The sequence below is a fragment of the Stappia stellulata DSM 5886 genome (assembly GCF_000423705.1).
In the GTDB taxonomy this organism is placed as follows: Bacteria; Pseudomonadota; Alphaproteobacteria; order Rhizobiales; family Stappiaceae; genus Stappia; species Stappia stellulata.
This window is the reverse complement of record NZ_KE384083.1, coordinates 686,462-914,682: the sequence shown is the minus strand read 5'-3', so window position 1 is coordinate 914,682 and position 228,221 is coordinate 686,462. Positions and strand designations below refer to the sequence as shown.

205 protein-coding genes, 2 tRNA genes, 1 pseudogene and 1 riboswitch (1 of these 209 cut by a window edge) are annotated in these 228,221 nt (G+C 65.4%); of the genes and pseudogenes, 122 read left to right on the top strand and 86 right to left on the bottom strand.

What is annotated here, in order from left to right; genetic code table 11:
- Positions 1-615, top strand: partial view of an AMP nucleosidase gene (locus G572_RS0121320; protein WP_051242989.1) — the 3' end only. 855 nt of this gene lie to the left of the window's left edge; the window shows 615 of its 1,470 coding nt (coding positions 856-1,470); its start codon lies off the left edge, out of view; the stop codon is at positions 613-615.
- An 8-nt stretch (positions 616-623) separates the two neighbouring features.
- On the opposite strand, the gene G572_RS0121315 is transcribed toward G572_RS0121320, so the two are convergent.
- Together G572_RS0121315 and mutY are read right to left on the bottom strand one after the other, a co-directional pair.
- Positions 624-1,172 (bottom strand): 2OG-Fe(II) oxygenase, encoded by a 549-nt coding sequence (locus G572_RS0121315; protein ID WP_029060194.1) that lies wholly within the window; start codon positions 1,170-1,172, stop codon positions 624-626.
- Positions 1,173-1,256: 84 nt separating this feature from the next.
- The gene (gene mutY, locus G572_RS0121310; RefSeq protein ID WP_051242887.1) at positions 1,257-2,372 is read right to left on the bottom strand and encodes an A/G-specific adenine glycosylase; all 1,116 of its coding nucleotides are present in this window, start codon (positions 2,370-2,372) and stop codon (positions 1,257-1,259) included.
- Positions 2,373-2,584: 212 nt separating this feature from the next.
- Here mutY and G572_RS0121305 point away from each other — a divergent pair, with 212 nt between their 5' ends.
- The 8 genes from G572_RS0121305 (at position 2,585) to G572_RS0121270 (ending at position 10,289) form a co-directional block, all read left to right on the top strand.
- A complete protein-coding gene (locus G572_RS0121305; protein WP_084650422.1) occupies positions 2,585-3,133 on the top strand; it encodes a DUF721 domain-containing protein in 549 nt (182 codons plus the stop codon).
- 141 nt (positions 3,134-3,274) lie between these two features.
- A complete protein-coding gene (locus G572_RS0121300) occupies positions 3,275-3,910 on the top strand; it encodes a DsbA family protein (protein WP_029060191.1) in 636 nt (211 codons plus the stop codon).
- A 66-nt stretch (positions 3,911-3,976) separates the two neighbouring features.
- On the top strand, positions 3,977-7,447 hold the full coding sequence (gene smc / locus G572_RS0121295; protein WP_029060190.1) for a chromosome segregation protein SMC: 3,471 nt from the start codon (positions 3,977-3,979) through the stop codon (positions 7,445-7,447).
- A gap of 197 nt (positions 7,448-7,644) precedes the next feature.
- Positions 7,645-8,013, top strand: coding sequence for an AtpZ/AtpI family protein (locus G572_RS0121290; protein ID WP_029060189.1), 369 nt, complete (start codon positions 7,645-7,647; stop codon positions 8,011-8,013).
- Between the two features lie 55 nt (positions 8,014-8,068).
- Positions 8,069-8,827 carry a F0F1 ATP synthase subunit A gene (locus G572_RS0121285; RefSeq protein ID WP_029060188.1) on the top strand — a complete coding sequence of 253 codons (759 nt, stop codon included), beginning with the start codon at positions 8,069-8,071 and terminating at the stop codon, positions 8,825-8,827.
- A gap of 79 nt (positions 8,828-8,906) precedes the next feature.
- Positions 8,907-9,134: a F0F1 ATP synthase subunit C gene (locus G572_RS0121280; protein WP_029060187.1), complete on the top strand. Its 228-nt coding sequence runs from the start codon at positions 8,907-8,909 to the stop codon at positions 9,132-9,134.
- 113 nt (positions 9,135-9,247) lie between these two features.
- Positions 9,248-9,799, top strand: coding sequence for a F0F1 ATP synthase subunit B (locus tag G572_RS0121275; RefSeq protein ID WP_029060186.1), 552 nt, complete (start codon positions 9,248-9,250; stop codon positions 9,797-9,799).
- A gap of 10 nt (positions 9,800-9,809) precedes the next feature.
- Positions 9,810-10,289: a F0F1 ATP synthase subunit B gene (locus G572_RS0121270; RefSeq protein WP_029060185.1), complete on the top strand. Its 480-nt coding sequence runs from the start codon at positions 9,810-9,812 to the stop codon at positions 10,287-10,289.
- A 108-nt stretch (positions 10,290-10,397) separates the two neighbouring features.
- On the opposite strand, the gene G572_RS0121265 is transcribed toward G572_RS0121270, so the two are convergent.
- The 4 genes from G572_RS0121265 to G572_RS25155 all read right to left on the bottom strand — a co-directional run bounded on the left by G572_RS0121265 (position 10,398) and on the right by G572_RS25155 (position 14,016).
- Positions 10,398-11,060 (bottom strand): ribonuclease HII, encoded by a 663-nt coding sequence (locus G572_RS0121265; protein WP_029060184.1) that lies wholly within the window; start codon positions 11,058-11,060, stop codon positions 10,398-10,400.
- Between the two features lie 73 nt (positions 11,061-11,133).
- Positions 11,134-12,276, bottom strand: coding sequence for a PA0069 family radical SAM protein (locus tag G572_RS0121260; protein ID WP_051242884.1), 1,143 nt, complete (start codon positions 12,274-12,276; stop codon positions 11,134-11,136).
- A 156-nt stretch (positions 12,277-12,432) separates the two neighbouring features.
- Complete coding sequence (locus tag G572_RS0121255) at positions 12,433-12,666, bottom strand: EF-hand domain-containing protein (RefSeq protein WP_029060182.1); 234 nt, start codon at positions 12,664-12,666, stop codon at positions 12,433-12,435.
- A 276-nt stretch (positions 12,667-12,942) separates the two neighbouring features.
- The gene (locus G572_RS25155) at positions 12,943-14,016 is read right to left on the bottom strand and encodes an AraC family transcriptional regulator (RefSeq protein WP_051242882.1); all 1,074 of its coding nucleotides are present in this window, start codon (positions 14,014-14,016) and stop codon (positions 12,943-12,945) included.
- A gap of 378 nt (positions 14,017-14,394) precedes the next feature.
- Here G572_RS25155 and G572_RS0121245 point away from each other — a divergent pair, with 378 nt between their 5' ends.
- Both G572_RS0121245 and G572_RS25150 read left to right on the top strand, forming a co-directional pair.
- Positions 14,395-14,895 carry a cupin domain-containing protein gene (locus tag G572_RS0121245; protein WP_029060181.1) on the top strand — a complete coding sequence of 167 codons (501 nt, stop codon included), beginning with the start codon at positions 14,395-14,397 and terminating at the stop codon, positions 14,893-14,895.
- Positions 14,896-14,966: 71 nt separating this feature from the next.
- Positions 14,967-16,499, top strand: coding sequence for a flavin-containing monooxygenase (locus G572_RS25150; protein WP_051242880.1), 1,533 nt, complete (start codon positions 14,967-14,969; stop codon positions 16,497-16,499).
- Between the two features lie 79 nt (positions 16,500-16,578).
- Here G572_RS25150 and G572_RS0121235 read toward each other — a convergent pair whose 3' ends face one another.
- Together G572_RS0121235 and moaB are read right to left on the bottom strand one after the other, a co-directional pair.
- A complete protein-coding gene (locus tag G572_RS0121235; RefSeq protein ID WP_029060180.1) occupies positions 16,579-17,544 on the bottom strand; it encodes an MBL fold metallo-hydrolase in 966 nt (321 codons plus the stop codon).
- A 116-nt stretch (positions 17,545-17,660) separates the two neighbouring features.
- Complete coding sequence (gene moaB, locus G572_RS0121230) at positions 17,661-18,218, bottom strand: molybdenum cofactor biosynthesis protein B (RefSeq protein ID WP_029060179.1); 558 nt, start codon at positions 18,216-18,218, stop codon at positions 17,661-17,663.
- A 133-nt stretch (positions 18,219-18,351) separates the two neighbouring features.
- Between moaB and G572_RS0121225 the strand changes: the two genes are divergently transcribed.
- The 3 genes from G572_RS0121225 (at position 18,352) to G572_RS0121215 (ending at position 22,057) form a co-directional block, all read left to right on the top strand.
- A complete protein-coding gene (locus G572_RS0121225) occupies positions 18,352-19,011 on the top strand; it encodes a ceramidase domain-containing protein (RefSeq protein ID WP_029060178.1) in 660 nt (219 codons plus the stop codon).
- 81 nt (positions 19,012-19,092) lie between these two features.
- Positions 19,093-21,408 (top strand): NADP-dependent malic enzyme, encoded by a 2,316-nt coding sequence (locus G572_RS0121220; protein ID WP_029060177.1) that lies wholly within the window; start codon positions 19,093-19,095, stop codon positions 21,406-21,408.
- 97 nt (positions 21,409-21,505) lie between these two features.
- Positions 21,506-22,057 carry a flavodoxin domain-containing protein gene (locus G572_RS0121215; RefSeq protein ID WP_029060176.1) on the top strand — a complete coding sequence of 184 codons (552 nt, stop codon included), beginning with the start codon at positions 21,506-21,508 and terminating at the stop codon, positions 22,055-22,057.
- 330 nt (positions 22,058-22,387) lie between these two features.
- Here the strand turns inward: G572_RS0121215 and G572_RS0121210 are convergent, their stop codons facing one another.
- Complete coding sequence (locus G572_RS0121210) at positions 22,388-24,067, bottom strand: electron transfer flavoprotein-ubiquinone oxidoreductase (protein ID WP_029060175.1); 1,680 nt, start codon at positions 24,065-24,067, stop codon at positions 22,388-22,390.
- Between the two features lie 178 nt (positions 24,068-24,245).
- Here G572_RS0121210 and G572_RS25145 point away from each other — a divergent pair, with 178 nt between their 5' ends.
- From G572_RS25145 to G572_RS0121195, 3 genes are all read left to right on the top strand, one after another.
- Positions 24,246-25,181, top strand: a complete 936-nt coding sequence (locus G572_RS25145) for a uracil-DNA glycosylase (RefSeq protein ID WP_037547832.1) — start codon at positions 24,246-24,248, stop codon at positions 25,179-25,181.
- Positions 25,182-25,292: 111 nt separating this feature from the next.
- Positions 25,293-26,150, top strand: coding sequence for a S49 family peptidase (locus G572_RS0121200; protein ID WP_029060174.1), 858 nt, complete (start codon positions 25,293-25,295; stop codon positions 26,148-26,150).
- Positions 26,151-26,227: 77 nt separating this feature from the next.
- Positions 26,228-26,413 carry a hypothetical protein gene (locus tag G572_RS0121195; RefSeq protein ID WP_029060173.1) on the top strand — a complete coding sequence of 62 codons (186 nt, stop codon included), beginning with the start codon at positions 26,228-26,230 and terminating at the stop codon, positions 26,411-26,413.
- Positions 26,414-26,429: 16 nt separating this feature from the next.
- On the opposite strand, the gene G572_RS0121190 is transcribed toward G572_RS0121195, so the two are convergent.
- Positions 26,430-26,843, bottom strand: a complete 414-nt coding sequence (locus G572_RS0121190; protein WP_029060172.1) for a MerR family transcriptional regulator — start codon at positions 26,841-26,843, stop codon at positions 26,430-26,432.
- A gap of 111 nt (positions 26,844-26,954) precedes the next feature.
- Here G572_RS0121190 and G572_RS0121185 point away from each other — a divergent pair, with 111 nt between their 5' ends.
- The gene (locus G572_RS0121185) at positions 26,955-27,629 is read left to right on the top strand and encodes a cation efflux transmembrane domain-containing protein (protein WP_029060171.1); all 675 of its coding nucleotides are present in this window, start codon (positions 26,955-26,957) and stop codon (positions 27,627-27,629) included.
- Positions 27,630-27,727: 98 nt separating this feature from the next.
- Here the strand turns inward: G572_RS0121185 and G572_RS0121180 are convergent, their stop codons facing one another.
- Positions 27,728-28,120 (bottom strand): hypothetical protein, encoded by a 393-nt coding sequence (locus G572_RS0121180; protein WP_029060170.1) that lies wholly within the window; start codon positions 28,118-28,120, stop codon positions 27,728-27,730.
- A gap of 346 nt (positions 28,121-28,466) precedes the next feature.
- On the opposite strand from G572_RS0121180, the gene G572_RS0121175 reads away from it, so the two are divergent.
- From G572_RS0121175 to glyS, 4 genes are all read left to right on the top strand, one after another.
- On the top strand, positions 28,467-29,396 hold the full coding sequence (locus G572_RS0121175) for a glycine--tRNA ligase subunit alpha (RefSeq protein WP_425423459.1): 930 nt from the start codon (positions 28,467-28,469) through the stop codon (positions 29,394-29,396).
- 141 nt (positions 29,397-29,537) lie between these two features.
- Positions 29,538-30,095, top strand: a complete 558-nt coding sequence (locus G572_RS0121170) for a LemA family protein (RefSeq protein WP_029060168.1) — start codon at positions 29,538-29,540, stop codon at positions 30,093-30,095.
- A gap of 31 nt (positions 30,096-30,126) precedes the next feature.
- Positions 30,127-32,076, top strand: coding sequence for a DUF2207 domain-containing protein (locus tag G572_RS0121165; RefSeq protein WP_156884775.1), 1,950 nt, complete (start codon positions 30,127-30,129; stop codon positions 32,074-32,076).
- A 142-nt stretch (positions 32,077-32,218) separates the two neighbouring features.
- Positions 32,219-34,429, top strand: a complete 2,211-nt coding sequence (glyS, locus tag G572_RS0121160; protein WP_029060166.1) for a glycine--tRNA ligase subunit beta — start codon at positions 32,219-32,221, stop codon at positions 34,427-34,429.
- Positions 34,430-34,770: 341 nt separating this feature from the next.
- On the opposite strand, the gene G572_RS0121155 is transcribed toward glyS, so the two are convergent.
- Positions 34,771-36,015, bottom strand: a complete 1,245-nt coding sequence (locus G572_RS0121155) for an MFS transporter (protein WP_029060165.1) — start codon at positions 36,013-36,015, stop codon at positions 34,771-34,773.
- Between the two features lie 417 nt (positions 36,016-36,432).
- Here G572_RS0121155 and nadA point away from each other — a divergent pair, with 417 nt between their 5' ends.
- From nadA to nadC, 3 genes are all read left to right on the top strand, one after another.
- Positions 36,433-37,518, top strand: a complete 1,086-nt coding sequence (nadA, locus tag G572_RS0121150; RefSeq protein WP_029060164.1) for a quinolinate synthase NadA — start codon at positions 36,433-36,435, stop codon at positions 37,516-37,518.
- Positions 37,519-37,638: 120 nt separating this feature from the next.
- The gene (locus G572_RS0121145; protein WP_029060163.1) at positions 37,639-39,282 is read left to right on the top strand and encodes an L-aspartate oxidase; all 1,644 of its coding nucleotides are present in this window, start codon (positions 37,639-37,641) and stop codon (positions 39,280-39,282) included.
- 35 nt (positions 39,283-39,317) lie between these two features.
- On the top strand, positions 39,318-40,145 hold the full coding sequence (gene nadC / locus G572_RS0121140; RefSeq protein ID WP_208979188.1) for a carboxylating nicotinate-nucleotide diphosphorylase: 828 nt from the start codon (positions 39,318-39,320) through the stop codon (positions 40,143-40,145).
- Between the two features lie 12 nt (positions 40,146-40,157).
- On the opposite strand, the gene G572_RS0121135 is transcribed toward nadC, so the two are convergent.
- Positions 40,158-41,066 (bottom strand): LysR family transcriptional regulator, encoded by a 909-nt coding sequence (locus G572_RS0121135; protein ID WP_037547554.1) that lies wholly within the window; start codon positions 41,064-41,066, stop codon positions 40,158-40,160.
- Between the two features lie 91 nt (positions 41,067-41,157).
- Here G572_RS0121135 and G572_RS0121130 point away from each other — a divergent pair, with 91 nt between their 5' ends.
- The 3 genes from G572_RS0121130 to hyi all read left to right on the top strand — a co-directional run bounded on the left by G572_RS0121130 (position 41,158) and on the right by hyi (position 44,356).
- Complete coding sequence (locus tag G572_RS0121130; RefSeq protein WP_029060160.1) at positions 41,158-42,324, top strand: CaiB/BaiF CoA transferase family protein; 1,167 nt, start codon at positions 41,158-41,160, stop codon at positions 42,322-42,324.
- Positions 42,321-43,457: an acyl-CoA dehydrogenase family protein gene (locus tag G572_RS0121125; RefSeq protein WP_029060159.1), complete on the top strand. Its 1,137-nt coding sequence runs from the start codon at positions 42,321-42,323 to the stop codon at positions 43,455-43,457. Before G572_RS0121130 ends, G572_RS0121125 begins: the two co-directional genes overlap by 4 nt.
- Before the next feature lie 110 nt (positions 43,458-43,567).
- Complete coding sequence (hyi, locus tag G572_RS0121120) at positions 43,568-44,356, top strand: hydroxypyruvate isomerase (protein ID WP_029060158.1); 789 nt, start codon at positions 43,568-43,570, stop codon at positions 44,354-44,356.
- 26 nt (positions 44,357-44,382) lie between these two features.
- Here hyi and G572_RS25140 read toward each other — a convergent pair whose 3' ends face one another.
- The 7 genes from G572_RS25140 to ygfZ form a co-directional block, all read right to left on the bottom strand.
- Complete coding sequence (locus tag G572_RS25140; RefSeq protein ID WP_051242878.1) at positions 44,383-46,245, bottom strand: bifunctional diguanylate cyclase/phosphodiesterase; 1,863 nt, start codon at positions 46,243-46,245, stop codon at positions 44,383-44,385.
- A gap of 320 nt (positions 46,246-46,565) precedes the next feature.
- Positions 46,566-47,780 carry a cell wall hydrolase gene (locus G572_RS0121110; RefSeq protein ID WP_029060157.1) on the bottom strand — a complete coding sequence of 405 codons (1,215 nt, stop codon included), beginning with the start codon at positions 47,778-47,780 and terminating at the stop codon, positions 46,566-46,568.
- A gap of 217 nt (positions 47,781-47,997) precedes the next feature.
- The gene (locus G572_RS0121105) at positions 47,998-48,669 is read right to left on the bottom strand and encodes a pseudouridine synthase (protein WP_029060156.1); all 672 of its coding nucleotides are present in this window, start codon (positions 48,667-48,669) and stop codon (positions 47,998-48,000) included.
- Between the two features lie 70 nt (positions 48,670-48,739).
- Positions 48,740-49,708 carry an NUDIX hydrolase gene (locus G572_RS0121100; protein WP_029060155.1) on the bottom strand — a complete coding sequence of 323 codons (969 nt, stop codon included), beginning with the start codon at positions 49,706-49,708 and terminating at the stop codon, positions 48,740-48,742.
- Positions 49,705-50,247: a tyrosine phosphatase family protein gene (locus tag G572_RS25135; RefSeq protein ID WP_051242876.1), complete on the bottom strand. Its 543-nt coding sequence runs from the start codon at positions 50,245-50,247 to the stop codon at positions 49,705-49,707. Before G572_RS25135 ends, G572_RS0121100 begins: the two co-directional genes overlap by 4 nt.
- A gap of 65 nt (positions 50,248-50,312) precedes the next feature.
- A complete protein-coding gene (locus G572_RS0121090) occupies positions 50,313-50,903 on the bottom strand; it encodes a YfbR-like 5'-deoxynucleotidase (RefSeq protein ID WP_051242874.1) in 591 nt (196 codons plus the stop codon).
- Between the two features lie 53 nt (positions 50,904-50,956).
- Positions 50,957-51,874: a CAF17-like 4Fe-4S cluster assembly/insertion protein YgfZ gene (gene ygfZ / locus G572_RS0121085; protein WP_084650420.1), complete on the bottom strand. Its 918-nt coding sequence runs from the start codon at positions 51,872-51,874 to the stop codon at positions 50,957-50,959.
- 267 nt (positions 51,875-52,141) lie between these two features.
- On the opposite strand from ygfZ, the gene G572_RS25130 reads away from it, so the two are divergent.
- Complete coding sequence (locus G572_RS25130; RefSeq protein WP_051242872.1) at positions 52,142-52,924, top strand: class II glutamine amidotransferase; 783 nt, start codon at positions 52,142-52,144, stop codon at positions 52,922-52,924.
- Between the two features lie 17 nt (positions 52,925-52,941).
- On the opposite strand, the gene G572_RS0121075 is transcribed toward G572_RS25130, so the two are convergent.
- On the bottom strand, positions 52,942-53,628 hold the full coding sequence (locus G572_RS0121075; RefSeq protein WP_156884773.1) for a hypothetical protein: 687 nt from the start codon (positions 53,626-53,628) through the stop codon (positions 52,942-52,944).
- Positions 53,629-53,632: 4 nt separating this feature from the next.
- Between G572_RS0121075 and G572_RS26395 the strand changes: the two genes are divergently transcribed.
- Positions 53,633-53,974, top strand: coding sequence for a hypothetical protein (locus G572_RS26395; protein WP_156884771.1), 342 nt, complete (start codon positions 53,633-53,635; stop codon positions 53,972-53,974).
- 125 nt (positions 53,975-54,099) lie between these two features.
- Positions 54,100-55,335, top strand: a complete 1,236-nt coding sequence (locus G572_RS0121065; protein ID WP_037547823.1) for a L,D-transpeptidase family protein — start codon at positions 54,100-54,102, stop codon at positions 55,333-55,335.
- An 89-nt stretch (positions 55,336-55,424) separates the two neighbouring features.
- Here G572_RS0121065 and G572_RS25725 read toward each other — a convergent pair whose 3' ends face one another.
- Entirely contained in the window at positions 55,425-56,381 is a 957-nt protein-coding gene (locus tag G572_RS25725) for a helix-turn-helix domain-containing protein (protein WP_029060150.1), read from the bottom strand.
- 185 nt (positions 56,382-56,566) lie between these two features.
- Here G572_RS25725 and G572_RS25120 point away from each other — a divergent pair, with 185 nt between their 5' ends.
- On the top strand, positions 56,567-60,637 hold the full coding sequence (locus tag G572_RS25120) for an autotransporter domain-containing protein (protein ID WP_156884769.1): 4,071 nt from the start codon (positions 56,567-56,569) through the stop codon (positions 60,635-60,637).
- Positions 60,638-60,672: 35 nt separating this feature from the next.
- Here G572_RS25120 and G572_RS0121050 read toward each other — a convergent pair whose 3' ends face one another.
- Together G572_RS0121050 and G572_RS0121045 are read right to left on the bottom strand one after the other, a co-directional pair.
- Positions 60,673-61,056: a DUF427 domain-containing protein gene (locus G572_RS0121050; RefSeq protein WP_029060149.1), complete on the bottom strand. Its 384-nt coding sequence runs from the start codon at positions 61,054-61,056 to the stop codon at positions 60,673-60,675.
- Positions 61,057-61,082: 26 nt separating this feature from the next.
- Positions 61,083-61,769, bottom strand: a complete 687-nt coding sequence (locus G572_RS0121045) for a hypothetical protein (RefSeq protein WP_037547817.1) — start codon at positions 61,767-61,769, stop codon at positions 61,083-61,085.
- 215 nt (positions 61,770-61,984) lie between these two features.
- On the opposite strand from G572_RS0121045, the gene G572_RS0121040 reads away from it, so the two are divergent.
- Positions 61,985-62,614: a LysE family translocator gene (locus G572_RS0121040; RefSeq protein ID WP_029060147.1), complete on the top strand. Its 630-nt coding sequence runs from the start codon at positions 61,985-61,987 to the stop codon at positions 62,612-62,614.
- Positions 62,615-62,644: 30 nt separating this feature from the next.
- Here G572_RS0121040 and G572_RS0121035 read toward each other — a convergent pair whose 3' ends face one another.
- The 4 genes from G572_RS0121035 to G572_RS0121020 form a co-directional block, all read right to left on the bottom strand.
- A complete protein-coding gene (locus G572_RS0121035) occupies positions 62,645-62,923 on the bottom strand; it encodes a hypothetical protein (RefSeq protein WP_029060146.1) in 279 nt (92 codons plus the stop codon).
- 156 nt (positions 62,924-63,079) lie between these two features.
- A complete protein-coding gene (locus G572_RS0121030; RefSeq protein ID WP_051242985.1) occupies positions 63,080-63,463 on the bottom strand; it encodes a TIGR02301 family protein in 384 nt (127 codons plus the stop codon).
- A 164-nt stretch (positions 63,464-63,627) separates the two neighbouring features.
- Complete coding sequence (locus G572_RS0121025; RefSeq protein WP_029060144.1) at positions 63,628-64,062, bottom strand: NUDIX hydrolase; 435 nt, start codon at positions 64,060-64,062, stop codon at positions 63,628-63,630.
- Positions 64,059-64,577: a hypothetical protein gene (locus G572_RS0121020; protein ID WP_029060143.1), complete on the bottom strand. Its 519-nt coding sequence runs from the start codon at positions 64,575-64,577 to the stop codon at positions 64,059-64,061. Before G572_RS0121020 ends, G572_RS0121025 begins: the two co-directional genes overlap by 4 nt.
- Before the next feature lie 140 nt (positions 64,578-64,717).
- Between G572_RS0121020 and G572_RS0121015 the strand changes: the two genes are divergently transcribed.
- Positions 64,718-65,506: an SOS response-associated peptidase gene (locus G572_RS0121015; protein ID WP_029060142.1), complete on the top strand. Its 789-nt coding sequence runs from the start codon at positions 64,718-64,720 to the stop codon at positions 65,504-65,506.
- Between the two features lie 17 nt (positions 65,507-65,523).
- Here the strand turns inward: G572_RS0121015 and G572_RS0121010 are convergent, their stop codons facing one another.
- Positions 65,524-66,948 (bottom strand): FAD-binding oxidoreductase, encoded by a 1,425-nt coding sequence (locus G572_RS0121010; RefSeq protein ID WP_029060141.1) that lies wholly within the window; start codon positions 66,946-66,948, stop codon positions 65,524-65,526.
- Positions 66,949-67,166: 218 nt separating this feature from the next.
- On the opposite strand from G572_RS0121010, the gene fabI reads away from it, so the two are divergent.
- A complete protein-coding gene (gene fabI, locus G572_RS0121005) occupies positions 67,167-67,985 on the top strand; it encodes an enoyl-ACP reductase FabI (RefSeq protein ID WP_029060140.1) in 819 nt (272 codons plus the stop codon).
- Positions 67,986-68,061: 76 nt separating this feature from the next.
- A complete protein-coding gene (locus G572_RS0121000) occupies positions 68,062-68,688 on the top strand; it encodes a histidine phosphatase family protein (RefSeq protein WP_037547550.1) in 627 nt (208 codons plus the stop codon).
- Positions 68,689-68,756: 68 nt separating this feature from the next.
- Here G572_RS0121000 and G572_RS0120995 read toward each other — a convergent pair whose 3' ends face one another.
- Entirely contained in the window at positions 68,757-69,017 is a 261-nt protein-coding gene (locus G572_RS0120995) for a DUF1344 domain-containing protein (RefSeq protein ID WP_208979169.1), read from the bottom strand.
- Between the two features lie 251 nt (positions 69,018-69,268).
- Between G572_RS0120995 and G572_RS25115 the strand changes: the two genes are divergently transcribed.
- The 12 genes from G572_RS25115 (at position 69,269) to G572_RS0120935 (ending at position 82,183) form a co-directional block, all read left to right on the top strand.
- Positions 69,269-70,534, top strand: a complete 1,266-nt coding sequence (locus G572_RS25115; protein ID WP_208979168.1) for a DUF3095 domain-containing protein — start codon at positions 69,269-69,271, stop codon at positions 70,532-70,534.
- Positions 70,535-70,692: 158 nt separating this feature from the next.
- Positions 70,693-71,778 carry a chorismate synthase gene (gene aroC, locus G572_RS0120985; RefSeq protein ID WP_029060137.1) on the top strand — a complete coding sequence of 362 codons (1,086 nt, stop codon included), beginning with the start codon at positions 70,693-70,695 and terminating at the stop codon, positions 71,776-71,778.
- A gap of 80 nt (positions 71,779-71,858) precedes the next feature.
- Complete coding sequence (gene ribB / locus G572_RS0120980; RefSeq protein WP_029060136.1) at positions 71,859-73,178, top strand: 3,4-dihydroxy-2-butanone-4-phosphate synthase; 1,320 nt, start codon at positions 71,859-71,861, stop codon at positions 73,176-73,178.
- 269 nt (positions 73,179-73,447) lie between these two features.
- A complete protein-coding gene (gene dxs / locus G572_RS0120975) occupies positions 73,448-75,421 on the top strand; it encodes a 1-deoxy-D-xylulose-5-phosphate synthase (RefSeq protein WP_084650417.1) in 1,974 nt (657 codons plus the stop codon).
- A 220-nt stretch (positions 75,422-75,641) separates the two neighbouring features.
- Positions 75,642-77,009: an MFS transporter gene (locus tag G572_RS0120970; protein ID WP_029060134.1), complete on the top strand. Its 1,368-nt coding sequence runs from the start codon at positions 75,642-75,644 to the stop codon at positions 77,007-77,009.
- 78 nt (positions 77,010-77,087) lie between these two features.
- A complete protein-coding gene (locus G572_RS0120965) occupies positions 77,088-77,495 on the top strand; it encodes a hypothetical protein (protein ID WP_156884767.1) in 408 nt (135 codons plus the stop codon).
- 127 nt (positions 77,496-77,622) lie between these two features.
- A complete protein-coding gene (locus tag G572_RS25110) occupies positions 77,623-78,156 on the top strand; it encodes a copper chaperone PCu(A)C (protein ID WP_037547549.1) in 534 nt (177 codons plus the stop codon).
- A gap of 7 nt (positions 78,157-78,163) precedes the next feature.
- Positions 78,164-78,781, top strand: a complete 618-nt coding sequence (locus G572_RS0120955; protein WP_029060132.1) for an SCO family protein — start codon at positions 78,164-78,166, stop codon at positions 78,779-78,781.
- 14 nt (positions 78,782-78,795) lie between these two features.
- Entirely contained in the window at positions 78,796-78,951 is a 156-nt protein-coding gene (locus G572_RS26390) for a hypothetical protein (RefSeq protein WP_156884765.1), read from the top strand.
- A gap of 21 nt (positions 78,952-78,972) precedes the next feature.
- Positions 78,973-79,716 (top strand): TlyA family RNA methyltransferase, encoded by a 744-nt coding sequence (locus G572_RS0120945; protein ID WP_029060131.1) that lies wholly within the window; start codon positions 78,973-78,975, stop codon positions 79,714-79,716.
- 58 nt (positions 79,717-79,774) lie between these two features.
- Positions 79,775-81,034: a class I SAM-dependent RNA methyltransferase gene (locus G572_RS0120940; RefSeq protein ID WP_029060130.1), complete on the top strand. Its 1,260-nt coding sequence runs from the start codon at positions 79,775-79,777 to the stop codon at positions 81,032-81,034.
- Between the two features lie 36 nt (positions 81,035-81,070).
- Positions 81,071-82,183 (top strand): class I SAM-dependent methyltransferase, encoded by a 1,113-nt coding sequence (locus tag G572_RS0120935; protein ID WP_037547547.1) that lies wholly within the window; start codon positions 81,071-81,073, stop codon positions 82,181-82,183.
- A gap of 13 nt (positions 82,184-82,196) precedes the next feature.
- Here G572_RS0120935 and G572_RS0120930 read toward each other — a convergent pair whose 3' ends face one another.
- The 3 genes from G572_RS0120930 to G572_RS0120915 form a co-directional block, all read right to left on the bottom strand.
- Entirely contained in the window at positions 82,197-82,478 is a 282-nt protein-coding gene (locus tag G572_RS0120930) for an exodeoxyribonuclease VII small subunit (RefSeq protein WP_051242868.1), read from the bottom strand.
- A 78-nt stretch (positions 82,479-82,556) separates the two neighbouring features.
- Positions 82,557-83,486 (bottom strand): histone deacetylase family protein, encoded by a 930-nt coding sequence (locus tag G572_RS0120925; protein WP_029060127.1) that lies wholly within the window; start codon positions 83,484-83,486, stop codon positions 82,557-82,559.
- A 376-nt stretch (positions 83,487-83,862) separates the two neighbouring features.
- Complete coding sequence (locus tag G572_RS0120915; RefSeq protein WP_029060125.1) at positions 83,863-84,867, bottom strand: L-threonylcarbamoyladenylate synthase; 1,005 nt, start codon at positions 84,865-84,867, stop codon at positions 83,863-83,865.
- A 190-nt stretch (positions 84,868-85,057) separates the two neighbouring features.
- Between G572_RS0120915 and G572_RS0120910 the strand changes: the two genes are divergently transcribed.
- The 3 genes from G572_RS0120910 to G572_RS0120900 all read left to right on the top strand — a co-directional run bounded on the left by G572_RS0120910 (position 85,058) and on the right by G572_RS0120900 (position 88,564).
- On the top strand, positions 85,058-86,827 hold the full coding sequence (locus G572_RS0120910; RefSeq protein WP_029060124.1) for an acyl-CoA dehydrogenase family protein: 1,770 nt from the start codon (positions 85,058-85,060) through the stop codon (positions 86,825-86,827).
- Between the two features lie 51 nt (positions 86,828-86,878).
- A complete protein-coding gene (locus G572_RS0120905; protein WP_208979167.1) occupies positions 86,879-87,634 on the top strand; it encodes a crotonase/enoyl-CoA hydratase family protein in 756 nt (251 codons plus the stop codon).
- A gap of 66 nt (positions 87,635-87,700) precedes the next feature.
- Positions 87,701-88,564 carry an SDR family oxidoreductase gene (locus G572_RS0120900; protein ID WP_029060122.1) on the top strand — a complete coding sequence of 288 codons (864 nt, stop codon included), beginning with the start codon at positions 87,701-87,703 and terminating at the stop codon, positions 88,562-88,564.
- Between the two features lie 22 nt (positions 88,565-88,586).
- Here G572_RS0120900 and G572_RS26775 read toward each other — a convergent pair whose 3' ends face one another.
- From G572_RS26775 to G572_RS25105, 3 genes are all read right to left on the bottom strand, one after another.
- Positions 88,587-88,721, bottom strand: coding sequence for a hypothetical protein (locus G572_RS26775; RefSeq protein ID WP_281168778.1), 135 nt, complete (start codon positions 88,719-88,721; stop codon positions 88,587-88,589).
- 16 nt (positions 88,722-88,737) lie between these two features.
- The gene (locus G572_RS0120890) at positions 88,738-89,700 is read right to left on the bottom strand and encodes a DnaJ C-terminal domain-containing protein (protein ID WP_029060121.1); all 963 of its coding nucleotides are present in this window, start codon (positions 89,698-89,700) and stop codon (positions 88,738-88,740) included.
- Positions 89,701-89,817: 117 nt separating this feature from the next.
- The gene (locus G572_RS25105) at positions 89,818-90,315 is read right to left on the bottom strand and encodes an RT0821/Lpp0805 family surface protein (RefSeq protein ID WP_084650415.1); all 498 of its coding nucleotides are present in this window, start codon (positions 90,313-90,315) and stop codon (positions 89,818-89,820) included.
- 222 nt (positions 90,316-90,537) lie between these two features.
- On the opposite strand from G572_RS25105, the gene G572_RS0120880 reads away from it, so the two are divergent.
- A complete protein-coding gene (locus G572_RS0120880; RefSeq protein WP_029060120.1) occupies positions 90,538-91,110 on the top strand; it encodes a GNAT family N-acetyltransferase in 573 nt (190 codons plus the stop codon).
- On the opposite strand, the gene G572_RS0120875 is transcribed toward G572_RS0120880, so the two are convergent.
- From G572_RS0120875 to G572_RS0120855, 5 genes are all read right to left on the bottom strand, one after another.
- On the bottom strand, positions 91,079-92,053 hold the full coding sequence (locus tag G572_RS0120875) for a CorA family divalent cation transporter (RefSeq protein WP_029060119.1): 975 nt from the start codon (positions 92,051-92,053) through the stop codon (positions 91,079-91,081). The genes G572_RS0120880 and G572_RS0120875 overlap by 32 nt on opposite strands.
- Before the next feature lie 260 nt (positions 92,054-92,313).
- Positions 92,314-92,460, bottom strand: a complete 147-nt coding sequence (locus G572_RS26485; RefSeq protein ID WP_169391351.1) for a hypothetical protein — start codon at positions 92,458-92,460, stop codon at positions 92,314-92,316.
- Positions 92,461-92,680: 220 nt separating this feature from the next.
- Positions 92,681-94,060, bottom strand: a complete 1,380-nt coding sequence (locus G572_RS0120865) for an aminotransferase (protein WP_029060118.1) — start codon at positions 94,058-94,060, stop codon at positions 92,681-92,683.
- A 57-nt stretch (positions 94,061-94,117) separates the two neighbouring features.
- Positions 94,118-95,164 (bottom strand): DUF1499 domain-containing protein, encoded by a 1,047-nt coding sequence (locus G572_RS25100; protein WP_084650414.1) that lies wholly within the window; start codon positions 95,162-95,164, stop codon positions 94,118-94,120.
- A gap of 30 nt (positions 95,165-95,194) precedes the next feature.
- Positions 95,195-96,820, bottom strand: coding sequence for a long-chain-fatty-acid--CoA ligase (locus tag G572_RS0120855; protein ID WP_029060117.1), 1,626 nt, complete (start codon positions 96,818-96,820; stop codon positions 95,195-95,197).
- Between the two features lie 228 nt (positions 96,821-97,048).
- On the opposite strand from G572_RS0120855, the gene G572_RS0120850 reads away from it, so the two are divergent.
- Positions 97,049-97,429 carry a DUF4870 family protein gene (locus tag G572_RS0120850; protein ID WP_029060116.1) on the top strand — a complete coding sequence of 127 codons (381 nt, stop codon included), beginning with the start codon at positions 97,049-97,051 and terminating at the stop codon, positions 97,427-97,429.
- Between the two features lie 27 nt (positions 97,430-97,456).
- Here G572_RS0120850 and G572_RS0120845 read toward each other — a convergent pair whose 3' ends face one another.
- The 3 genes from G572_RS0120845 to G572_RS0120835 form a co-directional block, all read right to left on the bottom strand.
- Positions 97,457-98,164, bottom strand: a complete 708-nt coding sequence (locus G572_RS0120845; RefSeq protein WP_029060115.1) for an HAD family hydrolase — start codon at positions 98,162-98,164, stop codon at positions 97,457-97,459.
- The gene (locus G572_RS0120840; RefSeq protein ID WP_029060114.1) at positions 98,161-98,874 is read right to left on the bottom strand and encodes an HAD family hydrolase; all 714 of its coding nucleotides are present in this window, start codon (positions 98,872-98,874) and stop codon (positions 98,161-98,163) included. The genes G572_RS0120845 and G572_RS0120840 overlap by 4 nt, the downstream gene beginning before the upstream one ends.
- A 90-nt stretch (positions 98,875-98,964) precedes the next feature.
- On the bottom strand, positions 98,965-99,882 hold the full coding sequence (locus G572_RS0120835) for an MBL fold metallo-hydrolase (RefSeq protein ID WP_029060113.1): 918 nt from the start codon (positions 99,880-99,882) through the stop codon (positions 98,965-98,967).
- A 235-nt stretch (positions 99,883-100,117) separates the two neighbouring features.
- Here G572_RS0120835 and G572_RS25095 point away from each other — a divergent pair, with 235 nt between their 5' ends.
- The 7 genes and pseudogenes from G572_RS25095 (at position 100,118) to phoB (ending at position 107,891) form a co-directional block, all read left to right on the top strand.
- Positions 100,118-101,500, top strand: a complete 1,383-nt coding sequence (locus G572_RS25095) for an ATP-binding protein (protein WP_051242980.1) — start codon at positions 100,118-100,120, stop codon at positions 101,498-101,500.
- Positions 101,501-101,649: 149 nt separating this feature from the next.
- Positions 101,650-102,687, top strand: a complete 1,038-nt coding sequence (locus G572_RS0120825; protein ID WP_029060112.1) for a substrate-binding domain-containing protein — start codon at positions 101,650-101,652, stop codon at positions 102,685-102,687.
- Between the two features lie 74 nt (positions 102,688-102,761).
- The gene (gene pstC, locus G572_RS0120820; RefSeq protein WP_029060111.1) at positions 102,762-104,231 is read left to right on the top strand and encodes a phosphate ABC transporter permease subunit PstC; all 1,470 of its coding nucleotides are present in this window, start codon (positions 102,762-102,764) and stop codon (positions 104,229-104,231) included.
- Positions 104,228-105,571 carry a phosphate ABC transporter permease PstA gene (pstA, locus tag G572_RS0120815; RefSeq protein ID WP_029060110.1) on the top strand — a complete coding sequence of 448 codons (1,344 nt, stop codon included), beginning with the start codon at positions 104,228-104,230 and terminating at the stop codon, positions 105,569-105,571. Before pstC ends, pstA begins: the two co-directional genes overlap by 4 nt.
- A 23-nt stretch (positions 105,572-105,594) precedes the next feature.
- Positions 105,595-106,382 (top strand): annotated as a pseudogene (gene pstB / locus G572_RS25090) (phosphate ABC transporter ATP-binding protein PstB).
- A 61-nt stretch (positions 106,383-106,443) separates the two neighbouring features.
- Complete coding sequence (phoU, locus tag G572_RS0120805) at positions 106,444-107,154, top strand: phosphate signaling complex protein PhoU (RefSeq protein ID WP_029060109.1); 711 nt, start codon at positions 106,444-106,446, stop codon at positions 107,152-107,154.
- Between the two features lie 38 nt (positions 107,155-107,192).
- A complete protein-coding gene (phoB, locus tag G572_RS0120800) occupies positions 107,193-107,891 on the top strand; it encodes a phosphate regulon transcriptional regulator PhoB (RefSeq protein WP_029060108.1) in 699 nt (232 codons plus the stop codon).
- Positions 107,892-108,024: 133 nt separating this feature from the next.
- On the opposite strand, the gene G572_RS0120795 is transcribed toward phoB, so the two are convergent.
- Positions 108,025-108,576: a GcrA family cell cycle regulator gene (locus G572_RS0120795; protein ID WP_029060107.1), complete on the bottom strand. Its 552-nt coding sequence runs from the start codon at positions 108,574-108,576 to the stop codon at positions 108,025-108,027.
- A gap of 466 nt (positions 108,577-109,042) precedes the next feature.
- On the opposite strand from G572_RS0120795, the gene G572_RS0120790 reads away from it, so the two are divergent.
- The 5 genes from G572_RS0120790 to G572_RS25075 all read left to right on the top strand — a co-directional run bounded on the left by G572_RS0120790 (position 109,043) and on the right by G572_RS25075 (position 117,604).
- A complete protein-coding gene (locus tag G572_RS0120790) occupies positions 109,043-110,242 on the top strand; it encodes an aspartate aminotransferase family protein (protein WP_029060106.1) in 1,200 nt (399 codons plus the stop codon).
- Positions 110,242-111,174 carry an ornithine carbamoyltransferase gene (gene argF, locus G572_RS0120785; protein WP_029060105.1) on the top strand — a complete coding sequence of 311 codons (933 nt, stop codon included), beginning with the start codon at positions 110,242-110,244 and terminating at the stop codon, positions 111,172-111,174. The genes G572_RS0120790 and argF overlap by 1 nt, the downstream gene beginning before the upstream one ends.
- A complete protein-coding gene (locus G572_RS0120780) occupies positions 111,171-112,160 on the top strand; it encodes an Hsp33 family molecular chaperone (protein WP_051242865.1) in 990 nt (329 codons plus the stop codon). The genes argF and G572_RS0120780 overlap by 4 nt, the downstream gene beginning before the upstream one ends.
- Positions 112,161-112,756: 596 nt before the next feature.
- Complete coding sequence (locus tag G572_RS25080; RefSeq protein ID WP_169391350.1) at positions 112,757-114,193, top strand: efflux RND transporter periplasmic adaptor subunit; 1,437 nt, start codon at positions 112,757-112,759, stop codon at positions 114,191-114,193.
- A gap of 3 nt (positions 114,194-114,196) precedes the next feature.
- Positions 114,197-117,604 carry an efflux RND transporter permease subunit gene (locus tag G572_RS25075; protein ID WP_051242861.1) on the top strand — a complete coding sequence of 1,136 codons (3,408 nt, stop codon included), beginning with the start codon at positions 114,197-114,199 and terminating at the stop codon, positions 117,602-117,604.
- A 20-nt stretch (positions 117,605-117,624) separates the two neighbouring features.
- On the opposite strand, the gene G572_RS0120765 is transcribed toward G572_RS25075, so the two are convergent.
- On the bottom strand, positions 117,625-118,275 hold the full coding sequence (locus tag G572_RS0120765) for an alpha/beta family hydrolase (RefSeq protein ID WP_029060103.1): 651 nt from the start codon (positions 118,273-118,275) through the stop codon (positions 117,625-117,627).
- A 192-nt stretch (positions 118,276-118,467) separates the two neighbouring features.
- On the opposite strand from G572_RS0120765, the gene G572_RS25070 reads away from it, so the two are divergent.
- The gene (locus tag G572_RS25070) at positions 118,468-119,265 is read left to right on the top strand and encodes a sterol desaturase family protein (protein WP_084650460.1); all 798 of its coding nucleotides are present in this window, start codon (positions 118,468-118,470) and stop codon (positions 119,263-119,265) included.
- Here G572_RS25070 and G572_RS0120755 read toward each other — a convergent pair.
- Complete coding sequence (locus G572_RS0120755; RefSeq protein WP_051242857.1) at positions 119,236-120,057, bottom strand: transporter substrate-binding domain-containing protein; 822 nt, start codon at positions 120,055-120,057, stop codon at positions 119,236-119,238. The two genes, G572_RS25070 and G572_RS0120755, sit on opposite strands and share 30 nt — an antisense overlap.
- A 447-nt stretch (positions 120,058-120,504) precedes the next feature.
- Here G572_RS0120755 and G572_RS25065 point away from each other — a divergent pair, with 447 nt between their 5' ends.
- From G572_RS25065 to G572_RS25060, 4 genes are all read left to right on the top strand, one after another.
- Positions 120,505-122,274 carry a glycosyltransferase family 2 protein gene (locus tag G572_RS25065; RefSeq protein WP_051242855.1) on the top strand — a complete coding sequence of 590 codons (1,770 nt, stop codon included), beginning with the start codon at positions 120,505-120,507 and terminating at the stop codon, positions 122,272-122,274.
- A 115-nt stretch (positions 122,275-122,389) separates the two neighbouring features.
- Complete coding sequence (locus G572_RS0120745; RefSeq protein WP_029060101.1) at positions 122,390-123,637, top strand: metallophosphoesterase family protein; 1,248 nt, start codon at positions 122,390-122,392, stop codon at positions 123,635-123,637.
- The gene (locus G572_RS0120740) at positions 123,637-127,149 is read left to right on the top strand and encodes an ATP-binding protein (protein ID WP_029060100.1); all 3,513 of its coding nucleotides are present in this window, start codon (positions 123,637-123,639) and stop codon (positions 127,147-127,149) included. Before G572_RS0120745 ends, G572_RS0120740 begins: the two co-directional genes overlap by 1 nt.
- Positions 127,150-127,151: 2 nt before the next feature.
- Positions 127,152-128,744, top strand: coding sequence for a serine hydrolase (locus tag G572_RS25060; protein ID WP_084650411.1), 1,593 nt, complete (start codon positions 127,152-127,154; stop codon positions 128,742-128,744).
- A gap of 77 nt (positions 128,745-128,821) precedes the next feature.
- Here the strand turns inward: G572_RS25060 and G572_RS0120730 are convergent.
- Positions 128,822-128,895 (bottom strand) — tRNA-Gly (locus G572_RS0120730).
- A gap of 213 nt (positions 128,896-129,108) precedes the next feature.
- Between G572_RS0120730 and G572_RS25055 the strand changes: the two genes are divergently transcribed.
- The gene (locus tag G572_RS25055) at positions 129,109-129,921 is read left to right on the top strand and encodes an ion transporter (protein WP_037547542.1); all 813 of its coding nucleotides are present in this window, start codon (positions 129,109-129,111) and stop codon (positions 129,919-129,921) included.
- A gap of 8 nt (positions 129,922-129,929) precedes the next feature.
- Here the strand turns inward: G572_RS25055 and G572_RS0120720 are convergent, their stop codons facing one another.
- Genes G572_RS0120720 through G572_RS0120710 form a run of 3 tightly spaced genes read right to left on the bottom strand, consistent with a single transcriptional unit; the run spans position 129,930 to position 132,276 of the window.
- Positions 129,930-130,484, bottom strand: coding sequence for a YigZ family protein (locus tag G572_RS0120720; RefSeq protein WP_029060099.1), 555 nt, complete (start codon positions 130,482-130,484; stop codon positions 129,930-129,932).
- A gap of 4 nt (positions 130,485-130,488) precedes the next feature.
- Entirely contained in the window at positions 130,489-131,163 is a 675-nt protein-coding gene (locus tag G572_RS0120715; RefSeq protein ID WP_029060098.1) for a DUF2161 domain-containing phosphodiesterase, read from the bottom strand.
- Between the two features lie 15 nt (positions 131,164-131,178).
- Positions 131,179-132,276 (bottom strand): 2'-deoxycytidine 5'-triphosphate deaminase, encoded by a 1,098-nt coding sequence (locus tag G572_RS0120710; protein ID WP_029060097.1) that lies wholly within the window; start codon positions 132,274-132,276, stop codon positions 131,179-131,181.
- Between the two features lie 149 nt (positions 132,277-132,425).
- Positions 132,426-132,505: riboswitch (SAM riboswitch) on the top strand.
- Positions 132,506-132,543: 38 nt separating this feature from the next.
- Here G572_RS0120710 and G572_RS0120705 point away from each other — a divergent pair.
- Entirely contained in the window at positions 132,544-133,737 is a 1,194-nt protein-coding gene (locus G572_RS0120705; RefSeq protein ID WP_029060096.1) for an O-succinylhomoserine sulfhydrylase, read from the top strand.
- Between the two features lie 8 nt (positions 133,738-133,745).
- Here the strand turns inward: G572_RS0120705 and G572_RS0120700 are convergent, their stop codons facing one another.
- Entirely contained in the window at positions 133,746-134,354 is a 609-nt protein-coding gene (locus G572_RS0120700) for a CDP-alcohol phosphatidyltransferase family protein (protein ID WP_029060095.1), read from the bottom strand.
- A gap of 227 nt (positions 134,355-134,581) precedes the next feature.
- On the opposite strand from G572_RS0120700, the gene apaG reads away from it, so the two are divergent.
- The 3 genes from apaG (at position 134,582) to G572_RS25045 (ending at position 139,571) form a co-directional block, all read left to right on the top strand.
- Positions 134,582-134,974, top strand: coding sequence for a Co2+/Mg2+ efflux protein ApaG (gene apaG / locus G572_RS0120695; protein WP_029060094.1), 393 nt, complete (start codon positions 134,582-134,584; stop codon positions 134,972-134,974).
- A 258-nt stretch (positions 134,975-135,232) separates the two neighbouring features.
- Positions 135,233-137,329, top strand: coding sequence for a putative bifunctional diguanylate cyclase/phosphodiesterase (locus G572_RS25720; RefSeq protein WP_051242853.1), 2,097 nt, complete (start codon positions 135,233-135,235; stop codon positions 137,327-137,329).
- Between the two features lie 103 nt (positions 137,330-137,432).
- On the top strand, positions 137,433-139,571 hold the full coding sequence (locus tag G572_RS25045) for an EAL domain-containing protein (RefSeq protein ID WP_169391349.1): 2,139 nt from the start codon (positions 137,433-137,435) through the stop codon (positions 139,569-139,571).
- On the opposite strand, the gene G572_RS0120680 is transcribed toward G572_RS25045, so the two are convergent.
- Complete coding sequence (locus G572_RS0120680) at positions 139,556-139,969, bottom strand: tellurite resistance TerB family protein (RefSeq protein WP_029060093.1); 414 nt, start codon at positions 139,967-139,969, stop codon at positions 139,556-139,558. The genes G572_RS25045 and G572_RS0120680 overlap by 16 nt on opposite strands.
- A gap of 218 nt (positions 139,970-140,187) precedes the next feature.
- Between G572_RS0120680 and G572_RS0120675 the strand changes: the two genes are divergently transcribed.
- On the top strand, positions 140,188-141,852 hold the full coding sequence (locus tag G572_RS0120675; protein WP_029060092.1) for a lysine--tRNA ligase: 1,665 nt from the start codon (positions 140,188-140,190) through the stop codon (positions 141,850-141,852).
- A gap of 56 nt (positions 141,853-141,908) precedes the next feature.
- Positions 141,909-142,628, top strand: coding sequence for an SGNH/GDSL hydrolase family protein (locus tag G572_RS0120670; protein ID WP_029060091.1), 720 nt, complete (start codon positions 141,909-141,911; stop codon positions 142,626-142,628).
- A 4-nt stretch (positions 142,629-142,632) separates the two neighbouring features.
- Here G572_RS0120670 and G572_RS25715 read toward each other — a convergent pair whose 3' ends face one another.
- Together G572_RS25715 and G572_RS0120660 are read right to left on the bottom strand one after the other, a co-directional pair.
- Positions 142,633-143,634: a thermonuclease family protein gene (locus tag G572_RS25715; RefSeq protein WP_051242850.1), complete on the bottom strand. Its 1,002-nt coding sequence runs from the start codon at positions 143,632-143,634 to the stop codon at positions 142,633-142,635.
- Positions 143,631-144,299 carry a S24 family peptidase gene (locus G572_RS0120660; protein ID WP_029060090.1) on the bottom strand — a complete coding sequence of 223 codons (669 nt, stop codon included), beginning with the start codon at positions 144,297-144,299 and terminating at the stop codon, positions 143,631-143,633. The genes G572_RS25715 and G572_RS0120660 overlap by 4 nt, the downstream gene beginning before the upstream one ends.
- A gap of 189 nt (positions 144,300-144,488) precedes the next feature.
- Between G572_RS0120660 and G572_RS0120655 the strand changes: the two genes are divergently transcribed.
- On the top strand, positions 144,489-144,830 hold the full coding sequence (locus tag G572_RS0120655) for a DUF952 domain-containing protein (protein ID WP_037547782.1): 342 nt from the start codon (positions 144,489-144,491) through the stop codon (positions 144,828-144,830).
- Positions 144,830-145,936 carry a quinone-dependent dihydroorotate dehydrogenase gene (locus tag G572_RS0120650; RefSeq protein WP_029060088.1) on the top strand — a complete coding sequence of 369 codons (1,107 nt, stop codon included), beginning with the start codon at positions 144,830-144,832 and terminating at the stop codon, positions 145,934-145,936. The genes G572_RS0120655 and G572_RS0120650 overlap by 1 nt, the downstream gene beginning before the upstream one ends.
- Before the next feature lie 30 nt (positions 145,937-145,966).
- On the opposite strand, the gene G572_RS0120645 is transcribed toward G572_RS0120650, so the two are convergent.
- The 4 genes from G572_RS0120645 to betI all read right to left on the bottom strand — a co-directional run bounded on the left by G572_RS0120645 (position 145,967) and on the right by betI (position 150,941).
- Positions 145,967-146,764: a pyrroline-5-carboxylate reductase family protein gene (locus G572_RS0120645; protein ID WP_029060087.1), complete on the bottom strand. Its 798-nt coding sequence runs from the start codon at positions 146,762-146,764 to the stop codon at positions 145,967-145,969.
- 435 nt (positions 146,765-147,199) lie between these two features.
- The gene (betB, locus tag G572_RS0120640) at positions 147,200-148,663 is read right to left on the bottom strand and encodes a betaine-aldehyde dehydrogenase (RefSeq protein ID WP_029060086.1); all 1,464 of its coding nucleotides are present in this window, start codon (positions 148,661-148,663) and stop codon (positions 147,200-147,202) included.
- 40 nt (positions 148,664-148,703) lie between these two features.
- A complete protein-coding gene (gene betA / locus G572_RS0120635; RefSeq protein ID WP_029060085.1) occupies positions 148,704-150,359 on the bottom strand; it encodes a choline dehydrogenase in 1,656 nt (551 codons plus the stop codon).
- 3 nt (positions 150,360-150,362) lie between these two features.
- Positions 150,363-150,941: a transcriptional regulator BetI gene (betI, locus tag G572_RS0120630; protein ID WP_029060084.1), complete on the bottom strand. Its 579-nt coding sequence runs from the start codon at positions 150,939-150,941 to the stop codon at positions 150,363-150,365.
- Positions 150,942-151,248: 307 nt separating this feature from the next.
- Between betI and G572_RS0120625 the strand changes: the two genes are divergently transcribed.
- From G572_RS0120625 to choV, 3 genes are all read left to right on the top strand, one after another.
- Positions 151,249-152,196, top strand: a complete 948-nt coding sequence (locus G572_RS0120625; RefSeq protein ID WP_029060083.1) for a choline ABC transporter substrate-binding protein — start codon at positions 151,249-151,251, stop codon at positions 152,194-152,196.
- A 166-nt stretch (positions 152,197-152,362) separates the two neighbouring features.
- A complete protein-coding gene (gene choW, locus G572_RS0120620; RefSeq protein WP_029060082.1) occupies positions 152,363-153,208 on the top strand; it encodes a choline ABC transporter permease subunit in 846 nt (281 codons plus the stop codon).
- Positions 153,205-154,233: a choline ABC transporter ATP-binding protein gene (choV, locus tag G572_RS0120615; protein ID WP_029060081.1), complete on the top strand. Its 1,029-nt coding sequence runs from the start codon at positions 153,205-153,207 to the stop codon at positions 154,231-154,233. Before choW ends, choV begins: the two co-directional genes overlap by 4 nt.
- Positions 154,234-154,242: 9 nt before the next feature.
- Here the strand turns inward: choV and G572_RS0120610 are convergent, their stop codons facing one another.
- A complete protein-coding gene (locus tag G572_RS0120610; protein WP_029060080.1) occupies positions 154,243-155,598 on the bottom strand; it encodes an MATE family efflux transporter in 1,356 nt (451 codons plus the stop codon).
- A gap of 394 nt (positions 155,599-155,992) precedes the next feature.
- Between G572_RS0120610 and G572_RS25035 the strand changes: the two genes are divergently transcribed.
- A complete protein-coding gene (locus G572_RS25035; RefSeq protein ID WP_051242848.1) occupies positions 155,993-156,403 on the top strand; it encodes a MarR family winged helix-turn-helix transcriptional regulator in 411 nt (136 codons plus the stop codon).
- A 58-nt stretch (positions 156,404-156,461) separates the two neighbouring features.
- Here G572_RS25035 and G572_RS0120600 read toward each other — a convergent pair whose 3' ends face one another.
- Together G572_RS0120600 and G572_RS0120595 are read right to left on the bottom strand one after the other, a co-directional pair.
- Entirely contained in the window at positions 156,462-157,214 is a 753-nt protein-coding gene (locus G572_RS0120600) for a hypothetical protein (RefSeq protein WP_029060078.1), read from the bottom strand.
- Between the two features lie 159 nt (positions 157,215-157,373).
- Positions 157,374-157,994 carry an NYN domain-containing protein gene (locus G572_RS0120595; protein ID WP_029060077.1) on the bottom strand — a complete coding sequence of 207 codons (621 nt, stop codon included), beginning with the start codon at positions 157,992-157,994 and terminating at the stop codon, positions 157,374-157,376.
- A 301-nt stretch (positions 157,995-158,295) separates the two neighbouring features.
- On the opposite strand from G572_RS0120595, the gene G572_RS0120590 reads away from it, so the two are divergent.
- Positions 158,296-159,198 (top strand): histone deacetylase family protein, encoded by a 903-nt coding sequence (locus G572_RS0120590; protein ID WP_029060076.1) that lies wholly within the window; start codon positions 158,296-158,298, stop codon positions 159,196-159,198.
- 13 nt (positions 159,199-159,211) lie between these two features.
- Here G572_RS0120590 and G572_RS0120585 read toward each other — a convergent pair whose 3' ends face one another.
- Together G572_RS0120585 and G572_RS0120580 are read right to left on the bottom strand one after the other, a co-directional pair.
- On the bottom strand, positions 159,212-159,487 hold the full coding sequence (locus G572_RS0120585; protein ID WP_029060075.1) for a DUF6460 domain-containing protein: 276 nt from the start codon (positions 159,485-159,487) through the stop codon (positions 159,212-159,214).
- A gap of 39 nt (positions 159,488-159,526) precedes the next feature.
- Entirely contained in the window at positions 159,527-159,910 is a 384-nt protein-coding gene (locus G572_RS0120580; protein ID WP_029060074.1) for a hypothetical protein, read from the bottom strand.
- 227 nt (positions 159,911-160,137) lie between these two features.
- Between G572_RS0120580 and G572_RS25710 the strand changes: the two genes are divergently transcribed.
- Positions 160,138-160,593, top strand: coding sequence for an META domain-containing protein (locus G572_RS25710; protein WP_051242846.1), 456 nt, complete (start codon positions 160,138-160,140; stop codon positions 160,591-160,593).
- Positions 160,594-160,670: 77 nt separating this feature from the next.
- Here the strand turns inward: G572_RS25710 and G572_RS0120570 are convergent, their stop codons facing one another.
- A complete protein-coding gene (locus G572_RS0120570) occupies positions 160,671-162,884 on the bottom strand; it encodes an FAD-dependent oxidoreductase (RefSeq protein WP_029060073.1) in 2,214 nt (737 codons plus the stop codon).
- A gap of 16 nt (positions 162,885-162,900) precedes the next feature.
- Positions 162,901-163,359, bottom strand: a complete 459-nt coding sequence (locus G572_RS0120565) for a cupin domain-containing protein (protein ID WP_029060072.1) — start codon at positions 163,357-163,359, stop codon at positions 162,901-162,903.
- A gap of 139 nt (positions 163,360-163,498) precedes the next feature.
- Here G572_RS0120565 and G572_RS0120560 point away from each other — a divergent pair, with 139 nt between their 5' ends.
- The gene (locus tag G572_RS0120560) at positions 163,499-164,260 is read left to right on the top strand and encodes an EAL domain-containing protein (protein WP_029060071.1); all 762 of its coding nucleotides are present in this window, start codon (positions 163,499-163,501) and stop codon (positions 164,258-164,260) included.
- Positions 164,261-164,313: 53 nt separating this feature from the next.
- Here the strand turns inward: G572_RS0120560 and G572_RS0120555 are convergent, their stop codons facing one another.
- The 4 genes from G572_RS0120555 to G572_RS0120535 all read right to left on the bottom strand — a co-directional run bounded on the left by G572_RS0120555 (position 164,314) and on the right by G572_RS0120535 (position 169,564).
- Positions 164,314-165,522, bottom strand: coding sequence for an acetyl-CoA C-acetyltransferase (locus tag G572_RS0120555; protein ID WP_029060070.1), 1,209 nt, complete (start codon positions 165,520-165,522; stop codon positions 164,314-164,316).
- 53 nt (positions 165,523-165,575) lie between these two features.
- Positions 165,576-166,700: an acyl-CoA dehydrogenase family protein gene (locus tag G572_RS0120550; protein ID WP_051242978.1), complete on the bottom strand. Its 1,125-nt coding sequence runs from the start codon at positions 166,698-166,700 to the stop codon at positions 165,576-165,578.
- Positions 166,701-166,825: 125 nt separating this feature from the next.
- The gene (locus G572_RS0120545) at positions 166,826-168,622 is read right to left on the bottom strand and encodes an acyl-CoA dehydrogenase C-terminal domain-containing protein (protein ID WP_029060068.1); all 1,797 of its coding nucleotides are present in this window, start codon (positions 168,620-168,622) and stop codon (positions 166,826-166,828) included.
- Between the two features lie 483 nt (positions 168,623-169,105).
- Positions 169,106-169,564 (bottom strand): MerR family transcriptional regulator, encoded by a 459-nt coding sequence (locus G572_RS0120535; RefSeq protein WP_029060067.1) that lies wholly within the window; start codon positions 169,562-169,564, stop codon positions 169,106-169,108.
- A 353-nt stretch (positions 169,565-169,917) separates the two neighbouring features.
- Between G572_RS0120535 and G572_RS25020 the strand changes: the two genes are divergently transcribed.
- The 4 genes from G572_RS25020 to G572_RS0120515 all read left to right on the top strand — a co-directional run bounded on the left by G572_RS25020 (position 169,918) and on the right by G572_RS0120515 (position 176,619).
- Positions 169,918-174,147, top strand: coding sequence for a peptidoglycan-binding protein (locus tag G572_RS25020; RefSeq protein WP_037547536.1), 4,230 nt, complete (start codon positions 169,918-169,920; stop codon positions 174,145-174,147).
- A gap of 207 nt (positions 174,148-174,354) precedes the next feature.
- Entirely contained in the window at positions 174,355-175,287 is a 933-nt protein-coding gene (locus tag G572_RS0120525; RefSeq protein WP_029060066.1) for a sulfite exporter TauE/SafE family protein, read from the top strand.
- On the top strand, positions 175,284-176,078 hold the full coding sequence (locus G572_RS0120520) for a TIGR02186 family protein (protein ID WP_029060065.1): 795 nt from the start codon (positions 175,284-175,286) through the stop codon (positions 176,076-176,078). The genes G572_RS0120525 and G572_RS0120520 overlap by 4 nt, the downstream gene beginning before the upstream one ends.
- 46 nt (positions 176,079-176,124) lie before the next feature.
- The gene (locus tag G572_RS0120515) at positions 176,125-176,619 is read left to right on the top strand and encodes a DUF3429 domain-containing protein (protein WP_169391348.1); all 495 of its coding nucleotides are present in this window, start codon (positions 176,125-176,127) and stop codon (positions 176,617-176,619) included.
- Between the two features lie 54 nt (positions 176,620-176,673).
- Here G572_RS0120515 and pdeM read toward each other — a convergent pair whose 3' ends face one another.
- Together pdeM and G572_RS0120505 are read right to left on the bottom strand one after the other, a co-directional pair.
- Positions 176,674-177,399 carry a ligase-associated DNA damage response endonuclease PdeM gene (pdeM, locus tag G572_RS0120510; protein ID WP_051242843.1) on the bottom strand — a complete coding sequence of 242 codons (726 nt, stop codon included), beginning with the start codon at positions 177,397-177,399 and terminating at the stop codon, positions 176,674-176,676.
- On the bottom strand, positions 177,396-179,921 hold the full coding sequence (locus G572_RS0120505; RefSeq protein ID WP_029060062.1) for a ligase-associated DNA damage response DEXH box helicase: 2,526 nt from the start codon (positions 179,919-179,921) through the stop codon (positions 177,396-177,398). Before G572_RS0120505 ends, pdeM begins: the two co-directional genes overlap by 4 nt.
- 89 nt (positions 179,922-180,010) lie before the next feature.
- Here G572_RS0120505 and G572_RS25015 point away from each other — a divergent pair, with 89 nt between their 5' ends.
- From G572_RS25015 to G572_RS25010, 5 genes are all read left to right on the top strand, one after another.
- Positions 180,011-181,072, top strand: a complete 1,062-nt coding sequence (locus tag G572_RS25015; protein WP_051242841.1) for a ligase-associated DNA damage response exonuclease — start codon at positions 180,011-180,013, stop codon at positions 181,070-181,072.
- Between the two features lie 37 nt (positions 181,073-181,109).
- The gene (locus G572_RS0120495; RefSeq protein ID WP_029060061.1) at positions 181,110-181,541 is read left to right on the top strand and encodes a DUF4440 domain-containing protein; all 432 of its coding nucleotides are present in this window, start codon (positions 181,110-181,112) and stop codon (positions 181,539-181,541) included.
- A 16-nt stretch (positions 181,542-181,557) separates the two neighbouring features.
- Positions 181,558-183,243: a cisplatin damage response ATP-dependent DNA ligase gene (locus G572_RS0120490; RefSeq protein WP_029060060.1), complete on the top strand. Its 1,686-nt coding sequence runs from the start codon at positions 181,558-181,560 to the stop codon at positions 183,241-183,243.
- A gap of 114 nt (positions 183,244-183,357) precedes the next feature.
- Complete coding sequence (locus G572_RS0120485) at positions 183,358-183,978, top strand: 2-hydroxychromene-2-carboxylate isomerase (protein WP_029060059.1); 621 nt, start codon at positions 183,358-183,360, stop codon at positions 183,976-183,978.
- A 122-nt stretch (positions 183,979-184,100) separates the two neighbouring features.
- Positions 184,101-184,634, top strand: coding sequence for a hypothetical protein (locus G572_RS25010; protein WP_051242838.1), 534 nt, complete (start codon positions 184,101-184,103; stop codon positions 184,632-184,634).
- 60 nt (positions 184,635-184,694) lie between these two features.
- Here the strand turns inward: G572_RS25010 and G572_RS0120475 are convergent, their stop codons facing one another.
- Together G572_RS0120475 and G572_RS0120470 are read right to left on the bottom strand one after the other, a co-directional pair.
- Complete coding sequence (locus tag G572_RS0120475; protein ID WP_029060058.1) at positions 184,695-185,567, bottom strand: acyl-CoA thioesterase; 873 nt, start codon at positions 185,565-185,567, stop codon at positions 184,695-184,697.
- A 55-nt stretch (positions 185,568-185,622) separates the two neighbouring features.
- On the bottom strand, positions 185,623-186,591 hold the full coding sequence (locus tag G572_RS0120470; RefSeq protein WP_029060057.1) for an alpha/beta hydrolase: 969 nt from the start codon (positions 186,589-186,591) through the stop codon (positions 185,623-185,625).
- Between the two features lie 237 nt (positions 186,592-186,828).
- Here G572_RS0120470 and G572_RS0120465 point away from each other — a divergent pair, with 237 nt between their 5' ends.
- Positions 186,829-187,233: a secondary thiamine-phosphate synthase enzyme YjbQ gene (locus tag G572_RS0120465; protein ID WP_029060056.1), complete on the top strand. Its 405-nt coding sequence runs from the start codon at positions 186,829-186,831 to the stop codon at positions 187,231-187,233.
- A 16-nt stretch (positions 187,234-187,249) separates the two neighbouring features.
- Here the strand turns inward: G572_RS0120465 and pip are convergent, their stop codons facing one another.
- Genes pip through G572_RS0120440 form a run of 5 tightly spaced genes read right to left on the bottom strand, consistent with a single transcriptional unit; the run spans position 187,250 to position 191,050 of the window.
- Entirely contained in the window at positions 187,250-188,203 is a 954-nt protein-coding gene (gene pip / locus G572_RS0120460) for a prolyl aminopeptidase (RefSeq protein ID WP_029060055.1), read from the bottom strand.
- A gap of 53 nt (positions 188,204-188,256) precedes the next feature.
- Positions 188,257-188,598, bottom strand: coding sequence for a hypothetical protein (locus G572_RS0120455; RefSeq protein WP_029060054.1), 342 nt, complete (start codon positions 188,596-188,598; stop codon positions 188,257-188,259).
- A 4-nt stretch (positions 188,599-188,602) separates the two neighbouring features.
- Positions 188,603-188,890: a hypothetical protein gene (locus tag G572_RS25005; protein WP_051242836.1), complete on the bottom strand. Its 288-nt coding sequence runs from the start codon at positions 188,888-188,890 to the stop codon at positions 188,603-188,605.
- A gap of 28 nt (positions 188,891-188,918) precedes the next feature.
- A complete protein-coding gene (locus G572_RS0120445) occupies positions 188,919-190,754 on the bottom strand; it encodes a sodium:solute symporter family protein (protein WP_029060053.1) in 1,836 nt (611 codons plus the stop codon).
- On the bottom strand, positions 190,751-191,050 hold the full coding sequence (locus G572_RS0120440; RefSeq protein WP_029060052.1) for a DUF4212 domain-containing protein: 300 nt from the start codon (positions 191,048-191,050) through the stop codon (positions 190,751-190,753). Before G572_RS0120440 ends, G572_RS0120445 begins: the two co-directional genes overlap by 4 nt.
- A gap of 391 nt (positions 191,051-191,441) precedes the next feature.
- Between G572_RS0120440 and G572_RS0120435 the strand changes: the two genes are divergently transcribed.
- Positions 191,442-192,110, top strand: coding sequence for a response regulator transcription factor (locus tag G572_RS0120435; RefSeq protein WP_029060051.1), 669 nt, complete (start codon positions 191,442-191,444; stop codon positions 192,108-192,110).
- 318 nt (positions 192,111-192,428) lie between these two features.
- On the opposite strand, the gene G572_RS25000 is transcribed toward G572_RS0120435, so the two are convergent.
- Together G572_RS25000 and G572_RS0120425 are read right to left on the bottom strand one after the other, a co-directional pair.
- Complete coding sequence (locus G572_RS25000) at positions 192,429-193,028, bottom strand: cytochrome P460 family protein (RefSeq protein ID WP_051242834.1); 600 nt, start codon at positions 193,026-193,028, stop codon at positions 192,429-192,431.
- 132 nt (positions 193,029-193,160) lie between these two features.
- Positions 193,161-196,685 carry a PAS domain-containing hybrid sensor histidine kinase/response regulator gene (locus tag G572_RS0120425; RefSeq protein WP_029060050.1) on the bottom strand — a complete coding sequence of 1,175 codons (3,525 nt, stop codon included), beginning with the start codon at positions 196,683-196,685 and terminating at the stop codon, positions 193,161-193,163.
- Between the two features lie 126 nt (positions 196,686-196,811).
- Here G572_RS0120425 and G572_RS0120420 point away from each other — a divergent pair, with 126 nt between their 5' ends.
- The 7 genes from G572_RS0120420 (at position 196,812) to G572_RS24995 (ending at position 202,914) form a co-directional block, all read left to right on the top strand.
- The gene (locus G572_RS0120420; protein WP_029060049.1) at positions 196,812-197,444 is read left to right on the top strand and encodes a hypothetical protein; all 633 of its coding nucleotides are present in this window, start codon (positions 196,812-196,814) and stop codon (positions 197,442-197,444) included.
- Between the two features lie 139 nt (positions 197,445-197,583).
- Positions 197,584-198,012, top strand: coding sequence for a large-conductance mechanosensitive channel protein MscL (mscL, locus tag G572_RS0120415; protein ID WP_029060048.1), 429 nt, complete (start codon positions 197,584-197,586; stop codon positions 198,010-198,012).
- A 282-nt stretch (positions 198,013-198,294) separates the two neighbouring features.
- A complete protein-coding gene (locus G572_RS0120410) occupies positions 198,295-199,464 on the top strand; it encodes a pyridoxal phosphate-dependent aminotransferase (RefSeq protein WP_029060047.1) in 1,170 nt (389 codons plus the stop codon).
- Between the two features lie 88 nt (positions 199,465-199,552).
- A complete protein-coding gene (locus G572_RS0120405) occupies positions 199,553-200,743 on the top strand; it encodes a two-component system sensor histidine kinase NtrB (RefSeq protein WP_029060046.1) in 1,191 nt (396 codons plus the stop codon).
- Positions 200,740-201,363 (top strand): response regulator transcription factor, encoded by a 624-nt coding sequence (locus G572_RS0120400; RefSeq protein ID WP_029060045.1) that lies wholly within the window; start codon positions 200,740-200,742, stop codon positions 201,361-201,363. The genes G572_RS0120405 and G572_RS0120400 overlap by 4 nt, the downstream gene beginning before the upstream one ends.
- A 272-nt stretch (positions 201,364-201,635) precedes the next feature.
- A complete protein-coding gene (locus G572_RS0120395; protein WP_029060044.1) occupies positions 201,636-201,974 on the top strand; it encodes a response regulator in 339 nt (112 codons plus the stop codon).
- A 232-nt stretch (positions 201,975-202,206) separates the two neighbouring features.
- Positions 202,207-202,914, top strand: a complete 708-nt coding sequence (locus G572_RS24995; RefSeq protein ID WP_084650399.1) for a Crp/Fnr family transcriptional regulator — start codon at positions 202,207-202,209, stop codon at positions 202,912-202,914.
- A gap of 84 nt (positions 202,915-202,998) precedes the next feature.
- On the opposite strand, the gene hemN is transcribed toward G572_RS24995, so the two are convergent.
- Entirely contained in the window at positions 202,999-204,348 is a 1,350-nt protein-coding gene (gene hemN / locus G572_RS0120385) for an oxygen-independent coproporphyrinogen III oxidase (protein WP_029060043.1), read from the bottom strand.
- Between the two features lie 253 nt (positions 204,349-204,601).
- Between hemN and G572_RS24990 the strand changes: the two genes are divergently transcribed.
- The 6 genes from G572_RS24990 (at position 204,602) to G572_RS24985 (ending at position 211,567) form a co-directional block, all read left to right on the top strand.
- On the top strand, positions 204,602-205,666 hold the full coding sequence (locus tag G572_RS24990) for an AbrB family transcriptional regulator (RefSeq protein ID WP_037547534.1): 1,065 nt from the start codon (positions 204,602-204,604) through the stop codon (positions 205,664-205,666).
- Between the two features lie 266 nt (positions 205,667-205,932).
- On the top strand, positions 205,933-207,588 hold the full coding sequence (gene ccoN, locus G572_RS0120370) for a cytochrome-c oxidase, cbb3-type subunit I (protein WP_029060042.1): 1,656 nt from the start codon (positions 205,933-205,935) through the stop codon (positions 207,586-207,588).
- 15 nt (positions 207,589-207,603) lie between these two features.
- The gene (gene ccoO / locus G572_RS0120365; protein ID WP_029060041.1) at positions 207,604-208,338 is read left to right on the top strand and encodes a cytochrome-c oxidase, cbb3-type subunit II; all 735 of its coding nucleotides are present in this window, start codon (positions 207,604-207,606) and stop codon (positions 208,336-208,338) included.
- Positions 208,339-208,354: 16 nt separating this feature from the next.
- Positions 208,355-208,510 carry a cbb3-type cytochrome c oxidase subunit 3 gene (locus G572_RS0120360; RefSeq protein ID WP_029060040.1) on the top strand — a complete coding sequence of 52 codons (156 nt, stop codon included), beginning with the start codon at positions 208,355-208,357 and terminating at the stop codon, positions 208,508-208,510.
- A 3-nt stretch (positions 208,511-208,513) separates the two neighbouring features.
- Complete coding sequence (gene ccoP / locus G572_RS0120355) at positions 208,514-209,392, top strand: cytochrome-c oxidase, cbb3-type subunit III (RefSeq protein WP_029060039.1); 879 nt, start codon at positions 208,514-208,516, stop codon at positions 209,390-209,392.
- A gap of 294 nt (positions 209,393-209,686) precedes the next feature.
- On the top strand, positions 209,687-211,567 hold the full coding sequence (locus G572_RS24985; protein WP_208979165.1) for an amidohydrolase: 1,881 nt from the start codon (positions 209,687-209,689) through the stop codon (positions 211,565-211,567).
- A 96-nt stretch (positions 211,568-211,663) separates the two neighbouring features.
- Here G572_RS24985 and qhpR read toward each other — a convergent pair whose 3' ends face one another.
- Together qhpR and G572_RS0120340 are read right to left on the bottom strand one after the other, a co-directional pair.
- Entirely contained in the window at positions 211,664-212,686 is a 1,023-nt protein-coding gene (gene qhpR, locus G572_RS25705) for an AraC-like transcriptional regulator QhpR (protein WP_051242832.1), read from the bottom strand.
- Between the two features lie 123 nt (positions 212,687-212,809).
- Entirely contained in the window at positions 212,810-214,810 is a 2,001-nt protein-coding gene (locus G572_RS0120340) for a copper amine oxidase (RefSeq protein ID WP_029060038.1), read from the bottom strand.
- Positions 214,811-215,189: 379 nt separating this feature from the next.
- Here G572_RS0120340 and ccoG point away from each other — a divergent pair, with 379 nt between their 5' ends.
- The 5 genes from ccoG to G572_RS24975 all read left to right on the top strand — a co-directional run bounded on the left by ccoG (position 215,190) and on the right by G572_RS24975 (position 220,404).
- Complete coding sequence (gene ccoG, locus G572_RS0120335) at positions 215,190-216,647, top strand: cytochrome c oxidase accessory protein CcoG (protein ID WP_029060037.1); 1,458 nt, start codon at positions 215,190-215,192, stop codon at positions 216,645-216,647.
- A gap of 185 nt (positions 216,648-216,832) precedes the next feature.
- The gene (locus tag G572_RS0120330; protein ID WP_208979164.1) at positions 216,833-217,336 is read left to right on the top strand and encodes a FixH family protein; all 504 of its coding nucleotides are present in this window, start codon (positions 216,833-216,835) and stop codon (positions 217,334-217,336) included.
- A 29-nt stretch (positions 217,337-217,365) separates the two neighbouring features.
- Positions 217,366-219,600, top strand: a complete 2,235-nt coding sequence (locus G572_RS0120325; RefSeq protein ID WP_029060035.1) for a heavy metal translocating P-type ATPase — start codon at positions 217,366-217,368, stop codon at positions 219,598-219,600.
- Entirely contained in the window at positions 219,600-219,821 is a 222-nt protein-coding gene (ccoS, locus tag G572_RS0120320; protein WP_029060034.1) for a cbb3-type cytochrome oxidase assembly protein CcoS, read from the top strand. The genes G572_RS0120325 and ccoS overlap by 1 nt, the downstream gene beginning before the upstream one ends.
- 82 nt (positions 219,822-219,903) lie before the next feature.
- On the top strand, positions 219,904-220,404 hold the full coding sequence (locus G572_RS24975) for a response regulator (RefSeq protein WP_084650397.1): 501 nt from the start codon (positions 219,904-219,906) through the stop codon (positions 220,402-220,404).
- 18 nt (positions 220,405-220,422) lie between these two features.
- Here the strand turns inward: G572_RS24975 and G572_RS24970 are convergent, their stop codons facing one another.
- A complete protein-coding gene (locus tag G572_RS24970) occupies positions 220,423-220,890 on the bottom strand; it encodes an RrF2 family transcriptional regulator (protein ID WP_051242830.1) in 468 nt (155 codons plus the stop codon).
- Positions 220,891-221,104: 214 nt separating this feature from the next.
- On the opposite strand from G572_RS24970, the gene G572_RS0120305 reads away from it, so the two are divergent.
- Positions 221,105-221,584, top strand: a complete 480-nt coding sequence (locus G572_RS0120305; RefSeq protein WP_029060033.1) for a protoglobin domain-containing protein — start codon at positions 221,105-221,107, stop codon at positions 221,582-221,584.
- A 65-nt stretch (positions 221,585-221,649) separates the two neighbouring features.
- On the opposite strand, the gene G572_RS26385 is transcribed toward G572_RS0120305, so the two are convergent.
- Positions 221,650-221,826: a hypothetical protein gene (locus G572_RS26385; RefSeq protein WP_156884761.1), complete on the bottom strand. Its 177-nt coding sequence runs from the start codon at positions 221,824-221,826 to the stop codon at positions 221,650-221,652.
- Positions 221,827-222,150: 324 nt separating this feature from the next.
- Between G572_RS26385 and G572_RS0120295 the strand changes: the two genes are divergently transcribed.
- The 6 genes from G572_RS0120295 (at position 222,151) to G572_RS26375 (ending at position 228,104) form a co-directional block, all read left to right on the top strand.
- Positions 222,151-222,225, top strand: a tRNA-Thr gene (locus G572_RS0120295).
- Between the two features lie 36 nt (positions 222,226-222,261).
- Entirely contained in the window at positions 222,262-223,944 is a 1,683-nt protein-coding gene (locus tag G572_RS24965) for a tyrosine-type recombinase/integrase (protein WP_342664777.1), read from the top strand.
- A 453-nt stretch (positions 223,945-224,397) separates the two neighbouring features.
- Positions 224,398-224,871 (top strand): hypothetical protein, encoded by a 474-nt coding sequence (locus G572_RS0120285; protein WP_029060032.1) that lies wholly within the window; start codon positions 224,398-224,400, stop codon positions 224,869-224,871.
- A complete protein-coding gene (locus G572_RS26380; RefSeq protein ID WP_156884759.1) occupies positions 224,868-226,400 on the top strand; it encodes a hypothetical protein in 1,533 nt (510 codons plus the stop codon). The genes G572_RS0120285 and G572_RS26380 overlap by 4 nt, the downstream gene beginning before the upstream one ends.
- 973 nt (positions 226,401-227,373) lie before the next feature.
- Entirely contained in the window at positions 227,374-227,595 is a 222-nt protein-coding gene (locus G572_RS26575) for a type I restriction endonuclease (RefSeq protein ID WP_208979162.1), read from the top strand.
- A gap of 326 nt (positions 227,596-227,921) precedes the next feature.
- Positions 227,922-228,104: a hypothetical protein gene (locus G572_RS26375; RefSeq protein WP_156884757.1), complete on the top strand. Its 183-nt coding sequence runs from the start codon at positions 227,922-227,924 to the stop codon at positions 228,102-228,104.
- Positions 228,105-228,221 lie beyond the last annotated feature (117 nt).

Genomic DNA, 228,221 nt, shown 5'->3' with positions numbered 1-228,221 from the left:
TCCAATGCCAAGACGATCACCGACCATGTCGCGGTGCTCAGGCCCCACGCCTGGCTGATGCTCGGACATTGCGCGGGCCTGAGGAACAGCCAGCAGCTCGGCGACTATGTGCTTGCCCATGGCTATGTGCGCGAGGATCACGTGCTCGACGCCGATCTCCCGGCCTGGGTGCCGATCCCGCCGCTGGCCGAGATCCAGGTGGCGCTGGAAGGCGCGGTGGAGGAGGTCACCGGCCTCGCCGGCTACGAGCTGAAACGGGTGATGCGCACCGGCACGGTCGCCTCCATCGACAACCGCAACTGGGAACTCAGGGACCACCGCGAGCCGGTGCAGCGTTTCTCGCAGTCGCGCGCGATTGCGCTCGACATGGAATCGGCCACGATTGCCGCCAACGGGTTCCGCTTTCGCGTTCCCTACGGAACGCTGCTTTGCGTCTCCGACAAACCGCTGCACGGCGAGCTGAAACTGCCGGGCATGGCCACCGACTTCTACAAGCGGCAGGTCGCCCAGCATTTGAAGATCGGCATCCTCAGCATGGAAAAGCTGCGCGCCATGCCGCGTGAACGGCTGCATTCGCGCAAGCTCAGGAGCTTCGCCGAGACGGCGTTCCAGTAGGGGCGCGCTCAGCGAAACGCCGGGCCGTGGCTCCAGCAGGTCAGCGAATGGCGGGTGCCGCTGGTGACGGGCGTCACCCTGTGCAGCATGAAGGATGCGAACAGCGTCGCATCGCCGATCCCTTGTGCGGCAAGGAAGGTCGCGCCGCCGGGATCGATCTCCAGCGCGCCGCCGTCGTAGCTTTCCGGCTCGCTCAACTGCACGACGATTGTCAGTTTGCGCCAGCGCGCGATCGGGCCGTCGCCGATGTCGGAATGCCAGTCGTAATGGCCTTCGACGCTTTCATCGTAGGTGGCGACCTGGAGGCGTTCGCGAAAATCGGTGATGTCGAAGTCGAACCGGTCGCGGTTGGCTTGCGCCACGCTTGAGACGATGCGTTCCATCACCCAGGCCGCGCTGGTCTTGTCGTCGAGCCAGGCGATGTCGGCGCGGCGGATGTTGTGATTGTGAAGGCCGCCGACCAGCCCGCCCGAGCCTGCCTGGGCATCCGCTGCGAGGCGGATGACCTCGGCCGCTTCGGCCTTTGAAAAAAGAGCTGGATGCGAATGCGTGAACATGGGCCGAAGTCTCCGCAACGGCAAAAGGATGCGGGTCTATGCGGCAGAAATCTGCGAAACGCAACGTCAAAATGAGCGGCTGCGTCAGTCGCGCAAGCCCGTCGCCAACGCCTTCCTCATCACGGTGGGCAAGGCCTCGCCGTCGAGGTCGCAGGCCGCCGACCACCAGTGTCCGTCCGGGGCGGGGGGCGTGCCCTCGATCTCCGCGCGCCAGACCGCGAGTTCGAGATGAAAATGGGTAAACGTGTGGCGCACGTCGCCGGTGGCGCGCCGCCATGCCGCGCCCAGACCGGCAAGCGCATCGGGCACCTGCGCGAGATCGTTTTGTGCTGCGTCCTCGCCCCACGCGCTGACGGGCGGCTCGCTCATGCCGCCGAGCAGGCCCTTGGGCGGACGCCGGCGCAACAACACGGCGCCGTCGCCGCGCGTGATGACGAAGGCCATTCCCCGGCGGGTCGGCTTGGCCTGTTTGGGCGCCTTTTTCGGCAGGGTCTCGGCAAGGCCCGCCTTGTGCGCGGCGCAGGCGCCGATCCAGGGGCAGAGCGCGCAGGCGGGCTTCTTCGGACTGCACAGGCTCGCGCCGAGATCCATCGTCGCCTGGGCGAAGTCGCCAGGCCGGTCATCTGGGACAAGCTCTGCCGTGGCCGCGCGGATTTCGGGCTTTGCGGCGGGAAGCGGCGTTTCGATGGCGCGCAGCCGGCTGATCACCCGCTCCACATTGCCGTCGACGACCGCCGCCGGGCGGTCGAAGGCGATTGCTGCAATCGCCGCCGCCGTATAGGGGCCGATGCCGGGAAGCGCCAGCAGGCCCGCCTCGGTGTCGGGAAACACGCCGTCGTGATCGCGGGCGACGGTCTCGGCGCAGGCCTTGAGGTTGCGTGCGCGCGAATAATACCCAAGCCCCGCCCAGGCCTTCATCACGTCTTCTTCATCCGCTTCGGCGAGGGCGCGCACGTCCGGCCAGCGCTGCGTGAAGGCCTCGAAATAGGGCTTCACCGCCTGCACCGTGGTCTGCTGGAGCATGATTTCCGAAAGCCACACCCGGTAGGGATCGGTAATCTCCCCGTTCGCGCGATCATCCGGCAGGACGCGCCAGGGCAAGCTGCGCGCGTGCCGGTCGTACCAGGCAAGCAGGGCGCCGGCGAGGCTGTTGGCAGGCGGCGCGGTCCGGGAGGCGGGGGCGGTGCGGTTGGCTGTCATGGGGCCACAGGATCGGGCGTCCGGCGGCGAATTCAAGAGGCTATGGCGGGCTTGCCGGGTTTATCCCGGTAAAACGCGACGGTTGCGCGCGACGGTCGGCTGGGGCAATTGCCTGTGCGGGAAGGTGCATAGCGGGGAGGAGTGTTGCGATTTCGGCCCGGATCCGAGAAAACCGTCGCGAAAAGGGCGCAATTGCCCCAAAAAGCTTGGATATGAGTGATTCGCAGGCAAACCAGCGCAGAGCAGGACGCGCCGCACCCGCTGCGGGTGCGCGCTGGGTGACCCGTGCGCGGCCGATTGGCGATCTGATCGGCGCCTCGCTCGACAAGGCCTGCCGCCGGCGCGGTTTCGCCACATCCGATCTGGTGGCGGACTGGCCGGAGATCGTCGGGGCGCGCTATGCCGGACGCGTGCAGCCCCTGCGTCTCGACTGGCCGCGCGTCAAGGGAGGCGAGGACGCGGAGCCGAAGCCGGCCACGCTCGTGGTGCAGACAGACGGCGCGACGGCGCTCATGCTGACCCATGAGATGCCGCAGGTGGTCGAGCGCATCAACGGCTTCTTCGGCTGGGCGGCCATCGGGCGCATCCGCATTCTGCAGGGACCCGTTTCGCATCCCAGACGGCGGATGCCGCCGAAGCTGCGCGATCTCACCAGCGATGAAGAGGCGGACCTGAAGCGCACGATTTCCGGCGTGGAGGGCACCAGGCTTCAGGCGGCGCTTGAAAAGCTCGGACGCGCGGTGCTGGCGAAGACCAGGTGAAACGCGCTCACACAGCTGTGAGCGCAGCGCTTGCCCTTCTTCCCAAAGACGCCACATTGTGCGTGTCCGGTTGACCGACCCGCCAAAGGCGATAAACAAGCTTTAAGCGGCCTTGAATTCTAGAAGACATGGGAAAAGCTCGTGAGCCTTAATCGCCGACAGTTACTTCTTCGCGCTTCCGCCGGTCTCGTTGCGACCGGGGTGGTCCTGCCCGGCCTTCCGGCCTTCGCGCAATCCGTGGACGCGGCCAAGCTTCTGGAGCCCGGCGTGCTGCCGGACAAGGTTCTGGGCGACGAGAACGCGCCGGTCGCGGTCGTCGAATACGCCTCGATGACCTGCGGCCATTGCGCCAACTTCCACAAAGAGGGCTATCCGCACCTCAAGTCGGAGTACATCGAGACCGGCAAGGTCCGTTTCGTCTTCCGCGAGTTTCCGCTCGACCCCGTCGCCGCCGCCGCCTTCATGCTGGCGCGCTGCGCGCCGGAGGAAAAATACTTCGACGTCGTCGACCTGATGTTTGAAGAGCAGCGGAGCTGGGCCATCACGCAAAACCCGTATGAATCGCTGCTGAAGTTCGCCAGACAGATCGGCTTCACCCAGGAAAGCTTCGAGACCTGCCTGAAGGATCAGGCGTTGCTCGACGGCATCTATGCCGCGCGCGACCGGGGCAAGGAATTTGGCGTGAACTCCACGCCGACATTCTTCTTCAACGGCGAGATGGAAAGAGGCGCGCTGTCGGTCGCGCAGCTGGATGAAGCCATTTCCGCCCAGCTCTAAACCGGGAAACTTTCCGGGCGGCGCTCCCGCCGCCCGGTCGAACCGCCTCTCGATGGTGCGGCCCTCATGAAATTCACCAAGCTGCGCGTCCTCGGTTTCAAGTCCTTCGTCGAACCGATGGATTTCATCATCGGCGACGGGCTGACCGGCGTCGTCGGTCCGAACGGCTGCGGCAAGTCCAATCTTGTCGAGGCGCTGCGCTGGGTGATGGGGGAAAACTCCTACAAGAACATGCGTGCGTCCGGCATGGACGACGTGATCTTTTCCGGCAGCCTGAACCGCCCGGCCCGCAACACCGCGGAAGTGACGCTGTTCCTCGACAATGCCGACCGCACGGCGCCCTCGGGGTTCAACGATTCCGATGCGCTGGAAGTCACCCGCCGGATCGAGCGCGAGGGCGGCTCCAACTACAAGATCAACGCCCGCGACGTGCGTGCCCGCGACGTCCAGCTGCTTTTCGCTGATGCCTCCACCGGCGCGCGCTCGCCGGCCCTCGTGCGCCAGGGCCAGATCGGCGAGTTGATCGCGGCAAAGCCCACCTCGCGCCGCCAGATCCTGGAAGAGGCGGCGGGGATTTCCGGATTGCATTCGCGTCGTCACGAAGCGGAACTGCGCCTCAGGGCGGCGGAATCCAATCTGGAACGTCTGGAGGACGTGCTCGGCCAGATCGACGGCCAGCTCGACAGCCTCAAGCGGCAGGCCCGTCAGGCGGGTCGCTTCCGCAATCTCTCCTCCGAGATCCGCTCCGCCGAAGCCGCGCTCTACCATTTGCGCTGGCTGGCCTGCCGCGATCACCTCGTCGAGACAGAGACCGAGTTTTCCGCGGCCGAGGCGCGCGTCCAGGACGTCGCGCAATCCCAGACGCAAACCGCCACCGCCCAGGCGGTCGCCGCGCGCAAGGTTCCGGAAGCGCGCGATGCCGCCGCGCGCGCCGGCGCCACGCTGCAGCGGCTGGTGATTGCCCGCAACGAGTTGGACGGCGAGGAACGCCGGGTGCGCGAGCGGCTGAGCGATCTGGGCGCGCGGCTCCAGCAGCTGCATCAGGACATCGCCCGCGAGCAGGCGCTGATCTCCGAAAACGACGATCATCTCGCGACCCTTGCCGAGGAAGAGGAAGAGCTGCGCGCCGAGGCGATGGCCGAGGAAGAGCGCGCGGAAACCTCCGCGACGCGCGTCGAGGAGGCGGAAAGCCGTGTTGCGGATGCCGAGGAACGCCTTGCCGCGCTGACCGAGGAGCAGGCCGGGACGGTCGCGCGCCGGCGCCAGCTGAGCGAGGCGCATGACGCGGCAAGGGTGCGGGTCGACCGGCTGGCGCGCCAGCACGACGAAACGGCCGCGCAATTGTCCGCGCTTGTGTCCGAACTGGAAGCCGCGCCGGCGCTGGAAGCCGCCCGCGAGGCATTGCTGATCGCCGAGGAACGGCTTTCCGCCGGCGAGGAGGCCGTGCTCGGCGGCGAAGAGCAGACCGGCGCCGCCCGCAGCGCACTGGAAGCCGCGCGCGCACCGCTTGCCGATGCGCAGGCGCAGGTCTCGAGGCTTGAGACCGAGGCGCGCACGCTCGCCGATATTCTGAGCGAGGGGCACGCCGGCGACTGGCCGGCGGTGGTCGACGCCATGTCGGCGAAGCCCGGCTACGAGACGGCGCTGGGCGCGGCGCTCGGCGAGGACCTCGATGCGCCGGTCGGCGGCGATGCGCCGATGCGCTGGAGTGAAACGGGTGATGCGACCGGTTCCGGTGCGTCCGATCCGGCGCTGCCGGAGGGCTCTGTCGCCCTGTCGCAATTCGTCACCGCACCCGCAGCACTTGCCCGTCGTCTCGCCCAGATCGGCGTCGTGGATGCCGAGGTCGCAGGCAGCCTGAAGAACCGGCTGGCGCCGGGACAGCGGCTGGTGTCGCGCGAGGGCGCGCTGTGGCGCTGGGACGGCTTCACCGTTTCCGCCGACGCGCCGACGGCGGCCGCGCAGCGTCTTGCCCGCAAGAACAGGCTCGCCGCGCTGGAAGAGGATATCGAGGCGGCGCGCGAGAGCGAATCCGAGCGCCAGGCTGAATTCGAGGAGCTTTCCGCTGCCCTGCGCGCGGCCTCCGAGGCGGAGCAGGCCGCGCGCGGACAATTGCGGGGTCTGCGGCAGGCGGCGGACGAGGCGCGCGCGCAAGTGGGTCGGCTTGAGCGGTCGCATGCCGAGGCGCAAGCCCGCCGCGCCGCGCTCGAGGACGGTCTCGCCCGCATCGCAGCGGATCTGGCCGAGGCGCGCGAGGCGGCGGAAGAGGCGCGCATGGCGCTGGAGGAGCTTCCGGCCGACGACGGGCTGGCAAGCCGCATCGACACCATCCGGGCCGAAACGTCGGAAGCGCGTGCCGCCCTGTCGCGCGAGCGCGCCGCCGCTGAAGGTCTGGCACGCGAGCGCGAGATGCGCCGACGGCGCCAGGACGCCTTGGCGCGCGAACGGGCCAGCTGGGCGCAGCGCGCATCGGGCGCCCGCCAGCAGGTCGAGGTCCTTGGCGAGCGCATGACGGCGGCCGAGGAAGAGCGCGCGGAGCTGCTGGAAGCGCCCGACGATATCGAGTTGAAGCGCCGCGCCCTGCTGAGCGAGATTTCCACAGCCGAAACCGCACGTGCCGCCGCCGACGACGCGCTGGCGCAGGCGGAAGCCGCACAGCGCGAGGCCGACATGGCCGCACAGGACGCGTTGACCCATCTGGCCGAGGCGCGCGAACGGCGTATTCGCGCGGAGGAGCGGCTGGCAGCCGCCCGCACCCGCAAGGCGGAGATCGAGGCACGTATCGACGAGGCGCTTGAGGTCCCGGTCGAGGCGCTTGCCGGTCTCGCGGGCCTGAAGGAAGGCGCTCCGCTGCCCGACCCGGACGCGCTGGAGCGGCGCGTCGACCGGTTGAAGGCCGAACGCGAGCGGCTCGGAGGGGTGAACCTGCGCGCCGAGGAGGAACTCGGCGAAATCGAGACCCAGCGGGGCACGCTGATTTCCGACCGTGACGATTTGATCGAGGCGATCAAGCGCTTGCGTGGCGCGATCTCCAACATCAACAAGGAGGCGCGCGAGCGCCTGCTCACCGCCTTCGAGACCGTCAACGCCCAGTTCCAGCGCCTGTTCACGCATCTGTTCGGCGGGGGGACCGCGGAGCTCAAGCTGGTCGATGCGGAAGACCCGCTGGATGCGGGTCTGGAAATCATCGCCCGTCCTCCGGGCAAGAAGCCGCAGACGATGACGCTGCTGTCCGGCGGCGAGCAGGCGTTGACCGCCATGGCGCTGATCTTTGCCGTGTTCCTGACAAACCCGGCACCGATTTGCGTTCTCGACGAGGTCGACGCGCCGCTCGACGACGCCAATGTGGAGCGATACTGCGACCTTCTCGACGAGATGACGCGCAGCACGGACACGCGCTTCGTGGTGATCACCCACAATCCGATCACCATGGCACGGATGAACCGCCTGTTCGGCGTCACCATGGCCGAACGCGGCATCTCGCAACTCGTCTCCGTCGATCTCGAGACGGCGGAGCGATTCCGCGAAGCGGGCTAGGCGCGCACCGGTCCCGGCAATTGGCGGAATTAGCTGTTCGAAGTCTTTCTGAGAACTTGATTTATTGATAAAAAACAAAAACTTAAGTGGTGGTCCTGTTGTCTTGACAGGGCGGGGGGTGCCGACTATGGTGCGCCCGACTTCCAGAGGCATGCGGGCAACACGCCGGTGCGCATCGAGACAGGGGGCTGGGTATCATGTCTCCTAACGAGAGCGGGCAGGACGACGAGCGTCGTGTGCTGAGGGAAGCGGAACTGTCCGAGCGAAAGAACCGGTTGGTACAATCGCTTGAGGAACGTTCGCCCGAGGCGCAAGAGCGCAAGGGCGAAAACTCTTCAGGCGCGGGGCAGGGGTTTGCGCAGGCCATGAAGCTGTCGACGGAATTCGTCGCCGGTGTCTTGGTGGGAGCGGGTCTCGGCTGGCTGATCGACAGGGGACTGGGGACGAGCCCGTGGGGCTTGATCATCTTCCTTCTGTTGGGGTTTTGCGCGGGTGTGCTGAATGTTTTGCGGTCCGCCGGCGTCGTCGCCGAGCCCCGGGACAAGACGCGCGACGGCAGTTCTTGAACATGTTTCTGGCGCGAAAGCGTGCAATGCGACCGCTTTAAAGAGGGCTGACCCGGTGGCGAACAATCCGATTGATCAGTTCAGGATCAGCGAACTCGTTCCGATCGAGGTCGGCGGCCTCAATCTGTCTTTCACGAACTCGGCGCTTTTCATGGTCGCAACGACGGCGCTTGTCGCCGCGTTCCTGATCCTGTCGACCGGCGGGCGCGGCCTGGTGCCGGGGCGCTGGCAGTCGCTGGCCGAGATGAGTTACGAATTCGTCGCGAACACGCTGCGAAGTTCCGCCGGAAACGAGGGCATGCGCTTCTTTCCGCTGGTGTTCTCGCTGTTCATGTTCGTGCTCTTCGCCAACCTGATCGGCATGTTTCCGTATTTCTTCACCGTCACCAGCCACATCATTGTCACCTTCGCGTTGTCGCTCCTGGTGATCGGTACGGTGATGGTTTACGGCTTCGCCAAGCACGGGACGAAGTTCCTTAACCTGTTCGCGCCGGCGGGCGTTCCCCCGATCATGTATCTGCTCGTGACGCCGATCGAGGTCATTTCCTTCCTCTCGCGTCCGGTCAGCCTGTCGGTTCGTCTCTTCGCAAACATGCTTGCGGGTCACATCACGCTCAAGGTTTTCGCCGGGTTCGTGGTGTCGCTGCTCGCCGCCGACGGTCTCGGCGCTTTCGGTCCGATCATGGCGATCCTGCCGTTGTTGATGACCATCGCGATCACGGCGCTGGAGTTCCTGGTCTCCTTCCTGCAGGCCTATGTTTTCACGGTTCTGACTTGCATGTACCTCAACGATGCGCTGCATCCGAGCCATTAAAAGTCAGTCTGGTTAGGCTCCGCAATGACGCGGAGCCGCCCATCTCGTCGCTGCAATCTCTACTCAAGGAGCAAGTGTCATGGAAGCTGAAGCAGCTAAGTACATCGGTGCCGGTCTCGCCTGTCTGGGCATGGGCGGCGCCGCCCTCGGCCTCGGCAACATTTTCGGCAACTACCTGTCGGGTGCCCTGCGCAATCCGTCCGCTGCCGACGGCCAGTTCGGCCGCCTCATCCTCGGCTTCGCCGTGACCGAGGCGCTCGGCATTTTCTCGCTTCTCGTCGCGCTTCTCCTGCTCTTCGCCGTCTAATCACGACGGAGTGCGTCAGCGACGCGGATTATCCGACCGGGTGCGTTCACCGCACCCGGTCGGCCTGTCCCCAAAGCTGAGAGGCAGCACGAGCTGCGGCATTGGAGATCAAGATGGCCACGACTAGCGCCGAAACCCAGACCGGAATTGTCGTCCCCGCCGAACCGCATTCGCCGGCGACCTTCCCGCCGTTCGACGGAACGACCTACGCATCGCAAATTCTCTGGCTGGCGATAGCCTTCGGCCTTCTCTACTGGATCATGAGCCGGGTGGCTCTGCCACGCCTCAGTGGCATCCTGGAAGATCGCCGCGACCGCATCGCCGGCGACATCGCGGAAGCGAACCGCCTGAACGACGAGAGCAACGCCGCCATTGCCGCTTATGAGCAGGCGCTGGCCGAGGCGCGTGCCAATGCGCATGGGATCGCGCAGGAAACCCGCGACAAGCTCAAGGCCGACGTCGAACGCCGCCGTACGGCGACCGAAGCCGACCTGGCTGCGAAACTCTCGGATGCCGAGCAGCGCATTCACGATATCAAGGCGGCCGCCATGGAAAATGTCGGCGAGATCGCTTCCGAAACCACCACCGAGCTGGTCGAAAGCCTGATCGGCAAGGCGCCGACGAAGACGGAGCTTTCCAAGGCCGTCGACGGCGCAATGAAGTGAGGACGGCCTGATGGACGCTTCAGCATGGGCACTGGTCGGACTTCTGCTTTTTCTGGCCCTGATCGCATATCTCAAGGTTCCCGGGACCGTCGGTGCCAGTCTCGACAAACGGGCCGATTCCATCCGCAAGGAACTCGATGACGCCCGCAAGCTGCGCGAGGAAGCCCAGTCGCTTCTGGCGGACTATCAGCGCCGCCGTCAGGAAGCCGAGGCCGAGGCCGAAGGCATCGTCGCGGAAGCAAAGCGCGAAGCCGAGCGGATGACCGAAGAAGCCAACGCCGCGCTTGAGGAAATGATCGCCCGCCGCACCGAAGCGGCCGAGCGCAAGATTTCCCAGGCCGAGGGTCAGGCCATTGCCGACGTCAAGGCACGGGCCGCCGACATCGCGGTGGCCGCAGCCGAGACGATCCTGGCCAAGAAGGTCGAGGGCAAGGTCGGCGAAGACCTGCTGGAAAAGAGCATCAAGGACGTCTCCGCACGACTCAACTGAGCGGTGCAGGACGATCCGGAGTTTTAAAGGGCGGTCCTTCCGGGCCGCCTTTTTTCATGCGCAATTGCCGTCGGGTCGATCATCGGCGTTTTCCCGCCGGTCGCTCCTTCAATCGGGCAGATCCAGCATGGCACGGACGGGCCGAAAGCTCGTGCGGTGCAGCGGGCACGGTCCGCTGCTTGACAGGGCCGCCGCATGTGCCGCGGTGCCATAGCCCTTGTGGCCGGAAAACCCGTAGTCCGGCCAGATCCGGCACATCTTCGCCATCAACCGGTCGCGCGCTGTCTTGGCGATGATGGAAGCGGCGGCGATACACAGGATCCTGCCGTCCCCCTTGATAGCGGATTGCCCCGGGCAGGGCAGGTCGGGAGGCACGTCCCGCCCGTCGATCAGGCAGGCCCGCGGGCTGACCGCGAGAGCGTCAGCCGCCTGCGCCATGGCACCGAGCGTCGCGGCGCGAATGTTCTTGCGGTCGATGCATCCAGGCGATGCGAAGGCAAGGGCCACGCAGGCCGTTTCCAGGATTTCGTCGTGCAGGCGTTCGCGGCTCTCCGGCTTGAGAACCTTTGAATCGGCAAGCCCGTCCGGGAGATTGTCATAGTCGAGAATCACCGCAGCGCAGGCGACAGGACCTGCCCAGGGGCCGCGCCCGGCTTCGTCGATCCCGGCTAGCGCGCCGTCGAACTGCGCGGCCAGCGCGCGCTCTGCCTTCGGGTCGAGGGCGTCCGGCAAGGTCAGGGACAGCGAGGCCTGCAGTGTGAAATGCGTCATGTGGGCATGGTTCCAGCCTTTGCGGTCGGCGGCAAGATCCGCCCGGCCGCGATCCCCGCATACCGGCGGCCGTTCAAAACAGGTTCAACTGCACGCCGCCCGCTTGCGGCGGCAAGAAGTGATCCGCGGTCAGCGACCGGCGCCGGCCGTTCAGTCCGATGCGTTTGCAGGCGAGCGAGAACCGCTGTGCAAGCTGTTTGGCATAGGGGCCTTCCCCGCGCATGCGCTTTCCCCATTGCGCATCATAGTCCTTTCCGCCCCGCATGGAACGGATCAGGTTCATGACATGTTGGTAGCTGTCTGGCCGGTGGCGCAGCAACCAGTCGCGAAACAGCGGACTGACCTCGATGGGAAGCCGCAACAGGACATACCCCGCTTCGCCCGCGCCATGGTCGTGAGAGGCCTCCAGGATGCGTTCCATTTCATGGTCGGTAAGCGCGGGAATCACCGGAGCGACCATGACGGTTGCCGGAACGCCGGCCTCCGACAGCCCCTTGAGGGCGGCGAGACGGCGGGTCGGCGTTGCCGCGCGCGGCTCCATCGTGCGCGCCAGCTTGCGGTCCAGCGTGGTGATCGACAGCGCGACCTTGGCCAAGCCCTTTTCGGCCATGGGCGCCAGGATGTCGAGATCGCGCAGCACCAGCGCGGATTTGGTGACGATGCCGACCGGATGGTTGCAGCGGGCCAACACGGTCAGGATCTCGCGCATGACGCCGCGGTCCCGCTCGATAGGCTGATAGGGATCGGTGTTGGTGCCGATCGCGATGGTGCGCGGCTTGTAGCCCGGTTTCGACAGTTCGCGCTCCAGCAGCTCCGCCGCATTCGGCTTGACGGTCAGCCGGGTCTCGAAATCCAGCCCCGGCGACAGGCCGGCGTAGGCATGGCTCGGGCGGGCGAAACAATAGATGCAGCCGTGCTCACACCCGCGATAGGGATTGATCGAGCGGTCGAAGGAGATGTCCGGCGATTCGTTGCGGGTGATGATCGTGCGCGCGCGCTCTTCCTGGACGTGCGTCCTGAGCACGGGAATCTCGTCGAGCGTGCCCCAGCCGTCGTCGAACGCCTCGCTGCTTTCCGCCTCGAAGCGCCCGGCCATATTGAGCCCCGCGCCACGACCTCTGGCGCCGCGGATGTCGCCCGCCGGCTTGTGCCCCGGTTCGGGCGCCGGCGGGGTGCCGGTCTGGTGAGAAACAGGCGTGTGCCGGGAAGCGCGCATAACGGTTCCATTCGTGAAAAAATCGCGTCCGGCTGACCCGGATCCGAATGGAACATATCAGGAACAAATGCGACTGAAAAGCCTTGTCATCGGCTGCGGGGGTGCGGCCACCCCGTCGCACGAAACGGGGTGGCCACCAGGGTCGGGGAGGGACGATCAGCCGTTTGTTTTCGTCGTCGCTGCCTTGAATTCGGCTTTCGAGAGCGTTCCGTTGGCGTCGGTATCGGCCGCTGTGAACGCCTCCTTCGTGGTGTCGGGCAGGGCCGCGGTGACCTCGGAGTAGCTCAGGGCGCCGTTCTTGTCGGCGTCCAGCTCCGCGAAGCCGACACCTTGCGCGACAGCCGCTCCGGCAAAGGTCAGGGCAGCGATGGTAGCGAGGGTCATCTTCATGGATCTTTTCTCCGTGAATGCGTGGGGTATGGCGTGGTCCCGTTGGGGCGACGCCAGTGAACGACCTCGTGACGTCCACGAATGACAAGGTGGAGATCCATCTTGTCTGTGACGTGAATAAACAAAGGAAATTTATCGAATTAATTGCGGCTGCTATAAGTCATGGCGAAATATTGATTTTTTAGTGTTGAAAGAAGGCAGTTCATAATTTCATATTTGATAATATAATTTTCTTGTCTTCAATATTATTCATTCGAAAAATTGAATTTATTTGCGCTATTGGATTTCCGCGGTCGGATAATCTGAATTGCCCGGTCGACGCAGGGTATCGCTCGGGCGTTCGCCATAGGCCGTGCGATAGGCGCTTGCGGCGCGCCCCAGATGGGAGAACCCGCAGGCGTACATCAGGTCGGTGACGCTGTCGCCGCTGCCGCAGGCGAGCAGCCGCTCGCGCAGGAGCGCGAGGCGCCGCCGCTGCACCGCCTCCGTCAGGGTCTCGCCGCGGTGGGTCTTGAAGGCATTTTGCAGCGCTCGCAGCGAACAGCCGCAATGGCGGGCAAGGGCGGCAAGGTCGAGCGGCTGGTCGAGGTGGGCGTCGATATGCTCGAGCGCGGTCGCGATCCGGTTCGGGGGCGGCAGCTCCTGGCCCGGGCCGCCGACAAGCGCATTGCGGCGGTTGCTGCCGTGCTGCCACAACAGCGTATGGCCGATGGCCTCGCCGATCTGGCGCAGCAGCGCATCGCGGTCCGGACCGTTGTCCTGCGCGAGGCGGGCCAGATGCGCCACCTGGGCGGCAATGCTGCGCCCGGGCTCCTGGTCGAGGCGCAGCCGCGGGTCGAACACGATCTCGTCCACGGGGAATCCCAGATAGGCGGCGATGGTCCGCTCCAGCGGTGCGCGGTCGAGCATCAGGATCACCTGCCCGCAGGAGGCATGCCAGCGCATCTGCGCCGGGCGTGTGGGCGAGAGGAGGGAAGCAGCCCGTCCCGGGCGTGTCTCGGTGACTTCGCGTGCGCACCGGATATCGGCACCGCCGCGCAGCGGGATCTGTAGCAGGAAGAAGCGCTCCAGGCAGCCGGGGTCGATCTCGACCTCGCCGCCATAGGCCACATAATTGATCGAGCCGCCCGGAAACCGGCGGCTGTTGTGGACGGCGGAAAAGGTCTGCGCGCGATCGAGCGGTGTCAGCCGATGCGCGCAGAAGATGCGCCCGACCTGTTCGGCGGCCTGCGAGACGTCACGGGTGGCGACCTTGGCGTGGCCGGCAAGGGGCATCGCCGTACCGGCCGCTCCCGGAACGGTCATGCGCGCGCCCGGTGTCGCGGCGCTTGTGGGGCCTTCACCCGTCATGCCTGTCTTGCTTCCTCAGGTGCGGCGCCGTTCGATCACGTCCCGCATTCACGCTCCGGAAGGCGGGTTTTCCCGCCCTTGTCTTTTCGTGCCCAGCCTAGCATGGCCCCGCAGCAGCGTCATCTTGTTGCGCGCAGGCGTGTGATTGCGGCAGTGCAGCATGGGTTTTCGCTGTGATTTCGAAAGAATCCTTCGTTTTCGGGACAGAGGCGTCGTCCAGCGGATAGACGCATGGCCCCGTCTTCCGCTCTCCTCGATCCTGCGGGATATCGGTCCCGTCAAAAACAAACCGGCAATGCGTCGAAACAAGGCGCTGAAAAAAGACCGGTCCAGAGGACGATCCGCGCGGTGTCGCGCGTGAAATTTCGGGAGAGAGCAATGAAAAAAGCCATCGCCAACATGGTTCAGGTCTGCACGGAGCCGGGCATCACACCGGCCGGGACGGGGATCGACCAGGTCGAGTGGAGCATCCTCGGCCATACCTATTGGCTGAAATCGGAGGGCGAGAGCAGCTTCTGCTTCGAGACGCTCGACCCGCCGGGCACCTTCGTGCCGCCGCACATCCACCCGACCCAGGACGAGTTCATCTACGTTCTGGAAGGCCGGTTCGACCTCTACCTCGACGGCCAGCACCATCAGGCCAATGCCGGCGATCTGGTGCGCATGCCGATGGGCATTCCGCACGGCTACTACAATCTGACGGACCAGACAGCGCGCGGCCTTTTCTGGGTCAGCCCGGCGCGCCGCCTGCGCGAGCTCTTCGACAATTTGCACAATCTGGGCGACCCGGAAGAGGTCGTTCGCCAGTCCGCCATGCGCGAGGTGCAGTTCCTGTCTCCCGATGAAATGGCCTTCGACCCGCTCTCCCTGAAGGGCTGATCCTTCGGGTCGTCTGGCGGCCCTGCCGCTTCGGCGGGGCCGTCCTTTTTCAAGGCTTCAGGAGAGACGATATGGTCAAGCGCAAGCGGGTCTGCGTCATCGGCGCGGGCGTGAGCGGACTTGCGTCCGCGCAAGCCTTCAGGGACCGGGGGCACGATGTCACGGTGCTGGAGCGCAGCCACGATCTGGGCGGCGTTTGGGAGCCGTCCAGGTCCTATCCGGGGATCAAGACGCAAAGTCCCAAGGATCTCTATCGCTACGTCGGCATGGCAATGCCCGATGACTATCCCGAATGGCCTTCGGGGCGTCAGGTCTACGAGTATCTGCGCGCCTTCGCGACGGCCAAGGGACTGTTGCCGCTGATCCGCTTCGGTCATTCCGTGCGGGCCATGGCGCGCAAGTCCGACGGCGGTTGGCGGTTGAAGGTCGACACGCCCGACGGCGATGCAGCGGACCTGGCATTCGACTTCGTCGTGATCGCCAGCGGCACCTTCAGCGACAAGAACGTTCTCGCCCACCCGGGACAGGACGGGTTCGAATATGCCGGCGGCACGGTGCTGCACTCGTGCGAGTACAACGATCCGGCGCTGGTGCGCGGCAAGAAGGTGGTGGTGCTCGGCTTTTCCAAATCCGCCACCGATGTTGCCGTCAACGCGGTGCGCGAAGGCGCGAAAGAAGTCACCATCGTCTATCTGGAGCCGGTCTGGCGGGTGCCCTACAAGTTCGCGGGGCTCGTCAACTTCAAGCGCATCCTTTATTGCCGCGCGTCGGAAAGCATGTTTCCGCCCTGGGGCATGGGCGCTGGCGGCAAGCTGGCGCATGCGCTTGCCAAACCGCTGGTCTGGGCGAACTGGCGCGGGCTTGAGGCGTTGCTCAACCTTCAGTTCGGATTGAAGAAACTGGGTTTGCGCCCGAAAAAGCCCATCGAGGAGACGATTTCCTGCGGGCTAGCGATCGCGACGGAAGGGTTTTTCAAGTACCTCAAGGAGGGCCGGATAAAGGCGGTGCAAGGCACCATCGACCACTATGAGGACGGCGACGTCGTGCTCACAGGCGGCGAGCGGATCGCGGCCGACGTGGTTGTGCAGGCGGTCGGCTGGAAGCTCGGCATTCCCTATCTCGGCGAAGAAGAGAAGCGCACGTTGATCGAGGAGGACGGCCAGTACAAGCTCTACCGGCTGATCGTCAATCCGAAGATCCCCGACCTCGGCTTCGTCGGTTTCAATTCGTCCTTCGCCACGGTGCTGACCAGCAACATCGCGGCAGAGTGGCTGGTGCGGTTCGCGGATGGCAAGCTTGCCGATCAGCCGACGGCGTCGGCGATGGACGGCTGGATCGCACGCCATCTCGAATGGCGGCGCAAGGAACGGCCGGCCGCCGGTGTCTATGGCGGGTTGTGCTCCGCGCCCTATCATTTCCGCCATACCGACGAGCTATTGGCCGACATGGGCGCGCGCAAACGGCGCAAGGCGAACCCGCTCGCCGAGACCTTCCTGCCGCCGGATGCCGATGCCTATGCGGCCTACATGGCGACGGTACCTGACTACACCGTCGAGGCGGCACCTGCCGAGGCTCGTCGGGAGCCGGAGCAGGCAGTTGGCTGAGAAGTCGATGCGCCAGACAAAAAGCCCCGGGCGATATGCCCGGGGCTTTGCTGTTTTCGCTGGCTGACGTGTGCCCGGCTCAGACCTTGAACTGGTAGGACGCCGGCACCCAGCTGTAGCCGCCGCCACGCGTGTCGATGTAGCCGATGGCGGGGAAGGGCATGTGATAGCCGGTCACGGGCACCTTGTCGGCGGAGACCATGTCGAAGACGCGCTTGCGGGTCGCGGCCGCCTTTTCCTTGTCCATGTCGAAGCGCACGTGCCAGTCCGGGCGCTGGATCGAGGCGACGAAATGGTTGGCGACGTCGCCCCAGATCAGCAGGCGCTGGCCGGCGCTTTCGAGATGGAAGGACATGTGGCCCGGCGTGTGGCCGGCAGTGTCCATGCCGGTGATGCCGGTGACGACATCCGCACCGTCGCCGATGAAGGTCATCTTGTCGGCAAGCGGGGTCACATTCGACTGGACGAGCTTTGCGACCCGCTCGGTTGGGCCGGTCAGCTTGTCCTCGCCCGACCAGAAGTCGTATTCGGTCTGGCCGGTGACATAGCGTGCATTCGGGAAGGTCGGAGTGCCGCCCGTCATCAGCCCGCCGATGTGGTCGGGGTGCATGTGGGTGATCACCACGATGTCGATCTGCTCAGGCGAATAGCCGGCCGCCGCCAGTTGCTGCGTCAGCGAGCCGGCATCGCCGCCGAGACCGGTGTCGAACAGGACGAGCTCGGACCCGGTGTTGACGACGACGGGCGTGAAGACGAATTCGGTGCGCGTCGGCGGGAGGAAATTTTCCTCCATCAGCGCGGCGACCGCCTCGGCTTCCTGGTTCTGGCCGAAGATCGGATGCGGGCCGTCGGAGGCGCGCTGACCGTCCAGCAGCGTGGTGACCTCGAAGTCGCCGAGCGCGATGCGGTTGAAGGACGCGCTCGACATGCCCATCATCGGCGCCTCGGCCCGCGCCAGGGTCGTTTGCGAGACGATTGCGGGTGCGGCAAGCGTCGTGGCGGCACCGGCCAGAACCGCCCGGCGGCTAAGCGAAAAATGGCTCATAGGATCAATCCTCCCTCTTGGAGATACGACATGTGTCTCGAAGCTGCCATCTAGCCGGGAACGGCAAGGGGGGAAGCTGTGTTCACGCAAGCGTGAACGCGTCGGCAGTCCGGGCCTCAGGCCTGCCGAAGCTTGCCGCGCTTCAGGTGTTCGTCGAGCCGGGGCAGGATCTCGACGAAATTGCAGGGCATGTGCCGGTAGTCGAGCTGCCACTTGAGGATGCCGTCCCAGGCGTCCTTGCAGGCGCCGGGCGATCCCGGAAGCACGAAGATATAGGTGGCGTTGGCGACGCCGCCGGTCGCGCGCGACTGGATGGTCGAGGTGCCGATCTTGTCGTAGGAGATCCGGTGGAAGACCTCCGAGAACCCGTCCATCCGCTTCTCGAACAGGGGTTCGATCGCCTCCGGCGTCACATCGCGCCCGGTGAAGCCGGTGCCGCCGGTGGAGATGACGACGTCGACCTCGGCGGAGGCGATCCAGCGCTTCACGACCTCGCGGATCGCCTCCACGTCGTCGGTGGCGATGGCACGGTCGGCGAGCCGGTGGCCGGCTTCCGTCAGGCGTTTGACCAGCGTGTCGCCGGACCGGTCGTCCTCCGGCTTGCGGGTGTCGGAGACGGTGAGGACGGCGATGCGCAAGGGAACGAACGGGCGGCTGTCATCAATGCGATGCATGGGTCTGTTTTCCCTTTCTCAAGGACGCGGGTGCGGCCGACAATAGGCCCGGACCCGGCGACTTGCCAGTGGCTGTCGCGGCCCCTTTGGTCGCAGGCCCGCGTCTTCAAGGGAACAACTGCGGAGATCGAGGATGGACTGGACGGCAGCGGTCGATGCCTATTGCGAACGGGTCGGCCCGGATTTTTGGGCGGAGCCCCTGAACGCCCTGACCAATGCGGCGTTTCTTGTCGCGGCCTTTTGGGCGTTGCGGCACTGGCGGCGTCAGCCGTACGGGGATGGCGCTGCTTTGGCGCTGATCGTCGTGGTCGCGCTTGTCGGGATCGGCTCGTTCCTGTTCCACACGCTTGCCACGCGCTGGGCGGGGCTCGCCGATGTCATTCCGATCGCGGTGTTCATTCACCTTTACTTCTTCTTCGCGATGCGGCGCATCCTCTCGGTGCGGCTGTGGCTGGCGGCCGCGCTGACGGGCGGTTTCTTCATCGCCGGACTGGCGCTTGGTCCCCAGCTTGGCCGGCTGCTCGGGTCGTCGGGCGGCTATGCGCCGGCTGCTCTCGCGATCTTCGCCGTCGCCCTCGCTGCCTGGCGCTCGCCCGCCTTGGCCGCGCCGCTTGCCGGCGTCGGCATGCTCTTCCTGATTTCGCTTGCTTTCAGAACGGGAGATATGCTGGTTTGCCCGTCTTTCCCATCGGGCACGCATTTCGTATGGCATTGCCTGAATGCGGCGGTTCTGTACCTGTTGATTCGCATCCTGATGCGCTCGTCCGGGACAGCCGCCGCAAAGGGGGCATGACCGCGCGCCGATGTGGCGCTAGGCTGCGCCGACTGCCCTTTGCCTGAACTGATATAGCCCGCCAGCCGCAAGTGGAATCCCATGACCAAGAAGCCGACCGCCCACCCGTCTCCCAGCGAACTCGATGAAGCGGCGCTCTTCTACCACCGCTATCCGCACCCCGGAAAACTGGAGATCCAGGCGACGAAGCCCTTGGGCAACCAGCGCGACCTGGCGCTTGCCTATTCGCCGGGCGTCGCGGCGCCCTGCATGGAGATCGCGCGCGAGCCTGCGCTTGCCGCCGACTACACGGCGCGCGGCAATCTTGTCGGTGTGATTTCCAACGGCACGGCGGTGCTCGGGCTCGGGGCCATCGGCCCTCTGGCCTCCAAGCCGGTGATGGAGGGCAAGGCGGTCCTTTTCAAGAAGTTCGCCGGGATCGATGTGTTCGACATCGAGGTCGACGAGCTTGATGTCGACCGGTTCGTCGATGCGGTGGCGGTGCTGGAGCCGACCTTCGGCGGCATCAACCTGGAGGACATCAAGGCGCCGGAATGTTTCATGATCGAGCGCGACCTGCGCGCCCGCATGAACATTCCCGTGTTTCACGACGACCAGCACGGCACGGCGATCATTGTCGTCGCGGCCGTGATGAACGCACTTGAACTGGCCGGCAAGGACATCGCCAAGGCCAAGATCGTCGCCTCGGGCGCGGGCGCGGCGGCGCTCGCCTGCCTCAACCTGCTGTGCGCGCTGGGCGCGAGCCGGGAAAACATCTTCGTCACCGACATCGAGGGCGTCGTCTACAAGGGGCGCGAGGCCTTGATGGACGAATGGAAGTCGGTGTTCGCACAGGAGACCGACGCACGCACGCTTGCCGAGGTGATCCCCGGCGCCGACGTGTTCCTGGGCCTGTCGGCCGCCGGGGTCCTGAAGCCGGAGATGGTCGCCGCCATGGCGGACAAGCCGCTGATCCTGGCGCTCGCCAATCCGCGTCCCGAGATCATGCCGGAAGACGCGCTCGCCGTGCGCGACGACGTGATGATGTGCACGGGCCGCTCCGACTATCCCAACCAGGTCAACAACGTCCTGTGTTTCCCCTATATCTTCCGTGGCGCTCTCGATGCCGGCGCGACGACGATCAACGAGGAAATGAAGCTCGCCGCCGTCAAGGCGATCGCGGCACTCGCCCGCGAGGAACCCTCCGAGGTCGCGGCGCGCGCCTATGGCGGCGTCAGCGAGACGTTCGGTCCCAAGTACCTGATCCCGTCGCCCTTCGATCAGCGGCTGATCCTGCGCATCGCGCCGGCGGTTGCCCGCGCGGCCATGGAGACGGGCGTCGCCGCCCGTCCGATCACCGATTTCGAGGCCTATAACGACCGGCTGAACCGGTTCGTCTTCCGCTCCGGGCTGATCATGAAGCCGATCATCGCGGCGGCGCGCGACAGCCAGACACGCATCATCTATTCCAACGGCGAGGACGAGCGGGTGTTGCGTGCCGCCCAGGTGCTGCTGGAGGACAAGCTGGCGCAGCCGATCCTGATCGGCCGTCCCTCGGTGATCGAGGCCCGCTGCGAGCGCTTCGGCCTCAAGATCCGTCCGGGCGTCGATTTCGAATGCACCAATCCGGAAGACGATCCGCGCTACCGCGACTATGTCGACACGCTGTTCTCGTTGCTCGGCCGGCGCGGCGTGACGCCGGAGGCCGCCCGCACGATGGTGCGCTCCAACACCACGGTGATCGGCGCCATCGCCCTGCACCGGGGGGAGGCGGATGCGCTGATCTGCGGACTTGAGGGGCGCTATTCCAAGCATTTGTCGGATGTCGCCGGTATCATCGGAACGGCGCCGGGCGTGCAGGATTTCTCGGCGCTTTCGCTTCTGATCAACTCCGGCGGTGCGACTTTCTTCGCCGACACCTATGTCACGGTCGACCCGAGCCCGCGCGAGATCGCGGAGACGACGGTGCTGGCGGCGGAGGAAATCCGCCGCTTCGGCATCACGCCGCGTGCGGCGCTGCTCAGCGCGTCGAACTTCGGCTCGCGCGACATGGCCTCGGCCGACAAGATGCGCGCGGCGCTTCAAATCCTGCGCGAGCTCGCGCCCGACCTCGAGGTCGACGGCGAGATGCACGGCGACAGCGCGCTGTCGGTGGCGATGCGCGAGCGGGTCATGCCGGGTTCGCGGCTCACCGAACAGGCGAACCTTCTGGTCTTCCCCTCGCTCGACGCGGCCAATATCGCGCTCAACCTGGTGAAGGTGATGACCGACAGTCTGCACGTCGGACCGATCCTGCTCGGCACGGCCAAGCCGGTGCACATCCTCACGCCCTCGGTAACCTCGCGCGGCGTGGTCAACATGTCGGCCTTCGCGGCGGTCGAGGCCTGCACGCGCGAGCGCGAGCTTCTGGCGGATTGATTTGCCGGCTTCGGCCGGATCGCCTTGACTCCTGTCATGGAAGCGTCGTCACACTGATGCACACTATGCGTGTGGTGGGCGCTTTCAGGAGACAGGCATGGCACATATCCTCGTGGTCTATGCGACGACGGAGGGGCAAACCCGCAAGATCGCGGACCGCGCGGTGTCCCGGATCCGCGCGGCCGGTCATGCGGTGACGCTGGTCGATGCGCGGGCGGCGGCGGCGACCGAGCTCGGCACCTTCGATGCCGCGATTCTCGCGGCCTCGCTGCATGTCCGGCGCCATCAGCCGGAGATCGTGGAGTTCATCCGCAAGCAGCGGGCGCGCCTCGAGGATGTGCCGACCGCCTTCATTTCGGTAAGCCTGTCGGCCTCTTCGTCGAAGGAAGAGGATCACGCCAATGCCCGCGCGGCGGTCGACGACATGTTCGACGAGGTGGACTGGGACGCAACCCTGGTGCATCTCGCCGCCGGCGCCGTGCACGACCGTCAGATGAATTTCCTGAAGCGCTGGATGATCCACCGCATCCTGCGCGACAAGGGCGTGGAGATGGATCCCTCCGGCGACATGGAGTTCACCGACTGGGCGGCGCTGGATGTGTTCGTCGATACCTTCCTGGAAAGGTGCCGGCGGTCGGCGGTGGCGTAGACATTTGCACGGCCGGACGGCCGGACGGCCGAAACCGACAACGCCCGCGCGAGAGCCGGACGGGCGTGAGAGTGATGACAAGCTTTGAAGAAACGTCATCCCGGCCGAATGCAATGAGAGCCGGGATCGGAGAGGCACTGTCTGTCGGGTTTGTTGGTTTGAGAAACGAAGGCTTTCGGCTCTCCGATACCGGGTCGCGCTGACGCTTGCCCGGTATGACGCATGGAGCAGTTCGACCTTTGCCGGCAACGAAAACGCCCGCGCAACGGCTGTCGCGCGGGCGCCTTGGCGTCTTGGTGAGGGGGGCTGCCGGTTGCCGGCGGCCGGACCTCACATGTTCGGGTAGTTCGGCCCGCCCGCGCCTTCCGGCACGGTCCAGGTGATGTTGCCGTTCGGATCCTTGATGTCGCAGGTCTTGCAGTGGACGCAGTTCTGCGCGTTGATCTGGAAGCGCGGGGCGTCCGCGCCTTCCTCGATCCACTCGTAGACGCCGGCCGGGCAATAGCGGTTCGACGGTCCCGCATAGACATCGTGCTCCGAGGTCTTTTGAAGCGTCTCGTCCTTCACCTTGAGGTGGATCGGTTGGTCCTCCTCGTGATTGGTGTTGGACAGGAACACCGAGGAGAGCTTGTCGAAGGAGACCTCGCCGTCGGGCTTGGGATAGGCGATGGGGGCGTGTTTCGCCGCCGGCTCCAGGCTTTCGGCGTCGCTCTTGCCGTGCTTCAGCGTGCCGAAGACGGATTTGCCGAAGAGCTCGTTCATCCACATGTCGAGACCGCCGAGCGCGATGCCGATGACGGTGCCGAAACGCGACCACAGCGGCTTGACGTTGCGCACCTTCTTGAGGTCCGTGCCGATCTCGCTTTCCCGCCAGGCGGTATCGAAGCCGGTCAGTTCGGTGTTTGCCTCGCCGCGGGCCAGTGCCTGCGCGATTTCCTCCGCGGCCAGCATGCCGGACAGCATCGCGTTGTGCGACCCCTTGATACGCGGCACATTGACGAAGCCGGCCGAGCAGCCGATCAGCAGGCCGCCGGGGAAGGAGAGCTTCGGAACCGACTGGTATCCGCCCTCGGTGATCGCGCGCGCGCCATAGGAGATGCGCTTGCCGCCCTCGAAGGTCTCGCGGATCGCGGGATGCGTCTTGAACCGCTGAAACTCGTCGAAGGGCGAGAGATAGGGATTCTTGTAGTTCAGGTGCAAGACAAAGCCGACCGCGACCTGATTGTCTTCCAGGTGATAGAGGAACGAACCGCCGCCGGTCCGGCTGTCGAGCGGCCAGCCGAAGGAATGCTGGACCAGGCCCGGACGGTGCTTTTCCGGGGCGACCTGCCACAGTTCCTTGATGCCGATACCGAATTTCGGCACGTCGCTGTCCGCGTCGAGATCGAATTTCGCGATCAGCTCCTTGGCAAGCGACCCGCGCACGCCTTCGCCGATCAGCACGTATTTGCCGCGCAGCTCCATGCCGCGCGTGAAACCGGCGTTCGGTTTGCCGTCGCGCCCGACGCCCATGTCGCCGGTGGCGACGCCGACGACGCGACCCGCGTCATCGTAAAGCACCTCGGCCGCGGCAAAGCCCGGATAGATCTCGACGCCGAGCGCCTCCGCCTTTTCGGCGAGCCAGCGGCAGACATTGCCGAGCGAGACGATGTAGTTGCCGTGGTTGTTCATGAGTTTCGGCATGAACAGGTTCGGCAGGCGGATCGAGCCGGCCGGGCCGAGAACCAGAAAATGGTCGGCGGTCACCGGCGTCTTGAACGGTGTGCCGCTCTCCTCGCGCCAGTCCGGCAGCAGCTTGTCGATGCCGACGGGGTCGATGACAGCGCCGGACAGGATGTGCGCGCCGACCTCCGAGCCCTTTTCCAGCACGACGACGGAGAGCTCTTCGCCCTTGTCGTTTGCAATCTGTTTCAGGCGGATCGCGGCGGACAGGCCGGCAGGGCCCGCTCCGACGATCACCACGTCGAAATCCATGCTCTCGCGTTCCGGAAGGGTTTCCGTTTCGCTCATACCTGTCTCCCCCGCAAATTCACGATCCGTGTCACTCCGCTTCTGTTTAGTGCAGTGCGAAAGCCGCTGCAATGTGCATGCGGATTCAGAAATGAAATTTCCCTTTACGTAAACGGAATGATGCGCGCTGTCATCCCGCACCGTTGCGCCGCCGCCCGCGATGCGGCACAACCATGCCATGGAACCCGGCAACAGCAATGATCCGCGACAGCCCGGCGCCGGGCACGCACGCGCGCTCGAGGCGCTGATCGACTTCTATGTCGGTTCGGGCGCCGACGCCTGGATCGACATGGATCCTGTCGATGCCTTCGCGCTGTCGGCCCGACCCGCACCGCGGGCGGTATCCGCGGCGGCGCCGTCGGCGGGTCAGGCCGCCCCCCACGGCACGACAGCGGATCCCGGCAGGGGAGGGCACGCAATTCCCGGATCGGTGCCCCTGCCAAGCGAGCCGGCACGACCGGCCGGCCCGCAGGAACCGACCCATCATGCCGTGATGCCGGACGACGAGGCCGTGGCAGCGGCCCGCGAACTTGCCAGCAATGCACCCACACTCGATGCCCTGCGCGAGGCGGTCGCCGCGTTCAACGGCTGCAATCTCAAGATGTCGGCCAAATCCTTCGTGTTCGCGCAAGGCCGCCCCGGCGCCCGGGTGATGTTCATGGGCGGCGCTCCCCGGCGCGAGGACGACCGCGAAGGGCTGCCCTTTGTGGGGCCGGCAGGGCGTTTGTTCGACCGCATGCTCGGGGCCGTCGGCCTGTCGCGCGACGCCGTCTGCGTGACCAACCTGGTGCCCTGGCGCCCGCCGGGAGACCGCAAGGCGAGCCCGCAGGAGGTTGAGATCTGCAAGCCCTTCGCACTGCGCCAGATCGAGCTCGTCGCGCCCGCCGTGCTGGTGTTTCTGGGCGGCGATCCGGCCAATGCGCTGACCGGCCACCCGGACGGGATCCTGCGGTTGCGCGGCAAATGGCTTGATGTGCCGCTTGCGGGGCGCACGATGAAGGCGCTCGCCACGTTCCATCCCGACCATCTGCTGCGCAATCCCGAGCAGAAACGCTATGCCTGGCGCGACCTCCTGGCGCTTCAGGCCGCGCTGGCGCAATCCGCGTCCGACTGACCTGGTCTCCTGGCCGCCGGACGACGCCTTTTTTCGGCGTGGCAAACTCTTATATCCCGGCAAAGGGCCAGCTGGTTCCCGTTGACATTCAAACCAAGAAGGAGCGCCCGCGTGCTCGACCGTTTGCGAAAACGTCTTCCCGGAAAATGGGGCAATGTTCCAACGACGGTGCCGGTCGTGCGGCTCCAGGGGGCCATCGGCATGGCCTCGCCGCTGCGGCCGGGGCTGTCGCTCGCGAATGTCGCCCAGCAGCTCGACAAGGCCTTCGGCATCGAAGGTCCGGCAGTCGCGCTGATCATCAATTCGCCGGGGGGGTCGCCTGTCCAGGCGCATCTGATCCATCGGCGAATTCGTGCGCTTGCCGAGGAAAAGAAGAAGGACGTGCTCGTCTTCGTCGAGGATGTGGCGGCTTCCGGCGGCTATATGATTGCCGTCGCCGGCGATGAAATCGTTGCCGATCCCTCTTCGATCGTCGGCTCCATCGGGGTTGTTTCGGCGGGATTCGGCTTTCCCGAGGCACTCGCCAAGCTCGGCGTCGAGCGACGTGTGCACACCGCCGGCTCCAACAAGGCGATCCTCGATCCGTTCCGCCCGGAGCGCGAGGAAGACGTGCAGCATCTGAAGGCGCTGCAGCTCGAGGTCCATGACGTGTTCATCGATCTCGTCAAGACCCGCCGGGGCGAGGTTCTGGTCGACAATCCGGACCTTTTCACCGGACTGTTCTGGACAGGATCGGCGGCGCGCGATCTCGGGCTGGTCGATAGCCTCGGCGATTTGCGCTCGGTGCTGCGGGCCCGTTACGGCGACAAGGTGAAAACGCCGCTGATTTCCGCCCCTCGCTCGCTGTTCGGGCGCCGGCCCGCCTCGGGCGTCGCGGCGGGAGCGTCGGGCGGACTGACCCAAGGGCTCGCGGACGAAGCCTTTTCGGCGCTGGAAATTCGTGCGCTCTGGACGCGATACGGATTGTGATTGCGCCGGGTACAGGCGAAACTCGAGCCCCTTTGGCGCGTTGACAGGTCTGTCGCCACAGCAACGGGAGCAGTTCAATGGTGAATGTGTTTGGCGCGGCAGCCCTGGCGGTCGGCGGATATGTGCTGTACCGCGCGGTTCGCCGCGAAATGGGCCGGGTGGAAAACCGCGTGTCCAGGGCCGCGCGCAAGACAACCGACGCCCAGCCGATGAAGACGCTGGAACGCGACCCCGAAACCGGGCGCTATCGGCCGAAGGACTGAGGCCCTCGCGCGTTCCTCAGTGGTCGCGTTCGCACAGGGCGTGATCGGCAAGCGCGTGAATGACGTGGCAGTCGCCGATGGTCTCGGCATCGCAGGCCGTCGTGATGCGTTGGAGTTCCGCCTCGAGATTTTGCAGCCGGGCAATGCGTGCGCGTACCTCGGCAAGATGGCCGACCGCGATGCGGTGGGCATCCGCGCAAGGCATCTCCGGTGTCTCGCTCAATTCCAGCAGTTCGCGGATCGCGTCCAGTGGCAATCCGAGATCGCGGGCATGGCGAATGAACGAGAGCCGCTCGCGCGCCGCCGGCTCGTAGCGGCGCTGGTTGCCGTGGGACCGCACCGGCGGGGCGATCAGCCCTTGGTGTTCGTAGTAGCGGATCGTCGGGACCTTGACACCGGTGGCCTTTGAGAGTGCGCCGATCGACAGCATGATTTTTCCTCTTGAACCTCTAGTCGCTACAGCATTTAGGGTCTGCCGCAACACTGAACAAGGCCTGTCGGGCAAGGACGGGTCTCATCGCAAAGCAAGAGGAATCCCACCATGGGTGCATGCTGCGGACACGATCACGGGACGTTCGAAGGCCTGTCGGACGACTACAAGCGCCGGCTCTGGGCGGTCATTGCGATCAATGCGGCGATGTTCATCGTCGAGATGGTCGCCGGTCAGATGGCCGGTTCCCAGGCGTTGAAGGCCGATGCGCTGGATTTCTTCGGCGACGCGATGACATACGGCATTTCGCTAGCGGTCATCGGCGCTTCCTTGAATGTGCGTGCCACCGCTGCGCTTGTGAAGGGCATCAGCCTGCTCGCCATGGGCCTGTGGGTGCTGGGGTCGACGCTCTACCAGGTGATGGTCCTGGGGGTGCCGCAGGCCGAGGTGATGGGCGCCATCGGTTTTCTGGCGCTGGCGGCCAATCTGGCGAGTGTCGGCTTGCTGATGCGCTACAAGGACGGCGACGCCAATGTGCGCTCCGTCTGGCTGTGCTCGCGCAACGATGCGATCGGCAATATCGCGGTCATGATTGCGGCGGCGGGCGTATGGGCAAGCGACACGGGCTGGCCGGATCTTCTGGTCGCTGGGCTGATGGCCGGTCTGTTTCTCTCCTCCGCCTTCCAGATCATCGTGCAGGCGTGGCGCGAACGCACCACCGCAAAGGCGGCCGGAACGGCGCAAGGTCACGGGCATGATCATGGCGGGGAAACGCCGGCAGCCTGATCGGTTGAACAGGCCGGGCCGGTCTGGCGGGACGAAATCGGGTCGAAAACGGGGGCACGTCTGGCGTCCCCGTTTTCGGTGTTTGCGCAATCCTTCGGTTACCGGTGGGTCCCGATCACCGGACGCGGGCAATCGGACTGGATGATCACGGTGCCGTTCGGATAGACGTAGCGGATCTTGCTGCATCCTTCCTCCTGCTTCTTGAGGATCGGCGTGCGTGCCGGCCTGCGCGGCTTTCCGGGCACATGGGTGGCCGCGGCAGCGGTGGCCATGCAGCTCGGCGTCGCACAGAGGATCGGCCCGCCCACGCTGCTCTTCGGTCCCCAGCCGCGGCGACCGCCGCCGCTGCTGCCGTCGACGGATGCACTCTGGCTCGCGCCGCCGCCGCCACCGCCTTGGCCGGCGCTGCTTTGTGCCATTGCCTGGCTCGCCCCGAATGCCATCGTCAGGGTGACAACACTCATCAGTGTCATTTTTCGCAGATCGGTCATTTTGGTTTCCTTCCTGTCATGTGTGAGTGGTTTGCCCGCCGGTGCGGATCGTTTGTCGCTCAGGGTGCGGTGTTCATTGTCCGCCTTGCCTGTGATGTCATAGTGCCGTAGCGGAAGGTTAGGTGATGTGATGCGCAGCACAGGGCGTCGTCTTTGCCCCTGCGCGGACCAGGCGGACGGTCTTCGCCTTCGGATGCGGCTCGGCCGGCGCGTTTGCGCGGCCAAGCCGCCTTGACGGCGCGGGGCGATGGTGGCACCTGTCGCGCCGACCGGGCGCGCGCCTGTGCGCCGGTTCCGGCAGCGGCAAGGACGAAAGATCATGACCAGCGAAGCAGTGCCCGCGCACATGCGCCCCGAAAACTCCTTTCAGGGGCTGATCCTGACGCTCCAGCGCTATTGGGCCGATCAGGGCTGCGTGGTCCTGCAGCCCTACGACATGGAGGTCGGCGCCGGCACGTTTCACCCGGCGACCACGCTGCGCTCGCTCGGACCGCGCCCGTGGAAGGCGGCCTATGTGCAGCCCTCGCGCCGTCCGACCGACGGGCGCTACGGCGAGAACCCGAACCGGCTCCAGCACTACTACCAGTTCCAGGTGATCCTGAAGCCCTCGCCGGAGAACCTGCAGGAGCTCTATCTCAACTCGCTCTATGCCATCGGCCTCGATCCCGCGCTGCACGACATCCGCTTCGTGGAGGACGACTGGGAAAGCCCGACACTCGGCGCCTGGGGTCTTGGCTGGGAATGCTGGTGCGACGGCATGGAAGTGTCGCAGTTCACCTACTTCCAGCAGGTCGCGGGCTTCGAGTGTTCGCCCGTTTCCGGCGAGCTTACCTACGGGCTGGAACGGCTCGCCATGTACATCCAGGGCGTCGATAACGTCTACGACCTGAACTACAACGGCCGCGAGGGCGCGGAAAAGGTCACCTATGGCGATGTGTTCCTGCAGGCCGAGCAGGAGTATTCGCGCCACAATTTCGAACACGCCGACACGGAAACGCTGTTTCGTCATTTCAAGGACGCGGAAGACGAATGCCGTCGCCTGCTGGACGCCGGCGCCAAGGCGCGCGATGCGGCGGGCGCAAGCGTTCATCAGGTGGTGCTGCCGGCGTACGACCAGTGCATCAAGGCGAGCCACGCCTTCAACTTGCTCGATGCGCGCGGCGTGATTTCCGTGACCGAGCGTCAGAGCTACATCCTGCGCGTCCGCGAGCTGACCAAGGCCTGCGGCGGCGCCTTCCTGGAAACGGAAGCCGGCGGCGTCGGGTACACGGCGTAGGCCGATCCGTCGGACGGGCGGGAGGAAGGCCTTCCGCTGAGCGGCAGGCGGGGGCTCACATTCGGGTGACATTTCCCCGGCGACGCACTAGCGTTTCCCCGTCGGGGCCGAAGATCATTTCGGAAAGAAGGACGGGACGGAATGGGAACCTGGATCGTGCTGGGCGTGCTTGTCGCGCTCGGGCTTTATGTCGTCTATCTCTACAACACGCTGGTGCGCCAGCGGCAGATGGTGCGCGAGGGCTGGAGCGGCATCGATGTTCAGCTCAAGCGCCGCACCGACCTCATCCCCAATCTGATCGAGACGGTGAAGGGCTATGCCGCCCATGAAAGGGCGACGCTTGAGGAAGTGACCGAAATGCGCGCGCGCGCGGCCAGCATGCCGCGCGACGACGTCGCCGGCCGCTCCCAGGCGGAATCGATGCTGTCCCAGGCGCTCGGCCGGCTTTTCGCGGTGGCCGAGGCCTATCCGGACCTGAAGGCCAACGACGGCTTCCGCGATCTCCATGCCTCGCTCGACAAGGTCGAGGAGACCATCCAGATGGCGCGGCGCTACTACAACGGCGCGGTGCGCGGTCTCAACGTGACGGTGGAGAGCTTTCCCGCCAACCTGATCGCCGGGAAGTTCGGGTTCGAGCAGGCCGACTATTTCGAGATCGAGGACCCGGCCGACCGCGCCGTCCCCGAGGTCTCCTTCTAGAGCGATTGCCCTTACCGCAAAGAGAGGCGCCATGCCGCTTGTCATGAAAATGCGCCACGCGATGGCCGTGATCGGTCTCGCGTTTTGCCTGATCGCCGTCTCGGGCGGTGCGGGCAATGCGCAAGAACGCATTCATTCCTTCAACGCGACCGTCGAGGTGGGCGGCGACGGCACGCTGACGGTCACGGAGACCATCCGCGTGCGCGCGGAGGGCAATGAGATCCGGCGGGGCATCTACCGCGACATTCCGCTCGCATTCGAGACCGCGGACGGGCGGCGTGCGCTGGCCGGATTCGAGCTCTTGTCGGTAACCCGCGACGGAGAGCCCGACGGCTATAAGGTCAATCGCGGCGGCGGCGGAGTCCGAATCTATTTCGGCAGGGAAGAGGTCCTGCTGACGCCGGGCGACTACACCTACAAGCTCGTCTACGAGACGACCCGCCAGATCCGCTTCTTCGAAGATTATGACGAGCTGTTCTGGAACGTCACCGGCAACGAATGGATCTTCCCGATCGACAAGGCCACCGCTCGGGTGGTGCTGCCAAACGGCGCGCCGGCGCAGCAATGGACTGCCTACACCGGCCGCTTCGCCGAGCGCGGAAGCGATGTGACGGCCCGTACGGAAGACGCCGGCAACAGCGTTGTCTTTTCCACCACGCGGCCCTTGTCCGCCGGCGAGGGCCTGAGCGTTGTCGTTGCCATGGAAAAGGGCGTCGTTGCGCCGCCGACGCCGGAAGAGGAACTCGGCTACTTCCTGCAGGACAACATGGCGACGATCCTGGGCGGCGGCGGCGCGCTGCTGGTGCTCGTCTATTATTTCGGTGCGTGGTGGCTCGTTGGACGCGACCCGGCGAAGGGCGTCGTCTTTCCGCGTTTCGAGGCGCCCGACGGCGTGTCGCCGGCGCTGGCCGCCTATATTTACGACAAGGGCTTCGGCGATGGCGGCTGGAAGGCGCTGTCGGCCGCCTGTCTCAATCTGGCGATCAAGGGCCGGATGAAGATGGAGGATTTCGCCGAGGATCTGACGTTGTCCCGGCCCCGGAGCGAGACGGGAAATCTCAAGGGGTTGCCGAAAGGAGAGGCGGCAATTGCCCGCTGGTTCGACGCACGCAATTCGAGCCTCACGCTCAGCACGGCGAACGGAATCTCGGTGGTCTCGCTCGGCAAGAGCTTTCGCGGTGCCATCGAAGGGGAAAACCGGGGGCGCTTCTTCAAGGAAAACCGTCTCTATCTTGTCCCGGGCATCGGCTTGAGTGTCCTGACGATCATTGCTCTCGTTGTGTTCGGCAATCTCGATCAGACCGAAATCGGCGCATTGTTCCCCGCGATGATGGGCGGCTTCGTCGGCACGCTGTTCTCCTTGCGGATCGGCAAGAGCCTCAGCCGTTCACGCGGAATCATGGCCCGGGTCGGTCTTGCCTTTGCCGTGTTCGCGCTCGTCATGGCGTTGGGCGTCGGGGCGTTCGCGGTGATTTCGATCAACGGCGAGATCCCCTATCCGGTCCTGATCGCCGTGGGGTTGTTTTCGGTAAACGTGTTGTTCTTCTTCCTGCTCGGCGCGCCAACCGCGGTGGGACGCGCGCGTCTCGACGAGATCGAGGGGCTGAACATGTATCTTTCGGTCGCCGAAAAAGACCGGATGAACATGGCCGGCGCGCCGGAGATGAGCCCGCGTCACTTCGAGACGCTCTTGCCCTATGCGGTTGCGCTGGGGGTTGAAAAGCCGTGGTCGAGAGCCTTTGAGGCCTGGTTGACGACGGCGGCCGGCGCTGCGGTCGCGGCCAGCTATGCGCCCACGTGGTACAGCGGTCGGCATTTCGATGCGCACCATATCTCCAGCACATTGGGCGATACCGTCAGCGCGATGTCGGGAAGTTTCTCCTCGTCCCTGCCGGCCCCGAAATCCTCGTCTTCCGGTTTTTCCGGAGGCGGCGGCTTTTCCGGAGGCGGCGGCGGCGGCGGCGGGGGTGGTGGCTGGTAGGCCGCGTCTCTTTTTCGTCACCCCGCGCAGCCCTGGCTTGGCTGTGGGGGTGACTTTTTCCTCCCGCCTTGGTAACGGACGCAGCACATGTTTTCGCGGGCGCTTACCAAGCGCCCGGGCCACCCAAACATCGAGATCAAAGATGCCCGATCTTCTCCTGGAGCTGTTCAGCGAGGAAATTCCGGCCCGCATGCAACGGCGTGCGGCGGATAACCTCAAGTCGCTGGTCACCAACGCGCTGGTGGATGCGGGTCTCACCTACGAGGGCGCCAAGGCCTTTGTGACCCCGCGCCGGCTGGCGCTTCATGTCGCGGGTCTTCCGGCCGCTTCCAGCGCAACGCGCGAAGAGCGAAAGGGTCCGCGCGTCGGCGCGCCGGAAAAGGCGCTCGAAGGATTTTTGCGCGGCGCGGGTCTCGCCTCCATCGACGAGGCGGAGGTCGCGAGCGATCCGAAGAAGGGTGATTTCTACGTTGCCGTGATCGAAAAGCCGGGCCGCTCGACGCCGGAGATCGTCGCCGAGGCAATGCCCGGCATCATCCGCAACTTCCCCTGGCCGAAGTCGATGCGCTGGGGAACGGGCAGCTTGCGCTGGGTGCGTCCGCTGCATTCCATTGTCGCGACCTTCGGACCCGAGACGGAAGAGCCTGAGGTGATCCCCTTCGAGGTCGACGGGATCGTTTCCTCGAAGTTTACGCGCGGCCACCGCTTCCTGGCGCCAGACGCGTTCGAGGTGCGGCGGCTGGAGGATTACGCCGACAAGCTGGAAAAGGCGAAGGTCGTGCTCGATGCCGACCGGCGCAAGGACATCATCGCCCATGATGCGCGCAACCGCGCAATGGCGCTCGGGCTGGAGCTGGTCGAGGACGAGGGGCTTCTGGAAGAGGTCGCGGGGCTTGTCGAATGGCCGCTGGTGCTGACGGGAAGCTTCGACGAGACCTTTCTCAAGCTTCCCGACGAGGTCATCCGCCTGACGATCCGCGCGAACCAGAAGTGCTTCGTGCTGAAGGATCCGGCAACGGGCGCGCTCTCCAACCGCTTCGTCGCGGTCTCCAACATCAAGGCCGCCGACGGCGGCGCGACGATCATCGCCGGCAACGAGAAGGTGATCCGCGCAAGGCTGTCGGATGCCTGGTTCTTCTGGGAAACCGATCTGAAGGCGCCGCTGGAAAGCCGGCTGCCGAAACTCGATCATGTCGTCTTTCACGAAAAGCTCGGCACGCAGGCCGCCCGCGTTGCGCGGCTGGAAGCGCTGGCGCGCGAGATCGCGCCGCAGGTGGGCGCAGATGTGGAAAAGGCTGCGCGTGCGGCGCGCCTTGCCAAGGCCGACCTGCCGACGCAGATGGTCTTCGAGTTCCCCGAGCTTCAGGGCCAGATCGGGCGCACCTACGCGGACCTCCAGGGCGAGGACGCCTCCGTCGCGACCGCCATCGAAGACCACTACAAGCCGCAGGGTCCGTCCGACGATGTGCCGGGCGATCCGGTCGCGATTGCGGTCGCGCTCGCCGACAAGCTGGATCTCCTGACCGGCTTCTGGGCCATCGACGAAAAGCCGACCGGCTCCAAGGACCCTTACGCTCTGAGGCGTGCCGCGCTCGGCGTGATCCGGATCGTGCTGGAGAACGGGCTGCGTTTGGGGCTGAAATCGCGGATCATGTTGGCCGAGACCCGCATTCTGCGCGAAATTTCAACGGATCATGCGCTGGAGCAGGCCGTCGACGCGGCAATGGCAACGAAGGGGTTGGACCTGGGGTCTAAGGTCGATGACCGGATCGCGGAAGAAATTCACAAAAAGAACCTGCCGGATCAAGCGAAGTCAGAAGGCCTTGCCCTCGACCTCCTTGCCTTCTTCGGCGACCGGTTGAAGGTCCACCTGAAGGACGAGGGCGCGCGCCACGACCTGATCGACGCGGTCTTCGCGCTGGAAGGGCAGGACGACCTCTTGATGGTGGTCAAGCGCGTCGAGGCGCTGGGGGCGTTTCTCGCAACCGAAGACGGCGCGAACCTGCTTGCCGGCACCAAGCGCGCGGCCAACATCCTGCGCGCGGAAGAAAAGAAGGACGGCACGGCCATCGAGGGCCGTCCGCATGCCGATCATCTGGTTGAGCCGGCGGAAATCGATCTGGCGGCCGCCATCGACACGGCGCGTGCAGCACTCCGCGATGCGCTGAAAAACGAGGATTTCTCGGCCGCGATGACCGCTCTTGCCGGCCTGCGTGCGCCCGTCGACCGCTTCTTCGACGACATCCACGTCAATGCCGACGATCCCGACCTGCGGCTCAACCGCTTGCGCCTGCTTGCGGAAATCCGCGAGGCGACGCTCGGCGTTGCGGATTTCTCCAAGATCGCGGGTTAGAGCGCTTCAACCGAACGTCGGGGCTCTCCGATCCCGGGTCGCGGCTGCGCCACGCCCGGGAGGACGCCATCCGTCTCGCTGGGGGGGGGGCGCGGTGGGGATGAAGCGTGCCGAAGGCACGGTGTCGGGCGTGTTCCGCTCGGCGTCACCCCGGGCAAGCGGACGCGCCGCCACACTCTGCGTCATCCCGGCCCCCGAGCCGGGATCCATTGGCAACCTCAGCGGGTGCGAGTTAGGTCGATGCGTCCGCGTTCCGGCATCTGCCGTGGACACTGGCGACGTGGACTGGATCCCGGCTCAGGGGCCGGGATGACGTCGGTGGGTGGTGCGAAGGCCCGGCGTCACTCCGCCGGCATGCCGGAAAGCCGCGCCACCGGCTCTTCCCGGATCGGCCAGTGCACGAGCGCGGCGAAGATCCCGAGCGCGATGCCCATCCACCAGATCGGATCGTAGGAGCCGGTCTGGTCGTAGATGCGCCCGCCGAGCCAGACGCCGAGAAACGCGCCGATCTGGTGGGAGAAGAACACGAAGCCGAACAGCGTCGCCATGTAGCGCGGGCCGAACATGACCGCGACGAGGCCTGATGTCGGCGGCACGGTGGAGAGCCACAGGAAGCCCATCGTCCCGGCAAAGACGAGCACGGTGAACGGCGTTGCCGGCACCAGCAGGAAGATGGTGATGGCGACCGCCCGTCCGATATAGATCAGCGACAGGAAATGCGGTTTGGAATAGCGTCCGCCGATGTAGCCCGCCGCCAGCGCGCCGAAGACGTTGCAAAAGCCGATCAGCGCGATGGCGATCGCCCCCCAGCTCGGGTCGAGACCGAGGTCGACGATATAGGGCGGCAAATGCACGGTGATGAAGGCGACGTGAAAGCCGCAGACGAAGAAGCCGAAGGTCAGCAGCAAGAACCCGCGCGTGCCGAAGGCTTCCGCAAGCGCCTGGCCGAGGCTCTGGTCGATCTCGCCGGAATCGGCCGAAAACGCCTTGGGCTTGCCCTTCAGCGCGATGGAAAGAAGCGGCACCATGGCGACAATGGCGGCGAGGATCAGCAGGGCCTGATGCCAGCCGAAACCGTCGATCAAAGCCTGTCCGAGCGGGGCAAAGAGGAACTGACCGAAGGAGCCTGCGGCAGTACCGACGCCAAAGGCAAGCGAACGCTTCGCCGGCGTGACGGCGCGCCCGAAGGCGGCCAGGACCAGCGAGAAGGAAGAAAACGCGACGCCGAGGCCGACCATCACGCCGGCGGAGATGTGCAGCATCATCGGCGATTCCACGAAGGCCATCAGCCCAAGGCCGGCGATATAGAGCAACGCGCCGAAGGTGACCGTGCGTGCGGTGCCGTAGCGGTCGGCGATCATGCCGGCAATCGGCTGGCCGGCGCCCCACATCAGGTTCTGGATCGCAAGCGCCAGCGAGAACACCTCGCGCGACCAGTCGCGGGCATCGGTCATCGGCGCCAGAAACAGGCCCATCGAGGAGCGCGGCCCGAAACCGATCAGCGCGATCACGCAGCCGCAAATGATGATCAGCGGGACGTTGGGACCGTCCTTGATGGCGGTGTCGCGGGGGGAGGCGGAGGTCATGATCGTGTCCGTGCTGTTGTCTGGTGCCGGCGGGTCGGGCCGGGCGGTCGTTGTTTCGTTCGGGGCTTGCACAAGCCGGCAGACACTGTGCGGCCGAAGAGCGCGCAGACTATGCGCGACGTCAAGTGGCGCGAAAAGCGAAAGATCCTGATCGATGCCATTCACGATACGGATGGGTTCGTGGACGGTCTGCCAGGCTGGCCGTTTCCGGGCCACGCAGGGGGATGCAAGAAAGCATTTGGCAATCTGCTATTGCATCCTTATATATACCCGCGAAGAGCATAACCGACGGCCTTGGCCGCGTTTTTTAAACGTCAGGTTATGCTCATATTGAGCATAAAGCGCCGGAAAAGACGCGACGGCTCAGGGTCGAGTGAACTGCCGAGTGCGGTTCAGGAACAGTCAAGGGAGGTCGCCATGACCACCACTGTAATCTCCACCGGCGCATGCGCCGACACCCGTCGCCCCGCACGCGAGAAGGCCGCCGGATTTCCGCCGGTCGCGCGTCCGTCCCTTGCCTACACGCCCGAGGTCGAAGCGGAAACCGCGTCGGTCTACGAGAAGGTGAAGGATTTTATCCCGAAGGTTGAATGGCCGGTGCTGGCGCCGGTGATTCATGCGATCAACAAGCTCAAGAAGGAGCGCAACGCGGTCATCCTGGCGCATAACTACATGACGCCGGAGATTTTCCACGGCGTGGCCGACATCGTCGGCGACAGCCTTCAGCTCGCCAAGGAGGCGGCCAAGACCGACGCGGATGTGATCGTCCAGTGCGGCGTGCACTTCATGGCCGAGACCGCCAAGATCCTCAGCCCGGAAAAGACGGTGTTGATCCCCGACATGAACGCCGGCTGTTCGTTGGCGGAATCGATCACCGCCGCCGATGTGCGGGGCTTGCGCGAAAAGCACCCCGGCGTGCCGATCGTCACCTATGTGAACACCTCCGCCGACGTGAAGGCGGAATGTGACATCTGCTGCACCTCGGCCAATGCCGTACAGGTGGTGGAAAGCCTGGGCGCGCCCAAGGTGCTGCTCATTCCCGACCAGTATCTGGCGGCCAATGTGGCGCGCCAGACGGATGTCGAGATCCTGACCTGGGCCGGTGCTTGCGAGGTGCATGAGCGCTTTACCGCCGACGAGTTGCGCGAATACCGCGACATCGAGCCGTCGGTGAAGATCATCGCGCATCCCGAGTGTCCGCCCGAGGTGGTCGACGAGGCCGATTTTACCGGCTCGACCGCCGGCATGATCAACTGGGTGAAGACCAACCGGCCGGAGAAGGTGATGCTGGTCACCGAATGTTCGATGGCCGACAACATCGCGTCGGAGACGCCGGGCGTGAACTATGTGCGCCCGTGCAACCTCTGCCCGCACATGAAGCGCATTACCTTGTCGAAGATCCTCGACGCGCTTGTGGAAATGCGCGATGAAGTCACGGTCGATCCCCAGGTGGCGGACCGCGCCCGCCAGGCGGTTGAGCGGATGATCCACCTGAAGAGCTGACAAGCGGTTCGCGCGCCTTGCCTTTCCGGGCCTGGCGCGCGGCCCGACCCTCCCTTGTCGCCGTCCGCGTGTCCCGCGGGCGGCGGTTTTCCGTAGTGTACCGTGCCGGATACTCGCGCCATGACGTCTGCCCGCAACGTGACCACGCATATCGACGATGTCGTCATTCTCGGCGGCGGGCTGACCGGCCTGTTCTGCGCGCTCAAGCTCGCGCCGCGCCCGGTCACGATCCTCTCCGCCTCGCCGATCGGCGAGGGCGCGTCGTCCGCCTGGGCGCAAGGGGGCATTGCCGCCGCCGTTTCCGATGAAGACAGTGCCGCCTCCCATGCGGCCGACACAATCGCGGTGGGCGGCGGCTTGTGCGAGGAAAACATCGTCCGGCTGATGACCGAAGAGGCCGGCGAGCGCATCCGCGACCTGCTCGGCTACGGTGTCCCCTTCGATACGGATCTGGAAGGGCGCTTGCAGCTGTCGCGCGAGGCGGCACATTCGGTCAATCGCATCGTGCGCGTGCGCGGCGACATGGCCGGACGCGCCATCATGGACGCGCTGGTCGCCGCCGTGCGCAAGACGCCGTCGATCCGCGTCGTGGAAGGCTACCTCGGCGAGGAACTGCTGCATCAGGGGCGGCTCGTCACCGGCGTGCTGGCCCGGCGCCGGGGCGACCGCGAGCGGCTCGCCTTTCCCGCCCACGCCGTCGTGCTGGCGTCGGGGGGCATCGGTCACCTCTTTGCCGTTACCACCAATCCGTCCGAGGCGAACGGTCAGGGCCTGGCGATGGCCGCGCGCGCCGGTGCGGTGCTTGCCGACGCGGAGTTCGTGCAGTTTCATCCCACCGCCCTCAATGTCGGGCACGACCCGGCGCCGCTTGCCTCGGAAGCCCTGCGCGGCGAGGGCGCGACACTGATCAACGGTGCGGGCGAGCGTTTCATGGAAGCGGTCGATCCGCTGAAGGACCTGGCCGCCCGCGATGTTGTCGCACGGGCCGTCTTTCGGGAAAACGCGGCCGGGCGCGGCGCGTTTCTCGATTGCCGCGAGGCCATCGGCGCGGCCTTCGCCGACAAGTTTCCGACCGTCTTTGCCGCCTGTCGGGCGGCGGGGCTGGATCCGGTCACCCAGCCGATCCCGGTGGCACCCGCGGAGCATTACCACATGGGCGGCGTGCTCACGGACGCCAATGGCCGTACCTCGCTCGACAATCTCTGGGCCGCCGGCGAGGTCGCCTCGACAGGTGCGCATGGCGCAAATCGTCTCGCTTCGAACTCGTTGCTGGAGACGGTGGTCTTTGCCGCCCGCGTCGCCGAGGATATCCAGAACCAGATGCCCAATCCGCGCAGCGCGCATTGGCCGGGCATCGACGACCGCATTCAGGAGCCGACCCGCCGCAACGAGGTGGAGCGCGCCGCGATCACGGTGCTGCGCGAGGTCATGTCGGCAGGCGTCGGCGTCGAGCGCACCGGCGATGGACTGATCGCAACGCTTGCCGTTCTCGATGCGCTGGAGGCGCGTTGCGCGCGCCGCTCGATCCTCAACATGATGACCGCCGGCAAGGTGGTGGCGGCCGCTGCCCTGATGCGCACCGAGAGCCGGGGCGGCCATTGGCGCTCCGACCATCCGGCCGCCGATCCGGCACAGGCACACCGCTCCTTCCTGACGATGAGCCAGGTCGAGGCAGTCGTGCGCGAGGCGGCGGACAGCGATATCGGCCGCAAGGCCGTTGCCGCACAGGGGCTCGACCAGCCTATCGCGGGAGACGACTTGTGAGCACCAGCGCCTATCGCCCCGTCCTGTCGTCGCTGATGGTCGAGGACGCCGTGCGGGCCGCCCTTCTGGAAGACTGGGGCCGCGCCGGCGACATCACCGCCCAGGCGACGCTTGGCCCCGATACCCGCGCCCGTGCCGTCATCGCCGCGCGACAACCCGGCGTGCTTGCCGGTCTCGATCTCGCCGCGACCGCTTTCCGGTTTGCCGATCCTTCGATTTCAATCGAGACGTTGCTGGACGATGGCGCACGCCTGGCTCCGGGCGACATTGCTATGCGGATCGACGGCCCGGCCCGCGGCGTCTTGTCGGCGGAGCGCGTGGCGCTGAATTTTCTCGGCCATCTTTCAGGCGTGGCGAGCGCGACGGCGCGGTTTGCCGATCTGGTCGCGCACACGGCGGCGCGCATCGTCTGCACCCGCAAGACCACGCCGGGCCTCAGGGCTTTCGAGAAATACGCGGTGCGCTGCGGCGGTGGCGCGAACCACCGCTTCGGCCTCGACGATGCCATCCTGATCAAGGACAACCACATTGCGGTGGCCGGCGGCGTGCGTGCGGCGATCGAGGCCGCGCGCGCCTTCGCCGGTCATCTCGTCAAGGTCGAGGTGGAAGTCGACACGCTGGCGCAGCTGGAAGAAGCACTTGCCGCGCGCCCCGACGTGGTGATGCTCGACAACATGGCGCCGGACACCTTGCGCAAGGCGGTCGCCATTGCCGACGGTGCGGTGACGCTCGAAGCCTCCGGCGGCGTCAACCTGGAGACCGTGGCGGCCATCGCCGAGACCGGCGTCGACCTGATCTCGGTCGGCTGGATCACCCATTCCGCGCCCGTGCTCGATCTGGGGCTCGACATCGAGATCGGCTGAGCCTTCTCCGGCCTATTTCAGCTGCCCGAAGACCTCGCCCGCAATGTCCTCGAAGACGCGCGCCACCCAGGTTCCCGGCAGCCGGGCAGGACGCGCCAGCGCCACGCGATGCGCCGGCACCGGGTCTTCAACGGCCAGATGCGCGACCGTGCCGCCGTCGTAGGTGGTGCGATAGGGAAGTTCGGTTGCAAGAAGACCGACGCCAAGTCCGCTCGCCACCATGGACCGCAGCATTTCCGTCGAGCCTGTTTCCAGCGCGATCTCTGCGACAAGACCACGCGACTGGATCACGGAGACGAAATAGTCCCGGCTTTGCGGCAGATTGACGAGGATGAGCGGGTCTTTCAGCAGGGTTGCCAGATCGACCGAAGAGCGCCCGGCCAGCGGATGATCGCCGGCCACCAGCGCATAGGGCGGAACGTCGACGAGCGGCACCATCTCCACGTCGCCGGTGGTGCCGAAGTCATAGACCAGCGCAAGGTCGATGCGTCCGCTTTCCAGCCAGGCATGCAGGGTTTCCAGATCGGCCTCATGCAGCTTGAGCCGTGCACCGGGAAGACGGGCGCGAAAGGCGCGGATCAGGGCCGGGACATAGCGTGGTCCGAGTGTCGAGAAGACGCCGAGTTCCAGAACCGGCGGCAGCACGCCCGTCCCGTCGTCCGCCGCCAGAAGCGCGCGCATCTGGGCGCGCAGGCTGCGAAACTCGGTGAGCTTGCGCCGCCCGAAGGGCGTTGGCGTCATGCCCTGGCCGGCGGCGCGGCGAAACAGCGGCTGCCCCAGCGTTTCCTCAAGGCGCGTCACTGCCAGCGATACCGAGGGCTGCGACACATTGACGAGACGTGCGGCCGCCGCCGTGCTGCCGGTCTCCGCGACGGCGATGACATAGTCGATCTGGCGAAAGCCGATGGGTATAGGTTCCATTTATTGACTTTATGAAAAATCAATATTTCTGGCTATAGCAGATTGCTCCCTATCCTTGCGTCTTCTGCGAGAGACGGGAGACGACCGGACAATGGACACGGACAAGACGACCCGCCCGCTTGAGGGGCTTCGGGTGATTGATTTTAGCCGGGTTCTGGCCGGCCCCTATTGCACGGCGATGTTTGCCGATCTCGGTGCCGACGTCATCAAGATCGAAAGTCCGAAGGGCGACGATTACCGCCATGTCGGCCCGTTCAGGGACGGCGAGAGCCTGCTGTTCCAGGCGGTGAACCGGGGCAAGCGCTCGATTGCGCTCGACCTCAAGGACCCGGAGGCGGTCAAGGCGGTGCGTGCGCTTTGCAGGACCGCCGATCTCGTGGTGGAGAACTTTCGTCCCGGCGTGATGGAACGGCTGGGGCTCGGTCCGGAGACGCTTCGGGCCGCTAATCCGCGTCTCGTCTATCTCAGCGTGTCCGGTTTCGGCCAGAGCGGGCCCAATGTCGCCCGTCCCGCCTATGACATCATCGTTCAGGCCATGTCCGGGCTGATGCATGTCACCGGCGAACCCGACGGGCCGCCGACGATGATCGGCGAGGCGCTCGGCGATGTGGCCGGCGGGCTTTTCGCCGCCTGGGGCGCGATGGTCGCGCTTTTCGAGCGCGAACGCACGGGCCACGGGCGCCACGTCGATGTCGCGTTGTTCGACAGTCTCGTCTCCATGATGCCCGTGACCTCGGCGCGCGTTCTGCTCGCCGGCGAAGAACCGCAGCGCACCGGCAACCGCCATGCGCTTTCCGCGCCCTTTGGCACCTATCGCGCTGCGGACGGGCATTTCGCCGTCGCCGTTCTCAACGACAGGCTGTTTCAAACCTTCTGCAACACCATCGGCGCGCCGTCGCTTGCCGAGAATCCGCATTTCGCGACGGACACGCTCAGACGTGAGAACGAGCCGATGCTGGCCGCGATCATCGAGGCCTGGTCGGAGTCGCGCACGACGCAGCAGGTGGTCGAGGCGCTGGGCGATGCCGGAATTCCGGCCGCGCCGATCGAGACGGCCGGTCAGGCATGGCGCTCCGCGCAGGCCGGCAGCCGCAATTTGTCGGTCGAGGTCGAACATCCCGGTCTCGGCCCTGTGCGCGTCCCCCAGCAACCGGTCCATTTCGGCGGAGCACCGCGCACGGGCGGATGCGCGGCACCCGCACTCGATCAACATCGCGAGGAGATCCTCGCAGCCCTGTGCGAAGGAGAAACGCGATGACACCGGACCTGGCCGAACACGAAACGGCAATCGTCAACGAGATCGAACGGTTTGCCGACAATGTCCTGCGGCCGCAGGCTGCCGCCATCGACGAGGAAGCCCGTTTTGCCATCGCGCATCTCCAGGCTTTGGGCGACATGGGGATCATGGGCATGAACCTGCCGGAGGCCTACGGTGGCGTCGAGCTGTCGGGGCCGGCACTCTACCGGGCGGTGGAGCTGATCGCCGGCGCCTGCGGGTCGACCGCGTCCATGCTGACGGCGCATTTCCTGGCGACCGACTCCCTGCTCATCGGCGGCGATGAGGCGCTGTGCGAGCGTTTCCTTCCGGCTGCCGCGGACGGCCGTGCGCTTGGCGCCTTCGCGCTGACGGAACCGGAGGCCGGCTCCAACCCGGCCGACATGCGCAGTTTCGCCGCGCCGGAAGAGGGCGGATACCGGCTGAAGGGATCCAAGTGCTTCATCTCCAATGCGGGCGCGGCGGACTTCATCGTCGTCTATGCCAAGACCGACAAGGCGGCGGGCGCACGCGGCGTGAGCGCCTTCGTCATCGAACCGAAGCAGATGGAAGGCATCGAGATCGGGCCTCATGAAAAGACCATGGGTCTGCGCGGCGGACACGTGTTCTCGCTGACCTTCGACTGTCACGTTCCGGCGGAAAACCGTATCGGAGCCGAGGGCACCGGGTTTCGCACCGCAATGAAGGTGCTGGACAACGGCCGCATCGAGGTGGCGGCGCAGGCGACCGGCATTGCCGCTGCCGCCCTCAACGACGCGATCGCCTATGCGAAGGAGCGCAAGGTCGGCGGCCATCCGATTGCCGACTTCCAGGGGCTGCAGTGGATGCTGGCGGACATGGCCACCGATCTGGCGGCTGCCCGCGCGCTCGGTCATCAGGCGGCCGCCAAGCGGGGGGGACGCGACCGCTATTCCACGGAATCGGCCTTCGCGAAGCTCTATGCCAGCGAGGCGGCGTGGCGGATCGCCGACAAGGCGCTGCAGATCCATGGCGGCTACGGCTACACGCGCGACATGCCGCTAGAGCGCTACTTGCGTGACTTGCGCATTTTCCGCATCTACGAGGGGTCGTCGGAAATCCAGCGCACGATCATCGCGCGCGGCCTGCTGGCCTGAGTGTCACGTGCGTTCGCGCCCGCCATGCGCGCGGGTGCGAACGCTGTTCCGGTTTGGCCGCCGGCGGTCTATGCTGACACGCTGTCGTCTCTTGCCGGTCCGGGGCCGTGATGCCGAAGTTCGCCGCCAACCTGAGCATGCTCTTTACGGAAGTCGATTTTCTCGAGCGCTTCGATGCGGCTGCGGATGCCGGATTTTCCGGCGTCGAATTCCAGTTTCCCTATGCCCACGAGATGGGCGACCTGCAGGAGCGGCTGACCCGCTGCGGCCTGACGCAGGTCCTGCACAATCTGCCGCCCGGCGATTGGGACGCGGGCGAGCGCGGCATTGCCGCCCTGCCGGACCGGGTGGATGAATTTCGCGACGGTGTGGAGACCGCGCTACGCTATGCAAGCGTGTTGGGATGCCGCCAGCTCAACTGCCTTGCCGGGATCGCACCCGAGGGGGCCGATCCGCGCCTCTTGAATGCCACTCTGGTGGAGAACCTGAGATACGCCGCCGAGCGTCTGGGCGAGGTCGGGATCCGCCTGCTTGTCGAGCCGATCAACACCCGCGACATCCCGGGCTTCTTCCTGAGCACCTCCGCGCAGGCGCTGGAAATCCTCGATGCCGTCGGCTCGCCCAATCTGGCGCTGCAATACGACATCTACCACATGCAGGTAATGGAGGGCGATATCGCCCATCGAATCCGGGAAATCCTGCCGCGCATCGCGCATATCCAGTTCGCCGATACACCGGGGCGCCATGAGCCGGGCACGGGCGAACTCAACTACCCCTTCCTGTTCGCCCATCTCGACAGCATCGGTTACGACGGCTGGGTCAGCGCGGAATACCGGCCGGCGACGACAACGCGCAAGGGCCTTGGCTGGCTGGCTGAGGCGGACGCCGGCAAATCCTGACAAATCAGATCGGCGGCCGGCGAGGGTCAGACGACGATGAGATGCGGGCGCGGCGCAATTGCCTCGTCGTCGCGTGCTGGCGCATCGCCAGCCTCCGCATCGCCGAAACTCGACACGGCGACCCCGCCGGCCTCGCTTTTCGCCTGGAGTTTCAGCCGCGCGATATGGTTGCTCAACAGATCGAGATTCTCGATCGACAGCCCCTTGGGAATGTGGAGAACCGCAATGGAGCAGGTGAGCAGCGGATATGTCTGTGCCCGCCCGCGCCGGTCGTTCGCCACGATATAGCCCTGCGTGCGGTGTTCGGCGCTGTAGAGGCTTTCGACCTGATGGGCAAAATCCTTGCGCAGATCGCCCATCAGCCTAGCGAGCCGCTCGGGCGGCCATTCGTCGAGGCCGACGAAATAGTCGTCGCCGCCGATGTGGCCGACGAAGGCGTGCAGGGTGTCGAGCTGGCGTTTCAGGAGTTCCGAAAACAGGATCAGCGCCCGGTCGCCGATGCGAAACCCGTAGGTGTCGTTGAAGGGCTTGAAGTTGTCGAAATCGATATAGATGAACGCGCGGTCGATGTCGGCATTCGCGCAGGTGCGCACAACATGGTCGGAAATCGCCGAGTTGCCGGGAAGCTTCGTCAGCGGGTTCTGTTCCTGGGCAAACCGAAGCCTTGCATCGTTCGACAGTTTCAACAAGGCGTTCGGCAGGAGACACCCGGCATATTGGCCTGCGCGTGTCATCACGATGCCGTCGTTGGGCTCGCTGCCGCCGACATCCACCAGCCGTTCGAGCGGTGCGTGTATGTCCGCGACGGCGCAAGGACGAATGAAGCGTCCCAGATGGTTGTCGATTGTCGGATTGAGCAGCAGGTCGCGGCCGTAGGACATGTAGAGAAAGGACTTGAGGTCGGATTCCCGGATAATGCCCCTTGGCTCGTTGCGCTCGTCGACCACTGGCAGGATGGTCTGGGTCGGGTTCGCGCGAAAGATCTCCAGCGCCTCGGCAATGCTCGCGCTCCGGCAGACCGGCGCGAGCCTCTCCATTTCCCGGTTGAGAACGTCGAGATCGGCCGACTTGCGCGCGCTCTTGCGCTCGTTGAGCTCGCCAATCGCGGAATAGACGGATTTTGCCTCTGATGGATCCACGAAGGGGCGGGCGACCAGGAACCCCTGCACCAGATCGCAGCCGACATCCCGGCACGCGCGCAGCTCAGAAGGGGTCTCGACGCCCTCCGCCACCACCCGGATGCCGAGCACATGCGCGAGATCGACGACGCTCGAGACGAAAAGGCGCTTGCGGGCATCGTTTTGCAGCGCCGTGATGAAGAAACGGTCGATCTTCAGGATGCCGGGTTCGTATTGATAAAGCAGCCGAAGCTGGGAGTGGCCCTGCCCGAAATCGTCGATCGCAAAGCTGAAGCCTTCGTCGCGCGCGGCCTGGACGAAGCGGTGCAGATCCGCCTCGTCGAAACGGGAGGCGATTTCGGGGATCTCGAGACAGAGGTTGGACGGATTGAGCCCGTTGCGCTGAATGGCTTCGACCATTGCGTTGAGCGGCTCCGCCTCCGGTGCGAGGCCACGCCCGTCGACGTTGAGAAAAAGCTTCGCCTTGCCAGCGTCGGAAAACCGCGCGAACCGGGCAATCGCCTTGCGCTGAAGCACGGCTTCGGCGGGTCTCAGGCAGGCGTTTTCCGCAGCGAAGTCGAAGACTTCGGTCGGGGTGTGAAAGCCGAGCTTTTCGCTGCCGCGCAACAGGGCCTCGAACCCGTAGGTCGCACCGGACTGAATGTCGACAATCGGCTGGAACGCATGCTCCAGCGTTGCTTCGACCTGTGCGAGAAACAGCTTCGGCGTGCGTTGCGCGTGCCACTCATGCATCAGCGCGTCGTCGCTCATCCTCGGTCCCTTGTCGCAATGTCATGTCCTGGCCGGACAAACCCGTTCCGGTTTGCGGATCCGACCCTGGTGCGGGCAATATCCTGTGTCGGCCTGTCACGCCGACCGGGTCGTGGAAGCGTTGCCACGACCGTCAAATGATCCTGCTTGCGCAATTGAATCCGTTGCCATCGGCCCCGGACGCGCGGACACTGCCCCAAAGGTGTAAATGATCTATGTTCAGGATATTACATACGTATTTTTACGTATAAAATTCGGGCCGCCGACGCGAAGCCATTGGCGGATCGGCCGAAATCCGGGCAACCCGGCGGGAGCCGGCGTCAGCTCCAGCCGCCGCCATAGGTCTTGTAGAAAATGTGCTGCCCGATCTTTTCCAGGCGTTTCATCTTGCGTGCCCAGCGCGGGCTGACATAGGTCGCGTGATAGTGGGTCGAGGCGCCCACGCCCTCCAGGTAGCGCTGGCCCGAAACCGTTTCGCGCGCGACCTTCTGCGCCTGTGCCCAGTGCTTTTTCTCGCCGATGCGGTCGCGAATGCCGTCGCAGGCGAAGGAGAACTGACAGCGGTTCCGCATGTGGCGGTTCTGGTAGACAACCTTGCAGATGGTGTTTGGATAGGTGGGATTGCGCACGCGGTTCAACACCACTTGCGCCACCGCGACCTGTCCGTTGAGCGGCTCGCCGCGCGCCTCGAAATAGACGGCTTCGGCAAGGCAGCGCTGCTCCTTGGAGGTCACGACACTTTTCGGCAGCGGGCTGGTTGCCCACCAGTAGGGGTCGCCCTCGCGCTTGGCCTCTTGCGTCACCTCCGCCGACAGGTCGGACCCGCCGAGCAGGGCCTCGAATGGCGCGCGCACATCGTCCATGTTTTCAGGCGCATAGGCTGAGGCAAGCGAGACGCTGGTGGCCGCGACGTTGCGTGCCATGGCCAGACGGGTGAGATCGAGCGGGCTGGCGGAGCCGTTTTCTTCCGCCTTGGCAAGCATGGCGGCCGTGCCTTGCGGAACGGTGGTGCGCACGAAGGCGACCCGCGGCATGTCCGAGGCGCGTTCGCTCTCAAGCACGCTGCCAAGCGCATAGACGGATCCGGCGGCAACGCCGACCATCTGCCGGTCCGGCGCCATGGTCACGAAGCGGTCGCCCTTTGCGGCGCGGTTCACCGGCGTGTGCGCCGGCGGTTCGGTGGGACGGCTGTCCTTGACGAAGGTTTCCAGACCGCGCACCACGGCCGGATCGCTGCCCGGCGCGGCATTGGTGACGGCGTAGTCCGGGGTATCGCCATTGCGGGATTTCGATGCGTCGGCGAGCACGAGGCTGGGGGCCTGGCTGCTGCTGTGCGGTGACGCCTCGATGGCGGACATCCAGCGCGGCGCGTCGCCGCGGGTGGCCTCGATGAGGGCCGAGATATCCTGCTGGGCGATGGTTCCGCCCCACGCCAGAAAGAGTGCCGGTGTCAGGACCGCAAGCCGTGCCGTCCCGCCGAGGCGGCCTCGCGCCTTGCGGCTGCGTGCGGATACAGTTTTCCCCTTGCCAGTCATGCGCGGCAACTCCGGTCCTTACGAAATACACTAGGGGCCGGCACGAAAGACTTGGCTATCGCGCTGCCATAACCGTTATCGTCGTCGCTTAACCTTGAAAGAGAGTTAATGCTCCAAGAATTCCGCGAAATCCTTTGCGTTCGCCGGCAGGCGGCGCCCGATCTTGGTTAACGCGATCCGTCGATTTTTACGGAAGGTCTTGGCGCTACGCTGTTTTTCAGAACGGGCAGGGGGAGACAAAATGGCAGGGGCGGCCACCGGTCGGGTGGCGGATCGTGAGGCTGGCGGCGTGAAGCTGCAACCGCTCCGCCGCCTCGAACGCGGCGCGATGGGCATAAAGGGGATCGCCGAGGATCGGATGGCCGAGGGTCAGCATGTGGACCCTGAGCTGATGCGAGCGTCCCGTAAGCGGATCGAGGCGCAGGCGTGTCGTCGTGTCGCCCCATGCGATGACCTGCCACTCGGTGCGCGCACTCCGGCCGCCGGCGGGATCGACATGCTGGCGCGGCCGGTTCGGCCAGTCGCAGGCAAGCGGCAGGTCGATGGTTCCGCAATCGGCCGTCACATGGCCCCAGACCCGCGTCTCATAGTGTTTGGAGACATGACGCCGTTCGAACTGGAGGCCGAGGTGGCGGTGGGCGTTTCGGTTGCGCGCAAGCACGATGACGCCGGAGGTGTCCATGTCGAGCCGGTGGACGATGCGCGCACCGGGAAAGCGCGCCTCGGCACGCGCGATCAGGCAATCCGCGAGATCGGCGGTCTTTCCGGGGACCGTGAGCAGGCCGCTCGGCTTGTCGAGCACGAGAAGGTCGTCGTCGGCATGCAGGACGACGAGGTCGGGCGACGCGGGCGGCGCATAGGCGCGCGGAGCGGGCGGTGTGGACAGCATGGACCGTTTATCGCGCAACCGGCGCCCGGTGCAAAGCCGTCGCGTCGGCAAACCCGTCGGGCAATTGCACTCAGCGTCCGCCGACACGAAGGCCGAGGGCGGGGCGTTCCTTGAGGACCTCGTGGCGAAACCGGAAAAGGGCGGCCGGGCGTCCGCCGGTCTGGGTCGATGTTTCCCCGGTCGGCTCCACCAGATCGCCCTTTTCCACCAGCCGGCGGAAGTTCTGCTTGTGGATATGGCGCCCGGAAATTGCCTCGACGCAGCGTTGCAGGTCGGTCAGCGTGAAGGCATGCGGCATGAGCTCGAACACGACGGGCCTGTACTTGAGCTTCGCGCGCAATCGCGAGATCGCCGTCGCCAGGATGCGGCGGTGGTCGTAGAGCATCGCCTGGCCGAGCGGGGGCGAGGCGGGGCGTTCGAGCGCCGCCGGCCGCCCGTCGCGCCGCGCCTCTTCCAGGAGGCCGGCCTCGTAGAGCAGTTCGCAGCGGTCGAGGACCTTTTCCTCGTCCCAGCTTCCGTCCTGGATGTCGAAAGCCTGGTGCACCCGGTCCTCGCGCGACTGCGCGCGCGGCGGACTGCCCGCCGGCACGGGCGCTTTCATCCACTGCTCGAGGGCGGGCAGGATCTCTCGCGTCACCACCGCGGGGCGGCCGGCACGCCAGTCCTCCCAGGGAAAGAAGTCGTACCAGGACCGCCAGTGCGCGTGTTGCTGAGCGAGCGCCTCGTCGGAGCGGCTCGTCTGTCGGGCAAGCGCGAGATAGCCGACAGACACCACATGCGGACCGGTGTCGGAGTGGATGTGGTGCCGGCCCCGGTCGCCGAAGGTGTATAGCTGTTCCACATAGCCGAGCTTGAGCGCCGTTTGCTCCTCCACCCATTCACGCAGCCCGATCTCGAAGGTGCGGTGGCGGGTCGGGTCGAACGGACCGAACGGCAGACCGTAGGGCGGTGCCGCCTGTCCGCCGGGAGCGATCGTCAGCACCTGCGGATAAGGGTCGGCGACGGCGACGATGACGGCGTTCAGTCCGATTTCGATCATCGCGGCGCCGTTGCGTCCGGAGCGCCGAGCGGTCCGCCGAGGTCGAGCGTGAAAGGCGTGCCCTCGAAGGCGTCGGCGCCGCGGCCGATTGCCGCGATGGCGGCGCTCATGCGCCCTTCGCGCCCGAGCAGGCCGTCGGCAAATGCCACGAGCCGGGGGTTCGGTGTCGCCGAGGGCGAAAGCTCGCGCAGTTGCCGGGCAAGCGCCTCTTCGCTGGTTTCGGGCTGAAGCGCGCAGGCGGTGATATAGGCGGCCGCCGTGGACCGGCTGATCCCGGCGAAACAATGGATCACGATCGGTCCGGAAAGGTTCCAGCGGCGCACGAAGCCGATCAAGTCCCGCACATGGGCCTCCCCCGGCGGTGTCAGCCCTTCCGTCGGAGCGGTGATATCGTTGAAGGCGAGGAAGAGGTGATTGTCCGCGACGACCGAAGCAGGCCGGGCGACCTGCGTGCCGCCGCTGATCAGGGTGACGAGGTGGCGCGCGCCGGTGCGCTCCACGGTTTCTTCCAATCGCGCCAGCGAGCAAACGGTGATCATTGCCTGTCCCTGTGGTTCCGGATCTATCGCCATCATGCCTTACTTAGGGCGCTGTCGGGTGTCGGTCAGTGCGATGCGGCGCGCAAGGAGTCGATTTCACCAAAGCGCTCGAGAAAGCGGTCCTGGGCGCGTGCCGCCGGGAGCGCCGCAAGGCCGAGGCGAGGGTCGCCGCTGTCGTCTCTCGCGTAGCCGCGCGGCTTGCCGAAGATCCGCGCGGCTTCGTCGTGGCCGAAGCCGGCAAGCTCGACCGCCTCGAAATAGGCCGCGAGCGTGTCGGCCCGCTTGGTCAATGTCTTCAAACGCGCCGGCGTGATGGCGGGCAGCGCGAAACGCAGGTGGATTGCGCCTTGCAACCGGGCCTCGATCTCTTTGTAATTGCCGCCCATCACCGCCTTGAATGGCGAGATCATGTCGCCGATCACATACTCCGGCGCATCGTGCAAGAGGATGATCAGCCGGGCATCGGGCGACAGGTCCGGTTTCAGCTCGCGCGCCAGATCCTCCACCAGCAGCGAGTGTTCTGCGACCGAAAACGCATGATCGCCAACCGTCTGGCCGTTCCAGCGTGCGACGCGGGCAAGCCCGTGGGCGATATCCTCGATCTCGACGTCGAGCGGCGAGGGGTCGAGCAGGTCCAGCCGGCGTCCCGAGAGCATGCGCTGCCATGCGCGGGGGGCGGTGGCTTTCTGGATCCTGGACGTCGTTCCGCTCACGCGTCGCCGCCTGCGGTCGCCGGCCAGACGAAAGTCGCCCAGGCGGGAAGATGTGCCTCGATGCAGACGTCGCCGGCGAGAATCGGCTCGCCGCGCGTGCGGGCCCCCTCGACCCGGTCGAGACGCACCATCGCAAGACCGGCCGCACCATCCGTGGTGCCGAGTGTTCCGGCCGCCTTGCCGCCGGCGGTGACGGCACTCCCGGGGGCGGGAAGCGGGGCATCGGCCTTCACACGCACGATCCGCCGACGGGCGGTGCCGCGATGCTGCATCCGGCTCACGACTTCCTGTCCGACAAAGCAGCCCTTGTCGAAGGCGACGCCATGGAGATCGTCCATGTCGGCGTCATGGGGGAAGGCGTCGCCGAACTGGAAGTCGTGCGGGGCTTCCGGCAGCGCGAAGGCGACGCGTCGCGCATGATAGGCGCCTTCATCGCTCTCGCGAAAGCCGGAGGGACGCGGAGCCTCGCCTGTGCCGGTTTCGGCCAGGACGCGGTGGCCGAAGGACGCAAGGCGCGGATCGGGCAACGCAATACCGGACACGCCTGTCGGTGCGACGTCGCCCCAGGTCGCGATGACGCGCCAGCTGTCGCTCGCGTCTGCGATTTCGACCTTGGCGCGCAGCTTATAGAACCCGAGCCGCTTGGCGAGATCGGCCGCAATCGATGAATGGCTGTCGAGGAGATAGGCGCCGTCCTTGGCGAAGATCAGGAAATCGAACAGGATCTTGCCCTGCGGCGTGAGAAGGGCACCATAACCCGCCCCGTCGCTGTCCACGTCGTCCAGATCGCAGGTCACGAGGTTTTGCAGGAAGCCGCGTGCCTCGTCGCCTGCGACCCGCAGGACCCGCCGCTCCGTGAGCGGCACCCACAGGCCGCCCGCATCGGTCTCGTCGCTGTGTGCCGTCTGGTTCATGAGAATCCTCCGCCCGGTGTCCTGCACGCGAGATAGGCCGGATTACGCCGGCCAACAAGAGGGCGCGGACAACTGCGGCCCGAACGGACGGGAAGCGGGGCGCCGCACGTCGGGGCAACGCGGTCGCAGCAGGCGCAAATGCCCGGCATCGCGGGCGCGCGACCGATGCAATGCGGATGGTTTGCACTGGCGCGGCGGGACCGGATCCGGATAGATGTTCTCTACCCGCCGGCGTTGTGTCGGGGGCAGAGAAGGTTTCTCACGGTCATGTGTCGCCTGGCTGCCTATCTTGGGACGGAAATTCCGCTCGAGAACATCATCGCAAGACCCCGCCATTCGCTGCTGGTGCAAAGCCAGGACGCGCGCGAGGCCAAGCTCAGGGTCAATGGCGACGGCTTCGGGATCGCCTGGTACGGGCATTCGCCGGAACCCGGTCTCTTCAAGGATGTGCTTCCGGCCTGGGCCGACACCAACTTGCCGAGCGTGTGCCGTCTGGTGCGGTCACGGCTGTTTCTGGCCCATGTCCGGGCGGCGACCACGGGGGCTTCGTCGCGTGACAACTGCCATCCCTTCGCCCATGGGCGCTGGGCCTTCATGCACAATGGCGGGCTTGGGGATTTCCCGCGTCTGCGCCGCGACATGGAGGCCTGCATCGCCGACACGTACTACGCAACCCGGCGCGGCACGACCGATTCCGAGCTGTTCTTTCTCATGATGCTGACGAACGGTCTCGACCAGGACCCGCAGGCGGCGTTGCAGCGCACGCTCGACCAGGTCACGCAGATCGCGAAAAAGCGTACGAACGGAGCCTTGCCGCTCCGCTTGACCTGCGCGTTTTCCGACGGCGCGCGCATCTTCGCCTTTCGCCATGCGGACGACGCGAGGGCGCCGAGCCTTTATCTGTCGGAGTGTCTGGACCACGGCGGGCGGGCCTTCGCCTCCGAGCCGCTGGAGGGGCCCTGCGCGCGTTGGCGGAGCGTGGAGCCGGATATCCTGTACGAACTCTCGGCAAGGGACGAACGCCGACACGCGCTGGGCGTGCCGGCCTGACGCCGGCACCGAGCGCGTCAGGCGGGGCTTGGCAGCGAACCGCGTCCGCCGAAATTGGCCGACAGATTGGCGATCCGCGCGCGGGCCGGGATCGGCCGGATGGTGAAGAGGCGCGGGATGCGATGGTCTGCGACGTCCGAGGCCAGCGCCATCAGCGCTTCGATGGTCTCGCCGATCCGGCGGTGCGTTTCCGTCTCGATGCGAATGCGCCGCCAGACGTGTCGCTGCACAACGAAATCCATGCAGGTCTTGAGGTCGGGGATCAGGAATTCCAGGTCGAGGGTCGGCAGGCCGAGATAGGCGCGCAACTCGTCGAAGATCGTTCTCAGCACCGCCGCATAGGCCGTTTCCTCGGAATTCGGCCGCAGCTCGTTGATGTCGAGGCACTGGATCTGCGCTTCTTCGCGGGCGGTCTCCACGAAGGCCGTGATCTGCGCGCTGGTGAGCTTGCAGGTGCCGTCTTCCAGCGCGAGCTGTTTCATCAGCAGCGATGCCTCGAAGATATCGAGAATGCGCCGCGACAGGGCGTGGACCAACTCGCGCAGCGCCCGTTCCTGGACGGGATTGCATTCGACGAAGTTCATTTCGACGATGTCGAACAGACCCGCCTCGAAGGCTTCGCTGACGTTTCGGAAACAGGGGTTCTGCTCGAGCAGTCGGTTGACGACCGGCAGGGCGTCCACTTCGACCGGGCAGTCGGACATGCGAATGTCGTTGATGTCGGTAAACATGGGTTGGGCTTTGCGTTCCGGTACGGGTGACGTTTTGAACACAGCGGTCTCCATCGCGGACTCAGGCATCCGCGCTTTCTGTCATGTCTTTTTTGATTGGCCGGCCGGATTTCGGTCGTCTTGGTTAAACGATTCCGAATCGCGCCCTGAGTCGCAACGAAGAAATGATTTTCGAACGCAAGGAAATTTGCGGAATTCCGGCGGTTTTCATGTGGACAAGGCCGAATCGGTCGTCATTCCGGCCCTGGGGGGCGCGGTGCGCCCGCCGATCCGTCGAGGTGTGATTGCGGTCACGGATGCCGCCTGGCAACCGGAATAGCCTGCGGCGGATAACCAGGGATTCATGGATCCAGGATATCACTTTCTCAAGGTCCGGGGACGACAAAGGCGATGGGTGTGCGGATGAGCGATTTGGCAATCAAGACCTCGACAAATGGTGGCGGGATGAGACGATTCGGTCTGCATGGCGCAATGCTTGGATTGGCGGTCGCCCTTTGCGCAACGCCGGCGATGGCGCGCGACACCAAGCCGCCGGAGCCGGTCTCCGCCGAGAGCAAGGACGCCGGGGCGGCCCTTCTTGCCGAGGCGCCGGTGCAGATTCTCGTGTCGCTCAAGGCGCAGACCCTCGATGTCTATCGCGGTACGCAGCTCATCGAGAGCACGCGGATTTCTTCCGGCAAGAGCGGGCACGGCACGCCGACGGGGATCTTCAGCATTCTGGAAAAGCGGCGTCGCCATTTCTCCAATCTCTACAACAACGCACCGATGCCCTACATGCAGCGTCTGACCTGGTCCGGCATTGCCCTGCACGAGGGTCGTGTGCCGAATTATCCGGCCTCCCATGGCTGCATCCGGCTGCCGCGCGGCTTCGCCAAGAACCTGTTCGGCCAGACGGAGCGCGGCGGTCATGTGATTGTCACGCGCGAGCGCACACGGCCGGAAGGTGTCCTGCATGCCGCCCTGCCGCGGTCCGGGGTGGGTGAAACCGAGGTCGCGAGCCTCGACACCGATGCGGTCATGCTGCGTCCGGCCCTTCCCGGCGCGACCGACGATGACGGACCCGCGACGGTCGGGTCGATCGACCGGGCGGCAGACACCGCGAAGGCCGAGCCGCGCGATCCGTTGCGGATCCTGATCACGCGCACCTCGGCACGCGAGCGGCTGCGCGACACGCAGCGCGTTCTCGACGAGTTGGGATATGCGCCCGGCCCGGTCGACGGGGTGATGGGCCGCAGGACCCGCGCTGCCATCGAGCTTTTCCAGGAAGGCGCCGATCTGCCCGTGACCGGCGAGGCAACCGATCTGGTGCTGCGCGCGCTCTATGCCGCAGCCGGCGAGACCGGCCCTGCGACCGGACGCCTTTACGTGCGCCGCAAGTTCAAGGAGATCTACTCCGCCAATATTGTGCTGAAGGATCCGGATGCGCCGCTCGGCACCCATCTTTACACGGTGATCGATGCCGGAGGGAAGACGAGCGCGCCGCGCTGGATGAGCGTGACCGCCGCCGCCGCGCAGGAGACGGATGCCCACCGGGTGCTCTCGCGGGTCGAGTGGACGCCGCAGGCCCGGGCCTTCGTGGAGGACCGGCTGGCGCTCGGCTCGTCGCTGATCGTGACAGACCGTCCGTTCCGCCTGCACTCCGGTCTCGGCACCGACTTCGTGGTGACGACCCGCCAGTAGCTCGCGCGGCTTGCCAAACCGACACCATTGTCATGAAAAACGCACCGGCGATCCCGATCAGCCGGTGCGTTTTGCCGTTCCGCTCCCCTTCACCTTTTGCGCCGGCCTTCGCGCGATGGCGTTTCGCCGAAATGATCGCGATAGGCACGTGAGAAATTTCCCACATGGGCGTAGCCGACGGCTGCGGCGACTTCCTTGACGGCACGGGTGCCGCTGGCCAGCAGCGCCTGTGCCGCGGTCATGCGTTCGGCTCGTAGAAAGGCTGCGCAATTGTTCCCGGTCGTCTCGACGAACAGCCGGTTGAGCCGGCTTGCGCTCATGTCCACCTGGGCTGCCAGGGTTTGGACGGTGTTCGGGGCGGACAGATCCGCGCGAATGCGTTCGATGGTGGCCTGAAGCGCGGCGCCTTGCCAGTCGGCTGCGTCGGGCGCAGACGCGGGCTCTTCGGGAAAGGCACTGTCGATCGCGTCCGCCAGAAAAAGCGCCGCAGCCCCTTCCAGGCGGATCCGCCGTGCGCCGCCCTGAGAGCGCGGGGCGAACAGACTGGTGGCGAGCCCGCGCATCCGGCTGGTGGTCGTGATGGCGTTCGCGACGCAGACTTCGCGGGTCTCGTCGAGATAGGCGCCCATCCGCGTGCTCATCTGCGTGTCCAGGCGCTCGCGCAACCATGACAGTGTCGCGACGACGGAGACGTGGCGCACATGTGCGCCGGCCTTCAGATGAAAGCAGGTTCCGGGCATGTCGATTCGGCTCAGAAGCGTCTGTTGTCCGCGTCGCGGGATGCTTCGGCCGTCGGGAAGCTCCATGACCGTCTCTCCGACCAGATGAAGACTGCCTCCGACCCACGCGGTGTCGAGGGACGGATTGACGGCGAGCGTGCAGGTTTCGGTCGCCTGGAACTCCCCGAGATAGAGCAGAAGGCCGTCGTCGAAACGCATCGAGGAAAACCGACCCCTTGCGCCGGGGACCGAAAACAGGTCTCCGCCCTTCAGGTCGAACGGGTAAAGCGGCACGCCGTCGCCCCTGTTGCGATGTCCGGATGTCATGCGTGATCCGCCATGGGGTGTTTCCTCTCCAGTATGTGGCAGCGTCAGGCGGTTTCGGAGGTGAAACTCCGACCGAAGATAAACTTGAAAAAAATGATAAGCCTTTGTCGTAGCTTGAGAAAAATCCATTTTATACGGTCTGCGTGCTTCAATATCAGTTCCTTCCGCTCACGCATGGCTGCTTCATGTCTTTTCGTTCTTCGGCGCTTGTCGCGCAACGTCTTGTTCTCCTTGCGACGGTTTCCACGCTGTCGCTTGTCGGTGGCGGCATGTCCGCCGCCCTGTCCGCACCGGGGGCCGGAAATACCTCCTCCTTCGGTGAGGATGGCGAGAACGGCCGGCCCGGCGGCATCGTCTCCGGAACCGTCGACTTTCTGATCCAGGGCGGCGATGGCGGCGATGGCGGCGATGGAGATGGGGGGGCGCCGAGCGGTCAGCCGGGATCGGCGGGTGTGAACGGCGGCGGCGATGGCGGCGCGGGCGGCGACGAGGACTGGGGCGACGGCGGCGGCGGCGGCGGTGGCGGCGAGGGGGCACGGCTTGGAGGCGATCTTGAAATCACCGGTAGCGGCCGGATCCTCGGCGGTGCCGGCGGCGACGGTGGCAATGAGATCGGCAGCGGCGGCGACGGGGGCGATGCCCTGTCGGGGTCGGGCGGGCACACGCTGGTCAACAACGGCGAAGTGATTGGCGGCGACGGAGGCTCCGGCGGCATCACGCCCGTCTGGCTCAGCGGCGATGGCTGGAACGCCGGCAACGGTGTGACGGGCAATGGCCTTGTCATCGACAACGCCGGCCTGATCGCCGGCGGAACCGGGGGAAACGGCGGAGATTTCGACGACACCGGCAAGAGCGTCGGAGGATTTGGCGGTTTCGGCGGACATGGCATTGAAGGTGACGGTCTGACGATCACCAACTCGGGTTCCATCACCGGCGGCGACGGCGGCAACGGACGCGAGGGAGACGCGGGGGACGGCATTCGCGGGAGCGATCTTGTCATCAACAACGGCGGCCTGATATCGGGCGGTTCGGGCGGACGCGACCCGCTAACATCGAACGGCGGGCTTGACGGACGGGCCATTGCCTTCACCGGAGGAACCAATGTCCTGCGCCTCGGGTCGGACCAGGCCGGTATCGTCGGCATTGTCGACGGCACGGCATCGGGGAGCAATGACACGCTTGTTCTTGGCGGACCGCTCTCGGGCGGCGGTTCGGCTGCCGTCTTCGACGTTTCGAACATCGGCGCAGGCCAGCAGTTTCGCGGGTTCGAGGCCTTCCAGAAGGAGAGCGCATCGACCTGGGTGCTGACCGGCACGGGCGATCAGGACTGGCTGGTTGCCGATGGCACCCTCGTTGGAACCACGCTCAGCCTGCAAGGCGATCTCGATCTCGCCAGCGCCGGCTCGGGTGTCGTATTCTCCCAGGCGGGCGACGGAACCTACGCCGGCACGCTGAGCGGCGCCGGTTCTCTGGTCAAGGGTGGCAGCGGCACCGTGACGTTGACGGGAGCCAATACCCACACCGGCGGCACAACGGTCAATTCCGGCACATTGCGCCTCGGGGCGGCGGGGGCGCTGTCGGGCGGCGGCGCTCTCGTGGTCACCGGTGGAACGCTCGATCTCAATGACCACGGCGTGACGACGTCGTCCCTGTCGGGGACCGGGGGAACGGTGCAAATGGGTCCCGGAGGCATGTTCAGCGGCGCCGGGCTGACGGTCGATCAGGATGGTGATACGGTGTTTTCCGGCGCCCTGGCCGGCGGTGGCAGCCTGACCAAGCAAGGGTCGGGAAAGCTGGTGCTGACGGGGAGCAACAGCTATTCCGGCGGCACGGTGCTTCAAGACGGCATCCTGTCGGTAGTTTGGGATATCAACCTCGGCGATGTATCCGGCGGGCTCACCTTTGGCGGCGGCACGCTGGAGGTGCTTTCGAGCTTCACCACCGCCCGCAGCATCGATGCCGTGACCGGCATCGGAACGATCTCGGTCGTGGATGGCGCGGGATTGACCCTGACGGGGGACATCAATGTCGGCTCGTCCGGTATCCTCAGCAAGGCCGGCACCGGCGATCTTTGGCTCTCCGGCTCGGGCACCAAGCAGATCTCCTCCCTGTCGGTGGAAGCCGGACGGGTGGTTGTCGATGGCGCAGATCTCGATCCGTCATCCCTGTCCTACAGCGTCGGCGACAACCAGACGCAGGCAAGCGACGAGGCGACATTCGCCGTCGCCAATGGCGGGAGCGCCCGCCCGGGCTTCCTGCTCGTCGGCTCGGGGGCGGGGACCGGACGTGTCTGGGTCAACGGCGCGGGTTCGCTGATCGAAACGTCGTTTGCCGACGTCGGCATCGGCGCGGCGAGCAGCACGGGCCGGCTGACGATTTCCGGAAGCGGCGTGTTTCGGGCAACCGGCGCCGGCGGCGTCAGGCTCGGCAACGTGATGGGGGACGCGGCCGGCGTGTTGACCATCGGCGGCGAGGTTGCGGATCCAAGCGCTCCGGGCGGCGCCCTGGCCGCAGGGGCGCTTGATGCGTCGCGCGTTGCGTTTCGCTCCGCGCAGGCGCGCCTCGACTTCAACCACACGTCCACCGGTTATACGTTCGACACCGCGCTCGTCAGCGACAGCGCCGGTGCCGGCGCGATCAACCACTATGCCGGGGACACGTTGTTCACCGGCGACGGCTCAGGCTTTTCCGGAGTCACACGCATCCGCGGCGGGCGTTTCAGTGTGGGCGACAGCAGTGGAGCCGGCGTGCTCGGTGGGGATGTCCTGGTGGAGGCCGGCGGTCTGCTCGGTGGTTCGGGAACGCTGTCGGGGACGGTGAGCATCGCGTCGGGGGGCGTCCATGCGCCCGGGAATTCCATCGGCACGCAGACCGTCACCGGCGATTACACCAATTCGGGAACGCTGGCGATCGAAGCCACCCCGGTCGCTTCCGACAAGATCGTCGTCACCGGATCGGTCGATATCTCGGGAGCGACACTCGATCTCTCGCTGTCGCCGGCAACCGCATCGAGCTGGAGCCCGGTCAACGGTCCCTATGTCGTCATCGACAATGACGGCGCGGACGCGATTGTCGGGCGGTTTGGGGCGATCTCCGCCAATCTTGTTTTCCTCGATGTCTGGCTCGATTATTCCGGCGGCGATGGCAACGACCTGACCATGGAACTCGCGCGAAACGACGCCTCTTTCGTCGATGCCGCGCGAACCCGCAACCAGAAGGCGACCGCCGGGGCGATCGAGGCGCTGGGCAGTTCAAGCGTCTTGTGGCGGGCCATCGCATTGTCGCCGGACGATGCGACGGCACGCGCCGGTTTCGACAGCCTTTCGGGCGAAATCCATGCATCGACGCAGGGCGTGCTCGCTGCCGAAAGCCGGCACTTGCGCCGTGCGGTCGAGCGGCGCATCCGCGCTGCCTTCGATGCCACGGACCTTGCCGACGGGGTTGTCCTTTGGGCGGACGCCTACGGCGATTGGGGGCGCCGAGACAGCGATGGCAATGCCGCCGCTGTCGAACAATCGAGCGGCGGGCTGTTCGTCGGTGCGGATGCATGGCTTGGCGGTTGGCGTGTCGGCGCTCTGGCAGGCTACGGTCAGACCGGCGTCGACGCCCGTGCCCGTGCGTCCTCGGCCGAAACCGACGACATTCATGCCGGCGTGTATGCGGGAGCGGAGGTCGGTGCCGTTCGGCTCCGGGCTGGGGCCGGCTATACCTGGCACGATATCGACAGCACGCGCCAGGCATCTGCCACCGGATTTTCCGACGAATTGACGGCCAGTTACACTGCGGAAACCGCGCAGCTCTTCGGCGAGGTCGCGTACCGGTTCGAAACGCGGATGGGGCATGTCGAACCTTTCGCCGGCCTTGCCCAGGTCAGTCATCGCCGCAGCGGCTTCGCCGAGGAGGGCGGCGTGGCAGCCCTTTCGGCGGCGGCGCAGACCATGGATACGACCCTGACGACACTCGGACTGCGGTTCGACACCGCGCTCCCCGTCCGGTTCGCGCAGGCGCGGGCGCGGTTCGGGATCGCCTGGGAGCATGCCTTCGGCGATATCACTCCGCTGTCGGCACATGGCTTTGCCGGGGGAGGCGGCTTCGTCGTCGCCGGCACGCCGCTTGCGCGCGATCGCGCCGTCCTGGAGGCGGGGCTCGATCTTGCCCTCACGCCCCGGGCGCGTCTGGATGTGAGCTACCAGGGGCGATTCGATGGCGCGTCGCGCTCCCAGGGGGTGAACGGTGCCCTGCGGATCCGCTTCTAGGCGGTCATTTACGGGTGGCAGCAGGGGCGGCCGCGTCACCCCGCGTCGGTGATCTCCACGTCGACGCGGTCGGCATAGAACGCGACATGCCCCTTCAGGTCCGCGACGTCGTCGAAGGGGGCGTCGTAGCTCCAGGCGGCGTTGGCCGCCTCTCCGTTCGACACGCTGATGGTCCAGTAGGAGGCCGTGCCCTTGAAGGGGCAATAGGTGGTGTGATCGGAAGCGGCCAGCCTGTTCATGTCGATATCGTCGCGCGGCAGGTAGTGAACGTCCGGATAGCCGCTTTCGCGCAGGACCAGGCCGTGTCGGCTTTCGGCGACAGGTTGTCCGTAGAGGCTGACACGAACGAGGCGGGTGTTGGGGCGAAGGCTGATTGCATGGTTCGGATGCGTGGCAAACCCGGGCGCTCGATTGCTCATCTGATGTCCTTGCCTGAAAGGCGGCGTCAGTCGCCGGCCACGAAGTAATGCAGGGTCCCGTCCGGTCCGATGCCCAGCCGATAGAAGGTCCAGGTCCCGGTCAGGTTCATGTCCGCCATGTCGCCCGCGGTGACGAGCTGGAACAGCTCGACCCTTTGTTCCGGCGTGAGCCGGTCGAAGGGCGTGCGTGCGAAATAGGGCCAGATGTACATTTCCTGCGCGGTGCCGACATCGGCATGCACGTAGCCGGCTTCCAGGACTTCGGCCAGGATGGCCAGAATCTCGTAGCCGTCGTCATCGCCGGACGCGGCCTTGAGGTACTCGATCGGGTCGTCCATCTCGCCGAAGGTGAGAGTGGGCATCATCTCGTTGCCCTCCAGCACCATGCGCACCCGCTGCATGTCGCCCGAATGCGCCGCCTCCAGCAACTGGTCGCGCATGCGCGCCACCGGCTTCGGCAGGTCCGCATCGCCGTAATGCACGGTCGGAAGAATGACCTCCGGCGCGTCGGTTGCCCCGCTCGCCGCCGTCCCGGGCTCCGCCAGCGGCGTCGCTTCGTTCAGCTCGGCGTCGGGAACAAGGGGGGAGGACGGCGCGACGTCGCGCGGCGCGACCTGAATCCGTTCCGTCTGGACGCTTGTTGCCATCGCGGCCCCCGAAAGGAGGAGAAGCGGGAGGGTCATTCCGATCGCCAGTGTGCGCAAGCCAGTCATTGTCACCTCGGGTTTCAGTCGCACTGCGGTTTCGCGCGACCCTATAGCAAGCCGGCGCTAGGCGAAAACACAGCTTTGTGCGCGCCGCGCGCGAGCGCCGGGACAAACTGTGCCGCAGGCGTTGAGTGTGGCGTCGAGAATGAGATAAGCCTTGTGCGTCGGGCGGAAAGGGCCAGGGGCAAGCCTGCCGCCGATTCTGCGAAAAGTGGGCGCGCGTGTCTGTATCCGTCTTTTTTCTGATCGGGGTTGCGATCGGCGTTGCAACCAGCGCGCCCGTGGGACCCGTCAACGTCGCGGCGATCCAGCGGGCGTTTCGCTACGGCTTTCTGCCGGGGCTTGTCGCCGGTTCGGGTGCGGTGCTGGCGGACGGGATCTATGCGGGCTTTGCCGCCTTCGGCATCACTGCCGTCTCCGACTTCGTCGAGCGGCACAGCGGTCTGATCCAGATTGCCGGCGGCATGCTGGTGATCCTCTTCGGTGCGCGCGTGCTTGCCGCGCAACCGCATTTCACGGAGGACGACGGTCCGCCGACCGGGCTTTGGGCCGGCATGGTCACGGGCTTTGCCATCACCATTACCAATCCGGGCGTGGTGCTCGGCTTTCTTGCGATTTTCGGCAGTCTCGGGAAATGGGCGCCGGATCCGGGGAACTATGCCGGCGCGAGCGCCATGGTGGCAGGGGTCGTTGCCGGTGCCACCGGCTGGTGGGTGTTCATCTCCGCCGTCGTCTCGCGGCTGCGCACCCGCATGACCGAGCGCTGGCTGGTGGGGATCAACCGCGCGTCGGGCGGCTTGCTGATCCTCTTCGGCCTGGCGATTTTCGCCCATCTGCTGCTGGAAGGCTGACGGCGCGCGCCGCTGCGACGGTGCCGCGTCTCAATGAAGCGGCTTGAACAGCGTGTAGTCGCCACGACGCACGCGCGAGGGCAGGTCTTCCGCCATCTGCGCGACCGCTTCCTCGCCGAATGTTGTCACCAGATCCGCGAAGGCGGTGAAGAGCGCTGCATGCGAAACGGCGGCTGAATCGATCCCGCAAGCGGCAGCTTCGGCAAAGGCCTCGTCGATGTAGCCGAGCGCCATGCGGCGGATGTCCTGATCCGTGACCGCAATTTCTTCGACCTCGAACTCGCTTTCGCTCTGGTCCGTATCCCGCATGTCCGTCCGCCTTGGTCCGTGCTCATTGTGTTTGATGCGGACCATCTTTGCGTGAGTCGGGGGGTGAGCGTAAACAATTCCTTAACGAAACCGCTCAATTCCGCCATTTATGGTTAACGCGCAGCGGGTTTCACAGCCAGATCGGCGGGTCAAACGTTAACGGTTGTAGCGCGTGGTCACATTGCGGATCAGGGCGCCGCCCTCCTCGACGTAGCGGGTCAGGGCCGTTTCCGCCGCAGGCGTACACTGTCGGTAGACGGAGGAAAACCCCCGGTAGCCCTGATTGAAGCGTTCGATGAAGCGGCGCGAGCGCGCGTCGTCGCGCACTTCCGCCTCAAGCAGCGAGCGCATCTCGTCACGCCACAGCGTGCCATCCGCCGCGCCGCAAAGCGGGCGCAGGTAGTGGAGCGCCCCCAGGATCTCCGACAGCCGCATCAGGTCGGCTTCATAGGGGGGATCCTCCGGCCGCGTCTGTGCGAAGGCTGTGTCCTGGAAGGCGCCGCCGGTCACCATGGCAGCGGCTGCGGCTGCAAGCAGCATGGCGCGAAATCCGCGCGCAGGCGCACTGCGAACGGTCTTGCGGGGCACGGAAAGGGGTGTCAATTCGCACATCGCCGGAAAGATGCGCCGGGCGGGAGCGGTGTGCAAGAGGGGTTGGCGGAATTCGACGGAACACTGTCTTGCCCGGAGCCCCCCGGGGCGCATCAGCTGAAGAGCCGGCGAATGCGGTTCGCAGTGCCCGGCGTCATCGGCCGGGTGTCGAGATCGGACAGATCCACCCAGGCGGCATCCTGTGCGTCGTCACCGGCGGCCAGCCGGCCGCCCGGTGGTCGGAGGGCGAGGAACACAGCGATGCGAAAGTGCAGGGCCGGCAGACCGTCGCGCGCGGGACTGTCCACGTCGACCCATTCGACCGGCTCGGCCGGCAGTTCGGCGACGAGGCCGGTTTCCTCCAGAAGCTCGCGTTCGGCGGCGACGCGCGGGGTTTCTCCCGCCTCCACCCGTCCGCCGGGAAGGCTCCAGTGTCCGCAAAAGGGAGGTTTGCCGCGCTGGACCAGGAGGACCGACCGGTCGCGGCGGCACAGGATGCTGACCCCGAGCGGTCGGTCGGTCGGCTGTGCGTCTTTCGTGTCTGTCACGCGAAGAGGGCGTCGATGGAGGCCTGGGATTCGGCTTCCTGTTCGTCGGCCGGATCGAGATGGCCGTGGATGATCGCGCTGGCATTGGCGATCAGCGGCTTGATTTCCTCCACCGTTTCCATCGCGAGGATCGTTGCGAGGATATCGATGCCTTCCGGTGCCTCGCTTGCGGCGCGCAGCCGGCCCTGCTTTTCGCAGACCGCCGTGTCGAGCGTGGCGACCACATCGCGCAGCGCACGGCGAACCTTCGGCGGCGCGGCATAAAATGCCTCGATTGCGAGCCCCTTTTCCGTGAAGCCCGAGGCCTTGAAATGGTCTTCATAGCTCAGCGGATGCCAGGCGAGGACATCTTCCGCGCAATCCGGCATTGCCGGCAGCATTTCGAGCATCATTACCACTTCATTGAAATGGTTGAGATAGTCGGTCGCCAGGCCGGTGTGCGGATTGATATTCGCGGCGGCAAGCCTGTCGGTTGCCAAATGGCCTGTCCCAAGAACTGGTTGCGTCTCGCTCATCTGTCCGTCTCTTCGGATCTTTCACCTTGCAGTCTTACAGCCATCGGGTTTCGAATTGCCTAATCGTCAGAATGCGGTACCAAGACCTTCCGATGACCGTTCCGGTTCCGGCTTGAAACTCGACGTGAGGTTGCCACGCGATGTGCGGACGTTTTGCCCTTTCCGCCACTCCGCAGGAGGTGCAAGCCCTGTTCGCCTATGTGGACACGCCGAACTTCCCGCCGCGCTACAACATCGCTCCGACCCAGCCGGTCGCGACCGTACGTCAGGCGCATGGCGCGCGCCGGTTCGTGCTGGTGCGCTGGGGGCTTGTTCCGGGCTGGGTCAAGGATCCGGCGAGTTTCAGCCTGTTGATCAATGCGCGGGCGGAAACGGCAGCGGAAAAACCGTCCTTTCGCGCTGCAATGCGCCATCGACGCTGCCTGATCCCCGCCAGCGGCTTCTACGAATGGCAGCGGCCCGATGCCGGACCCAAGCAACCCTACTGGATCCGGCCCCGCGATGGCGGCATCGTCGCCTTTGCCGGCTTGTGGGAGGAATGGTGCGATCCCGACGGCGGCGAGATCGACACCGGAGCCATCCTGACCGTGGCGGCCAATTCCGCCATCGCGCCGATCCACAACCGCATGCCGGCCGTCATCGCGCCAGAGGATTTCGACATCTGGCTCGACGTTCAGAACACGCCCCTGAAGGAAGCCCGCGCACTGTTGCGCCCCGCGCCCGAAAGCCTGTTCGAGGCGCTGCCGGTGTCCACGCGCGTCAACAGTGCGCGCGAGGACGCGCCCGAGCTCCTCGAGCCGGTTGCGGTTGAAAGCGCTCCCGACAGGACTGGCGGGAGCGCCGAGGCGGTTTTACCGGCACCGCGCAAGAAGAAGACGCGTGCCGCGAAGGGGGCGCGGTCCGACGACGACCAGTTCGACCTCTTCTAGCTGCGCGTCCCCGGCTCCTACAGCACACGTCCCGGACTGAGCGTGGTGTTGGGATCGAAGGCGGCCTTGATGCGCCGCATCAAATCCATCTCGACGTCGCTCTTCACCTCGGCAAGCAGGTCCCGTTTCAGCCGACCGATGCCGTGCTCGGCGGAAATCGAGCCGCCGAAACGACCGACGACTTCATGCACCACTGCGTTCATCTCGTCCCAGCGGGCGATATAGGCAGCCTTGTCGGCGTCGACGGGCTGGCTGACGTTGAAGTGGATGTTGCCGTCGCCCATGTGGCCGAAGGGAACAGGACGGCAGCCGGGAACAAGCGCCTCCACCGCCGCGATCGCTTCGTCGAGGAACGCGGGAACGTCGGCGACAGGCACGGAGACATCGTGCTTGATCGATCCGCCTTCCTCGCGCTGCACCTCCGACAGGCCGTGTCGCAGGTGCCAGAAGTTCGCCGCCTGCTGACCGGAGTCCGCCAGCGCTGCATCCTCCACCAGGCCCGCTTCATAGGCGTCGCCGAGGATCGTCTCCATCAGCGCGCGCGTGGGCGAGGCGTCTTCCGCATCCTCCGTGCCGGCGGAGAGTTCCATCAGCACGTACCAGGGCGAGGGCGCCTGCAATGGATCGCGGGCGTTGGAAAGATGCCGCACCGCGAATTCGACGCCGATTCGCGGCATCAGTTCAAAGCCCGTAAGCATGGATCCGGCCCGTGCGCGGGCCCGGGAAAACAACGACAGCGCGTCCCCGGGCGAAGCAAGGCCGACAAATGCGACATCCTGCGCGCGCGGCCTGGGGAAAAGCTTGAGGACAGCGGCGGTGACGATGCCCAAAGTGCCTTCCGAACCGATAAATAATTGTTTCAGATCGTAACCGGTGTTGTCCTTTCGCAGGCTGCGCAGCCCGTCCAGAATGCGCCCGTCGGGTAGAACGACCTCCAGCCCGAGCACGAGATCGCGGGTGTTGCCATAGGCGAGCACCGCGGTGCCGCCGGCGTTTGTCGCGATGTTTCCGCCGATCTGGCACGAGCCCTGCGACCCGAGCGTGAGCGGGAACAGCCGGTCGGCCGTCTCCGCCGCATCATGGATCGCCTGAAGCGTGCAGCCGGCTTCGACGGTCATGGAAAAACCGTCGGCATCGACCGTGCGAACCTTGTTCAGGCGCGACAGGCTGAGGACGATTTCCGTGGCGGTTTCATTGGGAATCTGCCCGCCGACAAGGCCGGTGTTGCCGCCTTGCGGGACGATCTTCAAACCGTGTGCGTCAGCGTGCGCGAGGATCGCTGCGACCTCCTCGCGCGAGCCCGGCCGCAACACCATCGGCGTCTTTCCGACATAGAGGTCGCGCCATTCCCGCAGGTAGGGAGCGGTGTCTTCCGGTGTGCGCAAGGCATTGCGCTCGCCGACGATTTCAATGAGGCGGGAGAGGGGGGCGGTGTCATTCATGAGGGCGTTGGCCTGATCGTTTTTGAACCGGGAATGCGGCACGACGAATATCACATTTCGCCATCACGTCGACCGCGGAGGCACGGGCGTGGATGGCTTGAAGGCAGCAGGGGGCTGTGCCATACGAACGCGTCCCCGTCGCAGGTGGTTGCGCGGGGCGGGCCGGGTGTTCCGAGTGCGGAAAACGGCTCTGTAAGGTGGCGTGCAGGAGAGATGGCATGGCGGGTACACAAGGACTGATGGCTGGCAAGCGCGGGCTTATCATGGGCGTCGCGAACAATCGGTCCATCGCCTGGGGAATCGCCAAGGCACTCGCCGATTCGGGCGCGGAACTGGCTCTGACATTTCAGGGTGACGCATTGCGCAAGCGGGTCGAGCCGCTGGCCAAGGAGTTGGGCGCCATCGTCGCCGGCAATTGCGACGTAACCGACGAGGCCTCCATCGATGCCGTCTTCGATCACCTCGCCGAGACCTGGGGCAAGATCGACTTCATCGTTCACGCCATCGCCTTTTCCGACAAGGACGAACTTACCGGCCGCTACGTCGATACCAGCGCCGGCAATTTCGCCCGCACCATGCAGATCTCCTGCTACTCCTTCACCGCTGTCGCGCAGCGCGCGGAAAAGCTGATGACCGACGGCGGCTCAATGCTGACGCTGACCTACTATGGCGCGGAAAAGGTCATGCCGCACTACAACGTCATGGGTGTCGCCAAGGCCGCGCTCGAGGCGAGCGTGCGCTATCTCGCTGCCGATCTCGGCAAGGACGGCATCCGCGTGAACGCGATTTCAGCCGGCCCGATCAAGACGCTGGCCGCCTCCGGCATCGGTGACTTCCGGTATATTCTGAAGTGGAACGAGTACAACGCGCCGCTTCGCCGCACTGTCAGCATCGACGAGGTGGGCGATGCAGCCCTGTTCCTGCTGTCCGATCTCGGCCGCGGCATCACCGGCGAGATCCAGCACGTCGACAGCGGCTATCACATCGTCGGCATGAAGGCGGTCGATGCGCCGGATATTTCCGTCGTCAAGGACTGAGCGCGGCGGTGCTTGAGCGACGCGCCGCAAGATCCCTATTCCCGGGATTGACCCCCGATCAAACGCAGGACGTTTCATGTCGGACCTGAGCGGCGACACGGGCAGTGTCGCCCCGCCCCACCTGATATTCATTCGCCACGGCGAGACCGACTGGAATGCCGAAGGGCGCATGCAGGGTCACCGGGATATCGAACTCAACGACAAGGGGCGTGCGCAGGCCCGCCGCAACGGCAAGGCGCTGAAGGCGCATGTCGAGACGGCCGGGCTTGCGCTCGAGGACTTCCATTTTGCCGCCTCGCCGATGCTGCGCACGCTGGAGACGATGCGCATCGTCTGCGAGGAGCTCGGGCGTGGCCCGGGCGATTTCACCGTTGACGAGCGACTGCGCGAAATCACCTTCGGCACCTGGGAAGGCCATACGATCCCCGAACTGCGGGCGCATTCGCCGGAGCTCGTTGCCAGGCGCAAGGCCGACAAATGGGGATTTGTGCCGCCGGAGGGCGAGAGCTACAAGATGCTCGCCGGGCGCATCGAGGCATGGCTTGCAACGGTGACACAGCCCACCGTGGTGGTGTCGCATGGCGGTGTCATGCGCGTGGTGCGCGGCCGGCTGACGGGTGTAGCGGAAGCGGAGATTCCGTCGCTCGACACGCCGCAGGATGAATTCTTCGTCTGGAACGGGTCGCAACTCGACTGGGTCTGACCGTCGGTGGGCGCCGCGTCGTCATATGCGGCGGCGCCCCGTGACGCGTTTGTTCGCGGACTTGCGGCTCAGTCCAGGACCTGGACGTCCGTCAGGGTTTTCTGGTTGCCGTCCTCGTCGAAGAAGGCGAGGACCTTCAGTCCGGGTTTCAGGTCGTCGACGAAGAAATCAACCGGAATCTCGTAGCGGTTGCCGTCCGAGAGCTCCATTTTCGCATTGGCCGGGTCGATCTCGACGATCGTCGCCTCGATCTCGCCCGCAAGGGCGGTTCCAAGGGTCATGGCGATCGCGAGGCCGGCTGCGATGCCCTGCAAAACAAGACGTGTCATTTCCTTCTCCGTCGGATTGCGCGAAACGCGCAGCTTCCCATCTTCCCTCTTCTTTAAACCGGAAGTCTGTGGCGACGAAGCGGCAAATGCGAAGCCGGGCGATGATCATTGCGCGGCATCTCCGCGATCATCACATCTGTGTGTTCACGCGCGCGATTTGCAACCACGCGCCGTTTCCCCACGTAAGGACTATGGAGCCGTTGCGTAACGGTTCGGGAAAAACGGCTGGGGTGAACCGAGAGGATATCCGAATGATGTCGGATCATTCGCATGCGCAGGACCGGTTCTATGCCGATCTGCCCGTGTTCACGGAATTCTCGGGCGTTGCCGAGGGGGGCTCCTATGCGCCCTTGCCTGACGGCTGGATTCTTCTTGCGGCCGATATCGTGCGCTCCCGGGATGCGCTGGCGGCCGGCAACTACAAGTCGGTCAACATGATCGCCGCGGCCGCCGTGGCCGCCGTTCTGAACGCCTGCGAACACACGGAACTGCCCTTCATCTTCGGCGGGGACGGCGCGATGGCGGCCGTGCCGCCGCATCTGGCCGACGCAGCCGGAACAGCGCTTGCGGGGGTGCGGGTAATCGCCCGTGAGACCGCGGATCTGGATCTGCGCGTTGCCGCCATTCCGGTGGGGGATCTCAGGCGCGCCGGTGCGGATCTCAAGGTCGCCAAGTTGCAACTCAGCCTCGGCAACAATCTTGCCATGTTTTCCGGCGGCGGCATTGCATTGGCGGAAAAGATCCTCAAGGATCCCGAGCGTGTCGCGCCTTATCGCCTGCGCGACAGCGACGGCGAAATGGCCACGATTCTCGACGGGCTGTCGTGTCGCTGGGAACCGGTCCCGGCCGAACACGGGCACATTGTCACGCTGATGGTGCGCCCGCAGGATCCCGCGCCCGAGGCACTGGCCGGACTGATTGCCGATCTCGACCACATGCTGGAAAACGACTTTTCCGGTGCTGTGCCGGCCAGCGCGCCCGTGCGCCGGACGTCGCTGCGCTTCCGCTTTCCGCCCTCGGGCCTGCTGCGTGAAGCGCGCACGGTCGGGGCCGCGCGTGGCTTCTGGCGCGTTCTGTCGCGGGCAACGCTGGAGGCGCTGGCGTTCCTCGTCGCCGTGACGCTCGGTCGCCGGGTCGGACCGCTTCAGCCGGAGCGATACCTCGACGAAGTCACCCGCAACACGGATTTTCGCAAATTCGACGACACGCTGCGCCTGGTCCTCGATCTGAATGTATCGCAGCGCGAGGCGCTGGAGACCTATCTGCGCGAAGGCGAGGCGCAGAACCGTTTGGTCTATGGCATGCACGTCTCGCGCTCGGCCCTGATGACCTGCCTGGTGTTTTCGATTGAGGACAGCCGGCATGTGCATTTTGTCGACGGATCCGGCGGCGGCTTCTCCCGCGCCGCCCGAGACTTCGATGTCCGCGCCGCGGCTGCGGCGCGTCACCACGCGCCGGCGGGCGACGGCGACATCCGCTATCCAGAGGCCGCCGGAGCCGCCAGACAGGGCAGGTGACCGGTTGCGTGAACGACAGGACGGGCGGCTTGCGCGCCGGGCGATGGAGCCGGTGAACGACTTTCCGGTTTCCCTCGTCGTCTTCCCCCTCTAGAACGGGGGCGCCTGCGGGGGCGGTCCCCGCACTTCCAGTCATCGCCCGTCCGGATCGAGTTCCCATGTCGCACAACACCTTCGGCCATCTTTTCCGCGTCACGACCTGGGGAGAGAGCCACGGGCCGGCGCTCGGCTGCGTGATCGACGGATGTCCGCCGCGCCTCGAGATAAGCGAAGCCGAAATCCAGGCGTTTCTCGACCGTCGCAAACCCGGGCAATCCCGCTTCACCACCCAGCGCAAGGAAGCCGATGCGGTGAAGATCCTTTCGGGGGTCATGGCCGGCGAGGACGGCAGGACGCTGACCACAGGCACGCCGATCTCCCTGATGATCGAGAACACCGACCAGCGCTCCAAGGACTACGGCGAGATCAAGGAAAGCTATCGTCCGGGCCATGCCGACTATACCTATGATGCCAAATACGGCATTCGCGATTACCGCGGCGGCGGGCGGTCCTCGGCGCGCGAAACGGCGGCACGGGTTGCGGCCGGCGCGGTGGCGCGCAAGGTGATCTCCGGCATGCGGGTGCGCGGCGCGCTGGTGCAGATCGGCCCGCACAAGGTTGACCGCTCGCGCTGGGACTGGGACGAAATCGGCAACAATCCCTTCTTCTGCCCGGATCCGACGACGGCCGCGCGCTGGTCCGACTATCTCGATGCCATCCGCAAGGAGGGGTCTTCCGTGGGGGCGGTGATCGAAGTGGTTGCCGACGGCGTGCCGGCCGGGCTTGGTGCGCCGCTCTACGGCAAGCTCGACCAGGACATTGCCAGTGCGCTGATGTCGATCAATGCGGTCAAGGGCGTGGAGATCGGCAACGGCTTCGAGGCGGCGGAACTGACCGGCGAGGCCAATGCCGACGAGATGCGGCTTGGCGAAGACGCAATGCCCAGGTTCCTGTCGAACAACGCAGGGGGCGTGCTCGGCGGCATTTCCTCCGGCGAGCCGGTGGTCGCGCGCTTCGCGGTCAAGCCGACCTCTTCGATCCTGACGCCGCGCCGCTCGGTGACGCGCGGCGGCGAGGAGATCGATGTGCGCACCAAGGGGCGTCACGACCCCTGTGTCGGCATTCGGGCCGTTCCCGTGGGCGAGGCGATGCTCGCCTGCGTATTGGCCGATCACCTGCTGCGCCATCGCGGGCAGGTGGGGTAGGCTTGACGCGGTTTTCAGTGTTGCTGAATTTTCCGCATCTTTTCATTGTCACTGAATTTCTTCTGGACTAGGGTGTCGCCATGCGTCTCGACGAATGGCTTGCCCAGACCAAGGAAACCCGATCCGCCTTTGCGCGCCGCGCCGGCCTGTCGCCGGCCGCGGTGACGGCATTGTGCAATGATCCGGGCGTCTGGGTTTCGCGCGACAGTGCCGAACGCATCGCCGCCGCCACCGGCGGCGCTGTAACCCCGAACGATCTTCTCGGCCTGAAAGGACCTGTGGCTTTGGATCTGTCCCAGCAACGTGTCGCGGAGGCCATCCGCGCGTTTGAGCGCGGCGAGATGCTTGTCGTGACCGACGATGACGACCGCGAGAACGAGGGCGACCTGATCGTCGCGGCCTCGCTTGTCTCTTCCGAACAAATGGCTTTCATGGTGCGCCACACCTCCGGCATCGTTTGCGCGCCGATGACGCGTGAGACCGCCCGCCGGCTGCGGCTCGACCCGATGGTGGCCGACAATGATGCGCCATTGTCTACGGCCTTCACGATTTCCGTCGATTATCGCCACGGCCTGACCACCGGCATTTCGGCGGAAGAGCGCTGTTCGACCGTGCGCGCGCTGGCCAATTCCAATGCCGGGGCGGCGGATTTCGCGCGGCCGGGCCATGTCTTTCCGCTGGTGGCGCGCGAGGGTGGCGTGCTGATGCGCTCGGGACATACGGAAGCGGCGGTGGACCTGTGCCGGCTTGCCGGGCAGCCCGAAGTCGGCGTGATTTCCGAACTGGTCAATGACGACGGAACGGTGAAGCGCGGCGCCGAAGTAGCCGATTTCGCCACCGAACACGGCCTCAAGATGGTTTCCGTCGCCGATCTCATCGCCTGGCGCCAGCGCATGGAGCGGCTGGTGGAACGCGTCAGCGAACAGCCGGTGGAAACGGTCGCCGGCCCGGCCTATGCGGTGACCTACTCGACGCCTTACGATCCCATGCATCACGTGGCCGTCGTCTATGGCGACATTCTCGACGGGCGCAACGTGCCGGTGCGCCTGCAACTGGAATCCGTGCTCGACGATGTGTTTGGCGAAACGCGGATGATGGATGATGTCATGCGCGACTTCGCGGGGCGCGGGCGCGGTGTCGTTGTCTATCTGCGCGAGGGATCCGTCGGCGTCGCCCGCCAGGCGCGTCGCGCCCGCACCGATCTGGCGGCGGCGGAACTCGAGGAGCATCAGTCGGCGCAGGCGCGCGAGGAGCAGTGGCGCGAGATCGGACTGGGCGCACAGATCCTCAAGGACCTCGGTGTGAACTCGATCACCCTGCTGGCGTCGCGCCAGCGCCACTACGTCGGTCTTGAAGGTTTCGGGATCGCGATCGAGGGCACGGAAATCCGTGAGATTTGAACGGCTGTTCAAAAAAAAGGCCGAGCGAAAGCTCGGCCTCAAGTCGATCACTGTGCACGTGGCCCCATCGACCACAACCTCTGTTTAGTAGTTTTTGCCCCTCTTTGCATCACCTAATTGGGTGAGGTGGTCGAATTTATATCCGGGGCACCTCGTTTTCATTGGTGTTTTCACGATGCGGCCCGGGCCGGCCTGCAACGCGAACGCAACCGAATATCCACAATCCGCTTTGTCCCGGACCGATTTGCACCCTATGTGATGTTGGTGGTATGCACCGCGCCAGCCGGACCTTCCGGCGCGCCACAACACTTGGGATCACATTCGTGTACCAGCGCCCAGATACGCCGCTTCTCGACACTGTCTCCACGCCGGCCGATCTCCGCCGTTTGCCGGAAAAGGATCTGCGCCAGGTCGCCGACGAATTGCGCGCGGAAATGATCGACGCGGTCTCCGTGACCGGCGGGCACCTCGGCGCCGGTCTTGGCGTGGTGGAACTGACCCTGGCGCTGCATTACGTCTTCGACACGCCGGATGACCGGCTGATCTGGGACGTCGGGCACCAGTGCTATCCGCACAAGATCCTCACAGGGCGCCGCGACCGCATCCGCACCCTGCGCCAGGGCGACGGCCTGTCCGGTTTCACCAAGCGCTCGGAGAGCGAATACGACCCCTTCGGTGCCGCGCATTCCTCCACCTCGATTTCCGCAGGGCTCGGCATGGCCGTTGCCCGCGACCTCGGTGGCGGACGTAACAACATCATCTCGGTGATCGGCGATGGCGCGATGTCCGCCGGCATGGCCTATGAGGCGATGAACAACGCCGGCGGCCAGCATTCGCGCATGATCGTCATTCTCAACGACAACGACATGTCGATTGCCCCGCCCGTCGGCGCCATGAGCGCCTATCTGGCGCGACTGGTCTCCGGGCGCACCTATCTGTCGCTGCGCGACGCCGCCAAGCAGCTCGCCAAGGTGCTGCCGCGTCAGCTCCAGCAAAAGGCGGCGCGCGCCGAGGAGTATGCGCGCGGCTTCTGGACGGGTGGAACGCTGTTCGAGGAGCTTGGTTTCTATTATGTCGGCCCCGTGGACGGCCACAACCTCGACCACCTTCTGCCGGTGCTCAAGAACGTCCGCGACACCCACCAGGGGCCGGTCCTGATCCATGCGGTGACCCGCAAGGGCAAAGGCTATGCGCCGGCGGAAAACTCCGCCGACAAATACCACGGCGTCGCCAAGTTCGACGTCGTGACCGGCAAGCAGGCGAAGCCCAAGGCCAATGCGCCGTCCTATACGCGGGTTTTCGCCGAAAGCCTGATCCAGGAAGCAGAGCGGGATGAAAAGGTGGTGGCGATCACCGCCGCGATGCCCGATGGCACCGGCCTCGATCTGTTCGGCGAAGCCTTCCCCAAACGGGTCTTCGACGTCGGCATCGCCGAGCAGCATGCGGTGACCTTTTCCGCAGGGCTTGCGACCGAGGGCTACAAGCCGTTTTGCGCGATCTATTCGACCTTCCTGCAGCGCGGCTACGACCAGGTTGTCCACGATGTCGCGATCCAGTCGCTGCCGGTGCGCTTCCCCATCGACCGGGCCGGTCTCGTCGGCGCCGACGGCCCGACCCACGCCGGCAGTTTCGACACGGCCTATCTTGCCTGTCTGCCCGGCTTCGTCGTGATGGCCGCCGGCGACGAGGCGGAGCTGCGCAACATGGTCGCGACGGCGGCAGCTTATGACGAGGGGCCGCTATCCTTCCGCTATCCGCGCGGCGAGGGCATCGGTATCGAGCTTCCCGAGCGCGGCAAGGTGCTGGAGATCGGTCGCGGGCGCATCCTGCGCGAAGGCACGAAGGTGGCGCTTCTGTCCTTCGGCGGGCGGTTGCGCGAGTGCCTTTCGGCGGCCGACGAACTCGATGCCGCGGGTCTCTCGACGACCGTCGCCGATGCACGGTTCGCCAAGCCGCTCGATACGGACCTCATCCTGCGTCTTGCGCGCGAGCACGAGGTGCTTGTGCTGGTGGAGGAGGGCTCCGTCGGCGGGTTCGCCAGCCATGTGCTTCAGCTTCTCGCCGCATCGGGTGCGCTCGACGCGGGCCTGAAGGTCCGCCCGCTGTGTCTGCCCGACGTGTTCATCGAGCACGACAAGCCGGAGCGCATGTACGCCCAGGCCGGTCTCGACACCGAGGGGATCATGAAGACGGTGTTCCAGGCGCTCGGACAAGATGGGGCAGCAGGCGTTCGCCGGGCCTGACTGAAGCCGGCGCAGTCGCGAATCCTGACCGTTCAGGTCGCAAGCCATGTGCCCGCCGCAACCGCTATGCGGTTGCCTGTTCTTGACAGGGCAACAGACGATCTGTGAGGGTCGATAATCCGTAGCGAGCGCCGGCGTGAGTCGGCGTTCGTTTTCGTTTGGCGGCGGACTTTTCCGATCCTTCGTACCCTCTTGCATTTCGCCCGGTTGGAGTGTGTCCATGGCACAAGCACTGGCCCCCGTGACGGCGTTGCTGCTGTCGATTGCCCTGCTGATTGTCGGACACGGTCTGCAGAGTACGCTGCTGCCGCTCGCCGGGTCTCAGGCCGCGTTCTCGGACGTCGCCATCGGTGTGATTTCCTCCAGCTACTTCGTCGGACTGGTGCTCGGCTGTGTCGGCGCGCCCTATGTCATCATGCGCGCCGGTCACATCCGCGCCTTCGCCGCGCTCGTGTCCTTGATGTCGGCGGCCGCGATCCTGCACCCGATCCTTGTCGATCCGTTTGCCTGGAGCGTGATCCGCATCGTTTCCGGCTTCTGCCTCGCCGGCTTCTACATGATCGTGGAAAGCTGGCTGAACGAGCAGGCGAGCAACGAAAACCGCGGCAAGGTCATGTCGATCTACATCGTTCTGGTCTATGCCGCGATGACGCTCGGCCAGGTGTCGATCACGGCGATGGACATTTCCACCTTCGTGCCCTTCGCTGTTGCCTCGGTGGCGGTGAGTCTGGCCGTCATCCCGGTATCGCTGACCACGGCCAACCAGCCCGCGCCGATCACCGTGGTGCGCTTTCGCCCCGTCAAGCTTTATCGCACCTCGCCGACAGCGCTGGTCGCCGTTTTGCTGATCGGTGTCACCCAGGGCGGTCTGTGGATGATGGCGCCGCTCTATGCCATCCAGATCGGCCTTTCGACCGACCATGCGGCCTTCTTCGCGGCCACCCTCGTCGGCGCCGGCGCTCTCTCGCAATGGCCGATCGGCCGCCTGTCGGACCGGATGGATCGCCGTTATGTGTTGCTGGGACTGGCGGTGGCCGCGGTGGTCATCAGTCTGATCTTCTCGACGCTGACGATCTCGGGCCTCGGCATGGCGCTGATGCTTGCGCTGATGCTCGGCGTGGCCACCCAGCCCGCCTATGCCATCGCCGCCTCGCATGGTTATGACTACGCGGAGGCCGATGAATACGTGGAAACCTCATCCGGCCTGACGCTCGCCTTCGGCATCGGTTCGGCGGTCGGTCCGCTCTGCGCCTCGCTGGTGATGGCGCGCGTCGGCCCGTCGGGCCTGTTCCTCCAGGTCGCGCTGGTCCAGCTCGTCATGGGCGGATACATCGTGTCGCGCCTGTTCCAGCGCTCCTCGCTCTCCACCGAGGAAAAGACCGATTACGATTACGCGTCCACGGCGCAGGTCGGTTCGGTCATCACGCCCGAGCCGCTTGATCTCGACGATTCGCTGGTGATCCCGCCGGAAGAGTTTCCGGCCTACGAGCATGAGACGGAAAATGTTGAGGAGCACGTGGTGGAAGAGTTCTTCCCGGACGCCTCGAATGAGGACGAGCCGGAGGCCGGTCCGCTGAAGACCGGATGATGCGCAGCTGCGGCGGCTGCGGCAATTGAGCGCTCGACGCGCAGGAGCGATTGCGGCATTGTCGCGCCGATGATCGGGATGAGCACATTTCTCAAGAGCCTGCGACGCGAGGCACTGCCCTTGGCGGTGCTCGCAATCCTGGCGCTTGTGCTTCAGGGTGTGGCCGGACCGGTTCTCGCCGCCGCCCGTGCACAGGCCGACCCCGGTCTCCAGATCATCTGCCTGAACACAGCCGTAACATCCGGCGACACCCAATCCGCGCCGGGCGGACACGACGCCGGCTTGTGCACCTGCGGCCCGGCCTGCCCGCATGCGGCCGCCTGTCACGGGCTGCGCGGCCTTGCGCCCGCCGCCTGGACCCCGCAGCGGCCGCAAGCGCGCTCCTGTGCCACGCGCCAGCCATCGCGGCGGGCGCTTCATTCCGAACGGTTTGGCGCGCTCGGTGCCATTCGAGGTCCGCCCCGCCCGCGTCTCGTGGCCGGCTGACGCGACGCCCGCATCGGCCAGCCCCTCGTTGCGTGGGCCGGATGCCCTCCGGCCGTCTCAGAATGATTTCGGCTGCGCCACGGCGAGTTCGCCGTTCGTAGGCCGACGTTTCCGGAATGGACTGAACATGACGTTTTTCAAGACCCTTGTCGTTGCGGCCGCCCTTGCGACCGCGTCCCTTGCGACCGTATCGATGCCGGCCGTGGCCGAAGAGGTCGTCCATGGCGATCTGACGCTCTCCGGCGCCTGGACCCGCGCCACGCCGCCGCGTGCCGTTGCCGGTGGCGGCTTCGTCACCATCGTCAATGCCGGGGAGGATGACCGGCTGGTATCGGCCACCGCCAATGTGTCCGACAAGACGGAACTGCACGAGATGGCGGTGATCGACGGCGTGATGAAGATGCGTGAGATGGCCGACGGCATTCCCGTTCCCGCCGGCGGAACGCTGGAACTGAAGCCCGGCAGCTACCATGTGATGTTTCTTGGCCTGAATGCGCCGCTCGTCGAGGGCGAAACGGTTCCGGTCACCCTGACCTTCGAGAAGGCGGGCGCGGTCGACGTGTCGTTTACCGTCGAGAAGATCGGTGCCAAGGGCATGGGCATGAAGCCCGGCCACGGCAAGATGAACGGTGGCATGAAACACGGTCAGCCCAAGAACTGAGGACGGTATGTCTGGATTGAAAATGCTTCGCTACGGGGCCTGGGCGGCTGTCGTCCTGGTCATCGCCGCCGTCGCCTTCGTGACGGTCAACCACTACCGCGAAGCGGGAGGCGGGGGATCGTTTTCCCCCGTCGCCAGCATTGGCGGTCCCTTCACCATGACCGATGCGGCTGCGGGCAAGACGGTGACGGAAGCGGATTTCAAGGGAACGCCGAATGCGTTCTTCTTCGGCTTCACCTTCTGCCCGGACGTCTGCCCGACCACGCTTGCCGAAGCGCAAGGGTGGATCGAGGAACTGGGCGCGGATGCCGACAAGATCGACTTCGCCTTCATCTCCGTCGATCCCGAACGCGACACGCCGGAGGTCATGCGCGACTATGTGGCCGCCTTCGACGAGCGCATTCATCCGCTCACCGGTTCGCGCGAGCAGGTCGACGAAATCGTCAAGGCCTACCGCGTCTATGCAAAGCGGGTGGAGCTCGATGACGGCGACTACACCATGGACCATTCGGCCTCCGTCTTCTTGATGGATGCAGACAACCGCTTCGTTGGAACCATCGCCTATGGCGAGGCGCATGAAAATGCGATGGCCAAGCTGCGCCGCTTGATCGACGCCGGCTCCTGAAGGACACTGAGCCCATGAGTACGTCGTCTGCCTCGCTGCGCACGCCCCTGACGGTGCTGGGTGCCCTTCTTGCCGCGATCCTCTTTGCGGCAACCGGGGTCCTGTGGCTGCGCTATGGCGAAAGCGTCTTCGTCGACCGGCTGCTGACGGGGCTGGCCAATTGCTTCTGAGCAACCGCCGGGCTGCCGGCAATGGCTGAACGTGAGCGGCTGGACACGGTGATGGTCGCACGCGGCCTGGCCGAAACCCGTGCCCGTGCCCGCGACGCGATTCTGCGCGGCACCGTGCGCGTTGGCGGTGAGGTGGTGGAAAAGCCGGGCCAGAAGGTGATGCCCGACGCGGAAATCGAGGCCGGCGATCCGGCCGCGGCCTATGTGTCCCGTGCCGCGCTCAAGCTCAAGGCCGCGCTGGCGGTCTTTGCCATCGATGTCGCCGGCGAGATCGCGCTCGACCTCGGAGCCTCCACCGGCGGTTTCACGCAGGTGCTTCTGGAGGCGGGCGTGGCCCGCGTTCACGCCATCGATGTCGGCCATGGCCAGCTGCATCCGCGCATTGACGCCGACCCTCGTGTTCGTCGGCGCGACGGGATCAACGCCCGCGCGTTGACGCTTGACGATCTCGATGGGGACACGCCGGCGATCATCGTTTCCGACATGAGCTTTATCTCGCTGCGTCTCGCCTTGCCGCCTGCGCTTGAGCTTGCGGCAGCGGGCGCGCGCGGGATCTTTCTGGTCAAGCCGCAGTTCGAGATCGGGCGCGAGGGCGTTGGCAAGAAGGGGCTGGTCGAACCCAAGGCTGCCGAACGCACTGCGCGGGAGCTGGCCGACTGGTTCGACGGTCAGCCCGGCTGGTCCGCGACCGGGTTCGAGCTCTCGCCGATCGCTGGGGGCGATGGCAACCGCGAGTGGCTGCTTGCGGGCCGAAAGCACGGCTGACGGCCGTCCGATACGCGATTGTCTTGCCTTTCCGCCTGCATCCCTGTAACCGGCGCGGATGACAAGCGAGATCACCTGCACCATCGAGACATTGGCCCACAAGGGCGAGGGGCGTGCCGAGACGGCCGACGGCCCCGTCCATGTTCCCTTCACGCTGCCCGGCGAAACCGTGCGCATCGCCCGCGCCGACGGCCGCGCGCGGCTCCTTGAGGTTCTGACGCCGGCGCCGGAGCGCGTCGAGCCGCTGTGTCCGCATTTCGGCACCTGCGGCGGTTGCGCCCTTCAGCACATGGACCAGCGTGCGATCCTCGAGTGGAAACGCGCGCAGGTGATCGCGGCCCTGGCCGCACGCGGTTTTGAGGACATCGACAGCCTTGTCGAGCCGACGGTGGATGCGACCGGCGAGGGGCGCCGCCGCGCTGTTTTCGCCGCCGCCCGTGCCGGCTCGCGGGTGATGCTCGGCTTTCACGAGCGCGCAAGCCATCGTCTGGTGGATCTGCGGGTCTGTCCGGTTGTTCTTCCGGAAATCGTGGCAGCGCTGGATGACCTGCGCGACCTGGCCTCCCTGGTGATGCCGCGCAAGGGGGAGGTGACCCTCACCGTTCTGGCGACCGGGACCGGTCTCGACGTGGCGCTGGCGACACCGGCGAAGATTTCGCCGCGCAGTGTGCCGGAGGTTGTCGAACGCGCGATGGGCGCGGGGTTCGCGCGCCTGTCGCTCAATGGCGAGACCCTGGTGGAAGCGCGTGCGCCGCTCCTGTCCGTCGACGGATTGCCCCTGGTTCCGCCGCCCGGCGGCTTCGTGCAGGCAACGCAAGCCGGCGAGCAGGCCCTCGCCAAACGCGTGCTCGAATGTGTCGGCAAGGCGCGCAATGTTGCCGATCTCTTCGCCGGGTCCGGCACCTTTGCGCTCCGGCTTGCACGCCGTGCCCGGGTTCATGCGCTGGAAGGCGACCGCGCCGCCCTCAAGAGCCTGGATGCGGCCATGCGGGCCGGGGCGGGCGCCTTGCGCGAGGTCCGGGGCGAGCGTCGCGACCTGTTCCGCAATCCGCTCACGGCCACCGATCTCGACGATTTCGGCGATGGCTACGATGCGGTCGTCTTCGACCCGCCGCGCGCCGGTGCGGAAGCCCAGGCGCGCGAACTTGCGCTCTCCAAGGTGAAGACGGTGGTGGCGGTGTCCTGCAATCCGGCGACCTTGGCGCGCGATTTGCGCCATCTCGTTGACGGCGGCTACCGGCTTCGATCGGTGCTGCCCGTGGATCAGTTCCGCTTTTCGCCCCATATTGAGGTGGTGGCAGGCCTGACGCGCGACTGATCGCGCGGCCGCTTGTCGACACGACAGGAGGCGGAAATGGCTCAAACGGCGCTTTCGACATGGACCCGACGGGCGCGCTATGCCGCACGGCAGGGCGCGCGCGTGACGTGGTTTGCAGCCCATGGCGAACTGGCGCAGGCCATCACCCGCCGCGTGTCCCGTCGACACCGTTCAGGAGAGGCAGGAGAGGCGGAGGCACCGTCAGCCGCCGCGCCGCGTAAACCGCGTGGCAACACGCCGGACCAGCGGCAGCTGTTCGCGCAGATCGCGGATCTGTTCCGGCGCGACCTCGCCAACATCGAAGCAGGGCATTATCCGGCCCCGGACGGTGAATTCGGTTCGCCGCTCAGGTTTCTCGACCTCGGCCGGCGCTTCCTGCAAGACGTGCCGGAGGTCGCCCGTCGCCGTGTCACCGGCGCGCATCAGGAGGTGTTTGAGGCAACGCGCGATGCGCCGAAGGGGCTGCCACGCTATTATCGCCAGAACTTTCACTATCAGACCGACGGCTGGCTCTCGCGCGACAGTGCGCGCATCTATGATTTCCAGGTCGAGGTGCTGTTCAAGGGGGCGACGGCGGCGATGCGGCGGCAGGCCCTCGTCCCGCTGTCGCAGCTGTTGCGTCAGCGGGACCAGCGTCATGTCGCCTATGCAGATATCGCCTGCGGCACCGGCGGCCTGCTTGCGCCCGCGCTTGGTGCCTTTCCGCGCCTGCGCGGTGTCGGGGTGGACCTGTCGCACCCCTATCTCCAGCATGCCCGCGCGGCACTTCCCCGCCGGTCCCGCGCCCGCGCGTCCTTTGTCACCGCCCCGGCGGAAGCCTTGCCCTTTGCCGACGGGAGCCTCGACGTCGCAAGCTGCGTCTACCTGTTTCACGAGCTGCCGCCCAAGATCCGCCGCGCGGTGGCCGGCGAATTCGCCCGCGTGTTAAAGCCGGGCGGCCGGCTGATCTTCGCCGACAGCCTGCAGGCCGGCGATCTGCCGGAGAACGACGGGCTGCTGGACTTGTTTCCCGCGCTTTTTCACGAACCGTATTTCGAAGGGTATCTGACTGACGATCTCGACGGTGCGTTCGAGGCCGCGGGCCTGCTCAGGCGCGATCTGACCTGCGCCTTCCTGACGCGGATCGCGGTCTACGAGAAGCCGGAGTAACGCGCGGCGCGGGTCAGTCGACGTCGAGCGGTGTCGTGCCCGAGGCGCTGCCGTCCTCGGCCAGCTGGATCTTCTCCACCTTGGCCTCCGCCGACTTGAGCAGCCTGTCGCACTGGCGGCGAAGCGCATCGCCGCGCGAATAGAGCTTGATGCTTTCCTCAAGCGGAACGTCGCCGCGTTCCAGCCGGCCGACGATCTCCTCGAGTTCCTTGAGCGCCGCCTCGAAGGACAGGGCCTCGATTCCCGGATCGGTGCTTTCGCTGGTCAAGACGGGCTCCTGCGGATCTTTGTGCATGGGTCGCAACCGTAAAGACCGGCAGGCACAGGGGCAAGGTGCCCGCCGGTGTCTTGAACAGGTAAAGTGGGGGGCGGGTCAGGCGGTCATCAGTGTCATGACATGGGCCGCGACTGAGCGCGCCAGGCCTTCCAGATCGTAGCCGCCCTCGAGAAGCGACACGACCCGTCCCTCGCACTTGCGGTCGGCAAGCTCCATGAGCTTGACGGTGGCCCAGGCAAAGTCGGCCTCGACCAGCCGCAAGCCGCCGAGCGGATCGCGCACATGCGCGTCGAAACCGGCGGAAATGATCACGAGATCGGGCGAGAAGGCTTCCAGTCGCGGCAGGATCGCGATGTCCATTGCCTCGCGGAACTCCGCGCCGCCGTCGCCGGCGGCAAGCGGAGCATTGACGATGGTGTCGGCATCGCCGCGCTCGTTGGCCGCCCCCGAACCGGGGTAAAGCGGCATCTGGTGCGTGGAGCAATACATCACCGTGGGATCGTTCCAGAAGATGTCCTGCGTTCCGTTGCCGTGGTGCACGTCGAAATCGACGATGGCGACCCGTTCCGCGCCATAGGCGGATTGGGCGTAACGCGCGGCCACCGCGGCATTGTTGAAGAAGCAAAAGCCCATGGCCCGCGCGCGCTCGGCATGATGGCCCGGCGGACGGCTGGCCGAAAAGGCGTTGGTGACTTTTCTTTCCATCACCTCGTCGACGGCGCGGCAGGCGCCGCCCACGCCGCGCATCACCGCCTCCCAGCTTCCCGGGGACAGCGTCGTGTCGGCGTCGATGCGCACCAGCCCGTCGGTCGGCGCCGCGGTGTGTACCATGTCGATGTAGTCCGACGGATGCGCGCGGGCGATGTCGACGATGCGCCCCATCGGCGCGACATCGCGCTCCAGCGACTGGAAGCGCTCGTGCTCCAGGATCCGGTCGATGGCGCGGATCCGGTCCGGGCGTTCGGGATGGCCCACCGGCGTCAGGTGGTCGAGATAGGAGGTGTGATGCAGGAAGAGAGTGGACAAGCGCGTTTCCTCAAAGTGCTTTTTTGTCAAAGCGGTTGGCGGCATCAGACCGGCCGCGCAGAAGGCTGTCAATGCGAGAGGTCAAATGGATGCGGAGATCGCGGACTGTCTCGACGCAAAAAACCGGGACCGCATTTTCATGACGGTCCCGGGGAGCAAGGTGCGGGCGTGAGACGGCCCGTTGGGGAGGTTCGCTGCATGCTGCATTCCATTTGTAATACTAAATGATTCGTAGCGGCCAATGAAGGCGAAAGCAGGGATGATGGAAATATAATTTCATAAAACTCAATAAATATCGTAAAAAATAACAATAATAATTGTCAGAAATTCCAGATCTTGCGAAAGGCCCTGGCCTGCGCCTGCTCTTGTGTCGGGTTCATGTCACTGTTCTCGGTGCGGCGGCGCGGCGCAGCCGGTCGTTGATTGCCTCGCCGAGGCCGTCCCGGGGAATGGGCATGACGGCGATGCTGGGTGCGCCGGACGCGTCGAGGCGGCGCAGGGCCTGAAAGAGGCGCGCGGCGGCCTGCGTGAGATCGCCGCTTGAGCTCAGGCTTTCCATGGCGACGGCCAGTTCGGCCCCCTCGGGCAGGTCGGCTCCGAAGGCGAGCAACGCCTCGCCCGGCAGGACATGCGTTGCGTTCAGCCGCACGGTTGCATGCGGTGCGTAGTGGGAGCTGAGCATTCCCGGCGCTTGCGGCGCCTCCGGTGCGTTTGCCGATGCCGGGGGGGCCGCAAGAGGTGTGCCGAGGCGTTTTTCAATACGCTCCCGGGCGATGCCGCCGGGGCGCAAGAGGACCGGCTCCGGTCCCGTCAGGCCGACGATGGTCGATTCCACGCCGACCGGTGTCGCTCCGGCATCGATCAGCATGGTGAGTGCCGGGCCGAGATCGTCGGCAACGGCATCCGCCGTCGTGCCGGAGATCCGCCCCGAACGGTTGGCGCTCGGCGCCGCCAGTGGCGCCCCGACGGCGTGTGCGAGCGCCCGCATGACGGGCGCGGCGGGCACCCGGACCGCAATGCTGTCGAGCCCGGCGGTCGCGAGATCGCAAACCGGGCTGTCGGCCCGCTTCGGCAGCACGAGCGTCAGCGCGCCGGGCCAGAAGGCCTCGGCGAGGGCGAGGGCCCGCGCGTCGAACACCGCGTGGCGTTGTGCGGCTTCCAGGTTTTCCACATGCGCGATCAGCGGGTTGAAATGCGGACGGCCCTTGGCGGCAAAAATGGCGGCGACGGCGGCCGGATTGCTGGCATCCGCCGCCAGTCCGTAGACGGTCTCCGTCGGCACGCCGACAAGCTGTCCGGCCCTGAGTGCCGCAACGGTTTGCGCGAATTCCGGGCGGGCGCTCACGTCAAATGTGTCGGGGGAGAGGTGCCAGCGCTGCATCGGGATTTGCCTGTCGGATCGAAACGGGGTGGTGGAAACGCAAAGGCGCCAAGACATCGCCGGGGAGTCTCGCCTGTTGACGTTTACGTCAACAGGGACCATCCTCCGCCCTGCCATCTGCCGGGCCGGTTCTGCGGCGTCTTCTGCAATCCGTCAAGCGGCCCGCGAAAACGAAGAAGGACCACGTTGAATGTATCGCGCCCCCGTTTCGGAAATCGCATTCACCTTGAAGGAAGTCGCCGGGCTTGCCGATGTCGTCGCGCAAGAGGGCGCCGGCGATCTGTCGAACGATCTGGTGGATGCCATTCTGGAGGAAGCCGGGCGCTTCGCGGCGGAAGAAATTGCCCCGTTGAACGCAGTGGGCGACAAGGTCGGCGCAACGCTCGTCGATGGCGCGGTGACCATGCCGCCGGGGTGGAAGGATGCCTATCGCGCCTGGGCCGAAGGCGGCTGGAACGCGCTTACGGGTGAGCCGGACTACGGTGGGCAGGGGCTGCCGATGATGCTGCAGGCGGCGGCGCTGGAAATGTGGAACTCCGGCTCCATGGCCTTTGCCATCGGTCCGACGCTGACCATGGGCGCCGTCGAGGCGCTGGAAAAACACGCGACGCAGGAGCTGCGCGACACCTATCTGCCCAAGCTGGTTTCCGGCGAATGGATGGGCACGATGAACCTGACCGAGCCGCAGGCGGGCTCCGACCTGAATGCCCTTCGGGCAAAAGCGGAACGCGCCGAGGACGGCACCTACCGGATTTTCGGCCAGAAGATCTACATTACCTACGGCGAGCATGATTTCACCGACAACATCGTCCATCTTGTGCTGGCGCGCCTGCCGGACGCGCCGGCCGGCACGCGGGGCATTTCGCTGTTTCTGGTGCCGAAATTCTTCGTCAATGACGACGGGTCGCTCGGCGCGCGCAACGATGTGCGCTGCGCGGGCATGGAGCACAAGCTCGGCATTCATGCCTCGCCCACCTGCACGATGGTCTATGGCGACGAGGGCGGAGCCGTCGGCTGGCTGATCGGCGAGGAAAACCGCGGTCTTGCCTGCATGTTCACGATGATGAACAACGCCCGCCTCGCGGTCGGGATCCAGGGGCTCGGCGTTGCCGAGCGCGCGACCCAGCAGGCGCTTGCCTATGCACTGGAGCGCCGTCAGGGCAGGGCGCCGGGCGAGAGCGGCGAGGGCATGAGCGCGATTGCGCATCATCCGGACATCAAGCGCAGCCTTCTCGCCATGCAGGCCTGGACGCAGGTTGCGCGCGCGACCTGCTTTTGCACCGCGCATGCGCTCGACATGGCGCGCCTCGATGGTGATCAGGCGGTGCGCACCCGCTGGAGCGAGCGGGCCGCCTTGCTCACCCCCATCGCCAAGGCGCTTTCGACCGACATCGGGGTGGAGGTGGCCTCCATCGGCGTGCAGATCCATGGCGGCATGGGGTATGTGGAAGAAACCGGCGCGGCGCAGCATCTTCGCGACGCACGCATCGCTCCGATCTATGAGGGCACCAACGGCATTCAGGCCATTGACCTGGTTGCGCGCAAACTGCCCTTGTCCGGCGGCGAGGCCGTCCGCGGCCTGATCGCCGAACTGGAGGCCATTGCCACGGCCGCCACGCGGGCGGAGGCCGATGTCGGAGCAACCGGAGCGCAGCTCGACACCGCCATCGCGCATCTGCGTGCCGCGGTCGACTGGCTGCTCGAAGCGCTCGACCAGGGACGCCAGGCGGAGGCGCTGGCCGGTGCGACCCCGTTCCTGCGCCTGCTGGGCACGGTCTTCGGCGGTGCGATGCTTGCCAAGGGCGCGCTTGCAAGCCTTGGCGACAACACGCCGGCCGGTGAACGCCGGCGTCTGCTGGCGCGCTATTTCGCAGCCGCGCATCTGGGCGAGGCCGGCGGGCTCAAGGCGCAGGTCCTGCAGGCATCCGCCGACGTGCTTGCCTATGACCCGGCCGCCTGAGATCGCCGCTCTGCCGGCACCGCCGCCGTCCACCTGCAGCTGACGAGGACCATGATGATCGAGATCCACAGGGAGGCCGGTGTCGAGACGCTGCGCCTCAACCGACCCGCTAAGAAGAACGCGCTGACCGGCGAGATGTACACGGCGCTTGCCGAAGCGCTCGAACAGGGCAATTCCGACCCCGAGGTGCGGGTTCACCTGATCTGCGGCGTTCCCGGCGCGTTCACCTCCGGCAACGACATCGCCGATTTCCTCGCCTTTGCCGGCGACGGCAACATGGCCGACGCCCCGGTCGTGCGGTTCCTGCGCGCGCTCGCCGCCTGCGACACGCCAATCGTTGCCGCCGTCGACGGCCTTGCCATCGGGGTCGGCACGACGATGCTGTTTCATTGCGACATGGTGTTTGCAAGCCCGAGGGCGCTCTTCAAGACGCCCTTCATCGACCTTGGACTTGTGCCGGAGGCCGGCGCCAGTCTGCTGGCGCCGGCACGCATGGGGCATGCGCGCGCGTTCGAGCTGTTGTGCCTGGGAGAAAGTTTCGATCCGGTGATGGCCAAGACGGCGGGCTTCGTCAATCACATCGCGCCGGAAGAGGATCTGGAGGCGCGCGCGCTTGCCTGCGCCCGCACGATTGCCGCCAAGCCGGCGGAGGCGATGCGCATGTCGCGGTCGCTGCTTATCGGCGACCGGGCCGTGCTTCGCGAGCGCATGGAAGAGGAAATCCGGCTGTTTGCCGAATGCCTGCGGTCGGACACTGCGCGGTCGGCCTTCGCGGCCTTCCTCGACAAGGCGGGAAAGACCGGCTGACGATCTTTGAACCGCAGACGTCTCACCAGCATAGCGGGCGCGGGTGGCGCCCGTCGGGAGGATAGAATGTCACTTGAGGGCAAGACGCTTTTCATTACGGGGGCATCGCGCGGCATCGGCAAGGCGATTGCCCTGCGCGCGGCGCGCGACGGCGCCAATGTCGCCATTGCGGCGAAGACGGCGGAGCCGCACCCCAAGCTTGAAGGCACGATCCACACGGCCGCCAAGGAAATCGAGGCGGCGGGCGGTCAGGCACTGCCGCTTGTCGTCGATGTGCGCGACGACGAGCGGGTCGAACAGGCGATGGCGGAAACGGCCGAGCGGTTTGGCGGGATCGATATCCTGGTAAACAACGCCAGCGCAATCCAGCTTACCCCGCTCGCCGACACCGACATGAAGCGTTTCGACCTGATGCATCAGGTCAACACGCGCGGGACGCTCGCCTGTTCCAAGCATGCGATCCCCTATCTGGAACAGGCCGCCAACCCGCATATCCTGATGCTGTCGCCGCCGCTGGACATGAGCGAGAAGTGGTTTGCCCCCTTCACGCCCTATGCGATTGCCAAATACGGCATGAGCCTCGCCGTTCTCGGCCTGTCCGGCGAGTTGAAGAGCAAGGGCATCGCGGTCAACGCGCTATGGCCGCGCACGACAATCGCAACGGCCGCGGTGCGCAACATCATCGGCGGCGACGAGATGGTGACCAAGAGCCGGACGCCGGAGATCCTGTCGGATGCGGCCTATGAGATCTTCACCAGCCCGGCCTGGGAATTCACCGGCAATTTCCTGATCGACGACAGCTTCCTGGCGCTGCGCGGCGTGACCGACTTCGACAAGTACCGGGTCGACCCGTCGCAGCCGCTGATGCCGGATTTCTTCGTCCCCGACGACAGCGTGCCGCCGGCGAGCCTCGACAAGGTCAAGGGCTGACGAGGCGAAGGGGGCCGGCCACCTACCAGCCCATCGCCTTCCACAAGAGCGCGCCGAGGAAGGCCGCAACGCAAACGAAAAGCGCCAGCCCGTGCAGGACGGGATGGCGTTCGTGATCCTGTGAGGGCCGGCGGCGTTTCTTCGGCGGCTCGGCCATGGTCGAAGTCTCCCTGTCAGCCGAACTCGGATCCGCGCGGACGATAGGGCCGCAGTTCCTTCCAGGCCCGCATCAGGGTCGCCAGTTCCTCGTCGTCTTCCTCGGGGAGCACGATGCGCGGGGTCACCAGCAGATCGCCGCGTCCGCCGTTCTTGTTGGGCAGACCCTTGCCCTTGAGGCGCATCGTCTTGCCGCCGGCAGCCTTCGGCGTAATGGTGAGATTGACCGCGCCGTCCAGGGTGGGAACGCGGACCTTCTCGCCAAGAACGGCCTCGTAAAGGGCGATCGGCAATTCGAGCTTGAGGTCGTCGTCCAGTGGCGTGAACAGCGCGTGGCGGGCAAGGCGCACCTCGACGATGGCGTCGCCCGTGCCGCCTCCATGCTCGCCCGGATGACCCTGTCCGCGCAGGCGGATCTTTTCGCCGTCGACGGTGCCGTCCGGCAGTTTGACGTCGACCGACTTGCCGTTCGGCAGCGTCACGCGGGCCTTGCGTTCATGCACGAGCTGCTCGAGCGTGACACGGGCGGTGATCTTGGCATCCTGTCCGCGCTTGGGCTGAGGAGCGCGGCCGCCCATGCCTGCGCCCATGCCAGGCCCCGCGCCGCCGCGCGCACGCCCGCCGAAGCCGCCGAGAATGTCGTTCAGGATATCGTCGAAACCGCCACCCTGACCTTGCTGATAGCCGCGCTGGCCGCGTGCCTGGCGAAAGATGTCGCTGTCGCTGAAGCCGTCGAATCCGTGGGCCTGAAAGCGCGGCTTGCCCTCCGCGTCGATCTCGCCACGGTCGAACTGCGCCCGCTTTTCCTTGTCGCCCAGGATCTCATACGCCTGGCTTGCTTCGGAAAAGCGTTCCTGCGCCGACGGATTGTCGGCGTTTTGATCCGGATGATAGGTCTTGGCGAGCTTCCGGTAAGCTCGTTTTATGTCCGCCTCGCTCGCCGACTTGCTGACGCCGAGGACGCTGTAAGGGTCACGCATGGCTCCGACCGCGGTTAGGAAGTGTCAGGACGGGTATATACCCGTGTTGTGCTCAAGAGCCATATGGGAATTGATAGGAATAAAATCCAGATGGCGAATTTCGCTGCGACGCCTCGATCAACCGTTCGGGAAAGCGGTGCCGTCGCTGTCGGCCCCGGTGCCGTCCTTTGCCATCAGCTGGATGACGGCCCAGTCCTGCATGGCATCCTGACAGGCAACGCCCTGATAGGCACGCACGCCGCCGATCGTGTTGGCGGTCGTTTCGAATCGCGCGCAGCCGGTGCCGGTCGCGACCGTTTCGTCGGTGAGGGCGACGATTGTGCCGGAGTTGCCGCTGAGCGGATTGGTCCAGGCGAACGGCGGTGTTCCCACCGCATCGTCGCGCGCGGTGGCGATGGCCTTGGCGATCACCGCCCGGTCCTGCCGGCTGATGTCGACGTCGGCCTCGTTTTGCTGACCGTCGATCGAGCCGGTGAGGTCCAGCGGCGTGGCAATGTCGGCGCTGCCGACGGGCATGGAGACGCCGCCGCAGGCGCCGGCAAGCAACGCAAGTGCAATGCCCGTGCCCAGCCGGGCGGCGCGGCGCGAGGAAAATGTGAAGCGTGTCTCTGTCATGGGGCGATGTTCCGCAGCCGGCGCGGGGCAGGGGGCCCCGCAGCGCATCTTTCAACCGTTGGCCGATGTGACGCCTTTGCAACAGCGTGAAGGAGAAGCCTTAACAAAGTGTGAGTCCGTTCAGTTGGCGATTTTGTTTTCGTTTCATATCGAGCGGGTTATCAAGGGCTGCCCTTCGTCCGTCGTCGAAATCCGCTTCCTGCGCCCCACCGGAGCCCCGACATGCCGCACCCTGGTTTCTCCTGCGCTCCCGAGATCCTCACCCCGCGCCTGCGCCTGCGCGCTCACAGGACCGACGACCTGGAAAATTGCCAGGCCCTGTGGGGCGACATCGAGGTTGTGCGCCATATCACCGGTCAGCCAGCCACGCGCGAGGAAACATGGGGGCGTCTGCTGCGCTACACCGGACACTGGTGCGCGCTCGGCTTCGGTTACTGGGCCCTCGAGGACCGCTCGACAGGCGCCTTTGTCGGCGAGGCGGGGCTTGCCGACTACCGGCGCGACCTCACGCCCGCGCTGGATGATTGCGCCGAAATCGGCTGGCTGCTCGCTCCGCACTGGCATGGCCGCGGCCTGGCCGCCGAGGCCGTTCAGGCCATTCTCGCCTGGGGCGATGCGAATCTGACGCGCACCTGTGTGGCATGCCTGATTTCGCCGGACAACCATCCCTCGATTCGCCTGGCGCAGCGCATGGGCTTTCGGGTCTGGACCCACACGCGCTATCGGGGGGACAAGGTGACCCTGTACCGCCGCGAACCCGGAGTTACAGAAGCTTCTTCCACCGGAAGTACATGAACGTGACCAGCACCGAGGCCACCATGATGAGGATCGAGAACGGATAGCCGTAGGTCCAGGAAAGTTCCGGCATGCCTTCGAAGTTCATCCCGTAGATCGAGGCGATCAGCGTCGGCGGCAGAAACACCACGGCGAGGACCGAGAAGATCTTGATGATCTGGTTCTGCTCCAGATTGACAAGGCCGACGGTGGCATCGAGCAGGAAGTTGAGCTTGGCGTCGAGGGCGTTGGCATGCTCGCGGATGGAGCGAATGTCCCGGCCAAGCGCCTTGCACTGGCTGCGCTGAGGGCCCGTGAGGCGCAGGGTTTTTGCGTGCAGCGTCAGGAACACGAAAAGCCGCTCGAGGCTTGCGCAGCAATCGTGCATCCGCGCGACCTTGAGACCGATTTCGCCGATCTGTTTTATCGTTGCCTTGTAGGAGGCGGCCTTGCGGCTGTCGATTCCCTTGCCGAACACCGAGCTGGAGACCGCGTCGAATTCGGCGGAGGCCTCCTCGATCACGTCGGCGGCGCGGTCCGCGACGGCGTCGAGCAGGATGAAGAGGACGTCGGTGCCGGTGGCGCCTTGCACCATGCGGGATGCGAGACGGCGCGCCGCAAGCTCGACGGACAGCGCATCGCTCTGGCGGATTGTCACGATGCGCTCGGGCGTTGCGACGAGCTTGAGGGTGGAGACCCTCGGATCCGGGTCGCGGGCAATGAGCGACAGCACCGCGGTCATCACCAGCGCACCATTCGTTTCATAAAGGCGTTCGGAGGTTTCGATCGCGGCGATGTCCTCCCCGCTTGGCACGGGCGCGCCGATCCATGCGCTCGCGGCATGTCGCTCGTCCGCATCCGGCAAGACGAGGTCGAGCCAGACCGTGTCGGCGGGAACGGGGGCGCCCGCCTGGCGGGCGTCGGGACGCAGTCCGGCCCCTTCGCGTATATAGGCGGTCATCATGGATCGCGGTCTCCCATAGCGGGTTTCGGGCGGCCGCAGAACCGGCCTGTCCGGACGGGCTTTGACCCGGATCACACCATGATGGAGGAAGATGACCGTCGCGTCTCGTTCCCGGTGCAAACGCGCCCGGACAGATCAAGACGCGTCGGAGACCCGCGCGGCGCGTCCCCGACGTCCCGTCGAAAGGCCGACAGGGCGTGTTCCTGCCGGTTGCGGTCGCGGGCGGCCGTCACGACCGCCCGAAACCGTCTTGGGCCGAATTACTTGCCCGAACCGTTCGTCGTCTTCATCGCACCCTTGTTGCAGAGCGCCGCAGCGTTGATCGACTTGATGCCGACCGGCTTGTAAAGCGCGTCCAGATTGGGGCGCGGCGTGGCAGGGGCGGTTTGATGTGACTTCGAGGTCATTTTTGACAGTCCAGCGTCGGTTTTGTTCGGCCCGGGGGAATTCCCGTCAGCTCAAGGGAACAGTGAAGTTCGGAATTGGACGAAACTAAGGATGGCGCCACAAAACCTTGTGAATCCAGTCACTTTCCTTTTCGCCCTGTAAGAATTCGCGAGTATCGACCGTGTCCCCGCCTTTCCGTGCGGGCTGACCGGAACCTGAATTGCACAAAAAATCAGCAGGTTAGTCGCGCAGGGTTCCCGCCGGCAGATCCGCCAGCGTGTCATTGAGCGCGGCGTCGAGGCAGTCGAACAGGCTGTCCAGCTCTTCCCCGGTGATGATCATCGGCGGGCAAAGCGCCACCGTGTCGCCGACCGCACGCAGGATCGCGCCATGTTTTTGCGCATGGGCAACGCAACGCGCGCCGATGGCGAGCGCGGGATCGAAGGGCGTGCGCGCCGTCTTGCTGGCAACCAGTTCCACGCCGCCGATCAGCCCCTTGCCGCGCACTTCACCGACCAACGGATGGTCCGCGATGCGTTCGAGCCTTGCCAGAAACCGCGGGGCGAGGCCGCGCACGTTCTCCAGGATCCCCCGCTTCTGGTAGATCTCGATTGCCTTCACGCCGAGCGCACAGCCGAGCGGATGGCCGCCATAGGTGAAGCCGTGGCCGAAGACGCCGATCTTGCGCGATTCCTCCACGAAGGCGTCATACATGTCCTCGCCCACCATGACGGCGCCGAGCGGGGCGTAGGCGGAGGTCAACTGCTTGGCGCAGGAAATGGTGTCGGGCGTGAAGCCCATGGTCTCGCAGCCCCACCAGTTGCCGGTGCGTCCGAAGCCGTTGATCACCTCGTCGTCGATGAACAGGATGTCGTGTTCGGCCAGAAGCGCCTGTACCGCCTGGTAATATCCTTCCGGCGGCACGATGACGCCCCCGGCACCCAGGATCGGCTCGGCGATGAAGGCGGCGATGGTTTCCGGCCCCTCGCGTTCGATCAGGTTGCGCAGATTGGCGACGATTCGCGCGGTAAAGGCGGCATCGTCCTCGTCCGGTTCCGCGAAGCGATAGGCGTGCGGGCAGTCGGTGTGCAGGATCCGGTCCACCGGAAGATCGAAGTCGCGGTGGTTGTTGGGCAGTCCCGTGAGCGAGGCGGCGACGATGGTGACGCCGTGATAGGCCTTTACCCGGGAGATGATCTTCTTCTTCTCCGGTCGACCGCGCGCATTGTTGTAGTACCAGGCGAGCTTGACCTGCGTGTCGTTCGCCTCCGAACCGGAGGAGGTAAAGAACACCTTGGACGCCTCGAAAGGCGCGATTTCCTTGAGCTTTTCGGCGAGTTCGATGGCCGGCTCCATGCTCTTGCCGCCGAACAGATGGTAATACGGCAGTCGGTCGAGCTGTTCCTTGGCCGCGGCGATCAGTTCCTCGTCGCCAAAGCCCAGGCCCGCGCACCACAGGCCGGACATTCCCTCGATATAGGCCTTTCCGTGCGTATCGTAGACATGCACGCCCTTGCCGTGATCAAGCACCAGCGGGCCGGTGTCGCGCAGCGTGTGCAGGGCGGTGTAGGGATGCAGGAGCGCTTCCACATCGCGGGTCTGGACATTGGTCAAGGGCATGGTCGCGGTCTCCAGGGTATGACGGCGGCCGGCGCAATTTTCCGAGCCACGCATCTGTTACTGTTGGTCGGGATCTGTCGGGTCGTCCTGATAGATCTCGGAAATGTCGTCCGGCAGGGGGGCGATCCCGTTTTCACCGTTCTGCGCAGCCGTTTCGCCGGCACCGGATGCAATCGGGTCGGCGTCGCCCGCCGGCTTCGTCGACGGAAGCGGCGGAGGGCCGTCATCTTCCTCGCGCGGCGCGGTGCGGTCGAGCAGCGGCAGTTCCGGTGCTTCCTCGTCGTCCCCCAGGGCTTCCACCGTGCCGAAGGCCGCGATCAGGACAGCGTCGAGGTCGTCGAAAAAACCGCGGATGCGTCGCGCATTGGCGCCGAGATCGTGTTCCCCGAAACGGGAGGCGGAGCGGATGTCGAGCCGAGCGCCAACGAAATCGGGACGAATGCGCACCGAGACATCGTCGCGAAAGGCAAAGAGCAGCGAGGTGGCCTCAGCCTGGAAGCGGGTCGGCTCGTCGGGCATGCCGGGCGGCAGTTCCGCTGTGATGACCCAGCCCGACTGCTCCGCCACCCGGCGCGCGGCCGAATGAAGGTCGCTCGGCGTCACCCGGAAGCGGCGCGAGACGATGTCCGGGTAGGCAGCCTGTTGCAGATCGCCGGACACGAACGCGCGCTCGGGACTGTCCGGACCGGCCGGAGGCAGGGCCGGAGGGGCCTCGATATCGGTGCTGACATCGGCAAGCAGCGGATAGCTCAGGAAGCCGTAAAGACCCGCGAACACGGGCGTGAGGGCGATCAGGCCGTAAACGAGGCCCCGTACCGCCCGTCCCCAGCCGGTCCCTCCGCGCCGCCACAGGCTCGCCAGCGACAGGGCGCCGGCGACGAGCGCGATGGCGCCAAGCAGGAAGCCCATCGCGAGAACGATCAGGAGTTGCGGCGTGGTCACGACCCCCGCGTGGTGGAGCAGTGCCGCGAGCACGAGCACCGGCACGGAGAACCGCCCGCTCCAAACGCTGGCGCCGGCGAGCCGGGATCGCCGGACAGGGATCTTCTTGTGCATGGTGCGGACAGCCAATCCGGGATGATGAACCGTCACTGGCCTTACCATGCCCGTCGCCGTATGCGAACCATCTACACCCTATGCCTCATCGGGAAAGGCATAGTCGGAGAACTGTTCGCGCAAGGCGGTTTTCTTGATCTTGCCCGTCGCCGTATGCGGAATTTCGTCGACGAAGACCACATCGTTGGGCATCCACCATTTGGCGATGCGCCCCTCGAAGGAGGCAAGAATATCGGAGGCGTCCGGCGTGCAGCCGTCACGCGGCACGATGATGAGAAGTGGCCGTTCGTCCCATTTGGGGTGAGAGACGCCGATCACGGCTGCCTCCGACACATGGGGATGCAGGAGCGCCAGGTTTTCCAGGTCGATTGTCGAGATCCATTCGCCGCCGGACTTGATCACGTCCTTGGCACGGTCGGTGATCTGCATGTAGCCGTTGGCGTCGATGTGGGCGACGTCGCCGGTGTCGAAGAAATTGTCGGCATCGACAATCGGTGTGTCGTTCTTGAAGTAGGTCTGCGAGATCGCGGGTCCGCGCACTTTCAGCCGTCCGAAGGTCTTTCCGTCCCAGGGCTGTTCGACGCCTGCATCGTCGGTGATCTTCATTTCCACGCCAAAGGGTGTGTGCCCCTGTTTTTCCTGAAGATCGAGCTTGTCCTCGCCGTCCAGGCCCGAAACCTCCGGCTTGATCGAGCACACCGTGCCGAGAGGGCTCATCTCCGTCATGCCCCAGGCATGCATGACGCGCACGTCGTAGGTTTCCTCGAAGGCCTTGGTGATCGCACGCGGACAGGCGGCCCCGCCGATCACGACCCGCTCCAGATGCGGAAGCGTCTTGCCGCTCTTTTCCAGATATTGCAGCAGCATCAGCCAGATCGTGGGAACCGCGGCGGTAACCGTTACCCGCTCGCCATCGAGCAACTCCCAGAGGGCCTCGCCGTCCATGCGCGGTCCCGGCATAACCATTGCCGCGCCCGCCAGCGGACAGGAAAAGGCCAGCGACCATCCGTTCGCGTGAAACAGCGGCACGACCGGCATCATCCGGTCGCGCGCCGAAAGGCCGAGCATGTCCGGAATCGCCGCCGACATCGCATGCAGCACGTTGGACCGGTGCGAATAGACCACGCCCTTGGGATCGCCGGTGGTGCCGGAAGTGTAGCACATGCCCGCAGCGGCGTTTTCATCGAGCTCCGCCCAGGTGAAATCGGCGTCAGCCTCCGCCAACCAGTCCTCGTAGGGTGAGGCGGGAAAGCCCGTTTCCGGCATGTTGGCGGCATCGGTCAGCACGATGACGTGCTCCACCGTGGTCAGCTCGCTCCAGATCTTTTCCACGATCGGCACGAAGGTCAGGTCGACGAAGAGCAGCCTGTCTTCCGCGTGATTGATGATCCAGGCGATCTGCTGCGGGAACAGTCGCGGGTTGACGGTGTGGTAGATTGCGCCGATGCCGAGCAGTCCGTACCAGACCTCCATGTGGCGCCAGGTGTTCCACGCAAGCGTCGCGGCTCGGTCGCCTTCCCGCAATCCGGTTTGCGAAAGGCGCTTGGCGACCGTCAGCGCGCGATCGCGCATTTCGGCATAGGTGGTGCGATGAGTTGGTCCCTCGACGGAGCGCGACACGATTTCCCGGGTGGGGTGATTGCGCGCGGCATGGTCGAGAATACGGGTGCAGGTCAATGACCAGTGCTGCATGAGGCCGGGCATGGCAGGCGCGGGCATGAGGTCTCCTTCCAGAAGGTCAAACTCTTTGTTTCGGTGAGCTTTTTCTTTTCCTCATATTTAGCACCGGGAGGCGATGGCCTGTCCAGCGTTGCGTGCGCCTTGGGCCGTCCGGTGACCTGCGGTTGCGGGGGAGTTGACCCCTTGCCATGCCGGTTGCACGATGGGGCCGTGTGAAGGTGATGCAATCAGGATGATGAGGGAGCTGGCGAAATGAGCGATCCTGAAACCCGGCCGGCCGGCGACGGGCAGACGCAACGGCTGCTGGATCCAGGCGTGCCCAACATCCAGATGATCTACATTCTGTATCTGGTGGGGCTGGTCTTCGGCCTGACGGCGCTCGTCGGCGTCATTCTGGCCTATATGAACCGGGGCAAGGCGGATCCGATGGCGGCGAGCCATTACACCTATCTGATCCGCACCTTCTGGATCGGCCTGCTTTATGCGCTGGTGTCCGCGCTGCTGATGATGGTCGGCATCGGCTTCCTCTTGATGATCGCGCTCTTCGTCTGGGTGGTCATTCGCTGCATCAAGGGCTTGCAATGGGTTTCGCGCGGCGAGCCCGTGGCCAACCCCGAAACCTGGCTGATCTGAGAATGCGGTCTTGCGGCGGGGAGGGGGTTACGCGCGGGCGCTGATCCACTCAAGCGCCCGGGTGAGCGATCCGGTAACGTGGTCGGCATGGTCTCTCAGCGCCTCCGCCGGCACGGTTCCGGTCGTGACCGCCAGCGTCTGCGCGCCGGCGCTGCGCCCGGCATGCATGTCATGCAGGCTGTCCCCGACCATGACGACGTTCTCGGGCCGAAGGCCGAGCGCCTCGCAGAAGCCCATCACCATGCCCGGGGCAGGCTTGGCGCCGTGCCCGCTGTCGAAGCCGATCACCGCCTCGAAACGGGCGTCAAGGCCAAGCGAGGACAGTTGCGTGCGGGCGGAGGCCTCGCCGTCATTGGTGGCGATGCCGAGACGCAGGCCAAGGGCGTCGAGCGCATCGAGCACCGGCAGGAGATCGGGAAACGGAGTGAGGTGCGGCAGGCTCATGTCGCCGACACGTGCGTTGAGATCGGCGAAGAGCGCTTCCATGTCTCGTCCGTGCAGAAGACCGGCCCAGGCGGCGGCAATGTCGTCGTTGGAGCCGGCGACGACAATGGAATCGGGATGGAACCGCCGGGTTGCCAGGTCGTAGCCGCAAGCCTCGCCGAGGCGCGCCATCAGGTGATCGTCGCCGTCTGACAGTTCTTCGAGAATGGCGAGGAACGTCGGTGCCCAGGTCGCCTGAAAGTCGATCAGCGTACCGTCCTTGTCGAACAATACGGCCTTGATTGTCGTCACTGGATCGCCATCGCGGCAAGCGCGAGGGGAAGAAGGTCGCGCATCTCATCCAGCACCAGATCCGATTCCGGTTCCAGCTCGGCGCGCGTCACGGCACCGGTGGTGACGGCGATGCGCAGCATGCCGGCATCGCGCGCGGCATGCATGTCGTGCAGGCTGTCGCCGACCATGGCGATCTCGGCCGGCTCAAGGCCCGTGTGACGGGCAAAGGCAAGCAGCTGTCCCGGCGCGGGCTTGCGCCCGAAGCCGCTGTCGTAACCGGCGAGAAAGCCGAAGGTGTGCCCGACGCCGAGTGTGTCCATCTGGACCCGGGCCGAGGCCTCCGTGCCGTTGGTCGCAAGGCCGACGGGAAGTCCTGACTCATGGAGACCGAGGAGGGTTTCCACAACGCCGGGAAACGGCGTGACATTCAGCGTGGCATGTTCCAGCAGCGTCGCCTCGATGCGCGCCAGCATGGCGTCCGGGTCCGGTTCGCCGATCACCCGCGCCCAGTCGGCCGAATAATCGGCCGGCGCCTGAATCTTGAGCGGCGAGGGGCCGGTGAAGCGTGCACCCGCCACGTCGAACATCGCCATCTCTGAAAGGGTCGCCAGGTGCTTGGCGTCGCCCGCGGCCAGGTCTGTCAAGACGGCGGCAATCGCCGGGCCCCACGTCCGGTCGAAATCGGTCAGCGTGCCGTCGCGATCGAAAAGTACGGCCTTGATGCGCATGAATTGTTCCGTTGATATCGGGGAGGGGAAGGCTCGTTGTCATGGCACGCTCCGCCGCGAACGGCAAGACCGCCACTCACCCGGGGCGCGTCAGGCGGTCGGGGCAAGCCGGTAGCGCGCCGCCAGCGACGGCGGGCCGTCGGCGACCACCAGGTCGCGTTCCACCAGCCATTCGATATGGGCCAGAACCGACAGCCCGGCGGCGCCATGCAGGCTTGCGTCGACATCCGGGTAGATTGTCGCGACCATCTCCGGGATCGTTTGGTCGCCGGCGGCAAGCCGCGCCAGGACCGCCTGTTCGCGGCCCTCGCGGTGTGCCTTGAGACCGGGAAGATAGTCGTCCGGATGGCGCACCGGTCCGCCATGGCCGGGCAGATAGAACGCGTCGTCGCGGGCCATAAGACGATCGAGCGAAGCCATGTAGGCGCTCATCGACCCGTCCGGCGGAGCGACGATGGAGGTCGACCAGGCCATGACATGATCGCCGGAAAACAGCACGCGGTCCTCGTCCAGCGCAAAGGCCAGATGATTGGCCGTATGGCCGGGGGTTTCCACGGCGGTGAGCGTCAGGCCGTCCACGACGAGCGTATCGCCGTCCGACAACGCGCGGTCCGGCCGGTGCTGCAAATCGGCACTGGCGTCGAACGGGTTGACCTCGCCGGCAAACAGCGGACGCGCCGCCACATGGGGGCCGCAGCCGACAATCGGCGCGCCGGTCATCTTTTGGAGCAGGCGGGCGCCCGGCGAATGGTCGGTATGGGTGTGGGTGACGAGGATGGCCGCAACCGGCGCAGCGCCGCATGCCTCCAGGATCAGCGCGAGATGTTCGCGGTCCTCCGGACCCGGGTCGATGACGGCAACTTCATCGCGTCCGACCAGATAGGTGTTGGTGCCTTGCCAGGTGAACGGACCGGCATTGCGCGCGGTGATGCGCCGGAGGGCCTCGCCGATGGCAACGGCGCTGCCATGGGCGGGGTCGAACGCTCGGTCGTGCTCCAGTCTGGTCATGCGCGGGTGCCTGTCCGGTTGAAGGGCGGGAAACGGTCTGCTTCGGGCTTACCCGATCCGTGTCCGGTCCGGCAAGCCGCCTGGACCGTGCGCCCGTTCCGATCCGGCGTCTTTGGTTTGTCATGAGCCGCGTGTTAGGCCATCCTCCCTCAATTCCGGCTTCGGCGGTCCGCGCGCGACCTGCGTCACGATGCAGGGGCCGCCGGTCCGCCGCGATCAACCCGAAAGCACCGCCATGACCGATGAACCGCTGGAGGCCGATGCCCTGCCGCCCCGGACCCGAAACCGGGCGCGCGCCTTGCTGCGCGAGCGCATCGCAATGCAGCGCTGGGTCCTGTTGGCCTGTGTCTTTGTGGCCGCGGCCGCCCTTTACACCGGGGCGCCGGTGGCGCCCGTGTCCGCCGGACTGGCGATTGTCGCGGGCGCGGCCCTTCTGGCGCCCGCGCGCAAGCCCCTGATCGCCCGCCGTCTGCGGCGCAAGCGCGCGGTCTCCGCCTGGCCGGAGACCGGCATGAAGCATCTGGCGGATGCCTTTCCGAACCCGTGCTTCATCGTCGATCGCCGGGGTGTCACCCGGTATGCCAACACGGCAGCCCGGATCCGCTTCGGGCAGGTGCGCCCGGGCGACCCGATTTCCTTTCGCCTGCGCTCCCCGGCGCTTTTGGAGGCGCTGGAGCGCGTGATCGACGGCGATTCCGCGCAACGCATCGAATGGAGCGAGAAGTCGCCGGCCGAACAATGGCTCGAGGCGGTGATCGCGCCGGTGACGTCGGCACCGGCGCCCGGGGCGGGGGACGTCGAACAGGTGGCGGCGTCGGGACGTCAGTTCATTCTCGTCACCATCCAGGACCAGACCGGCCAGCGGCGACTGGAGCGCATGCGTGCCGATTTCGTCGCCAACGCGAGCCACGAGCTGCGCACGCCGCTCGCCTCGCTGACCGGGTTCACCGAAACGCTGCTTGGACCCGCGCGCGACGATCCGGTGGCGCGCGAGAAGTTCCTTCAGATCATGATGCAGCAGGGCGAACGCATGCGCCGGCTGATCGACGATCTCCTGTCGCTGTCGCGGGTGGAACTGAAGGCTCATGTCCAGCCGGAAACGACACTCGATCTCGTCCCGCTCGTGCGCCACACCTGTGAAGCACTGAAGCCGGTTGCCGACGAGGTCGGCGTTTCCGTCGAGATGACCTTGCCCGAGACGCCGGCCGTTGTGCGCGGCGACCGCGACGAACTGATCGAGGTGCTGGAAAACCTGATCGAGAACAGCCTGAAGTACGGCGCCTCCGGAAAACGGATCGAGGTCGGTCTGTCTTGGATGGATCTCGACCGCCCGCAGGCGGAGCCGCGCCCGCCCGGGCAATGGGTTCTGTCGATCCGCGACCACGGCCCGGGCATTGCGCCGGAACACCTGCCGCGCCTGACGGAGCGCTTCTACCGCGTGGATGTGGCGGCGAGCCGCGAGATGAAGGGCACGGGCCTGGGACTTGCGATCGTCAAGCATATCCTCACGCGCCACCGGGCGCGGCTCGACATTGAAAGCCGTCTGGGCGAGGGCGCGACATTTCTTGTCAAAATACCGGCCGCGATTTCGGACGTTGAGTCCGAAATTGATGGGTAATCTATAAAATTCAATGACTTGAAGTGTCACATAACTGATATCCAGCTGTCATATAAGCATCACGGGGTCGCACTAGGGTCCCTCTCGACCTTGCGGGAATAAGTCTGCAAGGGGACACTTAAAATCCTGAACATCCAGGGAGACGTCAGGTGAAAGTCAAGGCTCTTCTCAGCGCCACCGCGCTTGCGGTTGCCACCACCGGGTTCGCCGGCGCCGCCGTTGCGCGCGACCAGGTCCAGATCGCCGGTTCCTCCACGGTTCTGCCGTATGCCTCCATCGTTGCCGAGGCCTTTGGCGAGAACACCGATTTCCCGACCCCGGTCGTGGAATCGGGCGGTTCCTCCGCCGGCCTTAAGAAGTTCTGCTCCGGCGTCGGCGAGAACACGATCGACGTCGCCAATGCCTCGCGCAAGATTCGCGAGAAGGAAATCAAGGCCTGCGCCGAAGCTGGCGTGAGCGACATCATCGAGGTTCGCATCGGCTACGACGGCATCGTCTTTGCCTCCGACATCGACGGCAATTCCTTTGCCTTCACGCCGTCGGACTGGTTCAATGCCCTGTCTCCGAAGGTTCTGGTCGACGGCGAGCTTGTCGACAATCCCTACACCTCCTGGAACCAGGTGAACGCGGATTTCGCCGATCAGACGATCGCCGCCTTCATTCCGGGCACCAAGCACGGCACGCGTGAAGTCTTCGAAGAGAAGGTTCTTGCCGCCGGTTGCGAGGAAACGGGCGCCATGAAGGCGATGATCGACGCCGGCATGAGCGAAGATGACGCCGAGGACGCCTGCATCTCCGTGCGCACCGATGGTGTTTCCGTCGACATCGACGGCGACTACACCGAGACGCTGGCGCGCATCGACGCCAACAAGGACGGCATCGGCGTGTTCGGTCTGGCGTTCTACGAGAACAACACCGACAAGCTGCAGGTCGCGACCATGTCCGGCGTCAACCCGACGACCGAGACGATCTCGACCGGCGAGTATCCCGTGTCCCGTCCGCTGTACTTCTACGTCAAGAAGGCCCACATCGGCGTGATCCCGGGTCTCAAGGAGTACGCGCAGTTCTTCGTCTCCGACGAGATCGCAGGTCCCGACGGCCCGCTGTCGCAGTACGGTCTGGTCGCCGATCCGGAGCTGGCCGAGACGCAGGAAGCGGTTGCGAACGAAGCCACGATGGGTAACTAAGCCCACGGGTTCGACCGAAGGGCGGCGGCTCCCCGCCGCCCTTCCTTGTTTTTTCGCAGACCGGATCGGGTGTCATGTCCCTGCCAATATTGGTTTTCGTTCTTCTGGCCTTGTCTGTCGCCGGCTATGTGCTTGGCCGCGGCAAGGCAATCGCAAGTGCGGGCGGGGATGCGCGCAAGCTTCATTCGCTGCCGAACTACTACGGCTGGTTCGGGTTTCTGGTGGCGCTTCTGCCTGCGGCTCTCGTGCTTTTGTTGTGGCTTCCCGCCCAAAGCGTCGTGATCGACAATCAGGTTTCGGCGATGATCTCCGACCGCGCGGCGGCGGAAAGTTCGCTGGGCCTCGTCATGAGCGACGTGGAGCGCGTGGCAGAAGGGCTGAACCTTGCGGTCGGCGCCGGCGTCATGAGCGACGAGCAGGCTGCATCGATCCGCACGGAATTCACCGACGTCAGGGAGCGCCTTGGCGAGGTCGGCGTTGCGCTCGGCTCGGATGTGACCTCGGAAACGCTGCAGGCCGCGCAGCGCTACCGGTCGATGGCCTCGACGGGCGACCTGTTGCGCACGCTTGCGGTCGTCGCGGCGGCGCTTGCCGGATTGACCTTCGTCTACAAACGCACCGACAGCGCATTTCGGGCGCGCAACGCGGTCGAGGCGGTCGTGCGCTGGATCCTGATCCTCGCCGCCTCCATTGCCATCCTGACGACCGTCGGCATCATCCTGTCGCTGATCTTCAACACGGTCGAGTTCTTCAGCCTGTATCCGGCGTGGGATTTCTTCTTCGGGCTGACCTGGAGCCCGAGCTTCGGCGGCGGTTCCGAGCTCGGCATCCTGCCGCTGCTCTGGGCGACGCTCTACATCTCCTTCATTGCGCTCGCGGTGTCCGTGCCCATCGGCCTGTTTGCCGCGATCTACCTGTCGGAATACGCCGGGCCGGCGGTGCGTGCGGTCGCCAAGCCGCTGCTTGAGGTGCTCGCGGGCATTCCCACGATTGTCTACGGTCTCTTCGCTCTGCTGACCGTCGGCCCGCTGCTTGTCGACATCTTCGGCGACGGCGGCCTTCTCGGGGTCGGCTGGATGGGCGGCGGTACCGCTGTCATGACGGCCGGTCTGGTGATGGGCATCATGCTCATTCCCTTTGTCAGCTCGCTTTCGGATGACATCATCAACGCCGTGCCGCAGTCGATGCGCGACGGTTCGCTGGGTCTGGGCGCCACCCATTCCGAAACGGTGAAACAGGTGATCCTGCCGGCCGCGCTGCCCGGTATCGTCGGCGCGATCCTGCTGGCGGGCTCGCGCGCGATCGGCGAGACCATGATCGTGGTGCTCGGCGCCGGCGCGGCGGCACGGCTGAGCCTCAATCCCTTCGAGGCGATGACCACGGTCACCGCCAAGATCGTCAGCCAGCTGACGGGCGATGCCGACTTTGCCTCGCCGGAGGCGCTGGTCGCCTTCGCGCTCGGCATGACGCTTTTTGTCATCACGCTGGGCCTCAATGTGATCGCCCTCTACATCGTGCGCAAATATCGGGAACAGTACGAATGACCGACACGACAGCACCGACCGGGCGCGCAGGCGCGACGCCTGCCCGCAAGGGGTCGCTTCTTCAGGTCGATGCCCTGACCCGCAAGCGCAATGCCGCCGAGACCCGCTTCAAGATCTACGGCCTGTCGGCCGTGGGCATCGGGCTGTTGTTCCTCGTCGCGCTTCTCGCGACGATCCTGTCGAACGGCACCTCGGCCTTCACCCAGACCTTCATCACAATCCCGGTTCCGCTGGAAAAGACCGAGATCGAGGCGGCTGAAAAGTCCATCGTCAAGACGTCCAAGTACCGTGCCATCATCGGCAAGGCCTTTGCCAATGTCCTGTCGTCGGCGGGCGTCGAGACCGACATGTCGGCGAAGGACCTGGACAAGATGATGTCCTCGGGCGCGGCGGCGAGCGTGCGCGACTTCGTGCTCGCCAATCCCGAAAGCATCGGCACGACCCACACGTTCGACCTTCTGGCGTCCTCGCGTGTCGACGGCTACCTGAAGGGGCGGGTGACCCGTGCGGATCTGGTCAACGACAAGAACCTCGATGCGTCGCATCTTGACATTGTCGACCGGCTGAACGCCGCCGGCATCCTGCAGAAGCGCTTCAACTGGCAGTTCATCTTCGGCGCCGATGCCTCCGACAGCCGCCCCGAACAGGCGGGCATCGGCGTGTCGATGATCGGTTCCTTCTTCATGATGCTGGTGGTGCTTGTCCTGTCGCTGCCGATCGGCGTGGCCGCCTCCATCTATCTGGAGGAATTCGCACCCAAGAACCGCTTCACCGACCTGATCGAGGTGAACATTTCCAATCTCGCGGCGGTTCCCTCCATCGTCTTCGGTATCCTTGGTCTTGCCGCTTTCATCCAGTTCGCGCATCTGCCGCAGTCCGCGCCTCTGGTTGGCGGGCTCGTGCTCACGCTGATGACGCTGCCGACGATCATCATCTCCACCCGCGCGTCGCTGAAGTCGGTGCCGCCGTCGATCCGCAATGCAGCCCTTGGGGTCGGCGCCTCCAAGATGCAATCGGTGTTTCACCACGTGCTGCCGCTGGCGATGCCCGGCATTCTCACCGGCACGATCATCGGCCTTGCCCAGGCGCTGGGCGAGACGGCGCCGTTGCTTCTGATCGGCATGGTCGGCTTCATCGCCTCCAACGTGCCGGACGGGGTTGCCGCCGGTTTCCTCGATCCGAACTCCGCGATGCCCGCCCAGATCTATGAATGGGCGAAACGCGCCGATCCCGCCTTCTATGAGCGGGCCTGGGGCGGCATCATTATTCTGCTGCTGTTCTTGATGACGATGAACATTATCGCGATCATTCTGCGTCGCCGCTTCGAGCGGCGCTGGTAAGGAAAGTGCAAGCCATGAACGAGATGCCCGTCGTCGACGCCGAAGCCGGCACCTTGTTGCCGAAGATCTCGGCCAGCAAGGTCCAGGTCTTTTACGGCGAGACACACGCCATCAAGGATGTGGACCTCAAAATCGCCGACCGGACCGTAACGGCCTTCATCGGCCCGTCCGGCTGCGGAAAGTCCACCTTCCTGCGCTGCCTCAACCGCATGAACGACACCATCGACATTTGTCGTGTCCGGGGGGATATCCGGATCGACGGGGAAGACATCTACGACCCCAAGGTCGATCCGGTGCAGCTGCGCGCCAAGGTCGGAATGGTCTTCCAGAAGCCCAATCCCTTCCCCAAGTCGATTTACGACAACATTGCCTACGGGCCGCGCATTCACGGCCTGTCGCGGTCCAAGGGGGATCTCGACGAGATCGTCGCCAACAGCCTCCAGAAGGCCGCCTCTACGAGGAGGTCAAGGACCGGCTCGACGAGCCGGGAACGGGCCTGTCCGGCGGCCAGCAACAGCGGCTGTGCATCGCGCGCGCCATTGCGGTGAGCCCGGAGGTGATCCTGATGGACGAACCGTGTTCCGCGCTCGATCCGATCGCCACGGCGAAGATCGAGGAGTTGATCGACGAACTGCGGGAAAACTACACGATCGTGATCGTCACCCACTCCATGCAGCAGGCCGCACGCGTGTCGCAGCGCACCGCCTTCTTCCATCTGGGCAATCTGGTCGAGGAAGGGGAGACGAAAGAGATCTTCACCAATCCGACCGACCGGCGCACCCAGGACTACATCACCGGCCGTTTCGGCTAGCGGTTGCGCCAACGCGACCTGTCGCCGCCGGTTCGCAAGCGTGCCGCAATGGAGATTCAAGATGCCGAACCATACAGTTACATCCTTCGACGACGAGCTTAAATCCGTCGCCGGCCGCGTCTCGGAAATGGGCGGCCTGTCCGAGGTCATGCTGACCGACGCGATTTCGGCGCTGATCCGCATGGACAAGGAGCTGGCCCGCAAGGTCATCGCGCAGGACAAACGTGTCGACGCGCTGCAGTTCGAAGTCGAGGAGCAGGCCATCCTGATCATCGCCCGCCGCCAGCCGGTGGCACAGGATCTGCGCGACGTCATTGCCGCAATGCGCATTTCCAACGACCTGGAACGGGTCGGGGATCTGGCGAAGAACATCGCCAAGCGGGTGATCGCCATCGAGGGTTCCTTCGACAGCAAGAAGTTCGCACTTGGCGTCGAGCACATGAGCGAACTCGCGCAAGAGCAGCTCAAGGCCGTGCTGGACGCCTATGCCAATCGCGACACCGGGTCGGCGGCGAATGTGCGCGAGCGCGACGACGAGGTCGATGCGCTCTACACCTCGATTTTCCGCGAATTGCTCACCTACATGATGGAGGACCCCCGTCAGATCTCCATCTGCGCCCATCTGCTGTTCTGCGCCAAGAACATCGAGCGGATCGGCGACCATGCGACCAACATCGCGGAAAACGTCATCTACATGTCGACCGGCGTGCAGCCGGCGGACGAGCGCCACAAGCTCGACGAAACCGGCGTGGAGACCGGCGTCGCGTCCTGATGCGCGATGCCTGAAGAAGCAAGACGAGGGTATCGCAAATGCCAAAGGTTCTTATTGTCGAGGACGAGGAACCTCTCATCATGATGCTGCGCTACAATCTGGAGGCCGAAGGCTATTCGGTCGACACCTGCATGCGCGGCGACGAGGCGGAGCTGCTGTTGCGCGAGCAGCAGCCCGATCTCCTGCTTCTGGACTGGATGCTGCCGGGCCTGTCCGGCATCGAGCTGTGCCGCCGGCTGCGTGCCCGGCCGGAGACCGAGCGGCTTCCCGTCATCATGCTGACGGCGCGCGGCGAGGAGCAGGAACGCATTCGCGGTCTTGCCACCGGCGCGGACGATTATGTCGTGAAGCCTTTCTCGATCCCCGAGCTGATGGCGCGGGTGCGCGCGATGCTGCGTCGCGCCAAGCCGGAAGTCGTGTCCTCGCAGCTGCGTTCCGGCGATCTCGAGCTTGACCGCGAGACCCACCGGGTGCGCCGCGCGGGTCGTGAAATCCATCTCGGGCCGACGGAATTCCGCTTGCTGGAGTTTCTGATGACTTCGCCGGGGCGGGTCTATTCCCGCGAGCAGCTTCTCGACGGCGTCTGGGGCCACGATGTCTATGTCGACGAGCGGACCGTGGATGTCCACGTCGGGCGTCTGCGCAAGGCCATCAACCGCGGCCGGATGGCCGACCCGATCCGCACGGTCCGCGGTGCCGGCTACGCGTTCAACGACCAGTTCGCCATCGCGTCCTGATCCCGCACCGGGCGCGAAGGCGCGGGATGGTTTTTTACCGTTGCCGCACCCGAGACGAAAACGAAAAAGGCCCGCGCCGGGATCGGTGCGGGCCTTTTCTTGCCGGTGACGTGCGGCGTTGCGCCGACCCTTGTCAGCCCGTGGCCACCGCGCGCTGGTTCTGGTTGCTGTTCTGGGTGCGGCGGCGGTCGCTCGCCGGCTGATAGGCGATGCGGCAATGATGCGCGCAATAGGGAACGCCCGGGTTCGAGGCATGACCGCAGAAGTAGAAGTCGTCGCTCGTCGGGTCGCCGATCGGCCACTTGCAGGTGCGCTCTGTCAGCGTCAGGATCGTGGCGCGCTTGGCGATGGGGACAAGCTCCGCGACAGGCTGGCTCTTCGGTGCGGGCGCGGCCGCCGGGGCGGTCTCCGCCTTGAGCGCTGTCGCACCGATGCTCTGCGGCATCGGCGACTGCGGCACCTCGGTCTGCGGTTGCGCGTCCGGCGCGGCGGGCTTCGCGGTCTTGCGGGATTTCTGCGACGCGGAGGCCTGGGTCTTGGCACGTCCGGAGAGACCCAGACGATGGACCTTGCCGATCACCGCATTGCGCGTGACCCCGCCAAGTTCGGCCGCGATCTGGCTGGCGCTCAATCCGTCGCCCCACAGCTTCTTCAACAGGTCGACACGTTCGCTTGTCCAGGACATGCGGCACACTCCGTCTTGGTTCGAGACCCGACATCTGGTTAATATCCGGTTATCGGCACGCCTTAGAGGCGTCCTGCTCTTCGCCGGATTTTGAGGCTAAAGTGAGTCAAGCACACGAGATGTCGTATTTCTTAACTTGAAAACTACAATATGCCGGGTTTTCTTCGCAAGGCTTCGCGCCGATTCACTTGGGGATAGCTTCGGTTTTCCCCAACAAACCGGTGATCGCGGGTTTTAGACGCCCGGCGGATCGTTTTCCGCCAAAGCGCCAAGCACGTTGACTTTTCCGCCCGGCGCGGGTGTATAACGACCTGTCGTCGTGGTGCCGCCTCTCGTGGGCGGCACTCTGCTTTCCGGAGGGCGCGTTTGTCGACCGAAATCCCGGATGCAGCATCGTGGCGGCGGCGAAACCGGGTGTAGGGCAGCCAGGCAGGCGCCGGCAACCCCAGCTGAAGGCGAGACGGACATGGTGGAGACTTCGCTCTATCAGACCTACAACCGCGCGGACCTGTCGTTCGTGCGCGGCGAAGGTGTGTGGCTGGAGACCGCCGATGGCCGACGATTCCTCGATTGTGCCGCCGGCATTGCCGTCAATTCGCTGGGCCACAGTCACCCTGCGCTGGTGGAGGCACTGAAGACGCAGGCCGACAAGCTCTGGCACGTCTCCAACCTCTACGGCATCGAGGGCCAGGAGGCCTTCGCGAAAAAGCTCACCGACGCGACCTTCGCCGATCGGGTGTTCTGCACCAACTCCGGTGCGGAGGCGCTCGAATGCGCCATCAAGACCGCGCGCCGGCATTTCTACGTGAACGGCCAGCCGGAGCGGGTGAATATCGTCACCGTGGAAGGCGCCTTCCACGGCCGCACGCTTGCGACCATCGCCGCCGGCGGGCAGGAAAAGTATCTTGAGGGTTTCGGCCCCAAGGCGCCGGGCTTCGTCCAGGTGCCCTTCGGCGATCACGATGCCTTGCGCGCGGCCGTGGACGAGCACACCGCTGCGATCCTGGTCGAGCCGATCCAGGGCGAGGGCGGCATTCGCCCGCTGCCGACGGAGTGTTTGCGCGGGTTGCGCGAGCTTTGCGACGAGGCGGGCATCCTGCTGATTTTCGACGAGGTGCAGACCGGCGTCGGGCGTACGGGCAAGCTGTTCGCCCATGAATGGGCGGGGATGGCACCCGACATCATGGCAATCGCGAAGGGAATTGGCGGGGGCTTTCCGCTCGGTGCCTGTCTTTCGACCGAGGCGGCCGCCGACGGAATGGTTGCCGGCACGCATGGCACGACCTATGGCGGCAATCCGCTCGCCATGGCTGTTGGCAATGCCGTGCTGGATGTCGTGCTCGCGGACGGGTTCCTTCAGGGCGTTCAGGACAAGGCGCTCTTGCTGAAGCAGAAGCTTGCCGGCGTGGTCGACCGCCATCCGGACGTCTTCGAGGAGATCCGCGGCAAGGGCCTGATGCTGGGCCTCAAGTGCCGGGCGCCGAATGTCGACGTCCTGCGGCACTTCCGCGACAACAATGTGCTTGCGGTCGGTGCGGGCGAAAACGTGCTGCGCATCATGCCGCCACTTACAATCACCGCCGAAGAGCTTGAGGAGGCGGTCCACCGGATCGATGCCGCCGCCGATGCCATGGACAGCGAACTGCAACGGGGAGCGGCCGAGTGATGACTGCTGAGCCACGCCATTTTCTCGACTTGACCGAAGTCGACGCGCAGGAATTGCGGGTCATTCTCGACGGCAGCCGCCGCCTCAAGGAGGCGCGCGGCCCCGTGCGCGTCAGCGGTGACGGCCTGCTCGCCGGCCGGGTGCTGGCAATGATCTTCGAGCAGCCGTCGACGCGCACGCGCATCTCCTTCGATGTCGGCATGCGCGAGCTGGGCGGCGAGACGTTGATGCTCACCGGGGCCGAGATGCAGCTCGGGCGCGGTGAGACCATTGCCGACACCGCCAAGGTGTTGTCGCGGTATGTCGATGCGATCATGATCCGCATGCTCGACCACGACGCGTTGCATGAGCTGGCGGCGAATGCCACCGTGCCGGTGATCAACGGCCTGACCAAACGCACGCACCCCTGCCAGATCATGGCGGATGTGCTGACGTTCGAGGAAAAGAAGGGCAAGATCGCCGGTCGCTCCGTCGCCTGGACGGGCGACAGCAACAATGTGCTCGCCTCCTGGATCCATGCGGCCGCGAAATTCGACTTCGAACTGCGCATCGCGACACCCGGCCAACTCGCGCCGCCGCATGAACTCGTCGACGCCGCGCGCGGGGCGGGCGCGGAAATCCGCGTCACCGACGATCCCCTCGAGGCCGTCAGGGGCGTCGACTGCGTCGTCACCGATTGCTGGGTATCGATGGGCGACGAGGATGGCGACCGCCACAATCTGCTGAAGCCCTATCAGGTCAACCAGCGGCTGATGAACGAGGCGGACCCTGAAGCCCTGTTCATGCATTGCCTGCCGGCGCATCGCGGCGAGGAAGTGACCTCCGAGGTCATGGACGGTCCCCGCTCCGTCGTGTTCGACGAGGCGGAAAATCGCCTGCATGCGCAAAAGGGCATTCTTGCCTGGTGTTTCGGAGCCTTGCAGAGCGCATGAGTGTCGAAGACGAACTGACGCGCCAGGGTCTTGAACCGGCCGGGCGCGATGCCGTTCTGCCCTTCGCGGTGGAGCCGCTCGACACGCGCGGCCGCGCGGTGCTGCTCGGTCCGGTGCTCGACCAGATCCTGCAACGCCACGCCTATCCCGAGCCGGTGTCGCGGCTTCTGGCCGAGGCGGCGACGCTGGTGACGCTGCTTGGCACATCCTTGAAGTTCGACGGGCGTTTCACCCTGCAGACGACGTCCGACGGTCCGGTCTCCATGCTTGTCGTGGATTTCGACACGCCCGACGGGCTGCGTGCCTGTGCGCAATTCGACGAGGAGGCCGTGGCGGGCGCCCAGGCGCGCGGCGAGGCCGATCCGGCGTCGCTGATGGGCGCCGGTCATCTGGCAATGACCATCGATCAGGGCGCGGCAATGAACCGCTATCAGGGCATCGTCGCCCTCGACGGCACGTCGCTGGAAGAGGTGGCGCATCAGTATTTTGCACAGTCGGAGCAGATCCCGACGGCGGTGCGGCTCGCCGTTGGCGAAGTGCTGGAGCGCGAGCCCGGGGCGGCGCCGCGGCGCTCCTGGGTCGCCGGCGGCATTTTGGCGCAGTTCCTGCCCGAGGCGCCGGAACGCATGCGTCAGCCGGACCTTCACCCCGGCGATGCGCCGGAGGGCGCCGAATTCCACGAAGTGGACGAGGACGACGCCTGGCGGGAGACGCGCGCGCTGATGGAAACCGTGCGCGACGACGAGTTGAGCGATCCGGAGATGACGGCCGAACGCATGCTGTTCCGCCTGTTCCACGAGCGTGGCGTGCGCATTTTCGCGTCGCAGCCGATTGCGGACCGCTGCCGCTGTTCCGACAAGCGCATTCGCGCGATGCTGAAGGGCTTTTCCCAGGACGAGCGCGACGACATGACCGTCGATGGCCGCATCGAGGTCACCTGCCGCTTCTGCAACACGCATTACCACTACGACGCCGACGAGGTTTGAGGCGCGCGGCCTTACTCCCCCTTCGGGGATTTGGACGTGCCGGAGCCGACATCCGCGCTATCCGACCCGACATTGGCGGTCCCGGACCCGACATTCGCCGGCTCTGACGCCACCGGCGGGGTTCCGCTTGCCGGCGGGGACTCTGGCGCGGGGCTGGGGTCTGGATAAAGTTCCGGATCGGGACCGACCGGGTTCATCCAGCCGCGACTTGTTGCCCCACCGGCATTCCCGGTCTTTCTCATGGCGCCGCGGTTCGTCTCCTGCTCGGATCCGCTGTGTGTTTTCCCGGCCATCTTCCCGTTTCCTTCTGTCAATGCAGAAAGGCGATCGGGGCACGTTTCGCCTGCACGTGAAATGACACAAATCAAGGATTTGCCCGCAGGGGTGGAAAAGGCGACGCCCGGTGGCTTCGGCAAGCGCATGGATCGCCGGTGGCCTCATGCGTCTGCCTTGGTGCTGACCACACTTTGATACACTCTTCGACTTGCGTCGCTTCGGATTGGCTCCGATAGTCTCGCGGCGTTTGCGGAGCCCTTGCGATCCGCTTGGCGCTTTTCGACATATAACGTCATGCAACTGCGCAAATGGACGGGCGAGTGGACAAGAACGTCATGCTGAAATCGATCGACGAGGACGCCGACCGCAAGCGCTCGGACGTTGCCTTCCATACGCAAAACGCCGAGCGCCCCCGGACGCGGCGCGCCGTTCTCGTCGGAAAGCTCCTGCTTCAGGCCCTTCTGGCCGGCGCGATCCTCTTAGCGGCCTACCAGGGCATGCAGCGACTGATCTTCACCAAGGCCGACGTGCCGACACGACAGGCGCGCGAGGTCGTCTACACCGTCGAAATGGCGCCCGTGGAGATCCGTGACCATGCGCCGATGCTCAATCTCTACGGCGAAATCCGCGCGGCGCGCACCGCCGATCTTCGGGCGCTCGTTGCCGGCGAGATCATCCGCGTGAATCCCGGCCTGGAAGCAGGGGCGACGCTGGACGCCGGCGCCGAACTGGTCGAGATCGATCCCTTCCAGTACCGCGGCGCAGTGACCGAGGCGCGGGCGAACCTGACGGAAGCGCGCGCCGGGCTCGTCGAGGCCCGTGGGCGGGTCGCGACCGAGGAGGGCAATGTGGAACGCGCGACCGAGCAGCTTGCCTTTGCCGAGCGCGATGTGGACCGCGCCTCGCAGCTGCGCGAAAGCGGTGCCGTGACCGAGCGCACGCTGGACGAACGCAGCCTGATCGTGTCCCAGCGCAAGCAGGCCGTCGACCAGCGCCGCAACGCGCTTGCGGTGGAACAGGCGCGCGTCGAGCAACAGCAGGCCGCGATCGAGCGACTTGAGTGGCGGTTGGCGCAGGCGGAAAAGAACCTCTCCGACACCGTGCTCAAGGCGCCCTTCGACGCTGTCGTGCGCGAGGAAAACGCCGCCGTCGGCCGCCTGGTCAATGTCAACGACGTGATTGCCGTGCTCTACGACCGCAATGCGCTCGAGGTGCGCCTTACCCTTTCCGACAATCAATACGGCCGTATCCTCGCCGACGAGGGCAAGGTCATCGGCCGTCCGGTCGAGGTGCTCTGGTACATCGGCGGCGAACCGGTGCGCTACGCCGGCGAGATCGTGCGCGTGGGCGCCGATGTGGCACTTGCACGCGGCGGCATCGATGCGTTTGCCCGGGTACGGGTTGCCGAGGGCCAGCCGGCCCTTCGTCCCGGCGCCTTTGTCGAGGTGCGCGTCGCCGACCGCACCTATGAAGACACGGCCCGTATTCCCGAGGCCGCGCTTTATGGAACCGACCATGTCTATGTGGTGGAGGACGGGCGCACCGTGCGCCGCGATGTGCGGCCGCTTGCCTTCGACGGCACCGATCTGATCGTCGAAGGCGATCTTGCCTCCGGCGACACGTTGATTGTCACCCGCCTCGACGAGGCGGGCGAGGGGGTGCGCGTCACCGAGCCCAAACAGGGCATGCCGGCCGCCAGCACGCCCGGAGAAACCACGCCCGCCGCAGCCGGTGGTGCTTCCGAAGGGACACGCTGACCCATGCGCGCGCCGCAGTTCAAGCCGTCGACGCTGATCGGCCATTTCCTGCGGCATCCCAATGCCGCCAATCTGGTGATGGTGCTGATGATCCTGTTCGGGGTCTTCGGCATCGCCAAGCTCAACACGGAGTTCTTCCCGCAGATCGTGGTGAACACGGTTTCGGTCTCTGTGTCCTGGCCGGGCGCCAGCGCGGAGGATGTGGAAAAGAACATCCTTCAGGCAATCGAGCCGGAGTTGCGCTTCATCGACAACGTCGATGAGATGAAGTCCTACGCCCGGGAGGGATCCGCAAGCGTGCGGCTGGAATTCCTCGAAGGCGCCGACATGCAGCGGGCGCTCTCCGACGTCGATCAGGCGATTGCCGGCGTGACGACGCTGCCGGAAGACAGCGAAACGCCGGTCGTGTCGTTGTCGAGCTGGTTCGACCGGGTGGCGCGCGTCGCGCTGCGCGGCCCGTTTTCGGAGGATGCGCTCAAGAGCTATGCCCGCCAGATCCGCGACGACCTGATCGACCGGGGCGTCGACAAGGTCACCTTCTCCGGCTTTCGCGATACCGAATATGTGGTGCGGGTGCCGGAACGCGAGTTGCGTCGGCTCGACCTGACCGTTTCCGACATCTCCGCTCGAATTGCCGCCAACACGCGTGACCTGCCGTCCGGCGATCTGCGGGGCGGTGTGGAACGCCAGGTGCGTGCCGTGGCCGATACGGATTCACCCGAGGCGATCAGCCGGATCACCGTCAAGTCCTTCCCCACGGGCGAAAAGGTGCAGCTGCGCGACATCGCCGAGGTCACCAAGAGCTTCGACGACGACCAGGTGCTCGGGTTCTCCGACGGCGTGCGCGCGGTCGAGCTGACCGTGCAGCGCTCGGCCAAGGCGGACCAGCTCAAGGTCAATGCGATCCTCGACAAGTATCTGACGGAAGTCGCGCCGAAGCTGCCGAGCTCGCTGGAACTGGTCAAATACGAGGTGCGTGCCGACAGTCTCAACCAGCGCATCATGATCCTGGTCGAGAACGGGTTGAGCGGTCTGCTGCTCGTGGTGATCGTGCTCTTCGCCTTCCTCAACGCGCGCATCGCCTTGTGGGTGGCGGCCGGCATTCCGGTGGCGATCCTGGCAACGGTGGGGATCATGTGGGTTTCGGGGCAGACCATCAACATGATCTCGCTCTTCGCGCTGATCATGACGCTCGGCATCATCGTCGACGATGCCATTGTTGTCGGCGAGCACACCGCGACCCGCACGGCGATGGGCGACAGCCCTTATCAGGCGGCGGAAGAAGGCGCGGGGCGCATGCTCTGGCCGATCATCGCGGCCTGTTCGACGACGATTGCCGCGTTCCTGCCGATCATGCTGATCCAGGACACCGTCGGTCAGATCATGGGCGCCTTGCCGCTCGTGGTGGTCGCTGTGGTGATCGCGAGCATCGTCGAGTGCTTTTTCGTGCTTCCCGGCCATCTCGCCCATTCGCTGTCGCGGGTGCCGTCGTGGAGCTGGTGGCGGGTCGTCCTCCTGGCCGGTGCGCCGGCGCTCTTCGTGATCGCACTCGCCGGTCGCGAGGACCTCTCTGTCCCGCCCTGGCTCGACTGGCTTGCGGTGCCGGCGCGCGCCGGCCGCGACGGGCTCGGCCAATGGGCGTTCGACGGCGCCGTGCTTCTTCTGGCGTTCGCCGTGGCCGCCGCGTTCGAGTTTCTGTTCCTGGTCTTGCGCCGCATGCGCGGTCGCCAGACCTTCGACGAGCGCCCGGGCTGGTTTCGCCGCAATTTCGACGCCGGCTTCGGCTGGTTGCGGGATGTGCCGTTCCGCGGGTTCGTGACGCTTGCCTATCGCTGGCGCTATGTCACGATCTCGGTCGCCATCGCGACCTTGCTCCTGACCGTTGGCATGGTGCGCGGCGACCGCGTCGGCTTTGTCTTCTTTCCCTCACCGGAAGCGGAAAACATCCGCGCGTCGATTTCCTTCAACGCCGGCATCTCGCTGGCGGAATCGGAGGCCGGCCTGCTCAGGATCGAGGGCGCATTGCGCGAGGCGGAGCGCAAGCTCACGGCAGGGACGGACGAAAAGCTCATCATCGCCTCCTATGCGACGCTCGGCCAGTCCGGCAACAACCGGGGCCGGAATGTTGCGAGCATCGATGTCCAGCTGACCACCTCGGAGGCGCGCACAACCCGCACGCCCGAGATCGTGCGCGCGTGGCGACAGGCGCTTCCCGACATTCCGGGCACCAAGCGCGTGGCGGTGTACCAGCGACGCGGCGGGCCTCCGGGCCGAGATCTCGACATCCTGCTGCAGGGAGACGATCCGGCCCGGCTGAAGGCGGCCTCGCTTGAAGTCCAGGAGTTGCTGACGAGCTATCCGGGCGTCGACGGCGTGGCCGACGACCTGCCCTACGGCAAGCCGGAACTGGTCATCGAGCTAAGCCCGCGCGGCAAGGCGCTCGGCTTTACGGTGGAGGACGCCTCCCGCCAGATCCGCAGTGCGCTTGAAGGCAACATTCCGCGCCGCTTCGCGCAAGGCGAGGAAGAGGTTACCATCCGGGTGCTTCAGGACCTGTCCGACGCTGGCGGCGGCGCCTTGCGCAACCTGATGCTCAAGGCGCCGAGCGGTGAATTCGTGCCGCTCCTGGAAGTCGTCACGCTCGACGACCGGCAGGGTTTCTCGGTGATCCAGCGCGTGGACGGACGCATCACGGTCGGCGTGTCGGCGGATGTGGATCGCGAGGTCACCTCGAACATCCAGATCGTGGAAGACCTGAACAGTGGAAAGCTCCAGGCAATCACCGACCGCTTTGGCATCGATTACAAGTTCTCGGGACGCGAGGAGGAACGCAAGGGCGCCTTCGCCGACCTGCAGTTGGGAACTGTTGCAGCGCTCGCGGCGATCTATCTGATCCTGGCGGCGATCTTCGCCAGCTATTTCACGCCGCTGGCGGTGATGTCGATCATTCCCTTCGGCGTCGTCGGCGCCGTGACCGGTCACTATCTTCTCGGTTTCGACCTGACGATCCTGAGCCTGATCGGATTGCTCGGCCTGTCGGGCATTCTCGTCAACAACTCGATCATTCTGGTCGCGCGCTTCGACGAGCGGCGCAAGGACGGCGAGAGCATCGAGCAGGCGGCAATTGCTTCCGCGCAGGATCGCCTGCGTGCCGTGCTGCTGACCTCCCTGACCACCATCGGCGGGCTCTTGCCGTTGTTGTTTGAAAAGAGCCTTCAGGCACAGTTCCTGATGCCGATGGCGATCACCATCGTCTTCGGCCTGTCGACGGCGACGGTTCTGGTGCTTGTGCTTGTGCCCGCCCTCATGGGGATCGGTGCGGATATTTCGCGGCTGTTCCGCATCTCGCCCGACGACGGCGAGACGGGCGCGGGCGATCCGCCCCAGGTGCGCAACGTGCCGGCGGAATAGCCGACACCGCCCGACGTCGATCAGGTGGCGATCTCTTTCGCGAAGGCGGCCGCTTCCCGCGCGGCAGTGGCGAGATTGCCGTCCCAGGTCGCGGGAGAGGCTCCGCGCGGGGCAAGATCGTGGTTGCCGTCTTCCATCCAGATCACGCGAATGCTTTCAGGCAGAGTGACGGTCTCCAGATCGTCCGTGCCGCCGAAGGCATCGCGCGTGCCCTGTGCGATCAGAACGGGGCGGGCGGCGTTTTCCAGCGGTTCCAGCCGCCAGTCGTCGGGCTTCGCCGGCGGATGAAACGGATAGCCGAGACACACCACGCCGGTCACGCGCTTGGGCAGGGAGGCGGCGCCGGAAAGCATGGCGGCCACCCGTCCGCCCATCGACTTGCCGCCGATCAGAACGGGACCCTTGCGCTGGTCCAGAACCGCTTGCAGGGCGGTCTGGAATTCGCCGATCAGCTTGTCCGCGCGCGGGGGCGGGCGTTTGCGACCGTCGACCCGCCGTTTCGCCATATAGGCGAACTCGAAGCGTGCGACAGCCAGCCCGTTTTGCGCGGCGTGTCCGGAAAACCGGTTCATGAAGCCGGAATCCATCGCCGCACCGGCACCATGCGCCAGGAGAAGCACAGGGGCATCCGGCGCGTCGGCATCGGGGAGGGTCCAGAGCAGGTCGGTCATATGTGGCCTTTGGTCGCGAAAACTTGACGTGAACGTTGCTCGCCTATCTCACGCGGGAGAGTATGGTTCAAGCAGGATCCTTGAGGCCGGGGACGCCTCCCGGGTCTTGCGCCGCGCAAACTTGGTCAATGAGGTTCATCCGTGGACGAAGCGACAATCAGACTCTTGCTGTTCTTGGGAATTTTTGCGTCCATGGCAGCGTTCGAGCTCGTGCTCCCGCGCCGCGATTTGACGCTCGGGCGCGGGCGGCGCTGGCTGACCAATCTCGCGATTGTCGCCACCGACACGGCGGTTCTGCGCATCGTGTTTCCGATGGCGGCGGTCGGCATCGCGCTTTGGGCGTCGGAGAACGGGATCGGTCTCTTTCCCTGGCTGGAGCTTTCGTTCTGGCTTGCTGCGCTGCTCGGCTTCGTGCTCCTCGACTTCGCCGTCTGGGCGGAGCATTGGGCTTCGCACAAGATCCCGCTGCTGTGGCGCATCCACAAGATGCACCACGTCGACCGCGATATCGATGTCACGACGGCCCTGCGCTTTCACCCGCTGGAAATCCTGATCTCCATGGCCTGGAAGGCGGCCGTCGTGGTTGCCTTCGGCATTCCCGTTGTCGCGGTGCTGGTTTTCGAGGTGGTTTTGAACGGCGCTGCGATGTTCAACCACGCCAACGTCAAACTGCCGGGCTGGCTGGACAGGGGATTGCGGCTCCTCGTCGTCACGCCGGACATGCACCGGGTGCATCATTCGGTCATTCGCCGCGAAACGGATTCCAACTACGGCTTCAACCTGTCGATCTGGGACCGGCTGTTTCGCACCTATGTCGATCAGCCGCGCGACGGCCACGCCGGAATGACCATCGGACTTGCCGAATACCAGACGCCGGAGCCGGCGGGTTACCTCTGGAGCCTTGCCCTGCCGTTTCGTCGCCCGCCGGCGCGTGCGGAAGGCAAGGGTGTCGCAGACGCCTCAGTAAAAGCTGACAGGGAAATAGCGTAGATAAAGCTCGGAATAGGTGCCGTTCTGCTGCAGCCGGTAGAGCGCATGGTTGATGGCTTCCTGGCGGAATGTGTCCTCGATCCGGAAGGCGACGGTCAGGCTGTGATCGAAATAGCCCGGCTCCAGCCACGGGCCTCCTGCGAAGCTGCAGCATTCCGCCGAGGTTTCCCCGTTGAGCCAGAATGACAGTGACAGGCCGTCGCCGAAATGGGCGTCGGCCTCTTCTGTTCCAAGGGCCGCGCGCGCCTCTGTTTCGCTCGCGTAGGCCTTGATCTGCGCATCGGCGAAATACCGCTCCAGGAACGCCTGATGGACGGTGCCTTCGGTCACCGAAATGCGCTTGTCCGCCAATCCTTCCGGCGTCACCTCGATCCCGGTCCCGGTCAGCACCGCGAAGCGGGCCGGCAGGCGCAGGTAGGGATCGGAGAACAGGAGCGTCTTGGCGTTGGCCTCGGTCGTCGCCAGGCCGGCGATGATGGCGTCGCCTTCCTCGCGCACAAGCGCCGGGATCAGCGCATCGAAGGATTTGATGCGCAAGGAGCAGGCGCTGTCGAGCTCCTCGCAAAGCGCGCGCGCCAGATCGATGTTGAAGCCGGTCAGCCGTCCGGTCCCGTCGCGGAAGGAAAACGGCGGAAAATCATCGCTGGCCAGAAAGCGGATGGTCTCCGGCGTTGCGGTCGGGCGATCGCCGACCCCGCGCGGATCCCAGAAATTGGGAACGGTGACACCGGTCTCCCGGTCTGGCGACGGCGCCTGCTGGGCAAGCGCTGCCGGGGGCGCGCCGGCGAGCACGCCGGTGATGACGAGGGCGATTCGCGCAAAACTTGCAAATGGGTTGTGTTTAATATCAAATTCAACCGCAGTTTTTTGTATGCCCGTCGAGCAGTCTTCACAGGCCTGCTCGTCATATTTGCGAAGAGATCGAATTTGTAAGCCGAAAACCATATGCCCGTTCATCCAGATTGCGAAGCGTGAGGCATGCTCGAACCATCCGCGCAACGTCAAGTTCCCCCGCCGGTTGTCCCTTTGGGTCCGCGATCACCGAGGACAGAACGGGGAGCCTTGGCGGGGCAGCGCCCGCAGCCACCCGGTGCCGCACTATCCTATGCGTCGGGCGTTGCGTCTACCCATTCGCCGAAGGTGGGCAAGAGGCGATGCCCGGCTTCGCCCCCAGACGCAGCGGCGCGGCGCCACGGCGCGGATATCGACGTTCTGGTTGCGCGGGGCCTGAGCGAGGGCGTGCTTCGTCCGGTCCTGCGCGAGGCCCGTCTTGCGGCGGTTTCGCCGGCGCGCGTGCTGATTGAGCGCGGGTTCGTGAGCGGGGAGGCCTATTACTGCGCCTTTGCGGAGGCGCTCGGTCTGGGGCACTTGTGTGAAGGCGGTTTCGTGTCACACCACAATCCGGACTTTCCCCCGCCTCCGGAAATGCGCGGGCCGCTCCCCATCGGCCGAAACCGGGACGGGGAAATGCTGTTCGCGGTGGCACCTGCTCCCGAGAGCCTTGCGGAGTTTCAAGGGTATCTGCGCCGGTTTCCGGCGATGCGTGCGCGGATCCGTATTGCCAGTCCGCAAGCCCTCGAACGCGCCATCGCCGCCGCCGACCCGGGTCAGCGTCTGGCCCTGGATCGTCCGTCCGCGAGTGCGCGACGGACCCTGACGCAGACCCAACTGGGTGTTTTCGTGGCGTTGAGCGGTGCATTTGCCCTCGGGCTGACGCTGACGCCCGGACAGGCCGCGGTCGGGGTTTCCGTGATTGCGACCCTCTTTGGAATGTTGCTCGGGATTGCGCGTCTCACGGCCGGCGCGGTCGGGCAGGTCAGTCGTCTTCCGTCCACGCCGCGACCGAAGGGGCCGCCGCCCGTCTACAGCGTCCTCGTGCCGCTCTATCGCGAGGCCCGCGTCGTTCCCATGCTCGCGGCCGCGCTCGATGCCCTGGATTATCCCCGCCACTGTCTGGAGATCCTCTTCTTGCTGGAAGACGACGATCACGAGACGCGGACGGCCCTCGCCCCCTTGCTGCGCGCGGGAATGCGCATCGTTGTCGTTCCGCCCGGCAAGCCGCGAACGAAGCCTCGGGCTCTGTGCCATGGGCTGGCACTGGCACGGGGAGAATTGGTCGCGGTTTACGACGGCGAGGACAGGCCGGAGCCGGACCAGTTGCGTCTCGCCTCCGCCCGTTTCTTCGAGCTTCCGCAACGCGTCGCCTGCCTGCAGGCGCATCTGGCGATCGACCACGGCAGCCACCGCATTTTCGCCCGCCAGTTTCGCCTCGAGTATGCCGGCCTGTTCGATTGCCTGTTGCCCTGGTTTTCGGCCCGGGGCTGGCCTTTCCCTCTCGGGGGAACGTCGAACCACTTTCGCCGGGTGGCGCTCGAGGCGGTTGGCGGGTGGGATCCCTACAATGTGACGGAGGATGCGGATCTGGCGGTGCGGCTGAGCCGGGCAGGCTACGAACTGCAGACGCTGGCATCGACGACCTTCGAGGAAGCGCCGCTCGATTGGCGTGCCTGGCACGGGCAGCGCACGCGCTGGCTGAAGGGGTGGCTGCAGACCTTGTTGGTCAGCCTGCGCAACCCGCTTGCCCGCGACCTGCGCTGCACGAAGGCCGCGGTGCTTCTGGTGTATCTGAGCGCCGCGATTGTCACCCTGGCGGCCCATCCGGTTTTCCTGCTTGTTCTGCTGCTCTACGGATCGGGGATTTCGCCAATTCCGCTGAACACCAGCTGGCAGGCGAGCGCCGCGTTGTCGCTCGCAGGGGTCAGCGTTGCGCTTGCCTATGGCAGCATGGCGGTGATCGCATTCGCGGGAGCGCGCGCCCGCGGACACTGGCCGCCGTTTCTCGACCTTGCCTTCATACCGGTGTACTGGCTGGCGCAAAGCTTGGCCTTTTATGCCGCCGTGGTGGATCTTGTTCGCCGGCCTCATTCATGGTCGAAGACCGAACACGGGCTGGCACGCCGCCCCGGGCGTCTTCCCCGGGTGGCGAAACGGGCACGCTGGCGCTCATGAACGCGGCCGGCACAAGGCGGCGTTTCACCGCGCGCCGGCATGATCTACCCTGAGCGGCGCCGGCGTCGACGATTCGCCGGTGCGTTGGTTTCATTCTCTCGAGACGGAAGTGTTCGTGGCGTCCTTTTCCTTCGTTCATGCGGCAGACCTGCACCTTGGCAGCCCCTTTCGGGGGCTGAGCCTGAAGGATCCGGTGGTGGCCGACCGGTTTGCCGATGCGACGCGAAATGCCTTCACCGCGCTCGTCACCCGCACGCTGGAAGCAGGAGCCGATTTTCTCGTGATCGCCGGAGACATCTACGACGGCGAATGGCAGGACAATTCCGTCGGCCTGTTTTTCAATCGCGAGATCGCCCGCCTTGACCGCGCGGGCATCCCCGTGTTCGTGCTGCGCGGCAATCATGATGCGGAAAGCGTCGTTACCAAGAGCATCTCCCTGCCGGGCAATGTGCGGACCTTTGCCGCCCGCAGGCCCGAAAGCCATGTGCTTGAGGACCTCGGCGTCGTCCTGCACGGCCAGAGTTTCGCCGACCGGCATGTGCCCGACAATCTGGCGCGCGCCTATCCGCCCCCCGTTGCCGGCAAATTCAACATCGGCGTTCTTCACACCTCCCTGACCGGCCGTCCGCCGCATGCCGACTATGCGCCGTGTTCGCTGGAGGACCTGACCGTCAAGGGCTACGACTATTGGGCGCTTGGCCATGTCCATCAATACGAGGAAGTGCATCTGGACCCGCCCGTCGTCTTTCCGGGCAACCTGCAGGGGCGCAATATTCGCGAAACGGGGGAGAAGGGCGCGGTGCTGGTCACCGTCGAGGACGGCCGCGTCTCGGGCCTCGAGCGGCTGATCGTCGACGAGGCGCGTTTTGCGCGGCTCGAGCTGGATGTCGGACCGTGCGAGAGCCTGCCCGATCTCCTCACCCTGCTTGAGGCGGCGCTGGTACCGCTTGCGCAAAGGTCCGGACGGCGCCCGTTGGCGCTGCGCCTGCGGCTGGGCGGCGATACGCCGATGCGGGCGTGGCTCCTTGCCAACCGAACCATGCTGGTCGACGAGGTGCAGGCTGCCTTCGACCGCGTCGAGCAGGACATCTGGCTGGAAAAGCTCGTGCTTGACGTCGCTGCGGTGCCCGATGCGGCGACGTCGCCGATTGCCGACAACGCGCTGGACCTGTCGGTTCTCTTGGAAGACGCAGCGGCCGATCCCGGCTTGCGGGCGGCAGGCGAAGCCTGTCTTGCCGATTTCGGCCGGAAACTCCCCGGTCACGCGCTCGACGAAGCCGCGCCCTTCGGCGAGGACCTGGACAGGTTGATCCTGGAGGCGAAGGCCGTGCTCGCCGAACGCATTTCGGGGCGGGAGCGCTGATGCGCTTTGAGCGGCTCCATTTCCTGCGGTACGGCAACCTGACAGACGTCGCGTTCCGGTTCCGCCGGGATGCCAGGCTTCATCTCGTCTACGGTCCCAACGAGGCCGGCAAGAGTTCCGCGCTCGCCGCCATCTCGGACCTGCTCTACGGCTTTTCCGAAAAGCGCAAGACGGCAAGCGGCGAGGACATAAACCGCTACGATTTCCTGCATCCGGGACCGACCCTGCGCGTCGCTGCCACCCTGCGCAACCGTGCCGGGGAAACGGTTTCCTTTCGCCGCAAGCGCGGGCGCAAGACGACGTTGCTCGCCGACGACGACAGCGAGCAGGCCTTGCGCGACGATGCGCTGACTCCCTTCCTCGGCGGGCTGACGCGCGATGTCTTCGAACGCAGTTTCGGCCTCAATTCCGAGCGCCTGCACGAGGGAGCGAAGGCGATGCTCGCCGGCGAGGGCGGCGAGGACGGCCTGCTGCTTGCGGCCGCCTCCGGTCTCGGTGGCTTGCGCGAATTGCGGGCAACGCTTGGCGCCGAGGCGGAGCGCATCTTCACGCCGCGCGCGGCCAGGGACCGTCTCTTCTATCAGGCCAGGGCCCGTTACGACGAAGCCTGGACGGAGGAAAAGGAGCACCGGCTGCGCGCAAACGACTGGAAGGCGCTCAACGACGCGATCGCCGCCAGTCAGGGCGACGTCGACGAGGCCCACGAGGCGCTTGCCGAGATCCGCAAGCGTCAGGGCCGCCTCCAGCAGCTTGAGCAGTTCGACGAACTGCTTGCCGAGACGCGCGCGCATGAGCGTGCGCTTTTCGCCTTCGCGGATCTTGAGGCGGTTCCAACCGGCATCGGCCGTGCGCTGCACGAGGAACTGGCATCGGCGAATCGCGCGGAGGCAGCGCATCGGGCGGCGATGCAGGAGCTCGACACGGTGGAGCGGGAAAGGGACCGGATCTCGCCCGATGCGGCCTTGCTTGCGAAGGCGGGGACGGTCACACGGCTGTTTTCTCAGACGGGCGCCTACAGGGAACGGCACAGGGATATTCCGCGCGTTCAGGCGGATGTCGATGAGCAGACCCATGAACTTGCGGCGCTCTTGCGCCGGCTGGGTCTTGGTGCCTTGCCCACCGACAGCGAGGCTCTTGGCGCCCGCCAGCCGAGCGATGCCGTGCTGGCGACGATAGAGGAGGGGGTTGAACACGGGCGTTTGTTGCTCTCTCGCCGTGATCAACTGGCTCAGGATATCGCCGAGCTCCGGCAGGAACTGTCGAAATTACCGGACGGGGTGGATGGAGCGGATATCGGCGATCCGGCGCCGATTGCCGCGCGATTTGCGGCCCTTGGCCCCGACATCAAGGCGCTTGAGACGCTGGGTGATCTTCGCGAGCGGCATCGCGGCGAACGGCGCCGGGCCGTGGAGGCGGCATCGCGGCTGAGCCCCCCGGTTGGGGATATCCATGCGCTCGCGGGCGTGGCCCTGCCATCGGTGGAGACGCTAAGCGAGCGTCGCACGCGGCTTTCGGAACTTCAGGAGATGGTGCGCCGGCACGATGCCGGGATGCGCGAGCGCATGGATGAGATCATGCGGCTCGATGCGGAGATCGTCGAAACGGAACGCGCGGGCGACATGCCGACGCCGGTGGCAATTGCCGGTGCGCGCGAGCGCCGCGACGCCGCGCTCTCCCGCTTGCTGGAGGATCTGGCCACCGGCGCCGGCGGCGGCGACGCGGCTGCGCTGGAAGCCCACGCCAGCCTGGTGCGGGAGGCCGACCGGCTGGCGGATCGTGCCGCGAGCGAAGCCGAACGCGTCTCCCGGCATGCGGACATGAGCCGGAACCGGGCGGGTCTTCAGGCGGAGCAGGATGCGGCGACGTCCGAGCAAGAGCGGCTGGCCCTCGTTCTCGCGGACGCGCAACGCGCCTTTCGCACCCTGTTCGAGCCGGCACACGTGGAGCCGCGTGCACCCGGCGAGATGATCGCCTGGCGGCAGAATGTGGACGCTGCGCTGTCTCTCGCCGAAGAGGCGGAGAAGGTCGCCGACAGGATTTCATCTCTCGAAGCGCGCGAAGACGCTGTTGCCGGGTCGCTGTCGCAGATCGCGGCCGAGCTCGGGGTTGAGGCGGGTCATGCGCTGCCTCTTTCGGCGCGCGTCCGGCTGGTGGAGGAGGCGCTTGGCGCGCGCTCCAAGGCCTGGAGCGAGGGGCGTACGCGGCTCGCGCTTCGTCAGGATGCAAAGCGGCGTCTGTCGAATCTGGACCGGAAAGCAGAGGAAAACGCCGACGCGCTGTCGCGGTGGCGCGCGGAACTGGATGCCGAGCTTCAAGCGATCGGCCTGCCCGCCGGAACCGGTCTGGAGGCGGTGGCGGGAGCGGTGGCGCTCTGGCGAGATTTGCCCGAAAAGCTGAAGCTGCGGGATCTCGAGGCCAAGCGTGTTCATGGAATGAAGCGCGAAAACGCGGCGTTCGACGCAGCGCTTGACGGGCTCGTGAGCGAGGTTGCGCCCGATCTCGCTGACCATGCACCGGATGCTGCGGCCGATGCGCTTCATCGACGGTTGGAGACCGCGCAGTCCGACCAGACCCGCCGCGAAGGCGCGCAGACCCGGGTGCGGACAGCGCGCGAGCGCCTTGAGCAATCCGCCACGGGGCTGGAGAGCGCTCGGGCGCACCTTTCGGACAGCCTCGCCCGCCTGCCGGAGACGTTGAGGTCGGGCGATCTCGCGGACCTTGCAACGCGGCTGGAGGCGCGCGACGGCGAGGCGGCCGCATTGGCTTCGGCGCATGACCGTTTCGAACGCCTGGCCAAGGGGGAAAGTCGCGCGAATGTCGAGGCGGAGCTTGCCGATTTCGACGCCGAGGCGGCCTCGGTCGATCTTGATCTTCTGAAACGGGAAGAGGCGGATCGGGACAAGGCCCTGAACGATGCCTACCATCGGCTGCAGACGAAAAAGGCCGAGCGGGCCACACTTGAACGCGGCGACGGTGTGGAGCGCGCGGCCTTCCGCAAGCTTGCGGCGGAAACGGAAATGCTGGCGCTCGGCCGCGAATGGCTGGTGCTGAAGCTCGCGGAAGGGCTGTTGTCGACCGCGATGGAACGGCACCGCGCGCAGACCGGCGATCCGGTGATGGCGCGCGCGGGCGCGATCTTCAAGCGTCTGACCGGCGGCTCCTTCGCGACGCTGGCGCAGATCTTCGACGACGACGACCGCGCTCATCTGGTTGCCTGCCGGGACGACGGCGCGCAGGTGCCGGTGAATGCCTTGAGCGAAGGCTCGCGCGACCAGCTTTATCTGGCGCTGCGTCTGGCGTTCCTGGCCGATTACTCGGCCCGCGCGGAAGCAGCCCCCTTCATCGGCGACGACCTGTTCCAGACCTTCGACGACACGCGCACGGCCGCCGGGATCGAAGCGCTCGCCGACCTGTCGCAAACGGTGCAGCCGATTCTCTTCACCCATCACACGAGCGTCGTCGACATCGCCCGCAAGACGCTGGGCGACGGCCTGGACCTTTTGGAGTTTTGACAATGCCGGTTTCGATTGTAGCGGCCGTCGCCGACACGTCTTCAACGCCGCGCTGGCGAGGTGTCCTGCTGGCGGCGGCGGTCGCGCTGTTTGGCGTGGCGCAGTCCGAGCGCGCCGCGGCCGAGCCCAACGCCGACCGGGCGCGCATCCAGGCGGCGGTCGACGGGCTCGACGGGCTTGCGCAACGCACGCTGGCCGATTTCGGGCTTCCCGGCATGGCCGTTGCCGTGGTGCACGAAGGCAAGACCGTGTTTGCCCGGGGCTATGGCCTGCGCGAACTCGGCAAACCGGGCAAGGTCGACGCGGACACCGTGTTCCAGATCGCATCGCTCTCCAAGTCGCTGGCGGCAAGCGTCGTCGCGCAGCAGGTGGGCGAGGGCGTCCTGACATGGGAGACGCCCGTCGCGCGCCATCTTTCCTGGTTCACCCTGTCCGATCCCTGGGTCGGCACCCATGCAACGATCGGCGATCTGTTTTCCCATCGCTCGGGCCTGCCCGACCATGCGGGCGACGATCTGGAACTTCTCGGCTTTTCCCGGCGCGAGATTCTTGAGCGGCTCGCGCAATTGCCCCTCAATGCCTACCGCGACAGCTACGCCTACACCAACTTCGGGCTGACGACAGCAGCCGAAGCCGTGGCGGTCGCCGCCGGCACCGACTGGGAGAGCCTGTCGGAACAGGCGATCTACGCGCCGCTCGGCATGACGCGGACCAGCTCGCGTTTCAAGGACTATCTGGCGCGCGACAACCGGGCGTCGGGCCATGCCTATGCCGATGGCGCCTTCCGCGACCTGCAGCGGCGCCGGCCGGACGCCCAGGCGCCGGCGGGCGGCGTGAGCAGCACCGCACATGACATGGCCCGCTGGATGGCCATGGTGCTGGCCAACGGCCGCCACGAGGGGAAGACCGTCATCGAGGACACAGCGCTTCTGCCGGCGCTGTCGCCGCAGGTCGTCTCCGGCCGGTCCGACAGTGCCGACCGCCTGCCGTCCTTCTACGGCTTCGGCACGGGCGTCGGCGTCTCCGGCGACGGCAGCGTGATGCTCAGCCATTCGGGCATGTTCGTGCTCGGGACAGGCACCAATTACATGATGTCGCCTGCGCACGGCCTCGGCATTGTCGTCCTGTCCAACGGCGCCGGCGTCGGCGCGGTGGAGGCTGTCAGCGCCGAGTTCATGGATCTGGCGATCAACGGCGAGGTCACCCGCGACTGGGCCGGCGGCTATCGCGGCGTGTTCGAGGCGCAGGCCCTGAACGCGCCGGCAGGACGCACCGTCGGCAAGACGCCGCCGGCCGACGCGGAGGCCTCCGCCCCGCTTTCGGACCTCGTCGGCCGATATGCCAGCGCCTATTTCGGCGAGGCGCAGGTCGATCTGGTGGAGGGCGCTCTGGTGCTCATGCTCGGTCCCGACCGGCAGACCTTCGAACTGACCCACTGGTCGGGAAACAGCTTCGTCTTTCCGGTGTTCAACGAGGAACGGCCCTACGGCTCCCGCTCGACCGTGACCTTCGACCTTGCGGACAAGACCGCCGCGATGCAGGTCGAATTCCTGAACGACAACGGCCTCGGCAGTTTCACCCGCGCGGCAAGGTAGCGCGGGCAGGGCGCGGTGGAGGGCGCGCGGGCACCTGTGCGCCAGCCGCGTATCTCAAAATGAATTTTCAGGGGAGCTGGAGCGGGTGAAGGGAATCGAACCCTCGTCTTAAGCTTGGGAAGCTTCTGCTCTACCATTGAGCTACACCCGCGAACCTTCGCTATATCGGCGGCGTGACGCCGTGCTGTCAAGGGGCGAGACAGCGCGCCGCGTCCCTGCGCACCGCTTTCCCGGCACGCGCCCGGCAATCGGGCGGCTCTTGCAAGTTTGTGCTTGATTTCCCTTCTCCCATCGCCACGTTTGGCGGCGCCGACGCCAGCCCGTTTCGGGGCGTGGGGATTTGCGATTTCAAGGAGTGCGGAACATGCGCGAGCGGGTGAGACGCCTCGTTCAATCGAAACGTTGGGAAGCGGCGATCATCGCGCTGATCGTCGTCAATGCGATCACCCTCGGGCTGGAAACGAGCGAAACCGCCATGCAGGCCGCGGGCGGGTTTCTCTATGCGCTCGACCGGGCGGTGCTCGCGGTCTTCGTCGTCGAGATCGCCTTGCGCATCTACGCGCACCGGCTCTGGTTCTTCCGCGATCCCTGGAGCCTGTTCGACTTCTCCGTGGTGGCGATTGCCCTGATGCCGGCGACAGGTGCGCTGTCGGTCCTGCGCGCGCTGCGCATCCTGCGCGTGCTGCGGCTGATTTCCGTGGTGCCCTCGCTGCGCCGGGTGGTCGGCGGACTGGTCGCGGCCCTTCCGGGCATGGGCTCCATCGTGCTGCTTTTGTCGCTCGTCTTCTACGTCTTTGCGGTGATGACGACGAAGCTCTATGGCGCCTCGTTCCCGGAGTGGTTCGGCACCATCGGCAAGTCGCTCTACACGCTGTTCCAGATCATGACGCTGGAAAGCTGGTCGATGGGCATCGTGCGCCCTGTGATGGAGGTTTATCCGCTGTCCTGGCTGCTGTTCGTGCCCTTCATCCTGTGCACGGCCTTCACGGTGCTGAACCTCTTCATCGGTGTCATCGTCTCGGCGATGCAGCAGGAGCACGACCAACTGGCCGAAGCCGACCGCCAGGCGATCCATGACGAGACGGGTGTGCTGCTGGCGGAGGTCAAGGCGCTCAGGACGGAGGTCAACGCCTTGCGCTCCGATCTCGCAAAGCCCGGCAGCGGGCAGGCCGACTGAGAAAGCGGTCAGCCGTCGAGCCGGGCCAGATCCTCTTCCGGGCCTTCCAGCGTCAGCGTCACGCCTTCCTCGGTGAAGTCGCGGGCGATCACGCTCAGGCCGAGCTGCTCGACCCGGCGTTCCAGCTCCGAGCTTGCCGCGAAGTCTGCGCTGACCTCTTTCACGGCAAACCGCTGAAATGGGATCAGCTCGGCATTGGCGATGGCCGCCTGCGCCGCGCCGGAATAGGCCCGCGCCAGCCCGCCGCCGCCCAGCTTGATGCCGCCGAAATAGCGCACCACCAGCACGGCGCACTCGACCAGCTCCGCGCCCTGAAGCACGCGCAGGACAGGCATGCCGGAGGTGCCCGCCGGTTCGCCGTCGTCCTTGCCGCTTTCCTCGATGCGGTCGTCGTCGAGAAGCCTTCGGTGCGCGGTGACGATGTGGTTGGCCTTGCGATGCGCCTTGCGCAACGCCTCCAGCCGCTGGTCGAACACCCCGACGGGAACCAGATGCGCCAGAAACCGGGATTTCCGGTCTTCCAGATACCCCTCGTGCTCGCGGGTGATCGTCATGAGGGCCATGGCGCTATTCCGCGTCGTTCGCCGAAGCGGGAAGGGCGGCGGTCCCCTTCGGGGTCAACGCATAGACGCCGCGTTCGACCCGTTCGAACCAGCCATAGTGATCGTCGGCCATCAGTCTCGTCGCGTTGGCAACGCCGGTCGCTTTCGCCACCTCCGCGCCCCGGCTGGGACCATTGGCGGCAAGATGGGCGGCGCAGCGCAGCGCGTCCTGCCGATAGGCCGTCACAAGCGTGACCCGCGTCGAGCCGCCGGTGTTCGGGTCGCCGACCCTTCGGGCGAACTCCCTCAGCAACCGGTCCCTGCGCGGCTTCGACTTGCGCGGGCTGAACGGACCCGGATCCAGATGCACGTCGACAAGGGCATCCGAAAGCCGAACCGTGATCAGCCCGAGGCCAAGCCGGCGGGCAAGTTTCAGATTGTTCTTCAGGGCCGATTGAAACCGGCGGCCCGCCATCCGGGGGACCGCCACATAGACCGCATCGGTGATCGATTGCCGCGCAATCGCCTGATGGAAAAGACCAAGCGTGAACCCTGTCTTCAACTCGACGATCACGGGATCTTCGTCGCCCCGGCAGGCGACGACATCGGCGGCACCGACTTCGGCCTTCACCTCGTAGCCTTGCGCCGTGAGGAACGCCTTTATCGGAGGGTAGAGCTCTGTTTCCAGAATGCTGGCCATGGGAAAGGCGCTGCCCTAGGCAATCGCCTTGAAGTGCTTCGACAGCTTCAGCGCCTGGCCCTGGTAGTTGGAGCCGATGCCCTCGCCATAGAGCGTTTCGGGGCGTTCCAGCATGTGCTCATAGACCAGCCGGCCGACGGTCTGGCCGTGCTCGACGATGAAGGGCACCTCGTGCGAGCGCACTTCCAGCACGGCGCGCGATCCGCCGCCCAGCGTCGAATGGCCGAAGCCCGGATCGAAGAAGCCGGCGTAATGCACGCGGAACTCGCCGACGAGCGGATCGAAGGGCACCATTTCGGCGGCAAACATCGGCGGCACATGCACCGCCTCGCGCGAGACGAGAATGTAGAACTCGTTCGGATCGAGGATCAGCGTGCTGTCGCCGCGGTGGACGATCGGCTCCCAGAAGTCGAGCGGCTCCTGCGCGGCCTTGGCGTCCATGTCGATGACGCCGGTGTGGCGCTTGCCGCGATAGCCGATCAGGCTGCCCGGTCCGCTGCCCTCAAGGTCGATGGTCAGATGCACGCCGCCGCCGATGGTGGTGTCGCCGCCGGCGACCAGAGCGTGTTCGGCATGCACGGCCTTGAGGTCGGCGTCCTGCACGAAGGGATCGCCGATGCGGAAGCGGATCTGGGACAGGCGCGAGCCCTCGCGCACGAGAACGGGGAAGGTGCGCGGGCTGATCTCGGCATAAAGCGGCCCGCGATAGCCGGCCGGCACCGTGTCGAAGGCGCGGCCCTCGTCGGTGATGACGCGGGTGAAGACGTCGAGCCGCCCGGTCGAGCTCTTCGGATTGGTGGTGGCGGAGACGTCGGCACCGAGCGCCAGTCCCTCCATCAGCGGCACGATATAGACGCAGCCGGTTTCCAGCACCGCGCCGCGCGTCAGGTCGAAGGCGTGGAGCTTGAGCTTGTCGAGCTTGTCCATCACCTTGGCGCCCGCGCCCGGCAGGAAGCTTGCGCGCACGCGGTAGGCGAGGGGGCCAAGGCGAAGGTCGAGGCTTGCCGGCTGGATCTGGTCGGCGTCCGGGTGGCGCGGGGCGGAAATTTCACCGCGCGTGAACATGGCGCTGATCGCCTGTGCGGGAAGGATGCCGTGCGCGGTTTCGGTCATGAGTTTTTCCAAGAAGCCTTCGGGTTTTGCCGTGCTTAGCGCAAGCCCGCGCGATTTGCCATGATGAACTGGCCGCGTTTCTGCCTTGCCTGCAGAGACGCCGCAGCGTCAACGCAGCGTTGACGCGGGTGGAGCCTTGGCGTATCACCGGCGCGTTCCGTGGTGATTTGAGCCGGCCGGCTTGCAGCCACGTTAAAGAAGTTGCTAAAAAGGCCGGGTTGCAAAAACCCCGGCCCGTGGCCGGGGTTTTTGCATTTGGAGACAGGCATGAGCTCAGATAACCGCCGCTGGCATCCCGAAACCGCTCTCGTACACGGCGGAACGACGCGTTCGCCCTTCGGGGAAACCTCGGAAGCGATGTTCCTGACACAAGGGTTCGTCTATGCCAGCGCGGAAGCCGCAGAAGCCCGTTTCAAGGGCGACGATCCGGGCTTCGTCTACTCGCGCTATGCCAATCCGACGGTCGCCATGTTCGAGGAGCGCATCGCCCAGCTGGAAGGCGCGGAGGCCGCGCGCGGCACCGCCAGCGGCATGGCGGCGGTCAATCTCGCGCTCATGGCCTGCTGCAAGGCCGGCGATCATGTCGTCGCCGCCAAGGCGCTCTTCGGATCCTGCCGCTACATCGTGGAAACCCTGCTGCCGCGCATGGGCGTTGCCTCGACGCTCGTCGACGGCACCGATCTCGATGCCTGGCGCGCGGCGATCCGGCCCGGGACGGTGGCCTGTTTCCTGGAAAGTCCGACCAATCCGACGCTTGAAGTGATCGATATCGCCGCCGTCGCCGAGATGGCCCACGCGGTCGGGGCACGGCTGATCGTCGACAATGTCTTTGCCACGCCGTTGTGGCAGGCGCCGCTCACGCTCGGCGCCGACGTGGTCGTCTATTCCGCCACCAAGCATATCGACGGGCAGGGGCGCTGCCTTGGCGGTGTTGTTCTGTCCGACGAGGAATGGATCAAGGACGAGGTGATGCCGCTGGTCAAGCATACCGGTCCGGCGATGAGCCCGTTCAATGCCTGGGTGCTGCTCAAGGGGCTGGAGACCTTGCCGCTTCGGGTTGCCCGCCAGACGGAAACGGCGGGGCTTCTGGCCGACCGTCTTGCCGAGGATCCGTCGGTGGCGCGGCTGATCTATCCCGGGCGCGATGACCATCCCCAGGCGGATCTTGCCCGCCGGCAGATGAAGGCCGGGTCGACGATGATCGCCTTTGAGGTCAAGGGCGGAAAACCTGCTGCCTTCCGCTTCGCCAATGCGTTGAAGATCATCCGCCTGTCGAACAATCTGGGCGATGCCAAGAGCCTGATCACGCATCCCGCCACCACCACGCACCAGAGCCTGAGCGAAGAGGCGCGTGTTGAACTGGGAATTTCCGACGGCTTGATGCGTTTTTCGGTCGGTCTGGAACACGCCGACGATCTGGCGGAGGACCTTCGTCAGGCGCTGGAGGTTGCGCGCGGCTGAGCTGCGGGTCAGTCGCGCAGCAGTCGCGCGACGAGGATGACCCGCGCCAGGGCGGAAACGATGCAAATGGCCGCGAACCCCCAGGCGAGCAGGGGGAAGGCTTGCGGCCACAGGCACATCGCCAGGAAAACGGCGATGGTCTCCGCGCCTTCGGCCAGCCCGCCCAGATAATAGAGCGACTTCTGGCCCTGAATATTCGTGGTGATGCCCCGCTTTTCGGCCATCGCGGAAAAGCCGAGGAAGCTCGCGCCGTTCATGTAGAACGCGAGCAGTAGCGCGGCGGCGGGAAGGGCGTTTGCCTCGGGGTCGAGCAGGGCGAAGGCGAAGGGCACCGCGCCGTAGAAGAAGAAATCCAGCACGATGTCGAGATAGCCGCCCCGGTCGCTCTTGCGGCTGGCGCGCGCCACCGCGCCGTCGAGACCGTCGCCCAGGCGGTTGAGGGCGATCAGCACAAAGCCCGCAAGCGGCGCGCCGAGCGCGATGGCCAGGGCTGCGCCGAGGCCGAGACCGAAACCGGTCAGCGTCACGGCATCCGGCGAGATGCCGCGCGCGGCGAGCACGCGGCCGGCGGCATTCAGCGGCGGGTCGATCAGCGGGCGCAGGCGGGCGTCGAACATGGGATCTCCGGTCGGGGGACGACGTTCTGGATGGCCCAGCTGCGTGCCGGGCGCAAGCGCCCTGCGCTCACAAGCGCGTCATGGACCTGCCGCTACGGAAATCAGGGCGCTGCCGGTTCAATCGAGAATTGTGGCCTTCCCCGACTGGAATCCGGCGCTATGCGCGCTAGTCTTTGTCGAACGCCCGCGCCCGGGGTTGCGGGCGGGGACGAGCCGGGAGGACTGCAATGTATCGGGCCGTGACGCATGACATACAGGTGACCGTCGAGCCGTTTTATCTCGTCGAGGAATCCGATCCCGACACCTTGCAATTCCTGTGGGCCTATACCGTCGAAATCGTCAATCACGGCAGCGACACGGTGCGCCTGCGCGCCCGGCACTGGATGATCGTCGACGGCGCGGGTCGGGAAGAAGAGGTGCGCGGTCTCGGTGTGGTCGGGGAACAACCTGTCCTGGCGCCGGGGGAACGGTATGAATACACCTCCGGCTGTCCGTTGCGCACGCCCTCGGGCATGATGAGCGGCAGCTACGAAATGGAGGATATGGACGGAAGGCGCTTCCAGATCGCTATCCCGGCGTTCTCGCTTGATATTCCCGGCGAGGCCCGCAGCATCAACTGAAGCGAGCGCGTCGAAAGTTTTTCGTCGGCTTTTTAGAGGTTGTGTTTTCGGAATTTTAGCAACCTCAAGAATGTATTTGGATTGGTTGCTTTTCGATGCCAGTGACGTGTCATTGGAGCTTGATATTCTCAAGTCTTTCGTTGGATGGGTGCGATATTATCGTAAACGAATCGCGGGAAGTTTCTGCTATGTTAAGAATTGGGGTGTCTGAATCGTGCAATGCGGGTTTCGCCGGCTTGCTCGGAGGAAAGTACGATAGTGGCCTCGACCAAACAGGTTGCAAAGAATTTTGTCGCGGCTCCGGTTGACCTTAGGGGGCCGGCGGATGACGCGTTCCTGACGGCGTTCCAGGTCTCTCCCATCCGGATGATCTACTACGACACCGACATGATCATTCGGGACGTGAACAGGGCATTCCTTGAAATCGACGGCTTTTCCCGCTCCGAGGTGATCGGGCGTCCCATGCGCGTGGTTATGGGCGACGCGATCTGCGAACGTTCACGCCCCGCCATCGAGGCGGCCCTGGGTGGCGAGCCGCAAGTCAGCACGACGTGGGGCTTGCGCCGTGCGACACGCAACCGGCTGATGCGCGTTTGTCACGAGCCTGTGTTCGATTCCGCCGGAGCCGTCACCGGCCTCATCGTTTTCATGGAAGACACCACGGAGCTGTTCGAGCTAGAAAACCGTGTCTCCATGCATGAGGAGGTGTTCCGTCAGTCGACCGAAGCCATGTGCATCGTCGGGCTGGACTTCCGGTTCATCTGGTCGAACTCCGCCAATGCGCGGACATGGGGCCATACGTCGGAAAGCATCGTCGGCAAGCATCTGGTCGACGTCATCGGCGAACGCGGCTACCTGGATCGGGCCAAGCCTCATCTCGAGCGCTGTTTTGCCGGCGAGCAGGTCGAGTATCACTTCGCGCATATGTCCGAAAACGGCGACATTGCCTATTTCGATCTCAATTGCGTGCCCTTCCGCAACAACACGGGCGAGGTCATCGCCGCCGCGATAACACGGCGGGACGTCACCAGTGCCACCATGATGAAAGCGGAGTTGCTGCGTCAGGCGCGCCAGGACGCGCTGACCGGTTTGGCCAACCGCTATGCGCTTGAGGAAGAGCTGGAGCTGCGTGTCGCCCGATGCGTCGCCGAACTCGGCGAGCCCGACACCCGTCTTTCCGCCCTGGTGCTGGTCGACCTCGACGGGTTCAAGGTCGTCAATGACATTGCCGGGCACAGCGCCGGCGACACATTGCTCAAACAGGTCGCGGACCTTCTGCGGACCATCGACAAGACCGACATGATCGCGCGGCTGGGCGGCGACGAGTTTGCGCTGGTGCTCTCGGCCTGTACGACGGAGAAGGTCATGGCCGCCTGCCAGACGATCATCAGTGCGCTGGAGACGACGCCCTTCGACTGGGACGGCGCGCGCTATTCGGTGCGGGCCAGCGTCGGCGTCGCCTTGCTCGACCGCGAGGTGTTCGAGACGGCCGCGCCGAGCATCTACGATGTCATCAACTGGGCGGACCGGGCCTGCCGGCTCGCCAAGGAGCGCGGCGGGTCGCGCGTCGCGGTCTATCACGCCGCCGACACGGAGATTCAGGCGCGCTTCGAGGAAACCGGCAACCTTCGGGTGGTCCAGGATGCACTTCTGAACGGGCGGTTCGAGCTCTATGCCATGCCGATCGCGCCGATCGACGGGCAAAGCGGCCTTTATCACGAGGTGCTGTTGCGGATCGTTGGAAGCGACGGACAGATGCTGGCGCCGGCCGCTTTCATCTCCGCTGCCGAACGACACCAGATGATGGTTCCGGTCGACAAGTGGGTGGTGCGAAACGTGCTGGAGCGCCTGCGGTCCGCGCCGCCGGATCTGCAATTGACGGTCAATCTCTCGGGCCAGTCGGTGGGCGATCCGCAATTCCGCGACTTTCTGGTCGCCGCCCTGGACAACCGGCCCGAGGTTCACGGACGGCTTTCGTTCGAGATCACCGAGACATCCGCCGTGCGCTCGATGGAGACCGCGCGCGATCTGATCAAGGCGTTGCGCGGGCGCGGTTGCGGCATCGTCCTGGACGATTTCGGCTCGGGCCTGTCGTCCTTCGGCTATCTTCGCAAGTTCGACGTCGACATGCTCAAGATCGACGGCAACATCATCGGCGATGTCGCCAACGACCCGGTTCAGCAGACCATCGTTGCCGGGATCGTTGCTGTCGCCACGGCGATGAAAGTGCGGGTCGTGGCCGAATTCGTGGAGGATGCCGGCACGCTCGAAACGCTGCGCGAACTCGGGGTGAGTTTCGTGCAGGGCTATCATGTCGGACGTCCGGCTCCGTGGTCGGAGACCTTTGGCAGGTGAGCGCGACCCTGCGCGGCGTCACAGGCGGTTGTCGATGGTCATGTCGGGTCGACCTGCCTATTGTGGTCCGACAGGACGCGTCCGTGCGCAGCAGCGAGGCCCCGTGAGCTTGCGAAAGCCGGAACCGGAAACAACTGGCACCCCACCGACGGAGCGTGCCGAGACCAGTGCGGAGACTGCCGCGCACTGGCCCATTGCAGTGCATCGCGAGGTCGTGCGCAGCACCATCATCGAGATGAACCGCGCCGGCGTTTTCGTCTGCGACCGCGATTACCGGATGTGGGACGTCGACGGCGCCTTCCTGGACATGGAAGGCTTGTCGCGGGCCGAAGTCATCGGACGCAGGGTCGAGGACATCCTGGGATCCAAGGTGTTCGCCCTGCGCCGGGACAATCTCGACGAGGCCTTTGCCGGCCAGGCATCGCGCATCCGCGTCCCCGGCGTTCGCGACAAGACCCTTGGAAAGTATCTGGAGGTGTTTTTCCAGCCGGTCTTCGGTCGCGACGAGGAGGTCGCTTGTGTCATCTGCGCGGTGCGCGATGTCACGCAGTTCCAGAACCTCAACGAACGCCTGTCGATGCACGAGGAAATCCTGCGGCAGACAACCGACCGGATCTCCGTGGTCGGCACGGATTTTCGCTACAGGATGACCAATCGCGCCAACGCGGCGTTCAGCGGACTGTCGCCCGACGACTTCATTGGCGTGCATGTGCGCGACCACATCGGCGCGGAGCGTTTTAACAAGCGGGCGAAAGCGCATTTCGAGAGGTGCTTCGCCGGACAATCGGTCGAATACGAGCACGAACTTTCCGTCCCGGGCGGGGAAATGCGCCACATGCGGGTCCGGATGGACCCCTATCGCGACGACGAGGGCGAGGTCACCGGGGCGCTCATCGTATTGCGCGACATTACCGAGGCGGCGCTGATGGCAAAGACGCTGCGCCGGCAGGCGCGCGAGGATGCGCTGACGGGCCTTGCCAACCGGCATGCCTTGCAGGAGGGGCTGGAGCGCTTGCTGGCAGACGTGAAGGCCAGCGACCGGCCGGCGGCGCTTTTCACCATCGATCTCGACGGGTTCAAGGTCGTCAACGACATCGCGGGGCATAGCGGCGGCGACGCTCTGCTCCAGCAGATTGCGGGATTGTTGCGCAGCCATGCCGGGCCCGACATGCTCTGCGCCCGGGTCGGAGGCGACGAATTTTCTGTGCTGGCGCCGGACATGGACGCGGCCGCGGCGCAAGACCTGGGTCACCGGATCACCTCCGGTTTGTCGTCGATGCGGTTCATCTGGCAGGACATCCCGCATGCGATTACAGCCAGCGTCGGCATTGCCCTGATCAAGCCGGGGCGCGGCGGCGACCCGGAAAAAAGCGCATTCCAACTTCTCAACCAGGCCGATCAGGCCTGTCTGCATGCCAAGTCCATTGGCGGCGCGCGGCCGGTGGTCTACCGTCCGGATGCCGACGAAATGGTCGCGCACCGGCTGGACATCGGCAATCTGCAGATTGTTCGCAATGCCCTGGAAGCCGACTGTTTCGAACTCTACACCATGCCGATCCTGCCGATTGATGCGGTGTCCAGTCCGCATCTCGAGGTGCTTCTCAGGATCGTGGACGACGACGGGCGGGTCCTTGCGCCGGCTGCATTGATTTCCTCCGCTGAACGCCATGGGTTGATGCCACGGATCGATCGCTGGGTCGTCGAGAGGACCCTGGCGAACCTGCACAGCGTCGATCCGGGGACGTGTCTGACGATCAACCTGTCCGGGCTGTCGATCGGCGATCCGGAGTTCACCACCTTCCTGCTTTCCGCGCTCGACGCGCGGCCGGAAACGGCAGGGCGTCTGGCCTTCGAGATCACGGAAACCGCGGCCGTGCGCAGCATGGCGACGGCCCAGGCCCTGATCGATGCGCTGCGTGCCAGAGGGTGCCGGGTCATTCTCGACGATTTCGGCTCGGGCCTGTCGTCTTTCGCCTACCTCAGGCAGTTCCGGATCGACAGCCTGAAAATCGACGGTGCGATCATCGGTGAGGTGGCGCAGGACGAGGTGCAGCGCACGATCGTTGCCGGGATCGTCGCCGTTGCGCGCAAGATCGGCGTCGGCGTGATCGCGGAATATGTCGAGGATGCGGAAACGCTGGAGATCCTGCGCAATCTCGGTGTGACAATGGCGCAGGGCTATCACATCGGGCGTCCGGCGCCCTGGGTGGGCCGCCGGAGCGCGTCTCAGATCGCGCGGTAGCGGGCCTGCGCGCCGCGTTCGATGGCCGCGACCGTCAGCTTGTCCAGACCGAGCGTGTCGCGCAGCACCTGCAGCAGCCGCAATTCCTCCTGCTGAACGGAAAGATCCGCGACGGCGACATCGACAGCCAGTGCATAGGCCGTGTCGCGGTGGCTCGGCGGAACGCTCGCGGCGATCAGCGCGAAGGTGTCCATCATGCCGTTTTCCGCCTGAAGGCGGTTGCCGCAATCCTGGGCGACCGGCACCAGCCGCTCCTGATCGAAGCCGGCGAAGACGGGCAGTGTTTTCACGACCTCGCCCATCGAGTGCAGTTCCTGGTCGGTCATGCTGCTGTCGGCGGCGGAGATCATCACCATCACATAGATCAGCGCTTCTTGAAGTGAAACCTGTTCGCTCATCGGCTGTGCGACCCTTTTGTCGTCGTCTGTCCTGTCAAAGTGCCTAAAGCCATGGCGGAAGCAGCGCAAGGCGTGAAATGCAGTCGGCCGGGAAGCGGGCTTTTTTGCCGCGACCCTGTTCCGTTTGTGCAGCGCATCCATTAGTGTCCGCCCGCCGTTTGCGCGCAAGATCATCCGCAGGCGGCCGTTTTCCATCCATCAACAGCAATGGTCCGATCATGACCTCAGTTTCGTTGCCCGCGCTTGACCTCTCCCCCACCACGAGAGACGCGGCCATGGCGTCAAAAGCCTGGCCGTTCGAGGAGGCGCGAAAGCTGCTGAAACGGGTCGAGGCGCGCGGCGCCGACCGGCCGGTGTTGTTCGAGACGGGCTACGGCCCGTCCGGGTTGCCGCATATCGGCACCTTCGGCGAGGTCGCGCGCACCACCATGGTGCGCACCGCCTTCCGCCTGCTGACCGAGGACAAGGTGCCGACCCGGCTCCTGTGCTTTTCCGACGACATGGACGGATTGCGCAAGGTGCCGGAGAACGTGCCGAACCGCGAGGAGATGCAGCGCTTTATCGGTCAGCCGTTGACGCGCGTGCCTGATCCCTTCGATGCCGGTCATGAAAGTTTCGCGCATCACAACAATGCGCGGCTTCGCGCCTTTCTCGACCAGTTCGGCTTCGAGTACGAGTTTGCCTCGGCGACCGACTATTACACCTCGGGCCGTTTCGACGAGGCGCTTTTGCGCATGCTCGCCGTCTACGACAAGATCAAGGACATCATCCTGCCGACACTTGGTCCCGAGCGTCAGGAAACCTATTCGCCGTTCCTGCCGGTGTGTCCGCGCACGGGCGCGGTGCTTCAGGTGCCGACCGTGGAGCGCAATGTCGCGAAGGGCACCATCGTCTATATCGACCCGGAGACGGGCGAGAAGGTCGAGACGCCGGTCACCGGCGGTCGCGTCAAGTGCCAGTGGAAGGCCGACTGGGCGCTGCGCTGGTTCGCGCTCGGCGTCGACTACGAGATGGCCGGCAAGGACCTGATCGACAGCGTCACGCTGGCGTCGAAGATCTGCAAGGTTCTGGGCGGTCCGCCGCCGGAGGGCTTCAACTACGAGCTCTTCCTGGATGAGAACGGCCAGAAGATCTCCAAGTCGAAGGGCAACGGCCTGACCATCGACGACTGGCTGGCCTATGCCTCGCCGGAAAGCCTGTCGCTCTACATGTACAGCAAGCCGAAGACGGCCAAGAAGCTGTACTTCGACATCATCCCGAAGACCGTCGACGAGTATTTCACCTTCGCGCAGAAGTACCCGGACATGCCGGTCGAGCAGCAACTGGGAAATCCGGTCTGGCACATCCATTCCGGCAACCCGCCGGCGGTCGACATGCCGGTGCCCTTCTCGATGCTGCTCAACCTCGTGTCCGCCTCCAATGCGCTGAACAAGGATGTGCTCTGGGCGTTCATCTCGCGCTATGCACCGGGTGTCACAGCCACGACCCACCCCAAGCTCGACGAACTGGTGGGCTACGCGATCCGCTACTTCGAGGACTTCGTGAAGCCGGCGAAGACCTTCCATGCCCCCGACGAGACGGAACGCGAGGCGCTTGCCGCGCTCGATGAAAAGCTCGCGGCCCTGCCGGCGGATGCGGATGCCGCGACCATTCAGGACGCGGTTCTCGATGTGGCGCGCGGGATCGAGCGCTATCAGGACGAGAAGAAGAAAAGCCCGGACGGCGGGCCGGGCGTGTCCGTTGCGTGGTTCTCCGCACTCTACAAGCTGCTGCTCGGGCAGGAGCGCGGACCGCGGTTCGGTTCCTTCGTTGCACTCTACGGCATCGATGAAACACGGGGGCTGATCGCCAAGGCGCTGTCCGGCGAATTGTCGGCGGCCTGACGCCGCCGGGAAAACCCGTCCGGACACAAGGTCCGTTCGGACACAGAGGAACTGGCATGGGTGCGTTCGCCACGGCTCTGAGCTGGCTTGCCCTGCCGCTTTATGCGGTCGAGGGCACGCGCGTGCGCGCCCGCACCCATCGCCATCCGCCGCCGCCCGGACCGGTGTCCGGGCGTGTCGGGGACAAGGCGGGGGAACCGCTCAGGCTTCTGGTCCTGGGCGATTCCTCGGCTGCCGCCGTTGGCTTGAAGCGTCAGGAAGACGGCCTTGCGCCCTGTCTGGCCAACGCGCTTTGCGAAAAGTCCGGCCGGCCGGTCGAATGGCGGGCGGCGGGATTCAATTCCGCCACCGCCGGCATGTTGCGCGATCATGTCGTGCATAATCTGGAGCCGGTGCCTTACACGCATGTGCTCTTGTCGGTCGGCTTCAACGACCTGAAGAACTATCACACGCGCCGGCGCTTCCTGAAGGAGTTCGGCGGGCTGATCTATGCGGTGAAGGCGCGGTTTCCCGAAAGCCGCCTGTTCTGGTCGCGCATGCTCGACCCCGCAGACGTCCCCGGGCTGCCGCAGCATCTGGCGGCGATCCTGAAGCTGCGCATGTCGATCCTCGATCCGGTCGGGGCATGCCTGTGCCGCGAGCGTGGTGCGACGGCCATTCCCGCGATGCGCGGGCTCCCCGCCAGGGCCTTTTGCGATGACGGCATCCACCCGTCGGAAGCCGGTTTTTCAGGCTGGGCTGGGCATCTGGCCAGCCACATGCACGCAGGCCGCTGAGCGATCAGCGAGGCAAACCGGCCGGCGCGTCCTCGCTTGCGCCCGGATCGGGTGCGTCGGCGGTCTCGCCGCTGTCCGGGTGCCAGGGCGTGTCCACGATCTCGACATCGCCAAGAAGCCCGTCAAGCGACGCGCTGCCCGGTTCAAAGGACGTTTCTCTCTCTTCGCCAGTGTCCCTTGATGCAGCGCCTGCCGGTTCCCGCGGCGACGGCTCGTTCGTCTCCAAGGTCGGCGCAGGTGTTTGCGTGGAAAGTCGCCGGTCCAGATCTCCCCGCCAGTCGAGCTGCCAGATGCCCTTGCGCTTCGCTCGCGCGGCCTCGCTCGCCGCGCGCAAGGCCTGCGGCGCGTCCTCTTGGGGGCGTGCCCACCCCTGGGCGATCATCCAGTCGCTGAGATCCGTATCCTGGCGGCGGCATTGCGCGGCGATGAGCCCCGGCGCGACCTCGGATATCTGGTCGCAGGTGATGGCGCGCCGCCGCACGAAGGCGCGCAGCGCCGTGCGGGCCCGCCGACCGCAGGGCCAGGATCCGCCAAGCCGGGAGGGGCAGGTTTCCGAGACCGCCGGCGCGTCGAGACCGGCGAGGCGGATGGTCAGCGTCTTGTGGCGCAATGTGCCGGCATCCAGCACCAGCGGACGGCGAAAGGTCAGGTCGTCCGGAACCTCGACCTTCGGCTGTTCCGGCAGCTTTGCCTCGACCCGCTTCAGTGGTCCCTGCACCGGCGGCGGCGGCAGGATGTCGGCCGGTGTCACATTGCGGATCGTATCGGGAAGCGGCGCGTCTGGAAGGGCAAGCGGCTGGGCCGGCGGTTCCGTGCGCGCGGGCGCCGGGGCGGAGCGGTCCGCAACCTCAACCTCCGGGGAGGCGCTTTCGGGGGGCACGGCCGGCGTGGCCCGATTGTCCAACGGCAGATCGTCGCCCGCCAGCAACGTGACGGCACCTGCCAGTCCGGCCAGACCCAGCGCCATCGCGCCGATCCGCATCCGCCAGGTCGAGGCGCGGCTCACTGGCTTGCCCAGATGATTCGCGCCACCCAATCGACCTCGGGGCCGGCGTAGCTGAGAATCTCCGGGTCCTCCAGCAGCGAGCGAACGTCGATGCGCGCGCGTGTGCGGCGTTCGTAGACATGGGCGAGCAGCGTTCCGTCAGTCAGGCGCAGCATCACACGGTCGCCCTTGCGAATGCGGGCGGCCGGCGAGACGACGACGATGTCGCCATCCCTGTAGAACGGCAACAGGGCGTCGCCGCAAACGCGAATGGCGGTGTCCCGCGCGGGGACGTCGGGCGCTGCAACGGGCCAGTCGGTCAATTCCGGGTAGCCTCCGTCATGAAAAAAGCCGCTGGAGGGGTGGGCGAGGGCATTGGCGTGGGACAGGCCCCCGGGAAGGGGCAGGGCGTCGTCGTCACGCCGGGCGTTGGAGGCGATTGGCAGGTGGTCGGTGCGGTGTTCGAGGAGGTCGACGAACTCCGAAAAGCTGGCCCCTGTCGCGAAGAGGATCTTGGAAATCGATTCCATCGACGGCCAGCGTGGGCGCCCGTCCGACGCCATGCGCTTGGACGGATTGAAGGTGGTCGGGTCGAGCCCCGCGCGCCGCGCCAGGCCGGATGAAGACAGGCCATGGTCGCGGGCGAGCCGGTCGATGGCGGTCCATACGCTTTTATGCGACAGCATCTTGCGGCCCCGCGTCTTGGTGGCACCTTTGTGCCCTGCGTCCCTCCAGAACGGATATCCCCGCTACGGTATATATTCCTAAACCGGACAAAGTGCCACCCCGCGACACGCGCTTTCCCTTGTCTTGCGGACGTGCCGGCTTTATTGCGGGCGGACGAAATCCGCAGAAACGTCGAAGGTGCGCCGGTCATGTCCCTGATTTACAAGATCTCTCCCGAAAGCGACTGGCGCGCGGCGGAAGCGGCCGGGGTCTATACGGGCGCGCCGGTCGATCTCGCCGACGGGTTCATCCATTTTTCCGCCGCCGACCAGCTGCGCGAGACGGCGGCCAAACATTTCCACGGTCAAACGGATTTGCTGCTGATCGCGGTCGAGACCGGGGCGCTGGGCGAGGCGCTCAAGTGGGAACCGTCGCGCGGTGGCGCGCTGTTTCCGCATCTTTATGCCGAGCTGCCGATGTCGGCGGTCGTCTGGGCCAAGCCGCTGCCGCTGGGCGCCGACGGCGTACACCGCTTCCCGGAGGATGTGTGATGCTGCGCGATCTGGTCGACGGGGCCGCCCGGCGTGCGCTCTTCATGCTGGACGCGGAAGCCGCCCACGCGATGACGGTGAAGGCGCTCGCCTCCGGCGCGGTGCCGGCTTGCCGGGTCCCGCAGGACGGGCGGCTGAGCGTGAAGGTCGCCGATCTGACGTTTCCCAATCCGCTTGGCATGGCCGCCGGCTTCGACAAGAACGGCGAGGTGCCGGATGCGCTTTTGCGGCTGGGCTTCGGCTTCACCGAGGCCGGCACGGTCACCCCGCGCCCCCAGGCGGGCAACCCCAAGCCGCGCGTCTTCCGTCTGGTGGCGGACAAGGGTGTGGTCAACCGGCTCGGCTTCAACAACGAGGGCCATGCGGCCCTGCGGGGCCGGCTCGAGGCGCGCAAGCATCGCGGCGGCATCGTCGGGGTCAATGTCGGCGCCAACAAGGACACCGACGACCGCGCCGCGGACTACACCGCCGGCATCGAGGCCTTCGCCGATCTTGCGTCCTTTTTCACCGTCAACATCTCCTCGCCGAACACGCCGGGTCTCAGGGACCTGCAGGCGCGCGCGGCCCTTGCCGAACTTCTCTCCAGGGTGATGGAGGCGCGCGATGCGGCTTCCGAGCGTCACGGACGGGCGGTGCCGGTGTTTCTCAAGATCGCGCCGGATGTCGACGAAGCGGGGCTGGATGATATCGCCGCCGAGGTTCTGGCCGCGCGCGTCGACGGGCTGATCGTGTCGAACACGACGCTTGCTCGCAATGGCCTGACGGACCGTGCGGGGGCTGCCGAGACCGGCGGCCTGTCGGGGCGGCCGCTGTTTCGCCGCGCGACCGTCGCGCTTGCGCGCATGCGCCAGCGCGTCGGCCCGGAGCTTCCGATCGTCGGCGTTGGCGGGATCGACAGCGGCGAGAGCGCCTGGACCAAGATCACCGCCGGTGCCAGTCTGATCCAGCTTTACACCGGCATGGTCTATGAAGGCCCCGGTCTGGTGCCGAAGGTCCTGCGCCATCTGTCGCACTGCCTCGACCGTCACGGCCTGTCGTCCCTGAGCGCGGCGGTGGGCACCAACACCGACGCCTGGGCCCGGATCGACCCGGACAGCGAGGGCTGAGGCGCGGGCGTCGGCCGGGCCAGCGCCCGCTCAGCCCATGGACCGCGCCTGGCGCGCCGCCGCATCCAGTCCTTCTGCGATGGATGCGGCGATGGGGGAATCGCGCATCGAGACAAGTCCCGCCGCTGTGGTGCCCGCGTAGTCGATCATTGACGTGACGTGGTCGCCCGGAGACGCCTCGCCCTGCGACAGCATCGCGCCGGCCGACAGAAACAGTTGCCGGATGGCGCGTTCGGCGATATCGGGCGGAATCCCGGATTTCTCCGCGTGTTCGACCATGCAGTCGGCGAAGAAGGCGACAAAGCCCGGAACGGGGCCTGTCATCGCGGTGAAATGATCGAACAGCGCCTCGTCGTGGATCTCGTCGGTCAGGCCGCATGCCCCGAAGATGTCCGTCACGCGGGCTCGATCGGCCGCCGTTACGCCGGGCGACGCCATCCAGGGGCTGTAGGCGGCGCGGAAGGCCGCGGCCGGGCTGCTCATTGCCCGCACGCTGCGTTCCGCACCCGTGATCCCCTGCAATCCCGCCAGCGTGACACCGGCCATGACCGAGATCACCAGACGGTTCGAGGCCGCGATCCGAAGGCTGGCGGCCGCCGACGGGGGAACCGACAGGATCACCGTGTCGCAGACGTCGGCCAGCGCATCGTTGTCGCTTGTCACCTGAACACCGGGAAGGGCGTCGGCGTCGGGCAATGCGCCGCGCGTATTGGAGATCCACAGGTCTCCGGCCTCGACGATCCCGCTCTTCAGCAAGGCTTGGGCAATCGCGCTCCCGAGCATGCCGGAGCCTCCGACAATCCCGATTGGTGATCGGTGTTCGGCCATTTGGATCTCCCCGTTGGTGTGTCCAGGACAAACCAGCATAACCGAACGCGGCATGTCACGCTCTATCGCGTGCCTGCATATGCTGGCCTCAAAACCGGACCGTCCCGTTCTCGTGACCCGCAAGCGCGAGGTGACGGTCTGCCACGACGGCGCGACGCCTTCGCGTGGATCGGTCTCGATGAGGGGCTCGACAGCGGCAGGTGACCCGCCGCCGAACCGGGGGCGAGGGATGACATACTCTCAAAAATCGTCACCCCTGACGCCGTGCAAGGAAAAACCCGGGTCGGAGAGGCACTGAAATGTGTGGGTGTCTCTCTGCAAGACACAGGCTCATGGCTCCCCGCTACCGGGTCGCGGCTCACGCCTTGCCCGGTATGACGCGGGAGACACCTTCCCCTTGTCAGAACCCTGCGCCGCCAGACAGACGGCCGCCTTCTAGTACGCGCTTTCGACGTCGCCCATTTCCACATAGACCGACTTGATCTGGCTGTAGTGGGCAATCGCCGCATGGCCGTTTTCGCGGCCGATGCCGGACATCTTGTAGCCGCCAAAGGGCATTTCCACCGGCGTCAGGTTGTAGGTGTTGATCCAGCAGGTGCCGGCGTGAAGTGCGGCGATCACCCGGTGGCCGCGCTGCAGGTCGCGGGTGAAGACGCCGGCGGCAAGGCCGAACTCGGTGGCGTTGGCACGCGCGACGGCCTCGTCTTCGGTCTCGAAATCGAGCACGCACATCACGGGGCCGAAGATCTCCTCGCGCGCGATCGTCATGTGATCGACGACATCGGCAAAGACGGTCGGCTCGACGAAGAGACCATCGGGGAGGCCGTCGACGCTCGCCCGCTTGCCGCCGCACACCAGTCGCGCGCCTTCCGCGACGCCCTTGTCGACATAGGCCATCACCTTGTCGAGCTGGGACTGCGACACCAGCGGACCTGTGTCGATGCTCTCGTCCATCGGGTCGCCCAGGCGCGCGTTCGCCGTGCGCTCGGCGAGCCGGGTCAGGAAGGCGTCCTTGATGCCCTTTTGCACGAAGACGCGGGTGCCGTTGGAGCAGATCTGGCCGCTGGAATAGAAGTTGGCGTTGATCGCGGCGGAGACGGCGTTGTCCACATCCGCGTCGTCGAAGACGATCAGCGGTGACTTGCCGCCCAGTTCCAGCGTGGCGTGCTTGAGGGTTTCGGCGGCCGTTGCCGCAACGCGCTTGCCGGTCGGAACCGACCCCGTCAGCGACACCTTGGCGACGTCGGGATGGGAGACGAGATGCGCGCCGGTCTCGCCAAATCCCTGCACCACGTTGAAGACCCCGTCGGGCAGGCCGGCCTCCTTGAAGATCTCGGCGAGTTTCAAGGCCGAGAGCGGCGTGACCTCGGAGGGCTTGAACACCACCGCATTGCCGCAGGCAAGCGCGGGCGCGGCCTTCCAGCAGGCGATCTGCATCGGGTAATTCCAGGCGCCGATGGCGCCGACGACGCCGAGCGGCTCGCGGCGCGTGTAGGCGAAGGAACCGCCAAGATCGATGTGCTCGCCGGTCAGCGTCGCCGTCAGTCCGCCATAGTATTCCAGGCAGTCTGCGCCGGAGGCGGCGTCGGCCACAAGCGTTTCCTGCAAGGGCTTGCCGGTGTCGAGTGTTTCCAGTTCCGAAAGCGCGCGGTTGCGCTCGCGCAGGATGTCGGCGGCCCGGCGCAGCACGCGACCGCGTTCCACGGGTGGTGTGGCGGCCCAGACCTTGAAGCCGGAACGCGCGGCGGCGACGGCGGCGTTCACCGTTTCCGGCGTTGCCGCGCGCAGGCTGGCGATCACCTCGCCGGTCGCCGGGTAGCGGCTTTCAAGCACGGCGCCGGCGGCATCTTCGCACGGCTTGCCGTTGATGAAATGGGAGGCTGCGGGTTGCGCGCGCATGGGCGTCTCCTTTCAGGGGTCGCGGGGCAGGTGTCGCGCGTCAGCGCTGCGACGTTTGCCAATCGGGATGGATCCACGGCTGCCGGTTGCTGGCCGGCAGCGGCGTGCGGCCGAGGATATGGTCGGCGATCTTCTCGCCCACCATGATCGACGGTCCGTTGAGATTGCCGTTGGTAATCTGCGGAAAAATCGAGCTGTCGGCAACGCGCAAGCCCTCCACGCCGATCACCTTCCCCTGCGGGTCGACAACGGCTTGCGGGTCGTCGGCATTGCCCATCCGGCAGGTGCCGCAGGGGTGATAGGCGCTTTCGGCGTGCTCGCGGATGAAATCGTCGAGGTCCGCGTCGCTCTGTGCGCTTTCGCCGGGCTGGATTTCGTGGCCGCGGAAGGGCGCGAAGGCCGGCTGTGCGAAGAGTTCGCGGGTCAGGCGAATGGCGGTGCGAAACTCTTCCCAGTCGTCGGGATGCGACATGTAGTTGAACAGGATCGAGGGATCGGCGTCCGGATCGGCGGACGTTAGCGCCACGCGACCGCGCGACTTGGAGCGCATTGGCCCGACATGCGCCTGGAAGCCATGGCCTTCGGCGGCCGCCTTCCCGTCGTAGCGCACGGCAAAGGGCAGGAAATGATACTGGATATCCGGGTACTCGATCCCGGCGCGCGACCGGACGAAAGCGCAGGCCTCGAAGTGGTTCGAGGCGCCAAGCCCCGTGCCGGTGAAGAGCCATTGCGCGCCGATCATCGCCTTGGAGATGAGGTTCCAGTGCTTGTAGAGCGTGATCGGCTGGGTGCAGGTCTGCTGGATGTAGAGTTCCAGATGGTCCTGCAGGTTTTGCCCCACGCCCGGACGATGCGCGACCGTTTCGATTCCCAGCTGCTGCAGTGCCTCGCTGTCGCCGATCCCCGACAGCATGAGCAGGCGCGGCGAATTGATCGCCGACGCCGCGACGATCACCTCCGCAGAGGCATGCGCGACCTCGATCCCGTTGCCGCGGGTGAACTCCACGCCGGTCGCGCGACCGTTTTCCATCAGGATGCGCCGGGCGTTGACGCCGGTGAGAAGGCGCAGGTTGGGCCGCTTCAGCGCCGGTTTCAGATAGGCGTTGGCCGTCGACCAGCGGCGGCCGCGCCACACGGTCATCTCCATGTCGGCGAAGCCTTCCTGCTTCAGCCCGTTGTAGTCGGGTGTCGTTTCGTAGCCCGCCTGGTGGCCGGCCTCGATGAAGGCGTCATAGAGCGGACTCCACTTGGTGCCGCGCGTGACATGCATCGGCCCGGAGGTGCCGCGCACGCCGCTTTCACCGCCATGCGACGTCTCCATGCGCTCGAAATAGGGCGCGACGTCGGCATAGGACCAGCCTTGCGCGCCCATTCCCGCCCAGGTGTCGAAGTCGCGCGCATGGCCGCGCACATAGACCATGCCGTTGATCGAGGAGGAGCCGCCGACGACCTTGCCGCGCGGCGTGACCAGGCGGCGCCCGCCGAGATGCGGTTCCGGATCGCTGGAATAGCCCCAGTCGTAGCGGGCCATGTTCATCGGATAGCTCAGCGCGGCCGGCATCTGGATGAACGGGCCGACGTCGCTGCCGCCGGCTTCCAGAATCAGGACGCGCGTATCCGGGTCTTCCGAGAGCCGATAGGCGAGGGCGGCGCCGGCGGAGCCGGCACCGATCACGATATGCGTTGCCTCAAGCATTGGTCAGTCCGTGAGTTGGCGTTCCACATAGTCTTCGACGCGGCGAATGGCCGAGCGCGGCTGCGGCGGTCCGTCTGCAAAGACCCGTTGCAGCCACAATCCGTCGATGAGCGCGGCGGTTCCCTCCGCCGCATTGCGGGCGCGGTCGCCGGGCAAAAGCGCGGCAAAGGCATGGGCCAGGTTCGAGACCAGGCGCCGGTGATAGATGCGCAGCAGGCGGCGGGTCTCGGTGTCGGTGCGCGCCTGCAGATAGAAGGCGAGCCAGGCCGAGATCAGCGCCGGCTGAAACTGTGTCGGGGCAAAGCTCGCGCCGATCATCGCCGACAGGCGCTCCCGCGGATCCCGGGCCGTTGCCATGCGCGCCTGGGTTTCCCTCGACAGATCGAGCAGAAGCGAGCGCATTGTGGCGTTCAGCAGTCCGGCCTTGGACCCGAAGTAATGATGCGCAAGTCCGCCCGAGACCCCGGCGCGGCGGGCGATTTCCGCGATGGTGGCATCGCCGAATCCGCGCGCGTGGATCGTTTCCACCGTGGCGTCGATCAGCGCCTTGCGTCGATGCACTTCCATTCCGATACGCGGCATGACCGGGTCCGTCTCCTGTCGGGCGCGTTTTGCCCATAGCCTGCAAGGAGTAATTTTGATTGGTCGTTCAATCAACAAAAAAACGAGAAACGTGCCAGCATTTGCGCCGAGACACCAAAAGTGCTTTCATGCGCTCACGCGAGCGGACCGCTGCGGAGCCGGCTCTTGCCGAACTGTGGGTCTGGTCGGAAGGCCGGTCCGGCGCACGATTGCCCGTGCCGCCGGTCTCGCCGGTTCCGCGCCGCTGACACATCATCATGGGGCCTGGCGTTTTCCTGCCGGGCAACAACACGGAGGACAGAACCAGATGAACACGCTCACCCTGCGCCTTGGCGCGGCCACGCTCGCCCTCGGGCTGACCGCCGGCGGCGCCATCGCCGCCGAAGCCGACGCCTGCAAGGCAGTGCGCTTCTCCGATGTCGGCTGGACCGACATCACCGCGACGACAGCGGCGACATCCGTGGTGCTCGATGCGATCGGTTATGAGAGCGAGGTCAAGATCCTCTCCGTGCCGGTGACCTACGCATCGCTCAAGAACAAGGACATCGACGTCTTCCTCGGCAACTGGATGCCGACGATGGAAGCCGACATCAAGGCCTATCGCGAGGATGGCTCCGTCGAGACCGTTCGGGCCAATCTCGAGGGTGCGAAATACACGCTCGCGGTGCCGAAATACACCTACGACAAGGGCCTGAAGTCCTTCGCCGACATCGCCAAGTTCCAGGATGAGCTCGACGGCAAGATCTACGGCATCGAGGCTGGAAACGACGGCAACCGTCTGATCATCGACATGATCGAGGGCGGCCAGTTCGGCCTTAAGGGCTTCGAGATCGTGGAAAGCTCGGAAGCCGGCATGCTCTCGCAGGTCGCCCGCGCGACCAAGCGCGACGAAGACGTCGTCTTCCTCGGCTGGGAGCCGCATCCGATGAACGCCAACATCGAGATGGAATATCTCTCTGGCGGCGACGATGTGTTCGGCCCGAACTACGGCGGCGCGACGGTCTTGACCAACGTGCGCGCCGGTTACCGCGACGAGTGCCCCAACGTCGGCAAGTTGCTCGACAATCTCGTGTTCTCGCTGGAGATGGAAAACGAGATCATGGGCGCCATCCTCAATGACGGCACCGATCCGGAGAAGGCGGCCGCTGCCTGGCTGAAGGAAAACCCGTCCGTGCTCGACACCTGGCTCGACGGCGTGACGACCTTCGACGGCGGCGACGCGATGCCGGCCGCAAAGGAGGCGCTGGGTCTTTGATCCGCGCCCAACGAAGCTGAACCGAACCGGGGCGCGGGTCGTTTGACGGCTGCGTCCCGGTTTCCGGCCGGGCAATTCGTGCGTTCGCGACGGCATGCCGCTTGGGGCGGCATCCCACCGCGAGAGCGAAATCGGCAAACATGAAAAAGCGGGGGCTAGACGCGTTGTGGAGTGGCTGACAGAACACAAACTGCCCATCGGGAAATGGGCGCAGACGCTGGTCGACTGGCTGACCGACAATGCCTATTGGGTCTTCGACGGGATCTCGACGGTGCTCGAGGCGCTGATCGACGCGATTCTCTGGCTCCTTCAGACGCCGCATCCGCTGGTCGTCGTCGGATTTGCCGCAGTTCTTGCCTATGCGGTGCGCCGCAAACTCTCCTTCGCCGTGTTCGTCGCGGTGAGCCTGCTCTTCATCATCAATCAGGGCTATTGGGAAGAAACGACGGAAACCCTGTCGCTGGTCATCGCCGCAACGAGCGTGTGCATGATCATCGGCGTGCCGCTGGGGGTCGCCGCCGCGCATCGGCCGGGGCTTTTTGCCGCGATGCGCCCGGTTCTGGACCTGATGCAGACGATCCCGACCTTCGTCTATCTGATCCCGGCCTTGATCCTCTTCGGGCTTGGCATGGTGCCGGGTCTGATCGCGACCGTGATCTTTGCGATCCCCGCACCCATTCGCCTGACGCAGCTTGGCGTTTCCTCGACGCCGACCCCGCTGATCGAGGCGGGTGAAGCCTTTGGCGCGACGAAATCGCAGCTTTTGTGGAAGGTGGAACTGCCCTACGCGCTGCCGCAGATCATGGCCGGACTGACGCAGACGATCATGCTGTCGCTCTCCATGGTGGTGATCGCGGCGCTCGTCGGTGCGGACGGGCTCGGCGTGCCGACGCTGCGCGCGCTCAACACGGTCAACATCGCCAAGGGCTTCGAGGTCGGCATCGCCATCGTGCTGGTGGCGATCGTTCTGGATCGCTTTTTCCGCCGGGATGAAAAGGGGCATGGCCAATGAGCGCGACCGTTGTCACCTTCAAGGACGTCGACATCGTCTTCGGCGACGACCCCGAAACGGCCCTTCCGCTGGTGGACCGGGGTGTGTCGCGGGTGGACATCCAGGAACAGACCGGCCAGATCCTCGGTGTCGCCGGCGCGAGCTTCGACATTCACGAGGGCGAGCTCATCGTGCTGATGGGGCTTTCGGGATCGGGCAAGTCGACGCTGCTGCGTGCGGTCAACGGGCTGAACCCGGTGACGCGTGGCGAGGTCTGGGTTCAGAACGGCGATCATGCCGTCAATCCCTCCGCCTGTTCGCCGCAGGAACTCAGGGCACTCAGACGCAGCCGCATCGCCATGGTGTTCCAGCAGTTCGCCCTGCTGCCCTGGCGCAGCGTGCGCGACAACGTCGGCTTCGGGCTGGAGCTGTCCGGCATGGGCGCGAAGGCCCGCACGGAAAAGGTCGACGCACAGCTCGAACTCGTCGGGCTGGAGCAATGGGGCGACAAATACGTCCATGAGCTCTCCGGCGGCATGCAGCAACGCGTCGGCCTGGCGCGCGCCTTTGCAACCGACGCGCCGATCTTGCTGATGGACGAGCCGTTTTCCGCGCTCGATCCGCTGATCCGCGACCACCTGCAGGACGAGCTTCTGGCGCTTCAGGAAAAGCTCGGCAAGACCATCATCTTCGTCAGCCACGATCTGGACGAGGCCGCCAAGATCGGAACGCGCATCGCCATCATGGAAGGCGGACGGGTGATCCAGCTCGGCACCCCGCAGGAGATCGTGCGCAAGCCCGCGACCGACTATGTCGCCGAATTCGTCGCCCACATGAACCCGCTCGGCGTGCTGCGCGCCCGCGACATCATGCGCCCGTTGAACGGGACGACCCCGGCGGCGGATGCAATGCGCTGCGCGCCGAAAACGCCGGTGCGCGATGTCATCGCGATGAAGCGCGAAGGCGCCGGCACGCTGGTGGTGGAAGAGGCGGGCGCGGCCATTGGCCTGATCGACGAGGCGGAAATCCTCGATTGCCTGCGCTGACGGATCTCGTCAGCCCGCCTTGGGAAAGGTTTCCGCCGCGCGCGTTTTCGAGATTGCCAGGAGCGTCAGTCCGCGCGCGGCGAGAAACAGCGAGAACGCCAGCCACAGGCCGTGGTTTCCCAAGAGCGGGAACAGCGCCCAATAGGCGGCGAGAAACAGCGCCAGCGATGCAAGCATCATGTTGCGCATGTCGCGCGACCAGGTGGCGCCGATGAAGACCCCGTCCATCTGGAACGCCAGCACGCCCAGAAGCGGCGTCGCGGCCGCCCAGGGCAGATAGATTGCGGCCACGTCGCGCACGTCCTGCGCGGTCGTCATGAAGTCGATCAAGGCCTGGCCGCCGGCGAGAAAAATCAGCGCGGCGAGGAGCGCCAGAACGAACCCCCACAGGATGCTCAGCCGCACCGCCTTGTCGAAGGCCGGACGGTAGCGAGCGCCCACCGCCTTGCCGGCGAGCTGTTCGGCGGCGGTTGCCAGCCCGTCCAGGAAATAGCCGGAAATCAGGAAGAATTTTTGCAGGATCGCATTGGCGGCGAGGATCGTGTCGCCCTGCAGGGCGGAGCGCGAGGTGAAGAAGGCGAAGGCGAAGATCAGCGCGAAGGAGCGGATCAGGATATCGCGGTTGAGCGCGACCATGCGTTTGAAACGCTTCATGTTGAAGATGCGCGCCCGCGACGGCCAACTGCGTCCGCGTAGCGCGCGAACGGCAAGAAGCGATCCGACGCAAGCGGTCGCCAGCTCGCTCAGGACCGTGGCGCCGGCAACGCCCGCCACCCCCCAGTCCAGATAGAGCACGAACCACACCGACAGCGCGATGTTGAGCCCGTTCAGTCCGGTCTGAAGCCCAAGCGCCGTCATCGACTGACCGCGCCCGATGAACCAGCCGAGATAGGCGTAGTTCAACAGCGCGACGGGGGCGGAGAGCGTGCGCACGGTGAAATAGCTGGCGGTTGCCGCTTTCACCGCCTCGCTGCCGCCCATCAGCCACAGGCCGGCGGAAAGGATCGGCACCTGCAACGCCACGACCGCGCACCCGAGCGCCAGGGCAAGCAGGCCGGCGCGAAACAGCACGGCGCGTTCTTCCTTGCCGTCTCCCGCGCCGACCGCTTGTGCCGTAAGTCCGGTGGTGCCGGAGCGCAGGAAATTGAAGCTGGCGAAGACCAGGTCGAACAGGATGCCGCCGAGCGCGATGCCGCCGAGGAGTGCTGCGTCGCCCAGCTGCCCGATGACGGTGGTATCGACCAGTCCGAGCAGCGGCGTCGACAGATAGGCGAGTGTCATCGGCACCGCGATGGCGAGCACCGTGCGGTTGGTCACGTCGAAGGGGCGAACGGTGCGCTGTTGCGCGGAACGGGCGGGATGCACGGGCTGGGTCCGTCGGCAATCGGAGCGGACGGGGCGCGGCGCGAAGAATCGCAACCGAAGCCCCGACGATCATGGAAAGCTACACGTCGCACGCAGGCGATCAATCGGCAACTGTCGCGGGGCATGCGCGGCGATCAGCCCGGATGCGCCGTTTGCTTCGCGCGCCATCCGCAGCGACGGGGAGCCCTGGAATTGAAAACCTGCGCGCTCGGGCAGATGCGGATGAAGAGACCGGACCGGCCGTGCGAAAGGGGCGTCGTCGGCTCACGGCAACCAGCGGCGGTTCGTTTGGGACGCGGGCGATCATCGTCCGGCAACACTCTTGATAATACGTGAGTACTCACGTATATATCATGTAACGGTCCGTTATGGATCACGCATAGGAGTGAATATCATGGAGACGCTTGCGTTTTCTCTCATGGATGTCGCGAGCCTGATCGAAAAGCGGTTCGATCGGTCCCTGTCCGCCATTCGTGGCGTCAGTCTGGCCGAGTATCGGCTGTTGCGCAGCCTTTCGGCATTTCCGCAGGCACGTGCCACCCGCGTCGATCTTGCGCGTTCGGTGGGGCTCACCCCTTCCGCGGTAACGCGCGCCTTGAAACCGCTGGAAAAGCTCGGGTTCGTCTCGACGGAAAAAAGCGATCGCGACGCGCGCCAGAGCCTCGCCAAACTGGCGCCGGCGGGGGAGACGCTGTTGAGCGATGCCGCCGGTGTCGTCGCCAGTGTGGTGGCGGGCCTGCCGCAGACGACGATCACGGTCGAACAGCTCGATGAGCTTTACAAAGGACTTGGCGGGATTCGCTAGAAACCCGGCTTGGCGATCCGGGGATTTGGCCCGGATCGCCGAGCTTCCACAGTCGGGGTCAACTGTTCAAGAGGCTGTAGAACGGAACGGGGTAAAAATGGACACTGAGCCCCTTCTTGTCGCGGTAGCGCGCGTACCACGAACCGACTGTGAAGTTCTGCGCCCAGTTGGCCTTGGCCGATGAGTTTGAGTAGATCACGCGAGACGTCCCGCTTCCTTCACCAAGAATGCCGACGTGACCTGTTCCGACCCTGACTGTCTTGCTCCCAACCTTTTTCCAGGTCGTTGGCGAGATGACGATCCCGCCGGGCAGAATGTCGCTTTCCGGGAGATCTTCCGGGAAACAGCCGTCAAGCTCGTTCTCGAACGTGGTGGTCAGATCGCTCTTGTGAACCACGCGTCCCAACGCCTTCTTGATTATGCGCCGAACAGCCCAGACGCAGGCGAGATTTCCCCCGTCCGGCCCCGATTTCGAGGAGTAGTTGCCGACGAGGGACTTTGCCAGATCATGAACGAGCTCATGGTCCTGTTCAGAAGAAACCTGACAGGACAGGTTCCTGTTGAATCGGTTTGCAAATGAAGAAACCGTGGGCGAGAACAAGGTTTCGAGATCGATGATGGTATCGCTTGCGACATGTGCAAGCGCGTTTTCCTCAATCTCGAAGAGGTGTTGGCCGCCATCGTCCTCACCCGACTCCGTCACCAGCAAAAAGCGTTGTCCGGAATAAACCAGTTCCTGAGCGGTAAAGCGTGCGTCGGTCGAAGGGTCGAAAAAGTCTGCGCCGTTTTCGTAACTGGACAAGGGTGCCATGGCGTGTTCCTTAGATTAAAGGTGAATGCAATTTAAGATAATCATTCATTTCAAATGCAATCAATACGGTGGCGGTGGGTCCGTGCGCGCCGGAGTCGCGCCCGTCTGAGGCCGGCGTTGTCCTTTCGGGGCTGGGGCCTCTGTTCGCGGGCGCCGTCTCTACGCCTTCGGCCGATAGTCGCGCGGATCCAGACAGGCGTCATAGACCTTTCGGGAAATCGGCAGCCAGTCGGTCTGGTCGATGCCGCGCGTCTTGTGGCGGGGGTTTTCGGGAAAGGCGGAGGCGATCTTGATCCATCGGTTCTGCTCGCTTGCGATCCTGCGAAGCTCGATGGCGGCTTCGGACAGATCCTGATCCTGCGAGAAGATCAGCGCGACATCATAGGCCTTGTCCTGGGCAAGGCGGATGACATCGAGAGCGATGCGGATGTCGATGCCCTTTTCGTCGCCGACAACGAAGCTGTGCTTTTTGCCTTCGGGCAGACGCACCGTCTTTGTACGGTAGCGCAGCGCGCGGGTGTGGACATGCACACCCTCGCGGCCCATCTGCGCCCCCTTCGCCACCCAGAAGTGGTTCCAGAAGGCGTTGTCCTTCGCATCCGGGACGCCGGTGTAGAAGCGCACGGCCTCAAGCTCCCAGCCCTGGGCCTCGCACACCGCTTTGGCCAGTTTCCTGACGTTGTAGTTGGGGTAGCGGTGTCCGAAGCTGGCCTTGGCGGAGTGAAACAGGTTCTGCCCGTCGACAAACGCGATGGCCCGAATGGGGGAGGGAGGCTGCATGGCTCGGCCCTGACGACGCGCTTGGCCCGCGGTCGGATCAGCCCGCCTGCCTGTCCGCCGACCTGTGCGGATGCTTCGGGCTCGCGAAAAAATAACCCCGCCGGAGGCCTTTCGGCGTGTCCGACGGGGATCATATATGAACCCAATATCGGGTCCTCCGCATTGGAAATCAAGTGTCGCGCGAGCCGAAAGGCGTGTTGGCCTGCTTGCCGTCTTCCGGCCGTGCGCCATATCCGCAAGCGGTTGGCCCGCACGCACTCGCCCAAGCCCGCAATCACTCTTACCTCAGGTCTTGCGTTTCATGTCCCTTGCCGTCGTTCATCATCCCGCGTTCTGTGCCGAGATCCCGGCGAACCATCGGTTTCCGATGAACAAGTTCCGCCGTGTCGCGGAAGTTCTCGTGGAAGAGGGCATCGTCGCGCCCGGTGGCTTCCACCAGCCGGCGCCGGCGCCGGCCGCGTGGGTGGCGCTCGCCCATGACCGCGCCTATGTCGACCAGGTGTTTTCGGCGAATGTCCCGGCAAACGTCGCGCGGGAGATCGGCCTGCCGATGAGTGAGGCGGTCGGCTTTCGCGCCCGCTGCGCCACCGCCGGGACGGTGCTGACCGCAACGCTCGCGCTGGAAAACGGCATTGCCTGCAACACCGCCGGTGGCAGCCACCACGCGCGCAAGCGCCATGGTGCGGGGTTCTGCGTGTTCAACGATGTTGCGGTGGCGATCCGTTTGCTGATGGCCGACGGCGCGATCCGCCGGGCGATGGTCGTCGATCTCGACGTGCATCAGGGCGACGGAACGGCCGAGATCTTCACCGACGATCCTTCCGTCTTTACGCTTTCGGTGCACGCAAGGCGCAATTACCCGGTTCGCAAGGTCGCTTCCACCCTCGATATCGCGCTGGAGGACGGGGTCGGCGATGACGCCTATCGGGAGGCATTGGCCGCGAGCCTGCCGCAGGCGCTGGCGTCCTGGCGGCCGGACATCGTGTTCTTCAACGCCGGTGTCGATCCGCATGCAGACGACCGGCTCGGGCGCCTGTCTCTCACCGATGAAGGTCTTGAAGCGCGCGACCGTTTCGTGATCCGGACCGTGCGTGCCGCCGGCATTCCGCTCGCAGGCGTTCTGGGCGGCGGCTATCTGACCGACATCGACCGGCTGGCACGCCGGCACGCCACGCTGCATCGCGTGGCGGCCGAATTCGCCTGAAGCGGGATTGTGTCTAGTCGCGGCGGCCCATGCTCAGGAGCCTGAGCACCGCCCACACCGGAATGACCACCACGGCGCCGAGCACGAAGTAGCTGCCGAGCCGTCCGAGTGCCTCAAAGCCCATGTTCCAGACCCGCTCGATGAAGCCGATCAGCCCGTCGAACAGGTCGAGCGGATGCAGGTTGAGCGCGGACAACAAGACCCCGACCACGAAGGACAGGAAGATCAGCTTGATCAGCACGCGTCCGGGGCTGTCTCCGAGAAAGCGGGAGAAGGAACGGTTCGACATGAAAAGGGCATCCTTGGGTTCATCGTCGGAAGAAACGGGTCAGGTGCTTGCGATCGCGACCAGCGTGTCGGTGGCGTCGGTGCGCGTCAGGGCCTGCGCATGGGCCTTGGCGCGCACCGGCGTCTCGAACGCCGAAAGCGACGCGCGATGGCCGCCGGGTTCGCCCCGTGCGAACCGGGGGAGGTGGTTGGCATGTCCGTAGCGCTGCACGTCCGTGATCTGGATGCCGTGAAAGCCGGCGTCGGCGAAGGTCTCATGGCAGGCAATGCCAGGGACATCGAGCGCGCGTCGGCGGTCCTTCTGCAGTTCGATCCCGCAGGCGCGACAAGCGATCAGCGGGTCGACGTCGCGGCGGTAGGGCGCAGGCCCCTCGCGCATGGCGCCGATGCGCAGGAGCGTGACGCGGATCCGGTTGGAAGTCATGATGGCGCTTGGGTGTCCCTGGCTCGGGTGCTTGCCGATTGGCGTTGGTGCGAATGTAGGGACTCGTCCGCGTTTGGCCAACAGGTTTGCCGGGGGGTGCCGCACGGGCGGCGGCCTTCCTTATGCCGCATTGGATTGGGAGACCCCTTGAGAAAGGAGCCGCGATGATGTGTTATCGCGGTCCCGCAACGATGTGCATGACTGACGTCCAAGGACACGTTACCCGCATGACCCTCGCAGGACACCGCACCATCGCCATTCGCTTCTTTGCCGTTCTCGTCGCCCTTTTGGGCATGGGCGGGGCGTTGTCGGCGCAGACCGGCAAACCGTCGATTGCCGGCGAGTGGCAGATTGCCGCCCTTGCCACCGCAAACGGGGCGCTGGTCGATGTGGACAGCGCCCTTGCGCGCAGGACCGAAGTGGTGGTCGACCGGCACGGTCTCTGGGCCGCCTCCGCCGGCTGCAACCGGCTGCGCGGAACGCTGGAGCAAACCGGCCGGAACCTGTCCGTGTCGGAGCGCGTGATGGCGACGAAAATGGCCTGCGCCGGCCCGTCCGGGGATCTGGAGCAGCGTTTTCTGCGTTATTTCCCTTCGGTCGTGGAGGTCGACGGCATGGACAAGCGCTTGCTGTTGCGCGATGCCGGCGGCGCCGTGGTCGTGCTCCTCGTGGGAAAGGACTGACAGACCCACACGCGGTTCGACGCGAAAAGGGCGGCACGCGGCCGCCCTTCCTGTTTCCCGGGTGGTGACCGCTATGCTCAGGCGGCTTCGCGGTCGCCGGATTTTTCCGGCGCGAAGCGGTCGTAGAACCGTGCGTCGGTCTTGGCCATCTCGCGCAGCAACCGGTTCGACTTGAAGCGCGGTCCCCATTTTTTGGTGAACTTGCGGCAGATCTCGACGAAGCGTGCCGTGCCCATGCCGTCGATGTAGGAGATCGTGCCGCCGGTAAACGGCGCGAAGCCGAAGCCGAGGATCGAGCCGACATCCGCCTCGCGCACGTCGGTCAGGCATTTTTCCTCGAAGATCCGGGCCGTCTCCAGCGCCTGCATCACCAGGAAGCGCTGCTTGAGTTCTTCCACGTTGAAGTGCTCCGCGGGCTTGGGCTTGCCGACGACTTCCGGGATGCCCGGCCACAGCGTCTTCTCGCGACCCTGATAGTCATAGAAGCCCTTGCCGTTCTTGCGTCCGAAGCGCTCGCGCTTGACCACCATCTCTTCCAGGATGTTGTCGAGCGGACCTTCCACGTATTTGACGCCGAGGTCCTTGCGGGTGGCGGAGACGATCTTCCACGCAAGATCCAGCGCGACCTCGTCGCCGAGCGACAGCGGTCCGACCGGCATTCCGGCCATGCGGCCCGCCGTCTCGATCATCGGGGCGGGCACGCCGTCGGCGAGCATCATCAGCCCTTCGCGGATATAGGTCATGACGACGCGGGAGGTGTAGAAGCCCCGGGAATCATTCACCACAATCGGCGTCTTCTTGATCGCCTTGATGTAATCGAGCGCCATGGCGAGCGCGCGCTCGCCGGTCTTCTTGCCGAGGATCACCTCCACCAGCATCATCTTGTCGACGGGCGAGAAGAAATGGATGCCGATGAAGTTCTTCGGCCGCTTGGACGCTTCCGCAAGCGAGGTGATCGGCAGGGTGGAGGTGTTGGAGGCAAAGATCGCCCGCGACTTCAGGACGGCTTCGGCCTGTTCGGTGACGCCCTTCTTGATGCTGCGCTCTTCGAACACCGCCTCGATCACGAGATCGCAATCGGCCAGGCGCTCGTAGTCGGTGGTCGCCTCGATGCGCGCAAGCAGCCGTTCCTTGTCGGTCTCCTGGGCCTTGCCGCGCTTGATCGCCTTGGTCATCAGCGCGTCGGAATGCGCCTTGCCCTTGTCGGCGGCGGCCTGCTCGCGGTCGATCAGCACCACGTCGATGCCGGCGCGTGCCGATTCATAGGCGATGCCCGCACCCATGAAGCCCGCGCCCAGGATGCCGACCTTCCTGATCTTGTTCGCCTTGATCCCCTCGGGCCGGCGCGCGCCCTTGTTCAGCTCCTGCATGGAGACGAACAGCGAGCGGATCATGCTGGCGGCTTCCGGTGTCTGCAGCACATGCGCGAAGTAGCGGCTTTCCACCGTCAGCGCCTGGTCCATCGGCATCTGCAGGCCTTCGTAGACCGACTGCATGATGCCGCGCGCGCCGGGATAATTGTCATGGGTTTCGCGCCGGTAGATTGCATTGGCCGCCGGCCAGAACTGGAAGCCCGCCGGCGAGTAGATCGGCCCGTTCGGCAGCTTGAAGCCCTTCTTGTCCCAGGGTTTGACCGGGTCGACGCCCGCTTTCAGCAGCTTGCGCGCTTCCGTGACCAGCTTCTTCGCCGGGGCAATCTCGTCCACGAGCTTCAGCCCCTTTGCCTTGTCCGCGTTGAGCGTGCGGCCCTGCAGCAGGAACTGCAGACCCTGCTGCGCGTCGGCCATGCGCATCACGCGCTGGGTGCCGCCGGCTCCGGGAAAGAGCCCGACCTTGACCTCCGGCAGTGCCATCTTGAAGGCGTCGTCTCCGGCCGCGATGCGTGCGTGGCAGGCAAGCGCAAGCTCCGTCGCTCCGCCCATGCAGGTGCCGTTGATCGCCGCGACGAAGGGCTTGCCGCAGGTCTCCAGCTTGCGGAAGATCTGCGACAGGCGCCGCGACCCGTCGAACAGCAGCTGCGCCGCGCCTTCCGGATCCTTGGCGCGCTTGGCGTGAAAGTCGCCGAGCAGGCCTTCCAGCATGGTGAGATCCGCGCCGCCGGAAAAAGCGGTCTTGCCCGAGGCGATCACCGCGCCGGTGATCGCCTCGTCGCCGACGACCGCGTCGATCAGCGCGTCGAGCTCGTCCATCACGCCGAGGTCGATGACGTTCATCGACTTGCCCGGCATGTCCCAGGTGATCAGGGCGATACCGTCGGCGTCCGTTTCGATCGTGAAATTCGTGTAAGCCATGTCGGCCTCCTGAGGTTCAGTAGGGCGTTCCGTCCTTGCGGGTGAATTTGTGGCCGCTTGCATCGCGCCGGTATTCCAGGTCGTGATCGGCGTAGCGCGCGTGTTCCTCTTCCGCGCGGCTGCCGACTTCCAGATAGACAACGTCTTGCGCGGACCGGTTCACGAGCTGATGGGCGACACCGCTGCCGGCCTTGAAGGCGGCGGCCTCGCCGGCGACAAGGGACGTTTCCGTGTCGTCTTCCACCAGCGTTGCCTCGCCCTCCAGGATGAAGACGAACTCGTCCTCGTTCTCGTGCCAGTGTTTCAGCGAGGAGATCGCGCCGGGCACCAGCCGCGTCAGGTTGACGCCGAACTGGGTGAGCCCGCCGGCATTGCCGAGCGCCTGTTTGGCGCGCCCGTTTGTCAGCGCCGCGAAGGGGGCGGGATAGATGGTCATCGTTTTGGGCGGAATCGCATCAATGTCGATCTTTGGCATTGCCGGCCTCCTCACCTTGCCATCCGAAAGTCATCGTGCCGCCCGATCTGGAAAGCGACGCCGAGTAAGAAAATTTCAATTTCCAACGATTAGCCTTCGTGAAATGGAACCGGGGCGGACATGAATTTTCAGGCGGCTCATGACTGATACATGCGAGGGGTGCCGAAACGGCATTCGGCTTGATTTCGACTTCACGATGGCGTTCCAGCCGATTGTCGACCTCGGTTCCGGGCGAATCTGGGGCTACGAGGCGCTCGTGCGCGGTCTCGACGGACAGTCGGCGGGCGAGATCCTGTCGCGGGTCACGCTGGAAAACCGCTACCGTTTCGACCAGGCCTGCCGGGTGAAGGCAATCGAGCTTGCCGCCGGACTCTTCCCCGACGACGACACCCGGCTGTCCATCAACTTCATGCCGAACGCCGTCTACGACCCGTCGGCCTGCATTCGCACGACGTTGCTTGCGGCCGGCCGCACCGGCTTTGCGCTCGACCGCATCATGTTCGAGTTCACCGAGAACGAGCCGATGATCGACACGAAGCATGTCGAGGGCATCATCGCCGAATACAAGCGGCGCGGTTTCGTCACCGCAATCGACGACTTCGGCGCCGGCTTCGCCGGTCTCAAGCTGCTTGCCAATTTTCAGCCCGATCTGATCAAGATCGACATGGATCTGGTGCGCGACATCGATACAAGCCCGGCGCGCCAGGCAATCGTCGCCGGCATCATGGGCATTTGCCGCGAACTCGACATCAAGGTCCTTGCCGAGGGGATTGAGACCGAAGCCGAGCTCACGGTGCTCAGGGCCGCCGGCGTATCGCTGGTGCAGGGCTATCATCTGGCGCGCCCCGCGCTCGCAAGGCTTCCGCCCATCGGCGAACTGATGCGTTCGCACGTCGCCTGAAACGGCGGCCGGACGACCGCACGACCGTTTTTGCGCACCGGGCCTCATTGCGCTCACACCCGCTCGATGATCGTCGCCGTGCCCATGCCGGCGCCGATGCACAGCGTCACAAGGGCCGTGTTCAGGTCGCGACGTTCCAGTTCGTCGAGCACGGTGCCCAGGATCATCGCGCCGGTCGCTCCCAGCGGGTGGCCCATGGCGATGGCTCCGCCGTTGACGTTGACCACCGCCGCGTCGAGATCGAAGGCCTGCCGATAGCGCAGCACCACCGAGGCAAAGGCCTCGTTGATCTCGAAGAGGTCGATGTCCGACAGTGTCATTTTCGCCGATGTCAGCAGCTTTTCGGTCACGTCGACCGGGCCGGTCAGCATCAGGGCCGGATCGGAACCGATGTTGGCGAAGGCCTTGATCCGCGCACGCGGCTTCAGCCCGGCCTTGCGGCCCGCCTTGCGATTGCCGATCAGGATCGCAGCCGCCCCGTCGACGATGCCCGACGAGTTGCCGGCGTGGTGGACGTGTCGAAGACGCTCCACCTCCGGATGCGCCTGGATCGCGACGGCGTCGAATCCGCCCATCGATCCCATGATCTCGAAGGATGCGTTGAGTGAGGCCAGCGACTGCATGTCCGTTTCGGGCCGCATGTGTTCGTCGCGGGCGAGGATGGTCAACCCGTTGATGTCGCGCACCGGCACGACGGAGGACCCGAAGTAGCCCTTTTCCCAGGCGTTTGCCGCCCGCTGCTGGCTTTCCACCGCATAGGCGTCGACGTCGTCGCGGGAGAAACCGTATTTCGTGGCGATCAGGTCCGCCGACACGCCCTGCGGCATGAAATAGGAGGGCAGGGCGACCTGCGGGTCGACCGGCCAGGCGCCGCCGCTGGCGCCGATGCCGATGCGGCTCATCGATTCCGCGCCGCCGGCGATCACCAGGTCGTGCTGGCCGCTCATCACCTGCGAGGCGCCGAAATTGACCGCGTCGAGGCCGGAGGCGCAGAAGCGGTTGATCTGGATGCCGGGCACGCTGGGATCGTAACCGGCGGCGAAGACGGCCGCGCGGGCGATGTCGCCGCCGGCCTCGCCGATCGGGTCGACACAGCCGAGCACCACGTCGTCGACCAGCTTCGTGTCGAGGTCGTTGCGCGCGCGCAGGGCCTCCAGCGGCTGCGCCGCCAGCCGGACCGCCGGCACTTCATACAGGGCGCCGTCCTTCTTGCCGCGTCCCCGCGGGGTGCGGACATGATCGAAAATCAATGCGTCGGCCATGAAAGCCTCCTTGCCTTGAACAAAACGATTGCGATCCCCGTCGTGCGACGGCCCTATAGGCTGCGCGCGATGAGAACCTTCATGATTTCGTTGGTTCCCGCATAAATCCGCTGGACGCGGGCATCCGCGAACAGGCGGGAAATCGGGTATTCGGTCATGTAGCCGTAGCCTCCGAAGAACTGGAGGCATTCGTCCATCACCTTCATCTGAAGGTCCGTGCACCAGTATTTCGCCATCGAGGCGGTCACACTGTCGAGCTTGCCGGCAACGAGCTTGGCGATACAGTCGTTGACGAAGACCTGCCCGATGGTGGCTTCCGTCTTGAGCTCGGCCAGCTTGAACTGGGTGTTCTGGAAATCGAGCACCCGCTTGCCGAAGGCCTTGCGCTCCTTGACGTAGTCGAGCGTCAGTGCGAGCGCCCGTTCCACCGCCGCCATCGCCTGCACGGCAACAAGCAGCCGCTCCTGCGGAAGCTGTTCCATCAGCTGATAGAAGCCCTGACCTTCCTCGCTCCCCAGCAGCGCGTCGGCTGGAACCCGCACGTCGTCGAAGAAGAGCTCCGAGGTGTCGTTGCCCTTGAAGCCGAGCTTGTCGAGGTTGCGACCGCGCCGGAAGCCTTCCACCTTCTCGGTCTCCACCACGAAGAGCGACACGCCCTTGGCGCCGGCCTTCGGATCGGTCTTGGCGACGACGACGATCAGATTTGCGAGCTGGCCGTTGGTGATGAAGGTCTTGGAGCCGTTGATGACATAGTGGTTGCCGTCGCGCACCGCCGTCGTCTTGACCGCCTGAAGATCGGAGCCGGCGCCCGGTTCCGTCATGGCGATGGCGCCGATCAGCTCGCCGGAGACGAGGCCTGGCAGCCAGCGTTCCTTTTGCTCGCTCGATCCGTAATGCGCGACATAGGGAGCGACGATGGCGGAATGCAGCGCGATGCCGAAATGGTCGAGACCTTCGAGACCGAGGCGGCGGATGATCACGGATTCATGCGCGAAGGTTCCGCCGGCCGCGCCATATGCCTCCGGCATCGCCGGGCAGAGGAAGCCGCCGGCGCCGGTCGCCTTCCAGGCCTCGCGGGTCACGCTGCCGGCGGCCACCCAGTCCTCGTAGTCGGGCGCGATCTCGCGTTCCAGAAAACGGGTGAAGGCATCGTCGAGCATGGTCAGCTCGTCGTCCATCCACTCCGGCGGCTCGATGGTCAGCACTGTCACGCAAGTCTCCTCCCTGGCGTGGCGGGTGCGCCGCCGCAATTTGCGGCGCGCCCTTTGTTCGGTGTCCGTCGCGCGTCGTCTGGCGTGCGCGATCAAAACGCCTCGGCGTCGAGCCCCATCATCGTGTCCGAGCCGGCGGACACGCGGGCAAGCCGCAGGGCCGTCTCCGGCATGTGGCGTTCCATGAAGTGCTTCGCCAGTGTCAGTTTTGTCTCGTGGAAGGCTGCGTCCTGCGCATCGCCCGAGGCGAGGGCCGCGGCGGAGGCCTTGGCCATGCGCGCCGACATGTAGCCGAGCGCGACGATGCCGAAGAGATGCATGTAGTCGGTCGAGCCGGCACCGGCATTGTCGGGTTTCGTCATGGCGTTGTTCATCAACCACATGGTTGCGGCCTGCAGGTCGTCGAGACCGGCCTTGAGCGGGCCGAGCAACGGGGCGAGGGCGTCCTCGTCCTTGTTCTCCTTGAGGAAGGCGCCGACCTCCTCGAAGAAGGCCATCACCGCGCGGCCGCCGTTCTTCGGCAGCTTGCGGCCGACGAGATCCAGCGCCTGAATGCCGTTGGCGCCCTCGTAGATCATGGCGATGCGGGCATCGCGCACGAACTGCGACATGCCCCATTCCTCGATGTAGCCGTGCCCGCCGAGCATCTGCTGGGCCGCGACCGCGTTGTCGAACCCGACATCCGTCAGCACGCCTTTGATCACCGGCGTCATCAGGCCCATGTGGTCGTCGGCGGCCTGTCGTTCCGCCTCGTCATCCGAGCGGTGGGCGATGTCGGATTGCAGCGCGGTCCAAAGCACCAGCGCGCGGGCGGCCTCGTTGAAGGCCCGGATCGACATCAGCGTGCGCCGCACGTCCGGATGGACGATGATCGGATCGGCCTTGGCGTCCGGGTTCTTCGCGCCCGTGAGCGAGCGTCCTTGAATGCGCTCGCGCGCATAGGCGGCGGCGTTTTGATAGGCGACCTCGGACTGGCCGAGACCCTGCACGCCGACGGCGAGACGCGCCTCGTTCATCATCACGAACATGGCGGCGAGGCCGCGATTTTCCTCGCCGATCAGCCAGCCCGTCGCGCCGTCGTAATTCATCACGCAGGTGGCATTGCCGTGAATGCCCATCTTCTCTTCAAGCGAGCCGCAGGAGACCGCGTTGCGCTCGCCCGGCCCGCCGTTTTCGTCGGGCAGGAATTTCGGGGCGACGAACAGCGAGATGCCCTTGGTTCCTTCCGGCGCGCCCTCGATGCGGGCGAGCACCAGATGGACGATGTTGGACGTCAGGTCGTGTTCGCCGGCGGAAATGAAGATCTTCTGGCCCGTGATCTTGTAGCTGCCGTCGGCCTGCGGCACGGCCTTGGTCTTGATCATTCCGAGATCGGTGCCGCAATGCGGCTCCGTCAGGTTCATCGTGCCGGACCAGTCGCCCGAGGCAAGCTTCGGGAGATAAAGCTCTTTTTGCTCCTGCGAGGCGTGCTCGAGAAGTGCGGCCGCAGCCCCCTGCGACAGGCCGGGGTACATGCCCCAGGCGAGGTTGGCCGCCGACATGAACTCCTGGATGATGGTGTTCAGTGTCGTCGGCAGGCCCTGGCCGCCGAATTCCTCCGGCATGGAAAGCGCGATCCAGCCGTTTTCGGTGTAGGTGCGATAGGCGTGCTTGAAGCCCGAAGGCGTCGTCACCGAGCCGTCGTCGTGACGGGTGCAGCCTTCACGGTCGCCGGAGACGTTGATCGGCGTCAGCACCTCTTCGCAAAAGCGCGCGCCCTCGCTCAGGATCGCCTCGATCAGATCCGGCGTGGCGTCGCCGAAGCCCGGCAGGTTGCCGTAGCGCTGGAAGTCCAGCACGTCGTTGAGCAGGAAAGTCACATCCTTCACTGGGGCTGTGTAGCTCGGCATGGCATCGCCTCCCGGTCCAATTGTCGATCTCGGCTGCGACCGTCACACCGGCTCGCACCTGACGTTTCCGTAAACGTCACCTTGAGCCGTTTATAGTGCCGTGTCCGCGGCGGAGCAAGACGTGTCCTAGCGGCAGCATGCGCTTATTTTTTCAAATTTTGCCGATTTTGTTGCAAAACGCGTCAAAATTGATCGCGGAATTGTCGAAGTTGATGCGGCTTGCCGATTTTCGGGCGGGCGCCGGATCGGCTTTCCGGGCGGGGATATCGCCTGCCTGCCACGGGGACAAGGCGCCTTGAGGCCTGCCTGGGATCGTGCCGGCGGCGAACCGGATGCGTCCATGGTTGTCCCCGCCGGGTCCAGGCATCGCGCACGGGCAGGGCGCGCGCGCAAGCGGACCTGCGCGCGCTCCGGGCGGCCGGGTCGGGACGGCGCCGCTGAGGTCGGCGAAACGGGTCGAATGTGGCGGGCGAGGGCTGCGGATCACTCCGCCGGTTCGCCTTCCTTCTGCTTCAGCATGCCGGAGACGATCTCGACGGTGCGGCCGAGTTCCTCGATCGCCTGGTCGATGTCGCGACGCTGTTCGACCAGCACGTCGATCTGGCCCTGGAAGCGCGACAGCGCCACGCGCAGCTGTGTCACCTGGCCGTCGCGCAAGTCGTAGAGGTCCAGCATGTCCCGGATTTCGGCCAGCGAGAAGCCGACGCGCTTGCCCATCAGGACCAGTTTCAGCCGCGCGCGGTCGCGCCGCGTGTAGACCCGGTTCATGCCGTCGCGGCGCGGGTTGATCAGGCCGCGGTCCTCGTAGAAGCGCAGCGTGCGCAGCGTTACGCCGAACTCCTTGGCGAGATCGCCGATGGTGAAGAGCGTCTTCTTGGTCGAATCGTCCTTGGCGGCGACCGCCTCGACGATGTCGTTGTTGACCGAAAGCGCTTCGCTCATGCCGTATTCCTGTCTTTCCTGAAAGGCCGGGGGCCGGCTGCGGACCGGCGGCGCGGCTTTGCGTCATGCGCCGACGGCCGGCAGATGACATTACGCAACCTCGCTCTCCGGAATATCTTCCGTAAACGTAAGCGTCAAGCGTTCCGGATGATCGCAGCGGATCCGGGAGGCCTGGCGACGATCTATCTTCATCCTTGGTTAACCATGTAATTTCGGCGCTTAACCAGGTGTTTACCATAACCGGTGAGAGTTTGAGTCTAGGTCGTCGTGGTGCCGATAGGCGTTTGGCGAAATGAATGAAGAAGTCTGTGCGCGTCGAGAGGCGCTCCGTATCGGGTGAAGAGGCCCTTAGCATGTCCTGGACAGCGCGTTATCGCACCCCCCGCGGCACACAGCCGGAAACCGACCCCCGCCATGGCGCGGAGGGCCCTGACGATGCGTGGTACGAACCGCATCACCGGGCTCCGGCCTGGCGTGGCGCGCCGCAGCCGGCAGCGTCCGCTCCGCTCCCGGGCCGGGCGCGCGCGCAGGAACAGCTCAGCGAGGTCGCCGATGCGCTTGAGCGGTTGATGGATCCCGCCAGCCCCGCACAACCCGCTTATGATGCCGCCGCGCAATCCGCCCCCAACCGCCAGTCCCGCCGCGCCGCCGCTGCCCGCGCCCGCACCGAACAGCGTCCCGCACCGACGCGCGACGCCGCCCCCCAATCCGTCGACGACGCTCGCACCAGCCGCATCGAGGCGGTGCTCGGCGCGCTCGACCGGCTCGACCGTCGGGTTGAGGATCTCTCGCAGTCCGCAGATACAAGGGAGCTGGAAGACGCCGCGCCGCATGGCCGCCGTCCGGCTGCGCGTCCGGCCCCGCGTCCGGCGCCCGAGCCGACGTATGATGATGACGACGTCGACGGCTACGACGGCTATGCTCCGGCGCCTGCTCCCGCCCGGCGTCGCCCGGTCTCCGCCTATCGCGATGAAGCGCCCGCCTATCGCGACGGGGCGCCCGTGTATGACGACGACGAGGCCGCGCCGCGCCGCGCGCCCGGGAGCCGCTCGGCGGATCTCGGCGAGGAGCTGCGTCCGCTGTTCAACGATCTTGCGCGGCGCATCGACGAAGCCAATGATCCACGTGACGAAGCGCTGTCCACGATGCGGCGCGACATCCAGGATCTGCGTGCCGCGCTGGTGGAATCCCTGCGCGTCGACCGCAACCGTGCGCCGTCCCGCGACAGCGGCGAGATCCGTCGTCTGTCGGAGGCGGTGGAGCGGATGCGCACCGACCGTGCCGACATGCGCCTGTCGCGCGAGATGCGCGCCGAGATCGCGGACCTGCGTGCGCTGATCGGCCAGTCCAATGTCGACGGCATGCTGAAATCGCTGGAAAGCGGCTATGCGCATCTCGTCCAGCGTCTCGACGAACTGGCCCGCGACCGCACCGAGCCACGCCTGCTGGAAGACCTCGGCCAGCGGCTGATCGAGATCGAGGACGCGTTTCGCGTCGTGCCGCGCGCCGACCAGCTGGTCGCGCTCGACGATCGGGTCGCCGACATCGGCCACCGTGTGGAAGAGCTGGTGCGCCGCTCTGGCGGCGAGGATGTGACGGCGCTGCGCGGCGAGATCCGTGCCGTGCGCGACCTGGTCGAACGCATCGATGTCCAGGATCTGATCGGCGGGATCGACGAGCGTCTGTCGGCGCTGTCGGTCCGCTTCGATGCGATCGAGCGGCTTGCCGACGGCCAGCGCGCCATCGAGGGCCGTCTGGAGGCGATGGAGGCCCGCGCACCCCAGGCAGGCGCCGTGGACCGTCTCAACGACCGGCTCGAGCAGATTGCCGGAATGCTGGCCGACGATCGCGCCGAGCGCGCCGCCGGTCCCGATCCCAGGCTCGACGAGCACCTTGGGGAAATCGCCGGGCGGCTGAAGCGCATCGAAAATGCGCGGCAGATGCCGCCGAGCTACGACGCCGCCTTCACGCTTCTGGAAAAGCGTCTCGCCGCCATCGACGGCAAGATCGACGCCCTCGACCGTCCCGGTACCGTGACGCTGAATGCCGGCGGCGATCATGCCTCCATCGAGGCGGATCTGATTTCGCGGCTCGAAAGCGGCATCGCACAGCTCAACGAGCGGATCGAGGGTGCCGGTGCCCCGGGGCAGACGGAAGACCTCTCCGGGTTGCATCAGGAAATCGCCTCGCTGCGCGATTCTCTCTCCGCGGCCCCGGCGACGGCGCAGCTGGAAGCACAGCTGCGCGATCTGGCGGAGGCGATCAATCGCGGATCGTCTGCCGACGACGGCGCGGCCCTGTCTGCAATCGAAAACAAGATCGCAGCCCTTGCCGAAAAGATCGACGCGGCCGAACACGGGTTCTCGCGGCTCGGCGACCTGCAGTCGCTGGTCAGCGCCAATGGCAGCGCCGGCGGCGAAGTGGCCGATGCGCTGCGGGGCGACCTGGACCGGTTGCTCGACGCGGCCACCAGTTCCGAGCGGCGCACGCGCGAATCGATGGACAGCGTCCAGGACGTCATGGCCTCGATCAACAAGCGGCTGATGTCGCTTGAAGTCGGCGCCTCCGGACCGGGCGCGGATTCGGTCGAGGACGACCGCCCGCTCGAACCCGGGTCCGGCAAGCCGGCGCCGCGCCAGCAGCCGCAGATCCGGCTCGACCCGCGTCCCCAGGCCGGCGCCGCCGTCGCCAAGGCAAGTCCGCCCCGGCAAAAGGCCGCGCCAGCAGCCGCTCAGGCCCGCCCGCAGGGTCAACGCCCTGCCGCTGCCGCCGGAGAGCCGGGCGATCCGCGCGACCGCAAGGCCGACTTCATCGCGGCCGCGCGCCGCGCCGCCCAGGCTGCGGCCGCGGAGGTGCAGGACCAGAAATCGCCGCGCAATTTCCTTGGCGGCAAGTCCCGCGACGACGGGCCGGGCGAGGCCGGCAAGACCGCCACGGCAGCCGGCTGGCTGCGCTCGCGTCTGCCCGGCAAGCGCAAGGCGGCGGCCGCCGCCGCACCCGCCGATGTTGCCGATGTCGCCGAGCATGCTGTTGATGCGACAAGCGGCAAGGATCGCCGCGACGGCCCGCGCGGTCGCCGCGGCAAGGCCGACAGGGCGGAGACGACTGCGCCCGAGTTGCGCGCCGAGGGACGTCCTGGCGAACCCGATCCGCAGGAACTGGAAGAGGCGAAGAGCCAAGGCTCGATGTTCTCCAGCGGCGGACGTCGCGCCGTTCTTATGGCCGCGGCCGCCGTCGTGATTGCCATCGGTGCGCTCCAGATCTTCAAGCAGGTGACACCCTCCGACAGCGATATCGCGGCACTGGAAAAACCGGCCGCAATCGAGCAGCCGGTGGATGCTTCGGCCACGCAGGAGCCCGTTCAGCAGGCTTCGGCTGCGGCCGAGCGCATGGATCCGGCCGCCGGTGCAACCGCGGCCCCGCGGCAGGAAAACCTCGCGGCGGTCTCCGCTACGTCACCGGCAACGGACACGGGCGATGCCGATGCCGATGCCGTCGCGAGCGAGCGCGGCACCGGGGCTTCGGCCGATGGCGAGGCCATGCCCGATATGGCCTTTGCGCCGCCGGCGAACGTCCAGAACGGCTTTTCCGCCCAACCCGGCAACATCCCGGCCGCCCGGTTCCAGACCCCGGCCAGTGTGAACGGCATGGATGCACCCTCGCGGTCCGACACCGCCGGCAACGCGCCGATGTCCGGTGCGGATGGCCGCGCACTGGCCGCGATTCCCGAAGACGTCGGTCCGCTGTCGCTGCGCCAGGCCGCCGCCCAGGGCGACCCCAAGGCGCTCTTCGCCATCGCGGCCCGCTACACCGAGGGCACCGGCGTGGCGCCGGACCTGCAGAAGGCGGCCAGCTACTACGAAAAGGCGTCCCAGGCCGGTCTTGCTCCGGCGCAGTATCGTCTCGGATCGCTCTACGAAAAGGGGCGCGGCGTGACCCGCGACCTCTCGGCGGCGCGTGACTGGTACGCGCTTGCCGCCAAGCAGGGCAATGCCAAGGCCGCGCACAATCTCGCGGTGCTCTACGCGGAGGGAATTTCCGGCAATCCGGAATTCCGCGACGCTGCCTTCTGGTTCAAGAAAGCCGCCAACTTCGGTCTGGCCGACAGTCAGTACAATCTCGGCATTCTCTATGCGCGCGGGCTTGGCCTGGAGAAGAATCTCGTCGAAAGCTACAAGTGGTTTGCGCTTGCCGCGGCCCAGGGCGATGGCGACGCGGCGAACAAGCGCGACGAACTGGCGAACATGCTGTCGAAGGAAGAGCTGGCCGAAGCGCGTCTTGCGGTTTCCAACTGGCAGGAAGCGCCGCGGGCCGCCGCCGCCAATGAGGTCGAACTGAAGCCGTCGTGGTCGGCGCCGGCCGACACGGTGTCGCGGGCGACCTATTCCGGTGATCCGCGCGACATGGTGATGCTGGCGCAAAAGCTGCTTGCAAAGCGCGGCTTCGATCCGGGCGCTCCGGACGGCCAGGTCGGCAACCGGACCCGCGATGCGGTCCGCGCCTTCGAGAAAGCGTCGGGTCTTCCGGTCACGGGCAAGGTCAGTGCCGACCTGCTGAAAGCCCTCGCCGGGCAGTCGATCTGATCCGGCGCAGGGCCGATTGAGCTTTTTCGATGCGGCACGACCCGTGCGGCGTTGACACGTCTGTCGCAAGCGCGCTTTATCGGTTTGAAGGCGCTGCCGCCAGAACGCCCCGTGGCGCGCCCATGGCCCGACAAGCCGTCCGGCCGCGTGCCGCCTCATCTCCAACATGCCGCCCGGGCAAGCGAGCGGCCCAGTCGCCGGTGTGACGTGCAAATCTATCTGCCCATCGCCGAATTGCCCGTCAACATGTTCATGTTGTTCGGAATGGGAGGGGCCGTCGGCTTCCTCTCCGGCCTGTTCGGCATCGGCGGCGGCTTCCTGCTGACCCCGCTTCTGATCTTTTCCGGCATCCCGCCCGCCGTTTCCGTCGCGACGGTGACGACCCAGGTCGTTGCCTCTTCCGCGTCGGGCGTCGTTGCCTACTGGCGACGCAAGATGATCGACTTCAAACTGGCGGGCATGCTCCTGGTCGGCGGCGTGATCGGCTCGGCCATCGGTGTCTGGCTGTTCGACCTCTTGCGCACGCTCGGACAGCTCGATCTGGTGATTTCGCTCTCCTATGTGACGTTCCTGAGCGCCATTGGCGGGTTGATGCTGTTTGAATCGCTGCGTTCCATGGCGCGGCGCAAGAGCGGCGCGCGCATCGCGGCGCGCCAGCCGGGACGGCACAACTGGGTGCACGGCCTGCCGTTCAAGATGCGGTTTCGCCAGTCGCGTCTTTATGTCAGCGTGATCCCGATCATCGTGCTCGGGGCTGTAATCGGCTTTCTCGGCAGTATCCTCGGCATTGGCGGAGGTTTCATGATGGTGCCGGCGCTGATCTACCTGCTGCGGGTGCCGACCAACATCGTCATCGGCACTTCGCTCCTGCAGATCCTCTTCACGATGGCGGCGGCGACCTTCCTGCACGCCATGTCGACCCAGTCCGTCGACATCGTGCTGGCGCTTGCGCTGATGATTGGCGGGGTGATCGGCGCCCAGTTCGGCGCGCGAATGGGCCAGAAACTGCGCGGCGACCAGTTGCGCCTGTTGCTTGCGCTGCTGGTGCTGTCGGTGGGCGTGCGTTTTGCTGTCAACCTGGTGCTTCAGCCCGACGAACTGTTTTCGGTGTCCGCGGCGGTCGCGGAGGTGCGGCGATGAGACGGACGACGCTTCGCACACTCGCGGCCTGCGGCCTTGCCGCGCTTGCGCTCACGACAGCTGCGCTTGCGCCGGCGCGTGCGGAAAACCTGATCTCGGCGCTCTCCAACGACAGGGTGAACATCGAATCCAATTTCACCGGCACGAAGATCGTCGTCTTCGGCGAGATCGCGCGCGACGCCTTGACGGTCGCGCGTCCCGACCCTTACGACCTTGCCGTTGTGGTCTCCGGGCCGGAGCAGGTGGTCACGACCCGGCGCAAGGGCCGCTTCCTGGGCATCTGGGTCAACCGCGATGCCGAAACCTTCGAAAGCGTGCCGAGTTTCCTGGCCATACACACAACCCGCGCGCCGCATGAAATGGCCTCGCGCACCGTGTTGCAGCGGCACCGCATCGGCCTGCGCAACCTCAATCTGCCGATCGCGATTGCCTCCGATGTGCCGATCGGCGACCGCGACAATTTTCGCGCGGCGTTCCTGCGTCTCAGGGTCGAGAGCGGCCTTTATCGTGAAGAAACGCAAAGCATCGAATTCCTGAGCAATTCGCTGTTCCGGACGTCGGTGACGCTGCCGGCCAACGTGCCTGTCGGCGATTACACCGTGTCCACCTATCTGCTGCGCGGCGGGGTGCTGCTTGCACAGGCCGAGGAGCAGCTGACCATCGCCAAGTCCGGTTTCGAGCAGTTCACCTATCGCCTGGCCTATGAATATTCCGCGCTCTACGGGCTGCTGGCCGTCGGGCTGGCGATCTTCACCGGCTGGTTGGCGGGAGTGATCTTCCGGCGCGATTGAACCGTAGTGCGGATACATGCCTTCAATCCGGACAGGCGAGGCTTCCGTGACGTTCAATCCTTTGTTTCTTGCCGCCGACGAGCGGCCTGCGCCGCGTCTTTCGCGCGTCCTCGGTTATGCGGGCCTTCTTCCGTTCCTCGCCGGCGCCGTCTATCTGACCGCCGCCGCGTTCCGTTTCGCGGATGCACAGGCGGTTGCCCTCGCGACCATGGCGCTGGTCGTTTACGGCGCGCTCATCCTGTCGTTTCTCGGCGGAGTGCGCTGGGGCATCGCTGTCGTCGGCGCGCGCGTCGATGGAGCCGTTTTTGCCTGGTCGGTCATTCCCGCGCTCGGCGGCTGGGTCGCGACCCTCTTGGCGCCGAATTGGGGCCTGCTGCTTCTCGCCTGCGGGTTTCTCATCCAGGGCGGCTGGGATTACCGCGCGGGTGAAGACGGGACGCTCCCGCAGTGGTACGTGACGCTGCGGCGAAGGCTCACGGTGATTGTCGTGGCAAGCCTGCTGGTCGCGGCGGGAAGCCTGCTCATCCTTCTCGGACCCTAGCCCGCGCCCCAAGGGCCGCAGTTCGCGCGGCCGGTCGAGACAGTCTGGCGCCGGTCAGTCGGCGACGAGGCGGCTCGCCGTAAAGGGATAGAGGCGGCCCTCGCCCAGCATGAAGACCGAAAACGCCCGCGGCGGAAACAGCGCCGACCACGCCTCGTCGAGAACGTTGAGACCGCCGGTCAGCACGCCGAAGGCCGGCAGGACCATGCGCTGCCCGTCGGTGGCGAAACAGGGCCGGCGCACGCTGCGTCCGTAGCGGCGGATACGGGCCGCCGGATGCAGATGCCCGCACACTTCTCCCGGCGTTGTGTCTTCTTCCGGCTCATGCCGGAAAACGAGGCCGGCGAGGCGGACCTCTTCCATCGTTTCGCCGCACAGCGACACCGGGGCCACCGGATCGTGATTGCCGGTAATCCAGATCCATTCGCGCCCGAGCTGCAGCGTTGTCAGCATGGCGCGGTAGGTCGCCGGCAGGCGGTCGGAGCCGTTTGTGTCGTGAAAGCTGTCGCCGAGCGCGATCACGCGGCTGGGATCGAAGGCATCGATGACGCCGGCGAGCTTTTCCAGCGTCGCGGCCGTGTCATAGGGGGGCAGCATGACCCCGCGACGGGCAAAGCTGGAGCCTTTCTCGAAGTGGAGGTCGGAGACGATCAGCGTGTCCTCGTCCGGCCACCAGAGCGCGCCGCTGTCGTGCAGGCCGACGAGTTCGCCGGCAAGGGAAATGTCATGGCACACGGGCGCAAAGCGCCGGGCCGGTTGCTGCGCGGTGAAGGGACTCACCCCATTGCCTCCCTGACAAGATCGTCGGCGGCCGCGCTCAGCAAGGCTTCCTGCGCGGCACCGACCACGGGCTCCTTGCCGATCTCCAGCATCACCGGAACAGCAAGCGGAGAGACCCGATCGAGCGCAGTATGCGCGATTCGGCCCTGAATTCGGGTGAGAAGTTCGCCCAATCTGGAGATATCCAGAAGTCCTTGCGCCGCATCCTGCCAGGTGGCCTCCAGAAGGATGTGATCCGGTTCGTGGCGACGCAGGACATCGTAGATGAGGTCGGCCGATACGGTGACCTGGCGGCCGCTTTTCTCCTTGCCCGGATGGCGGCGCTCGATCAGCCCGGCGATCACCGCGCAGGTGCGAAAGGTGCGTTTCATCAGGCTCGATTCGGCAAGCCAGGCGTCGAGATCGTCGCCGAGCATGTCCTCGTCGAACAGGCCGGCCAGCGAGAGCTGGCCGCTCGCGATCATCGCGCCGAGGTCCGACAGGCCCCATACGGCGAGTGCGTAGTCGTTGGCGACGAAGCCGAGCGGGCCCGCGCCGGCACGCTCCAGCCGACGGGTCAGCAGCATGCCGAGCGTTTGATGCGCGAGCCGTCCGTCGAAGGGATAGCAGACGAGATAATGCATATTGCCGCGCGGGAAGGTTTCCACCAGCAGGCCGTCGGCCTTGGGAAGTTCGGAGTAAAGGCGCTGCAGCTCCAGCCAGTCGCGCACCTGTGCGGGAAGCCGGTCCCAGCTCGCGGGCGTCGCCAGCATCGTCCGCACGCTTGCCGCCAGATAGGTAGAAAGCGGAAACTTGCCGCCCTGATAGGACGGGATCTTCGGTGCCTGCGCGCGGGCGCGCGACACATAGGCCTCGTTCTCGCGGATCGCCTCGAAGCGCAGGATTTCGCCGGCGAAAAGAAACGTGTCGCCCGGCGCGAGTTGGTCGACGAACCATTCCTCGATCTCGCCGAGCATCCGCCCGCCGCGTCCGACCGGGGTGCGGCGCCCTTCGGCCTTGGAGCGCACCAGCCGCACCTTCAGCATCGGCGCCTCGACGATGGTGCCGACGTTCAGCCGGTATTGCTGGGCGAAGGAGGGATGGGCGAGCCGCAACCGGCCGTCGCCGTTGTCCTTCAGCCGGGCGTAGCGCTCATAGGTGCGAAGCGCATAGCCGCCGGTCGCGACAAAGGCCACCGTGCGGTCGAAATCGCGCTGGGAGAGATGGCGATAGGGTTCGGCTGCGCGGATTTCCGCAAACAGGTCGTCGGGTGAAAACGGCCCCGCGCAGGCGACGCCCAGGACATGCTGCGCGAGCACGTCGAGCGCGCCGGTACGCAAGGGGGGCGTGTCCTGTTCGCCGGCGCGCGAGGCGGCAAGCGCCGCCTGGCACTCCATCACCTCGAAGCGGTTGGCCGGCACCAGAATGGCCCGCGACGGCTCGTCCATGCGGTGGTTGGAACGGCCGATGCGCTGCGCCAGCCGGCTGGCGCCCTTGGGCGCGCCGACATTGACCACCAGATCGACGTCGCCCCAGTCGATGCCGAGGTCGAGCGAGGAGGTGCAGACGATGGCGCGCAAGCTGCCGGCGGCCATCGCCGCCTCGACCTTGCGGCGTTGACCGACGTCGAGCGAGCCGTGGTGCAGGGCGATTGGCAGATTCTCGTCGTTGACGTGCCACAGCGCCTGAAACAGCGCCTCGGCCTGCGAGCGGGTGTTGACGAAGACGAGGCTGGTGCGGTGCTTTCGGATGATCTGGTAGATGTCCGGCACGGCATGGCGGGCGGAGTGGCCCGACCACGGCAGCCGCTCGTCGGTGTCGAGAATGGTGATGTCGGGCGCGGCCCCGCCCGAAACCGTCACCAGGTCGGCGAGGGTGCGGGTGCCGTCGGGATCGTCGGGCTGCGCCACCAGCCAGGCGCGCAGATCGTCGGGTTCCGCAACGGTTGCCGACAGGCCGATGGTGCGAAGCTCCGGGGACAGCCGGCGCAGCGCCGCAAGTCCGAGTGCCAGCAGGTCGCCGCGCTTGGAGGTCACCAGCGCATGCAGTTCGTCGAGGATCACGGTCTTCACGTCCGACAGCATCTCGCGGCCTTGCGCGTCGGACAAAAGCAGGGCGATCTGTTCCGGCGTCGTCAGCAGGATGTCGGGCGGGATCTTCTTTTGCCGCTGGCGCTTGTGGGAGGGCGTGTCGCCGGTGCGCGTCTCGATGCGGATGTCGAGGCCGATGCCCGCAACCGGCGCCTCGAGATTGCGGGCGATGTCGACGGCAAGCGCCTTCAGCGGCGAGATGTAGAGCGTATGCACCCCACACCGGGCCGCTGTCGCGCCGGACTTCGTGCGTGGCCGCCCGGCCAGTTCCGTCAGGCTCGGCAGGAAGCCTGCGAGTGTCTTGCCCGCACCGGTCGGCGCGATCAAAAGCGCGGACCGCTTTTTGCGGGCAACCTCAAGCAGGTCCAGCTGATGCGTACGCGGAGACCAGCCCCGGCTTTCGAACCAGCGCTGGAAGTCGGGAGGAAGAAGGGGCGGACCGGCGGCATCCATGGCGCTCACAGATAAAGCCTCGCGCGCTCGGCGTCGAGCGGCGCGCGCCTCCATTCCAATTCGCTCGGTGCGACCCTACATTGCCTTGAATGACACTTGGCGCCGATCTGCTCACCCTCACCGCTGCAGGGCTCTACTGTCCGCAAGGCGGGTTCCACATCGATCCGACGCGTCCCGTCGAGCGCGCGCTGATCACCCATGGCCATGCCGATCACGCCCGCGCCGGCCATGGCGCGGTGCTGGCGTCCGACGAGACGCTGAAAATCATGGCCGTGCGCTACGGCGAGGCCTTCACCGGCACGCGGCAGGTCGCCGGATCCGGCGAGGCGGTCGACATCGACGGGGTGCGCGTGTCGTTCCACCCCGCAGGCCATGTACTCGGCTCCATGCAGATCCGGCTGGAACGCAGGGCCACGCGGCTCGTTGTTTCCGGCGACTACAAGCGCCAGGCCGATCCGACCTGCGCGCCGTTCGAGCCGGTCGCCTGCGACGTTTTCATCACCGAGGCGACCTTCGGCCTGCCGGTGTTCCGCCATCCGCCGGCGTGCGGCGAGATCGCGAGGCTTCTCGCCTCGCTGCAGACCTTTCCCGGGCGCACGCATCTTGTCGGCGCCTATGCGCTTGGAAAGGCGCAGCGGGTGATTGCGGAACTGCGCGCCGCCGGATACGACCGCACGATCTATCTGCACGGGGCGCTGGAAAAGCTCTGCCGCCTTTATGAAGCCGAAGGGATCGATCTCGGCGCCCTGGAGGCGGTGGGGCGTCGCGCCAAGGAGCTTGCCGGCGAGATCGTGCTGTGTCCGCCCGGGCAATTGGCCGACCGTTGGGCCCGCCGTTTCGGAGACCCGGTGACGGCGGTTGCCAGCGGCTGGGTGCGGGTCCGCGCCCGGGCGCGCCAGCGCGGCGCGGAACTGCCGCTGGTGATCTCCGATCACGCGGATTGGGACGACCTTCGTGCCACGATCCGCGAGACGGGGGCGGGCGAGGTCTGGGTGACGCATGGCGCGGAAGAGGCGCTGGTGCACTGGTGCCGCCAGCAGGGGCTGGCGGCGAAACCGCTGAACCTCATCGGCTATGGCGACGAGGGCGAGGCGGAACCGGAGATGGAAACGGTCGTGACCGGCGAAACGGCGGAGCGGCAGGCGGGTTGAACGGAAAACGACGGCACGACAGGCCGGGGAGAACGAGATGACACAGGAAAATGGTGCCGGCCGGGACGACGACGGCCTTCCCGTAGCCGAAGCGGAGCTGGAGCCGGCGGTTCTCGACCTCTTCGAGGACTATCGCGCCGGCTTCGACGATTTCGATGCGGATGCGCTGGCCGACTGTTTCGCCTATCCCAATGTTATCTGGCAGTTCGGCAAGGGCAATGTCTTCGCCGATGACGAGGAGCTGCTGGAGAACATCGAAAAGCTTTTGGCCGCGCTCGACAAGGAAGGCGTGGTCGCCTCCGACTACGAGGTTCTCGCCAGCTATGTCGGCGGCGACACGGCCGTTGCGACGCTGAGCTGGACCCAGTCGGACAAGCTGGGCGAGCCGGTGATCGAGTTTACCTGCCACTATCACCTGCTTTACGACGGCGACACCTGGCGGATCGCGATGATCGTCAATGAACCGTGAGGCGTAAGCTCACGCGATGATCCGTTTTGCCCGCCTTCTGGACCGCCTGTCGTTCGAGCCGCGCCGCAGCGCCAAGCTCGCCTTGATGCGCGAGCATTTCCTGAAGACGCCGGATCCCGAACGCGGGCTTGCGCTGGCCGCTCTCACCGGCGGCCTGTCGTTTCGTCACGCCAAGCCGGCGATGCTCAGAGCGCTCGTCGCCGAACGGGTCGATCCGCATCTCTTCGCGCTCTCCTATGACTTCGTCGGCGATCTGTCGGAAACCATCGCGCTGATCTGGCCGAACGGGGAGGGCGGCGACGCATCGCCGCCCGCGCTTGCCGAGGTGGTGGAGCGGCTGGAGGCGGCCAGGCGCGGCGAGGTGCCGGCGCTGGTCTCCGGCTGGCTCGACATGCTGGACGAGACCGGGCGCTGGGCGCTGCTGAAGCTGGTCACGGGCGGCCTGCGTGTCGGCGTCTCCGCGCGGCTTGCCAAGACGGCGGTCGCCGGTCTGGGGGCGCTCGAACCCGATGACATCGAGGAGGTCTGGCACGGGCTGGACCCGCCCTATGAAACGCTGTTCGCCTGGGCGATGGGCACGGGCGAGCGCCCGCGTTCCGACGATCCGGTGCCGTTTCGCCCGCCGATGCTGGCGCATCCTGCGGAAGACCGCGATCTGGAAGCCTTCGCGCCGGAGACCTTCGCGGTGGAATGGAAGTGGGACGGCATCCGCGTGCAGGCCGCGGCGGGACGCAATGGCGAGGGCGAGCTTCGTCGTCGACTTTATTCGCGCACCGGCGAGGATCTCTCCACCGCCTTCCCGGACGTTGTGGAGGCACTGGATGTCGAGGCGGTGATCGACGGCGAACTGCTGGTCGTGATCGACGGCGAGGTGCGCTCCTTCAACAGTTTGCAGCAGCGGCTCAACCGCAAGACCGTGACGCCGAAACTGCTGGCGTCGCATCCGGCCGCGATCCGCGCCTACGATCTTCTTTCGGTGGATGGCGAGGATCTGCGCGATCTGCCGTTTCGCGACCGGCGCGCGCGGCTGGAGGCGTTCGTCGCGCGGCTTGCCTCGCCGCGCATCGATCTGTCGCCGCTTGTCGAAGCGGCGGACCCGAGGGCGCTGGCAAGCGCCCGCAACGCGCCGGAAACCCTGCATGCGGGTGCCGATGCGCAGGCCATCGAGGGCCTGATGCTGAAGCGCTGGGCGTCGCCCTATGTGCCCGGCCGCCCGAAGGGACAATGGTACAAGTGGAAGCGCGATCCGCATCGCATCGACGCTGTGCTGATGTATGCGCAGCGCGGTCACGGCAAGCGCTCCTCGTTTTACTCCGACTACACCTTCGGCGTCTGGCGTTCGGCGGGCGAGGGCGATGACCGGGACGAGGAACTGGTGCCGGTCGGCAAGGCTTATTTCGGCTTCACCGACGAGGAGCTTGCCGAGATCGACCGCTTCGTGCGGCAGAACACCGTCAACCGCTTCGGTCCCGTGCGCGAGGTTCGCCACGAGGCCGCGGCGGGCCTGGTGCTGGAGATCGCCTTCGAGGGGCTGAACCGCTCCACGCGGCACAAGTCCGGCGTGGCCATGCGCTTTCCCCGGGTCGCACGGCTCAGGTTCGACAAGCCGCCGGCCGAAGCCGACCGGATCGAGACGCTGGAGGCGCTCCTTCCCCCCGACGAGCGTGCGCCGGCCGCCTCGCGCAAGGCCCGTACGGGATGAGCGAACCATGCGCAAACGCCGGGATGGCGGCGCGCCTTCGCCCGGAACGGACTTGATCGCGGGCGGCTCCCGGCGCACGGTGCCGGACACCGCAATCAGCCACGGGCTCCCCGCATGCAGCGCATCATCGACTACTACTACACGCACGCCTCTCCCTGGGCCTATATCGGCCACGAGGCCTTCCTGGCGCTCGCCGACCGTCGGGAGTATGCGGTGCGGTTCCGTCCCGTTTCGCTGACAACGGTGTTTGCCGAAACGGGCGGGTTGCCGCTGGCCAAGCGCCATCCGGTGCGCCAGGCCTACCGGCTGGTGGAATTGCAGCGCTGGCGCGCCTACCGCAACATCCCGCTGACGCTCAAGCCGGCGCATTTTCCGGTGAACCCGGAACTTGCCGACCGGATCGCGCTTGCGGTCGCGGTGGAGGGCGGGCCGGTGGCGGCCTACTCGCTCGCCGTCTTCAAGGCGTTGTGGGTCGACGAACTCGACATCGCGCGCGACAGCGTGCAACGCGCGATTCTCGAGCGGCTCGGCCTGAATGCCGATGCAACGCTCGGTCAGGCGAGCGAGAAGCCCATTGTCGAGCGCTATATGTCCAATCAGGCGGAAGCCATCGAAACAGGTGTTTTCGGCTCGCCAAGTTATGTTCTGAATGGCGAGGTCTTCTGGGGGCAGGACCGTCTCGATCTGCTGGATGCGGCGCTGGCGGAGGGGCGGGTGCCATTTTCCGCGCCGTGATGCGGACATCCCGGGCGCGGGCCGTCGTGCTTTCGCCACGACCGGCGTGGATAGTTGTGTAAAGTCGAAGATATTGTGCCGTATACGGCCTTTTCGTCCCCGGGACGCGGAAGGCCGAACACATGGAGAACCTCGTGATGCGCCTGCCTGCAACCGCTCTTGTTGCCGCCGGTCTTGCCGTGTCGCTTGTCACGGGCGCCGCTGCCCAGTCTGGGGATGCGGGCACGGGACCGCGTCCGTCGGCGCCGGAAGACCGCTATCTGCTCGCTCCGGCCGGAGAGGCCTTCCTGCGGCTCGACCGGGAGAGCGGCCGGGTCGCCGAGTGCCGTCGCCGCAGCGAGGCCTGGCGCTGCGTTGCCGTGCCGGACGCACAATTGGCGATGGAGCGGGAAATCTCGCGGCTGAGCGACGAACTCGCGGCGTTGCGGGACGAAAATGCCGCCCTGGAGAAGCGTCTTGCCGAAAACGGACAGACCCCGTCGGCGAAACGGCCGGATGCGTCCGCCAACGGGTCCGGTGCAGGCGATGACCCGGCCTTCACGCCCGAGGAAGAGGCCGAACTCGACAAGGCGCTCGACTTCACAGAGAAGGCGATGCGCCGCTTTTTCGGGATGATGAAGACATTGCGCGAGGAATACAACGACATGGCGAACTGACCGGGAGGATCCGGTGCGATCCTCCCGGCCACTGCTGCCGGTAATCGTTTCGCCTTTGCGTCAGGCCTTCAGCACGTTCTTCAGGATGTCGGCGCGCACCTCGTCATCGAGCGTCACGGCACTGCGCGTCTTCAGGTCCATCGTCAGCGCCACGACATCGCACACCGCCGCCAGCCGGTGGGTGCGCGCCTCGAACAGGTGATGGCGGAAGGAGAAGGTCGAATTCGCCGCACCGGTCAATCCGCTGTGCGTGACGACCGGATCGCCGGGCTTGAGCGGCCCGGTCCAGGCAAGCTTCATCTCCACCGCGACGCGTCCGAGCCCGCGCTCGGTGAGCCAGGCGTCCGTCATCGGCGTCAGATTCCACACATGCGGGGCGCCTTCGGTGAAGCACGCCAGCGCGAAGGCGTCGTCGGCGCGTCCGTCCGGTCCCGCGTGGCGCGGCAGCACGGTGGCCCGGTGCACAATGCGCGCGCCCGCGGTTTCCAGCTGCTTCACGGTGGCCGCATTGGTCTCGGCTGCCGTGCCCAGGCTGCGCGGCAGGGCGGCATCCGGCATCGGTGCGCTGACGTCCTGAAAGCGGCGGCGCAATTCGCGCGCGACGCTGTCGGCGGGGGCGTAGCCGTCGGTCGCCGTGGCGGCGAGCACGTTGTCGGCGCTGCGGCGCAGCTCATGCACCACCGTTAGCATATAGGGCCCGTCGAAGGCGACGTGGCTGCGCATGACCAGCGTGTCGCCGGAATAGAGTTCCTCGTGATAGCGCATGTGGCGCGCGCGCCGGGCGCCGGCAAGGGCGTCGCTCAGTCCGCTCAGCAGGCGGAACTGGCGGTCGGCTTCCTCGAAGCGGGCGAGATAGAACTGGACGTTCAGGTGATCGTTTTCATCGCATTCCCAGCAATTAACAAAAGAAAACAATGTGTCGATAGCGGCCATGTGTGGCTCTCCGGGCGGGTTCGATGATGGTGTTTGCGCCGGGCGGCGGCGGGTGTCAATTGGAGGGCGGTAATTCACGAAGGAATGCGTCGATTGCCCTGTTGCTGTCCTTGGCGATGGCAAGGGGAAAGTGCTGGAAGAGATGGCAGCCGCCGGGGTGGACGGCAAGCTCCGTCCGGTTGCCGGCCGCTTGCCAGCGCGCGGCCATGAACAGCGTGTCGTCGAGCAGCGGATCGGCGTCGCCGACAACGAAATGCGCGGGGACCAGACCGTTCAGATCGCCCATCAGCGGGGACACGTCCGGCGAGGCCGGATCGCCGCCGCGCGCCAGATAATGCCGCACGAACATCGTCAGGTCGCGGGTGTTCAGCACCAGCTTCCGGCTGCCCCAGGCACGGGCACTGGGCGTCAGCCGCAGGTCGAAGCATCCGCCGACGAAGACGGCGGCCGAAAACAGGTGGCCGAGGCCGTGCCGGTCGCGCAGGCGCAGCAGGACGGCGGCCGCGAGATTGGCGCCCGCCGATTCCCCGCCAATGGCAAAGCGCGGCTTGCCGAATTCCCGGACGCCGTTTTCGTGCAGCCACAGGGCGGTCGTTTCGCAATCGTCCGGGCCTTGCGGATAGGGGTGTTCCGGCGCGAGCCTATAAGCGCAGGATACGACCGCAAGGCCGGTGTTTTCCGCGATCTCGCGCAGACGCGGGTCCTGTTCGTCGGCCGCCCCGAGCGTCCAGCCGCCCCCGTGGATGTGCAGATAGGCGCCCTCGCAGGGGCGGTTGCGCGGGCGCAGGATGCGCAAGGGGATCTCGCCATGCGGTCCGGAAATCACATGCACCTTCGCGTCGGGATCGCGCGGCGGGCAGGGGAAGGGCCCCAGCCCCTCGGCGCGTTTCTCGCGGATGACGGACGGAGCGAAGGACCACTGGTCCGGCAGAAGCGTCAGCCGATGGACCAGTTCCCGGTTGAAGTCGAGCGTTTCCACGCTGGCCTCGCCCCGATGGCTGAAGTCGAAACCCGTTGCAGCCATTGAGGCCGGTGTCCTGTTGTCGGTGCCTTCGAAAGCGCCCCGCTGCGAAGCGGCGCGGAGCGCAGGCTAAAGCCTGGGCATTCGCCTGCCAAGCCCTGCCGCGCTTGCGCTGTCGGCACACTCCTCACATAGTTGCGGCAAAAGGGAGGTACTCGCCCAATCATGACCCGTTCCCGACCCGGCCTGATCGACCAGGCCTGGACCTTCGAGGATGATGGCCTCGACCTGCGTCAACGCATGGGCCGCCTTGTCGTGGCGACCCGCGGTTGCGGTTTTTACGGCATCGGCCGGCGGATCGACGACTGGCTGGCCGAGCAGACCGCGCGCGACGGTGCCGTGTCGCTTTTCCTGCGCCACACCTCCGCCTCGCTCACGATCCAGGAAAACGCCGATCCCGACGTTCAGGCCGATCTGCTCGACGCGCTTTCCGGCCTCGCCCGCGAGGACGCGCCCTGGCGTCACCGAAGCGAAGGGCCGGACGACATGCCGGCCCACGTCAAGTCGATGCTCACCGATGTCAGCCTGCAGGTGCCGGTCGTGGCCGGTCGGCTCGATCTCGGCACCTGGCAGGAGATCTATGTGATGGAGCACCGGCGCGATCCCCATCAGCGCAGTCTGACGCTGCGCTATCTGGGAACCTGACGCCCCGGGGCGCGCATTAGCGGCGATCCGCGAAACGCCGTGTCGCGGCGACGAGTTCCGCCACGATGCCCGGTTCGCTCGCCGCATGGCCTGCGTTCTCGACGATGCGCAGCTCCGCTTCCGGCCAGGCGGCGGACAGGTCGACGGCGTTTTTCATCGGCGTCACCACGTCGTGGCGGCCGTGCACGAGGACCGCCGGGATGCCGCGGACCTTGTCGATATCGCGCAGGAGCTGGTCGTCATGGGTGAAGAAGCCGCCGTTGGCGAAGTAATGCGCCTCGATGCGTGCGAAGGCGAGTGCGTAATGCGGATCCGAGAAGGCCTCCTCGCGCTCGGGATTGCGCAGGACCGAGAGCGTTGACCCCTCCCAGCGCGCCCAGCGCACGGCGGCCTCGAGCCGCTCCGTCTCGTCGGTTCCGGTGAGCCGGCGATGATAGGCCGCGATCAGGTCGCTTTGCTCGTCCTTCGGGATAAATTCGCGATAGGCCGCAAAGAGATCTGGATAAAGCCAGCTCGCGCCCTCCTGGTAGAACCAAAGGAGCTCGGCGCGCCGCAGCAGGAAGATGCCGCGCAACACCAGCGCGGTCACGCGCTCGGGATGCGTCTGCGCGTAGGCCAGCGAGAGCGTCGATCCCCAGGACCCGCCGAACACCTGCCAGCGCTCGATGCCGAGATGCTCGCGCAGCCGCTCGATGTCTGCGACGAGGTCCCAGGTGGTGTTTTCGCGCAGCTCGGCGTGGGGAATGGACCGTCCGCAGCCGCGCTGGTCGAACAGCACGATGCGGTAGACCGACGGATCGTGAAAGCGGCGCATGATCGGTCCGGCGCCGCCGCCCGGTCCGCCATGCAGCATGACGACCGGCACGCCGTCCGGGTTGCCGCATTCCTCATAGTGGATGGAATGCAGGTCGCTGACGGGGAGCATGCCGGAGCCATAGGGCTCCAGCGGCGGGAAAAGCGTCTCGGGCAAGGTGAAATGTCCTTGAAGGGCGTGGCTGGAATAGTGTCGGAACGGGCGAAAGCCTACCCCAGAAGCAGAAGCGCGGCCATCCCCGCAGCGGGCAGGGTGAGGAGCGCGGTTGCCGCCAGCCAGACGAGGCAGACCGCGAAGCCAGAGGCACGGCCGCCGGAAAGGCGCTCGTAGAGAGCGGCGGGAACGCCGGCGACGACGAGCGTCGTCAGGGCGCCGAGCAGATAAGCAAGATAGACGACGAGCGCGGCCGAGGAGACGAGCAGCCCCGGCGCGAGCAGGATGACCGCCGCCGTCGTCTGTGGCAGGAGCCAGGGATTGAATACGCCGTTGAGAAGCGCGAGCGCCGCGATGGCAAGGGGAAGGCGGCCGGTCGTGTTCACAATCTCCGTCATCGCGTCACCCGGCTCCGGCAAGCGCGCCGCTGGCGGCGAAGACGACGGTAAGCGCCACGCGGGCGATCATCGTCCAGGTGACGGCGAAGAGCAGCAGCAGGCCGTGCGGCACCAGCGAAGGCGTGCCCTGCCGCACCAGCCACAGGGCGGGATCGGTGAGGCGGGCGAAGGCCCGCGACATGAAGCCGTCGTGGCCGGCGCCGAGCAGCAGCGTCAGCGCCAGCCGCCCGAGCAGCGTGTACATCAGTGCCGCCAGCACGAAATTGGCGATCTGGAAGGCCAGTACGCTCATGAAAGCGTTGCCTGCATCGTCTGACCGCTCACAGCGGGCCGTCGCGCATCACCGGGCCGCCCGAGGGCTTGCGGATGTCGTCGATCAGCGCCTGAACCTCGCGCGAAGGCGGCGGCGTCAGCAGGCTGACGAGGACGGTCGCGGCGAAGCCGACCGGCAGGCCGAAGAGCGCGGCGGAGATGTTTTTCACGCCGAACCATTCCGCCATGCCGCCGTATTGCGTCATGGCCAGATAATAGAGCGTCACGCCGAAACCCGCGATCATGCCGGCGATCGCGCCGGCCGCCGTGCAGCGCCGCCACCATATGCCGAGCACGAGGACCGGGAAATAGCCGGCGGCCGCCAGCGAAAACGCCCAGGCGACGACCGACAGGATGTCCGCCGGCCGCGTCGCGGCGACATAGGCGGCAAGAACCGCCACCGCGACCAACAACAGGCGGGCGATGACAAGACGCCGGCTGGCCGGCGCGCGTTTGTCGAGCATGCGGTAGTAGACGTCGTGGCTCATCGCATTGGCGATGGCGAGCAGCAGCCCGTCCGCCGTCGACAGCGAGGCGGCGAGACCGCCGGCGGCCACAAGGCCCGCGATCACATAGGGCAGTCCGGCGATCTCCGGCATGGCGATGACGATCACGTCGCGGTCGATGGCAAGATCGGGAAGCCGGAGGACGCCCGTGTTTCCGGGGGTGCCGGCGCAGGCTGCCTGTACCGCGTCGACAGAGGCTGCATGGGCGCCGCAGATGTCGACCAGTCCCAGCTTGCCATAGGTGTAGATCCACTGCGGCAGGGCATCGAGGCCGGCGCCGATGACGTTTTGATAGATCTCCAGCTTTGCAAAGGCGGCATAGGCCGGTGCCGTCACATAAAGCAGCACGATGAAGAGCAGCGACCAGGCGACCGACCGCCGGGTGTCGCGCACCGACCGGCTGGTGAAATAGCGCATGAGGATGTGCGGCAGCGAGGCCGTCCCCACCATGAGGCAGGCGATCAGCGCGAAGAAATTCAGCGGATCGAGCGAGGTGAAGGGCGCCAGATGCGGCTTTAGCGTGTCGGCTGTGGCCAGGCCCCGCGCCAGCAGATCCTGTTCCAGCACGGCGATGTCCTGAAGCACCGCGCCATAGGTGAATTGGGCAAGGGGAAAGCCGAACTTCTGCGCCGACAGGATCGCGACGGGCAGCATATAGGCGACGATCAGCACGATGTATTGCGCGACCTGGGTCCAGGTGACGGCGCGCATGCCGCCGAGCATCGAACAGAGCAGGATGCCGGCAAGGCCGACATAGACCGCCACCTCGAAGGAGATGCCCAGAAACCGCGAGGCAATGATGCCGGTCGCATAGATCTGGGCGACGACATAGGCGAAGGAGCAGGCGAGAAGCACGAGAATGCCGATAAGCCGGGCGAGATTGCCGCCGAAACGCGCTGCCAGGAAATCGGGAACCGTGTAGGCGCCGAACTTGCGCAGGTAGGGCGCGATCAGCACGGCAACGAGCACATAACCGCCGGTCCAGCCGATCACATAGGCCAGCCCGTCGTAGCCGAGCGCATATAGCGCGCCGGCCAGGCCGACGAAGGACGCGCCGGACATCCAGTCGGCGGCCGTCGCCATGCCGTTGTAGACAGCGGGCACGCGCCGGCCGGCGACATAGTATTCCGACACCTGAACGGTGCGGGTGACGAACCCGATGCCGGCATAGACGGCGAGTGTGAAGAAGACGAAGAGGTAGCCGATGATCCGGTCGGGAACGCCCATCTGTTCAAGGATGGCGAGAGCGGCGACGAAAACCGCGAAGCCCCCCGCATAGGTGCCGTAGATCCGCCCGACGTTGGCAAGGAAGGGATCGTTGCGCGGGTGCTGCCTCATCGCGGCAACGCCTCGCGAACGTCATCCGGTTCGGCGATGCCGGCCTCACGGTCGAGGCGGTCCTGCCGGGAGCTGAACCAGAAGAGGAGGATGACGAAGACGATGAGGGAGCCCTGGGCTGCCATGTAGAAGCCGAGCGGGAAGCCGGCGACCGCCAGCGTGTTGAGCGGTGCGACGAGGCCGTGGACCGCAAAGCCGAAGATACCCCACAGCGCCAGAACGACCGCCGCAAGGCGCGCGGTGCGGTGCCACCATCGCCGGTATTGCCGCTCCGGTGTCTCGGCGCGTCCATTCATCCCGGTTCTCCCGTCTTGTTTGTCCGTCGTGTTCGACACGTCTTTTGTGCGAGTGACGCTACGACAGTACGACGGTGCGGCGCATTTCCCCAACACTGTGCACCCAGTTTGACGCGTTGCTTATACGACTTTCGCAAACGCGAAAACTGTGAGAATACGGGAATTGCGGCCCGCCCGGAGCGCGGGTGGCCGCGGATGCGCCGGTTCTTCGCTTGATGCGCGTGGTGGCAGCGTCAATAATGCGGCTGCGCAAACAGGTCCCCCGTTTGCGGACCGGCACGCCGGGCAACCGGAGCAAGGGGGGCGCGGTGCGCGAATCGGCGGGAGGCGATTTGCGGCGTGCGTGGTTCAGAGCCGGCGGCGACGGCCGGCCTGGAGGGAGGAGGAATGCGTGTCGGAAAGCACATCCTATCATTTTGTTATTGCAGACGATCATCCATTGTTTCGCGGCGCGATGCGCCAGACGCTTGAACTTGTTTATCCGGGGGCAGGCCTCTCCGAGGTCGGATCGCTGGAGGAGGCGGTCGCCGATCTCGATTCCCACGACGAGGTCGACCTCCTCTTGCTGGATCTGTCGATGCCGGGGATGAGAGGCTTTTCCGGCCTGATGTATTTGCGCGCGCAGTATCAGGGCGTGCCGGTGGTGGTCGTGTCGGCGACCGAGGACGTTTCCACCATCCGCCGCTGCATGGAACTCGGCGCCTCGGGCTTTATCCCGAAGTCGCTCGGCATCGAGGTGATCCGCGACGCGGTGGCCTCCGTGATGAACGGCGGCACATGGACGCCGCCGGATGTCGACCTGAACTCGGAAAGCAACGAGATCGCCGACATGGTGCAGCGCCTGTCGAGCCTCACGCCCCAGCAGGTGCGTGTCCTGATGATGTTGTCGGAAGGTCTTTTGAACAAGCAGATTGCCTATGAGCTCAGCGTGTCGGAGGCAACGGTGAAGGCGCATGTCTCCGCAATCCTGCAAAAGCTCGGCGTGGACAGCCGCACCCAGGCGGTGATTGCCGCCTCCAAGATCGAACAGGGGCAGTGGCACTCGGCCATCGCGCGCTGACGCGCCGGCCGCGATTCGAACAAGAGGGCGCGGGACATGCTGCGCCCCGAGGAGGACGATAAAGTCCCGGCACTGTCGTCATCCCGGACGCAGCGCAAGCTGCGATCCGGGATCGGCGGAGCACGGTCTCGCGATGTGCAACTCAATTAAAAGGACAGTTTTTAAAGGGACAGGTTTTCGGCTCTCCGATACCGGGTCGCGCTTGCGCTTGCCCGGTATGACGCGGGAGGGCGTGCACTCCCTTTGTCGTCAGTCTGAGGGCGTGGGATATCCCGCGCCCTTTGCCGTTTTGCTCTCGTACGCGACCGGCGCCGCCGGTCAGGGCTTCGCGCGGACCTCTTCGACGGGATAGCCGAGGCCGTCGCGCTTGCCGAAATTGCTCTGGTGGCAATCGCTGCAAGCGCTCACCACGTCCATCGTCATCGGCGTTCCGCTCGGCGTCACCGCCATGTAGTACCAGTCGCCGGTCGCCGGCGAACTGCCGGCCGCAACCTTTTCCATCAAAAACAGCGGCCCCCTGGAGACCTTGCCTTCGTCGTTGATCGTGAAGGATTCCTTGGCGAGCACGCTGCCGGCGGGCATCATCGCGCCCTCGTCCTTGAACCGCATGTATTCCGCTTCGCCGACCGGATTGACGAAGGTCACGAGATAGCGCTCGCCGTGAAAGCCGGGCGCGGCGGGAAAGTCGCTCGCCGCCTTCCAGCCGCGGTAGTCGGTGACGAAGTCGCCCGGGATCCAGCGCTTGTCGCCTTGCATGTAGCCGGCGTGAAGCTCCTTTTCGAGACAGTGGTAGACCTTCGCCGCCTCCTGATGTGTCATTTCCGATCCCGGCTTGTCGACGTCGCAGGCCGCCTGTGCCGCTCCCGGTGCAAGCACGAATACCCCTGCGGCGAAGGCGGTCTTTGCCCAAATGTGCATGCTGGTCTCCCTGATTCGTCCCGAACGCGCGCGAAGGATGCTGCTCCGGCGCGCGGCGAAGCGTCCACCGGCAATAAGGCACAGGCAAGTCAAAGCTTTACACGCTCGCTTGATTGCGTGTCATCGCTTTGCCTATTCCGCCGCGGACCGCGTCAGGCGCAACCGCGACAGCAATGCCCGCAGCGCCGCCGGCTTGACCGGCTTGTTGAGAAGGTCGATGCCCTTGTCGGCGGCTTCCGCACGCACCGCTTGGGTGCGGTCGGCGGTGATCAGGACGGCCGGCAGCTCCGTGCCGAAGCGCCAGCGGAGCTGGACCACGGCCTCCACGCCGGTGCCTTCGTCGAGGTGGTAGTCCACGATCAGGACGTCCGGTTGCTGGCCGGCCTCCGTGGTCTTGCGCGCCGCTTCCAGCGGGTCATGGGCAATCGTGACCCGGCAGCCCCAGCCGGTCAGCAGGACCCGCATGCCGTCGAGGATCTGCGGTTCGTTGTCGATGGCCAGCACATGCAGGCCGTCGAGCGCGCCGGGAGCCGGCGGCGGCGGTGCCGGTTCCGCCAGGACGGGCACGGTCGCCGCCAGCGGAACGGAGAGGGAAAAGCGCGACCCGGCACCGGCTGTCGAGCGCAGGGAAACGGGATGGTTCAGCACCCGCGCGATACGCTCCACGATCGACAGACCGAGACCGAGGCCGCGGGCTTCCCGGGCCCCGTCGTCAAGGCGGTGAAACTCCATGAAGATCAGTTGCTGTTTGGATTCCGGGATGCCGATACCGGTGTCGAAGACCTCGATCACGACCTTGCCGCCGCGTTTGCGGACCCCGACCAGCACCTTGCCGGCGCGGGTGTATTTGATCGCGTTGGAAACGAGGTTCTGCAGCAGCCTGCGCAGCAGCCTGCGATCGGAGCGCACCGACAGGCTGCTCGGCAGGATGCGCAGGTCGAGGGCCTTCTCCCGCGCGATCGGCTCGAACTCCATCCGCAGCGGATTGAGGATTTCCTCGATCCGGAACACGGTGATATCCGGATTGAGCGCGCCGGTGTCGAGCCGCGAGATGTCGAGCACGGCGCCGATGATTTCCTCGACCGATTCCAGCGACGCGCCGACGTTTTGCACCAGATGCCGCAACTCGCCGTCGGCAAAGCGTTCGGTGAGGCTTGAGGCATAGAGCCGGGCGGCGTTGAGCGGTTGCAGGATGTCGTGGCCGGCGGCCGCCAGGAAACGGGTCTTTCCCAGGTTGGCTTCGTCGGCGAGCCGCTTGGCGTTGGTGAGTTCCTCGTTGACGTGGGTAAGTTCCAGCGTGCGTTCGCGCACGCGCCGCTCCAGCGTTTCGTTGGCCCGCGCCAACGCTTCCTCCGCCAGCACCCGTTCGGTGATGTCGGTGTAGGTGGTCACGATGCCGCCGGCAGGCATCGGGTTGGTGCGCACTTCCAGCACGGTGGCCTCGGTTTCCAGATGCTCCTGGAAGGTCTCCTGGCGCACGGCAAGCTTGTCGATCCGGTCGCCGACGATGACCTCCACCGGATCGCCGCCGAAGGCGCCGCGCTTGGCGTTGTAGCGGATGATCGCATCGAGCGGGGTGCCGACCTGGCCATATTCCGCCGGCAGGCCCAGCAATTCGCGGAACTGGCGGTTCCAGCAGATCAGCCTGAGGTCGCGGTCGTAGACGGCGATGCCCTGGCGCACCTGGTCCAGGGCTGTCTGCAGCAGGTCGCGGTTGTACTGGATGGCGACGGTGGCGTCGTCGAGCAGCTTCAAAGCGCCCTTGCCGCTCGGGTCGCTGCGCTTGACCAGCAGCGACAGCACGAGGCGGGAGGAGGCGGCGCCGATGGCGCTGGCCAGAAGCTGTTCGGAAAAGCGGATGATCTGGGCGTCGGCCGGTGCGTTGGGATCGGCGTCGCGGCCGCGCTCGCGGGTGAAGCGCTGGAACGAGCGCTCGGTACGCTCCTCGCCGAGGTAGCGCGCGATGGTTGCCTGCAGCTCGCCGACGGTGACGGAGGTGCGCCACAACCTGAGACCCGGCGCGGGTGAAAGCTCGGACGGCACGAAGATGTTCGCCTGCAACCGTTCGATGGGTTCGGGCGCGCGCGACAGCGACACCAGCACATAGGCGGCCAGATTGACCGACAGGCTCCAGAAGACGCCGTGCGTCAGCGGATCGAAGGCAAGCGAGAACAGCGCCTGCGGACGCAAGAGCCACAGGCCGAAGGGGCCGCTTTCCAGGAAGGTGTCGGAGATCAGTCCCGATTGCGCGAAGGTCGGCAACAGCAGCGTGTAGACCCAGATGGCGAACCCGGAGGTCATGCCCGCGATTGCCCCGCGCGCGGTCGCCCGCCGCCAGATCAGGCCGCCGAAGAAGGCGGGTGCGAATTGCGCGATCGCGGCGAAGGACAACAGGCCGATGGAGGTCAGCGCCGCCGTGTCTCCCGCGGCGCGGAAATAGGCATAGGCGAGCAGCAGCGTGACGAAGATCGCAACCCGGCGGATCAGGAGCAGGATGCGGCTCATGTCCTCGCCCGAGGAAGAGATGATCGCATCCTCGCTGGAGCGCCGGAGCACCAGCGGCATCACCAGGTCGTTGGAGATCATGATGGCGAGCGCCACGGTCGCCACGATCACCATGGCGGTGGCCGCCGACAGGCCGCCGACGAAGGCGAAGAGTGCCAGCCATGGCTGGTCGGCGGCAATCGGCAGCGCCAGCACATAGGTGTCGGGGTTCGTGTCCGGCGTGAAGGCGATCATGCCGGCCGCGGCGATGGGCACGACGAAGAGATTGATCGCGACGAGATAGAGCGGGAACAGCCAGGTCGCGCGCTTGAGCTCCGCCGAGGAGTTGTTTTCCGTCACCGTGACATGGAACTGCCTTGGCAGCATGAGCACCGCGAAGAACGACAGGAGGGTCATCACGATCCAGTTGCCGCCGGACAGCTCGTCCGTCAGCACGCCGGTCACGCGCGTGTCGGCGGCCATCGCGCTCGCAAGCGCCCCCGGACCGTCGTAGAGACCGTAGGTGACCCAGATGCCGACGGCGAGAAAGGCGATGAGCTTGACCACTGCTTCCGCCGCGATCGCCAGCATCAATCCTTCCTGGTGCTCCGTCGCATCGATGTGACGCGTGCCGAACAGCCAGGCGAAGATTGCCATTCCAATGGCGATGATCAGGGTGATGTCGCTGAAGTAGGAGAGGGGGCCGATCCCGCCGGGCAGGTCGAGCTGGGCGACCATCGTGGTAACGGAGAGCGACACGGCCTTCAGCTGGAGGGCGATATAGGGGATGATGCCGACCACGGCGATGATCGCGACGACGGCGGCGACCGACTGGCTCTTGCCGTAGCGCGCACCGATGAAGTCGGCGATGGAGGTGATGCGCTCGCTCTTCGCCAGCCGGATGATCCGGCGCAGCAAGGGATAGCCGAGCGCGAAAACCAGCACCGGTCCGATGTAGATCGTCAGGAACTCCAACCCGCTGCGGGTGGCGGTGCCGACCGAGCCGAAAAATGTCCACGACGTGCAATAGACGGAGAGCGACAGGGCGTAGATCAGGGGCCGTCCGCGTCCGGGCACCATTGTCCTGGCCTTGCGATCACCATAACTGGCAATCGCGAAGAGCGACAATATATACCCGAGCGCCGAAACGACGACGACCCAACCCTCAAGCATGACGCACCGCCTCCCTGCGGTTCTTGTCTCTTGGGCGCGATCGGATCACAGTTGCCCGGTGCTGTCCATCTGCCCGAAAGGCGGAGGCAGCCGGGTGCCGACCCGTGGAGAGAAACGATTTTCCGAATGCCCCCCCTGTTTCGCCGCAAGCGTCCGGCGCCGCTCAGCGACGCGGATGCGTTGCGCATTGAGCTTGCGCGCCTGGCCATCGTTCTCGCGCACCGGTCGATCGTGGAATACACCCGCATGCGCGTCGGGCGGACGTGGCCGCAGCTTTTTTCCGAGCCCGCCTTTCAGGAGGCGCTCGATTGCGCCTGCCGCACGGCGACACCGCTGTGCCTGGTCTGGGTGGCGCGAACCGCACGTCGCGCCGGCCTGTCGTCCGTCATGGGCTGTGCCGACGCGCGCGCCGTCGCAGCGGCCACAAGCGGGGCCTGGTGTGAGAGTGTTTCCCGTGCCGCCGTGGACGCGCTTGGCCGGCTTCCCACCTCGCGCATGGATGAGGACCGCATCGACCATGACGAGGCGCTGCTTGCGCTGACGGCGTTGCCGGGCACGCCCCCGGCGTCCCTGCCGGATGTGGTCACACCGCGCGAGGCCGTGCGGTTTGCCCTGCTTCTGCCGCTCGACCGCAGCTTCACCGAGGATGACCGGGAAACGATCCGCAACACCTTGCGCCTGGCATTGGCGGAGACGCATGAAGACCTGGTCCGGCGTCTCGACATTGTCGCGCTGTCATCAGCGGACCACGCGACCTGACACGCGCGGGAGGGCGTTGGGAGACGGAACCGGCCGGCAATTTCTCCGATTCCCGCCCTTGCGCCTTCATGCTAAACGGATCCGTCGATGGATGAAACGCGCCCGCCCGGGTGGCGTGGGCGACGGAGAACATCACGGCATGTTGCAGGAATTCAAGAAATTCGCGGTCAAGGGCAATATGGTCGACATGGCGGTGGGAATCGTCATCGGCGCGGCCTTTGCCGGCATCGTTTCCTCGCTGGTCGACGATGTCATCATGCCGCCGATCGGACTGCTGCTTGGCGGCGTCGATTTTTCCGAGCTGTTCCTCGTTCTCAAGTCCGGCGCGACGGCCGGCCCCTATGCCACCGTCGATGCCGCCCGGGATGCGGGTGCGGTCACCTGGAACCTGGGCCTTTTCATCAATGCGCTCGTCAAGTTCGTGATCATTTCCTTCGCGCTGTTTGTTGTCGTCAAGGGCGTCAACCGCCTGCGCAAGAAGGAAGAGGCAGCCCCCGCGGCGCCGCCGCCGCCGAGCCGCGACCAGGTCCTGCTTGAGGAAATCCGCGATCTCCTGAAAGCACGATAAGCCCGCCAGCGGCCGGGCAGTTGCCCGGCCGCGGTATTCTGACGAAGGGCAACGACGCACCCTGCTTCATTCCGGGCAAGGCGCGAGCCGCGGCCCGGGGCCAAGGAGCCAAAAAGCGGGCTTTTCAAGAAAACAGAACAGACAGGCCGTGCCTTTCCGGTCCCGGATCTCCGCTTGCCTGGCACCGGGAGGTCGACGCTCCCGCGAGGCCGGTTGTCAAAAGCCTTGTCATTCCCCTCACGCCGGGCGTCTGCCCGGCCGGTTTCCGGATTGAAGCACGACATGACAGACCTGATTGCGTCGCTGCGCGACGAAGCCCGCACGGCTCCGGAAAGCGGCATTGTCGACGTGATAACCTTCGGACGCGACTGCGCCGATCTCATTCCGCTGTGGGTCGGGGAGGGCGATCTGCCGACGCCCGAGTTCATCACCCGCGCGGCGGCCGCCTCGCTGGCCCGCGGCGAGACCTTCTACACCCACCAGCGCGGTATTCCGGCGCTGCGCCAGGCGCTCGCCGACTATCACCTGCGTCATTTCGGCAAGGACTGGGGCGCGGAGCGCTATTTCGTCACCGGCTCGGGCATGCAGGCGATCCAGATCGCCGTACGGCTCGTGGCGGGCAGCGGCGACGAGGTGATCTATCCCTCGCCCGCCTGGCCCAACCTGCCGGCCGCGCTGCAGATCGCAGGCGCCGAGGCGGTCTCCGTGCCGCTCGTCTTTGCCGCGCAGGGCTGGACGCTCGATGCCGACCGCGTGATCGCGGCGATCACCCCGCGCACCCGGGCGATCTATCTGAATTCCCCTTCCAATCCGACCGGTTGGATCGCGGATCGCGCGACATTGGAGACGATCCTGCATGAAGCCCGTCGGCGCGGACTTTGGATTATCGCGGACGAGGTCTACAGCCGTTTCGTGCGCGGCGGCCTGACGCGCGCGCCCTCCTTCATCGACATCGCGGAACCCGACGACCGGATCCTTTACGTCAACACGTTTTCCAAGAACTGGGCGATGACCGGCTGGCGCGTGGGCTGGCTGTCCGCGCCGCCTGAAATCGGGCAGGTTGTGGAAAACCTGATCCAGTATTCGACGTCGGGGGTTGCGGAGTTCATGCAGCATGCGGCCCATGCCGCCCTGACGCAGGGAGAGGCGTTTCTCGCCGAAGAGACCGCCCGCGCGGACCTTGGTCTGGAGATCCTCACCACGGCGCTTGGCGACACGCAGCGGGCGCGGTTCACCCGTCCCGGTGGGGCCTTCTATCTGTTCTTCGGCATCGAAGGCGAGGACGATTCCCGGGATCTCGCCAGACGGATCGTCCGCGAGACCGGCGTCGGGCTGGCCCCGGGCATCGCCTTCGGTGCGGAGGGCGAGGGGTTCCTGCGCCTGTGTTTCGCCCGCTCCCGGCGCGATTTGAGCACCGCCGCCGCGCGATTGCGCGACTGGATCGCGCGTTGACGCAGTGATGCGCGATGCGCTACGGAATTCTGCGTAGGGATTGTCGGGATTGGCCGCCGGGCCAGCAACGGGGTAGGCCGGACCAAAAATGCGCGAAGACCATAGCCGCAGCATGTCGGTGTCGCCGAGCGTCTCGGAGGCGCGGCTGGCCAGCGTCCTGGGAACGGCGGTCGACGGCATCGTGGTCATGGACGACGCGGCGCGCATCATCCTCTTCAACAAGGCCTGCGAGACGCTCTTTGGCTATGCCGCCGAAGAAGTGCGCGGCAAGAACGTCAAGATGCTGATGCCCCTGGATTACGCCAGGGAGCATGACGGCTACCTGTCGCATTACCTCGACACCGGCGAAAAACGCATCATCGGAATCGGCCGCGAAGTGCACGGCCGCCACCGCGACGGCACGGAATTTCCCATCGAGCTGTCGGTCGGCGAGGCTGCGACCCCGGAGGGACGCCAGTTTATCGGCATCCTGCGCGACCTGCGTCCGCGCAAGGCGGTGGAGCGCCGGCTTGCCGACGCCCAGGCGCAACTCGTGAGCATGACCCGCATCAGCGCCCTGGACGAAATGGGGGCTGCGATCGCGCATGAGCTCAACCAGCCGCTGACCGCGATCATGCTCTACCTGCAGGCCGCGCGCCGCAAGGCGGCCGTGGATGGCGCGGACGACGGCAAGCTGGTCGAGATCGTCGACAAGGGCGTGCGCGAGGCGGAGCGGGCCAGCCAGATCATCCAGCGCATGCGCCGGTTTGTGGAAAAGCGCGATCCGGAGCGCCGGAGCGTCTCGATGGCGTCGCTGATCCGCGAATGCCTGGAACTCGTCATGCTGGGCGATGCCAACGCAGAGGTGAAGATCTCCGCCGAAATTCCCGACGACTTGCCCGATATCAGCGCCGATCCGGTGCAGATCCAGCAGGTGCTGGTCAATCTCGTGCGCAACGCGCTGGAGGCGGTCCGCGACGCGCAAAAGCGCATCGTGCGCATCGGCGCCTCCACCCAGGGGGGCGACATGATCGTGCGGGTCAGCGATTCCGGCGGCGGCGTCCCGCCAGAGGTGGTGCCAAATCTGTTCCGGGCGTTTTCCGGCGCCAAGCGACGCGGCCTCGGTCTGGGCCTGACCATTTCGCGTTCGATCGCACAAAATCACGGTGGCGATCTCTGGGTCGATCCGATGGGCGAGGATGGCGGTGCCGTCTTCGTGCTGCGCCTGCCCATAGATGCCAGTGGCGCGGCCGAAAGCCCGACGCCGGCAGATTCCGCAACGAAAGGACCGTCAGAATGAGCGACAATGCGCAGGTGATCCATATTGTCGATGACGATCCCGCGATCCGCGATGCCCTGGCCCTGGTGTTCGACATGGAGGGCTATTCCGTGGACACCTTCGACAATGGGGATGCGTTTCTCGCGGCGGTCGGGGCAACGACGCCCAGCTGCGTCATTCTCGACGTGCACATGCCCGGGCAGTCCGGCATCGAGATCCTGCGTCGGCTGCACGGCAACGGCTTCGTCGTGCCCGTCTTCGTCATTTCCGGCCAGGGGGACATTCCCATGGCGGTCGAGGCGATCAAGCACGGCGCACATGATTTCATCGAAAAGCCGTTCGATGCCGATACCGTGGTGACGCGGGTGCGCGATGCGATCGCCGCTGTCGGCAAGTCGGCCGAAGCTCCGGAAAAGGAAACCGGTGCCTTTCCCGGAGCGGAGACGCTCACGCCGCGCGAACGCGAGGTTTTGATGGAGATCACCGCCGGTGCCTCCAACAAGGAAGCCGGGCGGACGCTGGGGATCAGCCCGCGCACCATCGAGGTGCATCGTGCCCGCATCATGGAAAAGCTGGGCGCGCGCAACGCCGCCGACCTTGTCCGCATCGTCCTGACCCGGGAGGGGCCGGCGGCCGGCTGATGCCGGGCGTGCGTCTCTCGCCTTACCTCGGTTCCGTGAATTTCTTCCGCCACTTGCGTGCTTCTGCGTAGTTTCCCGGCCGCTGCTTGCGACTATAGTCTTAAACGAATGCCGACCGGGCAAGAGACGCGCGCCGCGTGCCTGCGACCGGGCGGACGATGAAGACACGTGGCGGAGAGAGCGTCTGTGCCGGGAAATGCATGCGCGAGAAGGACGCTGGACATGTCCGGTCTGTGCGGCGAGGGGCCGTCCGGGCAACCGGGGTCTTCCCGATGACCGTCCACATCATCGAGGACGATCCGGGCGTCGGCGACAGTCTTGCGATGCTGCTTGGACAGATCGGGCATCGCGCCCTTGTTTATCCGGACGCGGAATCCTTCTTCGAGGCCGCGCCGCCCGAAGCCGGCGACACGGTGATCGTGGATCTCGGCCTTCCCGGTTTGAGCGGCGTGCAGCTGATCCGGTGGGTCAACGGCCTGAAACATCCCCCCAAGGTGATTGCGATCACCGGCCAGTCCAGCCGCAACATCATGGAAATGCTGGGAGATGAGCAGCCTGCGATCCTGCTGCGCAAGCCGCTGACCGAAGAACTTCTGGTCTCGCATCTTTGATTTTGCCGCACCCGGCCTGCCGTTCGCGCCGGTCGGACGGCGCGACGCATAGGTATAAGGTCGTACGAAAACGACCCAATTCCCGCGCATTCGACTTGCAGCTAGGCTTTGACATCGGTTGACGGAGAGTCGGTGTCGGACGGGGCACGCGGACTGGGGCAGCGCGCGGCGGACGGGCCGGGCACGACCTTGAAGAATTCCTCCGGCCGCCGAGACTGCACAGGAGGGTAGCATGGCCTATTTGGAACAGGCGATCGAGGCCGGCAACGGTCATACGGGGATGTCCCCGCTGGAAGCGCGGTCCCTTGGGCTGAAGCAGTCGCAAAACGCGAAGTTCCTGCGTCATTCCCCGCACAGCGTGATCTTCTACGAGGGCGACAGCGCCGATCGGCTGTTCGAGCTCGATGAGGGCATCGTGATGCTCTACAAGCTGCTGCCCGACGGCCGTCGGCAGGTGGTCGAGATCCTCAATCCCGGCACGATCTTCGGCGCGGCCGCCGGCGAGACCTACGACTGTTCGGCGGAAACCCTCACCAATGCGCGTGTCAGCGCCTACGACCGCCGCGAGATCGACCGGTCCGCGCCGCTGCAGCGCCATCTGACGCATTGCCTGATGTCGCAGATGGAACTGCTTCACGATCATGCGGTTCTTCTCGGGCGCAAGTCCGCGATCGAGCGGGTGTCCAGCTTCCTGATGCGCATGGTGCCCCAGCGCGGCGGCGAAGCCTGCGCCGGGCCGCCGGAAACGGGCACCGACAGCCACAACGTCGTTCTGACGATGACGCGCCAGGAAATCGCCGACTACCTCGGCCTGACCATCGAGACGGTCAGCCGGGTGATCTCCGAACTGAAGCGCCGCGGCCTCATCAAGGTCGAGCGTCAGGACCAGATTCACATTTCCCGCGTCTGCGGCATCTGCCAGCTGACCGGCATCCACTGACGCCCCTGACGTTTTGCAGGACTGCGTCGCACGCCCCGGACAACGTCCGGGGCGTTTGTCGTTCTGGTGGACGCCGGTCACCGCTCACACCGCAATCGAATGGCGCGCGGTGCCGCGCGCGAGATAGGCGTCGAAGGCCGCCGCCGCAATCCGTGCATAGCGCTGGCCGGCGGGCGTGATGACGATGCGTCCGCCATCCTCGGTCGCCAGCCCGTCCGCGACCAATTCGTCGAGAGCGTGGAAGGCCTCGCTGAAATGCGACGGCGCGAAGCCGTGGCGATCGGCGATTTCCGGGATGTCGGCCTGGTGGTCCGTCATCAGCCGTTCGATGATTTCCGCCCGCACGCGGTCGTCGGCATCGAGCGCGATGCCCTTTGCGATCGGCAGATTTCCGGCCTCGATCGCACGTTGCCAGCCGCCGATGTCGGGCATGTTCTGGACATAGCCCTGCGGCAGATGGCCGATGGAGGAACAGCCGAGCCCGATGAGCGTCCGTGCCGTATCCGTGGTGTAACCCTGGAAATTGCGGCGCAGGCTGCCGTTTTCCTGGGCGATCGCCATGCTGTCGTCGGGCAGGGCGAAATGGTCGAGCCCGATGGCGCGATAGCCCGCGTCGATCAGCGCCGCCCGCGCGTGATCCGCCAGCGCGATGCGCGCCTGTGTGCCGGGAAGCGCATCTTCGTCGATCAGCCGCTGGTGTTTCTTGAACCAGGGCACATGGGCGTAGCCGAAGAGCGCAATGCGCCCGGGCGCCATCTCCCGCGTTGCGCGCACGGTCTCGTCGATGGTCTCGACGCTCTGGTACGGCAGGCCGTACATCAGGTCGAAGTTGATCGCGGTGATGCCCACCGCGCGCAAAAGCGCCACGGCGCGCGCGACCTGTTCATGCGGCTGCACGCGTCCGATCGCCGTCTGCACGGTGGCGTCGAAGTCCTGCACACCGAGGCTCGCCCGGGTGATGCCGGCGTCGCGCAGGGTCTCGGCGAGATCCGGCGTGACCGTGCGCGGATCGAGTTCGATGGCATGTTCGTGTCCGGCCTCCAGGCGGAAGCGTGCCCGCAGCTTCGCAACCAGTGCCAGGAAGCTGTCGCGTGGCAACAGGCTCGGCGTGCCGCCGCCCCAGTGGATGTGGCCGACCGGACGCGCCGCGCCCAGACGGTCGGCCACGAGGTCGATCTCGCGCAGCAGCGTCTCGGCATAGGCGATCACCGGTTCGTCCTTGCGCGCGCCCTTTGTGTGGCACCCGCAATAGGCGCAGATCGTGCGGCAATAGGGCACGTGGAGATAGAGCGAAAGCGTTTCCTCGGGCGGGACTGCATCCAGCCAGCGGCCATAGGTGCTCCCGTCGATGCCGGCATGGAAATGCGGCGCGGTCGGGTAGCTTGTGTAGCGCGGCACTGCGCGTGCGGCATAGCGGTCATCGAGCTGTGTCATGCCGCGAGTATTCGGGGATCGCGCGCCGCACGCCTTGATCTTTCTCAATCGGCGGTGTCCCTGGCGATTCTTTTCGCGCCCCGCCATGGCGTCTCCCGGCCCCGGCGTGCCGTAACCCGCAGGCGAGGCTGAAGTGCGTCCCGATTTGCGGCATACTCTCGAACGACCGTCAGAATCACCGTGCCTGACCGATCGTGTTCCCGCCGTTTGCCTCGCCTTTTTCATCGCCCCGCCCGAGACCGAAGCGCTCCCCGTGTCCCATGTCCTGTCCGCAACGCTTGCCACTCTTGCCGCCGGGGCTCTCGGCGGAGCCCTGTTCGCGTGGTTCGGCCTTCCGGCCGCCTGGCTGTCGGGGGCGATGATCGCCGTGGCGCTTGCGACCCTTGCGAGGATGCCGGCCCATGTGCCGACGCCCTTGCGCGACGGTCTGTTCGTGGTGCTCGGCGTGACGATGGGGACCGGCGTCAAGCCGGAGACGGTCGCGCGCATCGGCGAATGGCCATTCACCATGGCCTTGCTGGCGATCACCATGGTTGCGGTGATGGGGGCGACCTACCTGTATCAGCGTCGCGTGGCCGGCTGGGACCGGGAAACCTCCTATTTCGCGGCGATCCCCGGCGCCCTTGCCGTCGTCATGGCGATGACGTTGTCCTATCCCCGCGCAGACGTCGGACGCGTCGCGCTGGCGCAGTCGGTGCGTCTCTTTATCCTGATGGCCGTACTGCCGTCGCTGATCGCCGGGAGCGGGACGCCGCCGCCGCAATCCGCGCTGCAGGCGCAGGCGGACCTCGGCCTGCCGATGCTTGCCGCGCTGATGGCGCTTGCGGGTCTTGTCGGTCTTGCCACCGCACGCGCCGGCGTTCCGGCCGGCTGGATGACCGGGCCGTTCTTCATGAGCGCGATCCTGAGTGCCACCGGAACGGTTGACATTCTTCTGCCGGGCTGGCTGACCCAGGCTGCGCTGATCGGACTGGGCAGCGTCGTCGGCGCGCGCTTTGGCCATGTCGGGCCGCAGGCGCTGGCGCGGCTCTTTCTCGTGAGCCTCGGCGCCTTCGTCGTCGGCATGACAATCTCTGTTGCGATGTCGCTTCTTGTCTGGGCGCTTTTCGGCCTGCCGTTCGGGCAGGTGCTGCTCGCCTTCGCCCCCGGCGGTCTGGAGGTGATGACGCTGCTCGCCTTCCTGCTCAACCTCGATCCGGCGTTTGTCGCGGCGCACCAGATCGTGCGCTATGTTGCGATGGTGCTGATTCTTCCCGTGCTCACATCGCGGTTCCTGGGAGCGGCGCAGCCTCCAGCGGGGCCGGGCGCCACCGGATAGGGGAAACCAAGACCGTCGCGTCGGGACGAAGCGCTGTCGGATCTATGACAATAATCGAGCCCCTTCTTAGGGGTATATACTTACTGTTATGACTTTTATAGCAGTTTACCTGTGCAAATCGTCGCACGGACTTTTTGGCAGGTGAAATTCCAGGCGACTTATCCTATGGCAGGTTGACCTGGATCAAGGCGGATTTGGCGCTGTGCGTCATACCGTCCTCCTGGACCCATAGGGGGTTGGATCACAAACGGACTCGGGGCGCGGACATGGCTCAGACAAAAGCCAAATACCTCACGCTGGAGGAAGGCTTCTTTGCCGCCTTTCTCATCGTGATTGCCTTCGTCTGCCTGATCATCGCGGGTAAGACCTACGATCAGGTAATGGCGTTTCATACCGCACTCGGCTCGCTCTTTGCGGCCGGCGGTGCGTTCATCATCTTCAAGAACTATTTCAACGACGGCGGGATGGCGATCCCGCAGGAAGTCGACGGCAAGCCGAACTACAACCTCGGACCGATCAAGTTCGGGGCCTGGGCTGCGGTCTTCTGGGGCATCGCCGGTTTCACCGTCGGTCTGATCATCGCGCTTCAGCTGGCCTACCCGGTCCTGAACTTCGATCTGCCCTGGACCAGTTTCGGTCGTCTGCGGCCGCTTCACACCTCGGCCGTGATCTTCGCGTTCGGCGGTAACGTGCTGCTTGCCACGTCCTTTTACGTGGTCCAGCGCACCAGCCGCGCGCGCATGCCCGGCCGGATCGCGCCCTGGTTTGTCATTCTCGGCTACAACGCCTTCATCGTGATCGCGGGTACGGGCTACCTGCTCGGCGCGACGCAGTCGAAGGAATACGCCGAGCCGGAGTGGTACGCGGATCTGTGGCTGACCATCGTCTGGGTGGCCTATCTTCTGGTCTTCCTCGGCACGCTGTGGAAGCGCAAGGAGCCGCATATCTACGTGGCCAACTGGTTCTACCTGGCGTTCATCATCACCATCGCCATGCTGCATATCGTCAACAACCTGACGGTTCCCGTGTCGATCTACGGCACCAAGTCCTACATCGTGTGGGCGGGCGTTCAGGACGCGATGGTGCAGTGGTGGTATGGCCACAACGCGGTCGGCTTCTTCCTGACCGCCGGCTTTCTCGCCATCATGTACTATTTCGTGCCCAAGCGCGCCGAGCGGCCGGTCTATTCCTACCGCCTGTCGATCGTGCACTTCTGGGCGCTGATCTTCCTGTACATCTGGGCGGGGCCGCACCACCTCCACTACACGGCGCTGCCGCAGTGGGCCTCGACGCTGGGTGCGACCTTCTCGATCATCCTGTGGATGCCTTCCTGGGGCGGCATGATCAACGGCCTGATGACGCTGTCGGGTGCGTGGGACAAGCTGCGCACAGATCCGGTGCTGCGGATGATGGTCGTGTCGATCGCCTTCTACGGCATGTCGACCTTCGAAGGCCCGCTGATGAGCCTGCGCTCGGTCAACTCGCTGTCGCACTACACGGACTGGACCATCGGTCACGTGCATTCCGGCGCGCTCGGCTGGGTCGGCTACATCTCCTTCGGCGCCCTCTACTGCCTGATCCCGTGGCTGTGGAACAAGAAGCAGGTCTACTCGCTCAAGCTGGTGAACTGGCACTTCTGGATCTCCACCATCGGCATCGTGCTCTACATCTGCGCGATGTGGGTGTCGGGCATCATGCAGGGTCTGATGTGGCGTGCCTACGACCAACTCGGTTTCCTGGAGTACTCCTTCATCGAGACCGTCGAGGCGATGCACCCCTTCTATGTGATCCGCGCATTGGGCGGCGCCCTGTTCGTCGCCGGTGCCCTGATCATGGCTTACAACCTGTGGATGACGGTTCGTCACGGAGAGGCTGAAGAAGCCGAGACCGCTGGCGCCGGCGCCATGGCCCCTGCCGAATAAGGGGAGAGGGACAATATGTCGATCTGGAAAAAACACGAAGTCTTTGAGAAGCACTCGCTTGTGCTTGTCATCGGCATCCTCGTCGTCGTCGCCATTGGCGGCCTCGTGGAGATCGCACCGCTCTTCTACCTGAAGAGCACCATCGAGAAGGTGGAGGGCATGCGGCCCTACACCCCGCTGGAACTGGCAGGGCGCAACGTTTACATCCGCGAGGGCTGCTACCTGTGCCACTCGCAGATGGTGCGCCCGATGCGCGACGAACTGGAGCGCTACGGCCACTTCAGCCTGGCGGCGGAATCCATGTACGACCATCCCTTCCAGTGGGGATCGAAGCGCACGGGTCCCGATCTTGCCCGCGTCGGCGGCAAGTACTCCGACGAATGGCATCGCGATCACCTGGTGAACCCGCGCTCCGTCGTGCCCGCCTCCATCATGCCGGGATACCCCTTCCTGCTGGAAGCGAAGCTGGAGACGCGCGGCATCGAGGATCATCTGACCGCCAATGCCATGGTCGGCGTGCCTTACAGCGAGGACATGATCGCCTCCGCCCGCGCCGACATGCTGGCCCAGGCCAATCCCGACGGCGACGACGTGGATGCGTTCCTGGAACGCTATCCCGACGCCATCGTCCGCGATTTCGACGGCAATTCGAGAGACGTGACGGAAATGGACGCGCTTGTCGCCTATCTCCAGATGCTCGGTACGCTGGTCGACTTCTCGATCTACGACAACAAGGCCAACCTGCGCTGACGAAGAGGAACGTGAGATGAACGAAGCTTACAACTCAGTCGCCAGCTTCGCCCAGACGTGGGGCCTGGTCTACTTCGTGGTTCTGTTCGCCGTCGTCCTGGCATACGCGCTGTGGCCCAAGAACCGCAGCCGCTTCGACGAGGCCGCGCATATCCCCTTGCGGGAGGATTGATGAATGGCTGACATGCACAAGAAGGAAGTCGACAAGCTCTCCGGCGTGGAAACGACCGGGCATGAGTGGGACGGCTTGAAGGAACTGAACAACCCGCTCCCGAAGTGGTGGCTTTACATCTTCTATGCCACCATCGTCTGGGCCATCGGCTACTGGGTCGTCTATCCGTCCTGGCCGCTGATCTCCGGCTATACCGCCGGCGTCATGGGCGACAGCCAGCGCGCGAACGCACTGGCCGCCTATCAGGCGGATCTCGAGGCGCGTTCGCAGATCGGCGAAAAGCTGATCAACGCCTCGCTCGACGAGATCCGCTCGACGCAGTCGCTGCTGGAGTTCGCGCTTGCAAACGGCGAGGCGGCCTTCGGCGACAATTGCGCAGCCTGCCACGGGTCGGGGGCGGAAGGCTCCCTGGGCTATCCCAACCTCCAGGACGACAAGTGGATCTGGGGCGGTTCGCTCGACGCCATTCACCAGACCCTGCAGTACGGCATCCGCTCCGATCACGACGAAGCCCGTTTCGGTGAAATGCCGGCCTACGGCCGCGACGAGATCCTCGACAAGGAGCAGATCACCCAGGTGGCCAATTATGTCGGCGCGAAGGCCGGGCTGGAGCCTGCCGCCGATGTCGATCTGGCAGCCGGCGAAACGGTCTTTATGGACAATTGCGCCGCTTGTCACGGCGAGGATCTGGCCGGCATCAACGAGATGGGCGCACCGAGCCTGGTTGCGAACAACTATCTCTACGAGCGGTCGATCGACGGCATCACGTCGCAGATCAACAACCCGCGCAACGGTGTCATGCCGGCATGGGCTCCGCGTCTGGAGCCGGCGACCGTCAAGTCGCTTGCCGTCTACGTGCACTCGCTCGGCGGTGGCGAATAGACCGAGCTCTCACCGGCGCGTCCTTGCACGATGCGTGTCGCGACCGGTCGGCAAAAACGACAAGAGGCGCCCCTTCGCGGGCGCCTTTTTCATTCGTGCGGGTAACGCTGCGGAGCCGCTGCGTTACCCGGTGCGGCGCGGCTCGCCACGAGGCTTTACAAGGAAACGGGCCGGTTTCCTTCACATTCCGGAAAGGGTCGGGGGGGCAAGCTAAGGTTACACCGCCGGATTCGAAACCTGCAACCTGGCAGGATCGGCGACCCCAATTTGTATCTGGAGATACCCGTGAAACCCATGTCCAAACCCCTTCTGGCGATGTTGCTCGCCGGGTTCAGCGCGCTGCCGGCGTTTGCCGCCGAGGACGTTGCCGACCGGATCTGGTCCGGCGGGCCGATCCTGACCATGAACGATCTTGGGCCGCGCGCCCAAGCGGTCGCGGAAAAGGACGGCGAGATCATCGCCGTCGGCCCCGAGGCCGAGGTGATGAAGCACAAGGGCGAGGGCACCAAGCTCATCGACCTCAAGGGTCGCACGATGCTGCCCGGCTTCGTCGATGCCCACGGTCATGCCTTCATGATCGGCGTTCAGGCCGTTTCGGCCAACATCCAGCCGGCGCCCGACGGCAAGGTGAACGACATTCCCGCCCTGCAGCAGACGCTGAGCGAGTGGCAGAAGGCCTATCCGGAACGCATCGAGCGGCTTGGAACCATCCTGGGCTTTGGCTATGACGACGCCCAGCTCAAGGAGCAGCGCCACCCGACGCGCGAGGATCTCGACGCCGTTTCCACCGACCAGCCGGTCCTGATCATTCACCAGTCCGGCCACCTCGGGGTCTTCAATTCCAAGGCGCTGGAAGTTGCCGGCATCACCGCCGACACCAAGAACCCCGACGGCGGCGTGATCCGGCGCGAGGACGGCAGCCAGGAGCCCAACGGCGTGCTGGAGGAATCCGCGTTCTTCCCGGCGCTCATGAAATTGCTTTCCGGGCTCGACAAGGAAGGCGGCGAGGAACTTTTCGTCGCAGGAACGGAGCTTCTGGCGAGCTACGGTTACACCACCGGCCACGAGGGTCGTTCGACGCCCAACGTCGTCAAGCTGATGCAGGCCGCGTCCGATGCCGGCCGGATCAAGATCGACGTCGTGACCTATCCCGACGTTCTGGTCGACCGTGATTTCATCGCCAAGAACGTGTCGCGAACCTACAAGAACGGCTTTCGCGTCGCCGGCGCCAAGCTGACCATCGACGGATCGCCGCAGGGCTTCACCGCGCTGCGCGACCGGCCCTATTACAAGCCGCCGGAGCAGTACCGCGCCGACTACGCCGGCTATTCCGCCGCCAGCAGCGACGAGGTGTTCGACGCCATCGACTGGGCGTTTGAAAACGACATCCAGGTCATCACCCACTCCAACGGCGAAGGCGCCTCCGACATGCTGATCGCGGGCATCAAGACCGCGACGGAAAAGCACGGCAATGTCGACCGGCGTCCGGTGCTCATCCACGGCCAGTTCCTGCGCAAGGACCAGGTCGCGGCTTTCGACGAGCTGGACGTGTTTCCCTCGCTCTTCCCGATGCACACCTTCTATTGGGGCGACTGGCACCGCGACCGCACCGTCGGTCCGGACAATGCCGACAACATCTCGCCGACGGGCTGGGTGCGCGAGCGCGGCATGATGTTCTCCTCGCACCACGATGCGCCGGTGGCCTTCCCCGACAGCATGCGCATTCTCGATGCCACGGTGACCCGGCGCACCCGCTCCGGCGACATCCTCGGCCCCGATCAGCGCGTCGACGTGATGACCGCGCTGAAGGCAATGACCATCTGGCCGGCGTATCAGCACTTCGAGGAGACCGGAAAGGGCTCCATCGAGGTCGGCAAGGTTGCCGATCTGATCATCCTCTCCGATGATCCGACCGCCATCGACCCGGAGACGCTCGACAGCCTGAAGGTCCAGGAGACCATCAAGCACGGCGAGACGATCTACACCCGCAAGGACGACGAGAAGCAGGGCAATCTGCAGATGCGTCCCGGTCCCGACGGAAGCGATGCGCTCGGCAACTTCCTGCGCCATGCCTCGCACAGCATCGAGGCGTCGGGCGGGCATGCGCACGGTCCGGACATTCTCTACCAGGCCTTTGCCGCCGGCTTTGCCGACGAGGGCGCAGCCACCCGCTAAGGGGGCGACGCAAGCTGAAACACCGACGCCCGGGACCGCAAGGCTCCGGGCGTTTTCGTGCCAAAAAGGGATATCCTCGCGGCTGGCCCTTGCCCGTCAGTCGCGCCTCAACGTGTCCCGGCGCAATCCGCTCGGGGGCGTGCCGGTGGATTTTCTGAACGCCCGCGCGAAGGCGCCCTGGCTGTCGTAGCCGAGCCGATGCGCGATCTCGCTGACCGGCAGACGGGTCTCGCGCAGCGCCCACAGCGCATATTGCGTGCGCGCATCGTCTCTCAGCGCGCGGAAACTGCAGCCGGCGCGCACCAGTTCCCGGCGCAGGCTGCGTTCCGACATGCCGCAATCCGCCGCGATTGTTCCCTGGGTCAACGCGCCCTGGCCAAGCCTGCGATAAACCGCTTCCACGATCTCGCCGCTGCGGCGCTCGCGTGACCGCTCCCGCCGGGGGGCCTTTCCGGGAGGTGCAGGTTCGCCAGTCCGGTCGGCGGCAATCGGCGTCTCCAGCAGCCGTGCCGGAAACGCCAGCAGGTTGCAGGGCTCGCCGTGGAGCGGCGCGACGCCGGCCAGGCGCGCCAGATCGGCACGTGTGTCGCGTTCGTGCTCGAAGGAGAGCGCGACCGCGCAGCCGCTGCTGGCGGTAAACCGGCGCACCACGGCGTCGAGGAAGGCGAGGGTGAATTCCGCGTCGCGCGAGCGCGGCCAGATCGCGGGATCGATGATGCGATAGCTGAGCAGGCAGGTGTCGTCGGCGACCTCGCGGTGAAACGCCGTTCCGTGCTGCAGGTCCTGCAGGTCGCAAAGCAGCCGGTCGAGAAGGTCGCCGAGGTCTTGCGCCTCAAGGCAGGCGGGAAACAGGCCCGCCAGCGCCGGCGTGGCGATCGCCTCGCCGCAGCGCCACATGCGCCCGGCGTCGGGTGCCTGGGCACCGCCGGCCTGAAGCAGGCGGGTAAACTGGACAAGCGGCAGCTCGCCGCCGGTCCCGCGCGGTGTGTGGGGCGGTGCGTCGAGGCCGCTGTCGGCGAAGGCGCGCGTGGCGTCGACACCGGCCTCTTGCATCGCGTTGGCGATCAGCGGCAGCGCAGCCGCGCCGATGGTCGCCTCGGGAATGGTGAAATCCTGCATGGGGTTTTCCCGTCCTCGCCGCGAAGCGTCGCGCGGCAGAACAGGCCGTGTCAATCGCGGTGAAGCCGACGGGCCGTGCCGAAAGGGGCAGGGCAGCGCAAGCCGCCGCCCTGCAAGGGCGTATCAGGAGCCGTCGTCGAGACGGATCGTCAGCGCCGGATTGTGCGGGAAGAAGTTGAAGGGCCTGAGCGAAAAGCCTTTCCACATGGTCGACATCACCGGCCAGTCTTCCGTGTGGGGCACATGATGGAAGCCCATCGTGTACCAGGTCACGATATCGGTATTCGCGATCGGCCGGTCCTGCTGCGTCCAGGTGGCCAGCGTGTCGGAGCCATCGCTCTGGAACGCGAAACGCCCGCCCGCATAACGCTCGTCGCGGTCGTAGGGCGTGTTCCAGATCGTGTATTCCACATAGGCGTTGCGCTTCATCGGCGGGTCGTTTTCGAAGTCGAACGGCGAATAGGCGACCGAATTGTTCGGGACGATCATGTAGCCGGGCTTGTGGCCGAGCGGCCCCTCCGCACCCATGTTCATGATGTGATACATCGCCGGCGTGTTCGGATTGACCTTGTAGCGCCCGCCAAGCTCGGTTTCCGCGGCGGCCGTTTGCGTCACCCAGAGCGAGCGGCGCGGTGCATCGGCCTCGACCTCGCCCTTGACAAGCGCCGTGCGCATGAAGGTGTTGGGTGTGCCGTCGACGTCGAAGTCGAGCTTGAAGTTGAAGAAATGATCGTGGTTGGGCGCGATCAGGTTGGGCGCGATCAGCGTGCCGTAGCGGGTTTCTTCCGCAGCACCCTCGTCGGCCATCGACTTGATCGCGGCGCCCTTGACCGCGTCCAGTCCGGTGGATCCGACCATGACGTCGATCCGTCCGTCCTGATGGAAGATGTAGTCGACGAGATAGTCGTAATTGCCGACCTCGGAGGCGGTGCGCACGACAAGCTGTGTCGCCGGACGCCCTTCGGCTGGTACGAACTCGCTTTCCGATTGGGCGAAGATCTCGAAATGGCGCCAGGCGGGATCGCCGATGTTGCGTTCGAAGACACAGATCGCGCCGGGAATGGACAGCGGCGAGCCGTCGTCCTGATGCACGAGCGCGGGCAGATATTGCGCGTAGGCGGGACAGTCGACGCCGGGACGCAGCGGCGAGAGGAAAGTGCCGAAGCCGTATTCGCCGCTGTCCATGTAGGTGCGCCAGTACCAGCCGGCGTCCGGATCCATGTAGGGCACGAAGACCTCCGACAGATGCGCCTGATAGAGCACCGAACGCCAGCGCTCGCCGTCCTTCACGTCGATGTTGGAGAGAACCAGCCCGGGACGCTTGTCGACGCGGGCGCGAAACCGCCAGATGTCCCAGGAGATCTGGCCGTTCTCGATGGTGATGTTGGAGCCGCCCGGCTGGCTGAGACGGGCCGGGTTGGCGCGCGGGCGAAGCGTGCCGGTCCGTGCCTCCACTTCGGCCTCGGTATAGCCCCAGGGATCTTCGGGAAGCGGCAGCACGCCGGAGTCGAACACTTCCACGACCTCATCCGCGTTGAGGTCGACCACCGCGTAGAGCCCCTCGATCGGCTTGGCGTAGAAATTGGACCCTTCCGGCAGCACGTAGCAGGGCACCTTCATCAACCGTCGACCGTCTTCTTCCGCGAGGCCGAACCGCCCGGCCGTCAGTGGCAGGCAGAAGACGTCGTCGGCCGTCAGGCCACGTTTTTCGAGTCCCGCGACAAAGGCGGGATCGGAGGTGGCAAGTTCCATCGCGGTCAGGAACTCGGTGAGCAGGATCATCGTCTCCCCGGCCGCCGGCTCGACGGAGACGACGGCGTCGCCGGTCAGATTGACCTCCGCGACGAAGGCGCCGTCCGCGGTCTTGAAGTGAACTTCGGCCGCACGCGGCTCCGGCTGGCCCTCGCGCCAGTCGAGCACAATCGATTTTTCCGGTTCCAGCAGCGAGATATAGGGATAGAGCGTTTCGGCATTCGTGTGGCCGGCGGCCTGCAGCAGGGCCACGGCTTCGCCGATCTCCGCTTCGCTCAATCCGTCGAGTGGATGGGCGGAGGCTGTGGAAAGCGCGAGGCCGAGCGTCATCGCTCCCCCCGCCAGCAGGTGTCCGATGTGCGATGATCGCATGTTTGGGTTCCCCTGAAGTGTGATCCGGTCTGGTCGATTGCAGGTGCGTGCCGCCTTGGTTGCGGTCTTCGCATGCGCCAGCCTAGCGCGAACGGCGGCGCGCGATTGTGCAATTCCGGCCAGATTGTCGCACCCCGCGAGCGCCGGCGCTTGACGCGGATCAAGGTGCGGACTGTGGTGACGGGTTATCCCCGTGACACTGCGCAAACAGGGGTGCGCGCTGCCAAAGTGACCGATTGTCGCGGTGTTGACGTGTCGCAAGGCGATGTAAAGACCGATCGGATACTGTGCCGGCAGATGAGCGCGCAGGTGTTGCACACGGCGCTCCCCAATTGTCCCGTGGGGCGGGACATGAGAGATTGGAAGATTGGACGGAACGATGCGTGCAGAAACGGATCCATCGGGCTCTGGAGCCCACCCCGACGAGTGGTTTGCCTCGGCGAAGAAGATCTACCCGATGGCGGTCCACGGGACCTTTCGCAAGATCAAGTGGGCGGTTCTGTTCGCGACGCTCGGCATCTACTATTTTTTGCCGTTCGTGCGGTGGGATCGCGGGCCGAATGCGCCTGACCAGGCGGTCCTGATCGACATGACGGGCCGGCGCGCCTATTTCTTCTTCATCGAGATCTGGCCGCAGGAGGTCTACTATCTGACCGGCCTGCTGATCCTGGCGGCCATGGCGCTTTTCCTGATGAACGCTGTCGCCGGGCGCGTATGGTGCGGCTACCTGTGCCCGCAGACCGTCTGGACGGACCTGTTTCTGTGGGTCGAGCGCCACACGGAAGGCGACCGCCGCGACCGGATCCGGCTCGAGAAGCAGCCCTGGACGCTGAAAAAGATCACGCAGAAAGTCTCCAAGCACACATTGTGGCTGCTAATCGCCTGGTGGACAGGCGGGGCCTGGGTGCTTTACTTCGCGGATGCGCCGACGCTGGTGATGGATCTCGCCACCGGGCAGGCGGCCTTCGCCGCCTATCTGTGGATCGGCATTCTCACCTTCACCACCTATGCGCTCGCCGGTCACATGCGCGAGCAGGTCTGCATCTTCCTCTGTCCCTGGCCGCGTATTCAGGCGGCGCTGACCGACGAGGAAGCGCTGAACGTTACCTATCGCTACGACCGCGGCGAGCCGCGCGGTTCGCTGAAGCAGAACCTCAAGCGCGAAGCGGAAGGCCAGCCGGCCGGCGATTGCATCGACTGCCACCAGTGTTTCCATGCCTGCCCGACGGGGGTCGACATTCGCAACGGAACGCAGCTCGGCTGCATCCAATGCGGGTTGTGCATCGATGCCTGCGACGATGTGATGGACAAGGTCGGCAAGCCGCGCGGTCTGATCGCCTATGACACGGACGAGAACATTCAGCGCCGCATGGAGGGCAAGGAGACCTTCGTGCGCATCGTGCGCCCGCGCACGGTGATCTATGTCGCGGTGATTCTGCTGATCAGCGCGATCATGGCTTATGCGCTGGCGACCCGCGAGCTGGAGGGCGTCAACGTGCTCCACGACCGCAATCCGATCTATGTCGAATTGTCCGATGGCGCGGTCAGGAACGGCTATACGATCCGTCTGCTCAACAAGCGTCAGGTGCAGCGCGACTTCATCCTGTCCGTCGAGGGCATGCCCGAGGGCACCCGGGTCGAGGCGGTCGGCATCGACCAGACCGTGACCGGCCGGCCGGTGATCGGTGTCGGACCGGACACCACCCGAGAGGTGCGCGTGCTCGTCTTTTCGCCGGCGGAGGCTGAAATGCCGAAGACGACGCCGATCACCTTCCGCATCACGGAAACGGTGATGGGCGAGGTCGCCACGGGGTCGGACTTCTTCAAGGCGCCCTGAGGGCGGACGCTGCCTGCAACCGGCCGGAGCCCCATCGGGCTTCGGCCGGTTGTCGTTTTCCGATGATCCGTGTCAAGGATCGCGGACGCGGAACCGGTTATGTATCGGGAAGACTTGCGGCCGGCGCCGCCGGGTGCCATGCGATAGGACGGTTTCTTGAAATGACATCATCAATGGCGGACACCATGACCCAACCGCGTGCGGAGCGGAAAATCACAGGACGGACGGTCCTCTTCTGGATGATCGGCTTTTTCACGGTCATCTTCATCGCCAATGCGATCTTCCTCCATCTGGCCTTGTCGTCCTTCCCCGGTGTCGTCACCGAGACGGCCTATGAGGACGGCCTGGCCTACAATGACGCCATCGCCGCCTCGCGCGCGCAGGCGGCGCGCGACTGGTCGGTCTCCGGGGCACTCGAACGGGCCGGCGAGACAGCCGCGCGCGTCGAGGTCGTGGCCCGCGATGCCGGCGACGCGCCGCTTTCGGGCCTTGCGGTCACCGCAACCCTGCGGCGTCCCGCGAGCCCCGAGGCGCCGCTTGTCGTCGTTCTGCAGGAAGGCGAGAGCGGTCGCTACCAGGCGATGGTGAAAGACCTGGCGGCGGGGAACTGGATCCTCGATCTCGAGGCGCTGGGCGGGCAGGACGGCGCGGCCTTCAAGTCGCGCAACCGTCTGTACCTCTCGCAATAGGGGAGCACGCACATGCGTGCGGTGCAATCATGACCGCACATGAGCGGGACTGGGACGCCTTCATCACGCTGACGCCCGAGGGCCGGGCCCACATGGATCTGGCCGTGGAGGGCGTGACCTGTGCCGCCTGCATGGTGGAGATCGAGCGCGGGCTCGGCGCACAGGAGGGCGTTGAGACCGCGCGGCTCAACCTGACGAGCCACCGGCTCGCGGTCGATTGGACGCCCGAGCGCACCACGGCGGAGCGTATCGTCGAGACGCTGTCGCGGCTGGGCTACCGGGCGCATCCCTTCGATCCCGCGCAGGTCCGCGAGCGCGCCGACGCCACGGGGCGCGAGTTGCTGCGCGCGCTGGCGGTTTCCGGCTTCGCCATGATGAACATCATGCTGCTGTCGGTCTCCGTCTGGTCCGGCAACGCCACCGGCATCACGCCGGAAACCCGCGATTTCTTCCATTGGGTCTCCGCGCTGATCGCGCTGCCTGCCGCCGTCTACGCCGGACGTCCCTTCCTGCGCTCCGCCTTCTCCGCGCTTGCCGCCCGCCGGCTCAACATGGACGTGCCGATCGTCATCGGCGTGTCGCTGGCGCTCTTCCTCTCGGTCATGCAGACCGTCCAGTCGGCGCATCACGCCTATTTCGAATCGGCCGTGATGCTGCTGTTCTTCCTGCTGATCGGCCGCTATCTCGACCACATGATGCGCCGGCGCACCCGGGCGTTCGCGGAAAACATCGCGGCGCTCAAGGCGGAAACCGCCGTCGTGCAGCGTGCCGACGGATCCTTGCGCGAGGTGCCCTTGTCCAAGGTGGAGCCGGGCCAGCGCATCTATGTGCGGGCGGGCGAGCGGGTGCCGCTCGACGGGCGGGTCGAGACGGGCACCTCCGAGATCGACCAGAGCCTCGTCACCGGCGAAACCGCGCTTGCGCGCGTCGAGGCTGGCGATGCTGTCTATGCCGGGACGCTCAATGCCTCCGCCAATCTCACCGTGCAGGTCACCACCGCCTCCGGCGCGACGCTTCTCGACGAGGTCACGCGCCTTCTGGAAGCGGCGGGGCAGGCGAAGTCGCGTCACGTGCGCCTCGCCGACCGGGCGGCCGCCTATTATTCTCCGCTGGTGCATCTCGCCGCCGCGCTGACCTTTCTCGGCTGGTGGGCGAGCGGGCAGGGCTGGCAACCGGCGCTCGTCACCGCGATCTCCGTTCTCATCATCACTTGTCCTTGTGCCCTGGGCCTCGCCATCCCGGCCGTGCAGGTTGTGACCTCCGGGCTGCTCTTTCGAGCCGGCGTTCTGCTTCATGCCGGCGATGCGGTCGAGCGGCTGGCGGAGGCCGACACGATCGTCTTCGACAAGACCGGCACGCTGACGCTCGCCGTGCCGGAGCTGGTGGATGCCGACAGGGTCGATCCCGACGTGCAGGCGCTGGCCGGCCGGTTGGCGCTCTCGAGCCGGCATCCCCTGTCCGCCGCGCTGGCGCGGGCAAGCGACGCGCGCGTGCCACTGGATCAGGTGAGCGAAGCGCCGGGCGAAGGGGTCGAGGCGCGTCACGACGGACGCCGGCTTCGCCTTGGCAGTGCGGCCTTTTGCGGGCTTTCGCCGAGGGAAGCCGCACGGGCCGCGGCCGATCACCCCGGTGCCTCGCTGCTGGTCTTTCGCGACGGCGACGCGGCGCCCGTACCTTTCCTCATCGCGCAGCGCTTGCGGCCCGATGCGACAGAAGCGGTCGGGCGGCTCAGCAAGGCCGGTTACCGGCTTGCGATCCTGTCAGGCGACCGCGAGGCGCCTGTCGCCGCCATTGCGGCGACACTCGGGATCGCGGATTGGCGCGCGGGCCTGACGCCGAAGGACAAGATCGCCCGCCTGGAGGCGCTGGCGGGTGAGGGTCACAAGGTCCTGATGGTGGGCGACGGGCTGAACGACGCGCCGGCACTGGCGGCGGCCCATGTCTCGCTCTCGCCCGTCACGGCCGTTCATGTGGCCCAGGCCGCGGCCGATGCGGTGTTCCTCGGCGACCGGCTGTCGCCGGTCTGCGATGCGTTGGCTTTGTCGCGCCGGGCGCATGGGGCAATGATGCAGAACCTGTGGTTTTCCACGCTCTACAATTTCGTCGCCGTGCCTTTCGCGGTTGCCGGTTTCGTGACCCCGCTGATCGCCGCGCTCGCCATGTCGCTGTCTTCGATCGTCGTCACGCTCAACGCGCTTCGCCTGCGCCTCGGCGCGCAGAGCGTTGCTGGCGCAGCCGTTCCCCCTCGGCAGGAAGAAAGCTGATGGACGTCCTGATCTATCTCATTCCCGTTGCGCTGGTGCTCGGCCTTCTCGGGCTTGCCGGGTTCCTGTGGTCGCTGAAGGCCGGACAATACGACGATCTGGAGGGCGCAAAATACCGGATCCTGCAGGACGACGACCTGCCGGAGCAGAAGAATCCGCCCGGCCCGGCGCCCAAGCACACGCCGGATGGCGACGGCGACGAGCGGTCCAACGGGCGCTGATGCCCTTTTTACCTATGCGCGGCCAGGCTAACCGTTATTTCAGATTTCGCATGTCATAAGGGGGCGGACTGGAGGTTTCTGCGTGTCGCTCGATCTTGCATCCCTGACGTTCCTGCTTGTGGAGGACAGTGCGTATATGCGCACGATCCTGCGCACCATGCTGCAAGGCTTCGGCGCGCGTCGCATCGTCGAGGCGGAGGACGGCGCGTCCGGGCTTGAGGCGATGGAACGCGCGAACCCGGATATCCTGATCCTGGACTGGGTGATGCCGATCCTCGACGGCGCCGACATGGTCCGCATGATCCGAAATCCGCACAACCCCTTCGCCTACATCCCGATCATCATGGTCACGGGCCACACCGAACGCAGCCGCATCATCGAGGCGCGACGGCTCGGCGTGCACGAACTCCTGTCAAAGCCGATTTCCGCCAAGGCGCTCTATCAACGCGTCAATTCGGTGATCATGCAGCCGCGCGACTTCGTCAAGACGCCGAGCTATTTCGGTCCCGCCCCGCGCGAGATCCGCAATCGCCAGAAAATCTGGCAAAGCATGGAAAACGGGGAAGGCGGGCAGGCAGCCTGACGGGGCCCGCTACCTCGACTATCGGGTCAATTCGACGGACCTTTGCGCGCGGTTTTCCGAGATTGCCGAGAGCAATTCGCTCCTGTTGTCGACAAGGTCTGCAAGGGTAACCCGCGACAGGGCGGCAAAGAACGCGTCCAGGGCACCGTCCAGTGCGCTGCGCAACTGGCATGCCGTATAGAACGTGCAGCGCGCTGCACAATCCTTCTCGTGGCATTCCGTAAGGAAAAAGTCAGGCTCTATAAGTTTTACAATGGAAGAAATTTGGATGTCGCTTGGATCCCGGTCCAGCGCGACTCCGCCACTGCGTCCCACCGTCGATCTTATGTAGCCGGTCTTGCGAAGCTTCTGGACGGAGGCGACAACCTGTGAGCGATGACTTGCGCTTTTCTCGACGATTTCATCGATTGGCACGGTTCTGTTGCCATGAATAGCCAAGTACATAAGCGTTCGAACCGCGATATCGGTCCGGTTCGTAAGGCGCATATCTGTTCCCTTTTTGGTATTTTCTCTTTTTTTTTAACCCTAAAGTACAGCAGGGGAAAAATCAATTTCCATGTAAAAACATATATCTAGGAAGTGCATTTTGTATCTGCGTAAAAACAATTGAGTATTTCAAAAATACTTGAACAGCAAAGAAATGTGTTCTACGGGGATTGGTAGATAGTGAAAAGTGAATTTAGCTTCGGGGGGGGGGCGCATGCAGGCTGAAAACTGGGCGAAGATCCACGATCTTGCCGAATTTATCGAACTGTCGAGTGCCGATATGGAAAACATCAGGCATGCATGGCGGATTTTGTCGCCGTTAATTCCTTCAATCCTGAACGAATTCTATGATAACCGGATCATGTCCGACGAGAAGTGGCGAATGAAGGAGGTCGATGTCGAGGGCCTCAAAAGCAAGCAGGAGAGCTATTGGACTCTGCTGTTTTCGGGGGTGCTGGATGACGTCTACCGCTCGCATGCGCGATCGATCGCGGTGAAGCATCACCGTTACGGGGTGACGATGACCGATTACATCGCCTCCTATGGATGGTTTCTCAATGCCTTCGAGAAGAGGTTGCAGTCTGCGGTCCTACTGGCGGCCGAACGCGCGTCGATCATGGCATCGATCCGGCGGGTGGTGTTTCTCGACATGACGATCGCGGCCTCGACCTACTACATCGTCTATGTCGATTGAGGCGGGGCGCTGTGTCGCCGCGCCTTTGCCCTGAAGCCGTCGGCCCCGGTTTTCGCGACCGTCTCCTAACCGGACGGCGGCCGGCCGGCGGCCTTGCGCTTGCGCAGGTTCGCGCGCAAGGCCGCGGCAAGGCGGGCCTCGCGCGTTTCGGCCGGCGTTGCGGCTTTGGCGTCCGGCGCATTCGGCTTTGCGGCGTTTGCGTCGGTCTCCGGGTTGCCTCGCTTCCCGTCTGATGTGGTCATGGCGTTCGAACCTTCCGTTTCACCAAATCGGCCGGCGGAAATGGGCCTCGTGTTTTGCGCGGTTGCATGCGCTGCGGGCGGGCTCGGGCTTTGGCCGGTGAGGGCGCAACCGCGCCGGGCCTGGAAACAGGATGTGCCGGAAACCGGGGGGCGGCGCAAGTCCGTACGCGCGCCGCGTGCCGGGCAAGGGGGGCGGCGGGGCAAAAAATCCCCCTGGATCGCAGGGATGACGGCATCGGTCCCGATTGGCGGTGGATATCGCAGTAGGTTTGCGCCAGCTTCCCCTTGACCGGTCCGGAATTTACACTTACACCCGCCACCATCGCTGCCGTAGCTCAGGGGTAGAGCACTCCCTTGGTAAGGGAGAGGTCGAGAGTTCAAATCTCTCCGGCAGCACCATCATCTCTTTTCCCATCAATAACTTATTGAAATCCCATCATTCGCCCACAAGATGAGCCTACACAGGCTCATACAAAATGGCGAGATTATCGGAAGTCATCAGCGCTACAGCACCGGGATAAAAAGGGGCGGTACTTCGCAAGGGTCGCCGTCCCCGCCGATGTTCGCGACAAGATCGGCAAGCGCGAGTTCCTTAAGTCACTTGGAGCCGATCGTTCCGTGGCACAGAGGGTGCTGCACAAGACGGTCGCGGAATTTTTGAGGCAGATCGAGGAAGCGCGCCAAGAGAAGGCTAATGGCAATACTGCTCCGCTCCCCGGGCTTCCTCTTGATGATTTTGCCAGGTATATCTACTGCCAGTCCGTCGGGCAGGATCGAGCGCTTGCTGCCGAACACCGCGCATATGCCGAGTTGGGTTTGGATTTCGATCAAGTTCAGGATATCAAGGCCATTCGCCGTGGTGTCGCGAGCGATGAGGTGATCGATCTTTGGCTTGGTGGCTACCTGCGGGCCTATGCCAAATTATCTGGTCGCGATCTACCGCCCCATTCAAGCATTTGGAGACAATGTGCCGCGCGCTTTGCGCAAGCTCGGGAGGAATACCTGCGGCGCGTGAGTGAGCGCATAGAGAATCTCCGGGAAGAGGCGCCCGCGGAGTGGCTCCGCCCGCCCGTCATCTCTACGCCGTCGGCTTCGGCTTTCGGAGGGGCGACAAAGGGCGTACCGACAACGCCTGCTGCCGAAACGGTAACCCCGATAGCCGCGTCGGCGCAAACCTCCATCCTCGCGCTTTTCGATCGTTGGCGGCGTTTTGTTCGAGGCGCATCGGAAGAGACGGCCACATGCCGACGCTACCGGCCGGCTATTGAGGCCTTTATCGCGCATCTTGGACATGATGTGGCCGAGCGCGTCACCAACAGAGATGTAGCAAGCTGGGTCGAGACGCTTGTCACGGTGAAGGGGCTGTCGCACAAGACAGTAAAGGCCGTACATCTGACCGCCGTGCGCGCCTTGTGGCGATGGGCGACGTCACAGAGCCACATTCCGGATGTCGTGATCACCGCGACTGTAAGCGTGCCCAAGCAGCAGCTAAGTCGTTCGAAGGGTTATTTGAAGGCCGAGGCGAAACGTGCGCTGGATCTGGCGCGGGCGGTCGAAAAGAAGGTAGATGGAGGCGAAGGCGATGAGCTCGTGCTGGCAAAGCGCTGGCTCCCCCTCCTTGCGGCTTATACCGGAGCGAGGATCGGTGAGTTGGCCCAACTGCGCAAGGAAGATGTCCGCAGCCGCGATGGCATCCCTCTGCTGCATCTCACGCCAAAGGCCGGCACGATCAAGACCGGCATCTATCGCGAGGTGCCGATCCACCCGGTGATCGTGCAGGAGGGGTTTCTCGCCGTCGTCGCCAAGCGCCCGGATGGGCCTTTGTTCGTTGCGTCTGGTGGTCGACGATCGCCTCGGATCGACTCGAGGCAAGCGGCGGAGCAGGTTGCTCAGGCCGTTGGCAATTGGCTCAAGAAGTCCGGTGTTGTGCCGGACTCTGTGCGTCCGAACCACGGCTTTCGTCATGCGTTTAAGACCATGTGGTATGAGCACGGCTTGCCTGGACGAGTTGCCGACGCGATCCAGGGGCATTCCTCGGGGCGCGCGAGTGATGGCTATGGAGACATTTCCCTAGCCGTCATGGGGCGCGAGTTGAGCAAGCTAAGCTACGAGGATTAAGAGGGGGGGGGGCGCGCCGGTATCGTGCTGAGGCGCGCCCTAGTCGATGTGCGCTGGCTGGCCTGAGCTCGGCGAGTGAAAGCGTTGCGAGGGGCCGGAGGATGGACATGACGAAAAAGGTCTCCGCTTCGTTTGAGGTCGACACTGCAGGCGTACGGATTGTGCGCACTTCCAAGCTCACGGCCACTTGAGTTGCACAGCGACGTGACGAGGGGCTCTGGCTGCAGTCGGTCGAGGAGATAGTGCGCAGGGATTCGATCCAAACCGTCGAGACGCTTGGCCTTCGGGGTGATTGACGGGGCGTGGAAAGTCGTCCTGCGGTGGCCAATGTTGCATCCTGCGCTTTGGCAATTCGCTCGTTCTCTTCATTTTCTTCGGATTATCAACGCGTTGGCTCTTGCGGTTTTGTTGGGTTTCTTTATAGTTATAACAGTTATAATTGTTTAGGAAAAAATGACACGCGACATGACCTCTGTCGGCCTCCCTGGCGTGCGTGGCTTGCAGTTGAAGGCGCTTGCACGTCATCACGGTTTGCCTGCCTCGGACTATCTCGGGAGGCTGATAGATCGGGAACTGGAGGCGGCCGGACTTTCGCTGGACCTGCCCGGCATTCAGATCGAGATGGATAGCGATCAGCCGGATGCCCGCGTCATGGTTGTCTTTCACGACAAGGCGGCCTTGCAGCTGCCGATTTGGGCGCTTGATCAACTCGCGATCACCGTGATGCGGTTCGCGAGCGGCGAACGCGTCGAGAGTTGCGCGGATCTCTCTCCGTTCATTTCTGTCGAGCGTCGTGGTGGCGCGGTAACCATCGTCGGGCAAGGTACTCTGAACAACGGATTACATCAGTCCTTCGCGCCGAATGTGGCCGTCGCGTTTGCCCGTCAGTTGCAAAGGGCTGCTGCTCGAGCAAGGGGCGGTGCATGACTGCGGCGGCAACGTCAGGCACTGCGGCGGCTGCCATAAATTTCGCCCACTTTTCGGCGCCGGAAAGACGTGCTTCTCCAACGAGAGCGAAGCAGTCGCGCGAGCTGATCCGCTTCGCTCTGTCCGAGCTTCGCCGCCGTCATCATCTCAAGCGTGAAAGCGATCGGCGGTTTCAGGATCTACTCCGGGCTCGGCGCGCGCGTGGAGGGGCGGATGGCCGTCGTCAGCAGCCGGCAACGGTGTCGGGGCGCCCTTCAAAGCTGGGAAAAATTGCGAAGACTTCTGGGCGTCGATCACTGCGTCGCGACAGTCAGGATGTCACAGAATTGCTACGTCGGGCGCAGATTAGCGGTCGCACAATGGCTCACCCATCTTTAGTTATCGACGACAACATAAACACAATCGAACATAGTAAGCGATCTTCTGATAGTTCAGGTCCCCATGAACGCATCCATAAAGAACTGCCAAAAAAAGCCGCAATGGTGGAAAATGAAAATCACGTCGCGATTTCCTGGAAATACACGACCGACCTGGCCAAGGCTGCTGCCTTCAATGAAGTGCTTTCTGGTCGTGCTGCTCATTCCGATCAGATTCTTTATGCCTTCACCCTGAATCTGTCTCCGGCCGTCATTGGGGCAGCGTGCACGGATCCACGTGGTCCGGGCACTCATCTTCGAGAACGCATTCGAAGGGAGCTGAAAGGAGCCTTGCCAGAACGGGTGCCGGATTTCTGGTTCGTTATCGAGCTGGACAAAAAGTCGCGCCTGCATCTCCATGGCGGCATCGCCTTGTCGAGTGAGGATGTTGGGATCGCGCGTCGCGCCTTGAAAAGGGCAGGCGGCAAATGGGCCTGTGACAAGGGAGCCCAATTCCAACTGAAGCTTGACGAGCAGTTCGATCCGCTCGGTTGGGTTACCGGCTATTGCATGAAGCAGAATGAAGCCACCAGGGCCGAATTGGGACTTCCCTCGGCGCTCTTTGCTAGTCATGCCCTGCGGCGAGAAGGTCGGGCCCTTTGGGGTCGTATGCGCGACGAGGTCCGTCAAGATTCGCCCATCCGTGCTGATTCGACTTCCAACCACATGGTCAGCAGTGATCCTTCGGAAACTCCCGCGGGCGAGATCGGCGTCACGAACGATCATAATATTCGGGAACGTGAGAATGAGGCGCCCGGTAATGAGCGGATCCGGGGTCTTCCGCTGCGAACACGTATCCAGACTGAACAGAGTGCTTCTTGTCCGAGCGTTGCGCGCCATCTGGCGGGCAATCCGTATTCGCGCGAGGATTTGGAGGTTGTGGTTCCTGGCAGCTACAGCCGTCCTCCACTCGGTCGTCTGGAACCCTACTGGATCCAGTCTCGCAGCCGGCCAATTCCTCGGCGTTTAGCCCGCCTCCTGGTCACTTCTGTACGCGATCGCGTGGCGGAATGGGCCTGCGCCCGCGGTCGTCATTCTGGACGATTTGAGGATCGCCCCGGTTCGAAGCCGTCCCGGCAAAGCCTTGGCAAGATCCTGCTTCACGGTTTGTAGCCAGGTGGCGGTCACAGCGCTCCGGATCGCCCGGTTGACTGATCCATTGCCCGCTTGGGAAAATAGTTTCCGCTCAAAAATCGATAGTTTTGCAAGAAGGCAGGAAATATCGAGCGTAAGAGGGAGTGAATTGTGATCCGGATAAGATCTATATCAAATATTAATTGCAAGATGATCAAAATATATCGGGCGTATCAGGTGATCAATTCGTGTATGCCGATCATCGGAACGCAGACAGGAGGTTGTTAAGGCGGTGGATCTCTAAATCTTCTTTTTTCGTGAACTTTATGCGGCGAAATTTTAACCGAATTTGAGCGTTGAGGCGATTCCCATGCGCGGTCTTTACCGACCAATACGAGCCATGGTTCAAAAAAGTGGAACTTCCGTTGCGTCATAGCTTGCGCCCCGTTCCGGGGATAGAAGCCGGGGATGCTGGCCGACCCATCCGCCATCCCTACCTTAAGGACCCGAAAAACCTAGGACTTCCGATCCGGCGTGGCGTGCCCGGGATGTTGATGGAAAATCCTGTAATCGATGACAAGGAAGATGGGATGGCGATGCGTCTCCCTGAGACTTATTCTATCGGCACAGGATGTACGGCGCGCGATAGGTAGGATGCTGTTGCTGATGACGGTATCCTGATCGTCCAGTTGCGCGATGTTTATGCGAATGCGCCGGTCCGGTTGTCAGCGCTAGTGCGCGTTGAGCGCATCGGGTGTAACGCCCGCCCCTCCCACCGTCTGAAGGGGTTGCGTGGGACGAACCAGAACAGCGATGACAACCTCGTTCCGGGCACGACGTTCACCAAGTCCATAGATGGGGACGCGAAGAGCTACTCGTTCCGCTACATCAACTGCGAACACCCGGCGCACAATGCCCTCCACGTCAGGGTCGAGTTCGCGGTCGAGAGGACGGCGTCGAGCCAGACAAAGCGCTGCCACATCGTCGCCTTCGTCAACGGTATCCCCTCTTGGTGATCGAGACCAAGCGGCCGTCCGAGAGTTATCGACGCGCCGAGCGCCAGCTGATGAGCTATCAGCGCGAGGAAAGAACCCCGCGGCTCTTTCATTTCGCTCAGTTTCTGATGACGATGAACAGGACCGAGGCTTGCTACGCGAAGGTGGGCACAAGTCAAAGGATGGCACCGGGATCGAGCCCGCATCAAGTTCCCCGAGCGTATAGAACTCTGTCTTGACCTCTTTGCGGTTCCCGCGGCGTTCCGACCGAAGGGGCTAATCACAGGTGAGCTCGTCTTTAGATTGCTTTGAGGCGGAGCTCGCGGGGGGCCTGGCTGCGTGGGTGGCAGCCGCTGATGCACAGTTTCCGAGTGATATCGGCAACTCGTTGCCGATGACAGTATCGGGACGGACGGTGTTGTGGTTCTTGCGCCCTCCCTGCATTCTCGAACTGGTGCCGTCGGGCGTCAGAACCCATTGGGCGTTGAGTTCAGGCACGAACCCGTCCATTTTAACGGTATCTGGAAAGGCGTACGACAGTTGTGCGTCGGTGTAGAGTTGCGCAATGAACAATTTCAAGAAGATGGCAGAGCCTAAGACGAAAGTTCCTGAGATCGCTTCCAAGCTCAGCGCTCGTGAAATCGCTGCCCGCAATGCGAAGCTTGGACGACAGCCTCCGTCCATAGAGGAAATCGCCAAGGATACCAGCGTTCGATTTGCAGCGACGATCAAGCGTCTTGGTGAGTGATGACCTGCTCCTCTGAATCCTCCTAACTCTGAGGTTAGTCTGTTCCTCGACTGACGGAGAGCGCCCGCCGTCAGACGCGGTTTCGATCCACGCCCCCGCGAGGGGGGCGACGCCGTT

Bases quoted from the DNA above. Each gene is read 5' to 3' on its own strand.
- G572_RS0121315 (WP_029060194.1), bottom strand. From the start codon at position 1,172: ATGTTCACGCATTCGCATCCAGCTCTTTTTTCAAAGGCCGAAGCGGCC.
- mutY (WP_051242887.1), bottom strand. From the start codon at position 2,372: ATGACAGCCAACCGCACCGCCCCCGCCTCCCGGACCGCGCCGCCTGCC.
- G572_RS0121305 (WP_084650422.1), top strand. From the start codon at position 2,585: ATGAGTGATTCGCAGGCAAACCAGCGCAGAGCAGGACGCGCCGCACCC.
- smc (WP_029060190.1), top strand. From the start codon at position 3,977: ATGAAATTCACCAAGCTGCGCGTCCTCGGTTTCAAGTCCTTCGTCGAA.
- G572_RS0121290 (WP_029060189.1), top strand. From the start codon at position 7,645: ATGTCTCCTAACGAGAGCGGGCAGGACGACGAGCGTCGTGTGCTGAGG.
- G572_RS0121280 (WP_029060187.1), top strand. From the start codon at position 8,907: ATGGAAGCTGAAGCAGCTAAGTACATCGGTGCCGGTCTCGCCTGTCTG.
- G572_RS0121275 (WP_029060186.1), top strand. From the start codon at position 9,248: ATGGCCACGACTAGCGCCGAAACCCAGACCGGAATTGTCGTCCCCGCC.
- G572_RS0121270 (WP_029060185.1), top strand. From the start codon at position 9,810: ATGGACGCTTCAGCATGGGCACTGGTCGGACTTCTGCTTTTTCTGGCC.
- G572_RS0121265 (WP_029060184.1), bottom strand. From the start codon at position 11,060: ATGACGCATTTCACACTGCAGGCCTCGCTGTCCCTGACCTTGCCGGAC.
- G572_RS0121260 (WP_051242884.1), bottom strand. From the start codon at position 12,276: ATGCGCGCTTCCCGGCACACGCCTGTTTCTCACCAGACCGGCACCCCG.
- G572_RS0121255 (WP_029060182.1), bottom strand. From the start codon at position 12,666: ATGAAGATGACCCTCGCTACCATCGCTGCCCTGACCTTTGCCGGAGCG.
- G572_RS25155 (WP_051242882.1), bottom strand. From the start codon at position 14,016: ATGACGGGTGAAGGCCCCACAAGCGCCGCGACACCGGGCGCGCGCATG.
- G572_RS0121245 (WP_029060181.1), top strand. From the start codon at position 14,395: ATGAAAAAAGCCATCGCCAACATGGTTCAGGTCTGCACGGAGCCGGGC.
- G572_RS25150 (WP_051242880.1), top strand. From the start codon at position 14,967: ATGGTCAAGCGCAAGCGGGTCTGCGTCATCGGCGCGGGCGTGAGCGGA.
- G572_RS0121235 (WP_029060180.1), bottom strand. From the start codon at position 17,544: ATGAGCCATTTTTCGCTTAGCCGCCGGGCGGTTCTGGCCGGTGCCGCC.
- moaB (WP_029060179.1), bottom strand. From the start codon at position 18,218: ATGCATCGCATTGATGACAGCCGCCCGTTCGTTCCCTTGCGCATCGCC.
- G572_RS0121225 (WP_029060178.1), top strand. From the start codon at position 18,352: ATGGACTGGACGGCAGCGGTCGATGCCTATTGCGAACGGGTCGGCCCG.
- G572_RS0121220 (WP_029060177.1), top strand. From the start codon at position 19,093: ATGACCAAGAAGCCGACCGCCCACCCGTCTCCCAGCGAACTCGATGAA.
- G572_RS0121215 (WP_029060176.1), top strand. From the start codon at position 21,506: ATGGCACATATCCTCGTGGTCTATGCGACGACGGAGGGGCAAACCCGC.
- G572_RS0121210 (WP_029060175.1), bottom strand. From the start codon at position 24,067: ATGAGCGAAACGGAAACCCTTCCGGAACGCGAGAGCATGGATTTCGAC.
- G572_RS25145 (WP_037547832.1), top strand. From the start codon at position 24,246: ATGGAACCCGGCAACAGCAATGATCCGCGACAGCCCGGCGCCGGGCAC.
- G572_RS0121195 (WP_029060173.1), top strand. From the start codon at position 26,228: ATGGTGAATGTGTTTGGCGCGGCAGCCCTGGCGGTCGGCGGATATGTG.
- G572_RS0121190 (WP_029060172.1), bottom strand. From the start codon at position 26,843: ATGCTGTCGATCGGCGCACTCTCAAAGGCCACCGGTGTCAAGGTCCCG.
- G572_RS0121185 (WP_029060171.1), top strand. From the start codon at position 26,955: ATGGGTGCATGCTGCGGACACGATCACGGGACGTTCGAAGGCCTGTCG.
- G572_RS0121180 (WP_029060170.1), bottom strand. From the start codon at position 28,120: ATGACCGATCTGCGAAAAATGACACTGATGAGTGTTGTCACCCTGACG.
- G572_RS0121175 (WP_425423459.1), top strand. From the start codon at position 28,467: ATGCGCCCCGAAAACTCCTTTCAGGGGCTGATCCTGACGCTCCAGCGC.
- G572_RS0121170 (WP_029060168.1), top strand. From the start codon at position 29,538: ATGGGAACCTGGATCGTGCTGGGCGTGCTTGTCGCGCTCGGGCTTTAT.
- G572_RS0121165 (WP_156884775.1), top strand. From the start codon at position 30,127: ATGCCGCTTGTCATGAAAATGCGCCACGCGATGGCCGTGATCGGTCTC.
- glyS (WP_029060166.1), top strand. From the start codon at position 32,219: ATGCCCGATCTTCTCCTGGAGCTGTTCAGCGAGGAAATTCCGGCCCGC.
- G572_RS0121155 (WP_029060165.1), bottom strand. From the start codon at position 36,015: ATGACCTCCGCCTCCCCCCGCGACACCGCCATCAAGGACGGTCCCAAC.
- nadA (WP_029060164.1), top strand. From the start codon at position 36,433: ATGACCACCACTGTAATCTCCACCGGCGCATGCGCCGACACCCGTCGC.
- G572_RS0121145 (WP_029060163.1), top strand. From the start codon at position 37,639: ATGACGTCTGCCCGCAACGTGACCACGCATATCGACGATGTCGTCATT.
- nadC (WP_208979188.1), top strand. From the start codon at position 39,318: ATGGTCGAGGACGCCGTGCGGGCCGCCCTTCTGGAAGACTGGGGCCGC.
- G572_RS0121135 (WP_037547554.1), bottom strand. From the start codon at position 41,066: ATGGAACCTATACCCATCGGCTTTCGCCAGATCGACTATGTCATCGCC.
- G572_RS0121130 (WP_029060160.1), top strand. From the start codon at position 41,158: ATGGACACGGACAAGACGACCCGCCCGCTTGAGGGGCTTCGGGTGATT.
- G572_RS0121125 (WP_029060159.1), top strand. From the start codon at position 42,321: ATGACACCGGACCTGGCCGAACACGAAACGGCAATCGTCAACGAGATC.
- hyi (WP_029060158.1), top strand. From the start codon at position 43,568: ATGCCGAAGTTCGCCGCCAACCTGAGCATGCTCTTTACGGAAGTCGAT.
- G572_RS25140 (WP_051242878.1), bottom strand. From the start codon at position 46,245: ATGAGCGACGACGCGCTGATGCATGAGTGGCACGCGCAACGCACGCCG.
- G572_RS0121110 (WP_029060157.1), bottom strand. From the start codon at position 47,780: ATGACTGGCAAGGGGAAAACTGTATCCGCACGCAGCCGCAAGGCGCGA.
- G572_RS0121105 (WP_029060156.1), bottom strand. From the start codon at position 48,669: ATGCTGTCCACACCGCCCGCTCCGCGCGCCTATGCGCCGCCCGCGTCG.
- G572_RS0121100 (WP_029060155.1), bottom strand. From the start codon at position 49,708: ATGATCGAAATCGGACTGAACGCCGTCATCGTCGCCGTCGCCGACCCT.
- G572_RS25135 (WP_051242876.1), bottom strand. From the start codon at position 50,247: ATGATCACCGTTTGCTCGCTGGCGCGATTGGAAGAAACCGTGGAGCGC.
- G572_RS0121090 (WP_051242874.1), bottom strand. From the start codon at position 50,903: ATGCTCTCGGGACGCCGGCTGGACCTGCTCGACCCCTCGCCGCTCGAC.
- ygfZ (WP_084650420.1), bottom strand. From the start codon at position 51,874: ATGAACCAGACGGCACACAGCGACGAGACCGATGCGGGCGGCCTGTGG.
- G572_RS25130 (WP_051242872.1), top strand. From the start codon at position 52,142: ATGTGTCGCCTGGCTGCCTATCTTGGGACGGAAATTCCGCTCGAGAAC.
- G572_RS0121075 (WP_156884773.1), bottom strand. From the start codon at position 53,628: ATGTCCGACTGCCCGGTCGAAGTGGACGCCCTGCCGGTCGTCAACCGA.
- G572_RS26395 (WP_156884771.1), top strand. From the start codon at position 53,633: ATGTCGTTGATGTCGGTAAACATGGGTTGGGCTTTGCGTTCCGGTACG.
- G572_RS0121065 (WP_037547823.1), top strand. From the start codon at position 54,100: ATGAGACGATTCGGTCTGCATGGCGCAATGCTTGGATTGGCGGTCGCC.
- G572_RS25725 (WP_029060150.1), bottom strand. From the start codon at position 56,381: ATGACATCCGGACATCGCAACAGGGGCGACGGCGTGCCGCTTTACCCG.
- G572_RS25120 (WP_156884769.1), top strand. From the start codon at position 56,567: ATGTCTTTTCGTTCTTCGGCGCTTGTCGCGCAACGTCTTGTTCTCCTT.
- G572_RS0121050 (WP_029060149.1), bottom strand. From the start codon at position 61,056: ATGAGCAATCGAGCGCCCGGGTTTGCCACGCATCCGAACCATGCAATC.
- G572_RS0121045 (WP_037547817.1), bottom strand. From the start codon at position 61,769: ATGACTGGCTTGCGCACACTGGCGATCGGAATGACCCTCCCGCTTCTC.
- G572_RS0121035 (WP_029060146.1), bottom strand. From the start codon at position 62,923: ATGCGGGATACGGACCAGAGCGAAAGCGAGTTCGAGGTCGAAGAAATT.
- G572_RS0121030 (WP_051242985.1), bottom strand. From the start codon at position 63,463: ATGCTGCTTGCAGCCGCAGCCGCTGCCATGGTGACCGGCGGCGCCTTC.
- G572_RS0121020 (WP_029060143.1), bottom strand. From the start codon at position 64,577: ATGAGCGAGACGCAACCAGTTCTTGGGACAGGCCATTTGGCAACCGAC.
- G572_RS0121015 (WP_029060142.1), top strand. From the start codon at position 64,718: ATGTGCGGACGTTTTGCCCTTTCCGCCACTCCGCAGGAGGTGCAAGCC.
- G572_RS0121010 (WP_029060141.1), bottom strand. From the start codon at position 66,948: ATGAATGACACCGCCCCCCTCTCCCGCCTCATTGAAATCGTCGGCGAG.
- fabI (WP_029060140.1), top strand. From the start codon at position 67,167: ATGGCGGGTACACAAGGACTGATGGCTGGCAAGCGCGGGCTTATCATG.
- G572_RS0121000 (WP_037547550.1), top strand. From the start codon at position 68,062: ATGTCGGACCTGAGCGGCGACACGGGCAGTGTCGCCCCGCCCCACCTG.
- G572_RS0120995 (WP_208979169.1), bottom strand. From the start codon at position 69,017: ATGACACGTCTTGTTTTGCAGGGCATCGCAGCCGGCCTCGCGATCGCC.
- G572_RS25115 (WP_208979168.1), top strand. From the start codon at position 69,269: ATGATGTCGGATCATTCGCATGCGCAGGACCGGTTCTATGCCGATCTG.
- aroC (WP_029060137.1), top strand. From the start codon at position 70,693: ATGTCGCACAACACCTTCGGCCATCTTTTCCGCGTCACGACCTGGGGA.
- ribB (WP_029060136.1), top strand. From the start codon at position 71,859: ATGCGTCTCGACGAATGGCTTGCCCAGACCAAGGAAACCCGATCCGCC.
- dxs (WP_084650417.1), top strand. From the start codon at position 73,448: ATGCACCGCGCCAGCCGGACCTTCCGGCGCGCCACAACACTTGGGATC.
- G572_RS0120970 (WP_029060134.1), top strand. From the start codon at position 75,642: ATGGCACAAGCACTGGCCCCCGTGACGGCGTTGCTGCTGTCGATTGCC.
- G572_RS0120965 (WP_156884767.1), top strand. From the start codon at position 77,088: ATGAGCACATTTCTCAAGAGCCTGCGACGCGAGGCACTGCCCTTGGCG.
- G572_RS25110 (WP_037547549.1), top strand. From the start codon at position 77,623: ATGACGTTTTTCAAGACCCTTGTCGTTGCGGCCGCCCTTGCGACCGCG.
- G572_RS0120955 (WP_029060132.1), top strand. From the start codon at position 78,164: ATGTCTGGATTGAAAATGCTTCGCTACGGGGCCTGGGCGGCTGTCGTC.
- G572_RS26390 (WP_156884765.1), top strand. From the start codon at position 78,796: ATGAGTACGTCGTCTGCCTCGCTGCGCACGCCCCTGACGGTGCTGGGT.
- G572_RS0120945 (WP_029060131.1), top strand. From the start codon at position 78,973: ATGGCTGAACGTGAGCGGCTGGACACGGTGATGGTCGCACGCGGCCTG.
- G572_RS0120940 (WP_029060130.1), top strand. From the start codon at position 79,775: ATGACAAGCGAGATCACCTGCACCATCGAGACATTGGCCCACAAGGGC.
- G572_RS0120935 (WP_037547547.1), top strand. From the start codon at position 81,071: ATGGCTCAAACGGCGCTTTCGACATGGACCCGACGGGCGCGCTATGCC.
- G572_RS0120930 (WP_051242868.1), bottom strand. From the start codon at position 82,478: ATGCACAAAGATCCGCAGGAGCCCGTCTTGACCAGCGAAAGCACCGAT.
- G572_RS0120915 (WP_029060125.1), bottom strand. From the start codon at position 84,867: ATGCAGCGCTGGCACCTCTCCCCCGACACATTTGACGTGAGCGCCCGC.
- G572_RS0120910 (WP_029060124.1), top strand. From the start codon at position 85,058: ATGTATCGCGCCCCCGTTTCGGAAATCGCATTCACCTTGAAGGAAGTC.
- G572_RS0120905 (WP_208979167.1), top strand. From the start codon at position 86,879: ATGATGATCGAGATCCACAGGGAGGCCGGTGTCGAGACGCTGCGCCTC.
- G572_RS0120900 (WP_029060122.1), top strand. From the start codon at position 87,701: ATGTCACTTGAGGGCAAGACGCTTTTCATTACGGGGGCATCGCGCGGC.
- G572_RS26775 (WP_281168778.1), bottom strand. From the start codon at position 88,721: ATGGCCGAGCCGCCGAAGAAACGCCGCCGGCCCTCACAGGATCACGAA.
- G572_RS0120890 (WP_029060121.1), bottom strand. From the start codon at position 89,700: ATGCGTGACCCTTACAGCGTCCTCGGCGTCAGCAAGTCGGCGAGCGAG.
- G572_RS25105 (WP_084650415.1), bottom strand. From the start codon at position 90,315: ATGACAGAGACACGCTTCACATTTTCCTCGCGCCGCGCCGCCCGGCTG.
- G572_RS0120880 (WP_029060120.1), top strand. From the start codon at position 90,538: ATGCCGCACCCTGGTTTCTCCTGCGCTCCCGAGATCCTCACCCCGCGC.
- G572_RS0120875 (WP_029060119.1), bottom strand. From the start codon at position 92,053: ATGATGACCGCCTATATACGCGAAGGGGCCGGACTGCGTCCCGACGCC.
- G572_RS26485 (WP_169391351.1), bottom strand. From the start codon at position 92,460: ATGACCTCGAAGTCACATCAAACCGCCCCTGCCACGCCGCGCCCCAAT.
- G572_RS0120865 (WP_029060118.1), bottom strand. From the start codon at position 94,060: ATGCCCTTGACCAATGTCCAGACCCGCGATGTGGAAGCGCTCCTGCAT.
- G572_RS25100 (WP_084650414.1), bottom strand. From the start codon at position 95,164: ATGGTAAGGCCAGTGACGGTTCATCATCCCGGATTGGCTGTCCGCACC.
- G572_RS0120855 (WP_029060117.1), bottom strand. From the start codon at position 96,820: ATGCCCGGCCTCATGCAGCACTGGTCATTGACCTGCACCCGTATTCTC.
- G572_RS0120850 (WP_029060116.1), top strand. From the start codon at position 97,049: ATGAGCGATCCTGAAACCCGGCCGGCCGGCGACGGGCAGACGCAACGG.
- G572_RS0120840 (WP_029060114.1), bottom strand. From the start codon at position 98,874: ATGCGCATCAAGGCCGTACTTTTCGATCGCGACGGCACGCTGACCGAT.
- G572_RS0120835 (WP_029060113.1), bottom strand. From the start codon at position 99,882: ATGACCAGACTGGAGCACGACCGAGCGTTCGACCCCGCCCATGGCAGC.
- G572_RS25095 (WP_051242980.1), top strand. From the start codon at position 100,118: ATGACCGATGAACCGCTGGAGGCCGATGCCCTGCCGCCCCGGACCCGA.
- pstC (WP_029060111.1), top strand. From the start codon at position 102,762: ATGTCCCTGCCAATATTGGTTTTCGTTCTTCTGGCCTTGTCTGTCGCC.
- pstA (WP_029060110.1), top strand. From the start codon at position 104,228: ATGACCGACACGACAGCACCGACCGGGCGCGCAGGCGCGACGCCTGCC.
- phoU (WP_029060109.1), top strand. From the start codon at position 106,444: ATGCCGAACCATACAGTTACATCCTTCGACGACGAGCTTAAATCCGTC.
- phoB (WP_029060108.1), top strand. From the start codon at position 107,193: ATGCCAAAGGTTCTTATTGTCGAGGACGAGGAACCTCTCATCATGATG.
- G572_RS0120795 (WP_029060107.1), bottom strand. From the start codon at position 108,576: ATGTCCTGGACAAGCGAACGTGTCGACCTGTTGAAGAAGCTGTGGGGC.
- G572_RS0120790 (WP_029060106.1), top strand. From the start codon at position 109,043: ATGGTGGAGACTTCGCTCTATCAGACCTACAACCGCGCGGACCTGTCG.
- argF (WP_029060105.1), top strand. From the start codon at position 110,242: ATGACTGCTGAGCCACGCCATTTTCTCGACTTGACCGAAGTCGACGCG.
- G572_RS0120780 (WP_051242865.1), top strand. From the start codon at position 111,171: ATGAGTGTCGAAGACGAACTGACGCGCCAGGGTCTTGAACCGGCCGGG.
- G572_RS25075 (WP_051242861.1), top strand. From the start codon at position 114,197: ATGCGCGCGCCGCAGTTCAAGCCGTCGACGCTGATCGGCCATTTCCTG.
- G572_RS0120765 (WP_029060103.1), bottom strand. From the start codon at position 118,275: ATGACCGACCTGCTCTGGACCCTCCCCGATGCCGACGCGCCGGATGCC.
- G572_RS25070 (WP_084650460.1), top strand. From the start codon at position 118,468: ATGGCAGCGTTCGAGCTCGTGCTCCCGCGCCGCGATTTGACGCTCGGG.
- G572_RS0120740 (WP_029060100.1), top strand. From the start codon at position 123,637: ATGCGCTTTGAGCGGCTCCATTTCCTGCGGTACGGCAACCTGACAGAC.
- G572_RS25060 (WP_084650411.1), top strand. From the start codon at position 127,152: ATGCCGGTTTCGATTGTAGCGGCCGTCGCCGACACGTCTTCAACGCCG.
- G572_RS25055 (WP_037547542.1), top strand. From the start codon at position 129,109: ATGCGCGAGCGGGTGAGACGCCTCGTTCAATCGAAACGTTGGGAAGCG.
- G572_RS0120720 (WP_029060099.1), bottom strand. From the start codon at position 130,484: ATGGCCCTCATGACGATCACCCGCGAGCACGAGGGGTATCTGGAAGAC.
- G572_RS0120715 (WP_029060098.1), bottom strand. From the start codon at position 131,163: ATGGCCAGCATTCTGGAAACAGAGCTCTACCCTCCGATAAAGGCGTTC.
- G572_RS0120710 (WP_029060097.1), bottom strand. From the start codon at position 132,276: ATGACCGAAACCGCGCACGGCATCCTTCCCGCACAGGCGATCAGCGCC.
- G572_RS0120705 (WP_029060096.1), top strand. From the start codon at position 132,544: ATGAGCTCAGATAACCGCCGCTGGCATCCCGAAACCGCTCTCGTACAC.
- G572_RS0120700 (WP_029060095.1), bottom strand. From the start codon at position 134,354: ATGTTCGACGCCCGCCTGCGCCCGCTGATCGACCCGCCGCTGAATGCC.
- apaG (WP_029060094.1), top strand. From the start codon at position 134,582: ATGTATCGGGCCGTGACGCATGACATACAGGTGACCGTCGAGCCGTTT.
- G572_RS0120680 (WP_029060093.1), bottom strand. From the start codon at position 139,969: ATGAGCGAACAGGTTTCACTTCAAGAAGCGCTGATCTATGTGATGGTG.
- G572_RS0120675 (WP_029060092.1), top strand. From the start codon at position 140,188: ATGACCTCAGTTTCGTTGCCCGCGCTTGACCTCTCCCCCACCACGAGA.
- G572_RS0120670 (WP_029060091.1), top strand. From the start codon at position 141,909: ATGGGTGCGTTCGCCACGGCTCTGAGCTGGCTTGCCCTGCCGCTTTAT.
- G572_RS0120660 (WP_029060090.1), bottom strand. From the start codon at position 144,299: ATGCTGTCGCATAAAAGCGTATGGACCGCCATCGACCGGCTCGCCCGC.
- G572_RS0120655 (WP_037547782.1), top strand. From the start codon at position 144,489: ATGTCCCTGATTTACAAGATCTCTCCCGAAAGCGACTGGCGCGCGGCG.
- G572_RS0120650 (WP_029060088.1), top strand. From the start codon at position 144,830: ATGCTGCGCGATCTGGTCGACGGGGCCGCCCGGCGTGCGCTCTTCATG.
- G572_RS0120645 (WP_029060087.1), bottom strand. From the start codon at position 146,764: ATGGCCGAACACCGATCACCAATCGGGATTGTCGGAGGCTCCGGCATG.
- betB (WP_029060086.1), bottom strand. From the start codon at position 148,663: ATGCGCGCGCAACCCGCAGCCTCCCATTTCATCAACGGCAAGCCGTGC.
- betA (WP_029060085.1), bottom strand. From the start codon at position 150,359: ATGCTTGAGGCAACGCATATCGTGATCGGTGCCGGCTCCGCCGGCGCC.
- betI (WP_029060084.1), bottom strand. From the start codon at position 150,941: ATGCCGCGTATCGGAATGGAAGTGCATCGACGCAAGGCGCTGATCGAC.
- G572_RS0120625 (WP_029060083.1), top strand. From the start codon at position 151,249: ATGAACACGCTCACCCTGCGCCTTGGCGCGGCCACGCTCGCCCTCGGG.
- choV (WP_029060081.1), top strand. From the start codon at position 153,205: ATGAGCGCGACCGTTGTCACCTTCAAGGACGTCGACATCGTCTTCGGC.
- G572_RS25035 (WP_051242848.1), top strand. From the start codon at position 155,993: ATGGAGACGCTTGCGTTTTCTCTCATGGATGTCGCGAGCCTGATCGAA.
- G572_RS0120600 (WP_029060078.1), bottom strand. From the start codon at position 157,214: ATGGCACCCTTGTCCAGTTACGAAAACGGCGCAGACTTTTTCGACCCT.
- G572_RS0120595 (WP_029060077.1), bottom strand. From the start codon at position 157,994: ATGCAGCCTCCCTCCCCCATTCGGGCCATCGCGTTTGTCGACGGGCAG.
- G572_RS0120590 (WP_029060076.1), top strand. From the start codon at position 158,296: ATGTCCCTTGCCGTCGTTCATCATCCCGCGTTCTGTGCCGAGATCCCG.
- G572_RS0120585 (WP_029060075.1), bottom strand. From the start codon at position 159,487: ATGTCGAACCGTTCCTTCTCCCGCTTTCTCGGAGACAGCCCCGGACGC.
- G572_RS0120580 (WP_029060074.1), bottom strand. From the start codon at position 159,910: ATGACTTCCAACCGGATCCGCGTCACGCTCCTGCGCATCGGCGCCATG.
- G572_RS25710 (WP_051242846.1), top strand. From the start codon at position 160,138: ATGACCCTCGCAGGACACCGCACCATCGCCATTCGCTTCTTTGCCGTT.
- G572_RS0120570 (WP_029060073.1), bottom strand. From the start codon at position 162,884: ATGGCTTACACGAATTTCACGATCGAAACGGACGCCGACGGTATCGCC.
- G572_RS0120565 (WP_029060072.1), bottom strand. From the start codon at position 163,359: ATGCCAAAGATCGACATTGATGCGATTCCGCCCAAAACGATGACCATC.
- G572_RS0120560 (WP_029060071.1), top strand. From the start codon at position 163,499: ATGACTGATACATGCGAGGGGTGCCGAAACGGCATTCGGCTTGATTTC.
- G572_RS0120555 (WP_029060070.1), bottom strand. From the start codon at position 165,522: ATGGCCGACGCATTGATTTTCGATCATGTCCGCACCCCGCGGGGACGC.
- G572_RS0120550 (WP_051242978.1), bottom strand. From the start codon at position 166,700: ATGGACGACGAGCTGACCATGCTCGACGATGCCTTCACCCGTTTTCTG.
- G572_RS0120545 (WP_029060068.1), bottom strand. From the start codon at position 168,622: ATGCCGAGCTACACAGCCCCAGTGAAGGATGTGACTTTCCTGCTCAAC.
- G572_RS0120535 (WP_029060067.1), bottom strand. From the start codon at position 169,564: ATGAGCGAAGCGCTTTCGGTCAACAACGACATCGTCGAGGCGGTCGCC.
- G572_RS25020 (WP_037547536.1), top strand. From the start codon at position 169,918: ATGTCCTGGACAGCGCGTTATCGCACCCCCCGCGGCACACAGCCGGAA.
- G572_RS0120520 (WP_029060065.1), top strand. From the start codon at position 175,284: ATGAGACGGACGACGCTTCGCACACTCGCGGCCTGCGGCCTTGCCGCG.
- G572_RS0120505 (WP_029060062.1), bottom strand. From the start codon at position 179,921: ATGGATGCCGCCGGTCCGCCCCTTCTTCCTCCCGACTTCCAGCGCTGG.
- G572_RS25015 (WP_051242841.1), top strand. From the start codon at position 180,011: ATGACACTTGGCGCCGATCTGCTCACCCTCACCGCTGCAGGGCTCTAC.
- G572_RS0120495 (WP_029060061.1), top strand. From the start codon at position 181,110: ATGACACAGGAAAATGGTGCCGGCCGGGACGACGACGGCCTTCCCGTA.
- G572_RS0120490 (WP_029060060.1), top strand. From the start codon at position 181,558: ATGATCCGTTTTGCCCGCCTTCTGGACCGCCTGTCGTTCGAGCCGCGC.
- G572_RS0120485 (WP_029060059.1), top strand. From the start codon at position 183,358: ATGCAGCGCATCATCGACTACTACTACACGCACGCCTCTCCCTGGGCC.
- G572_RS25010 (WP_051242838.1), top strand. From the start codon at position 184,101: ATGGAGAACCTCGTGATGCGCCTGCCTGCAACCGCTCTTGTTGCCGCC.
- G572_RS0120475 (WP_029060058.1), bottom strand. From the start codon at position 185,567: ATGGCCGCTATCGACACATTGTTTTCTTTTGTTAATTGCTGGGAATGC.
- G572_RS0120470 (WP_029060057.1), bottom strand. From the start codon at position 186,591: ATGGCTGCAACGGGTTTCGACTTCAGCCATCGGGGCGAGGCCAGCGTG.
- G572_RS0120465 (WP_029060056.1), top strand. From the start codon at position 186,829: ATGGGCCGCCTTGTCGTGGCGACCCGCGGTTGCGGTTTTTACGGCATC.
- G572_RS0120455 (WP_029060054.1), bottom strand. From the start codon at position 188,598: ATGACGGAGATTGTGAACACGACCGGCCGCCTTCCCCTTGCCATCGCG.
- G572_RS25005 (WP_051242836.1), bottom strand. From the start codon at position 188,890: ATGAGCGTACTGGCCTTCCAGATCGCCAATTTCGTGCTGGCGGCACTG.
- G572_RS0120445 (WP_029060053.1), bottom strand. From the start codon at position 190,754: ATGAGGCAGCACCCGCGCAACGATCCCTTCCTTGCCAACGTCGGGCGG.
- G572_RS0120440 (WP_029060052.1), bottom strand. From the start codon at position 191,050: ATGAATGGACGCGCCGAGACACCGGAGCGGCAATACCGGCGATGGTGG.
- G572_RS25000 (WP_051242834.1), bottom strand. From the start codon at position 193,028: ATGCACATTTGGGCAAAGACCGCCTTCGCCGCAGGGGTATTCGTGCTT.
- G572_RS0120425 (WP_029060050.1), bottom strand. From the start codon at position 196,685: ATGCTTGAGGGTTGGGTCGTCGTCGTTTCGGCGCTCGGGTATATATTG.
- G572_RS0120420 (WP_029060049.1), top strand. From the start codon at position 196,812: ATGCCCCCCCTGTTTCGCCGCAAGCGTCCGGCGCCGCTCAGCGACGCG.
- mscL (WP_029060048.1), top strand. From the start codon at position 197,584: ATGTTGCAGGAATTCAAGAAATTCGCGGTCAAGGGCAATATGGTCGAC.
- G572_RS0120410 (WP_029060047.1), top strand. From the start codon at position 198,295: ATGACAGACCTGATTGCGTCGCTGCGCGACGAAGCCCGCACGGCTCCG.
- G572_RS0120405 (WP_029060046.1), top strand. From the start codon at position 199,553: ATGCGCGAAGACCATAGCCGCAGCATGTCGGTGTCGCCGAGCGTCTCG.
- G572_RS0120400 (WP_029060045.1), top strand. From the start codon at position 200,740: ATGAGCGACAATGCGCAGGTGATCCATATTGTCGATGACGATCCCGCG.
- G572_RS0120395 (WP_029060044.1), top strand. From the start codon at position 201,636: ATGACCGTCCACATCATCGAGGACGATCCGGGCGTCGGCGACAGTCTT.
- G572_RS24995 (WP_084650399.1), top strand. From the start codon at position 202,207: ATGGCCTATTTGGAACAGGCGATCGAGGCCGGCAACGGTCATACGGGG.
- hemN (WP_029060043.1), bottom strand. From the start codon at position 204,348: ATGACACAGCTCGATGACCGCTATGCCGCACGCGCAGTGCCGCGCTAC.
- ccoN (WP_029060042.1), top strand. From the start codon at position 205,933: ATGGCTCAGACAAAAGCCAAATACCTCACGCTGGAGGAAGGCTTCTTT.
- ccoO (WP_029060041.1), top strand. From the start codon at position 207,604: ATGTCGATCTGGAAAAAACACGAAGTCTTTGAGAAGCACTCGCTTGTG.
- G572_RS0120360 (WP_029060040.1), top strand. From the start codon at position 208,355: ATGAACGAAGCTTACAACTCAGTCGCCAGCTTCGCCCAGACGTGGGGC.
- ccoP (WP_029060039.1), top strand. From the start codon at position 208,514: ATGGCTGACATGCACAAGAAGGAAGTCGACAAGCTCTCCGGCGTGGAA.
- G572_RS24985 (WP_208979165.1), top strand. From the start codon at position 209,687: ATGTCCAAACCCCTTCTGGCGATGTTGCTCGCCGGGTTCAGCGCGCTG.
- qhpR (WP_051242832.1), bottom strand. From the start codon at position 212,686: ATGCAGGATTTCACCATTCCCGAGGCGACCATCGGCGCGGCTGCGCTG.
- G572_RS0120340 (WP_029060038.1), bottom strand. From the start codon at position 214,810: ATGCGATCATCGCACATCGGACACCTGCTGGCGGGGGGAGCGATGACG.
- ccoG (WP_029060037.1), top strand. From the start codon at position 215,190: ATGCGTGCAGAAACGGATCCATCGGGCTCTGGAGCCCACCCCGACGAG.
- G572_RS0120330 (WP_208979164.1), top strand. From the start codon at position 216,833: ATGACCCAACCGCGTGCGGAGCGGAAAATCACAGGACGGACGGTCCTC.
- G572_RS0120325 (WP_029060035.1), top strand. From the start codon at position 217,366: ATGACCGCACATGAGCGGGACTGGGACGCCTTCATCACGCTGACGCCC.
- ccoS (WP_029060034.1), top strand. From the start codon at position 219,600: ATGGACGTCCTGATCTATCTCATTCCCGTTGCGCTGGTGCTCGGCCTT.
- G572_RS24970 (WP_051242830.1), bottom strand. From the start codon at position 220,890: ATGCGCCTTACGAACCGGACCGATATCGCGGTTCGAACGCTTATGTAC.
- G572_RS0120305 (WP_029060033.1), top strand. From the start codon at position 221,105: ATGCAGGCTGAAAACTGGGCGAAGATCCACGATCTTGCCGAATTTATC.
- G572_RS26385 (WP_156884761.1), bottom strand. From the start codon at position 221,826: ATGACCACATCAGACGGGAAGCGAGGCAACCCGGAGACCGACGCAAAC.
- G572_RS0120285 (WP_029060032.1), top strand. From the start codon at position 224,398: ATGACACGCGACATGACCTCTGTCGGCCTCCCTGGCGTGCGTGGCTTG.
- G572_RS26380 (WP_156884759.1), top strand. From the start codon at position 224,868: ATGACTGCGGCGGCAACGTCAGGCACTGCGGCGGCTGCCATAAATTTC.
- G572_RS26375 (WP_156884757.1), top strand. From the start codon at position 227,922: ATGAACAATTTCAAGAAGATGGCAGAGCCTAAGACGAAAGTTCCTGAG.